Source organism: Labrys sp. F242 (assembly GCF_057813875.1).
In genome coordinates this window covers 57672-283935 of the sequence record NZ_JBVASG010000003.1, presented here as the reverse complement: position 1 = coordinate 283935, position 226264 = coordinate 57672, and the positions used below count along the sequence as shown (strand labels likewise).

Genomic DNA, 226264 nt, shown 5'->3' with positions numbered 1-226264 from the left:
CTGATTCAGGCCATCGCGCATCAGTCCGAGGCCCTGGGCAAGCGTGCCCTCTATCTGACCGCCGAGCGCTTCATGTATGGCTTCGTCGCCGCCCTGAAGGCGCAGACGGCGATCCAGTTCAAGGAAAAGTTGCGCGCCATCGACCTGCTCGTCATCGACGACCTGCAATTCCTGGCCGGCAAGTCGATCCAGCAGGAGTTCTGCCATACGCTCAACGCCCTGATCGACGGTGGCAAGCAGGTCGTGGTGGCGGCGGACCGGCCGCCGGCTGATCTGGAGACCCTGGACGAGCGCGTGCGCTCGCGCCTGTCGGGCGGCCTGGTCGTGGAGATCGGCTCGCTCGACGAGGAACTGCGCATCAAGATCCTCAAGGCTCGCATCGAGGCGGCCCGCGCCCATCACGCCAATTTCGACGTGCCCGACAATGTCGTGGCCTATGTCGCCCATCAGGTCACGACCAATGGTCGCGACCTCGACGGCGCCGTCAACCGCCTGCTCGCCCATTCGGCCCTGTCCGGCTCGGGCATGTCGCTGGAGACGGCCGAGGCCGCCATCCGCGACCTCGTCAAGAACCGGGAGCCGCGTCGCGTCAAGATCGAGGACATCCAGCGCATCGTCGCCAAGCATTACAATGTCAGCCGCGCCGACATCCTGTCGCTGCGCCGCACCGCCACGGTGGTGAAGCCGCGCCAGGTCGCGATGTATCTCGCCAAGTCGCTGACGCCGCGTTCCCTGCCCGAAATCGGCCGCCGCTTCGGTGGGCGCGACCACACCACGGTGCTGCATGCCGTGCGCAAAATCGAGGGCCTGGTCGGCAAGGACACCGGCCTGGCGGAGGAAGTGGACCTGCTGCGCCGGCTGCTGTCGGAATAACCCCGGCACGGCCGCTAGGCCCAATGCGGTTCACTCAGGGTGGAAACGCTCCGATTTGTCATAGCCGGGCTTGATCCGGCTATCTGGAACCGACGCGAAGGGGCTGGATTGCCGGGTCAGGCCCGGCAATGACAAGGGTTGTGCAAACTCGAAGACACTTCAGTGAGTTGCATTACCACTAGGCCATATCCCGGCCCGGCCAGCGCTTTGGGATAATGACAAATCAAGCGGCTTGTGGTCCTAAGGATGACCCTTCCCGCATGAGATTGTCGCCATGCTCTATCTCGGTCTCGATATCGGAACTTCGGCCGTCAAGGCCGTCATCGTCGACGAACGCGAGACCGTGCTGGCCGAGAGCGAGCAGCCTCTCTCGCTGTCCCGGCCCGGGCCGGGACTCAGCGAGCAGAATGCCGATGACTGGATCGCGGCGATCGAAGCCGTCTTGGCGCGCTGGCGGGCCGAGCAGCCAGCCTTGCTGGCCGGCGTGGCAGGCATCGGGCTATCGGGCCAGATGCACGGCTCGGTCTGCCTCGATGCCGAGGACAGGCCGCTCGGCCCGGTGATGCTGTGGAACGATGGTCGCGCCGCAGCCGAGGCAGCCGAGCTCAACCGTGAGCATCCCGAACTCGCCTGGCAGCTCGGCGTGCCGGCCGCTCCCGGCTTTACCGCCCCCAAATTGCTGTGGCTCGCCCGCCATCAGCCGGCGCTGCGCGCCCGCCTGAAGCGGGTGCTGTTGCCCAAGGACTTCGTGCGCCTGTGGCTGACCGGCGAGCATGTCAGCGAAATGTCGGACGCCGCGGGAAGCTGGTGGCTCGATCAGGCCAGGCGTGATTGGTCCGATGCGGCCCTGGCGGCGACCGGCGTCGAACGCAGCCAGGTGCCGCGCCTGATCGAAGGCACCGAAATCTCCGGGCAACTACGCCCGGCGCTCGCCGCCCGTCTCGGCTTCAAGCCCAGCATTCCAGTGGCCGGCGGCGCGGGCGATGCCATGGCGGGAGCCATCGGCATCGGCACCATTGCCGATGGCGCTTTCCTCTCCATCGGCACTTCCGGCCAGTTCTTCGTGCCAGGCACCGACTATCGACCGCTGCCGGACAAGTTCCTGCATACGTTCTGCCATGCCGTGCCGGGCCATTGGGTGCAGATGGCCGCTTTGCTCAACGGCGCCTCCTGTCTCGCCTGGGCCGCGGGGCTGGTGGGCGAACCGATCGAGAAGCTGCTGGCCGATGTCGCCGCCCAGCCTTCCGGTCCGGGCAGCGTGTTGTTCCTGCCCTATCTGGCGGGCGAGCGCACCCCGCATAACGACGCCGAGGCGACCGGCCTGTTCACGGGCATGACCGGCGCGACCGGCAAGGCCGACCTCATTCGCGCCGTGCTGGAGGGCGTCGCCTATTCCTTCGCCGATGCGGCGGCCTGCCTGGCCGAAGCCGGCACCGAGTTGAGCGAGGCGGCCGTGATCGGTGGCGGCGCCCGCAGCGCCTTGTGGGTGCAGATTCTCGCCGACGTGCTCGGCCTCAGGCTGAAGCGCTATCGCGGCGGCGAAAAGGGACCGGCCTTCGGCGCCGCCCGCCTGGCGCGCGCTGCCGCCAGCGGCGAGCCGATCACCGCAATCGCCACCAAGCCGCCGGTCCTGGACATCGCCGAGCCGCGCGCCGAGCTGACGCAGGTCTATGCCGAAAAGGTCGCGGCCTTCCGCCGTCTCTATCAGGCAACCAAGGCGGCACGCTAGAGCGCAAATCGGGCAAATACGCGCGATAGCCTCCTGGTGCCGATATCGGTCTCCTCGTCCGTCAGGCCCGAGAACCCCAGCAACAGCTTGGGTTCGGTCGTGGCCGAGATGCACATCGGCGACACCGGTAGAACGACGACGCCTTCCTCGAGCGCGGCCTGCGCCACGGTGCGGTCATCAGACCAGGTTCCCGTGCTGCGCACGGTGAAGTGAATGCCCTGCTCGGGCACGGGCGCGATCAAATGCTCCGACAGCCGCTCGTTCAGCAAACGGGCAAGAAAGTCGCGCGAGGCGCGATAGCGCTCCCGCAAGCGCCGCAAATGGGCCGGGAAATAGCCTTCGTTCAGGAAATCGGCCACGACACGCTGATGAAGCGGCGCCGGGAAGCGATCGATGATAGGCCGCGCTGCCCTGAAGGCCGCGACGAGATCACCGGGAACGATGAGATAGCCCACGCGGATCCCGGGCAGCAGCGCTTTGCTGAAGGTTCCCAGATAGATGACGCGATCGGTCGCATCGAGGCCCTGGAGCGAAGTGATCGGCCTGCCGTCATAGCGGAACTCGCTGTCGTAATCGTCCTCGATGATCCAGCACCCCCGCTCCTGCGCAAAGGACAGCAGCTGCAGCCTGCGCGCCAGCGGCAGGGCCGAGCCGGAAGGATATTGATGCGAGGGCGTCACATAAACAGCCGCCGGCGCGGGACCGTCATAGCTCCCGAGCGCCTGGGTGATCAAACCGTCCCGATCAACGGGAATGCCGGCCAACCGGGCGCCATTGAAGGCAAAGGCCTGCCGCGCGGGCGGGTAGCAGGGATCTTCGACCAACACCGTCTCCCCCGGCGAGGCCAGCAGGCGAGCGGCCAGATCGAGGGCCTGCTGCGTACCCGAGGTAATGAAGATCTGTCCCGGTTCGCATCGCACGCCGCGTGAGGCGATGAGATGGGCGGCGATCGCTTCCCGCAGCGTTTGCTCGCCTTGCGGGTCGCGATAACCGTCATGCGTGTAGTCGAGATGACGAAGCGTGAGCCGTTTCAACAAGCTGGCTGTCTTGATGTCATGAATCACGCGGCCGGTCGTGAAGGGTGCCTGCAGGGGGAGGGCCGTCCCGATGCGCATGGCCAATCGCGCCGCCGTCGAAATGGCTCGGCTGTCGTTTCCCTGGGCCGCCTTGCGTCCGTCGCTCGCACCGGTCGGGATGGGCGGCAAGCCGCTCGCGACATAGGTCCCGGATCCGTGCAGCCCGACGGCATATCCCTCCGCAATCAGCATGTCGTAGGATTCGGCAATCAGGCCGCGCGAGAGTGACCACTCGCGTGACGCCGTGCGTGTCGATGGCAGACGGTGTCCCGGCTGAAGCCGGCCCGCAATGATGCCGTTGCGCAATTGCAGATAGAGCTGGCGCACGGCCGGCACCGGCGACGGCGTCTCGATCGCGGGAAGAAAACCTGCCGCCGCGCTCTCCCGGCGCAGCGATCGAGCTTGGCTGTTACGCGCTGAAGTGGCTCGCATCCGCACCTCGAAGTGGCCCTGGATTGGAGCTTCAGTTTGCCGTTTTATCGATCCACTTTCAACGGTGATGCAGATGCGCCAATCCTCCGCTCCTTTTCTCTTTGCCGGTACCATGCTGGCCGCCGCCGGCTACGGTGCTACCTTCCTGCTTGCCTCTTATTACCGGGCACAGGGCGGCGGCGACATCGAAACCGGCCTGACCCTAGGGGCAGCCATGGTCGGCACCTTTGTTGGCGTTCCGCTTGTCGGCTGGCTGTCCGGCCGCTTCGACGCCGCCCGCATGGGCGTGATCGCCTGTTGTGCCGTCGCTTCCGGCTTTCTGCTGCTGGCCTCTACAACGAATGCCGGTTTCAAACTTGGCATGGCTTCGGGATTTCTCATCGGGCTGGGCTGGGGCATGTTCTACATCTCGGCGCCCATGGCCCTCTCAGAGCGCATCACCGACGCCGACCGAGCCTTCTGGTTCACGCGCTTCGGCGCCTTCCAGATGGTAGGCATCGGCGGCGGGCCCTTCCTTCTCAATCTCGCCGTCCATCAGGCCGGCCTTTCCATCGAGACGGCGTTCCTGCTGGTCGGCCTGGCCTGCCTGGCGGCATCGGCGCTGCTTTGGATTTTCGGCAGCCTCGCTCCCGGCGGGCCACGCATCCAGGCCCTGCGCCCTTGGCTCACCGACATCGTCGTCATCGGCCGGAGCTCTTCGATACGTCCGATCATCATGGTGGCGCTCGGCGCTTGCGTCTTCTCCGGCATCTTGACCTTCCAGTCCACGCTGGTTGAGGGCACCACGGCGAGCGCGGCCACCTTCTTCGCCGTTTACGCCCTCACGGTCGTCGCCGCACGGCTGCTGCTCGCCCGCACCTTGGCGAAGCTGCCGCAGGCCGCGCTTGCAACCGGCCTGCTTGCCGCCATGGCACTGGGGGTCGTGGCGATGTGGTGCGTCGCCCTCCATCCCGCATTTCAGATCCTCGCCGCAATCCTGACGGGTATCGGCTATGGTCTGGTCTATTCGGTCATCCAGACCTGGGCAGTCAACGATACGCCGCAAGGCCTGCGCCACGCGGCGCTTACCTGGTTCGTCCTCAGCTATTTCATCGGCGTCTTCGGCTTTCCCGTCATCGGTGGCTGGGTGCTGGTCAATTTCGGCAAGAGCACCTTTCTGGTCATCCTGCTGGTCGCTGCGCTCGCCGAACTGCTGATCGCGGTCAATATCGGCTTCGCCCGCAGGCGTTCTGCAGCCCTCGTCGTCCCCGGCGCAGGCCGGACTTCCGGGTCCTGACAGCCTTATCGCCATCTGGACAAGGCCACCTTGCACGACGGCCCCCTCTTCTCGCCGCTTCCCCGGTGGCAGAACGCCTCGGAAGCGTGATTTCCGCAACTACGCCCGCTTCACCCGAAGCGGGCTCTTTCTTTCCAGCACCTTCAGGTACAGGCGCGGCTGCCTAGCCAACCATGCCTCCGCTCGAGGCCCGGATGACGAGCTCCGTGCCGAAGACGATGCGCGAGGGCTCGACCACTTCGCGCTTGAGCAACCGGATCAGCATGCGCGCCGCCGCCTCCCCCTGCTCGATCGCCGGGTTGCGGATGGTGGTGAGGGCAGGCCTGGTATAGGCCGCGATCGGCAGGTCGTCGAAACCGATGACGGCAATGTCTTCGGGCACCCGCAGGCCGGCCGCTTCGATCGCGGCCATTATGCCGAGCGCGATCGTATCGTTGCCGGCGAGTACGGCAGTGGGCCGTCGATGGGCTCGTGCCAGGAGTGCCTGCATGGCGGTGAAGCCGCTTTCGGCGCTGTGATGAGCAAAGCCGACCAGATCCGGATCAGGCTGAATGCCATGGCTGACGAGGCTGTCCTGATAGGCAGCCAGGCGCCGGTCCGTGGCGATGTTGCCCATCGCCGAGAAGCCGATATGGCCAATGCGCCGGTGCCCGAGCCCGACGAGATGATCAACGGCGCTCTGGATCGCCCGGCGGTTGGAGAAGTTCACCGCATGCTCGCGCGGGTGGCCGACGGAGCCGAGCAGCACCAGGGGATAGCCATCCTCGATCAGGCCGTGCAGGGCCTGATCGTTGCTGGCGGGGTTGAGCACGATCATGCCGTCGATGCGGCGGCTGCGCACCAGATCGGTGTAGACATTGGGCGCGCCACCTTTTTCGACGACCTCCAGCAACACGCCGTAGCCGTGATCGCGATTGACGCGGGTAATGCCATAGAGGAGTTGGGGCACGAAGCCGTCGACATTGAGGAGCGCCGGATCGGTAGCGACCAGGCCGATGGTCTCGGTATCGCCGCGCACCAGCATGCGGGCGGCCGAATTCGGCCGATAGCCCAGTTCCGCGGCGGCTTGCAGGACGCGTTCGCGCGTCTGGGTGCTGATCGAAACGGCAGTGGAGCCGTTCAGAACCATGGAAACGGTGGCACGGGACACGCCTGCGCGTTCCGCGACGTCATGGCTCGTCACCTTCATCCGCTCCATCCATCCTCCCAGAGCATCTTGCGATTTCGTTCAATCCCTTCAAATCACAAAACGCATCGAACCAAAGAACGAGAGCAAAGAAGCGTTCAATCATGAACGCACCTCGCTCTGGCCCTGGAACGAGCAACAGCCGGCCGCTCATGCCCGAGCAGCGAACCCTGCATCGCCGAGCCGGTGACGGACTGTCAAGCCGCCTCAGACCTGTCTTGACACGATTTCGATCCTCTGCATTAATCATACTAACACGTGTTAGTAAACAAATAACACGTGTCACTTAACAAACCAAACAATCGACCGGCCTGGGGAGGCAACACCTTTGGTATCGATCGGCGAGTCTGGATCACTGGCCAGGAGACGTCCCGCCTGGAGCGCAAAAAGCCAGCGCTGGCGCGAGAATCTGACGGGCTGGCTCTTCATCGCTCCCGCCCTCATCGGCTTCACGGTGTTCTACCTGCTGCCGACGCTGCGGGCGATCGAGATCAGCCTGACCGACTGGAACCTGATGCGGGCCCCGAAATTCGTCGGGCTCGACAATTATGTCCGGCTGATGGGCGATCCCCGCTTCTGGCAGTCGATCAAGATCACCTGCCTCTATGTCCTCTACAACATTCCGGTTCAGACCGTGCTCGGCCTGGCTCTGGCCGTGCTGATGGACAGGCTGTCGAAATCCGTGGCGTTGCGGGCTGTGGTGGTGGCGCCCTATCTCCTCTCCAACGTGGTCGCCGCCCTGATCTTCCTGTGGCTGCTCGATCCGATCCTCGGCATCACCAACGCCTTTCTCGGCCTGATCGGCATACCCCGGCAGCCTTTCCTGACCACGCCCGAGCTGTCGCTGGTCTCGGTGGCGGCGATCAATGTCTGGCGCCACACCGGCATGACCGCGATCCTGTTCTATGCCGGGCTGCAGGCCATTCCGCGCTCGCTCTACGAGGCAGCCAGGATCGACGGCGCCAGCGAATGGCACATGTTCCGGCATATCACCCTGCCGCTGCTGCGCCCTGTCCTGGTCTTCATCGTGGTCACCAGCGTGATCGGCTCGTTCCAGGTTTTCGACACCATCGCCGTGGCCACGAGGGGCGGGCCGGTCAATTCGACCAGCACCATCATCTGGTACATCTATGAGAGCGCCTTCCGCTTCTCCAAGATGGGCTATGCCTCGGCCATGTCCGTGCTGCTCTTCCTGGTGCTCATCGGCGTCACCCTCATCCAGATGCGGGTGATGCGCGCCGGCAGTTCGGATCTGGAGTAGGCGCCATGGCCATCGTCGCCCCACGCCGGAACCTCGGACGCGCCTTTGCCTGGCTGGTGCTCTGGCTCTTCGTCATCGGCTCGCTCTTCCCGCTCTGGATCGCCCTCAAGACGGCCTTCACGCCGTTGCCGAACCTCTATGACAGCGCCGGTTCGCTGCTGCCCGACAGCGTCACGACCACCAACTTCACCCGCATCTTCGGCCTCAGCCCGGAACAGGGAGGCTTCGTCGCCCGGATCAGTTTCGGGCCTGCCCTTGTGAACAGCCTCGTCTTCACGGCGATCTGCGTCGCCGGCCAGATCTTGTTTTCCTCGCTGGCGGCCTATGCCTTCGCCAGGCTGCGCTTCTTCGGGCGGGACGTGATCTTCTACCTCTTCATCTCCGCCACCATGGTGCCGGCGATCGTACTGTTCATCCCGAATTTCGTGCTGATCAAGGAACTCGGCTGGCTGAACACCATGACCGGGATGGTGGCGCCCTTCGTCTTGATGACACCCTTCGCCGTGTTCTTCCTGCGCCAGTTCTTCCTGTCGACGCCATCGGAACTGGAGGACGCCGCCCGTCTCGACGGCGCCTCGCCGCTTCGCATCTTCTGGAGCGTGGTGCTGCCTGTTCATCGCGGCGCCATCGCCACGCTCGCCATCCTGCTCGCCATCAACAGCTGGAACGAGTTTCTCTGGCCCTATCTGATCGGGCGCGATGAAAGCTCGCGCGTGCTGTCGGTCGCCCTCACCAATTTCCTGCAGCAGCAGCCGAACGGCAATCCGGACTGGACCGGCCTGATGGCCGCGACTTTCCTGTCGATCCTGCCGGTCATCGCGCTGCTCGTCATTCTCGGCCGACGGGTGGTCGAGTCCCTGCAATTCAGCGGCCTGAAATAACCTGAAACAATCAAGCCAAACACATCCGGGAGGAAGCCTTGAAGACCATCTCGAAAGCTCTCGCGTCACGACTGCGTTCTTGGTGCCATGCGCACAGCCGGCCCGGCGACCGTCCGAAGACTCCCAGGCGCGGGTCTCGCCGCCTGCAACTCGGCCTCGGCGCGCTTCTGCTGGCGGGAAGTGCCGTCCCGGCCCGGGCCGCAACCGAGATCAGCTATTGGCTGTGGGACAACAACCAGCTTGCGCCCTACCAGGCCTGCGCGGACGCCTTCCAGAAAGAGCACCCCGATATCAAGGTGAAGCTCACCCAGCTCGCCTGGAACGACTATTGGACGACGCTCTCAACCGGCTTCGTCTCCGGCACGGCGCCGGATGTCTTCACCAACCATCTCAGCCGCTATCCCGAATTCGTCGCCAACAGCCAGGTGATGGAGATCACCGACTTCATCAAGCGCGACAAGGTCCCGACCGACATCTACTACAAGGGCCTGCTCGACCTGTGGTCGAAGGAGGGCCACATCTATGGCCTGCCCAAGGACTGGGACACGGTCGCCGTCGTCTACAACAAGGATATGCTCGACAAGGCCGGTGTCAGCGTCGAGGAGCTTAACGAGGCTACCTGGAATCCGAAGGACGGCGGCAGCTTCGAAAAGATCCTGGCCCGGCTCTCCGTCGATGCCGGCGGCAATGACGGCCTCTCGGCCAAGTTCGACCCGAAATCCGTCAAGCAATATGGCATCGTCTTTCCCGAGATCGACGGCTATGGCCAGTCGGCCTGGGCGCATTTCGCCGCTTCCAACGGCTTCAAATTCGTCGACGGCCTATGGGCCACGTCCTACCATTACGATGCGCCGGAACTGGCTGCCTCCATCAGCTGGCAGCGCGATCTCGGCCTGAAGAAGGGCTTCGCCATCCCGCAAAAGGATGTCGGCAACAATGCCTCGGCCCTGTTCGTCGCCGGCAAGGCCGCGCTCGCGCCGCAGGGCTCCTGGATGATCAGCTTCTTCGGCAGCAATGCCAAGTTCAAGCTCGGCTATGCCCTGCTGCCCAAGGGGCCCATGGGCCGCAAGACCATGTTCAACGGTCTGGCCGACGGCATCTGGACCGGCACCAAGCATCCCGAGGAAAGCTGGCAATGGGTGAAGTTCCTGGCCTCGCCCGGCTGCGCCCGCATCGTCGGCGCCTCCGGCGTGGTTTTCCCGGCGATCGAGGAAGCGGCCAAGCTGTCCCAGCAGGCTTCCACCGCCAAGGGCTGGGACGTCTCCGCCTTCCTCAAGGAAGCCACTCCCGACCAGACCTTCTATTTTCCGATCACCGACCATTCCTCCGAAATCAATTCGCTCATGAAGGCCGCCTTCGAGCAGATCTTCCTCAACGAAGTCGATGCGGCGAAGGTCCTCAAGGAAGCCAATGATGCCGTGAACGCCCTGTTCTGACCACCCTCCTCCCCATTGTCGGCGGCGGTCACCGTCGCAGACCTTTTCTTCTCGATCAGGAGCTCCTGATGCCCTCCCCCAAGATCACCTTCATCGGTGCCGGCAGCACCGTTTTCGCCAAGAACCTGATGGGTGACATCCTCTCCTTCCCGGAACTCGCCGGGGCGCATATCTGCCTCTATGACATCGATGCCGAGCGTCTGGCCGTCTCCGAGCGCGTCGGCCGGCGCATCGTCGAGACCCTCAAGGTCCCCGCCCGCATCGAGGCCACCACCGACCGCTCGCGGGCCCTCGACGGGGCCGACTATGCCATCACCATGATCCAGGTTGCCGGCTACAAGCCCGGCACGGTGACCGACTTCGCGGTGCCCAAGAAATACGGCCTGCGCCAGACCATCGCCGACACGCTCGGCATCGGCGGCATCATGCGGGCCCTGCGCACCATTCCGGTGCTGCTCGACTATGCCCGCGACATGGAAAGGCTGTGCCCGAACGTCTTCCATCTGCAATATGCCAATCCGATGGCGATGAACGTCATGGCCCTGAACCGGTCGAGCAAGATCCGCAGCGTCGGGCTCTGCCACAGCGTGCAGGGCACGGCAGCCGAGATCGCCGAGGATATCGGCGTGCCACTCGAGGAGATCAACTACACCTGCGCCGGCATCAACCACATGGCGTTCTATCTGAAGTTCGAGCGTAATGGCGAGGATCTCTATCCGCTGATCCGCAAGGTGGTCGAGGAAGGGCGCGTGCCCGAATGGAACCGGGTGCGCTACGACATGTTCCTGCGGCTCGGCTATTTCGTCACCGAATCCAGCGAGCATTTTTGCGAATATGTGCCCTGGTACATCAAGACGGGGCAGGAAAAGCTGGTCGAGCGCTACAACATCCCGCTCGACGAATACATCACCCGCTCGGAGAACCAGATCCAGAAATGGAGCGAGCTCTCCAGGCAATTGCAGGACGCCTCCGTCCCGCTCGAGGTCGATCGCAGCGTCGAATATGGCTCGACCATCATCCATGCCATGGAGACGGGCAGGCCCGCCGTGGTCTATGGCAATGTCGAAAATCGCGGCCTGATCACCAATCTGCCGGCCGATTGCGCGGTGGAAGTACCCTGCCTGGTCGACAGGAACGGGTTGCAGCCCGTTCGCATCGGCAAGCTGCCGCCCCAGCTCGCCGCGCTGATGCAGACCAACATCAACGTCCAGAACCTCACGGTCGAGGCGCTGCTGACCGGCAATCGCGACCATGTCTACCATGCCGCAATGCTCGACCCGCACACGGCCGCCGAGCTCAACCTCGACGAGATCTGGGCTCTGGTCGACGAACTCATGGCAGCCCATGGCGACTGGATCCCGCAAAATCTGCGCGAGACGACCGCCCACACTGCTTCGCAGTTGCGGGTGGCGTGAGCAGGTGGGAGCGGCCACAGGGGGCGGATGTGGCATCCTCGAATGGCCGTCTCGGAAAGCACTGCACCGCCCCTCGCCCCTCGCACCTGCAGCGCGAGTGCGAACCTCTCCCAGCAACGACGCTGGGGCATATGCACGTCGCTGCCAAGCCGACTGGAGCGCGCTAATCCCTCCCCGGTTTCGGGGAGGTGGGCGAGCGAAGCGAGGTCGGGTGGGGGAGAGTGACACAAATCCAACCACCATCGGCGCGGCAGCGCCACCCTCCCCCATCCGTCGCTGCTGCACAGCGACACCTTCCCCGAAGTCGGGGAAGGATTCCCGCGCTTTATCTGGAGAGCATGAGATGTGTAGGTCCGCACTCGCTCTGCAAGAGCGAGGGGGCGGGCTACGCGACCGTGAGGCAATCTTCAGCAATGCCATTGAAGCTGCTAGACTCCATCATGCGCGCCGCGCCGCGCCGGCGCTGAGATCGGCCCAGTCGAACTCCTCCTCCAGCACATAATAGGCATCGTCGCCGATCGCCCCCTCGCGGCGCAGTTCGCCCGCCTTGAGCCGGGCGGCGGCGATCGCCCGCCGCCTGAGCGGATTGCCGGGCAGATCACCGATCTCGCCCTGCAACGGACTGGTCTCGCTCAGCTCCACCACCGCGCCATACTCCTTGCACAGCAGCCGGGCATGCTTGGATTCGTCGTCCTTGATCGCCTCGATGGCGGCGCGATAGGCCTCGGTGCGAGCCCATTTCACCTCCTGGCCGACGGGATCGCCGTCGCGCAGCTTCATCCAGCGGATCAGCGGCTTGAGCGTGAGGCCCTGCAGGACGAGCGTGCCGAACACCACACAGAAGGCGGTGAACAGGATGAGGTCGCGATAGGGAAACGGCGTGCCGTCGGCCAGATGCTCCGGCAGGGCGAAGGCGGCGGCGAGGGTGACGATGCCACGCATGCCGGCCCAGGAGATGACGATGCCGCCCCGCGCCGTCGGCCGTGCCATCGGCCGGGGTGGATGGAAGCCCCAGCGGGAAATTTTGAAGCGGATCGCGGTGTTGTAGGTCATCACCCACAGGAAGCGCACCACGATGACCGTGACCAGCACCGCCAGGGCCACGGCGCAATATTGGAAGCGCAGCCCCATGTCGAGCCGCTCCCAGATCGGGCGCAGTTGCAGGCCGATCAGCACGAAGGCGAAGGCGTTCAGCATGAACACCACCGTCTCCCATACCGCATAGACGGGTACGCGTAGGCGCGCCGGCATGGGTGCGTCACGCCGGCGGGCGATGGTCATGGCATAGCAGACGATGGTGAGGATGCCTGATAGCCCCACTGCCTCCGCCAGGATCCAGACCCCGAAGGTCGTGGCAAACTGCACGATGACGGCGGTCGGCGCATCGTCGAAGCGCCCGATCACATAGGGAAAGGCCAGCCCTAAGGCGATGCCCGCCGCGACCGAACCGAACACCGTGATGAAGAAGGCCGGGCCGAGGCTGCCGAGAGTGATGCCACCCGAAACCATGGCAATCACGGCGAGACGGTAGATCAAGAGGGCGCTGGCATCGTTGAGCAGGCTCTCGCCCTCGAGGATCTTGGTCAGGCGATGCGGCAGCTTGACCTGCCGGACGATCGCCGTGGCGGCGGCCGCATCCGGCGGCGCTACGATGGCACCGAGCGCGATCGCCGCGGCCCAGGGCATACCCGGCACCAGCCAGCGCGCGATCAGGGCGACGGCGACGGTGGTGACACCCACGGCGACGATCACCAGGTTGGCGACCGGGACCCAATTGTCGCGCAGATCCCGCAGCGAGGTGTCATAGGCGGCATCCAGCAGCACCGGCGCCACGAACAGGGTCAGCGCAAGATGCGGATCCAGCGTCCATTCCGGACTGTTGGGCACGAAGGCGAGGCAGGCTCCCCCGATGGCGAGGAAGGTCGGATAGGGCGCACCGAGGCGCCGGGCGAGGGTCGACAGCAGGGCGGCGCCCAGCAACAGCAGAATGATCCACTCGAAGGTTTCCATCGCCACCTCGACATCGTCTCCTGGTTGCATCCGGCAGTTTGCGCATAGCGTCAAGAGGTGGGCCTGCATCCGCCTGTGGCTGGGCGAAAGTTCCGCTCCAATCGGACCAGTCCATCGCTTTTCTTGTCACGGATGGGGGCTTGCCCCTAGGGTAGTGCCATTCTTGCGAGCTGGCCTGAAAGGACAGGATGGCGACGATAGGAGAACGATCGTTTCCAAATAGCGGACGTCTCGGAGCCCTCATCCGTCACGCCGCCCGCGCCGGCTTGATTCTGTTGGCCCTGATCGCGCTGCCGGCCGGACTGGCCGCGCAGGAGGCTGTCGACCGCATCGGCCTGCCCGGCCCGCTCGCCTTCGACGGCACGGAATACCGGCTCGCCTGGAGCGCCCAGCCCAATCCGTCCTATTACAAGCAGGAATATCTGCCGGCCGACGAGACCGTGGCCGAATACACCAAGATGGTGCTGGTGGAACTGCTGGCCGGCGGCACGGATGTCGCCGGCGCCGCCAAGGCGCAGGTCGATTCGCTCAACCAGCGCAAAGGCGGGGATCCGCTCGTGCAGATGGCCCTGATCCGCAATGCGCCGACGGGCGAGATCCTGCTGGACTTCCTGGTCAGCCAGAAGAACCCCTGGGGCGAGTTCACGGTGGAGTGGAACGCCTATCGCTATGCGCCGCGCGGCGACGGCGTCATGCTGTTTGCGATCAGCCGCCGCGCTTATGGCAACGAGGCCGCCAAGGCCTTCCTGGGGCGGCTGAAGACCGGGCGCCCCGCCGACATCGCCAAGTTGGCCCGCTACGAACTGCCCCCATTGCGGCTCCAGGGCGATTCGCAGCAGGCCGGCTCCCCTTCCCCGCCGAGCTATGGCCGCAAATAGAGCCAGCCCTCGCCCTGGAGTTCAGCCAGCAGGACGACGCCGCCCTTCTCCGCCACCGCAAAGCCGGGCAGGAGGTCGGCAAGGCTGAGTTTCATGCCTTCCAGCGTGTGCCGGCAGGCGTGGAAGGCGACGCCGTCCTGCATGAGCCGGCCGAAACGCGCCTTGAAATCCTGGTTGCCGCCATCCGCCCGGAAGGCTCGCAGGGCCGGGCCATGCACCACCACGGCCAGTTTCACGCCGTCGGGACCGCCCATGCCGTCGATATGATTGCGCAGATTGCCGAGCACGAAACCGGCCTTCTCCAGATCGGCAAGGTGATAGGCGATGCGCGGCACCGGCTTGGCCTCGGCGGCGAAGGCAGCATCCGCCCCCGCGACGAGAATGGCCGGGCCGCTTGCCAACATGGCCCTCACGGCGGTTCTACGATCCATGTGAGGCTCTCCAAGAGCGTTTTCCAGAAAAGGAGCGTTTTCCAGAAAATCGATAGGCTTTACGACCAATAAAGCGCTTTAAAACAAAGAGTTAGGGCACAATACGGTTAGCTTCGATCCGCTTCACTGGCCGCGGCGCAGCATCGCCTTCTCGTTCTCGTCCCCGACCAGGGACAGGCAGTCGGTCAGCGCGGTGCGGTCGAGCCGGAACAGCTTGTCGTCCGCGCCGAAGCGCTTGCGCTCATCGCTGTCCTCGCTGTCGCTGCCGGCCTTCCAGATGCGCGCGCCGTCGGGAATGGCGACCAGGACGGATTTTTCATTTTTGAGCCGCACGTCGATGGCTCCGCCGTCGCAATCGACGCTGCAATGGGCGATCGTCGCCTTAGCCGCAGGCGCAGCAGAAGACCCGATTGCACCGCAGCCCCCGAACGTCTCGAAATGCGTGCCGGCCTTGCGGAAGGTGACGCCCAGCCCGAGCGTATAACCGGGATCGGCACCCTCTTCCGCCGATCCGGTGACCAGCAGTGTCATGGTGCGCACATTCTGCTGGGGATGGCTGCCCAGATGCGGCGCATCATAGGCGCGCCGATAGCAGGCATGGATCCTGTCCTTGTCGATGGTCCGGCCGAAGACCTGGCGCTGGAAGGCCTCGTCGGGTGCCGAACCAGCCGCCAGGGCTGTTGACGCCGTGCCGGCCATCAGGATGAGGACGGCCTCCGCCAACACAACACGCATCAGGAAATGATGTCTCATGCGGCCCTCCAGAGGCGATGCGCAGCTCGGAACACCCTACGCCGTTGCGAGCGCGCTGTCCGTGCGCTCGCGCATTGCCATGCCAGATTACGAAGATCTTCTTCGATAGCAGCCGCTATCAGCCGTTGATCGGAAAGCGCACCACCCGGCTCGGTTCGTCCTCCCCTGTGCCGGGATCATCAGGCACCGGATGCGACGGCACCACCGGCATGGGCGGCGGCGGGCGGCGCGGCGGCGGCTTCAACGGCTCGGGCTTGGATGGTTCGGGCGACAGGACCTCGATCTTGGCTGGCTCAACCTTGATGGGCTCGACCTTGGCTGGCTCGACTGGTATCGGCGGCGCGGCAGCGGCCGGTTCCACGGGCTTCTCGACCGCGGGCGGCGGCGTCTCGACCGGCCTGACATGCGCCTCGACCAGCCTGGGCTGCTCGGGTTCATCCACATCGGCCAGGACGTCATCGGCATAGGACACCACCGGCGCGCCAAGGCGCTCGACCGGCGTCTTCCACTCGAACGCATCGATCCGGCCGGTGACGGGTGAGACCGGCAGCCAGACGTCGGATACCATGCCGTCGGCGGTCCAGACCGGATCGCGCGGCGCCCGCACGGCACGCGACAGCCATTCGCGGACCTTGCCGGTGGCGCCGTGCTCGGCCTCTTCGATATCGGCCATCAAGAGGCAGACACGCTCGGTAGCGCCCGATGCCAGCAGCGGCGACAGCGCCGAGCGGGCGACCGCGAAATCGCGGGCTGAGAGAGCGGCGCGGGCCAGCGCAATCGCCGCCTCCGGATTGCCGGCCATCTGGGCGGCGAGCGTCTGGACGCGGGCATAACGGTCACGGGCGGAATCGCCGAGCCGGACATTGGTATAGGCTTCGGCGATGTCGGGATGCGGCTGCAGGCGCCAGGTCGTCTCCAGCACCTTGGAAGCCTTGCGGATATCGTTGCCCTCCGAGAGCAGCTTGGCCGCCAGCACCGCCGCGGGCACCAGGCCTGGGGCAAGCTTGAGCGCTTCGAGCACGCTGGCCTTGGCGCCCGCGCGATCGCGCTCCGCCTGCTCGATCGCCTGGGCGGTCAGCAGCACGGCACGATGGCGCTTGGCCGTCTCCTTGTCGATAAGACGATGATTGGCGTTGCGCGCCAAAGTCGAGAGCGCGCCGCTCCAATCCTTCTCGATCGACTGGAATTCGAGCAAGGCTGTGCCGGCCCAGGGCAGGGTCGGCGAGGTCTTCACCGCTTCGGCGGCGAGTTGGCGGGCAGCGTGAGCATCGCCACGTCGCCGCGCCTCGACGAAGAGGCCGCGCAGGCCGAGGGGCTTGGTCTCGGCCTCCGAAAGCATGGCGCGGAAGGCGGCCTCGGCGCCGGCGCGGTCCCCCGAAAGCTGCGAGGCTTGCGCCCGCAGGAGCAGGGCCAGCGGCTCCGAACCAAGGATGCGCTCGGCATCAACAGCCTGGCGCTGGGCACGGCGGACATCGCCCGAACCGACGGCGATCATGCCCTGCGTCACCGCATTGAAGCCCTTGGAGCGGCGGCGGGTGCGGAAATAGCCGGCGACATTGGCAGGCGAACGCAACAGCCAGCGCAGGAAGCCGATAACAGCCATCAGCACGCCAACGAGCACCAGCACGGCGACGGCGGCCCAGACCAGCTTCACCTTATAGGTTGTCAGCCCAACGGTCAGGGAGACATCGCCCGGCCGGCTGGCGAGCAAATAGAGCCCGTAAGCCGCGAGAGCGAGAACGAGGACAGTGACAAGAGCCCGGATCATCGACGCCTCACGGATGAGAGAATTTCTGCAGGGCGGCGCCGGTCTGCGCCTTGATCAAAGCGAGGGCTTCGGCGGCACCCGCAGCCTGGGTGAGCCAGGCGGCACCGGCCTGCTGGCCCGCCTCCGGCATCGCCTTGAAGGCCGCGATGGCTGCGGTCAGATCGCCCGCGTGCAGGGCCTTCGAGACCTTTTCGGCCGAGGCGACCGGATCGCCATCCCCCCCCTCGCCGTCGCGCGTGACGGTGACGATGTTGCCGAGGCTGGCGGTGATCCGATCCATCACGCCCGCATCCGACGACAGGGGTTCGGGCTTGGGTGTGAGCGCCGCCTCGATCTGCGGCTTCAGCGCATCATAGCTGGTAGCCAGGGCCTCGATCGACGGCACGCCCGTCGAGGCAAGGCCCGTCAGCGGCGCCAGGGCTTCTGCATTGCCGCCGAGCCCGGTGGCCGTCTGCAATTCGGTGGCGAAGGGTTTGCCGCTGCGGATGGCCTCGCTGAGTTGTCCGAGCGCGACGGCATAGGCGGCCGCCTTGTCCGGCGTCGCGCTGGCCGCCTGCTTGACCTGCGCGAGTTCCTGCGACAGGCCGTTGGCTGCGGTGCCGACCTGGCGCAGGCCGTCGCCGAGGGTGGCGATCTCGCCTTCTGCCTTGGCGAGGCGCTCGGTCAGGCCGGAAACGTCGGGTCCAGCCGGAGGCGCGACCGAGGCGGACGTGCCGGCGGAGGCAGCCGCCTTCTGGGCTTCGCCTGCCAGGGCGAGGGCATTGTTCGCCGCTTCCTGTGTCGTCTTGGCGCCGGTATCGAGGGCGGCGAGGCGGCTGAGGGCCTCACCCGTGGTCTTCTTGGCGGCAGCGGCGTCCTGCTCGGCAATCGCCAGCCGGGAGGCCAGCCCGTCATCGCCGCCGCTCTTGCCGAGCGGGACGACGCCAAGGGCGCCGGCCAGCAGCACCAGCACGCCGCCGGCGATACCACCCGCCAGCGCCGCAGCTAGGGTCGACAAGCCCGAACGTTGAGGTGGTGGAGGCGGAGGCGCGAATTCGGATTCAGGTCGAGGCGTGGGAGAGGCAGCCTCCGGTTCGGGGGGCGCCTCGGTGCGCGGCGTATCGCCGCTGGCCTGTACGCCATCGGCGGACGGGCGCGCCCAGATCGACGGGCCCGCCGCCTCCCCGGCATCCGCCGCGGCGGCAGCACCGGTTTCCTCGGTCTTCGGCGCCTCGCCGGTGGCGGGCTGTACCTCGGCGGCAGATTCGGGACTGAAGGCAGATGCTTCCCCGCCGGCGGCCTGCGCCGGCGAAGCAGTCGAGGTTGCGGGCGATTCGGCGACTTCGGTGGCGCTCAAATCCAACGTCGCGGGACCGAGGCCTGCGCTTTTCTGCTTTTTCGGCCTGCCTTGCGTGCTGTCTTCCCGTGCCATGCGACCCCCATGGAGACCCCCAACGGGCCCAGCCTATAGCATGAAAACCCGACAAGCCAATTTGCCCAAACCGAAGCCCGCTGGACAGCCACCGGCGTAAAGGCAGGCAGGAAACGGGCGCTATCCGATTGTGAAAACCTCCGCCTGTTCCAATCGTTCCGCACGGTGACGGGCCAAGGCAAGGCCTCCTGGCCGCGAGGATATTCAAGCGATCCCATGCCAGCGATTGATCCGCTTGCGGTTTCGGTGTCGGTGTCGGTGATCGATATCGGTCACAGTCGCTCCGTCTTGCCGCCAGGAACTTGCGGCGGGAGCCGGCTCCCGGCGCGACGGGCATCACGGCCATGAAGGACAATTGGCGGCGCAGCCGCCTCGACAGGGAAGAACCGCAGAGATGACGCAGAATGATCGTCTGACGCTCCAGCACATCGTCGAGCATGTCGATGCGAAGGCGCAATCCTTCTGCGCCTTGAGCGATCGCATCTGGCACATGCCCGAACTCGCTTTCGAAGAGCAGCGATCCTGCGAGGAGCATATTGCGGCCCTGATGGCAGAGGGTTTCCGCATCACGCGCAAGGCGGGTGGCATCGAGACCGCCTTCATGGCCGAATATGGCGAGGGCGGACCGGTGCTGGCCTTCCTGGGTGAGTATGATGCCCTGCCGGATCTGTCCCAGGCCAGCGGCGTCGAGAAGGCCGAACCGCTGCAGCGCGGCGGTCCCGGCCATGGCTGCGGCCACAACCTCCTCGGCGCGGGCGCGGCCCTGGCCGCGGTGGCCTTGAAGGATGCGCTGGCCGCGGCGGGTATCGAGGGCCGCGTGCGCTATTACGGCTGCCCCGCCGAGGAGAGCGGCTCGGGCAAGAGCTTCATGGCCCGGGCCGGCGTATTCGACGATGTCGACGTCGCCTTCTGCTGGCATCCGAGCGTCGTCAACGAAGTCGTGGCCGCCTCCAGCCTCGCCTTCATCCAATGCTATTTCCGCTTCGCCGGCCGTGCTTCACACGCGGCGGCCAGCCCACATCTCGGCCGCTCGGCGCTGGACGCGGTGGAACTGATGAACATCGCCGTCAATTATATGCGCGAGCATATGCCGGCGGAGGCGCGTATCCATTACGCCGTCACCAATAGCGGCGGCATCGCGCCCAATGTCGTACAGGCCAATGCCGAGGTGCTCTATCTGGTGCGCTCCCCCGATATCGCCGATACCAAACGCCTGTTCGAACGCGTCAAGAAGGCGGCCGAGGGCGCCGCGTTGATGACGGAGACGCAAACCAGTTTCCAGGTAACCGATGCCGGGCTCAATCTCGTGCCCAACGAAACCCTGCTTGAAGCCATGCACGACAACATGATCCGCATCGGCGCCCCGGCTTTCGACGGCGATGACCATAACTTCGCCGAGCGGCTACGTCGGGCCAGCCTGTCGGACGAAGACATTGCCGCAAGCGTGGCGCCGCATGATCCGGCCTTGGCCACCCATAGCCTGCACGAGGGCATCCTGCCTATGGCCCGGAGGGCCAGCGTGCAGATGGGCAGCACGGATGTCGGCGACGTCAGCTGGATTGCGCCGACGGTGCAATGCCACACCGCCTGCTTTGCGATCGGCACACCCTTTCATAGCTGGCAATTGGTGACGCAGGGCCTGGAGCCGGCGGCCCATAAGGGCATGGTCGCGGCGGCGAAGGTGCTCGCCAGCACGGCGGCCGACTGCCTGAGCAAGCCGGACTTGATCGCCAGGGCGAAAGCCGAACTCAACCGGCGCACCGGCGGCCGGCCCTTCGAAAGTCCGATTCCGCCGGAAATCCTGCCCGAACATCTCCATTCGAGCCAGGGCCGCTGATCGCGCCTTGCTGCAACTCGTCGTTCCGGGAGGCGCTCAGATCAACGCCAGCAGCGCATCCTCCTCCGGACGCGCGGGAAAGGCGACCTCGACGGCGCCGGTGGCCGATATCACCTCGGCCACCTTGCGCGACAGGCACAGATGCCGCGCCGGCAGGCGCGCCACGGCTTCGGCACCACCGGCGCAGGCGATGAAGGCCTCCGCCGTGCGCGCGGAGTAATGCAGCACGGCATCGAGCCCGCCCTGCGTCAGCGCCGCCTGGGTCTCGGGCCGGAACCGCGCCGCCTGATGCGCGGTGTAGACGACGGCGAGTTCGATGCGATGCCCCATGCCCGCGAGAGCCCCGACGAGATCGCCGGTGCGGTCGGCCCCAGCCAGATAGAGGGCACGGTGCGGCTCGCGCCAGGCCTCTCGGACATGGGTGATCAGGCTGGCCACATCGCGCCCGAAGGTCTCGACGTCTTCAAAACCCATGGCGCGAGCAACGGCCCCGGTACGACGGCCGACTGCGATCAGGGGCGTGGCGGTCAGCCCCTGGAATTCCGACCGCTCGTAAAGGGCGGCCAGGGCATTGCCGCTGGTGACGATGAGGGCATCGAAGCGTCCGATCGGCAGGGCGTCGCCGCCGAACACGATCTCCAGCATCGGCTCGATCACCGGCTCATGGCCCAGCCGCGCGAGAACCTTCGCCGTCTGCTGTGCCTCCTCGATCGGCCGGGTGACGAGTATGCGCGCCATCATTGTCCTTCCGCTCGATACGCCGCCGGCCGCGTGATCGGCGCGACAGGAAGGCCATTTCGCTCGCCACCGGATGATCAGCCGGCAAAGAATCCTTCGCCGCCCAGAGCGTGCAGTTCCTCGCCGGCCGAGCGCCCGAGCGCCTCCGCATCGGCGACGCGGCCGCTGCGCTGGGCCTCGTGCACCTCGCTGCCGTCAGGCTTGAGGATGAGGCCGCGAAAGCGGATGGCATCCCCCTCCACCACGGCATGTCCGGCGATCGGGGTGCGGCAGGAGCCATCCAGGACGGTGAGGAAGGCTCGCTCCAGCTTCACGGCCAGATGGGTGTCGCGATGGTCGATGCCGGCGACGTGGCGGATGGTGTCGCCATCGTCAGCCCGGGTTTCCAGGCAGATGGCGCCCTGGCCGACGGCTGGCAGGAAATCCTCTTCGGAGAGGATGGCGCTGGCATGGCCGATGAGGCCGAGCCGCTTCAGGCCAGCCACCGCCAGCAGCGTGGCATCGGCCTGCCCCTCGGCGAGCTTGCGCAGGCGCGTCTCGACATTGCCTCGGAACAGCACGGTCTGAAGATCGGGCCTGAGATGCTTGACCTGGGCCTGGCGCCGCAGCGCCGCCGTGCCGACCACGGCGCCCTGCGGCAGCTCGGCGAAGGTGGCGATGCCGGGTGCGATCAGCGCATCGCGGACATCCTCGCGCTCCAAAAAGCCCGCGAGCACCAGGCCGTCGGGCAGCACGGTCGGCATGTCCTTGCAGGAATGCACGCCGATATCGATCTCGCCATCTTCCAGCGCCCGCTCGATCTCCTTGGTGAACAGCCCCTTGCCGCCGACTTCCGAGAGTGGCCGGTCACGGATCATGTCGCCGGAGGTCTTGATCACCCGGATCTCGATACGCTCGGGCGCGATCTCCAACAGGCCGGCCAGCAGGGCCTGCGTCTGCCGGGCCTGCGCCAATGCAAGCGGACTGCCTCGCGTGCCGAGGCGCAACAGAATGGACACGATCGATATTTTTCCCAAACAGCTCGCGGCTGCTTAACGCCGGAGGTTAGGGGAGTCAAAGGCGAGCTTATGGAGAAAGATCACAAAGCCCGCATGACGGTGGGCGATATGCCCTGGACATCGTTCGGCGCGTCGACATCCGGAAGAGGCTGCAACAAATGCCTGCGCTAGTGCCGCACCGGCGAGGAGCCCCCGGTCGTGGCAAGCCAGAGGCCGAGGGCGGTATGCAAAGCCTCGGCAGCTTCGGGAGAGAGGGGCACCTTCAAGACGGCGTTCCCGTCGAAATGGAACTCGGCGAGCACGAAGTTGCCGCTGGGGGGGGAGGCGAGGCGCAACAGGCTGGTCAGCACCGGTGCTTCGATCGCTCCGCTCTTGCTCTCGAGGTCATCGATATCATCCATCATGTCGACCTACCTTGTTCCCCGGCCCAGGCGCGTCACCGCGGCACTGTCGGCGTTCGGCGTGAGATCATCGTGACAAGCCGGCCTGCCTCAGCGGGTCCGCTTCACGCGAAATCTGGTCATGACCAAGCCGCTCGCCCTGCTTCCAATCGGCTATTTCACTTAACCGGACCGGAAACAAAAAATTCAACAGAGCCATACAGTTAGCATCTTGTACGGATTTATAACACCCCTTGTCGTTTCTTCGATAGAGCAAAATCGCCACAGTCCGTCTCAAATCGACTCGCCCCTGCACTCCTCCCCGATTGGCCCTGCGAAAAAAATCCGTCGCCCGATGTCGGCCGGCCCCGCCGGCCAGCGTCCTTTGCGCGACGCCCCACGAGCGAAAAACGGCTCGCGCGACCCGAAACCAGAACCATCGGACCCATCCGTCGAGACAGGAGTGACGACCATGCCGCAAGCCTCCATCCTGAAATCCCTGCTGGCCGCCCTGGTGATCGGCGTCGGCAGCCTTTCCGTCGCCATGAGCGCGGCGATGGGCGCAGAGACGGCGACGACCGACCAGGCGCCGGCCAAGAGCGGCCATATCGAGGCCGGCGGCGTGAACTATTATTACGAGATACGCGGCAGCGGCGAACCGCTCCTCCTGCTGCATGGCGGCCTCGGCTCGATCGACATGTTCCAGCCGGTCATGCCGACGCTGACCGCCCATCGCCAGATCATCGCCGTCGATCTCCAGGGCCATGGCCGCACGCCGCTCGGCAAGCGCCCGATCGATCTGAAGGCCATGGGCGACGACATGGGCCAGATCCTCGCCAAGCTCGGCTACGGCCAGGTCGACGTGTTCGGCTACTCCATGGGCGGCGGCGTCGCCTTCCAGCTCGCCGCCCAGCACCCCGACAAGGTGCGGCGGCTGGTGCTGGTCTCCGCAGGCTTTGCCCAGAACGGCTTCTATCCCGAGATGCTGCCGATGCAGGCCCAGGTCGGCGCCGGCATGGCCGAGATGATGAAGGCCACGCCGATGTACCAGTCCTATGTCAAGGTCGCGCCCGATCCGGCCGAATTCCCACGCCTGCTCGACGCCATGGGCGCCCTGATGCGCAAGCCCTATGACTGGTCGTCCGACGTGCCGAAGCTGACCATGCCGGTGATGCTGGTCTTTGGCGACAGCGACATGTATCGCCCCGAGCATGTGGTCAAGTTCTACCAGCTCCTCGGCGGCGGGCTGCATGATGCCGGCTGGCAGCGCGAGCATATGGCCAAGAACCGTCTCGCCATCCTGCCGGGCCTGACCCATTACGACATCTTCCTGTCGCCGCAGCTCACGGCAACCGCCCTGCCCTTCCTCAACGGCAAGAGCGAGAACGCCAGTTGGAGCGACCAGACCGGCAAGTGACCGCCGCGGGCCCCCAGCCCGGAAAGGGACTTGAACGAAGCGGGTTTGTTGCCGATTGTCCGAAACCTTCCCGCTTCGGAGCTTTCCTCATGCACGGCCAGCCTTCCCCCGCCATCGACCAAGCCCGTACGGAGCGCCTCGATGCCGTGATCGACGCCGCCATCGCCGAGGAGCGCATCGTCGGCACCGTGGTGCTGGTGGCCGAGGCGGGCGAGATCGTCTATCGTCGCAGCGCCGGTCATGCCGATCGCGAGGCCGGCACGCCGATCGCGGAGGACACCATCTTCCGCCTCGCCTCTGTGACCAAGCCGATGGTGGCGGCCGCTGCCCTGGCACTGGTCGAGGCCGGACAGCTCGGCCTCGACGACCGCGTAACACGTTACCTTCCGAATTTCCGCCCCAGGCTCGCCGATGGCAGCGAGCCGGTGATCACGGTGCGCCATCTTCTCAGCCACACCGCAGGCCTGCGCTATGACTACGATGCCGCCGCCGATATCGCCGACGGCCTCGACCGGCTCGGCCGCGGCATGGCGGAAAATCTCAAGAAGATCGCAGCCCAGCCGCTGGCCTTCGCGCCCGGCAGCGCCTGGCGCTATTCGGTAGCGATCGACGTGCTGGGCGGGCTGATGGAAAAGGCCGTCGGCAAAAGCCTGCCTGAGATCGTGGCAGAACGCATCACCGGGCCGCTCGGCATGGCCGACACCGAATTCGTTGCCACCAAGCCCCAGCGCCTGGCAACCGCCTATGCCGATGGCGTGCCCCACCCGGTGCGCATGGGCGAGATCCAGCGCGTATGCCACAATGGCTGGTGGCTCACCTTCGCGCCACAGCGCGCCTTCGACGCCACCGCCTTCCCCTCCGGCGGTGCCGGCATGGTGGGCACGGCCGGCGATTTCCTCAGCTTCCTCGAAGCCGTCCGCGGCGGCGGGGCGCCGATTCTCTCACCGGAGAGCCAGCGCCTCCTGAGCGAGGATGCGATTGCCGACCTCGACATCGACGATCCCGGCTGTGGCTTCAGCCTCGGCTGGTCGATCCTGCGCGATCCCGCCGCTGCCGGCATGCCCGGCTCGCCAGGATGCTGGCAATGGGGCGGCGTCTACGGTCACAGCTGGTTCGTGGATCCGGCACGCGGGCTTTCGGTGGTCATCTTCACCAACACGGCGGTCGCCGGCGTCGGCGGCGCCTATCCCGACGCCCTCCGCGCCGCCGTATACGGCTAGGGTGTTTTGCGATTTGGTGCCCCCTGATCCGCGAGGAGACCCCGCCCTCGTCGAAATGGGCGGGCCCCTCAACCTTTTGGGAGGGGGGCGGCGGGTGCGCGCCCCTATCCTTTCGGTGCGGCGATACCGCTGATTCCCAGCTAGCCGCATCCGCGATCTGAAGGTAAATCTTGGTTAACAGTAGTGACGCGCCCGACAGGTCAATCGCAGCGAGAAGTCCCGGTACGCGGGAACCGGATCGATTGAGCCCCGGCAAGTATGGGAACCAACATGACTCGTGTTCTGGTAACTGGTGGCGCCGGCTATATTGGCAGCCACGCCTGCAAGGCCCTGGCCCAGGCAGGTTATGACCCCGTCGTCGTCGATAATCTCTCTTTGGGCCATGCCGATGCGGTCAAATGGGGCCCGCTGGAAGTCGGCGACATCCGCAACAGTGCCTTCCTCAACAAGGTGATCACCAAATACAAGCCCGAAGCGGTGATGCACTTCGCGGCCAGTTCCACGGTGGGCGAATCGGTCGCCGATCCCGCGAAATATTATTCCAACAATGTCGTGGGCTCGTTGACCCTGCTCGAGGCCGTGCGCCAGAACGAGATCGAGACCTTCATCCTGTCCTCGACCTGCGCGACCTACGGGGTTCCGGCCAGCCTGCCGATCCTGGAGAGTGCGCCGCGCAATCCGATCAGCCCCTATGGCGCGACCAAGCTGGCGGTTGAGCATGCTCTGGCCGACTTCGGCACCGCCTATGGCTTGAAATGGGCGGCGATGCGCTATTTCAACGCCGCCGGCGCCGACCTCGACGGTGAGCTGGGCGAAAGGCACGAGCCGGAAACCCATGTCATCCCGCTCGCCATCCAGGCTGCGCTCAGCCACCGCGCCGTCTTCAATGTGCTGGGCCGGGACTATCCTACGCCCGACGGTTCGGCGGTCCGTGACTATGTGCATGTCGCCGACATCGCCGACGCCCATGTGCGCGCCATCGACTATCTCAAGGCAGGCGGCGAAAGCGCAGCCTTCAATCTCGGCACCGGGATCGGCACTTCGGTGATCGAGATCCTCGAGGCGGTACAGCGCTGCACAGGCCGCAAGCTCGACATCCGTTTCCAGCCGCGGCGGCCCGGCGATCCCGCCAGCCTCTATGCCGCGGCCACCAAGGCGGCCGAACTGCTGGGCTGGCACCCCCAGCATCGCGAGATCGACACCATCGTGGGCAGCGCCGTCACCTGGTTCCGGCACAATCTGGCGGCCTGATCTTTTCGCGATGGTTGCGGGCTCATTCGATGAGGTCGGGCAACCTCGCCGAAGAGCCCAAAAACACGTCGAAGACCCGCCAGCCGATCAGGCCTTGAACCGGTCCGTGGCTGCCAGGCGCTGCGTCAGGGGCCTGGCCTCCGGCCATTGGTAGATCTCGGCGCGCAGGAATTTCAGCTCCGCCTCCGCCTCCTCTTCGCCGACTTCGGTCCACCAGCTCTTGGGCTGGCCATTGCTGCCGTCGTTCCAGCGATAACCCCGAGCCTTGAGCCGCTCCTTCATGTCGAAGGGGCTGTTGATCGCCGAGATCCTGATGCGCGCGCGTTCCGATGCCTTCAACAGCTCGGCAAAAGGCACCGTCCTGCTCTCCCCGCTTGGCCGGGCCAGAACCTCCAGCAGCGCATGGCAATCGTCGACGGCTCGATGCCCGTTGTGGAAATAGCCCGATTGTCCCAGGAGATAGCCGAGCTTGGTGCCTTCGAAGCCGCGGTCGGACCAGGCGATCTCGACATTCGAGCATGCCCAGGGCTTGGGTGCGAATCCCGGCGCGAAGCGCTCGCAGAAGGGACGGTCGAACCGCGCATTATGAGCGATGATCAGGTCCGCCGGCTCGATGAAGGCCTCGACCTCCGCCGGCGAGATCGCCTTGCCGGCCACCATGGCGTCGGTGATGCCGGTCAGCCTGGTGATCTCGGGCGGGATCGGCTCCTGAGGCTGGCGCAGGGCATTGAAGATGCCGACGACGTCGCCGACCTGCCCGGAAGGATCATAGGTGACCGCCACCATGCCCAGTTCGATGATCTCGTTCTTCTCATGGTCGAGGCCCGTGGTCTCGGTATCGACGATCACCGCCAGGCGCGGAAATCTGCTCTTGTCCCACGAGACGACGGAGCGCGGCTCCAGCTTGCGCTGGATGCGGTAGCGGCCGGTTGCTTCCAGCATGCTGACCAGCGTGGCCTCGTCGAGAGCCTCGTGCTGGCGGGCCGGCACGGGTGCGGGAGGCGCACGCTTGGCTCGAATAGACGGCGCCCGCCTTTCCGGAAGCGCCTCGGTCCGAAACATGTCGAATTGTTCGCCCATGCTTCCCCCTTTCCCACCGACTCAATGATCCCGGCAATGGTTAAACGCTTTAGCGTTTTCGGGGACGGGCAAGCAAACCCCAGCGGGCCGTTTTCCCCCGCCAAGGCCGATCTCCAGCGTGGAGCGCCTGCACCGGACGTCGAGATGGGCGCGATCACCCACAAGTCCCTCCCATTTCGAACGCGGCAATTTCCGCCCGGCGACCCGCCGCGCGCGCTCGCATTGCTGAAACGGGAGCCTCCTGCGCTCGGCCGGCATGGCCACTCCCCCTATCCCCGCGAGCGGATCGTGCTATAGGGAGAGCCATCAACTCCTCAGGTACCTGCCCGCCCCATGCTCGTTCTCGGCATCGAAACCACTTGCGACGAAACCGCCGCCTCTGTCGTCATGCGAAATCAGGACGGCGAAGGCGAGATTCTGTCCAATGTCGTGCTGTCGCAGATCGCCGAGCATGCCGCCTATGGCGGAGTGGTGCCCGAAATCGCTGCTCGCGCCCATGTCGAGGTGCTCGACCACATCATCGAGCAGGCCCTGGAAGAAGCGGACATCCGCTTCGACAGGCTCGACGGCATCGCCGCCGCGGCGGGCCCCGGCCTGATCGGCGGCGTGATCGTCGGCCTCACCACCGCCAAGGCCCTGGCGCTCTCGCTCGGCAAGCCGCTGATCGCCGTCAACCATCTGGAGGCGCATGCGCTGACCCCGCGCCTCACCGACCAGGTCACTTTTCCTTATCTGCTGCTGCTGGCCTCCGGCGGGCACACCCAGCTTCTGGCCGTGCGCGGCCTCGGCGACTATGTCAGGCTTGGAACCACCATCGACGATGCCATTGGAGAGGCCTTCGACAAAACAGCCAAGATGCTAGGCCTGGGCTATCCCGGCGGCCCCGCCGTCGAGGCCCAGGCGATGAGCGGCGATGCCGCCCGCTTCGCCTTTCCCCGGCCGCTGCAGGGACGGCCAGATCCGAATTTCTCTCTGTCGGGACTGAAGACGGCCGTGAGGCTCGAAGCCGAAAGGCTGGCGCCGCTTGCCGCCAAGGATATTCGCGACCTCTGCGCCTCCTTCCAGGCAGCGGTGGTTGACATGGTGGTCGACCGCACGCGCGTCGGCCTCAGGCGCTTCCGCGAAACCGCCGGCCAATCCCCCAGCGCCCTGGTGATCGCGGGCGGCGTCGCTGCCAATCTCGCCATCCGGCGCGGCCTGCAGCGCCTCGGCGCGGAGACGGGCCTGCGCATCGTGATGCCGCCGGCTGCCCTGTGCACCGATAACGGCGCCATGATCGCCTGGGCTGGGGCCGAGCGTCTAGCCGCCGGCCTCACGGATGGCCTCGACGTGAGCCCGCGGGCCCGCTGGCCGCTCGACCCCAACGCACCCGGCGCGGGCAAGCAGGGCCTCGGCAAGGCCGGCGTCGGCAAGGGAGCGAAGGCTTGAGCGGCTCGGGCTCGAAAAGCATCGGGGTGATCGGCGCCGGCGCCTTCGGCGCTGCGCTGGCCTGCGCCGCCGCACGCGCCGGCCGTCATGTCAGCCTGTGGGGCCGCGATGCCGCCGCCATGGCCGAGTTGGTGGATACGCGCCGGCTCTCGAGGCTCGATGGCCTCGCTCTGCCCGAAGCCATCAAGCCGACCGCCGATCTCGCCGAGGCCGCCCACGCCGACATCTTGATCCTGGCCGTTCCCACCCAGGCCCTGCGCGACGTCTGCGGGCGCCTGGCCGCCACGGTGGCGCCGAATACGCCGCTCATCCTGGCCGCCAAGGGCATCGAGCGCTCGAGCGGCGAATTCGTCTCGCAGATCGCCACCGAGATCCTGCCAGGCTGCATCCCCGCCGTGCTCTCCGGACCGGGCTTTGCCGCCGACATCGCCAAGGCCTATCCGACCGCCCTGACGCTGGCCTGCGCCGACGGCGCCCTCGGCGAGCGCCTCGTCCGGGCCATCGGTTCCCCGACTTTCCGGCTCTACAACACCGACGATTTGCGCGGCGTGGAGATCGGCGGGGCGGCCAAGAACGTCCTCGCCATCGCGGCCGGCATCGCCGCCGGGCGCGGCTTCGGCGAGAGCACGGTGGCGGCCCTGCTCGCGCGCAGCTTCGCCGAACTCACGCGGTTCGGCCTCGCCTTCGGCGCGCGCCCGGAGACGCTGGCAGGCCTGTCGGGCCTCGGCGATCTCATCCTCACCGGCACCTCCTCGCGCTCGCGCAACCGGCGCTTCGGCGAGGAACTCGGCAAGGGAATCGGCATGGAGACGGCGATCGCCGATGTCGGTCTGGCCGAGGGCGTCTGGACCGCCCCGATCCTGGCGCGCATGGCCCGGGAAAGGCATGTCGACATGCCTGTTGCCACCGCCGTCGCCGATTTGGTGGCCGGCAAGGCCAGCATCGACCAAGCCATCAAGCAATTGCTGTCGCGCCCACCGCGCGCGGAGTAACTCGTTCAACAAAACTGGAGACTGACATGACCCTGAAGCGTATCGGCGCCGGCAACCGCATGAGCGACGCCGTCATCCATGGCGACAAGATCCATCTGTCCGGCTATGTCGCCGAGACCACGGTCGGTAAGTCGGTAAAGGAACAGACCGCCGACATCCTCGCCCAGATCGACGAGACGCTGCGCGAGGCCGGCACCGACAAGACCAAGGTGATCAAGGCCAATATCTGGCTGACCGATATCGGCACCTGGGCCGAAATGAACGAAGCCTGGGACGCCTGGGTGGTTGCCGGCCAGGCCCCGGCCCGCGCCACGGTGGAAGCCAAGCTCGCCGGCCCCGGCCTCGACGTCGAGATCATGGTCGAAGCCGCGCTGTAAGCGCAGGCCATTCAGGATTTGTCGCGCCAAAGCCTTTCGAAATCCTGGCCGCCATAAAAGATGCCGTGGATGACGACCGCGGCATCATCGACTGTGAAGGCGATTGCCACCCGGCGTTCGAAGCCCAAGACCCGCAGTCCAGGGCGAAGATCGTTGCGCTGGGTGCCTCGAAGAGGAAAGGTCTCCAGCCCAAGGCAATAATCGATCACTCGCTCGATATATCTGCCGGCCGTCTGAGGTCCGGCCTCCACCGCGATGTATTGCTGCAGGTCCCGGAGATGCCGTTCCGCGCGCGGCGTAAACTTGACCTCATGGGGCATGCAGGTCAGGACGCCCGCAAATGGAGAGCCATTCGGCGTTTCAGTTCCGCACCATCAATGGCAGTGGTTGGATCGGCCTTGTACTCGTCATAGCTTTTCACGACCTCGTCTCTCAGCCATTTTTCCAGAGCCGCGTCGCGGGCCTGCAAACTGCGCAGGCCATCTCGGATGACCTCACTTTCGGTTGCGTACTCACCGGAAGCGACTTTTTGTTTGACCATCTGCGCCATGTCATGAGGCAGTGTGATGCTGAGGGATTGGGTCGAACGCATGATCAGGACCTCCGTTATCAGACCTTAACATAGCGCACGATTTAATCCTACTGAGCAGCCGTCATGCTCGCGCCCTGGGATGGGCCGACTGGTAGACCCGCATCAACTCGGTGGCGTCGACCTTGGTGTAGATCTGCGTGGTCGACAGGCTGGCATGGCCGAGCAGTTCCTGGATCGAGCGCAGATCGCCGCCACGCCCGAGCAGGTGGGTGGCGAAGGAATGGCGCAACGCATGAGGCGTAGCGCTGTCCGGCAGGCCGAGCGCGCCCCGAAGATGCTGCATGGCATATTGGATGATGCGCGGCGACAAGGGCCCTCCACGCGCGCCGACGAAAAGCGGCTCATCCGGCCCGCCCGGGAAGGGCAGGATTTTCAGATATTCCTCCACCGCCCGCGCCACCGGGGCGATCACCGGCACCGAGCGCATCTTGTTGCCCTTGCCGGTTACGGTCAGACTGTCGCGCCCGCTCACCGGTGCATCCTTGCGCGTCAGGCCAAGTGCTTCGGAAATGCGCAGGCCGGCGCCATAGCACAGCGCCAGCACAGCGGCATCGCGGGCCAGTATCCAGGGTTCGCGTGCCTCACCCATGCGGGCATCGGCCGAGGCGACCTTGCGGGCGGCCTCGGGCGACAGCGGCTTGGGCAGGCTCTGTGGCAGCTTGGGGCCGCGCACGGCCGATAGCGCCGCGCTGGCGCCATGACCCTGGCGCTCGAGGAAGCGGGCGAAAGCCCGCGTGGCCGCCAACGCCCGCATCAGCGAGCGCGGTTTCAGGCCATCGGCCCGGCGCGCGGCCAGGAAGGCCCGGACGTCGCGGGGCGCGAGGGATGCGATCTCGTCCAGCCCCGGCGGCTCGCCGAAATGGCCGGTCAGGAAGCGCAGGAAGGTGGTGACATCGCGGTCATAGGCCTCGACCGTCTTGGGGCTCATGCGCCGCTCGACGGCAAGATAGGCAAGCCATTGCACCTTGGCGGCGGCAAGGTCCGGCGCGGCGATGAGAACAGGGGGCGAAGCGTTCATGCGGCCAGTGTGGCGTAAAAAGGTGAGCGGGAGGTTAGAGCCTCCCGCTTTCTTCACTCCGCCGCCACAATCGCTGGGGTGGCTGCCGGAGCAGGAACCGCCACCTCGCGTTCGCCCGACCACACCAGCACCAGCATGCACAGGCTGGAGAGGCCGAGATAGCCGCAGGCGAGCGGGAAGATGGTGCCGTCATAGGCCTCGCCGATCAGCGCGCCGATCACGGCGCCCATCAGCGTGGTGACGCAGCCGATGAAGGAGGAGGCGGTGCCGGCGATATCGCCTACCGGTTCCATCGCCAGGGCGTTGAAATTCGGCATGGTGAGGCTGAGCAGGAAATGCGCCACACCCATGACGATGCCGAAATAGATCAGCGGCGGCCGTCCCTGGAACAGCACGGCGAGACCCAGCAGCAGCATCGCCGTCAGCCAGAAGCCGATCATGCCGAAGCGCGACAGCCGGTGCATGCCCAGGCGCCTCACCAGCCGCGAATTGGCGAAGGAGGCCAGCCCCATGCAGATCGCGATCAGCGCGAAAGCCAACGGGAAGAGCGGGCCGAGCTTGTAGATGTCGGTCTCGAAGATCTGCTGGGACGAGCCGAGATAGGTCATCAGGCAGCCCATGGCCAGGCCCATCGCCAGCATGTTGGCGAAGGAGGCACGCGTAACAACCACCCGGCGCATGCCGCTCGCGACCGCGGGCAGCGACAGCGGCCGACGATATTCGGGATGCAGCGTCTCGGGCATGCGCAGGCCGAACCAGGCCACCACCACCAGCACCAGCGCCAGCATGCTCATGAAGATAGTGCGCCAGTCTCCGAGCATCAGGAAGGCGCTGCCGGTGGCCGGCGCGATCACCGGCACGATGATGAAGATCATCAAGGTGAGCGACATCACCCGCGCCATCTCGCGGCCCTCATAGCGGTCGCGCACGATGGCGATGGAGAGCACGCGCGCCGATCCGGCGCCGAGGCCCTGGATGGCCCGGGCGACCAGCAGCACCTCATAGCTGGGCGAGAAGATCGCCAGCAACGTACCGGCGGTATAGATGCCCAAGCCGATCATCAGCACCTTGCGGCGGCCGATCGAATCGGAGATCGGCCCCCAGGCGAGCTGCATGAGGGCAAAACCCGCCATATAGGCGGTGATGATCAACTGCATGCGGTTGGCATCGGCAATGCCGAATTCCGACCGCACGGCGGAGAAGGCTGGCAGGAGATTGTCGATGGAGAGGGAACTGAGCCCCATCATCAGGGCAATCACGAGAACAAATTCGGCAAAGGACGGCTGGGGCTCCCGCCGCACGGCAGGCTCCAGCGCCGCGCCGGCAACGGGACGGGGCATGGAAAACTCGGAAATGTGAAAATCTATAACCGGCGGGGCAATGAAGCGGCGCTCAGATGACAGATCTGTAGCATACCAATCGTGACGAAAAGGTGATTTTTTCGCCACAGAGGCAAATATTTCAAGTGAATTGATAAAATTTGGGCAGATGACAGCCCGTGCCCGCCAGCCCCTAAGATACCGTCCCCGGCTCGACCGGCGCTTCGAGAGGCGAAAGCGCGGGACGCTCGCACTGTCCGCTGCGTCGAAAATCGGAGGGCGACATGCCGGCGATCTTGCGGAAGCTCTTGTTGAAACCCGAGAGGGAGCCGAAGCCGGACTCCATCGCCACGCGCAGGATGTTGCCGTCGCCGCTGATCAGGCGCGCCTGCGCATAGGACAGGCGCAGCAGGCTGACATAGTCGTTCAGCGTCATGCCCGTGCATTTCTTGAACAGGCTCATGGCATATTTGGGATGGAGGTCGGCGGCCGCCGCGATGTCGGTGCTGTCGATATCGTCGAGGAAATTGTCGGCGATAAAGTCACACAGGCTGCGAACATGGCGCAGGGCCTGCGGATCGCCGGCGCTGGCCTGGCCGACACGGCTGTCGAGGCTGGGCACCAAGGCATAAGGCTCGAAACGCACCCGTTCCAGCCGAAGTAGCAACTCGCTCACTGCATGCTGGGCGCGCACCATGTCGCCGGAGCGGGTATAGCCGTTCCAGCGCGCGAAATTGGCACTATCCGAAGAGTCGGTCTCGTGGATGAGCAGAGTTGCCCCGGCCATCAGGCGAGCGGGTACCTCCTCGGGCAGGCGCAGCCGAAAGAAGTGCACCAGCGGCAGATGCGCGCCGGCATAGACGGCGTCATCGGAGGCATCGTCCATCTGGTGCGGCAGGCCGCCCCAGAACAGCACCATATTGCCCGCCTCCAGCCTGAGCTCATAGCCGGCCATGCGATAATGCACCCAGCCCTGGACGATGAAGTTCACCTCGACCTGGGCGTGCCAGTGAGGCGAGAGCATGACGCGCGGCGTATTGTGGAAGGTCTGCAGCACGGTCGGCAGGTTTTCGACGCTGTTGGCCGTCGGCTGATAATAGGAGCGCTCCTGCATCTTACTTTCAGGCAAGTCCATCTTCCCTTTATCGCAGACAGGCAGTGCTACCTGCCTAAAGTAGCTTCCCGCCACACAAGAGCAAATGAAAAGGGGAGGAATGACATGCGCAAGACGATCGGCTGCGCCGCGCTGGCAGTTGCTGCGGGCCTTCATGCGTCGACGGCCTTGGCCCAATCGGGGGAAATCCGGGTCTGGAGCTGGGATATCGCCGCTGCCTCGCTCAAGGCCAACATCGAAGGCTTCAACAAGCAGTTCCCCAATGTGAAGGTCACGGTGGAGGATCTCGGCAACGCCCAGGTCTTTTCCAAGACCCAGGCCGGCTGCGCCGCCGGCGGAGCAGGCCTGCCCGACGTCGTCTCGATCGAGAACTACAAGGCGGAGAGCTACTGGAACCAGTTCCCCGACTGCTTCGCCGACCTCAAGCCGCTGGGCTACACGCCGGAGGTCGCCGGCAAGTTCGCCGATTTCAAGCGGGCGGAGCTGGAGAAGGGCGAGGCCGCCTATGCCATGCCCTGGGATTCCGGCCCCGTTGTGATGTTCTACCGGCGCGACCTCTACGAGAAGGCCGGCGTCGACCCGGCCAGCATCAACACCTGGGATGATTTTATCGCCGCCGGCAAGAAGGTCACCGCCGCCAATCCCGGCGTGACCATGAGCGCCACCGACCTCGACGGCGACGGCACCACCGAATGGTTCCGCGTGGTCGGCAACGAGCAGGGCTGCAACTATTTCGCCTCGGACGGCAGCGCCGTCACGGTCAACGCGCCGGCCTGCGTCGCCGTCTACGACAAGCTCAAGCAGTTGAAGGAGGCCGGTACCATCGTCTCGGCCGGCTGGTCCGACAAGATCCAGTCCCTGAAGGCCGGCAAGGTGGCCACCATCATGTTCGGCGGCTGGTATGAGGGCACGATCCGCACCAACGCCCCCGAGCTCGCCGGCAAATGGGGGGTCTACCGCATGCCGAGCCTGACAGCGGATGGCCCGCGCGCCGCCAATATCGGCGGCTCGTCGCTGGCGATCCCCGCCGGCTCGAAGAACAGGGAAGCAGCCTTCGCCTTCATCAAATACGCCCTATCCACCGATGAGGGCCAGGTCACCATGCTCAAGGCCTATGGCCTGGTGCCCTCGCTGAATTCGGCGCTGGAGGATCCCTATGTGAAGCAGGGCCAGCCCTATTGGGCCAACCAGGCGATCTGGACCGACATTCTCGCCACCCTGCCCAAGATCAAGTCCACCCATGGCACCGCGTTCCTCAACGATGCCGAGGCGGCCCTCAAGACCGTGCAGACCAAGTTCCTGGGTGGCGGCTACCCCGATGCCAAGGCCGCGCTAGACGATGCCGCCAGCCAGATCTCGTCCGCCTCGGGGCTGCCGGTGGGGCAATAGGGGAAGGGCACAGGGGCTACCCTCCCCTGGAGGGGGAGGGTCGGCCTGAAAGGCCGGGGTGGCGTGAAGAACCGCCAACCCCGACAAAGGTGGCCTTTCACTTCCAGCGAAGAAGTCACCCCACCCCGACGCTCCGCGTCGACCCTCCCCCTCTAGGGGAGGGTAAGACTGCCCCCTCTCCCAGCGGAGACCATCCGATGCAGCGGCACAATCGCGCGGCCTATGGCTTCCTCGCGCCCTATCTGGCGATCTTCCTCGCCTTCTGGATCTGGCCGATCATCTCCTCCTTCGTCATATCCCTGCATCAGACGCGGGTATCGCCCTGGGTGTTCAAGCCGGCGGCGAATTGGGGGCGCCTGATCTCCGATCCCGCCTTCTTCAACGCCTTGAAGAACACACTGATCATCCTCATCATCCAGGTACCGGTGATGATCGGCCTGGCCACCGTGATCGCCGTCTTTCTCAACTCGCCTTTGCTCAAGGCCAAGGGCCTGTTCCGCTTCGCCTTCTTTGCCCCGGTCGTGGTGGGTGAGGTCGCCTATTCGGCGGTATTTCGTTTGATCTTCGCCCAGGATTTCGGCGTGGTGAACAAGTTGCTTGCCTCCGTTGGCCTGCCCGCGATCGACTGGCTCTCCAATCCGACCGCCGCGCTGGCCCTGGTGATGATCGCCCTCACCTGGCGCTGGACCGGCTACAACGCCATCATCATTCTCGCCGGCCTGCAGTCGATACCGGGCGACGTCTACGAGGCGGCGACGCTCGACCGCGTCTCCAAGCTGCGCCAGTTCATCCACATCACCCTGCCGCTCCTGAAGCCGGTGATCACTTTCTGCGTCATCCTGTCCGTCTCCGGCACCATGCAGCTCTTCACCGAGCCCTTCCTGATCACCAATCATGGCGGGCCGGGCGGGGCGACGGAAACCCTCGGCCTGCTGCTCTACCGCCAGGCCTTCCTCTCCGGCAATGTCGGCTACGCGTCCGCCATCGCCTACACCATCGCAGGCCTGGCGGTGATCATCTCCCTCGTCCAGCTGCGCCTGTCGAGGGAGCCGAAATGACCCGGTCCAATCGCCAAAGGCTCAACGCCGTCATCCTGCACGCCCTCATCGCACCGATGGCTCTCGTCTGGCTCTTCCCGCTCTGGATGATGGGCGTGTTCGCCACCATGCCCGACTACGGCATCTACGCGCCGGGCCTGTCGTTCTGGTTCGGCTCGAATTTCCTCGACAACCTCGCCAACCTGCAGCGCACGACCAATTTCCTGCATGCCATGATCGTCTCGGTCATCGTCGGGCTCGCCTATACCGTACTCTCGGCCGGGCTGACGGCCATGGCCGGCTGGGCTCTCGCGCGCTACCGCTTCTTCGGCCGCGGCGCGGTGCTCGCCATCATCCTCGGCACCATCTCCCTGCCCTTCTTCGTGGTGATCATCCCGCAATTCATCCTGGTGGCCCGTGATCTCGGCATGGCCAATTCCTGGTTCGGCCTGATCGTGCCACCTTTGTTCAACTCGCTCGGCGTGCTGTTCATGCGCCAGGCCTTCACCATGATGCCATCCGAACTGTTCGACGCCGCGCGGGTGGAAGGCGTCAGGGAATGGCGCATCTTCCTGTTCGTAGCGCTGCCGCTGGCGCGCCCGACCCTGGCGGCGCTCTGCATCATCCTCTTCCTGACGAGCTGGAACAACTATCTGTGGCCGCTGCTGATCGCCGGCGACAAGGCGATGTTCACCGCGCCGGTGGCCCTCGGCAGTCTCATCGGCATCTCCAATGTGAGCTGGGGCGGCATCATGGCCGGGGCCGTGCTGCTGACCGCGCCCATGCTGGCCGTCTTCCTCATCCTGCAACGCCACTTCATCGCCGGCATCGCGGCCGGCGCCGTCAAGTGAGGAAAAGAGGAAGAATGCTTAGATCGCTTTGTAACTGTCATTCCCAGCGCCGCCACAGGCGGCGGGAAGGGAATCCAGGGTTCCCATTGAGACCTTGGCCCCTGGATCCTCTTCCCACGACCTTCGGTCGTGCCGGAGATGACAGGAAAGCCTCATTTCCCACTCTCGCCAAGCAAGCAAAATAGGAGCGACCGATATGGCAGACCTTACGCTCCGTTCCGTCATCAAACGCTTCGGCACTTTCGAGATCATCCACGGCGTCGACCTCGACATCGCCGATGGCGAGTTCGTGGTCTTCGTCGGCCCTTCCGGCTGCGGCAAGTCCACCTTGCTGCGCATGATCGCTGGGCTCGAGGACATTTCCGGCGGCGAGATCACCATCGCCGGCCAGGTTGTCAACGAGGTCGAGCCCGCCGATCGCGGCATCGCCATGGTGTTCCAATCCTACGCCCTCTATCCGCATATGACGGTGGAGCGAAATCTCTCCTTCGGTCTCAGGATGAACGGCAATCCCAAGGCCGATACCGACCGGCGGGTGACGCGGGCCGCCGAAATCCTGCGCATCACCGATCTCATGCAGCGCCGGCCCAAGCAGCTCTCGGGCGGCCAGCGCCAGCGCGTGGCGATCGGCCGGGCGATCGTGCGCGATCCCAAGGTCTTCCTGTTCGACGAGCCCTTGTCGAATCTCGATGCCGAATTGCGGGTGCAGATGCGGGTGGAGATCGCCAGGCTGCACCGCGAACTCGGCGTGACCATGATCTACGTCACCCATGACCAGACCGAGGCGATGACCCTGGCCGACAAGATCGTGGTGCTGCGGGGTGGCAATGTCGAGCAGGTCGGGCGACCGCTCGAGCTCTACGAGGATCCCGCCAACCGTTTCGTCGCCGGCTTCATGGGCAGCCCCAAGATGAATTTCCTGGCGGGTCGCGTCGTCGCGGCCGAGACAGGAAGCGTGACGGTCGAGCTGGTCAACCAGAAAGGCGCCCGCCTCGCGGTGCCGCTCTCCGGTTCGGCGCCGGCATCGGGCGACGAGGTCGCCATCGGCATCCGCCCCGAGCATTTCGAGCCGGCGGGCAGTGGCGACGCCGATCTCGCCATCGAGGTCGACATGGCCGAGCATCTGGGCGCAACCTCCTATGTCTATGCCGGCACCGGCTCCGCCGAGCCGCTCATCATCCAGCGCGACGATTCCCGCCAATGGGCCGAGGAACGTGAGCTCACCGTCGCCATCCCCCGCCATCGCGCTCTGCTGTTCGCCAAGGACGGCCAACGCCTGCGCTGAGCGCACCCCCTTCCTTCCAACCACCTTCTTTTCAAGCCTTCGGAAAGACTGAAATGACCGAGAAAGACAAGATCCGCTGGGGTATCATCGGGCCCGGCGCCATCGCCAAGGCCTTCGTCGCCGGCCTCGCCGATTCCGACAGCGGCGTGCTCGCCGCGATCGGCACCCGCGACCCGGACAGGCCGGGCCTCGCCGAAGCCTTCCCCGGTGCCCGCATCCATCGCGGCTATGAGGCCCTGCTGGCCGATCCTCAGATCGATGCCGTCTATATCGCGCTGCCTCATCCCGGCCACGCGCAATGGGCGATCAAGGCGGCCGAGGCGGGCAAGCACGCGCTGGTGGAAAAACCGCTGGCCCTGACGGCCTTCGAAGCCGATGCCATGATGCATGCCGCCCGCAAGGCCGGAACCTTCCTGGGCGAAGGCTTCATGTACCGCCAGCATCCCCTCACCCTAAAGCTGGTGGAGCTGATCCGTTCGGGCACGATCGGCGAAATAAGGCTGATCCGTTCGAGCTTCGGCTTCGCCATGCCGAACTTCAAGCCCGAGCACCGGCTCTATGCCAACGACCTGGCAGGCGGCGGCATCCTCGACGTCGGCTGCTATCCCGTCTCGATGGCGCGGCTCCTTGCCGGCGCCGCCACGGGCAAGGATTTCATGGAACCAGACAAGGTTTCCGGCACCGGCCATCTCGGACGATCGGGCGTCGACGAATGGGCCTCGGCCCTGCTGCAATTCCCGGGCGGCATCCTGGCCGATCTCTCCTGCTCGATCTCGCTGAAACAGGACAATGTGCTGCGCGTCTTCGGCACCTCGGGATGGCTCGAAGTGCCGGACTTCTGGTTCGGCGGCGGCCTCAAGGGCGGCACCGGCGAGATCCGCATCGTCAGGCCGGATGGCACGAGCGAGACGGTGACGGTCGAGGCGGCGCGGCATCTCTATTCCTTCGAGGCCGACGCCGCCGGCACGGCCATTCGCGAAGGCCGCCAGGAATTCGCCTGGCCGGGCATGAGCTGGGCGGACAGCCTGGGCTCGCTGCGTGTGCTCGACAAATGGCGCCAGGCGATTGGGCTCGAATATGACATCGAGAAGCCGGAGCGGCGCAAGGAGACCCTCAAGGGCATGCCGCTCAAACGAAGCGACGGGCCGCTCAAGTCGGGCAGCGGGCCGATTCCCCGGCGCGCCATCCCCGGCCTGTCGCAGGCCGCCTCTGCCGTGGCGCTCGGCTTCGAGGATTTCAGGAGTTTCTCCAGCGCCGCCATCCTGCTCGACGCTTTCTTCGAAAAGGGCGGTAATCTGTTCGACACCGCCTTCGTCTATGGCGCCGGCATCACCGAAAAACTGTTCGGCGAATGGCAAGCTTCCAGGGGCGTGCGCAAGGACAGCGTGGTGATCGGCAAGGGCGCGCATACCCCGCTCTGCCGCCCCGAATTCATCGGCCAGCAGCTCACCCAGTCGCTCGAGCGGCTGAAGACCGACCATGTCGACGTCTATTTCATGCATCGCGACAATCCCGACGTGCCGGTCGGCGAGTTCGTCGACGCCATGGACGCCGAGGTCAGGGCCGGCCGCATCCGCGGCCCCTTCGGCGGCTCGAACTGGACGCGCGAGCGCTTCGACGAGGCAGTCGCCTATGCGGAGCGGACAGGCAAGCAAAAGCCGGGAGTGCTCTCCAATAATTTCGCGCTTGCCGAAATGCAGGATGTGATCTGGGCCGGCTGCGTCTCGGCCTCGGACGATGATTGGAAGGCCTGGCTCGCCGCGCGACAGATCCCCAATTTCGCCTGGTCGAGCCAGGGCCGCGGTTTCTTCACCGACAGGGCCGGGCGGAACAGGCACGAGGACAAGGAGCTCATCCGGGTCTGGTATTCCGAGCGCAATTTCGCCCGCCGGGACCGGGCGGTCGAACTGGCGCGCCGGCTCGGCAAACGGCCGATCCATGTCGCCCTCGCCTTCGTGCTGTCGCAACCCTTCCCGTCTATACCGCTGATCGGCCCGCGCACATTGGGCGAGCTCGACGACAGCCTCGAGGCCTTCGACATCGCCCTGACGCCGGAAGAGGTCGCTTGGCTCGACCGGGGGTAGGAGCTGCCGCATTCCCCTATCGCGACAGAGGCAAGTAAAGCGCGGGAATCCCTCCCCGACTTCGGGGAAGGATATCCGCGCTCCACGCCGAAATCGCTGAGATGTGTGAATTCGACCGGAGATCGGAGGCAAGGAGTGTCGATCTCCGCAGCTCCATCAAGTGATTGAGCGAGATCGACATGTTCCAAAGCGATGCGCTCACCACGAGGCCCTATGTCGACCCGAAGATGTCGACCTGGAGGTCGACACTCCACGTGCAAGCGCGCACGGCGGGTCTAGCTGGATCCCGTTAAGGTCTCGGCAAGTTTTCAGCCGAGCCAGGATCCCGCCATGGTCGCCCTCCAGCAACACACCGTACCCACCTATGCCGACAGCCTTGCCTTCGAGGTCAAGGCGATGGCCTTGCGGGGCCTACGCTCTCTGCGCGAAGCGGTTGCGGCCGAGCCCCTTCGTCGCCATCGCCGCTCGACCCGGCTGGCCGCCGCACCCGTGCTTGGCCGGGCCGGTTCGCCCCTGTGGACCAATGTCGCCGGAGCCAGGGATCGCGAACTCACCGCCGGCAAGGTGCAGAATTTGCGCATGGCCCTGAAAGGGCTCGACGGCGTCGAGGTACCGGCCGGTGCCGTGCTCAGCTTCTGGAAGCAGGTCGGCCGCGCCAGCCGGGCGCGCGGTTACGTCCCCGGCCGCGAGCTGCGCGAAGGCTGCCTGATCGCCAGCGTCGGCGGCGGCCTCTGCCAGCTTTCCAACGCCCTCTACGAGGCAGCCCTCGCAGCCGGGTTGGAGATCGTCGAACGCCATGCCCATAGCCGCGTGGTGCCCGGCTCGCGTGCCCAGCTCGGCCGCGATGCTACCGTGTTCTGGAACTATGTCGATTTCCGAATCCGCAGCCCCCACGCCTTCCGCATCGAAGCTTCGATGAGCCGGGACAGGCTGGAGATCGTCCTACGCGGCCATGGCCGCGGCAATGCCGCCGAGTTCCCCGTGGAAACACCTGCTGCAGGACCGGCGGTACACGATTGCACCCAATGCGGCCGCGAGGACTGCCATCGCAACGATCCCGAACGCCCACTACCCGCCGGCGTGCCGACAGCCTGGCTTGTTGATGCCTGCTGGCCGGAATTTGCGGCCCTGTTGAAGCAGAGGGCTGGCAGCGAGGATGTCCTTTTCCTGCCCTCCCGCCATCTCGGCGCCGTGCGCTATGGCTGGCCGGCCGGCGCTGCCGGCGGCGAGACCACGGCAACCATCGCCGCGCTGCGCCGCTCGCTGGCTATGCGAGGCGCCACGGGCGGCAGCCTGCAGGCAAAGGCTCTGCAGGGCGATGCCCGGCTCGCCGCCGCCTATGCCGCGAAACTGTCGCACCGGCATACGCATCTCATGGTGTCACAGAACCTGCTGCCGCATCTGTGGCTATCGGGCGCCCTGCAGGGCCGCAGCTTCGAAGTGCTGATGGAGCGCTTGCCGCTCGCCGTGCTGCAGGCAAAGCTCGATGCCGCTGCCGCGCGCCATCCCGAAAGCTCCACTCTGGCGGATTTCCGCGCGCCGGAGGCGATCGTCGCGGCCGAAAGCGCCGCCCTGGCTGCCGCCGACCGGCTGCTGAGCCCGCATGCGGAGATCGCCACCCTCGACCCTGGCAGAACCCATCTGCTCGACTGGTCCCCCGCCGGGCCGCTTCCGGCCGCAAAGAGCGGCCGCACCCTGCTGTTTCCCGCCTCGGCCCTCGGCCGCAAGGGCGCCTATGCCTTGCGCGAGGCGCTCTACGGCCTGCCCGTCGAGCTTGCCGTGAAGGGGCATTCGCGCGAGAGCCTCGGCTTCTGGGGCAACATGCCTGTCCGCCTGCTGGCGCCGGGCGAGACGCCCGCCACGCTCGCCGGCGTGGTGCTGCCGGCACTGGTCGAGCATCAGCCCCGCCTCCTCCTCGCTGGCCTTGCTGCCGGCCTGCCCGTGATCGCCACGCCGGCCTGCGGCCTCTCCACGCGACCAGGCCTGACCCTGGTGCCGGAGGACGATCCGGCGGCGCTACGCCGGGCCATCGAGGCTCTGCTCGGCTGAGGCGAACGGCAGCCGAGCTAGATCGGCTCGACGCCGTGCCGGGGCACGGCGTCCGCCTGCGGGGCCGGCACCCTGCCCATCCGCTTTGCCCACACAGCCGTCAGGATCGGCACCAGGATCGCCGTCACCAGGCAGGCCGTGGCCACCAGGGCCGTGGCCGCCGGCACCACCGGCTTGAAGCTCGGGATCATCTCGCCGATCAGTGTCGGATTGGCGATCGCCGCCCCGGCCGTGCTGGAGGCCGCCAGCCCGGCCGTGCCGTTCCCGCCGCCGATGAACCTGTCGGCGAGCATCAGGGGAATGCCGGTGACCACGATCACCCCGAGGCCGAGCAGAACACCGGTAAGGCCGCTCTGCGCGATGACCTTGAGATCGATGCCATTGCCGAGGGCGAAGCCGAAGAACGGGATCAGCGGATGGACGCAGCGCCCGAACAGCTCGCGCAGGTCCCGGTCGAGATTGCCGAGGGCAAAGCCGATCAGGAAGGGCAGCACGGCGCCGACGAACAGGCGCGGCTCGAACACGGCCACGCCGGACGCGCCGAGGATGAGCATGCTGACCAGCGGCCCGGATTCGACCGACATCAGCACGAACGCGCCGGCCTCCTCCTTGGTGCCATATTGTTGCATCACCGCGGCGTAGAGGCCGCCATTGGTCATGTCCATCGAGGCGGTGATTGCCAGCACCGACAGGCCCGCGAACAGGCCGGAGGTGATGCCGCCGTCGGGGATGAACCGTGCTGCGATCATGGTGGCGACCCAGGCCACGATGATCTTGGTGACCAGGAGCGTGCCCGATTTCCGCAGCACCACGCCGGTCGCCTTGAGATCGATGGTGGCGCCCATGCAGAAGAACCAGACGGCGAGGATCGGCACGGTGCCGGTGATCAGGCCGTTGCTGAACGACCCCAGATAGCTGCCGGCGCCCGGTGAGAAAGTCTTGCACAGAGCGCCGAGCAGCAGCGGCACCAGCATCAGGCCGCCGGGAATCTTGTCGATGACCTTCAATATCTTCATGGACTGCCTCCCAATGTTCATTGTGGCTGTGCCTTCGGGCCCAGAGAGGTGCCGGAAGGCCGCCTTTGTTCTCTAAGAGCCGGCCCCCAGGGCCGGACGATGCGCCTCAGCGCGCCAGCCAGCCGCCATCCACCGGAATGGTGGTGCCATGGACATAGGCTGCGGCCTCCGAGGCCAGGAACACGGCCGCGCCACCGAGATCGGCGGGCACGCCCCAGCGTTCGGCCGGAATGCGCGCCAGGATCTGGGCATTGCGCTCGGTGTCGGCACGCAACGCGGCGGTGTTGTTGGTCGCCATGTAGCCGGGAGCGATCGCATTGACGTTGATGCCCTTGGCGGCCCATTCGCAGGCAAGCAGCTTGGTGAGTCCCATCAGCCCGCTCTTGGCCGAGGTGTAGGAGGCGACGCGGATGCCGCCCTGGAAGGACAGCATCGAGGCGATGTTGATGATCTTGCCGCCGCGCCCGCCCGCAAGCATGGCGCGGGCCGCCGCCTGGGCCAGGAAGAAGGCCGATTTGAGATTGACGTCCACCACCGCGTCCCAGTCCTCCTCGGTGAAGTCGAGGGCATCGGCGCGGCGGATGATGCCGGCATTGTTGACCAGGATGTCGAGCGCGCCGAAGCGGTCGAGCGCGGACTGGACGATCGCGGGCAGGCGGGCCGTGGTGGAGAGATCGGCCATCACAGGCAGGAAGGCGCCGCCCTGCTCCTCAATCGCCGCGCGGGTCTCCTCGGCGGGGCCGCGATCGACCCCGACGATGCTGGCGCCGGCCTGCGACAAGGCGATGGCGATGGCCTGCCCGAGCCCCGTGCGCGATCCCGTCACCATCGCGACCTTGCCGGTGAGATCGAAAGGACTGGAGGCAATTCGGTTCATGGCCGCGCCGCTCATCGCAGGTCCGCCGTCGCAACCATGTCCATGTCGGCATAGTCCTGGTTGTCGCCGGCCATGGCCCAGATGAAGGTATAGGCCCCGGTGCCGACGCCGGAATGAACAGACCAGGGCGGCGAGATCACCGCGTCGCCCTCGCCCATCACCAGATGGCGCGTCTCCTGGGGCTCGCCCATGAAATGGAAGATGCGCGCCTCGGGTGCGAGGTCGAAATAGAGATAGACCTCGTTGCGCCGGTCATGAGTGTGGCAGGGCATGGTGTTCCACACCGAGCCCGGCGCCAGCGTGGTCATGCCGAAGACGAGCTGGCAGGATTCGACCGCGCCCGGGATCAGCATCTGGTGAATGCTGCGCTCGTTCGCCGTACTCTTGTCGCCGAGTTCCAGGATGCGCCCGATCGAGGCGTCGATCCGGCGCGTCGGATAGCTGCGATGGGCGGGCGCCGACAACAGGTAGAAGCGCGGCGGCGCGGCACCGTTCCTGGCCTCGAACACCACCTCGCCGGCGCCCATGCCGACATAGAGGGCTTCGCGCGTGCCGATGTCGTGAGCCTCACCGTCGACACGAACGATCCCTGGCGCGCCGATATTGATGATGCCCAGTTCGCGCCGCGCCAGGAAGGTAGACTGCCCGACCTCCTTCGGCGTCAGCAGCACGAGGGGCGCATCGACCGGGCAGGCCCCACCGATGATCATGCGCTCGACATGGGAGTAGACCAGCTTGATGCGGCCGGCAGCGAACAGGTCGGGAATCAGGAATTCGCGGCGCAGACCCTGCGTATCCAGGCCTTTGACGGCCTCGGAGTGGCTGGCGTGGCGAATTTCGAGGGATTGATGGGACATAGGAACTTTCTGGATTGTCGAGATCGCTGGGATGAGCCGCTCAAGAACCGCGCTCGAATAGGTGACTTGAAGGAATTGTCACCCCCGGCGGGGTCGAAGACCCCGGGAAGGGGATGACAGAGTGTTTATGGGCAAGCGGCTCCTCACCGGAACAGCAGCGTCTCGAAGGCGGCGGAGATGCCGGCGGCATCCCCCGAGAAATAGTCCGGGTTGTGATCGCGGATGGAAGCCAGGCTCCGGCGCAGGCCGTCGAGGTGGTTGTTCATGGCGAGGCCGGCCTTCTCGGCGTCATGGGCCTCGATGGCATCGACGATGGCGCCGTGCTCCTCGACGACGCGTTGCATGCGCCCGGCCTCCGGCAGCGTCAGCCGGCGGTAGCGGTCGAGCTGGGTCTTGACCTGCTGCACCATGTCCCAGGCGCCCGGCCGGCCCGCCGCCATGGCGAGAGCGGCATGGAAGGCTTCGTCGGCTTCATGAAAGGCATTGGTGTCGCCGAACGCGAGGCTCTCGCGCTGGCGCTCGATCAGGCCGCGCAGCAGGGTGACGCTGCTGCCTCGCGCCTGATGGGCCGCCGCCCGCGCCGTGGCGTGCTCGACGGCCGAGCGCACGAAGATCGCATCGGGCAGGATGGCGGCAGGAATGCGGGCGACGCGGGTGGCGGACCGGGCCGCGATTTCGACCAACCCCTCATCGGCCAGGCGCAGCAGCGCCTCGCGGACCGGCGTGCGGCTGACCGCATGCGCCGCGGCGACCTCCGCTTCGGCGATCTTCTCGCCAGGCAGCCTGATCATGGAGACGATCTCGTCGCGCAGCGCCCGATGCACGAGCGCCGACGTCGTCATGCCGGGCTGCGCCGCAAGCGGCCGCCCACCGGTACGATCCTGGAAAGTGGCAAAGGCACTCATCGCATCCACCATATCTGATATATTAGATATCCTAACCTCTCCCAATACCTGCGTCAATGCCGTTGGATGGCTGGCCTGACACCGCCAGGTAGCCCATCGCCTTCCGGCACGACCTCAATCACGTTCCAGGTCGCAAGGGCTGGCCTGGGTGCAGCAGGAAGGCGGCGTCAGCTGTTTTCCTGGAGAGTTCCATGCGCCGTTTCGCTTTCCTTCTCGCCCTCACCGCCAGCCTGGCGGGACCTGCTGCCTTCGCCAGCGAACCGATCGGGTCCCGGCAGATCAGCATCCCCGACCCGGCGGGTGAGCGGCCGCTGCAGGCCCGCCTCTGGTATCCGGCCAGCACCGCCGGGCCCTTGACCTCGATCGGCGGGCGGGATGGCAGCTTCCCGGGCGTCGAGGTGGTGGAGAATGCTCCTCCCGTGGCCGGCAGCCATGCGCTTGTCCTGCTCTCGCACGGCTTCGGCGGCAACTGGCGGAACCTGAACTGGCTGGCGGGCGAACTTGCCAGACAAGGCTATGTCGTGGCAGCGCCGGATCATCCCGGCACCACCACCTTCGACAAGCGGCCGGAACAGGCTGTCCGTCTATGGGAACGGCCCCGCGATCTCAGCCGGGTTCTCGATGCCGTCAGCACCAATCCCGGCCTTGCCGGCCCCATCGAGGCGAGCCGCATCGCCGCTATCGGCCATTCCCTCGGCGGCTGGACGGTGATGGCGATGGCCGGCGGGCGCTACGACGCGAGCCGCCTTCCCGCGATTTGCTCGCCCGCGCCTCTTTGCGAAGCTCTCACGGCTCTCGGGCTGCGCGGTGGCGGGACCGATCGCGCCAAGCTGGGAGCCGATCTCCGCGATGCCAGGATCGGCGCCGTCGTCTCCCTCGATCTCGGACCGGCGCTCGGCTTCACGCCGCAAAGCCTGGCGGCTGTCCGGATACCCGTGCTGGTGCTCGCGGCGGGAACGCCGGTCCCCGGCATCGCGGCCCTGAAGCAGGACTCCGATTATCTGGTCAACGCCCTGCCGCCGGCGAGCACGCGCTACCTGCCCATCCCTGACGCCACCCATTTCAGCTTCATGCAGCTATGCCTGCCGGAGGCGCCCGCCGCGATCGAGAAGATCGCCCCGGGAGAAAGCTTCGTCTGCCGGGACGGCGGCACGCGCGAGCGAACGGCCCTGCACCGCCAGATCGCCGATGAGATCCTCGCCTTCCTGGCTCGGGCCCTGCCCTCGCGATAGGAGGAACCGCAGCGCCTAGACCGCGCCGGCCAGGTCGCGACGGGCGCGGTCGGCGGCTTCGGCGTAGCGGCGCAAGGCGTGGGCTTCCGACAACAGGCCGATGACATGGCCGGCCTCGTCCACCACCGCCAGCGCCTCGGCCTCGCAGCCTTCCATGCGCTCGGTCGCCTCCTTCAGCGTCATGCCCGCCGTCAGCACCTCATCGCGATAGAGAGCCAGGCCGCTGACGGGACTGGCACCATCCTGGATTTCCGGGCTGACCTGATAGGCATCAGCGACCCGGATCAGCCCGGCATAGCGATTGGTCAGGGTATCGACGGCCACGATGTAATGGGTGGTGCCGAGCGGGTGGGCATTGCGGAAGACCACGAGCGAGGCGTCCTTGTCCACCGTCGGCGCCGGCTTGCGCATCACCCGGCCGACGGTGAGGTCGCGCGCCCAGCCAATGTCGTGGGCGCTGCGGATCGCCTCGCCGCGCAGATGAAAGCGCCAGGTGGCGAAGGAATAGCCGAACGTCTCGCGCACGGTGATGCTGGCGATGATCACCGCCAGCAATACGGCCACGGTGAGCTGGAAATCCCCGGTCATCTCCAGCACCAGGAAGCTCATGGTCAGCGGCCCGCCCATCACGGACGCCGCCAGTGCCGCCATGCCGGCGAGCGCGGCGGCGTGGGGCGTCAACCCAGTCGTGATCGAGAAGAATTGGATGCCGCCGAGATAGAACTGGCCCACCAGCGCGCCGAGGAAGAGCGAGGCGAAGAACAGGCCGCCGCGAAAGCCCGAGCCGAGCGAGATGCAGGAAGCCATCGCCTTCAAGACGATCAGCCCGCCCAGCACCAGGAGCGGCAATTCGCTGCCGGCCAGCATCTTCACCAGCGCGCCATGCCCGGATGACAGCACCTGCGGCGTGATCAGAGCGAGACCGCCGACCATCACCCCGCCGAGTGCCGGCATCAGCCAGATCGGCAGGGGCAGGCGGCGAAATCCCTTCTCCGTCATGGCGACCCCGAGCATCACCAGGATGGCGACGGCGGCGCTGAACAGGCCGAGACCGACCAAAGCGGCGAAGGATGAAGCCTGCGGCCGGAAACCGACATTGATGACGAAGGCGTAGGAATCGATCCCGAGCAGATGGGTGACGATGGTGCCGGCGATGGCCGCGGCAGCGACGGGCGCCAGATGCGAGACGGCGTAGGTGCCGATGATGATCTCGAAGGCGTAGAAGGCGCCGGTCAGGGGCGCGCTGAAGGCGCCGGCAATGGCACCGGCCGAACCGCAGCCCACCAGCAGGCGCAAATCCGCACGGCGCAGATGGAAACCGAGCCCAATCCGCGAGGCGATGCCCGAGCCGATCTGTGAATAGGCGGCCTCGAGCCCAACGGAGGCGCCGAAGGCATTGGAGATCCAGGTCTGTACGACCACGATGATGCTGCCGGCGAGCGACAGGCGCCCGCCATGCAGGGCGTTGGCTTCGATCGGGTCGACCGGGCGCGGCGAGCGGGTACGCGCCAGGACCAGGTTGAACAGGCCGAGCAGCAGGCCGCCGATAACCGGCATCGACACGGCCAGGATCACCGGCAGGCCGAGGGTGCCGCTCAGCCTCTCCTCCGCCTGTAGACCGAAGAAGAGTTCATGGGCAAGCTGAGCGGTGGCGGCGACACCATAGACAGCCACCCCGGCCAATGCCCCCACCACGGCGGCGAGCGCCACCATGCCGCTTTCGCTGCGTCGCACCAGAAGGCGCATCCAGCCAGGGATGGCCCGGTCGAAGACGAGGTTGAGAGTCTGGCGGGAAAAACGCTGATGGGACATGACAAGCTGGCCCGCCTCGATTGGAGGCAGGAATAAGAGGTAAGCCGGTCCATCCTGTTTAGACGCTCGCCGTGAAAGGCAAAAGTCCGCAAACGACGAAAATTGGCGCGATCGGGAACGGGGGCCTATTCTCGCCGGCCCGGCCCGTCATCCACCACGCGCAGATCGGTCAGCAGCATCGCCACGCTGCCATCAGCCCCCAGGCCGAACCAGGATGGATAGGCGCCATCGCCCCAGCCGCTCGAGAACAGCACCAGGGCATGCGCACCACGGTTGACGGGCAGAGCATAGGGCAGCCCATGCGCCTTGCTGTAGCTTTCGCCCTGACGGATCCAATCGTCATAGACGGCCTGCACCTGATCGGTCGACAGGACTGCGATATCCTTGCCTACGGCAGGATCAAGAAAGGCACCGGTGCCCGCATCGACCGGAAAGCCGTAATATTCGTCCCTGCCGAGCTTGGCAGGGTCCTGGCCCGGCACCAAGGTTCGTTCCCAGCTCACGGCCGGCGCTTGCGAGAATTCGACGCGCGCAAAGGCGACGCGATCGCCGAAACGCTTCGAACAGATCACTGCGACGCGCACGGGAAACTGCCCATTCGGCACGGCGCGAGTGAAGGGCTTGGCCTCGATGAAGACGAAGGGATCGCAGGCCACGATCTGCCCGGAGGACACCGTGACCTCCCCCAGAACGCGGCTGTCGAGCGGCACGGAGGTGCCCTCGACCGTCGCCGTCGCGCCGGGCACGAAGGCGGTCTCGAACCGGGCCGCATCCGGGCGCAACGGCCCTTCTTCCGCCCGCGACGGCGCGGTCATGCCGAAGCAGAGGGCGAGCGCGACGAAAAGCGCCCGCCGCACTCTCAGCCCTTGGGCTTGTTCTGGCGGTTGGCGATCAGGTCCTCCACCACCGTCGGGTCGGCCAGAGTGGAGATATCGCCGAGCGAGCCGAAATCGTCCTCGGCGATCTTGCGCAGGATGCGGCGCATGATCTTGCCGGAGCGCGTCTTGGGCAGGCCGGGCGCGAACTGGATGAGGTCGGGCGAAGCGATCGGGCCGATTTCGCGGCGCACCCAGCCCACCAATTCCTTGCGCAGGATCTCGTCGCCGCTGCTGCCCGCCATCAAGGTGACATAAGCATAGATGCCCTGGCCCTTGAGATCGTGGGGGTAGCCGACGACGGCGGCTTCCGACACCAGTTCATGCGCCACCAGCGCGCTCTCCACCTCGGCCGTGCCCATGCGGTGTCCGGAGACGTTGATGACGTCGTCGACGCGGCCGGTGATCCAGTAATAGCCGTCCTCGTCGCGGCGGCAGCCGTCACCGGTGAAATATTTGCCCTTATAGGCGGCGAAATAGGTGTCGAAGAAGCGCTGGTGGTCGCCATAGACGGTGCGCATCTGGCCCGGCCAGGAATCGGCAATGACGAGATTGCCCTCGCAGGGGCCCTCCAGCACCTTGCCCTCGGCGTCGACGATCTCGGGACGCACGCCGAAGAAGGGCCGTGTGGCCGATCCCGGCTTGAGCTTGGTGGCGCCGGGCAGCGGCGAGATCAGGATGCCGCCGGTCTCGGTCTGCCACCAGGTGTCGACGATCGGGCAGCGATGGTCGCCCACCACGCGGTGATACCATTCCCAGGCCTCGGGATTGATCGGCTCGCCCACGGAGCCGAGCAGGCGGAGCGAGGCGCGCGAGGTCTTCCTCACCGGCTCCTCGCCGGCCCCCATCAAAGCGCGGATCGCGGTCGGCGCAGTGTAGAAGATGTTGACCTGGTGCTTGTCGATCACTTCCCAGAAGCGCGACACCGACGGGTAGTTCGGCACACCCTCGAACATCAGCGTGGTGGCACCGTTACACAGCGGGCCGTAGACGATGTAGGAATGACCGGTGACCCAGCCGACATCGGCAGTGCACCAATAGATGTCGCCCTCGCGGTAATCGAAGACATATTGATGCGTCATCGCAGCATAGACGAGATAGCCCGCGGTGGTGTGCAGCACGCCCTTCGGCTTGCCGGTGGAACCGGAGGTGTAGAGGATGAACAGCGGGTCCTCCGCCGCCATCTCCTCGCAAGGGCACTCGTCGGAGACATTGGCGGCGAGATCGGCGTAGAAATGATCGCGTCCGGTGACCATCGGCACCGGGGCACCGGTGCGCTTGATCACGATCACCGAGGAGACGCCCCCTTCCTTGGCCAGCGCCGCGTCGACATTGGCCTTGAGCGGCACGCGCTTGCCACCGCGCAAGCCTTCGTCGGCGGTAATGACCACGGTCGAACCGCAATCGGTGATGCGGCCGGCGAGGGAATCAGGCGAGAAGCCCCCGAAGACGATGGAATGCACGGCGCCGACGCGGGCGCAGGCCAGCATGGCGAAGGCCGCTTCGGGAATCATCGGCAGATAGATGGTGACCCGGTCGCCCTTCTTGACGCCCTCGCCCTTGAGCACGTTGGCGAAGCGCTGCACCTGGCTGGCCAACTCGCGATAGGAGATGTGGCGGCTCTCGGAGGGATCGTCACCCTCCCAGATGATGGCGGTACGATCGCCGTGTTCGGCGACGTGGCGGTCGACGCAGTTCCAGGAGACGTTGGTGGTGCCGTCCTCATACCAGCGGATCGAGACATCCGGTTCGAAACGGGTATTCTTGACCCTGGTATAGGGCTCGAACCAGCCAATTCGCTTGCCGTGTTCGCCCCAGAACGCCTCGGGATCGCTGACGGAGGCTTCGTACATCGCCTGGTAACGCGCATTGTCGACATACGCTTCCTCGGCCCATTCGCGCGGAACGTCGTAGATCTTGGCCTCAGACATGCCTTCCTCCCATCGGCCGGGGTCGTGCCACGGCCTTGCAACGCGCGCCGGCTTCGAAACCGGCATTTCCTCTGGAGCGAAGCGCGTTCATGGCTGAACGCTCGTGTGCTCCAACTCCTTGCTTCGGCGCGTCTTTGCGATTCCTGACGATTCCGCAAAAATCGCAAAACGCTTTGATAGAACGCTTATGACAAAGCGCGGGCGCAGGGCAAGTCCCTCGCGTGCTCCGGCGGATACTGAGGTGCGTCTGTCATTGCTTGACGCGGCGCGGTATAGTGGCGGCTGAACTTGCGATGCTACCGCTTAGTACCAGCCCGCCAAGAAAGGATGTGGCCATGGACATCGAAGGCGCCGTCGCCAGCCATTACACGCAAGGTTCGCTTGAGCGAACACTGTTTTCGGCACTGGAGGCCGCCGGCAAGGATCCGGACCGGCTCGTCACCGGCGATCTCGCCGGCATCGACGAGTTTCACCTCGGCTGGGCCGCCGCCACCGAAGAGCTGGCCGAGGATCTCGGCTTCACCCATGCCATGCATGTGCTCGATGTCGGCTCGGGCATCGGGGGACCGGCACGGCATCTGGCGGAGGCGCTCGGCTGCAGCGTCACCGGCATCGATCTTACCGCCGAATTCGTCGCCGTGGCGGAGGCGGTGACCCGGCGCTGTCACCTGTCGGGGCGGGTCTCCTTCGTGCAGGGCAGTGCCCTCGCCTTGCCCTTCGAGGCCGCGAGCTTCGACGGCGCCACCCTGTTCCATGTCGGCATGAACATCGCCGACAAGGATACTCTCTTTCGCGAGATACACCGGGTACTCAAGCCGGGTGCGCGCTTCGGCGTCTACGACATCATGCACCAAGGCCAGACACACAATGGCTTGGGTGAACTGCCCTTCCCGATGCCCTGGGCGATGAGCTCGGCCACCAGCTTCGTGGAGCCGCCGAGCCGCTACCGCCAGGCCCTTGCCCAGGCCGGTTTCAGCCTGGAGCTCGAGCGCAGCCATCGCGACCTTGCTCTCCGGCTCGGCCGCGAGATGAGGGAGAAGGTCGCCCGCGACGGCCCGTCTCCCCTCGGGCCCCAGGTCCTGATGGGCGCGAACGCTCCCCTTCGCATCGGCAATGTGATGTCGGCCCTGGCCGATGGGCTGATCGCGCCCATCGAGATGATCGCGCGGGCAGCGTGAGAAAACTCGCACTCACCGCATCGCGACGGCACGCGGTTCGGGCATGACCAGATCCTGGTCCTCCCTGGGCTCTCCCGCCAGAACGGCTTCCGGCGGCTCGCTTGGTTCGCCGGAATCGCGACCGCTTCTCAGCCATTTCGAAAAGCCGTCGAGATAGAGATAGATCACCGGCGTGGTGAAGAGAGTCAGGACCTGGCTGACGATGAGGCCGCCGACCATGGCATAGCCGAGAGGCTGGCGGATCTCCGAGCCGGTGCCGGAACCGAGCATCAGTGGTACACCGCCGAGCAAGGCGGCCATGGTGGTCATCAGGATCGGTCGGAAGCGCAGGAGGCAGGCCCGGCGGATCGCCTCCACGGCGCTCATGCGGTGATCGCGCTCGGCGACGATGGCGAAATCGACCAGCATGATGCCGTTCTTCTTGACGATGCCGATCAGGAGAATGACCCCGATCAGGGCGATCAGGCTGAAGTCGAAATGGAACAGCAGCAACGTCGCCAGAGCCCCCACGCCCGCGGAAGGCAGGGTCGAGAGGATGGTGAGGGGGTGGATGAAGCTCTCATAGAGGATGCCGAGGATCAGATAGACCACCACCAGGGCCGCGACGATCAGCATCGGCACCGAGGAGAGCGAATCCTGGAAGGCCTGCGCCGTGCCCTGGAAGGTCGAGCCGATGGTGGCCGGCAGCTCCATCCGCTTTTCCAGAGCCTCGATGGCGGCCGTCGCCTGCCCGAGCGCCACGCCGGGCGCCAGGTTGAAGGAGATCGTCACCGCCGGGAACTGGCCCTGATGGTTAATGGCGAGCGGGCGGACAGGATCTGTGCTCCATTTCGCAAAGGCCGAGAGCGGCACCTCGCCGCCGGTGGCCGGCGAGCGCAGATAGATCTGCTGCAGCGTCGCCGTGCTCTTCTGCAGCGAGGGCAGCACCTCCAGGATGACGTAATAGGTCGAGAGCTGGGTCGAGAATTGCGCGATCTGGCGCTGGCCGAAGGCATCATAGAGCGTGGCGTCGATGATGTCGGGCGTCAGCCCGTAGCGGGCAGCCTGGTCGCGATCGATCGACAGGGTCAGAGTGGTGCCGGATGCCTGCTGGTCCGAAGCGACGTCGCGCAGTTCCGGCATGGTCTTCATGGCGTCCAGCAGCTTCGGCGCCCATTGGTTGAGCTGGTCGATGTCGGTGCCCTGCAGGGTGAACTGGTACTGCGTGCGGGAGGGCCGGCCGCCGAGGCGCACGTCCTGCGCCGATTGCAGGTAAAGCCGCGCCCCCTCGACCTTGGCGGTCTGGAGCTGCAGGCGGCGGATCACCTGGTCAGCCGAAGCGCTACGCCGGTCGCGCGGCTTCAGCGTGATATACATGGTGCCGTCATTGAGGGTGTTGCCGTTGCCGCCCATGCGCATGGCCATATGGTCGATGGCCGGATCCTTGAGCACGATGGCGCCCAATTCCTCCATATGGCGCGCCATGTCGGCCACGGACGTATCCTGCGCCGCTTCGACGACGCCGGTGATCAGGCCGGTGTCCTGCTGCGGGAAGAAACCCTTGGGAATGATCACGAACAGGTAAGCCGACAGGGCCACCGTGGCGAAGAAGGTCAGCAGGGTGATGAAGCGGAAGCGCAGCACGAGGTCGAGGCCGCGTTCATAGGCATTCACCATGGCCTCGAAGAAAGATTCGCTGAGCTTGTAGAACTTGCCATGATGCTCCTCGTGAATCGGCTTGAGGAAGCGCGAAGCCATCATCGGCGTCAGGGTCAGCGACACGAAGGCCGAGACCACGATGGTCATGGCGAGCGTGATCGCAAACTCCCGGAACAGCCGGCCAATGATGCCGCTCATCAACAGGAGCGGAATCAGCACGGCGATCAGCGAGATGCTGATCGACAGAATGGTGAAGCCGATCTCGCCGGCTCCCTTGAGGGCGGCGGCCATCGGTCTCTCACCCTCCTCGATATGCCGGGTGATGTTCTCCAGCATGACGATGGCGTCGTCGACCACGAAGCCCACCGCAATGGTCAGCGCCATCAGCGAGAGATTATCGAGGCTGTAGCCGGCCAGCCACATCAGGGCGCAAGCGCCCAGCAAGGCCAAGGGCACGGTGATGGAGGGGATCACCGTGGCCCACACGCTGCGCAGGAAGACGAAGATCACCATGACGACGAGCCCGATGGTGAGCAGCAGCGTGAACTGCACGTCCTTCACGGCGGCGCGGATGGTCTGGGTACGGTCCGACAGCACGGAGATCTTGATAGCGGGTGAAATACCCGCTTCCAGGCGCGGCAGCACCTTCATGACATTGTCGACGGTGTCGATGACGTTGGCGCCGGGCTGCTTGAAGATCACCAGGAAGACGCCACGCTTGCCATCCGCCCAGCCCGCCTGGGTATCGTCCTGGGGCGCGCTCACCGCCTGGCCGATGTCGCGCACGCGTACCGGACTGCCATTGCGATAGGCGATGATGACGTCGTTCCAGTCCTTGGCGTCGGTGAGCTGGTCGTTGGCATAGATGGTGTAGGAGCGGGTGGCGCCGTTGAAGGTGCCCTTTGGATTGTTGACCGTGGTGACGGCAAGCGGGGTGCGCACGTCCTCCAGCGACAATCCCTTGGCCACCAGCTTGGCGGGGTCGACCTGGACGCGGATGGACGGGGTCTGCTGGCCGCCGACATTGACCTGGCCGACGCCGCCGATCTGGCTGATGGCCTGGGCCAGCTTGGTGAGCGCCTGGTCGGAAACCTCGGTCAAGGGCAGCGTGTCGGAGGTGGCGCCGAGCAGCAGGATGGGGGAATCGGCCGGATTGACCTTTCGATAGGTCGGCGGGCTCGGCATGTTCTTGGGCAATTGCCCGTTGGCGGCATTGATGGCCGCCAGCACATCCGCGCCCGCACCGTCGATATTGCGGGACAGGTCGAACTGCAGGGTGATCTGGGTCGAACTCGTCTGGCTCGACGAGGTCATCTCCGAAATGCCCGGGATCAGCGAGAACTGCGTTTCCAGCGGCTGGGCCACGGACGAGGCCATGGTGGCCGGATCGGCGCCGGGCAGGCTGGCGGAAACCTGGATGGTCGGGAAGTCGACTTCGGGCAGCGGCGCCACCGGCAATTGCGGATAGGCGATGATGCCGACGAACAGGATGCCCACCATCAAGAGCGTGGTGGCAACCGGGTGGCGGATGAAAGGGGTGGAGATACCGGGCATGGTCAGTCCGCCTTCCCGATAGGATTGCCGCCCGCCTGCAGGCCGGTCTGTTCGGCAATCTTTCCATCCGGGGACGGCAGCGGCCGCGCCTCGACTTCCGCGCCGTTCTGCAGGCGTGCCTGGCCTGATACCACGACCTTCTGACCGACCGTCAGACCCTGGTTGACCACTGCGCGGCCATTGCCGCTCATGCCCACTTGGATCGGTGTCGCCACGGCCTTGCCGTCATCGCCGATCACATAGGCGAAAAGGCCTGACGGCCCATGCTGGACGGCATCCTCGGGCACCACGAGGACTTGCTTGAGCGTGTCGACGAGCAAGCGGGTATCGACCGACAGGCCCGGCCAGAGCGCATTGTCGGCGTTGTCGAAACGCGCCTTCAGGCTGATCGTGCCTGTCGCCTGGTTGACGGTGTTGTCGATCACCGCCAGCGTGCCGCGCGAAAGAACGGTCTGGCCATCGGAGCTCAGGGCCTCGACCGGCGCCGGCCCGCGATCGAAAGCCTTGGCAATGGCCGGCAGCAGGTCCTGAGGTTCGGTGAACTGCACCGCGATAGGCTGGAGCTGGGCGATGGTGACGATGCCATTCTGGTCGGCGGCATGCACGATGTTGCCTGGGTCGATCTGGCGGAAGCCGGTGCGGCCGGTGAAGGGCGCCTTGATCGTGGTGTAGTCGAGATTGGTGCGAGCATTGTCGATGGCCGCCTCGTCGCCCTGGATCTGTGCCTTGACCTGGTCGACCAGGGCCTGCTGGGTGTCCACGGCCTGCTGCGATTCGAAGCTCTTCTGGGCAAGGTTCTGGAAGCGCTGCAGGTTGAGCTGGTCGTTCCTGAGGCTGGCCTCGTCCTGAGCCTTCTTGGCGATCGCCTGGTCCAGCGCTGCCTGATAGGGGCGTCTGTCGATCTCCACCAGCGGATCGCCCTGCTTGACCATCTGGCCCTGCTTGAAGAACATCCTGGTGATCTCGCCGTCGACCCGGCTCCTCACCGTCACCGTCTTGAAGGGGGAAACCGTGCCCAAACCGTCGACCTCGACGGGATAGTCGGCCTTCACTGCCTGCGCGAAGGTGACCGGCACCTTGGCGGGCGCGGCCTGCGCCTGGGGTGCTGGTGCCGCCTGCGCGAGATGGCGCCAGGCCGCGTAGCTTCCCAGCCCGAGCATCAGGATTGCCAGCCCGGCGGGCCAGCGGCGCCGTCTGGGTTTACGTTCGATATTCATGAGTCCGATCCGTCGCAATGGTCCCGCCCACGGGCAGGTGCAAGGTTTCGAATCCGATTTGTGACGGCGATGACGACGGAAGTGTGGGCCAGTGTTAAGGGATGTTTCTGTCCGACTTCGATTGGTGTCCAAAGGCCCCGGATCACCCCATCGTGATAGCGTGTGATGGGATCGCGGCCGTCGATTCACTCTGCCGCGGCAGGCGTTCGGGGCGCCGGCGCGAGCAGCTCATTGCCGACATTGCGCGGCAAGGTGAGGAAGATCAGGCCCGAGGTCATGGCGATCACCCCGATCATCAGGAACACCGGCGGGAAGACCGGCGCGGTGAGATGGCTGGCGCCGTGCAAATGCATCGACGTCTCCAGCGCCAGCGCGGCGACGGAGACGCCGACCGAACCTGCCAGCTCCTGCAGCACCGAGGTCATCGAGGTGACCCGGCCCATCAGCTCGGGCGGAATGTCCGAGACACCGGCAATGTTGATCGAGGTGAATTGCAGCGAGCGGGTGAAACCGGCGGCGAGCAAGGTGAGCGAGATCATCAGCACCGGCATGCCGGCATGGAACAGGGCCGGGGCCGCCACCAGCACGGAGGACAGCACGGCGTTCCAGGTCAGCACCCGCCGGAAGCCGAGCCGACGCAGGATCGGGCCGGCCAGGGCCTTCATGGCCATGGCACCGGCGCCGGTAGCGAGCGTCAGCAGACCTGACTGGAACGGGCTGAAATCGAAGCCGAGCTGGAAATAGAGCGCAAGCAGGAAGGGCGTGGCGCCGACGCCGATACGGAACAGGAAGCCGCCGCCAATCGCCGCCCGGAAGGTGGGAAAGCGCAGCAGCCTCAATTCGATCAGCGGGTTGGCGACCCGCCCGGCGTGGTGGACATAGAGGCCGATCAGGGCCAGACCCGCTATGGCGAGGCCGATATTGACGCTCACCGGCACCAGATCGAGGCCCGACAGCGTTGCCCCGCCCATCAGCGCCACCAGGCCCGGCGCCAGGATGAGGAAACCGATGAGGTCAAAGGGCCGTCGCTCGTCGTCGCGCACATTGGGCACATAGAGACTGGCCAGGACGATGCCGAGCACGGCGATCGGAATGTTGATCCAGAAGATCAGTCGCCAGTGGAAATAGGTGGTGATGAAGCCGCCGAGCGGCGGCCCGCTGAGCGGGCCGAGCAGGGCTGGCAGGGTCAGCCACATCATGGCGTTGACGAGGTCGTGCTTGGGCGTGGTCTTGAGAATGATCAGCCGGCCAACCGGCGTCATCATCGCTCCGCCCATGCCCTGTACGATGCGGGCCGCCACCAGCTCGGTCAGGTTGGAGGACAGGCCACAGGCGATCGAGCCGAGGCCGAACACCACGATGGCGGCACGGAACACGGTGCGGGCGCCGAAGCGGTCGGCCATCCAGCCGGAGGTCGGGATGAAGATGGCGAGCGAGAGCAGATAGGAGGTGAGGGTGAGCTTGAGATAGATCGGGCTCGTGCCGAAATCGCGTGCGATGGTGGGCAGCGCCGTCGACAGCACCGTCGAGTCCAGATTTTCCATGAACAGGCCGGTGGCGATGATCAGCGGCAGCAATCGGCCCTGCGATTTCAGCCCCTCGCTCACGAGGGTGCTCTCCCCTTGCGGCCGCGCCTGCCCGGTTCGAGCCGTGTGACCAGCCCCTCCGGCACCGGACGCCCCTGGGCAATGCCGTTGAGCGCCATGTCGACCACGTCGCGCGTCACCTCGATGTCGGAGAGATAGTCGGCGCCCACCCCGATCCAGGCCATGCCGATCAGCAGCCGTGCCGCCATGTCGGCATCGTAGATCCGGGCCTCGCCGCGGCGCTGGGCTTCCTCGATCACCGTGATCAGACGCTGCGCGATGGCGCCGCGGCGGCGACGGAAGATGCGCCGCTTGGAATTTTCGCCCTCATTGAGGTCGCGGATGGTGCTGAGATGGGTGCGCACCGTGGGCACGATCTCGGCGACGAGATAGGTCAGGCGCTCGCGGAAATTGCCCTCGCGCAGCAGGGCGCTGTCGAGCCGGACCTCGAGATCGTCGAGCGTTTGGGCAAACACCGCCTCGAACAGGGCTTCCTTGCTGGAGAAATAGCGATAGACGGTGGCCTTGCCGATACCGGCCTCGAAAGCGATGTCATCGACCGAGGCCGAGTCATAGCCCTGGCGCGCGAAGATGCGACCGGCCGCGTCCAGCAAATTGTTGCGCCGAACGTCGCGCCAGTGCTCCTCGCCGGATGACTTGTCGTCCGTACGCTGCTCCATGATGGCCCCGAATCAAAACCCGCCGGTTACGGATAAAACCAGCGAGTCTCATTTCCTGCCCGAATTCCGGCAAAATTGGGAGAGGGTGAAGCAGGCGATCGGACACAATCGAGTGAGGATTGTTGCGGCCCGATGAAGCAAGGTCCTCTCAGCCCTAGTCCTTCAACAAGGTGAAGCCGGCCTTGGCGAAGGGCTTCTGGCCTTCGGAGGTCTTGAGATAGCTCAGGAAGCCAGCGGCGTCCGTGCTGTGCGAAGCTGCCGTCACACCGAAAGGATAGACGATCGGCTCATGCGAATCGGCGGGGAAGGTGGCGACGACCTTCACCTTCGGATCGGCAGCCGCATCGGTGGCATAGACCACGCCGAACTTGGCCTCGCCGCGCGCGACCAGCGCGAGGGCGGCACGGACATTGTCGGTCTGCGCGAATTTCGGCTCGACCGCCTTGAGAATGCCGAGCTTTTCGAAGGCGGCCCGCGCATATTTGCCGGCCGGCACCGTCTTCACCTCGCCCACGGCGATCTTGCCGTCACCGATGGCGCCGGCAAGATCGACGCCGGGCTTGAGATCCACCGTCGTGGCAGCATCGGCCGGCGCGATCAGCACCAGGGCGTTGCCAAGCAGCTTCACCACGCTGTCCTGCTTGATCAGCTTCTTGTCGACGCCGTATTTCATCCAGTCGAGATCGGCCGAGGCGAAGACATCGGCGGGCGCGCCCTGCTCGATCTGCTTCATCAGCGCCGAGGAGGCGGCATAGGAGATCACCACCTTCTTGCCCGAGCTTGCCGTCCAGGCCTTGGCCGCTTCGTCGAGCGAGCCCTTGAGGCTGGCCGCCGCAAAGACGGTGAGGTCACCGGCCTGGGCCTGCGCGGCCTTGGCGGCGGAAGCATCCTCGGCCTGCGCCATGGCGGGCGCGAAGACGAGGCTGACGGAGAGAGCGAGAAAAGCCCGGCGGGCAAAGCGCAGCATGGTGAAATCCCCTGACAGCCATGGTGGTTGTATACCCAGGGATATAGCGACGCGGGAGGGAGCGCAAGGCGGGCCGACAGGCGCGAATGTCGCGCCATGGCGGGCAGGCCTGGCCTAGCCAGCACGAATGGAACGGGACACGCCCTCCCCAACCCGGTGGGGGAGGCGTGTCGCGCTTCATTTTACCAAGCGCATACCCGACGATCGAGGTGTGCACGCATGGCTGTCCACTACGGCACCGCTTCTACGCGGCGACGCCCACGCCGATCGGGCAGGAGACGCCGGTGCCGCCCAGGCCGCAATAGCCGGCCGGGTTCTTGGCGAGATATTGCTGGTGATAGGCTTCCGCATAGTAGAAAGGCGGTGCCGCCAGGATCTCGGTGGTGACAGCGCCAAAGCCCTTGGCGGCGAGCGCCTCGTTGTAGCGCGCCTTGGCTGCCTCTGCTGCCTGGCGCTGCTTCTCGCTGGTGACATAGATGCCCGAGCGATATTGCGTGCCGATGTCGTTGCCCTGGCGCATGCCCTGAGTGGGATCATGCGCTTCGAAGAACACCTTCAGGAGCTGATCATAGGAGATGGTCTTGGGGTCGAACACCACCTTCACCACCTCATTGTGCCCGGTGAGGCCGGAACAGACTTCCTCATAGGTCGCATTGGGAGTGAGACCACCGGCATAGCCCACCGCGGTGACCAAAACACCCGGGGTCTGCCAGAATTTGCGCTCTGCGCCCCAGAAGCAGCCGAGGCCGAAATAGGCCGTCTCGCTGCCTTCGGGGTTAGGCCCCTTCAGGGCCGCGCCGTTGACGAAATGGGTATCTGCCGTCTCGATGGCCTCGCCGCGCCCCGGCAGGGCTTCGTCGGCGGAGGGAAACGCCGTCTTCTTGCGAAAGCCGAACATGGTTCTTCCTTCCTGAATTTGGGTGACTTCGCCAATATGGGGGCGCCGGATGCCGTTGTCAGGGGCGGCGCCGATCACGGATATGTCAGAGCCCGTCCTTGGCTCAGCCTGAAGTACAGCGCGCTTCACCTTGCCGTGAAAAAACGCCTTCATAGAGAAGGACTGGAATCTCCTTGCAGGGAGGGGTGCAACTCTTTTCCTTCCTGGTCACGAGCTTTATTTCGTCATTCTTTCTCTGCGAAAAGGTGGCCTCAGCGGTTTTTTCACCACCCGAAGCCCGCTTGCCGAAGAAATAGTAGAAATCCTCATATCTCCCCGGCGGACGACGTGACCCGAAACTCGCGACCGGCCCGCTGCCGCCATGCGGGTTGTCCCCAAGTACAGTCTGATAATCCGTCCAGGCGACCTCCTTGCCCATGCGCAAGATAAGGTTTCCGCATCGATCGCCCTCACCGACCTGAATACCGCAATAGCCTCCCTCGCAAGCAACGATATCCAGTTGGCCGATGCGCCATTGGCTCTTCGATCGCTCGGAAGTGGCTTGTTCGGCCCACCGGCCGAGGATCGGCTTGCTCACCGGTTTGAACTCCTGGCCCCGCGCCGGCCCTGCGCTCCCGTAAGACAAGGCGGTGATGCAGGCCGCCATGAAAGCCGCCATGACATACTCGAAGATCAGTCGGCGAGATGCGGCCCCGCTCATGCTTCGCTCACAGATGCGAGACATAGCCGATCCGGCTTGCCGGCGGACGCCCCAGCCAGAAGAGCAGGCCCGAAACCAGCACCAGCACCAGAGCAAAGGGCAGGCCGAGCAAAGGCGAGACCAGGTTGTTCCACAAGAAGACCGAAAGCGAGGCCTCCACCCAGGCGCGCATCCGGTCGAAACTCGCAGGGCCGAGCCAGAGCCAGACCGCGCGCACCGGCAGGAAGACGAGATGATTGTCGGCGATCGAGCGCGTACCGTCGACCACCGCGGCCACGAAGGCGCCGGCAGCCAGGAACAAGCCGAGCGAACGAGCCAGAAAACGCATCACGCACTCCACCATCGCGCGCTCCCGCCGACGATGGCAGGGCTCATGCCAGTTTAGCGCAGGGGGCCCCTTTGCGCGTAGGAAATTCGAGCTCGAAGGTGAACGGCCCCGAAGAGACGGGCAGGCGCTCCGTTCCGAGCCACCGAATTGAAAGCATATTCCCCTTCAAAAAACTGCAATCTCCCGTTTACAAATTGCGCCGACATCGCCATAAGCACCGCTCGACGGAAGGGTGGCCGAGTGGTTGAAGGCGCACGCCTGGAAAGTGTGTATACGGGAAACCGTATCGCGGGTTCGAATCCCGCCCCTTCCGCCACCTTGCAGAAAGTGCCAGCTCAGCGAGCGATTTTCCGCCGCTTTCCCTCCAAAACCCTATGTTTAAGTAACAGCTCTCCGGATTATCCGTTCAGTCCTCTACGCCAGGATATCGCGGTGGATCACGTCGGTGGGACATTACACTTGAAAGCGCTCGGTAGGGCGTTTTCAGGATCAGGCACAGATCGGCAGACGGGATCCGCCGCGTTAAGTTTGGACAGTTCCACGGAAGCGGCTCATCAAGTGGGCCTTGGCCGATGCGATCAAACCCATCGGCAAGCCTCGCTCGCGGCGTAGTAACGAACACTCTGCCGGCTGCACCACCTCACCGGACACCGCTTTTCCGGAGGGCGCCCCAGATCTGCTTCATGCCTCTATTCCCCGCCCAGCACCCCAAAGCGTTTTTTCGCGGCCTCGGTGAACGGCATGAACAGCGAAACGGCCGTTCCTTCGGGATCACGGAACTGCACCGAGCGGTTGCCCCAAGGCATCAGCTTCGGCTCGTGCACAACTTCGACCTCCTGCCTCAGGCGCTCGAATTCCGCATCGACATCATCGACCATGAACTCGAGGATGGCCGTCCGGTTGGCGCGCGGTTCGGCACTGCCTTCCCGGAACAGGGCGACGGTCTCCGCGCTTCCAATGGCAAGTGTGGCACCCGGCGTTACAATTTCGGCAAAGACCGGAGCGAGCCAGGTAGCGGGGCAGCCCGTCACCAGTTCGTAGAAGCCAACCATTGCTTTGACGTCGGCGGCTATCAGGCGGGTTGAAGCAAGTTTCATGATTTGAACCTTTCGCATGGTGTCCAGGGCGCGGACACGGCGGAAGGACTTGTCGCACAGCGCTGTTGCCACCATGATGGCAACAGGAGTCATCATTTCATGCGCCGCGCCGACCGGTTGTTCCAGATCATCCAGATTTTACGCCGGTCGAGCCGCCCGGTGACGGCAGCCGCACTGGCGGACGAAGTCGAAGTTTCAAAGCGAACCATCTACCGGGACATCGCCGACCTGGTCGGCCAGCGGGTTCCGATCGTCGGAGCACCCGGCTTCGGCTTTCTGCTCGATGCCGATTACGACATGCCGCCCTTGATGTTGACGCCGGACGAAATCGAGGCGGTGGTGCTTGGCGCGCAATGGGTCGAAGGGCGTGGCGACAAGGTGCTGTCGGGAGCGGCCCGCGATGTCATCGCCAAGATTGCAGCCGTTGTACCGGAGCGCCTGAGGCCGTTTATCGCCGAACCGAGCATTGGCCCCAAGCCGAGCACCATCGTCGCCGAAGATGCCGTGGACACCACCGAACTGCGGCGCGCGATCCGCGAAAGCCGCAAACTGCGCCTGCGCTATCGCGCCGAGACGGGCGAGGAAGCCGAACGCACCGTCTGGCCGGTCATCCTCGGTTATGCCGAAGCAAGCCGCCTCCTCATTGGTTGGTGTGAGACAAGGCAGGCGTTCCGTCATTTTCGTACCGACCGGATGATCGAAGCCGAGGTATTGCAGGAAACCAATGGCCTGCCGAAGGGAGAATTGCGCCGCCGCTGGCAGCATCATCGTGAGACATGGCGCGCAACACATAGACCGACGTGATCGGCTGTCGACGAGATTGGCCATATTTCGTAGGAAGGCTACTCGGCAAGACAGTTGCCTTGGTAAGGACATCGCACCATGAGCTTGGCGAGCGACGCGCGTTTCTGGGATCGGAGTTCGCGCAAATATGCCAGGGGAGCGATTGCAGACCAGGCCGGCTATGAGCGTACGCTGCAGCGAACCCGGGCCTTGCTGGGACCCGGCGACCGGGTGCTGGAACTGGGATGCGGCACGGGAACGACGGCACTCGTGCTCGCAAGCGGGGTCCAGTCCTATCTCGCGACCGATATCTCGGCCGGCATGATCGCGATCGCCGAGGAGAAACACGCTGCAGCTCCCGCCCCGAGCCTGGCCTTTCGCATCGCCACCGCGGAAGCGCTCCTTCCCGACGCCGCCAAGTTCAATGCGGTTCTAGGCTTCAACTATCTGCATCTGGTTCGCGACCTGCCCGGCACGCTGCGCCGCGTCCATGCCTTGCTGGCGGCGGAGGGCCTGCTCATCTCCAAAACCCCCTGCGTGGGTGAGATGAATCCCCTCATCCGGCTTGCCTTGCCCGTCATGCGCGCACTCGGCCTGGCGCCTCATGCCGGCGTATTTCGGGTCTCGGCGCTCACCCGGCAGATATCTGCCGCCGGCTTCGAGATTCTCGCCGTCGAGAACCACGCGACAAAGGGCGACGACAACCGGCCTTACATCGTGGCGCGCAAGACCTAGGTAGAATTTCCCGGTGAGGCCCGCGGATGGGTCTCGCTCGGAAATTCTGCAAGTGTTTGATATCCTGCAGGTTCCTCTTGATCGCGCCCCTGGCTCGATCAAGAGGAACCTGCTTAGGCGCAAGAGCCATCATCGGCAGATCAGCGGCTCGGCAGGCATGGACTCTGCCACACAATCCCCTTGACTCTCCCTTTTCCCGCGCGCATTGAGTTAACTTGTATATACATATTACATCATAAAACATTTGCACATCAGCTCTTGGGAGGGGCGGCATGGCAGCAGAGACGGGCGCGATCGAGAAACGGACGATCGACCGGATTCCGGAGGGCGAGCGGCATGGCTCCTCCTTCAACCAGTTCACCTTGTGGTTCGGCGCGAATTTGCAGATCACCGCCGTGGTCGACGGCGCGCTTTCGATCGTATTCGGTGCCGAGGCGCTTACGGCCATCATCGGCCTGGCCATCGGCAACCTCCTCGGCGGCGCCGTGATGGCCCTGCATTCGGCGCAGGGGCCGCGTCTCGGCCTGCCGCAGATGATCTCCTCGCGCGCCCAGTTCGGCGTGAAGGGCGCCACTTTGCCCCTCCTCCTCACCGTGGTGATGTATCTGGGCTTTGCAGCCACCGGAACCGTGCTCTCGGGCCAGGCGATCAACTTGATGTTTGGCGTGGAAACACCCGCCTTCGGCATGATCGCCTTCGGCTTGATCACCGTGATCGTCGCGGTGGTGGGTTACAAACTCATCCACATCATCGGACGCATCGCCACCGTGGTCGGCATCCTGGGCTTTGCCTATCTCGCTTTCCGGCTGTTCGGGCAATACAACGTTGCCGACGCCTTCGGCCAGAAGCCCTTCACCATGGCGACCTTCCTGCTCGCCATCGCGCTCGCTGCCGGCTGGCAGCTGACCTTCGCCCCCTATGTCGCCGATTATTCGCGCTATCTGCCCTCCTCCACCCCGGCTTCGGTGACCTTCTGGTCCACCCTGCTCGGCTCGGCCGTGGGCGCGCAGATCTCCATGACCTTCGGCGCCGTGGTGGCGGCCCTGGGCGGCAAATTCCTGGCCAACCAGGTCGGCTTCCTCGGCGAGCTCGCCGGGCCAAGCGTGGCCGTGCTGGTCTATATCGTCATCGTCACCAACAAGCTGACGGTGAACTGCCTCAACGCCTATGGCGGCTCGATGACCCTGCTCACCACGGTAAGCGCCTATGCCGGCCAGCGCAGCGTGTCACAGGTAGCACGCGTGGCCTATATCCTGCTCTTCGTGGCCGGCTCCGTGGTGATCGCCCTGTTCGCCAGCGCCCACTTCCTCTCGGCCTTCAAGAACTTCATGCTGCTGCTGCTGGCGGTCTTCGTGCCCTGGAGCGCGGTCAACCTCGTCGACTACTACCTGATCTCCAAGGAGAAGGTGGACGTTCCCGCCCTCTACGACGTTTCGGGCCGTTACGGCGCCTACAACTGGACGGCGCTGGGCTGCTACCTCTTCGGCGTGCTGGTCCAGATCCCCTTCCTGAACCAGGCGCTCTATGAGGGGCCGATCGCCAAGATGCTCGACGACGCCGACATCTCCTGGATCGTCAGCCTGGTGGCGACCTCGGTGGTCTATTATGCCCTGGCCCGGGGCCGCGCCAACGTCCCCAACGAGATGATCCTGCCCGAGGAAAAGACCGCGCGGGCGTGAGGGGCGCAGTCCTCACGTCAATAGCTCCACGCTGCCCCTCACCCTTACCCTCTCCCCGCAAGAGCGGGGCGAGGGGACTTTGGTGGTGCGCTTGTGCTGGAACGGCTTCATCTCGCCCAACCGCTGGTCGAGATGAGAGATCTGAGGATAAATCGCGACGCCTGTGCCTCCCTCGCCCCGCTCTTGCGGGGAGAGGGTAAGGGTGAGGGTGAGGGGCAGCACGAACCGACACCATTTGTGGTCGTTTCGCTTTCCTAAGGCTTGCTCCGTGCCCGCTCGAGGCCCTTGAGGATCTCCACGAACAATCGCACCTTGGCCGGGCGGAAACGCGCGGCCGGGTAGACCACATGGATGCCGCCCGCGGGCAGCGTCCAGTCCGCCAGCAATCGGACGAGCCGGCCCGCGGCGATGTCGCCGGCGACCAGGAAATCCGGAAAAACCGACAGGCCGGCCCCCGCCAGCACCATGGCATAGGCGGTGGGCGTCTTGTCCGCGTCGACGACGGCGCTGACCTCCACCGTCTCCCGTTCCCATTCCCCCCGCGAGAACAGCCAGCGTCCCGGCGTGCGCAAGGCATGGTTCGCCACGAAGGGCAGCGCTGCCAGCCCCTTGGGGTCGAGATCGCCAGGAAGGCCTGCGGCAAGCGCGGCCGAGCAGACCAGATGCTGCTGGAACGTGCCGAGCCGCTGGGCCTGGTTTGAGGAATCGGTGAGCCAGCCGACGCGCACGGCGACATCCACCTGCCCATCCACCAGATCCACCACGGTATCGTCGAAGGCGACTTCCACCCGCATATGGGGATAGCGCTGGCGAAAGGCGGCGACGGCGGGGGCGACAACCGCCCCGCCATAGTCGATCTGTGCCGCCAGAGTGAGGACGCCGGTCGGCTCCGCCGCGTCCTTGGAGATCTCCCCGAAGGCGGATTCGGCCTCGCGCAGGATCAAGGCGGCACGATCATAGAAGGCCCGCCCCGCCTCCGTCGCCTGCAGGCGGCGGGTGGTGCGCAGGATCAGGGTGACGCCGAGTTCCTCCTCCAACCTGCCGACCTGATGGCTGACCACCGCCTTGGCGACGCCGAGCCGCTCCCCCGCCGCCGTGAAGGAGCCGGTCTCGATCACCGCGGTGAAGAAGGCGAGCCGGTTGAGATTGAGAAGTTCGGACATGAGCTTGCTGCGCCAGGGTGCCTGCCACCCCAACCTTGCTGAAGGCGGCTATAGGGGAGAACAGCCTCGATTGCGCTTATTGTCTGATTTGATCAGACACTCTGTCAAATTGTTCGGGATTTTTCTTGGCCAGCCGACGAGCCATGTTGGAGGGCAAGGAGATTTCGATGTCCACCTCGCTTTCCCCACGCCAGGCCGCCAGCGGGCAGGTCGTGACCTATCTGTTCGATCCGCTCTGTGGCTGGTGCTATGGCGCTTCGCCGATGCTGCAGCGCCTGCGTGAGACCGGCGTCGCCATCAGGCCGCTGCCGACCGGCCTGTTCACGGGGCCGGGCGCCCGGCCGATGGATACGGGCTTTGCCGCCTATGCCTGGTCCAACGACCAGCGCATCGAGCGCCTCACCGGCCAGCGTTTCACCAAAGCCTATCGCAAGCAGGTGCTGGAAGCCGAAGGCGGCCTGTTCGATTCGGGGCCGGCCACGCTGGCACTGACTACCGCGGCCCTGACCGAGCCCGCACGTGAACTCGACGCCCTCGCGGCGATCCAGGCCGGACGCTATGTCGAGGGCCGCGACACGACCTCCCTCGCTTGCCTCACCGCGATCCTGCGCAGCGCGGGCTTCACGGCCGCCGCCGGCCGCCTCGCCGCGCCGGACGAGGCCCTGCTCGCGGCCAATCGTACCCGCATCGCCGAGGGGTGCAGCCTGATGGCCCGCCTCGGCGCCCAGGGCGTGCCGGCCCTCGCCCTGCAGCAGGACGGGCAGCAGCGGCTCATCGCCTCGAACGCGCTGTTCGGTAGTTTCGACAATCTCGTTTCCCACCTCAACGCCTGACGGCATCGATCGGAAAGACCAGACCCGTGATCAGCAGACGCGACACAATCAAGCTCGCCGCCGCCTTCGGCGCCAGCACCCTCTTGCCGCTCTCCTCGGCAAACGCCACCGGCGGCAAGCTCGCCTGGCGCGCCTTCCAGGCCGACGAAACCGGCTTTTCCCGCATGCCGGTGCTGCTGACGGGCCGGAAAGAAGCCATCCTGCTCGACGGCGGCTTTACCCTCTCGGATGGTCGCAAGCTGGCGCAGGCCATCAAGGCGAGCGGCAAGATGCTGACGACCATCTATGTGAGCTGCCCGGATCCCGATTATTATTTCTCGCTGCGTCCGGTGGTGGAGGCCTTCCCTGCCGCCAAGGTGATCGCCAAGCCGGTGACGGTCGCCTCGATCAAGGCGAGCGTCCAGGGCAAGCTCGAGGTCTGGGGACCCAAGCTCGGCGACAACGGCCCGCGCAGCCTGGCCGAGGTGGTGATCCCCACGCCATCGGACCTCACGGCGCTCGACCTCGAGGGCCATCGCATCGAGATCGTCGAGGTGCCCGACATGCATGACCGGCGCTATCTGTGGGTGCCCGACATCAAGGCCGTGTTCGGCGGCGTGCTGGTCAGCGCCGGCGGCCATGTCTGGCTGGCCGACAACGCCGACGCCGCGTCCCGGCAGGCCTGGATCCGGGCGCTCGATGCCATTGCTGCCCGCAAGCCCCAGATCGTGGCGCCGGCCCACCACGCCGAAGGCGCTCCAGAAGGCCTCGCTGCCGTCAAATTCACCCGCGACTATATCGCCGCCTTCAACCGCGAGGCCGAGAAGGCCAAGGACAGCGCGGCCTTGATCGAGGCGATGAAGGCGCTCTACCCCAAGCTCGGCGGCCTCGATTCGCTCGATCTAAGCGCCAAGGTCGTCAAGGGCGAGATGAAATGGGGCTGATCGCCTCCCTTCCCGCCAAAATTTTCCCAACCGAAAGGAAAGCCAGATGAAGATCGCCCTGATCGGCGCCACCGGCAATGCCGGCTCGCGTATCCTCGCCGAACTCGTCAGCCGTGGCCATGAGGTCACCGCCATCGTCCGCCACCCCGAAAAGGTTCCTGCCAATCCCAAGGTCACGGCCCGCAAGGGCGACGTGCACGACAAGGCGGGTCTTGCCGCCCTGCTCGCGGGCTATGATGCGGTTGTTTCGAGCGTGCATTTTTCCACCAGCGATCCCCACGCTTTGATCGAGGCCGTGCGCGCCTCGGGCGTGAAGCGCTATCTCGTGGTGGGCGGCGCCGGCAGCCTGGAAGTCGCCCCCGGCGTCAGCCTGGTATCGACGCCCGAATTCCCGGCCATCTACAAGGAAGAAGCGACCAAGGGCGCCGAGTTCCTCGCCATCCTGCGGGCTGAGAAGGATCTCGACTGGACCTTCCTGTCCCCCTCGGCCCTGTTCGTGCCGGGCGAGCGCACCGGCAAGTTCCGTCTGGGTGGCGACCAGCTCCTGACCAACGACAAGGGCAGCAGCATCTCCTTTGAGGACTATGCCGTCGCCCTGGCCGACGAGATCGAAAAGCCTGCCCACAGCCGGGCGCGCTTCACCGTCGGCTATTGATCCGCGACGGCCTTGTCCCGGGTATTTTCCAGAAAAACTGACAGACTTTTCGATTGAGACAATACGTTAAAACAAAGAGTTAGAGCAAAGTTCGCTTCGGAGAGATCGCGCTTTGCTTTAGCGCCGCGAGCAGTTGCTCATAGGTCGGCGCCAGGGTCCGCAAGATCCTGGCGGCGGCCGAAGCCGCCCCAACACATTCTAGCATCTCTCTCGACAGCCGGTGCCGCTCATTTGAGATGGCTACCAAGATCGCTATGATCTCGTCGACAACCTGCTCCCACGCCAATGGCATGCGCATGTCATGCGGTTGGCCACAATCGATCGTTAGGCGCACCCCACCATGAAGTCGGCCGGAGCCACGTTGACATACAGCGTTGCGCATCGTGCAGCATCACCCGCGACCAAGCCATAGTGATCCGCACCGAACGACCCGTCATGGCTGGTCGATGACTGCGGTGACCATCCCGACCGGGCCAATCCGGGCTGCTTCCTCCCGCAGGGTTGCCTCCAGCCGGGCAAGCGCTCACCGCTGCTATCGCCGCTCTCACGTCAAAGCCGGCCTCCGTTGTCCCGCATTTGAGATCAACAAACGGCATGCTGCCCACCTGCCGTCTGCAAAAAGATCAGCCGGCGGCGAATTCGATCATCGGCATCGGAGGGGCGACCAAGACGCGATCACTGGCTGAATCTAAAGGAATTGTCGCTGCGACGAGGAACGGCCGAATCCCGAGCGGCTATGAATCCAACAACAAGCTGCTCATCACACGCACCAACCACCGTCAAATACCTCTCTGCGGGCGAAGTGGTAATTTTTTACTTCCGTTGAGGTATATTAGTAATGAACGAAATATCATTCAGATAAATGAACGGCATCATTCTGCCATGAATCTGATAGAAAGGATGCTCGTGAACTTCACGGCTCTTTCAGAAAATAAAAACCTAGCGTAAGCGGTTCTAAATTCTGGAATCAGTGACAGATTGGATGCCCTTTGCCCCAGCGAATCCTAATTGAGTGCTTCAATCTGGCACTAACGAGCGGAACGGGCATAAAGACCTATGCATCGAACCTCGCACGAATCGCGAATACACTCGGCTATGAGACGGAGGCGCTTTTCCAATCGCTCACTCGTCTTCAGCAGGGCGATCCGATCCTCACCGAGATATCCTTTCACGAAGGCAAGAAGAGGCGAGGCTGGAAGGAAAAATATATCCGTACGCCCTTCGAGACCCTTTTTGGCAAGCCATTTGGCATTCGGGCGGACGCGGTGCCCCAGTCAGGCCTGATCCTGAAACAGGATCCCATGCTGGAACCGTTCGCCCGCGTGTTCGCAGCCCATCAATTCACCCTGGCCGCCCGGCGTCATTTTTCACGCTATGGCACGCTTGCGACCCTGAAACTGGCATCCGCTCCCCACCTCTTTCACGCCACCCATCCGGTTCCAGTCAGAGTCCCCGGCGCCGTGAATATCTACACGATACATGATCTGGTGCCGTTGAAATTGCCGAACGCCACTCTTGACAACAAAAAGTATTATTTCAATTCAATGAAAGAGATATGCCGAAAAGCAGATCACATTGTCACCATCTCGGAAACATCCAAGAAAGATATTATATCAATAATTGGAATACCCGAGTCCAAAATAAGTGTAACCTATCAATCAATCGAAATACCTGAGAATTTAATTAATAAATCTCAAAACAGTATTGAAAAATTACTTCAAAATTCTTTTTCTCTAGAACGAGGTGGATATTTTTTGTTTTTTGGTGCGCTTGAGCCCAAGAAGAATGTCTCGCGACTGATAGACGCCTATGTTGCCTCCGGCGTATCCGCTCCGCTGGTCATAGCCGGCGGGCTTGGCTGGAACTACAGGACGGAACTGAGGCAGATCAACAATGAAAGCTTCTCAAGCTGGCGGATCACCCAGAACCAGATCATACACGAACGGAAAGTGCGGCGGTTCGGGCATCTGCCGCTCAGCCACCTCACGGCCCTGATCCAGGGCGCAAAGGCAGTACTGTTTCCGTCGCTCTACGAGGGATTTGGCCTCCCGGTTCTGGAAGCGATGATGCTCGGCGCGCCCGTCATGACATCCAATATATCGTCCCTGCCCGAGGTCGCGGGGAACGCGGCTCTGTTGGTCAATCCCTACGACCTTGAAGAAATGGCGAGCGCCATTGCAGCACTGGATAATGATCGGGATCTTCGATCGGATCTTATCAGCAAGGGAAAGGAACGCGTTCGGCACTTTTCGATGGAGAATTACAGCAAGCGCGTCGCAGAAGTGTATGGAGCGTTGCTATGATCGACGGGCGCCCTGCGTGCTTTTCAGAAAATCGACGCAGTCCGTTGCGGCAGGACGAACACACACCGGTCACAATGAATGCATTCAATGCGGTGAGTGATTTTCGCCGCCGGATCCATAGGCCTTCACGATTTGCCGATATAGGCTCTCTGCATTGCCTGTGCTCATTCAGGCGTCTTGTCCTCTCGTAAGCAAAGCAAGATACGACCTTGTCTCATACGGCCGCCCTTCCTCCTCCCGGCGCACGACAAAGAGCCAAGCCCTCGCATGGCCTCGTTCGCGATTATGTGCGCAAGCGCCTGCTCTGGCTGGCGGTCGTGATCGCGCCGACCCTGGCCGCTGTCACCTACTACGGTCTCTGGGTTACACCCCGTTATGTATCGGAAGCCGAGTTCGTGGTCAGAGGCCTCTCATCGAGCCGGCTTACCGGCTTCGACGCCCTGTTCAAGACATTTGGCATTGCCAGAACCGTCGACGATACGAACATCGTCCAAAGCTACATCTTGTCCCGGGATGCGGTGAAGCAACTGCAATCCGATATCGACATCAAGGCGATATTCTCCGATCCCCAGGCCGACATGTTCTCGAGGTTTCCGCGGTTTTGGGAAACTGACAGCTTCGAGGGTCTCTACGCGCATTATGCCTGGCGCGTGAAAGTCATTCAGGACACGACGCGCGGCATCAGCACCGTCCACGCGGAAGCCTTTCGAGCGGAGGATGCACAACGCATCACGTCACAGGTGCTGGCCCTGGCCGAGCGCCTCGTCAATCGCCTCAACGAACGGGCCCAGGCGGACGCGACCCGGAGCGCCGAAGAAGAAGTCCAGCGCGCGGAGCAGCGTGTTCTGGACGCACAGATGCAGCTCACGCAGTTCCGTAACGCGGCGACGCTGGTCGACCCCACCAAGTCGTCGACATCGGCACTGGACACGATCACGACCTTGACCAGGGACCTCGTGCAGGCTCAGGCCCAGATTCAACAACTCCAGCAGACCTCACCGTCGACGCCACAGATTTCGGTTTTGCAGGCGCGTGTCGAAGCCCTGAAGGGCCGCATAGAAACCGAACGTGGCAAGCTCGCCGGCAATGACGGGTCCCTCGCCGCCAAGGTATCGACCTATGAGACCCTTACGCTGAATCGTGACCTGGCCGACAAAAGCCTCGCAGCCGCGACCTTGTCGCTCGAGAGCGTGCGTTCGGAAGCCCGCCGGCAACAGATCTATATCGAGAAGATCGCTCAGCCCAATCTTCCCGACGAGCCAACCGAGCCCCGCCGCCTTCGCTTGATCATCACGGTGCTCATGACGGCCCTCATGAGTTACGCCGTCATCTGGATCCTGAGCGTCGGAGCCAAAGAGAAAGCGCAATGAGCGACATCGGACCGACTCCCGCGCCTTCGCTCTGGCGTTCCCTTCGCCTGCAATCGCGCATCATCGCCGCTCTGATGATCCGAGAGGGCAATGCGAAATACGGCCACGAGAATCTCGGCTTCTTCTGGATCATGATCGAACCGCTGTCGCTTGCGGCCATGGTCGCGCTGATGTGGTATGCGACCAACCATTCCCACACCGAGGCCATAGGCCTGGTGCTGTTCGTTCTGACCGGCTATTGCCCGCTGACGCTGTGGCGGCACATCGCAGGACGTTCGGCTCGCGTGATACGACAACGATCGGCGCTGTTGTTTCATGCCAATATCAAACCTTTCGACGTCCTGATCGCTGTTTTCTTCCTTGAGACAATAGGCATCTTCGCGGCCTTCATCTGCGCTTATGTCCCTCTCGTGATCTTCGGCGTGATCCTGCCCCCGCGAGACACGCTCCTGATGATCGGAGGTTGGCTGTTCCTAGCCTGGTTCTGTGTCGGGGTCGGCCTGATTCTCGCTGCCCTTACTGAGATGTTTGAGCCCGTTGAGAAGTTCATCGGCCCTCTTCTCTATGTCACCTTACCGTTGACCGGTGTTTTCGCGATGATCGATTGGTTGCCCCAGAAAGCCCAAGCCGTCCTTATCTACTCGCCAATCGCGACATCGGTCGAAATGTTTCGTGCCGGAGCGTTTCCAGAGGACATCGTGACCTACTACGATCCTTATTTTCTAACCATCGTCTGTGCCATACTGACATCCATCGGCATCCCCCTCGTGGTCTATGCTCAAAAATTTATAACCCATAACTGAGACGGGCAGATTGACGTGCTTCTCTCCTAGGGCGACATAGAAAGACTTGGCACTTGCAGCAAAAACAAGCGGATAAGCTCCAAGATCTGGCACCAATCGAAATGATCCCTCTGACACCGTCAGGGGATCTCATCGTTCACGAAGCACCCGGAAAAATGAAAGACAGCGCCCGCAGCCGCTCGCTGTTCTGGATCGCTTTCGTATTGCCCACCTTGCTTGCCGGACTCTATTTCTTCGTCTTCGCCTCCAACCAATTTGCTTCGGAGACAGAAGTAATGGTGCGCACCCCGGCTGAAAACAACCTCAGTACGATCATAAATACGCAGGGGTTCTCCCGCTCGAACGAAGAAACGCAGGCGGTCTACGCCTTCATGCGGTCGCGCGACATGGCCCAATCGCTTGCCGCACGGGACGGCCTCAAGGATGTGTATGCCCGGCCGGAAGGCGATTTCCTCAGTCGCTTTCCCAACTTTATGCAGAAAGACAATTTCGAGAGTTTCTACAAGCACTTCCGGGATTGGGTTTCCACCACTATCGACGAAAGCACGGGGATCATTTCGGTGCGTGTCTATGCGTATAGAGCCGAAGATGCACGCAATGTCGCTCTGGCTGTGATCGAGCATGCCGAGGAGTTCATCAATAAACTCAACAAGAGAGCCTATGCCGATCGCGTAGATTATGCCGAGCAGATCGTTGCCAAGGCACAGGATGGCGTGGCTGCGGTCGAAGCCAAGCTAACGCGATATCGCAATGAGGCAAAGCTGGTCGACCCCACCACAGAATCGACCGCCGCTCTCGATTCGATCGCGAAGATGACTACAGCCATTACCCAGTTGCAGGCCTCTTTGGAGCAGCAAAGGTCTCTTTCTCCCAACAGCCCCGGCATCGCTCCCCTGAGCCAGAAGATCTTCTCTTATCGCTCGGAGATCGAGAAACTCCGCCGAGAAGTGGTCGGTGGGACAGGGGCAATGTCGGATGCAATCGCCGGCTACGAACGCCTAACCCTGGAGCGAGCGCTGGCTGCACGAACATTGGAAGCGGCTACAACCAATCTACTCAAAGCTCGCCAAGAGGCGGAAACCCCCCATGTCTATCTGGTGCGCATTTCTGAGCCCAATTTGGCTAGTACCGCTGAATATCCGCGCCGGCTGATCCTGCTATTGCTAATCGCGGTACTGAACTTCGCGGCCTACGCAGTCTCGCGCTTCGCGATCACCCTTATCAGGGAGCACCGTCCATGACATTGGAGCTGAAGAGCGATGCCCCCCCAGCTTTGCCGCGCCCCGAAGTCAGTCAACAAGCGGTTCCGAGTTCACCGGAGCATAGACGCTGCATTCGTCTCGATTCAGTTACCAAGGTTTATGAAACACCGATCGGGCATCGTCGTGTGCTCGACGGCATCAGCTTCGACGTGCAGGTGGGCGAGAAGATCGCCGTACTGGGCCGCAATGGCGCCGGCAAATCCACGCTGGTGAAGATCATCGGCGGTGTGGAACCTCCCACCACCGGCTCGATCGAACGAAGCCTGTTCATGTCCTGGCCGCTCGGTTTTTCTGGGGGGCTCGAAGGTCATATGACCGGCATGGACAATATCCGCTTCATCGCGCGCATCTACCGGCGTCCTCTGGATGACGTGATCGCTTTCGTGGATGACTTCGCCGAGCTTGGACGGCAGCTCTATATCCCGGTCATGAACTACTCTTCCGGCATGCGGATGCGACTCTCCTTCGCCCTCACCCTGGCGATCGACTTTGAGTGCATTCTGATCGACGAGGTACTCTCTGTCGGCGACCAGCGTTTCCATCGCAAATGCTACGATGCCCTCTTCGTGCAACGCGCCCATTGCGCCATGGTCATCGTCAGCCACGATGTCGAAATCATCCGCAACTTCTGTCGAAGTGCGCTCGTTCTCAAGGGAGGTCGTGGTCGCGTATTTGATGATCTGGAGCTGGCTCTGAGTATCTACTCCAGCCTCTAAAGCCAAATGGATCGGCACAAAATATCATCTCATTGCATATTCGGTTCTGATATCCGCCCCCAAGTGATGCCGTCAGGCTGAAAGCAGCGCGCCGCTAGAAAATCTCGATCCTTTACACATCGTTCCCTCAAAATTCAGAGTGACCCGGCTTTCGATGATACGGGACCTGACCACGGCTGTGTCTTCCAATCGACGTTCCTCGACACCTCTATTTTCTTCAAAGCAAGGGTGCCCTCAATAGCTCCTTGCCTTGTCCACAATCGAAACTCGATCCGATTTCGCGGCTCAGTAACCGTAAACGGGACCTCAAAAAAATAATTCCCTTGCGCCGGAAGCAAAGCCGGCCTGTGAACCAAGGTTTCGTGCCCCGCCAAGATCTCAATCAAGAGTTCATTACCGGAATAATTGTCATTTACCTCAAAGCTTGAATTTAATATCCAGTCTCCCGGCGGAAGATGAAAGTAAGGCCCGTAACACAATACGCGCGCGGGGCCAACCAATTCGATCACCTCCTCGAAGGGTGCGCTGATGGGTGCCCCGACACGGTCGGTACCGAAGAATAGCTCCCTAGGCCAGCTGAATCGCTCGGCCGGTTTCATACGAAGTATCGCCCGGTAGGGTATGAGTGACTGCAGGAGCGCCTGATCATCCTTGTTCAACACATAACCCGCGTCCTCATCCCGATTTATTTCGCTGGACCACCAATTTCCGTTTCGATAGCCCAGCGCATGCAAAACTTCACCGGTTTGTTCGTCAGTTAACTGGAGATCAAGGAAGCTCAGCACATGCGCGACTAGCGATGCAGGCGTCGTGCAGTTGCCGGGAGAGAGCGTCAGCAGTTTTGGACACTGAAGGATGACGTCGTGAAGCGAGGCAAAGATCGACGAAACCGCACGGATCGCAAATTCCAACTGTACAATCGCGCTATCCCGAAGATACAGCGCCGCTAAGACCGGGTCTTCACTTACAAGGATGATCTGCTTGGCATTCGCCGCAAGCAAACTGGCTATCCGTGCGTCTGGGTTGTCGGTATGAAGAATCACATGATCGCTTTGACGTAAGGTCCATTGCTCCTGCAACTGCTCGATTGTGGTAAAGTGCAGTAAGTCGACACTACCAAGCGCCGTGCGAGCGATCAGCTGAATCGCGTGAATAGCGTGTTGTGACAATGATGATGGGACCCCGAGGACCGTTATCAGCAAATTGTATTCCTGTCTTCGTCATCTATTCAGGTATAAATTTGCGCGTCATCGAAAATATAAAATTATACGAAATATCAAAAAACTTAACCCTCCTCCATATCAACCAAGCGTCGTATAGATTCCTTGGTTCTTTCGAACTTTTCCTTCAGCTCCGCTAGCTCATTGCCAAGCCGGACTAATTCAATTTCACGTTCCCTCGCGACATTCTCCCAATGCCCCCGGGTCCAGACAGCCGTGATGCGCTCATAATCATCCGCCTTGGCACAGAAAAAAGGCTTTAATTCCGGGTGCTCTCGAGCGACATAGAACCGATTAAGCCCATCAAAAATCATAAATTCGTAATTCGCGGCAGTAAGAAGGGGATCCCAGGAACCGTGCGTCTGCACATTGGACAACGGTTCCGTCGCTTCTACCAATATGATCCATGGCCGAAAATTCTTGAAGTCCGCCCCTCGAATGACGGCCTCCTCGGCACCTTCCACGTCAATTTTGAGGAAATGAATCGGACCGGCAACATGGGCTTCGCAAATCGCCTTGAGAGTATCGGCTTGGACCTCATAAGAACGTCGCCGAAATCCGCTAGCCGTATGTCGAGCCGCAAAGTCTGCACTGGATGTAGACAGCCCACTATCTTCAATCTCATGGAACGTAAGCGTTCCAGATTGGTCCGAAGCCGCGACATTTAAGTTGATGTCTCTAGGACGATCCTTAACCAGCTTCCCATGCCAAAAGGGAGCTGCCTCAATATTAATACCCGACCAACCGAGATCATAGAACATTCTAGTCACAGAATCGGTGATAGGATCGTTAGCACCGACGTCAATGTAAAAACCAGCTTCAATCGTACCCAGCGCACGAAAAAGAAGAACATCTTCCAGAGCCTGCGCGAATGATACCGGCATTTTTTACCTCAGATCTAAGCTTTAAATCCACGTCGTATCGGAACCAGTTATTTAGAGCGAAAGGAACTGCTCTATCGATCCGAAAACTTCATATCCTGGAGAATGGAGCTCAAAAGATCTCGAAACTCTATCATCGGGTCCGACACGAATTCAGGCAAACGCTTCCTGAATGCTTCATAGGCATCCGCGCGCAGGCACACATTCCATAGATAATGCCACTCGCCATCAAGGAAGAGATCGGCATCCAAAAGATTTTGTGCCCTCATCGAACTTAGCGACGACATGAGATGCTTAGCCGCCTCCACCTCGTCATCACCCCACACCGCCTGTGTCGGTGAGATGCCACTAAGCTCGAAATAATCCAGATCGATCTTATGCGGGAAATTAGTGATCAAGGTATCGAGCAGTTTCCGCTCGCAGTCATTTGCATTAACGGTTGTCATGGAACCCGTACACTCCCTTAGGCCAACAACGTCGACAGGCGTTCCGCCATGACATCCTGATTGAACGCCCCGTTGACGAGTTCCTTAAGTGCCAGTCCTCGCTGTTTGCTGCCGGAGTCCGTTCTGAATTGTTCGAGGACTCGTACAAGATCTCCTTTCTTGTTGGCATCGAAATAATAGGCTTGATCGTAGGTGATCTCGCGAAAGACCTCCAAATCCGTGCAAATGATAGGTGCCCCGAAAGCAGCTGCCTCAACGATTGGAATCCCGAAGCCTTCGTTCAAGCTCGGGAAAATGAAACCCTCACAGGATCTCAACAGATCGAATTTCTGAGCGTCCGAGACATAGCCGGTAAAATGCAGATTGGGAAAATTTCCGGGCCTACGCTCCATGTAGCGATGGCCGTCAATCTGACCCATGACAATGAAATTTACTTTGCCAACAAAAAATTTGGAGGCTTCAACAAGCGCCGCAACGTTCTTTCTCGGTTCGTCCGAGAGGATGCTGCAAAAGAAAGGCAAATCCCCATTCCATACGGGTAGCGGGAAAAGCTTTCTTCTTGTCTGCGAGGAAGGAGTGCGCTTGAAGATATCCATCATCCACTGTTTCTGCTCCCTCGCCTTGTTTCGACGTATGGCTCTGACATAGTTGGACGGAACGCCTCTATCGCCGAACGAAGCCGCCTGCTTGACCTCCTCACGAATTGGAGGATAGATCGTTACTTCGCGGTCAACGGCCTCATTTCCATAAATTCTCTTAAAGTATTTCCCCGTCGTTTCGGAGTTGTAGATGACGTTTCTTCCGACGGACATCGTGCACTCCATCTTATGAGCAAACAATTTACGCCAATCAAAGCCCATTGAAATTTCGTAAAATGGAATTAGGTCATGAATGACGTATGATATATTTCTAGAATCCACTCCTGCAACCTGGATGTAGTGTGGAGTGTCAACAATGATATGGTCAAACCCAGATGCATCGATCGCCACTGGCCGCAAATTCTGGTACCCACGGCGAAATGACTCGGAATACACGGCCTTGTGCGTCAGAATACCATCGAATATCCGCAAATGATCAGAATAGGGCGAAGGAGCATACTCCGACAGTTCGCCAGGTTCGATTGGGAATAGAAATTGATTCCGAGCATTTTCAGCATCCGCGATCCCCAGACGAAAATCCATCAAATGAGGACGTTCATCCGCGAGGCGCTGTTCACTCGGATCCGAATAGTGCCAGTCGAAGCGGAATCTATCCCCCTCGAAGTGGCGCATTGCATCAGCAAGATAAGCTCTTCTCGTGCCAAGATGGTTGATCTGCCGCTGCACTTTTCCATTGGAAGATAAAAGTCCCATTTGCGGCGGCTCGATGAGTAACGTCACACGATGACCGAGTTTCTTCAGGATTTGGACGACACCATAGGTAAAATTAAATATACCTCTTGCATGTATTGGCGTCCCTAAACTATCAGAGATAAGAAGTATATTCTTTGACATGTGGCCGAACTCTTTGCTTGCGGAACAAACATTCTAAATTATTGAAATCTCTTTGATTTTTGAGAATGCTCTTAAGGGTTTACCAGATCAATTGCCTAACAACGTGCGCTTCACGTCAAAAAATTAGGAATATCGTTTAGATCCCACAGACCAAGATAGGAACTTCTCCAACTCGGACTTGGAAAATTGAAAGGCGGTAGCATCAAATCCAAATAACGAGACGCGCCGGAATGCTCCAGAACCAAATCTACGTTGTCGATATAATTAAAATTGTTACTTGAGAGAAAAAATTTAGACTTCGTTGCTTTCATATTCGATATAGACATATATATGTCATCGTAAGATAAGTGATTCAATAAATCCTTACAGAATATCAAATCCGCCCTAGGGGGGACCTGCTGCGTGATATCGAGCTGACAAAATTTATAATTTTTGTATTTAAATGTATTGTCAATTACTATGTTTTTAACTATATCAAATCCTAGATAATCTATATTATGATTTTCTATTATATCTCCAATCCAATTAAAATCTCCGCACGGTATATCGTTAATTGATTTAATATTATATTCTTTAATTATTAATTGAAGTGCTTTTAGTGATTCCGCTACACTAGGAGAATCCAATCTGGAGCCTGCTCCAGACTTAGACTCGAGATCCCCCCAAGCATTATTTTCATATACTTCCGTAAATCGTAACTCCAAGGAAGTCTTCCTGTCATTAATTTTCATTGTCATGCTTTTTACCTTCGATATCTGCGCTGTACCATCAGAAATGACGTTTCAAAGCAGACAAGTTGCTGGCAAGAACTGAACCATATTAAAGACCTGAACGTCGTCGATCTGCTCGTCACGAGTCAGTAGCGCCGCTACGATCCCTCTCACGACGCCTCGCGGTTGTAGATATCTTCCAGACGTATGATGTCGTCCTCGCCGAGATAACCGCCGGTCTGCACTTCGATGATCTCCAGATCGATCTTGCCGGGGTTCTCCATGCGATGCACCGCGCCGATCGGGATGTAGACGGATTCGTTCTCATGCACCGGTTTGACCTCGCTGCCGACCGTGACGAGAGCGGTACCGCGCACCACGATCCAGTGCTCGGAGCGGTGATGATGCTTCTGCAACGACAGGCGTCCGCCTGGCTTGACCACGATGGACTTGACCTGGTGGCGCTCGCTCAGATCCAGCGAGCGATAGCTGCCCCAGGGACGGAAGGATTGCCGGTGTTCCTGCGTCAGGGGGCGATGGCTGGCCTTGAGCTGCTCGACCAGCGCCTTGACACCGGCTGCATCGTCGCGGCGCGCCACCAGGATGGCATCGGGCGTGACGACGACGGCAATGTCATCAAGACCGGCGACGGCGACCAGTGGTCCGTCCGTGGAGACGAAATTGGCGCGGGCATTGACGAAGGTTGCCTCGCCGCGGGCCGCATTGCCGGCCTCGTCCAGGGCGTAGAGATCGCGCACGGCACTCCAGGAGCCGACATCCGACCAGTCGAAGGCTGCAGCCACCACGGCCGCGCGCGCCGTGCGCTCCATCACCGCATAATCGATGGAGCGGGCTTCGGCACGCGCGAAGGCGGCTGCATCGAGGCGCAGGAAGCCCAGATCGTTCTGGGCCCTGGCAACGGCCTCGGTCACTGCATCAACCGTCTCAGGCTCATGCGCCGCGTAGTCGCCGAGCAGCACGCCCGCCTGGAACAGGAAATTGCCCGAGTTCCACAAAAAGCCCTCGGCAACATAGCGCTCCGCCGTCGCCGCATCCGGCTTCTCGACGAAGCGGGCCACGCGCCGCCCGCCCACGGCGACCTCCTCACCCGGCTCAATATAGCCATAGCCGGTGGCCGGGCCGGTCGGCTCGATGCCGAAGGTCACGATATGGCCGGCCCTGGCGGCGGTGCCTGCATGCCTGCACGCTTGATGGAAGCCCTCGACATCCCGCACCATGTGATCCGCAGCCAAGGCAAGCACCAGGGCCGTCTCGCCATCCTGATCGGCGATATGGCGGGCGCCGGCGAGAATGGCCGGCCCCGAATCACGCGCCTGGGGTTCCAGCAGAACATCGGCCTCGATGCCGAGCGCTTCCAGCTGATCAGAGACCAGGAAACGATGATCCTTGTTGGTAACGATGACGGGACGTCCGAACAGGCCTGCGTCGGCAACCCGGCGCAGGGTTTCCTGGAAGGTCGAGAGCGCCCCGAAAAGAGGCAGGAACTGCTTGGGGCGGTTGGAGCGAGAGGCGGGCCAGAGCCGAGTACCGGAACCACCGCACATGATCAGAGGGCGAATCGAATTGAATGGCTCGCGCTTGAATTCCATGATCTCGGACGCCACAAACACCTCCAGGCAGGTTCAGTCCTTGCGACAAACTCAGATCACGCAGCGTCAATGCCGCAAGGATTCTCTCGCATAAATACCGACATACTTATGACAATCAAGCGACATTCCAGAAGATCGAGGCAAAGATAAGGCCGCCTCTTCTGATAATACCACCACATTCACAAATATGAACAAATCCAGCCGAACATCAACGTGGTCGCTTTTTTGAAATATTTCTATTATAATCAGATACTTAAGTAAATTTCCGGCATTCTCATTCGACACATGCGCCGGCTTCAATTCTGAAAAATTATTGAAATATGGTATTATATTACTACAATTACTCAAGGTCATTTCGAATGCGTCGCCAAGGCGTCGTCACCCGCTCGACCAGAGCGAACGAAGCGACGCTTTCAAAGCAAGCGCGCCCCGCCCTTTCGGGCGAGGCGCGCTTGAGCAAAACCGCTCGATAGCTTGGACTTTAGCGCCCGATCGTCGACAGATTGGCGCCGGCGCTGACGATACCCACGCCTCCACCGATCATCTGCAGGAACTTGGCGAGGTCGGTCGAGGGCGCGTTCGAGATGTAGAGCACATCCTTGTTGCGCATCAGGAAACGCTGCGACCACAGGAAGGAGCCTGGATTCTTCATATCGAGGCGATAGACCACAGGCACGCTGCCCGAACGATAACCGGCCGGTGCCGCTCCGCCCCTGAGGTCGCGATAGGCGTCTGCATCTTCATAGCGGAACACGAAGACGCCGCTGGCATCCGAACGCTGGTCGTTGAGACCGCCGGACTTTCCAATGGCTTCCGCGAGAGTGACCCTGTCGCTCGTAAACTCGATGGTGTCGTTTTTCCCGGTGGCGCCGAGCACGGTGAAGGTGCGCGGCTCGCGATAGATGAAGAGCTGATCGTCCGCGCGCATATAAATGTTCTCGCGCGGATTGGAGACCAGAGAAGTCAGGCTTTCCACGCCCGTGCGCGATCCACGGGTCAGGCGAACGAAGAGGTCGTGGGCGGCGGCCCGCGGGCCGCCGGCGAGAGCGATCGCATCCAGCACGCGCGTGCCCTTGACGGCAAGGGGAAAGCGCCCGCCCTGGCCGACTTCGCCGGACACCGTGACGAGATTGGCGGCATTCTGGGTAAGCGTGACCAGCACCTGCGGTTCAATCGCCTTGGACGACAGGGCGCTGACAACAGCCTGGCCCACCTGAGCCGGTGTACGCCCGGCGGCGACGACGCTGCCGGCATAAGGCACGTTGATGCGCCCGCCGCGATCGATCTGCTGGGGCGGCAACTGCACGCTCTTGCTACCTGCGCTGCCGGTGGCGTCGGAGGTGCCGAACAGGCCGCCCGAACTCGCCTCGAAAATGGAGACCGACACCATGTCGCCCACGCCCAGCGTGCCGCTCGACGGCGGGCCTCCGGCAGCAAAGCTGCCAAGGAAGCCGGTCGGCCGATGCCGCGACAACACGGCGACCGTCGCAGCGTTGACGTCGAAGATGGAATAGGGGCTCGCAACTCCGCGCGCCTGCCCACCGCCACCCTGCTGATTGTTCAGAATGGTTTTGGCCGTGGGGCCAGCATTCGGCAGGCTGGAGCAAGCCGAAAGGCCGGCGGTGATCAGGAGAATGATTGGAATACGCAGCACTTCGACATCACTCGCTTTTCAACGGCACCATTTCTTTTTCCCATCACTGACAGATCGGAACAAGCTTTGATGCTCTTCGTGGTAAAGATCTCAATTCCGAAAGAGGTAACATTTGCCGAAACAGCCGTTTCCTCTGAACATTTCCCAATCGACGCCGACGACATGGACACCACGACTTCAGACGCCGAATCGGCCTCTACCCATCTCGCCATGGGAACCTCGTTCGCTCGGGCCAACGCAAACTCCCCGCTCCCCTGTCCCACATTTTCGCTTTCGTTCCTGTCTCCCGAAAGGTAAGTAGGAATCATGAAAATTGGCGGAGGGCTTTGGCAGTGCCGACCGAAGGAGGCTGCATGACAGCCCGGGCCAATTTGCAAACTTTCAGTGATAATGCAACAGAAATTGCGCCGGCTGCGGCAGCTATCCCGTCACGAAATCTACACATTAGATTCTCTTCTGGGAACGTATCTTTAATCGCACACCATGTTTTTCCAACTTTCATCAAGAAAAAAATTAGGTATTCTTATAATATACTGCCCTCCGATAGCCAGCATTCCGCTCGAATTCCCCTGGAGGACGCCTCGACCGCGAATTGTAATCGCCAGAAGCCTGTCTGCGAAATCGGCACTACTCCTTTAGCAGTAGAGCATCACGCCCTTGCATCGTCACCTCCACCGGCACGCGTAAGCAGTTTCCGCCTGGAAAGACATCCGGCCAGGTCTTTCAGACTGGCAGCGCGATCCAACTCACGGCTGTCTTTGACCGGCCCACGCACGCAAGCGGCACTGAAGCCGCGATCCTCCGTCAGTGTCTCCGGCTCGTTGCCGGCCGGGCTCGTTCCCCTGCCCCATGAGGTATGCTGATGGATCAGTCCTGGTTGCCTCGTCCTGGCAGCGTTATCGGCCTGCCCCTGGTCACCCTGCTGCGCTTTCCCGATCTGGGCGAGTTGCTGCCGGATTACCGGCTGGTGGCGCTGGAACGGGCTGGAGCGCGGGTTGACGCCATCGCCGGCTGGGGCCGCAAGCTGCCGGCTCGCTGGGCCAGGTATAGGGCTGCCCGGCTTTCCCGCCCCTTCTTCACGCTGGAGGACGGCTTCCTGCGCTCGGTCGGCCTCGGCAAGATGGGGGCGGCCGCCGTTTCGGTGGTGATGGACGACCTCGGCGTTTATTACGACGCCCGCACACCGTCGCGGCTCGAACACGAATTGGCGGGGGGGGATTTCCGCGCGTCCCGGCCACGCGCGGCCGCCCTGCGCGAAGACATCGTGCAACGGCGGCTGACCAAATATAATCACCTTCCCGACACTCCCGTGTCGCTGGGGCCGCGCGGAAACCGGCGGATCCTGCTGGTGGAGCAGGTCGCGGGCGATTTATCGATCGCCGGGGCCTGCGCCGACGAGACGAGTTTTGCCGCCATGCTGGCCGATGCTCTCGCCCTGCAGGACGCGCAGGTCATCATCCGCTCCCATCCGGATGTGATGGCGGGCCGAGCCCAAGGCAGCTTCTCCGGCCTCCCGGCCGCTGCCCATCTGCGCCGGCTCGATGATGCGGTCTCCCCTCATGCCGTGCTCGATGAGGTCGACGAGGTCTGGACCGTCTCAAGCCAGCTCGGCTTCGACGCCCTACTGCGCGGCCTGCCGGTGCGGTGCTATGGCGTGCCCTTCTACGCCGGCTGGAATTTGACCGAGGACCGGCCGGTCCGGCCGAGCGCGCACGAAGCCTTGGCCCGCCGCCTTCAGGCACGGACCGGCGCCCCGCTCGACATCGTCGATCTCGTCGATGCCGCCCTGATCCGCTACCCGCTCTATGCCGATCCGATCACCCGTCGCGCCGCCAGCCCGGAACAGGCGATCGCACGGCTACAAGGCTGGCGCGCCCATGCCGGCCACTGGCGCGGGGAGACCGAGGCCGTCGCCATCAAACAGCACAAGCGGCCGATATTGCGGCGCTACTGTGCCGCCCCCGGCGGTACCCTTCGCTTCAGCGCAGCGGCCTCTGGCAAGGCACGGCAGCTGAGTTGGGGTCTGCCGCCTTCCGCCGCCGGCGGGGCTGCGAGGGCACCAGCGATCACGGTCGAAGACGGTTTCCTCAGATCGGTCGGGCTCGGCTTCCCCGGCACCGTGCCGATCTCGCTGTGCTTCGATGCCAGCGGCATCTATTACAATGCAACCGCCATCAGCGACCTCGAAACCCTGCTCGAAACCGGCACGTTTCCTGCCGAACTTACCGATCGCGCCGCCCGGCTGCGCCAAGCGATCCTGCAGGCCGGCCTGACCAAATATAATCTGAGCAGCGACGTGCCTGACGAGGTTCCTCGGCAGGCGCGGGGCCGCCGGCGCGTGCTGGTGACGGGACAAGTGCCGGATGACCAATCCCTCAAGCTGGGCCTGCCCTGCCAGGCCAGCAATCTCGAATTTCTCCGGGCCGTCCGCCGGGACTGCCCCGACGCCTTCGTCATCTTCAAGGAGCACCCCGATCTGGTGGCCGGCAAACGGCCCGGCCTGAGCGATCGGAACGAGGCCTGCGCCCTGGCCGATCATCTGGCAGTGTCGGGCGATGCGGCGGCCTGGATCGACTTTGCCGACGAAGTGCATGTGCGGACCTCGCTGGCGGGATTCGAGGCCCTGTTGCGAGACAAGCCCGTGACCTGCCACGGCGCGCCCTTCTTTGCCGGCTGGGGCCTGACGACCGACCGCGTCGCCATACCGCGCCGCACGCAGCGCCGCACGCTCGACGAATTGGTGGCTGCCGCCCTCATCCTCTATCCGACCTATCTTCACCCCATCCGGCGGCTGCCAATGGAAGCCGAAGATGCGGTGGCCTGGTTGAGCGCGGCGCGCCAGGCCCCTGCCGGAAGAACCAACCCCTTGCGCCGAATCATACGCTGGTGGCCACGCAATGCAGTTTCTTTTTGACGTATCGCGGCACCTGCGCCGGCTCATTCGCACCACGCCCACCGGCATAGACCGGGTCGATGCCGCCTATATCCGGCTGCTGCCCGATCTCGCCGGCGACGTCTCCTTCGTGGCCAAGATGCCCGGCTTCAACGGCCTGCGGCGTGTCGACAGGCTCCTACCATCCACGGAATACCTGGCCTGGCAGGGCCTCGACGTCGACGAGGATCGCATCTACAGCGATTTGGCCGATTATCTGGCCGCACCGGCCTGGCTCTCCGAACGCGGCTGCCGCCGCCTGGCGGAAACCGGCCGTACCGAGCCTTCCGCCGCCCGGGTAGCGCTCGCCGGCATGCGGCAGGTCTTCGGCACCCGGGACTTGCCTCCCGACCTGCGCGGATCGGTGTATCTCAATACCTCCCACTCCGGCCTGGAAAACACGCTTAAAATTCGGGAGATGAAGCGGCGGGGCGCCCGCATCGTCGCTATGCTGCACGATCTCATTCCTATCGATTTTCCGGAGTTTTGCCGCGAAGGGGAGGCGGACAAGCATCACCGACGCATGCTTTCCTTGCTGCAGCATGCCGATCTGATCATCGCCAATTCGGCTTATTCGCGCGATCGGTTCATCGCATGGCTGGCGACGATCACCCCGCGGGGCGAACGCCGCTCCCCTGCGCCACCCATCGTGGTGGTGCCTCTGGCCGTCGAGAACGAGTTCCTGACCCGCCAGGCGCTGCGGCCACCCCCCTCACAAATACCCTATTTCGTCTGTCTCGGCACGATCGAGGCCCGCAAGAATCACACCCTGCTCCTGCTGCTTTGGCGCCGGCTCGCCGAGAAACTCGGTACGGCCTGTCCGCGCCTGGTCCTGGTGGGACGGCGAGGCTGGAAGGTCGATCAGGTCCTGGATCTGCTGACCCATGCGGCACCGCTGGCCCGCCACGTCGTGGAAGTTTCGGACCTCAGCGACCGAGCCGTGGCCTCCTTGATTGCCGGCGCTCACGGCATGGTGCAGCCGTCATTGGTGGAGGGGTTCGGGCTGCCGATCCTCGAAGCCAATGCCCTCGGCGTGCCGGTGATCGCCTCCGATATTCCCGCCCACCGCGAAGTGGCGGAGCTTGCCGGCCATCACGGCATCAGCCTGGTCGACCCCATCGACCTGCCGCAATGGATGGGCGCGGTGACGACACTGGCCTCGGACCGTTTCGAGCTCAGCACCCGTGTCGCCGTGCCCACATGGCAGGATCACGTACAGCAGGCCCTCGAGGTCATGCGCGATCATTTCCAGCACTCGGCCTCGAAAAACAACTTCGTCAGGGGGAGGCCAGCATGAGATAGGACTGTTTCATGCTACCATCTACCTTAGGGAAATTTTCCCATTTGAGATACAATTTTCTACTTTATCAAACCAGCTTTGGTAAAACTCCTTTGTGATTACAGCCAAATCATCTTATCTTGCATTGGCCGGGCGGATCCTCCACCTTCGGGCTCTCATAGAACTGAAGATGTTATTTCCGGGCTACCTGTTGCATCAAAGCTACAGACTCGTGTTTCGAAAACTGGCATGGTGACCTTACCTTTAGGAGTAACGCATATGAGAATCTCTGCAGCAGCAATTGCTCTCCTGCTCACGTCGACGGCCGCTATCGCTGCCGATCTTGCGCCTGCACCCGTTGAGCCTGTGGCACCGGTTGTCCTGCCGTTTTCCTGGACGGGCTTTTATGCTGGTGCGAACGTCGGTTATGCCTTTGGCGGCCGCGATACGGTTGGCATTCATAATCCGACTTTCATCGGCGACATCGGCAAGCTGACGGGCAAGGGTTTCCTTGGTGGCTTGCAGGCCGGCTATAACTACCAGTTCGACAACATCGTGGTCGGTCTCGAAACCGACTTCCAGGGTGCCCAGATCAAGGACACCGTGCATGGCGTCGTCGCTGGCGCTCCCGGTCGCGCTCGCTCGGACATCAAGTGGTACGGCACCCTGCGTCCGCGCATCGGCTATGCCTATGATCGCTTCCTGATCTACGCAACCGGTGGTCTGGCCTACGGCAACATCGACTACAAGCTGAGCTATAACGGCGCTTCCTTCAGCGACAGCAACACCAAGGTGGGCTGGACCGCAGGCGCCGGTGTCGAATACGCCTTCACCGACAACATCTCGGGCCGTATCGAATATCAGTATGTGAATTTCGGCAGCTACACGGTACGCGGCGGCGGCACCCTCAATTCCAAGGCTTCGCCGGACTTCCACGCTGTGCGCCTCGGTGTGAACTACAAGTTCTGATCTAGCGCTGCTGCATTTGATTCATCGCATAAACGGGGGCATTTTTGCCCCCGTTTTTGTTTGTTGGAATGACGAGAACGACACGGGCGCGTAAGAAATGGACGGGCGTTGCCAGCACCATCAGAGCACGCTCTCATCCATTCTAAGTCGGCTAAATAAAAGCTGCATGGCCTTTGCGGCACCGGGATATGGTAGCGTTTGGACGGCCCTGCGTTCCTGCTGGCCATCGGGATGCTTCACCATACTATTCGAGAATGCGAAGTTCCGTTACGCGATTTCAAGCCGATTTCGGCACACGCGCAGGGCTTCTTTTCGGCAGTTCCACCACATTGTCGTCGATGCGACTGATCAGGTTGCTGATAGTGAGATCGAAGTAACGGCTGAGATAATAGGAGCCGTTGATCTGCGTCTCGACCACCAGGTGACTGATGAAGGCGTTTTTCGCCGCTGCGTTGGGCAGGAAGGGAGCGTTCCAGAACTGTTTCAGCTTGTCTTCGCCGCCCTGGGCCACGAGGCCATCAATGGCATAATGCGCATTCCCGAGCACGAATACCGGGCAATTGCGCTGCAGAGCCAGAATTCCCGTGGTGCTGTTGACCGTGATCATACCACGAGCGTGCCGGATCAGCAGTCCCGTCGGCCCGTCGTCGATCAGGGAGACCCGATCCGCCACCCCCGCCAATTTGGCAAGCTGCGCCACGAAACGGTGGTAGGGCCGATGTCCGCGGTCGAGCGGATGGGCCTTGAAGGCAAGGCGGGTGCCAGGCGGTGCATGCTTGGCAAAGGAGCGGATCGTGGCTTCGATCATGCGCTCCATGGTCCAGCCCGCCCCATGGACGCGCAATTGCAGATCATCGTGGACCTGAAGGGCCGCAACAAAATATTTGCGGTCGAAATGATCGACGAGGTCGATGATTTTCTTCGCATTGGTCCAGCGATCGGTGTATTTGCGGATGGCATTGCGACTCCAGAGCATCGCCTCGCCGAGCAAGGAACGCTCGCGATGATGCGAGTATTGCCGGAACACCACATTGCCGGCCGACATCGCCACGTAATACTTGAAGGCCCACCAGGCCATGGGCTTGAAGCTCGTCGCCGGGATCGTCACCGGCGCCTCGATGGAGGTCACCTTGGTGCGGTCATAGGCCGACAGGACCCGCGGTAGGGGCGAGGCCGCATTGTTACCCTCTCGCTCGGCGGTCACATAATCGGGCCGGATATAGCCTTCCTCGAGGCACCAGACATCGACACCAAGCTCCCGGCACAGGGCCACGGCCACCTGGTGATAGGGGCGCTGGTCACCGAACAGGATCACCTTGTCCGGCTTCTGGCCAAGCAGGAACTGTGAGAACCAGCCACGCCAAGCCGACAGGCTGTCGGAAAACATGACAAACGGAATCCGCCTGGAATAGATGCGGTCTCCGAGATTGAAATTGATCTTGAGGACTCTGTCGCCACGCGCCAGGAGCGATTGCGCAAGCTCGGAAAAAAAGGGCCCCACCGGTCCCTGGAGCAGCACAATGAACTTGGGACGCGGCATCGGCAATCCGATAATTGATTCAAACTGGAACAGCCTGGACATACTGATAGTTCTTGTCGCAAATATGTACATACGGCTGATTTGACAGGGTGCCTCTCCGGTAGGCACCGCAGCATCGGATCCCATTTCGGACGCGTGTCCGACGTTGTGGGTTGTCACTCTAGCATCATTTTTGCCGAAAGCCGGCATCCACTTTTCGGCACGATGCTCTATTCTGCGGCAATGCGTTCGAGCGCCCGGCCGAAGGCGCGTGCGGCGGGCCCGAGCGGCTGGTCGAGGCGATGGGCGAGATAGGCCTCCGTGCCGGTCCGGGCATGACGGCCCAGATCCTTCGTGCGCAGCCGGACAAGACGGCCTTCCAGAAGATCCCGTTCCACCTGCCAATAGGGCAGCCGGCCCCAGCCGAGGCCGGCCAGGATCATGGCGTGCTTGGTATCCTGGCCGCCGACCCGGCAGGTCTGTGGTGACAACACGCCGAAATCCCGCCCCTCCGACAAGGTGGTCGGATCGACCAGAACGATCTGCAGATGATCCGCGAGTTCGGCAACCTCGATCGCCTGGTCGTCACTTCGCGTCGCCAGAGCGTGCCCCGCAGCAGCGACCGCCAGGATTTCGATGGAGGACAGGGCCTGTAGCGACACGCGCGGATCACGAAAGCTCTCCCCGGTGATCACGGCCAGCACACTGCGCCCGGCCAACAAGGCGGCAAGCGGGCCGCCGAGCGGTTCGACGGCCAATCTGATCGCGACCGACGGGTAGTCCTGCCTCATTGCTTCGAGTGCCGCGCCGATCCAGGCAGTCGGAAACAGTGTGTCCACCACCAGGGAAAGTTCGAGCTCCACCCCCTCCCCCAGCCCATGGGCGCGGGCACGCATGGCGTCCACGCGCAGGAGGATGTCGCGTGCATTGGCGAGCAGCGCCTTGCCCTCCACGGTCAGCACCGGGCGATGACCGGAGCGATCAAACAGGGCCAGCCCGAGTTCGGCCTCCAGATTGGCGATGGCATGGCTTACCGCCGACTGCACGCGCGACAGCCTGGCAGCTCCCGAACGAAAGCTGCCGCTGCCGACAACCGTTACGAAGATTCGTAGTTGATCCAGGGTAAGGGCATCGATCATGATCAATTCTTTCGATCAATTTGATGCCATTTATATCACTCCGATCGATAGACAGGAAATGCCATGCTCCCATCATTCAGGAATGACGAGGAGTTGACGATGACGTCCGTGCTGGTTCTGTATTATTCCTCCTACGGCCATATCGAGGCCATGGCGCAGGCGGTGGCGGAAGGCGTAGGCGAGGCCGGCGCACGAGCCGTGGTGAAAAGGGTGCCGGAAATCGTACCGGATGCGGTCGCTATCCGCGCCGGCTACAAGCGGGATCAGCGCGCGGAGATTGCCGATATCGCCGAGTTGGCCGATTATGATGCCGTCATCTTCGGCACGCCGACCCGCTTCGGCACGATGGCCGCACAGATGAAGAACTTTCTCGACCAAGCCGGCGGGCTATGGGCGCACAATGCCCTGGTCGGGCGCATCGGCAGTGTCTTCACCTCCTCCGGCAGCCAGCATGGCGGGCAGGAGGCCACGATCCTGTCCACCCATATCGTGCTGCTGCATCTGGGCATGGTCGTTACCGGCCTGCCTTATACCTTCCAGGGCCAGTCGCGCATGGACGAGATCACTGGCGGTTCACCCTACGGCGCTTCGACGCTGGCCGATGACGGTCGCGGCGGCAATCGCAAGCCCAGCGCCAACGAACTCGACGGCGCGCGCTTCCAGGGGCGCCATGTCGCCCATCTCGCCCGGGCCCTTGCTGCCGCGCGGCTCCAGGAGGCGGCCTGATGGTCACGACCATCCCGCTGCCGAGCACCACCACGGCCTGGCCGGCCATGGTGGTGGTGGTCGCCTGCGGCATCGCAGCCTCGCTGCAGGTCGGCAAGGCGCTGATCGCCACGCCCATGCTGCAGGCCGATCTCGGCCTTACCCTTGGCGCCATTGGCTGGCTGGCCGGGATCTTTGCCATGCTCAGCCTGGTTTGCGGGGTGCCGGCGGGCGCGATCATCACAGGTTTCGGGGATCGCCGCGTGCTCCTGCTGGGCCTGGGCGCCATCGCAGCCGGTAGCGGCCTCGGTGCCCTTGCCTCCCACTATGGCGCACTGGTCGCTTCACGCATCGTCGAAGGCCTCGGGTTCCTGATGGTCACGGTGGCAGGTCCCGCCATCCTGAACCGGATCTGCCCGGTCGGGCGGCGCGATCTCGCTTTTGCCGTGTGGAGTTGTTTCATGCCGGCCGGCATGGCCCTCGCCATGCTCGCCGGCCCGCTTTTCAGCGACTGGCGTGCCATCTGGTGGTCCGGTGCGATCATCGCATGCCTTGCCATCCTGGCGGCCTTGCTCACCGTGCCGGGCGGACAGCAGTCGAGTGCGCCTCCGCCGCAGCACCTCGGCCGGGATGTCCTTGCCGTGGTGACGGCCGGCGGGCCCCCACTGCTTGCCTTGTGCTTTGCTCTCTACAGTCTGATGTTCTTTGCCCTGTTCAGTTTCCTGCCAGTGCTGCTGATGCAGCATATGGGCTTGAGTTACGGTGCCGCCGGCATGCTGAGCGCCCTGGCAAGTGCATCGAACATCATCGGCAATCTCGCGGCAGGCTTTCTCCTTTCGCGTGGTGCCGGCCGCGCCATCCTGATCGCGGGCGCCAGCCTGGTGATGGGAATCACCGCACCCAGCGTGTTCCTGCAGATCTTTCCGGACGGCCTGACGCTGCTGCTGTGCATCCTGTTCTCGGCCGTGGGCGGCATCATCCCGGCGACATTGCTGTCCTCCGCGCCTGTCTTGGCGCCCGCCACATCCCTGGCTCCCATCGTGGTCGGCCTCGCCATGCAAGGCAGCAGCCTCGGCCAGGTGGCGGGGTCGGTTGCCGTGGGTGGGCTCATCGATGCCTATGGCTGGCGATCGGCCGGCCTGCTCGTCATTGTGGCGGCCATCGCAGCCATCGTCGTCGCCCTGGTCCTCAGCCGGGCGACAACGAGGTCATGAAGGTTGTCACGGCGTCAAATCAGCCTCGGTGCTTGCGAGAGCAAGCGAATTCGACCGCCGGCGCAGACGTGCCAGGAAACGCTGATAGCCGGGCTGCCGGGTGAGAAGGCTGCTGCCAAGATCGCTCAGGAAGGCCGTATCCTCGGGCTTGAGGGCGAGCGTGTTGTGCAAGGCGAGGATTCGCCGCGCCATGGCAGGCTCCCGAACATCCGCGAGGGCGACCCGGATGATCGCGACATCGAGGTCACGGCAGGTGAGGTGAGTTGTTCCGCGGCAACGCCATCTCATCAGTTCCCGCCGCCAGGACGGCAAGCGGCGGCGTAGTTCGTCGAAGCTCTGGAGATTGGGAATGTTCATCAGGGCATCGGTCGCCGCCACGATCGCGTCCTTGGCATAGGGGCTGTCCGACGTCTCGGAAAGATTGCCACCAAGACGGGTGGAGGCATCCACGACGATGAAGAGCAGGTGCCGAACCCGGCTCACCGTCTCCGCCGGCAGCGGTTCAGGTGCCCCCCGGTTCAGGAGATGCAGGAGCGCCGACGTGCCTATGCCGTCAACGAGCCCGCCATCATAGAGCTTGAGGAAGTTGAGATCCCCTGCACTGCGATAGCGATCGAGCGCCTCCCGATATTGCCGCTCAACCAACGATTGGGCACGGATGTCCGCCTTTGCGCCAGCTGCCGGGACACCCTCGGCATCGGCCGGGCAGCTCGAACGATAATTGCGCAGCGTGATGGGCGCGAAGGCAACGGGTACCGCCGCGGATGCCGCCACCGCATAGGCAAGGGGGTAATCGTCGAAATTGCTGCAGATGGCGGCAAAGGATGTTCGGTCGAAGATGAAGGGCGCACGGTTGTAGAGGTCGGTGGCATGGATCACCAATCGGGGGCGGCCAGGTCGATCCAGCATCCCCAGCGTGGCGCCATGATAGAGATTGGCATCCAGCCATGGCGGCAGGCCGTTGCGATCGTTGACGCCGCCGCGATAGCCGCGCAGCAGATTGGTCGGGCTCAGGCTGGTGCGCAGCGAGGCCTCGGCATTGCGCGCCAGGAAATCGCGCCGAAAGCCGGGCAATCCCGCCGGCCCATGCAGAGCAAAATAGGAAGCCAGCATGGCGCCCCCCGACACGCCCGCCGCCACAGCGACATCATCGGCCATGCTACGGCCGGCGACGGTCGAGGGCGTTTGGGCGAGGCTGGCGAGAACGCCGTAGCCGAAAGCGGCCGAACGGGCGCCACCACCGGAAATGGTGAGCACGATTGCAACATCGCCTCCCCGCGCTGGGCTGCTTGCCGGGATGGAGCCCGTGACGAGTCCGAGCGGTGCATTGGTTGGCCGCGTATCCGGTGCGCACCCGGCAAGCAGGCAAGCCAGCGCCAGAAACACCACCAGGTGTGACCGGCGTGCGGTGACCAGGGATGATCGGCGGGAGGCGGGGCGTCGTGAAGGAGGGGCAATCATCATCACATTCGGGAACGCTGCAACAGCCCTCCGCAGCGCGGGGGCTGGCAGGGAGCGACACCGACTTTCCGGGCCCTCAATTGCAGGAGCCTTGCATGATCGCCGGCGCTGCGTTTTTTTTAAGAGCGCCCGCCGCGGGCAGGGGCTGGCCGGTCATGATCCGCCCTACGCCTTATCTCATCGAGCCGTTCGAGCCGGACGCGCTCCATCCGTCGCACCTGGCGTACTCCCCAAAGGATGGCGAACTCACCGCCGACGAGCACGATTGCGACCAGAAGGCCTAGACTGAGGGGATCACGGTCGCTGCCCTTCAGTATGAAGCCCAAACTCAGGAATGGGACATTCCAGGCCAGACTGCCGAGCAGGGCCGCCAGGATGAACCGACGCAGTTCAAGTCGGAATACACCAGCAGGCAGGCCGAGATAGACGCGGACGGTCGGAATCGTATGGCCGACCAGGGTTGCCCAAAACTGATTGCGCCGATAGCGCTCGACCAGACGCAGATACAAAGGCAGCGGCAGCAGAACGAAACGTCCGTAGGCGGCCACCAGGGTTTCCACCCGGTGCGGGCCGAGAGCTCGGCCCAATCCATACCAGCCCACGGACCCGATCGTCGACCCGACCGTGGTGGCGATCACCATGGCCGCGAGCCCGGGGCCATCGCGCGCTGCCATGCCCAGAAACATCAGCAATATGTAGGAAGGTATGACCGGCAGGAATTTTTCCGCGACGGCCAGACAGGTGATGCCGGCGAGGCCGAAACCGAGCATCGCGACGATGGCGGGAGACATCTCCATGATCGGTTCACAGCCCGGACGGCAGTAGGGACCGGCGCCGCCTGATCCGATAGACAGACGCTGGTGGAAGATTGCGTATGGTCCAGCCGGTACGCTCGGCCTCGAGGCCCAGGCCGTCGAGAATTTCCCGCCTAACCGGGCAGCGCGGACCGTAGGTGATCTGATAGAAGGCCCCGCCGAGAGCCATGCAGGCGAAAGCGCCGGTGAGAACGGCCGAAGCCTTGTCCGAAGGCATCGCCAGGATGCCGAGCCCGCTGATCACAGCGCCAACCGGTGCGCCGACATAGAGACTGGTCGTTGCCAGTTCCGCCGCATCCATGTGGAACACCCGGGCCAGGGGAAAGCGGCGGCCGAGCAGGTGCGCGAAGGTCGCGTCATATTCCACCAAGGTGATGTTCTGCTCCGGCACACCCCGCTCGAGCAGGGCCTGGGTGAAGGGGCCCGTGCCGGGGCCAAGCTCCAGAATCGGCCCGGTCCTTGGCGTGATCTCCTGCGTCATCAGGGAGGCCACGGCGTTGCCGGAGGGAGCCACGGCAGCCACGCGAAGCGGGTTGCTGATCCAGGCCCGGAAGAATGGCAATGCGTCAGAAACCGGCATCATGATCTCCCTTGGGCAGGAGAGGCTCGGCGGGATCGAAGCTCCGCGCGACGGGTCGGCCGATCAATCTCGATAACATTCTCGGGTCATCCACGGTATGAGGACTGTTCCCGTTCCCAATGAACGGGCGATCGACCGGCCGAGGGGGGTCCGATGGGTTCTCAGGTGACCGAATCGATTACCAACTGGTCCCATGCCTGGGTTGCGGGAGCCTGTCGCCAGGGCGCTTCCGGTCCGCTGTCCGCCGGGGCGCGAGATTTCTCTGCAAGGTTGATGCAATGCTGGCGGCGTAATGTGCTTCTGCGCGAAATGATGTGAGCGGAACAGAAAAGGCGGAACGCACAATGCGGGTATTGCTGGTAGAGGACGAACCGGAGATGGTGTCGGCCTTGCGCTCCGCCCTGGTTCGCCACGACATGATCGTCGACCATGTCTCGAGCATTGCCGCCGCCGAAGGCGTGCTCTCCGATCGCGTGCACGATGCCATGCTGCTCGATCGTCAGCTGCCGGACGGTGACGGCCTGTCGCTGATTCCCACCTTGCGCGCCAGCGGCAATGCCCTGCCGGTACTGGTGCTGACCGCCCGGGGCGACCTGCCCGACCGTGTCGCCGGGCTGGAACACGGCGCCGATGACTATCTTGGTAAGCCCTTTGCATTCGAGGAATTGCTGGCACGGCTGCGGGCCTTGCTGCGCCGCCCCGCCCATCTGCAGTCCCACGTGGTGCGGGTTGGGCGGCTCTGCTTCGACTTCACTCATCAGGAGGCCAGCGTTGCCGGCATCCCGCTGGAAATGCCACGGCGGGAACTGCTGGTGCTGGCAGCCTTGGTGCGACGCATGGGGCGCATGGTGCTGCGCTCCTTCCTGATGGAAGCGGTGTTCGGCATGGATGACGAAATCCAGTCCAACGCACTCGATACCCATGTTTCACGCTTGCGCCGCAAGCTTGCCGACGCCGACGCCGGCGTCACCATCAACGGCATTCGCGGCGTCGGCTATCTCCTGCGCGAGACGCCATGATCGCCACCGCCCCGCCCTCTTTGCGCTGGCGCCTGGTCAAACGGCTGGTTGCCTTCCAGACCGTCATGCTCACACTCATCGTGGTGATCCTGGTCTTTGCGGTCTGGGGTACGGCACGCATTGTCGATGCCTATGAAGACAGTGCCCTTGATGTGCTTCGCGATGCCGTGGTCCGCCAGGCGGATGGTGGGCTCGCTCTGGCGAAAACCGGCGATTTGGCACGATTGCGGGAAGATGCCCCCGATCTGTGGTTCGTCATCCGAGACAAGCAGGGCCAGGAACTGAAAGAAGGCACAGTTCCCGCCGACTACGCCGCGATCGTGGCCGACATCGGCCTTATCCAGCAGATGCGACTCGGCGAGGACCAGCCCGGCATCGACAAGCCGGATGCCGTGCTCAAATGGGTCGAGAGCGCCGCCGGCCGCGTGCAGATCCTCACGGGCACGCAAGGCCATATGTCCTGGCAACATCTGTTCTGGGGCGTATCGCTGAGTTCGGCCACCGTGATCGGACCGCTCTTCGTGCTGATGGCGCTTGTCACCCTGATCGTCACACCGATCGTGGTGCGACGGGCGCTGAAGGGGCTCGGCGCGGCGGCAATGCAGGCCGAGCGGATCGACATCGCCCAGCGCGGCGTCCGCCTGCCTCTGTCTGGCGTGCCCGCCGAGATCCTGCCTCTGGTCAAGGCCGTCAATGACGCATTGGTTCGCCTCGACAATGGCTATGAACGGCATCAGCGCTTTCTCGCGGACGCGGCACATGAGCTGCGAACGCCGATCGCCATCCTGACCACCCGCATCGCTTCGCTGCCGCCGGGTGCGGAGAAAAGCCGCCTTCTGGAAGATGCCAATCGGCTGGCTGTGCTGACGGGGCAATTGCTCGACTTCCAGCGCCTGGACCAGCAGGACAGGCCGACGACGGCGGTCGATCTCGCCGCGCTCGCCCAAAGGGTGATCGTCGATCTCGCCCCCCTGGCCTTTGCCGCGGGCTATGAGATGGACTTCAAGGCCGACGACGGGCCGATCCTGATCACAGGCGACCAGACCTCGCTCGAGCGGGCGTTGACCAATCTCGTCCAGAACGCCATCGATCATGGCGGGCGCCGTGGTACCATCAGCGTGCGCGTCGACCGCGGCGGCCGCATCGAGGTCTGCGACGAAGGCGACGGCATTCCCGTTGCGGAAACCGAACGGATTTTCGAGCCGTTTCATCGCCTGCGCCAGGACGGTCGCGGCGCGGGGCTCGGTCTCAACCTCGTGCGCGAGATCGTGCGCCTGCATGGCGGCCATATCGCCGCATCCAACAACCGCACGGGCGGCGCCTGCCTGGAAATCGACCTGCCCCTGGCATCCCGACAGGCTGAGAGAACGGCGCCGTCTTGAGCGATCGCTCATTCGTCGACCCGCGCTCGCCTTGAGGATAACGTTCAAGGCCGGCGAGCGCACCCGCGGCCACAAGCTCACCCCTCCAGATCGGCCTTGAGCTTGTCGAGAATGGTGAGGGCATGGGTGGCATAGCCGCTGATCCAGCGGTCGTGGATGCGCTTGATCGGCAGCGCGTTGAGGTGGTTCCAGCGCTCGCGCCCTTCCCGCCTGACGATGACCAGATCGGCCTCCTCCAGCACTTTGAGATGCTGCATGACGGTGCAGCGATCCATATCCGCAAAGGCTTCGCAAAGCATGCCGGTGGTGCGCGCCTCCTCCTTGAGGTGGTCGAGCATGGCCCGCCGGCGCGGATGGGCCAATGCCTTGAAAACCAGGTCTTCTTTGAGTTCGCTTGACATGTTATAAATTTATAACATACTCTCGCCTCCTGCAACAGGGAGAAACGCGATGAAGCCGGAATTCAGGGTCTCCGGGCGGATCTCAAGGCCGGTTCGCGAGGTATTCGACGCCGTGGTCAACCCCGGCAAGCTAAGCGCCTATTTCACCACGGTGGGCGGCGCCAGCGCGCCGCTGGTGACCGGCGCGACGGTGGTGTGGTGGGGCGCGGTTCCCGTCGAAGTGGACGAAGTGGTGGCTGACAGCCGCATCGTATTGCGCTGGGATGGGCCCAAATCCGCCGATGGCGTGGTGCTCTACAAGACTCATATCGAGATGAATTTCCAGGCGCTGGAAATGGACGCCACGCTGGTCACCATTGCCGAGACGGGCTGGCGCGAGGACGCCCAGGGCCAGTGCGCCTCCTATATCAACTGCGAGGGATGGTCGCAGATGCTGTGCTGCCTGAAGGCATTCCTCGAACACGGCATCAATCTGCGCGAGGGCTATTATCGCAGCGAGTTGGCCGGCGTGCCGGCGAGCGAGCCGCGCTGCACATCCCCCTGACAAGACAAAGGAAGCAAGCATGGCTGCGAACATCTATGGCGGCATCGACATCGCCATGAAGGTCCCACCTCATCAATATCAGGCCACGGTGGCGTTCTATCGCGATGTGGTCGGCCTGAAGCCGATCACCGACAAGGCACCCGCCATCGGCTTCGAACTCGGCCCCAACAAATTGTGGCTCGACGAGGCGCCAATGCTGAGCCAGGCCGAGATCTGGCTGGAGCTGTTCACGGACAATTTCGACATGGCGGCCGACCATCTGTCCCGCGCCGGCGTGGTCCGCTGCGACGCTATCGAGCCTCTGCCGGACGGGTTCAAGGGGGGCTGGATTACCAGCCCCGCCAATATCGTCCACATGGTGCGTGAGCCGAACGCCTGGTGACCCCAGGGCCAACGGCCTCGCTCGCGACTCGCGTTGAGGCGCCTTGACCGCTGCGACGCGTCATATTAGGGGAAGGCTTGCAGCCACAGTCCTGACGCTGCCGTAGGCGTTACCGTCATCCAACGCGTCCTTTGTCGAGAGGGTCCCAGCAGGGAGATCTCGATTCAACAGGGCGCCACGGTCATGCCATCCCTCTCCTGCTTCGCGTTCCCGCACCCGTTCGGGGCATTCATCCCGGCGCGGCCCAGCCTCGCCTCGATGCTTGATGCCTGCCCGGGATTGCGCGCGGTCCGCGGGCTCGGCGGCAGCTTTTCCGTGCCCCCAGCTCAACGGAGACGGAGCACCCATGAAGATGACCGGCAACACCATCCTCGTCACCGGCGGCACCAGCGGCATCGGCCGTGCGCTCGCCGAGGCCTTCCACCAGCACGGCAACCGCGTCATCGTGACGGGGCGGCGGCAAAGTCTGCTTGATCAGATCACGGCAAGCCGGCCCGGCCTGGTAGGGATGCCGCTCGACCTCGACGACCCCGCTTCCCTGTCCCGCCTCGCAGGCGAGGTTCACAGGCGCTTTCCCGAGCTCAACGTGCTCATCGCCAATGCAGGCATCTCACGAGCGGAAAACCTGGCGGCCGACGGCTGGACCATCGACGACGCCCAGGCAATCGTGGAGACCAACATCCTGGGCGTACTGCGCGTGACGGCGGCGTTCCTGCCCATCCTGAAAGGGCAGGCTGGCGCGACGATCCTGGCGACCAGCTCCAATCTTGCTTTCGTACCGCGCGCCGACTTCCCGACCTACTGCGCCAGCAAGGCCTTCCTTCACTCCTGGCTCCAGTCTCTGCGGCACCAGCTCCGCAAGATCCCCGTCGATGTGCTCGAACTGGCACCGCCCTATGTGCAGACCGAGCTCACAGGCAGCCAGCAGGCATCCGATCCGCGTGCAATGCCCGTCGAAGCCTATGTCGCCGAGGTGATGCAACTGCTCGATCGGTGCGATCATCCCCGAGGCGAGGTGCTGGTCGAACAAGACCGGGCTCGGCGATGGGCGGAGCGAGACGGTCGCTACGATGCGACCTTCGGCGCCATGAACCCGGACTGAACCGCTGGTCCATCGCATCTCCTGCAACCGACAGGCCTCGAGCAAAAGGCTTTAGCCGCCCGGGATGTCTCGAGCGGCTTCACATCATTGATCGAAAAGGGGAAAATGGCGCACCCAGTACGATTCGAACGTACGACCTTTGCCTTCGGAGGGCAACACTCTATCCAGCTGAGCTATGGGTGCGTCGTTTGTCCTTCTAGCCGATCGTTCCGCATCCTGCAATCGCCCCAAGCGTTTCCCCTGGCGATTTCCCCGATGCGACTTTCTCTTGGGATCAGCCGAAGGTCTTGCGCGGGTCGAGCGCATCGCGCACCGCTTCGCCCACCAGGATCAGGAGCGACAGCAGCAACGCCGTCACTGTGAAGCCACTGATGGTAAGCCAATAGGCATTGGGCCTAGCCTGGGCCTGCTTGAGCAATTCGCCGAGCGAGGCCGTGCCGGGCGGCAGGCCGAGGCCGAGATAATCCAGCGCCGTCAGGGTGGAAATCGCGCCCGACAGGATGAAGGGCAGCATGGTCAGCGTCGCCACCGTGGCATTCGGCAGGAGATGCTTGATCATGATGGTGGTGTCGGACAGACCGAGCGCCTTGGCGGCGCGGACATATTCGAGATTGCGGGCGCGCAGGAACTCGGCCCTGACGACCGCCACCAGCGCCATCCACGAAAACAGCAGCAGAATGCCGAGCAGGATCCAAAAGCCCGGCGCCAACACCGCCGAGATGATGATGAGAAGATAAAGCGAGGGAATGCTGGTCCAGATCTCGATGGCGCGCTGGAGAATCAGGTCGACCCAGCCGCCGAAATAGCCCTGCACCGCGCCGGCCGCCACACCGATGAGGGAGGAAAAGACGGTGAGAATCAGGCCGAAGAGCAGGGAAATCCGGGTGCCGTAGATGATTCGGGCCAGCACGTCCCGCCCGGTATCGTCGGTACCGAGCCAGTTCCACTCGATGTCGCGGCATCCGGCCCCGCCCACGGTCTGGGCGGCTTCGCGGCATTGATCGTCGCTCAAGGCCCAAGTGGGGGGCGAAGGCACGCCACCTGCCGGCGGGTTCTTGTTGATGGTCTGCGGGCCATAGCGAATGGGCGCCCAGAGCACGTAGGCGCCGCGATCGGCCAGCAACTTGGTGAGATAGGGGTCGCGGAAATTTGCCGGTCCCGGCAGGTCTCCGCCGAGATCGGTCTCGTCATAGTCGACGAAGACCGGCGTCAAGATCCGACCGTGGTCGACGATCAGCAGCGGTTTCTCATTGGCGATGAACTCGGCGAACAGCGACAGGATGAAGAGGGTGAGAAAGAGCCAGAACGACCAGTAGCCACGTCGATTGGCCTTGAAATTGTTGAGGCGCCGCCGGTTGAGGGGTGACAGCTTCAGCCAGCCCCGCGGGGTTCGGGTGGCAGCCTCCATCTCAAACCTCACGCGCTTCGAAGTCGATGCGCGGATCGACGAACATGTAGATGAGATCCGTGACGAGATTGATGACGAGGGCCACCAGCGCCAGGATGTAGATGGAAGCCAGCACCACGGGATAGTCGCGGTTGATGACCGATTCGTAGGTGAGGCGCCCCAAGCCGTTGAGCTCGAAAGTCTGCTCGATCAGGAGCGATCCCGTGAACAGCGCCGAGATGAAGGCGGCCGGAAAGCTCGCGATCACGATCAGCATGGCATTGCGGAAGACGTGACCGTAGAGCACCCGTCGCGGCGACAATCCCTTCATGCGCGCCGTCAGCACATATTGCTTGCGGATTTCGTCGAGGAAGGCGTTCTTGGTCATCATGGTCAGCGTGGCGAAGGCCGAGACCCCCATGGCGATCAGCGGCAGCGTCATGTGCCAGGCATAGTCGGCGATCTTGCCCCATAGCGACAAGTCGCTCCAATTGTCGGAAACCAGCCGGCCATTGGGAAAGATCTGCCAGAAGGCGCTGCCGGCGAACAGGGTGATCAGAAGGATGCCGAGGGTGAAGCCGGGAATGGCATAGCCGACGATGACGACCGCACTGGTCCAGCCATCGAAGAAGGAGCCGTCCTTGACCGCCTTGCGAATGCCCAGCGGGATCGAGATCGTGTAGGAGAGCAGCATCACCCATAGGCCGATGGAGATCGAGACCGGCAGTTTCTCGGCGATCAGGGTGGTGACGGGGGTATCGCGAAAATAGCTCTGGCCGAAGCTGAAGGTGGCGTAGTTCTTGATCATCAGCCAGAACTGCTCATAGACCGGCTTGTCGAAACCATATTGCTTGCGCAGGCTCGCAATGAAGGCCGGATCGAGCCCCTGAGAGCCGCGATATTGCGAGGCGCCGGCGTTGAAGCTGGGTGTGGGGCCGCCGAGATCGCCACCGCCCCCTGAATTGCCCGACAGCACCGACACCATGCGCTCCACCGGACCGCCGGGCACGATCTGAATGATGGCAAAGGAGATCAGCATGATGCCGAACAAGGTCGGCACGATCAGCGCGAGGCGACGCAGGACATAGGCGAGCAAATCGGCGTTCCGGGTTGGCCTGTCGAGCCTAGAGGAGAATCAGGTCGATGGGAATCGGGACGGGGATGAGGGAAGATCTGCAGCCCGTCACATCCTGAACTCGCTGCCCAGATAGAGCCGGCGGGCTTCGGGATTGTCGATGATTTCCTGGGGTGTGCCCTGGGTCAGCACATGGCCGGAATGGATGATGTAGGCCCGGTCGATCAGGGCCAGCGTCTCGCGCACATTGTGATCGGTGATCAGCACGCCGATGCCGCGATTGGTCAAATGGCGCACCAGGGTCTGGATGTCGCCTACCGCGATCGGATCGATGCCGGCGAATGGTTCATCCAGCAGCATGAAGGACGGCTTGCCGGCCAAGGCGCGCGCGATTTCCACGCGCCGGCGTTCGCCGCCAGAGAGTGCGATCGAGGCCGTCTTGCGCAGGCGGCCGATCTTGAACTCCTCGAGCAGTTCGTCGAGCTGGCGGTCGCGCTCGGCTTTGTTCGGCTCGACGATCTCGAGCACGGCGCGGATGTTCTCCTCGACATTCAGGCCACGGAAGATCGAGGCTTCCTGCGGCAGATAGCCGATGCCGAGCCGGGCGCGCCGATACATCGGCAGCGCCGTCACGTCATGGCCATCGAGCTCGATGCGGCCATGATCCGGCGGCACCAGGCCGGTGATCATGTAGAAGACCGTGGTCTTGCCGGCGCCGTTCGGACCGAGCAGGCCGACGGCCTCACCGCGCCGGACCTCCAGGCTGACGTCGCTCACGACCGTACGCTTGCCATAGGTCTTGGCAATCGACACCACCGAGAGCGTGCCCTCGACACTCACGGCTGGCCCGGTCTCGTCGCCGGCCTCCGCATATTGCACCATCTCGTTCATGCCTGGCCCGCACTCTTCCTGCGGCATCGGGCCCGATGCCGCGTTTTCATGTTACACCAAGAGGCATTTTCAACGCGCCTTGGTTCCGTCCGACGATTCTCGCCAAATCTTTGATTTGGCATCGAAAATCGCCAGATGTTCAAGCCGAGAATGCGTCAGCATTTTCGAGGCTCGGTATTGTTACGCCGCCCATGCCGAAAATCGGCATGTGTTCCGCATCCCGGTATCCAGTGACAGCCTTGCCGCACGCCGGTGAATATCTCGTTCACCAGGCAAAAAGATGTTGGCCGGCCAGGGCGGATCCCTGGATCAGCACTTGTGGTCGCCCGAGATGAAATGGCCGGTGGTGCCGCCGGTAACGGTGGCGCGGCCTGTCTGGGTATTGACCACCAGCTTCTTGCCGCGCAGCACGTTGCAGCCCTGGGTCATCACCACTTCCTCGCCGGTGAGCGTGGCGATGTTGGTCTCCATGTCCAGGATGCCGTCATCGCCGGTCGCCTTCTGGTCCGGGGCGGTGACGACGACCTTGCCCTTGGCCACCAGCTTCTTGACCTTGTTGTCGGCGGGCGCCGGCGTCGTATCGGCGCCGGCAGCTTCGGCGGTCGAGGAAGCATCGGCCGGCAGCGCTGCCGAGGGAACCGCCGGCTGGGCCGGGCTGGTACCGACAGCATCGGCCGGCTGCTTACCCGGCACGGATGCGGCCTCGTAGAAAACCGTCAGTTCCTCGGAGGTCAGCGTCGACTCGCCCTGGGTGGCCACTACATTGCCAGTGAAGATCGCCTTCTGCTCGTCCTGATGGGTTTCGAGCTGATCGGCCTTGATGTTCACCGGCTTGTCATTATCGGAGGAGAAGCCCTGGAAAGGCGTGGACGGCTTCTTTTCCTGCGCACCGGCCGGCAAGGCCAGTGACGAAACGAGCAACGCCAGAGGCAGCAACAGCGCCGGAGCGAGGCGGCGAGACGTCGGGCTGGGTCGCATCATCACGGGCCTGCTCCCTCAATTGCTCTTCTTCTGGCCGCCTTGGGTGAAGACGCCGGATACGCCGGTGCCACCACCTTCGACCCTGGCGATACCCGTCTTGAGGTTGACGGTCAGCTTGGTGCCCTTCAGCACGTTCGGCCCCTGAATCATCACCACCTCGCCGCCGGTCAGCGTGGCGACATTGGTCGCCATGTCCATCACGCCGTTGGCGCCGGTCGCCTTCTGATCCTTGGAGGTCACCACGACATTGCCGCGGGCAACCAGCTTCTTGATGGAACTAGCCGGTGTGCCGGAGCCGGAGGTCGGCGCCTTGCTGGTATCAGCGGGTTTGGTATCGGCGGGCTTGGTATCAGCAACCTTGGCATCGCCCGCTTGCTGGCCATCCACCGGCTTGGCGTCGGCGGCCTTCGGATCGGCAGGCTTGGCATCAGCAGGCTTGGCGTCCTTGGCCTTGCCATCCTTGGCGTTGTTGTCAGCATTCTCGTAGAACACGGTCAATTCGTTGGTACGCAGGACCGATTCTCCCTGCGTCGCCACCACATTGCCGGTGAAGATCGCCTTCTGCTCGTCCTGATGCACTTCGAGCGAGTCTGACTTGACGTCAACGGGCTTGCCGCTGTCGGAGGAGAAGCCCTGGAAGGGGCTGGCCGCTTTCTTCGGGGCGGCGCCGGCATCGGCAGCCGTCAGGGCCAGGGCGAGCGGCAGCACCGCAAGAGGCACCAGGCGGCGGATTTTCATCGTCATTGGGTGGGATTTCCCTGCACTGGGTTGGCTGAATTCGGTGGAGAGGCGTTCGGAGCCGGAGTATCGGGCGGCGTGGCGGGCGCTTCGGCGCCGTCAGTCCCATCTTCCGTATCCGGTTTATAGGGCACCTTGAAGCTGGCGCTGACGCCGTCCTTGAACAGGATCTTCGAACCGCCTTGCACGATGCTCAAGCCATTGCCTGAGATGGTGCCGGAGGAGAGATTGACTGTGACCGGTTCGGTACTGTTGACCGTGCTGGCCTTGAGATCGATGCTGGCGCTCTTCAAGGTCGCGTCATAGCCCTTGGTGGACTTGACGCGCACATCGCCCTTAAGATCGAGAAGCTGGCCAACCGTATCGAACGTGCCGGCCTTGGCTGTCAGTTTGGCATCGCTCTGGTCGGGCGCGGTGATCACCGCATTCAGCTCGGTCAGGCTGACAACACCGGGCACGGACACTTTCTGCGTGCCGGAGGTCGCCGTGACGTCGTACTTCTGCCCGCGATTGTTGGAACCGGTCAGATGCGGTCTTTCGACGGCCAGAATGCCCTCACTGACCGGCGTGACTGGGGGGAGTTCGATCGGAGGCGGCGCGAAGGGATTGACCACCGCCAGAAAGACAAACACGCCCGCTCCGGCAACCGCTGTGGCGGGCACGGCAAACTTCAGGAAACGCACCAGCCTGCTGTGAGCGCGGGCAGCTTTGAAAGCGCTTTCACGTGAAGGCATGGCGGGTTGGGGGATCTTGACCCGCGCATCCATGATATCGGCCAAACAGAATACCTATCCAAACGCTGCTAGCGGCGGGAAACCATCACCACCGACCATCATATTGCGATGCGAAGTGGAGACGTCAACCCGGCGCCGGAGGCGCCGTCCATCCCTGTCTGAAATTCCTCAACTTTGGGTGAAAATCGCAACAGGTCGGCCGTCATAGCAGATTTCAGCCGCAGGGGGAATGTGCCGAGGGGAACGCGGCACGCCGCCGTCACCGCAGGCCCCGTCCCTCCGATGCGCAAATCTGTGGGCGAGAACGGGACGCCGATACCCATCTGCCTCTTGCGGCGGTTCCCCAGAGCGCCGGCACAAAACGCTTTGGCCTTCATCCTCAGCTATGGGCGAAGATATCCGTCTCCGGCCAGCCATTGAGGTCGAGCAGCGCCCGCGTCGGCAGAAAGTCGAAACAGGCGCGCGCCACCTCCGAGCGTCCCTCGCGCGCCAGGGTGGTGTCGAGTTTCGACTTGAGCTCGTGCAGATGGAGCACGTCCGAAGCGGCATAGGCGAGCTGGGCATCGGTGAGCGTATCGGCGCCCCAGTCGGAGGATTGCTGCTGCTTGGAGAGGTCGATGCCGAGCAGTTCGCGCACCAGGTCCTTGAGGCCGTGGCGGTCGGTGTAGGTGCGCGTGAGTCTGGAGGCGATCTTGGTGCAATAGACCGGCTTCGTCGCCACGCCGAAGGCGTTCTGCAGCGCGGCGATATCGAAGCGGGCGAAATGGAAGATCTTGGTGACCGAGGGATTGGCCAGCAATTGCTCGAGATTGGGGGCGCTCTTCTGGCCCTGGGCGATCTGCACCACATCGGCGGTGCCGTCGCCCGGCGAGAGCTGCACCACGCAGAGTCTATCCCGATGGGGATTGAGACCCATGGTCTCGGTATCGATGGCGGCGCTGGTGGTGTAGCGGGACAGGTCGGGCAGATCGCCGCGGTGGTAGCGAATGGTCACGGAAGCTTCCTGAACTCGATTTCATTGGATCATTGCGCAGATAGAACTCTCGCAAGACGATGTGCAAGAGGCTGCAGGGCTTGAACCCCAGATCGGGAGAAGGTTTGCCAATGCGCCCGCCCGTGCTATCGACCTCCCCGCGAATTCATTCGGCTGGTACCCTTGGCTTCTTTCCTCGATCCATTTCGTCTCATGCGCGCGGGCTGGACGCTGGCCCGCGAAGGCGCGCTTAGCCTCGTCGACATCCATGACCTTCCGGCGCCGGCACGGCTGGCCGTCCGGCTCGGCCGGCTGATCGAAAAGCGCCATGTCAGCGGCGGCAAGGGGCTGGCGGCCGCCTTGGTGAAGCTAGGGCCCAGCTGGGTGAAACTCGGGCAGTTCCTGGCGACCCGGCCCGATGTGGTCGGTTTTGCGGTGGCGCGCGACCTGGAGGAACTGCAGGACCGCATGCCGCCCTTCGGGCGCGCCATCGCCATCGCCGAGATCGAGAGGGCCCTCGGCGGGCCGCTGAGCCACTTTTTCGACGAGCTTTCCGAGCCGGTGGCCGCAGCCTCGGTGGCGCAGGTGCACAAGGGCATCATCCGCGACGCCGACGGCGAGCGCGAAGTAGCGGTGAAGGTACTGCGTCCCGGCGTCGATCGGCGTTTCCGCTCCGACCTCTCCACCTTCTATTTCGCCGCGCGTACGATCGAGCGGCTCGACCCGCGTTCCAAGCGCCTCAAGCCTGTCGAGACGGTCGACATGCTGGCGCGCACCGTCGCCTTCGAGATGGATTCGCGCCTGGAAGCGGCTGCCCTGTCGGAAATGGCGGAGAACATCGCCGACGATCCCGATTTCCGCATTCCTGCGCCGGACTGGAACCGCACGGCCCGCACCGTGCTGACACTGGAATGGATCGAGGGCATTCCCCTGTCCGACATCGACAGGCTGAAGGCGGCCGGCTTCGATCTCGTCGATCTCGCTCGCATCATCATCCAGTCGTTCCTGCGCCACGCCATCCGCGACGGCTTCTTCCACGCCGACATGCATCAGGGCAATTTGATGATCGATGCCTCCGGCCAGCTCGTTGCGGTGGATTTCGGCATCATGGGCCGGGCCGGCCTGAAGGAGCGCCGCTTCCTCGCCGAGATCCTGCACGGCTTCATCACCCGCAACTATCGGCGGGTGGCGGAAGTGCATTTCGAGGCGGGCTATGTGCCCTCGAGCCATTCGATCGACGATTTCGCACAGGCGATCCGCGCCATCGGCGAGCCGATCCACCAGAAGCGGGCTGACGAGATCTCGATGGCCAAGCTCCTGACGCTGCTGTTCGAAATCACCGAACTCTTCGACATGAAGACCCGGCCCGAGCTGATCCTGCTGCAGAAGACCATGGTGGTGGTGGAGGGCGTCGCCCGACGGCTCAATCCCAAGCTCGACATGTGGGCGACGGCTGATCCGGTGGTGCGCGACTGGATCGAGCGCAATCTCGGCCCGCTGGGCAAGATCGGCGACCTCGGACAGCAGACGCTGGAGGCCGGCAAGTCGCTCACGCTGTTGCCGAGCCTGCTCAACCGGGCCGAGACCCTGGCCGAGCGCCTCAACGAGGCAGCGGAAAAGGGCTTTGCCCTGCTACCCGACAGCATCGAGGCGATCGGCAAGGCCGAAGCCCGCCGCAATCGCTGGGGCAATGCCGCTTTGTGGCTGATCGCCCTCGTGGCGCTCTATCTGGCCTGGAAATTGGCCTGAGCGAAGCAGCGCAGACGACAGCATCATCGACCAGCGCCGCAAACCAGAGGCCGAACGGGTTCGGCCCCTTTGCTGTTCAGGAAAAGACACCGGCGACTTCATTGCCGCCAATCCCCTTGGGCGAGGGGCCATATTGGTTGGGGCCCTGGGTACCATCGAGGAAGCCGAGCTCGATGAAAACCCAGATGGCGCCGACAAGGGGAATGAGGCTGGCGAGCAGGAACCAGCCACTCCTGTTGCGGTCATGGCAGCGGCGGACACCGATGGAAAGTCCCGACCATACGAAGCCGATATAGAGCAGGATACCGATCACCATCAGCACATAGATGAGCGGATTGTCCGGTGTTAGGGCCAGCGCTAGACCGTAGAAAACTCCCACGACGACGCACAGGGCAACCCATTGCAGGAGATGATAGATCCAGTAGCTGCTGCGGCGCAGCCGGCCCTGGAAACTGAACAATTTCTCCACAAGTGTCGGTTCATTCATCGCGCTCAACCCCTTTTGACCATCAGCTCTTGCGATTTCAATATTCGCCGGCCTAGCAGCGCAGGCGATTGAAAACAAGGCACCAATATCGATCAATGGAGAGGTGTGTTTCCAGCGTGACAGAAGAACAGCAGGCTGGTCTCTTGGACGAGCGATATTTTACTAGTCAGGAAATTGTCACAATATCAATCACGATCTTCATGTCATCTTGGCATTCGAGATCATTGACTGGAAACCTCACCAGCATTCTCAGCCTTTGATCGTTGGTGTGTTTTCAAAGGTCCTCGTTCGCTGCACGCCATTGGCTGGCCATACCCTCAGGCTCGGGACCGAAGCGATTGGCGGCGCGGGTGCCACGCCAAAAAAACAGATCGACCAGCAGCCAGAGATTGGCAATCGGGATCAGCCCGACCAGCAGGAACCAGGCCGAATGGTCGCGATCATGGCAGCGCTTGGCCAGGATGCAGAAGACCATCCAGCCCACCAACAGAGCGAGACCGCCGAGCGGTATCCAGGGCAGCATCTGCAACACCGCCGCCGGATCATGACGGTAATAGGCAAACACCCACCCTACCCAGACGAAGGCGGCCGCCGCGAACATCACGCACAGACAGACATAGGCGAACAGGGCGTCGAAGCGCGGAATACGCCCTTCCGGGCTGAGCAACATCCGCCCGACGGTCATGCCGCCATCATTTGAACCGGCCTGTGCCATGTTGCATTCGTCGCCGCTCGCATTCCCTCGCCAGGATACACGCGGATCAATACAGAACCAACGGCCTGCAACTCGAAGTGGATGTGAATTTCGGCGCCCCGGCTGCCCGACGGCAATTCCGTCAAATCGCGACGATCTATGTTTCCGGGGGCCATTCCTCAGCAGGTGGACCGAAGCGATTGGGTGCTGGCGTCCCCTTGACGAAGCCCATCTCGACCAGCGTCCACAACGCGATGAGATTGCCCAGCCAGGCCAGCCAGGGTTGCACGAAGATCGCCGCAGCCCAGAAGGCGAGACAGCCCACCGTCCAACCGACATACCACAGCCCCGATTTGCCGCGATCGTGGCAGCGCTTGAAGCCGGCGGCGAGATAGGGCCAGGCGCAGACGAACCAGCCGACTGCGCTCATGCGGAAAACGCGAGCGGGACCTTCGTCGGGGAAATTCGCCGCCGTGAACAGCCACCAGGCGACCCAGACCAGATAGACGAAGGCGAGAGGCACCGTGGCGAGAAGGTAGGCGTGCCGACCGATACGGCCCTTGAAGGAAAATAGGTTGCCCATCCCACTCCGCCCTCAGCACCAATCACCCGGTAAGGGCTTGCCGGGACTTTCCAGCGGCCCGACATTCGCGTCGCCGACGCGGCACCCCAACAGCTTCGCCAATGCGGCGCCCATCCTGAGCATGAAAACCCCAGTCCACGTCATGGAAAGCCGGCGGAGATTGCGACCGAGCGCTGAAATCGGCCCTGCGCCCTGTCTTCAACCTACGTCGAGCCCTTCCGGCCGGCAATGGGCGAACCCAACCCGCGACACTGAAGCCGGGGCGCTACAGAGCCTTGGGCGCCCTCAATGGCGCCGCTACAGCCCCCAATCGTCCTGGTGGTCGAGCAGGCCGCGCTCGCGCAGGGCCTTCACCACGGCTTCGGCCAGGGCCTTGGGCGTTTCGCCGACGGTCTGCAGCACGATATCGGCATTCTCTGGCCGTTCATAGGGGCTGCTGACGCCGGTGAAGTGCTTGATCTCGCCGGCAAGGGCCTTGGCATAGAGCCCTTTCGGATCGCGCTTGATGCAATCCTCGATCGGGGTGTCGACGAAGACCTCGACGAACTCGCCGGCCTCGACCAGCGAGCGGACAAGGGCGCGTTCCGCCTCGAAGGGCGAGATGAAGGAGCACAGCACGATGGTGCCGCTCTCGACGAACAGCTTGGCGACCTCGCCGACGCGGCGGATGTTCTCGACCCGGTCCGCGTCCGTGAAACCGAGATCACGGTTGAGGCCATGGCGGACATTGTCACCGTCGAGCAGCATGGTGTGATGGCCGGCATGGGCGAGCTCGGCCTCGACCAGATTGGCGATGGTCGACTTGCCCGAGCCCGACAGACCGGTGAACCAGACGATCGCCGCCTTCTGATGCTTGAGGGCCGAGCGAGCCAGCTTGTCGATCGTGAGCGAGTGGCGATGGATATTAGTGGCCCGGCGCAGGGCGAAATCGATCATGCCGGCCGCCGCGGTCTGGTTGGTGGCGCGGTCGATCAGGATGAAGGCGCCGGTCTCGCGGTTGTGGACATAGGCGTCAACAGCCACCGGCACGCCGGTCGCCACATTGACGACGCCGATCTCGTTGAGCTGAAGCGTACGGGCGGCCAGGTGCTCCTGGGTGTTGACGTCAATCTTGTGCTTGATCGAGGTGACGGTGGCCGGCACGAATTTGGTGCCCAGGCGCAGCATGTAGGAGCGCCCCGGCAGCAGGGCGTCCTCGGACATCCAGATCAGATGGGCGGCGAACTGGTCGGTGACATCGGGCCGTTCGGTGGCACGGGAGAACACGTCGCCCCGCGCGGCATCGATCTCGTCGGCGAGCGTGAGGGTGACCGCATCGCCGGCAACGGCTTCCTCGTAATCGCCATCCTGGGTGACGATGCGCGTCACCACCGAGGTCTTGCCCGACGCCGCGACCGTCACGCTGTCGCCTGGACGGATGGAGCCGGAGGCAACCGTGCCGGAAAAGCCACGGAAATCGAGATTGGGACGGTTCACCCATTGCACTGGGAAGCGGAAGGGCTTCTTGGCGGCATCGGAAGCGACGTCGATCGTTTCCAGATGCTCGATCAGGATCGGGCCGTGATACCAGTCCATATTGGTCGAGCGCATCGAGACGTTTTCGCCGAAACGCGCCGAGATCGGGATCAGGGTTACCGAGGTGAAATCGAGATTGGCGGTGAAGGCCAGGATATCGTGAACGATCTTCTCGAAGACGATACGATCATAATCCACCAGGTCGATCTTGTTGACCGCGACCACGATGTGGCGGATGCCGAGCAGCGAGCAGATGGTGGCATGGCGCTTGGTCTGCACCAGCACGCCCTTGCGGGCATCGATCATCAGCACGGCAAGGTCAGCGGTGGAGGCGCCGGTCGCCATGTTGCGGGTATATTGCTCGTGGCCGGGGGTGTCAGCCACGATGAAGGAGCGCTTGGCGGTCGAGAAGAAGCGATAGGCGACGTCGATGGTGATGCCCTGCTCGCGTTCGGCCTCCAGCCCGTCGACCAGGAGGGCGAAGTCGATGTCCTCGCCCGTGGTGCCGTGGCGCTTGGAATCCTTCTCCAGCGTGGCGAGCTGGTCCTCGAAGATCAGCTTGGAATCATAGAGCAGCCGGCCAATCAGGGTCGACTTGCCGTCATCGACCGAGCCGCAGGTGAGGAAGCGCAGCAGCCCCTTTTCGCGGGGCTTGAGCATTTCGGCGAGCGAAAGCTCGGCCTGGGGAGCGGCAGCGTTCATCAGAAATAGCCCTCGCGCTTCTTCTTTTCCATCGAGGCCGACTCGTCATTGTCGATCAGGCGGCCCTGGCGCTCGGAGGTGCGGGCGGTCAGCATCTCGCGCACGATGTCGGCGACCGATGTCGCCTCGGAATCGATGGCGCCGGACAAGGGATAGCAGCCGAGCGTGCGGAAGCGGACGCGGCGCATCTGAGGGACCTCGCCGGGCTCCAGCGGCAGGCGCTCGTCATCGACCATCAACATGGTGCCCGACCGAAACACCACCGGGCGCTCCTTGGCGAGGTAGAGCGGCACGATTGGAATGTCCTCTTCCAGGATATATTGCCAGATGTCGAGCTCGGTCCAGTTCGACAGCGGGAAGACGCGGATCGATTCGCCCTGCCGGATCTTGGTGTTGTAGAGCGACCACAATTCCGGACGCTGGTTGCGCGGGTCCCAGGTGTGGTTGGCGGTGCGGAAGGAGAAGATGCGCTCCTTGGCGCGGCTCTTCTCCTCGTCGCGGCGCGCGCCGCCGAAGGCCGCGTCGAACTTGTACTTGTCGAGGGCCTGGCGCAGGCCCTCCGTCTTCATCACCTGCGTGTGCAGGGAGGAGCCGGAGGTGATCGGATTGATGCCCCGCTCGACGCCGTCCTGGTTGACATGCACGATCAGGTCGAGCCCGTAGCGCTTGGCGATCTCGTCACGGAACGAGATCATGTCCTTGAACTTCCAGGTCGTGTCGACATGGAGCAGCGGGAACGGCAGCTTCGAGGGATAGAACGCCTTCAGGGCCAGATGCAGCATCACCCCCGAATCCTTGCCGATGGAATAAAGCATCACCGGATTGGCGAATTCGGCCGCGACTTCGCGGATGATCCCGATCGACTCGGCTTCGAGCCGCTTGAGATGAGGAGACAGGGTGCGGGACATTGGCGCCTATGGGCCCTTTTCACATTGGAAAATGTGTAATTAGGGCATTTTACATAGAATGTCAGGGCTGCCGGCGCAAGTGCGTTTCTTGCGCGGAGAATAGGTGGCAGCCCAGCATGTCACCGCGGGCAGCTCTGCACAACGCCCTGGTTCGGGCGGTTCAGGATCTGCAGGAGAATTGAGCGGCAAAGAGGGAGCGGCACTTGCCACCATCATTGGGGCATAGAGCGCATTCGACCTCGACGAGCGACGAGGTCTCTTTTGTCTCAATCGCTGGGATAGCGCCGGACACTGTCATCCGTGACGATGGCGTCGAGCGGAATATCGTGGGCGAGGGGATGGATGGTGCGGATAGCGGCTTCGGCATAGCCGACGCCAACAGCCACCACGCTAGAGGACAGCCCTGCCAGCGTGCGGTCGAAATAGCCGCCGCCATAGCCGAGCCGGAAGCCTCTCGCGTCGTGGCCGACCACCGGAGCCAGACAGATGTCGGGCACCACCTTGCGCCCGCCCTCGGGCACCGGGATGTTCCAGAAGCCCTTGACCAGTTTCTCTCCCTGTCGCCACGTCCGGAACACCAGCGGCGCGTTCCTTTCCACCACCAGCGGCAGAGCCGTGACTGCGCCCCGCGCGGCCAGCGCTTCGGCCCAGTCGCGTAGATTGGGCTCGCCCCGCAGGGGCCAGTAGAAGCTCACCACCCGCCCGGCGACATCGCCGACGACACCATCGAGACGCTCGGCGATCGCCCGGGTCTTTTCGGCCCTGAGATCGGCCGACATGGCCAGCCGTTCGGCGATCAGACGAGCCCGCTCGCCTTTGCGCCAGGCCATGATCTCTGCCCGGCGCTCCGCCTGCATTTGCACGGCGGCATCGAGCTGACTATCTTCGGCTTCATGCGCAAAGCACGCAGGTGAGGCGAAAGCCCTGGGGGTCTCGTCGGAATCGTCGCCATCGGCATTTGTCATGATATCGGCTCCCTGATCGAAACGGCGGCAATCATCTGCCGACGGCCCGCAACTGGCCAGAGCCGCGATCATCCGCCGCCGCCAACGCCTGCGCAAGGTCGACCAGCAGATCGGCCTCGCCCTCCAGCCCCACCGAAAGCCGCAGCAGGCTGTCCTTGATTCCCGCCGCCCTCCGCGCGACCTCGCCCATGCCGAGATGAGTCATGGTAGCGGGGTGGGCAACCAGGCTTTCGACCCCACCCAGTGACTCGGCGAGGGTGAAGACCCTAACGGCCTCGACGAAGCGCCTGACGGCCGCGGGGCCACCGGCGATCTCGAAGCTGAGCATGGCACCGAAGCCGGCCTGCTGCCGCCGTGCGATTTCGTGGCCGGGATGATCGGGCAGGCCGGGATAATGCACGGCGGCGACACCCTCATGGCCGGCCAGGAAAGCAGCGATCGCGCCCGCCGATCGCTGCTGGTGTTCGATACGGGGGAACAAGGTGCGGATGCCGCGCAGCGTCTGATAGGCGTCGAAGGGCGAGCCGGTGACACCGGTGAGGTTGGCCCAGGAAGCCAGCTCAGCGACATCCTCAACCCTGGCGGCCACCACCGCGCCGCCGATCACGTCGGAATGGCCGTTCAGATATTTGGTGGTGGAATGGATGACGAAATCAGCGCCAAGCGCGATCGGTTTCTGCAGTGCCGGCGACAGGAAGGTGTTGTCGACGGCAAGCGCTGTTCCCACCTTGCGGGCCTTGCCAGCGATGGCGGCGATGTCGACGACGCGCATCAAGGGATTGCTGGGGCTCTCCACCAGCACCAGGGCCGGGCGCCGGGCCAAAGCGGCATCGAGCGCGTTCTCATCGGTCTGGTCGACCAGGGTGAGATTGAACTGGCCCTTGGCAGCCCGCATGGCGAGGAGCCGCTGCGTGCCGCCATAGCAGTCATGCGGCGCCAGGACGGTCTCGCCCGGATTGAGGCGCGAGGCCACCAGGTCGACCGCCGCCATGCCGCTGGCGACCACGATCGCACCGGCCCCGCCTTCCAGCGCCGCCAGCGTGTCGGCAAGCTGGTCGCGCGTCGGATTGCGCGTACGCCCATATTCATAGGTCCCGGCCTGCTCGAAGCCGCCAAAGGCGTAGGAACTGGCGAGATAAAGCGGCGGAGCCACCGCGCGGAAGGCCTTGTCGGCCGCCATGCCGTTGCTTGCCGCAATCGTTTCGGGAGACCTGTCGTCCGTCATGCCATTTCACTCGATATCACCGCATCGTCGGCCGGCAGCGACTCCAGACCGGCGACCCGCCGAGCGGCGGATTCGCGCCGCCGTCATCGGGCCTCCTTGAGTTGTGGCATTGGCAATGAACTCAGACAAACGCATTGTTATTGCAGTTCAATGCAAAATCCATAATCTGATTTTCATGGATATCGGGCTGGCACGGACCTTTCTGGAAATCGCGCAGAATGGCAGCTTCGCCGCTGCCGCCGAGCGTCTCAATCTGACCCAGACGGCCGTCAGCGCGCGCATTCGGGCCCTCGAACAGCAGATCGGTCGCCGCCTGTTCGTCCGCAACAAGGCCGGGGCGCGGCTCACGCAGGCCGGCGAGCTCTTTGTCGGGCCCGCCACCGCCCTGGTGCAGGTCTGGGAACGCGCCCGGCAGGAGGTGGCGCTGCCGCCCGGGCGGGAAGAAGGCATCAGCCTGGGCGGCGAACTCAGCCTCTGGCATCCCCTCCTCGCCGACTGGCTGAGCTGGATGCATCGCGAATGCCCGCGCGTCGCCCTGCGAGTCGAAGTCGATACACCCTCCCGGCTGATCGAGCGCGTCAGGGAAGGATCGCTCGACCTCGTCACGCTCTACAATCCGCCGCAATATCAGGATGTCGTCGCCGAACTGGTGGTGGAGGAGCAACTGGTTCTGGTGACGACTTCCCCCGACGTGCAGGTGCATCGCGACAGCTATGTCCAGGTCGATTGGGGACCGGCCTTCGCGATCAACCACCGCGCCGCCTTTCCCGATCTCGCCGCTGCACCCGTTACAGTCTCGCTCGGCCCCCTGGCGCTGACCCATATCCTCACCGTCGGCGGTTCGGGTTATTTCCGGGCCGGCGCCGTCACCCCCTTGCTGGCCGATGGACGCCTGCACTTGGTGAAAGGGGCGCCAGCCTTCTCACACTCGATCTATGCCCTCTATACCGCCCGACGCGACAATCCGGCCCTCCACCGCGCGCGGGAGGGGTTGCGTTTCGTCGCCGCGCGCGCCGAGCGGCCGGGGCTCGGCATCATCGCCGATGGATAGAATCATCGCTCGTCTCGACCGGTCCTGCTTGAACGAGATTTAGTTTGCTGCTACTCACAACAAAATAACAGAAAAGAAGTATGATCAGGCCGGCTTGCCCCGGATGGGTTCCAGCCGGCGCAACAGGGCAGGAATCACCATGGACAGACTCGGTATCCATTCCTTCGTGTGGACAGGCGGCACCACGCAGCAGGATCTCGAAGGCGCGATGGAGAAGTCGCATCGCCTCGGCTATAAGCTGATCGAATTTCCCCGCCTCGATCCCCGCAAATTCGATGTGTCCTGGCTGGCTCAGCGCCTCAGGGACTATGATCTTGCCGTCACCGTCACCATGGGCCTGCCGCTGGAAGGCGACATTTCCAGCGAGGACGCCGCCGTGGTGCGCCGGGGCGAGGAGATCCTGTCGGATGCGGTCGCCATCACGCGCGATCTCGGCGGGCACAAGCTCGGCGGCATCATCTTCTCGGCGCACACCAAATATCGCAGCCTGCCCACGCGCAAGGGCTGGGACAACAGCGTGACCACGCTGTCCCGCCTGGCCGACAAGGCCAAGCAAGCCGGCGTCAGCCTCAACCTGGAAATCGTCAACCGCTTCGAGACCAACCTGCTCAACACCACCGCACAGGGCCTCGCCTTCATCAAGGATACCGGTTCGGACAACATCTTCCTGCACCTCGACACCTTCCACATGAACATCGAGGAGGCAGACCCCGCTCAGGCCATCCGGCTCGCCGGCGACAAGCTCGGCTATTTCCACATCGGCGAGAGCAATCGCGGCTATCTCGGCTCGGGCGTGATCAACTTCTCCGCCATTTTCGACGCCCTCGTTGCCAGCGGCTACCAGGATTGGGTGACCTTCGAGAGCTTTTCCTCCGAGGTGGTCGACGAAGATCTCTCGATCATCTGCGCGATCTGGCGCAATACCTGGACGGATAATGTCGAGCTGGCCCGCCGCGCCAAGGCCTTCATCGACGATCGCTATGCCGAAGCCCGGCGCAAGGCCGAGACGGCGCGCACGCCGTGAACGCGACTTGGAATGCGACCTGGAACACAGCCCGCTTGCACGCCCGCCCGGGGTGCGAACTGCATTCCGGTCCATTCATGGAACAGACCAGGGTGACGATATTCTAACGCCTTGTTTCGACGCGCCTTTACGCGGTTTGCCGATTCCATCGGACCGCAAGACGCTGTAGTCTCCCTTTCCCATCCTGGAGCAAACAGCGTTCGCGGCTGAACGCTGTTTGCTCCAGTTCCCTGTTTGGATGCGCCTTTGCGATTCTCGACGATTCCGTCTCGTCGCAAAACGCCTTAGCGGACCTCCCCATTTTGGCAACGCCGCAAACCGTCCGTCATCTCAATGAAATCAGGGCCCTCAATGCCCTGTTCCGCGACGCGGGCATGAGCCGGGCCGACCTCGCCCGGGCACTCGGCCTCAACCGTTCGACCACCGGCAACATCATCACCGGCCTGATGACGGAGGGCCTTGCTGTCGAGCGCCGCGACGAGCCGCGCGGCGAGAATGCCGGCAGGACCGGCCGCCCCGGCATCCGGGTACAGATCGATCCGGCCGGCGCCAGCTTTCTCGGCGCCGAGATCGGCGTCGATCGGCTCACCGTCGTCATCATCGACATGCTGGCACAGGAGATCCTGCGCCTCACCCTGCCGTTCCCGACCTATCAGGAAACCCCGGAGGCCGGCACCGACCGCATGGTGGCGCTGATCGCCGAGGCCGTCGAGAGCCTCGACCGCCCCGAGCGCCTGCGTGGCCTGTGCGTGACCCTGCCGGCCCTGCTCGCCTCGGATGGCACGGTGATCAACGGGCTGATGCTCGGCTGGCGCGACGTGAAGCTGAAGACGATGATCACCGACAGGCTGAAGCGGCGCTGCCCCTCCCTCGATCCCGTCATCTCGATCGAAAACGACGCCAATGCCTTTGCCATCGCCGAGACCTACCGCGACACTGCGCATCGCTCCGAGACCGTCGCCTTCCTGCTGATAGAGAACGGTGCCGGCGGCGGCATCGTCATCGGCGGCAGGCTGCTGCGCGGCTCCGCCGGCTTTGCCGGCGAGTTCGGCCAGATCGTGCTCGGCGGCGACACCATCCAGGCCGGCCGCTCCAAGCCGGGCCATCTGGAAAGCTATATCGGCAAGGACGCCATCCTCGGCTTCTACCGCACCCAGGGCGGCGAGGCCGATCTCGACAGGCTGCTGCAAGGCCTCACCCTCGGGGAAAGTGCGGCGATCACGACCGCGCGGGTGTGGGGCGAGCGGCTCGCCGCCGGTTTGATCCAGGTTACCAGCGTGCTCAATCCTGGCCTGATCATTCTCGGCGGCTCTGTCGCGCCGGTCTTCAGCCATGTCGCGGCCGAGGTCGCCCAGGCCATGCAGCGCGAACTGCTCGAGGGTTTTCCGATGCCGCGCATCGAGGTTTCCGGCCTCGGCGTCGAGGGCCCTGCCCTCGGCGGCGCCCTCCTGATGCATCAGCGCATGTTCTCCATCGACGAGAGCGCGATCTATGCCAGCGAACAACCGATCACGCTGTTCCAGAGCTGATCCTGTTCCCCTTTCTCCGATATCGAGGAATCATCCATGCTTGCAGGCAAGATCGTCACCATTGGCGAAATCCTGGTAGAGATCATGGCCACCACCACCGGCAACGGCTTTCTGGAGCCGCAACCATTGGTCGGCCCCTTCCCGAGCGGCGCGCCGGCGATTTTCATCGATCAGGTCGGCAAGCTCGGCCACCCCGCCGCGATCGTCTCGGCCGTGGGCGACGATGATTTCGGTACGCTGAACCTCCAGCGCCTCGATCGCGATGGTGTCGACGTCTCCGCCGTGGCCGTGCATGCGGGAGCGGCAACCGGCAGCGCCTTCGTGCGCTACCGGCCGGACGGCGGCCGTGCCTTCGTCTACAATATGCGCGACAGCGCCGCCGGGCGTATCGCCGCCACGCCCGAAGCCGAAGCGGTGCTCGCCGAGGCCGGCCATCTCCACGTCATGGGATCGGGTCTGCCGGTCCCAGCCGTCGCCGAGATGATCCTGAAGACCCTGCCGGGGCTCAAGGCGAGGGGCGGTACCGTCTCCTTCGACCCCAATATCCGGCGCGAGACGTTGCGCGACGGCAGTAAGGCTGTTTTCCATACCGTGCTGGCCGCAACCGATCTCTTCCTGCCCTCCGGCGAGGAATTGTCGCTGTTCTCCGGCGAGACCGACGAGGACAAGGCGGTCGCGGGCCTGCTGGCGGCGGGCATCAAGGAAATCGTGCTGAAGCGTGGCGCCGGCGGCGCCAGCCATTTCAATTGCGACAGCCGCACTGACATGCCGGGCTTCGCGGTGACCGAGATCGATCCGACAGGCGCCGGCGACTGCTTCGGCGCGACGTTTCTGGTGGCGCGCCGGTTCGGCAAGTCCGTGACGGAGGCGCTGCGCTATGCCAATGCCGCAGGCGCCCATACCGTGACCGTGCAAGGGCCGATGGAAGGGAGCGCGGACTTCGCCGAACTCGACCGCTTCATCGCCCAGGCCGCCAACGCCTGAAGCAGGGAAGTCCCACCTTTGTTACAAAACTGTCGCAAGGCGGGGATAGCCTAGCCCTGCATGGAGCCTCTCTCGCCCTGCCGCGGCCCGGCTAGGTTCTCCAGCAGCGTTCTCTAGCCGGGCCGCGCCCGCCCATCGGGCAAGCCCGTGGCGGCACAGCGCCGGCCGTCGTTTTGTCAGGCGGATCGTTTCAGCATTCTTCCGAGCGCAATCAGCACACAGGCGCCGATGAATCCGGCAATGAGGTAGCCAACCCAGCCGCCAAGCACCACGCCGAACATGCCCAGCACCAAATTGGCGACAGCTGCGCCGATAATGCCGAGGATGATATTCATGAGGAGGCCCATATTGCTCTTCATGAACATCTCGGCCAGCCAACCCGCCAGCCCGCCGATAATGATGGCTCCGATCCAACCCACCTGCGGATTATCCATGCTGCACCCCTCTGTCAGGCCTGACGCCAAACACGCCCTTGGAAGGCTATTGCCCGCGATGGGCGACTGTCCTCCGGATCGCAAGGCGCTTTGACATCGAAACGGAACCCTTGCTGGTCCCAGGGTGGAGAACGCGTGGATCAGCCTATGGTTCCATGCCAGCCGAAGTGGATTCCTTTCGATCAAACCACAGGCACGATCGAAAGGAATCCGCAAGATACCGGCTGTTTTCGGAGCTTTCCGACGAGGCCCATCCGCGGGCCTCGTCGGAAAGCTCTGCTAGGGGATGCCGACGCACGGCAGCCAACCAGGAGGCCCGGCCAGCGGGCCTCCCGACTATGAAGCCTAGCGGGCTCAGTAGCCGTAATAGTAGCGGCGGTGGTAATAGGGCCGGTAATAGTAGCGCGGCCGATAATAGCGCCGATAGGGGCGATAATACCGGTAGGGCCGGTAGTAGCGCGGCCGATAGTGGCGGCGGTAGTAGTAATACTGCGCCTGCTGAACCTGGGCCGAGCCTTCCAGGGCATTCGCCATGGGGGCCGCCCGCTCGACCGGTGCCACCGGCAGGGCCGAAGACGGCGTCGAGGTGACAGCCAGTCCGCCGAGCATCATGACGACAGCGAACAAGGCCTTGAGTGAAAAGCGCATGCTTTATCTCCCTTTGCTTGGCATCTCTTGCCTCGGTCATCTTCGCCGATCCCGGCCACCTAGGCTATCGCCTGCGAAACACAGGACCAGGCGGGCTCGGCAAGCTGCAGTCGAACTGCGATGATCCACCGGCATGCGAGATAACCGAACGGAACGCCATCGAACTCTAGGCGCTCGCCCGGCTGGAGGCAATGCAATCCTTCGAATCGGCTTGCGTCGGGCAATAAAAAAAGCCCGCTTGCGTGCCAGCGGGCTTGGTGGAACCAAGCTTCTCATCGTTGAAGCTTGGGAAGAAGTGGTGGAGCCAGGCGGGATCGAACCGCCGACCTCTACAATGCCATTGTAGCGCTCTCCCAGCTGAGCTATGACCCCACTTTTCAAAGCAGCCTGGGAGCTGCTTCGGTGTCCCTCGGCGTCACCGCCGACGGGCCGCTCGTTTGTCACGTTTCGCGGCCCGATGCAAGACGTCTTGCGAAGAAAATTTGGAAAATCTTCCGATTGGGAAAAAGACGCGGCTCCATGCTGGCTCCGCGTCTCCGGCGAGGCCCGCTGCGAGCCTCAGCTTTCCTCGTCATCCTCGATGCCGTCGCCGATCAGATCGGTGACATCGTCGTTCTCGTCCTCATCTTCCTCGAGGAAGGTATCGTCGGCCACCGGATCGTCTTCGACGTCGATATCGTCGTCGCCGACGACCGTCTTGGCGGCGCTCGCCTCGTCATCGGCCTCCTCGAGGCTGATCAGTTCGGCGTCCGCTGCGGGATCGAGATCGGTGTCTTCCTCGGTCTGGTCGACTCGCGGCGCAACCGCCTCGGGACGACCACGCAGCAGCGGCGCTGCGGCGATGACGACCACCTGGCCGGTATAGGGCGAGATGATCGGATCCTTGTTGAGATCGTAGAATTTGCGCCCAGTCGTCGGACAGACGCGTTTCGTGCCAAGTTCGGGTCTGGCCACGGCGTATACCTTATGTCGGAAATCGAAGTGCGAGGCCGCTACAGACTAGAAGCGTCCCTGTCAATGAGAATCGCAAAGATGGCGTTTTTTCGCGATCTGGCAAGGGCTTGAATCAAGATTTCCTGGCACCGCCGGCTTTGCCCCCTCGGGCCATCCATGCTAGGGCGTGTGGCCGGACCGAACCTGCCGGGTGCGCCATGCAGGAGTGAGAATCCTGCCATCGGCATTCGTCCTTGCCGTAGACCCCTTCCATCGCTCCGGAGCCGCCTCTTGCTCGCATCGCCCTCCCAGACCGCTTCGCCTCCTGCGCGCCGGTCCTCCGGGGCGGCCGACAGAAACAAGGCCGAGGGCGAGGAAAGCATCGGCCTGCTCGCCCTGATTCTGGCGCTGCTCAGCGTGGGTGAGACACGCATCGAGGGCCTGGTGGGTAGTCGTGACGTCGTGGCGATGGCGGAGGCCTGTCGCAGGCTCGGCGCCGCAATCGAACGGGGTGGCGATGCGGCCTGGTGTATCCGTGGTGTCGGCGTCGGCGGCCTGCTTTCGCCGGAGGGCAGCCTCGATATCGGGGGGTCGCTGGCAGGTGCGGTGCTGATGATGGGCGTCATTGCCAGCCATGGCATCACGGCTACCCTTGATGGCGACGCCACGCTGCGGACCTGCCCGATGATGCCTGTATTGACGCCTTTGACGCGGATGGGTGCCGAGATCGTCGCCGCCGCCGAGGGTGTGCGCCTGCCCCTGACCTTGCGCGGCGCGGTCGATCCTGTGCCGATCCTCTGGCACGTGCCCGATAGCGGCGCCTCCTCGCCGGTGCCCCCGAACCTGGTGAGTGCGGCGGTGCTGCTGGCCGGCCTCAATGCGCCCGGTGAGACCGCCGTCATCGCGCCGCAAGCGACAAGCGAGGCTGTCTCGAGCTTCAGATCGCCTGACGATGCTGCGCATCTGCTCGGGCCGTTCGGGGCCGATGTCGCGATATCACCCGAGGGCACCGGACGCCGTATCGTGCTGCAGGGCCGCCCCACGCTCCGGCCCGCGGTCGTAACCCTGCCGGCGAAAATCCCGCCTTCCTCCCCCTGATGTGTAATCTGGTGCCCCATTATGATCATTGCCATTGATGGTCCCGCCGCGTCCGGAAAGGGAACCCTGGCCAAGCGCCTGGCCGCGCATCTCGGCCTGCCTCATCTCGATACCGGCCTGCTCTATCGCGCCGTCGGGCGGGCGGCGCTCGACGAGGGCCTCGACCTCGAGGATGCGGACGCCACCGCCGAGATCGCGGACGGGCTCGACGTCGCCAGTTTCGACGAGAGCCGGCTACGCGGGCGCGAAATGGGCGAAGCGGCCTCCGTGGTCGCGGCCCATCCCAAAGTGCGCAAGGCTCTGCTCGACCTGCAGCGACGCTTCGCCCATCAGCGCGGCGGCGCCGTACTCGATGGGCGCGACATCGGCACGGTCGTCGCCCCCGGCGCCGAGGTGAAGATCTTCGTGACCGCCGATGCCGAGATCCGGGCGAAGCGCCGCCATCTCGAACTGGAAAAGCGCGGCGATGCTCCCCCCTTCGAAGCCGTCCTCGCCGATATCCGCAAGCGCGACGCCCGTGACGCCGGACGTGCCGATGCCCCCCTGAAGCCGGCGCCCGACGCCCATGTGCTCGACACCACCGCCCTCGACGTCGAAAGCGCCTTCGCCGCCGCTCTGGCGCTGGTCGAGCGGCACCGGCACTGAAACAAAACGAGCGGTTTGAGGCCGTCCGCTGCATCAACCCTTGATTTTATCGGCCAGGACGCTGATATCCCGGCCGAACATGAGTTGGAAAAGGTGAAATGACCAACAAGACCAAACCCGAAGCCAAAGCCGAGACCCGCACTGCGGCCGAGTCGGCCGCCCCGGCGGCGCCGACGGCGGACAGCACGGGCCAGGTTGGTGGCGAACAGGCCGGCGCCGACCAGACCGCCGTGAATGACGAAGCATTCGAGGTCCTTGCCAGGCTGCAGGCCGAAAATGCCGAGCTGAAGGATCGCCTGCTGCGCACCTTGGCCGAGGTCGAGAATGTCCGCCGCCGCGGCGAGCGCGAGCTCAACGATGCACGCCAATACGCCATCGCGAAGTTCGCGGGCGACATGCTTGGCGTGGCTGACAATATGGAGCGCGCTTTGGCCAGCGTACCCGCCGGGGCACGCGAGACCGACGAGGCCGTCAAGGCTTTGATGGAAGGCGTCGAGCTCACCGAAAAGGAAATGCTGCGCTCGCTGGAAAAGCACGGCGTCAAGAAGCTCGACCCGAAGGGCGAGCGCTTCGACCCCAATTTCCACCAGGCCATGTTCGAGGTGCCCGATCCTTCCGTGCCCAACGGCACCGTGGCCCAGGTGGTGCAGGTCGGCTATTCGATCGGCACGCGCGTGCTGCGCCCGGCCATGGTCGGCGTCGCCCGCGGCGGCCCGAAACAGGCCGCCGAGGCCGAAAAGCAGGCCTGATCGTAACGACGGAAACGCCGACCTTTGTCATGCCCGGGCTTGACCCGGGCATACAGATGCTTGGCTCTCCGAAGAACTAGCCGGGATTGCCGGGTCAAGCCCGGCAATGACAAACGTCGCGTATTTTCAAGTACAGGCGTGCCCTCAATATCCGGCCGCCAGCCCTGATTCGACACGGCTATCCATGGCGCCGTTATAGCGGGCGCCATCACCTTTCTTGATGGTGGCGAGATCCTTGCCGCCGACCAGGATGCCGGCTGCCTTGCCCCAGACCGGCCAGGCCGGATCGCCTTCGTCCACCTTGTAGCCCATCTCGACCAGCAGCTTGATAGTGTCGGGCGAGAGAGCCTGCGGCTCGGTATAGATCTGGTCGGGCAGCCATTGGTGGTGGATACGCGGCGCGTCGACCGCTTCCTGGATGTCGAGACCATGGTCGATCACATTGAGGATGGCCTGCAATGTGATGGTGATGATGCGCGAGCCGCCGGGGCTGCCGATCACCATGAAGGGCTTGCCGTCCTTGGTGACGACGGTGGGGCTCATCGAGGAGAGCGGCGTCTTCTTGGGTTCGATGGCATTGGCCTCGCCCTGCACCAGGCCGTAGAGATTGGGCACACCGGGCTTGGCGGTGAAATCGTCCATCTCGTTGTTGAGCAGGATGCCGGTGCCTTCTGCCACCACGCCGGCGCCATAGGAACCGTTCAGCGTGTAGGTGACGGCGACGGCATTGCCGTCATTGTCGATGATCGAATAATGCGTGGTTTCCTTGGACTCGCCCATGCCCTTGGGCATCAAATCCTTGGAGACGCCAGCCTTGTAGGGATTGATCTTGGCCCGGATCTCGGCGGCGTAGTTCTTGTCCAGCAGATGCGGGACGGGGTTCTTGACGAAATCGGGGTCACCGAGACTGGAATTGCGGTCGACATAGGCATAGCGCATCGCCTCGACCATCAGATGTACGGTGTTGGCCGAATCGGCGCCGAGATAGGAGAGCGGATAGCCCTCCAGCACGTTGAGGATCTCGCAGATGATCACGCCGCCGGAACTCGGCGGGGGTGAGGAGATGATGTCGTAGCCGCGATAATTGCACTTCACGGGCTCGAGCTCGCGCACCTTGTACTGCTCGAAATCCTCTTTCTTCAGGATGCCGCCCTTGGCACCTGAAGCCTTGACGATGGCATCGGCGATCGCGCCCTTGTAGAAGGCATCCTGGCCCTTCTCGGAAATGGCCGCCAGCGAAGCGGCGAGATCGGGTTGCTTGAAGGTGTCGCCAACCGCATGGGGCGAGCCATCGGCCTGGAGGAAGATCTTGGCCGCGTTCGAATCACGCTTGAGCCAATCGGCATTCTCCTTGACGGAGGCAACGTCGCCCTGGCCGAGCACATAGCCATCCTTGGCATAGCGGATGGCTGATGCCATCAGGTCCTTGCGCGGCAGGGAGCCATATTTCTCGCGGGCATATTCGAAGCCGGCCACCGAGCCGGGCACGCCGACGGCGAGATAGCCATCCGTCGAGGCCCCCTTCACCGGATTGCCCTTGTCGTCGAGATACATGTTCTTGGTGGACGCGGCCGGCGCCCGCTCACGGAAATCGATGAAGGTCGACTTGCCGTCCTTGGTGCGGATGGTCATGAAGCCCCCGCCACCGATATTGCCGGCTTCAGGCCAGACCACCGCCAGCGTGTAGCCGACCGCGACAGCGGCATCGATGGCGTTGCCACCTTTCTTGAGGACATCCACGCCGGCCTGGGTGGCCAGGCGCTGGGTAGTGACGACCATGCCGTGCTCGGCCTCCACTGGCGCCGGCGAAGCGGCAAAGGCTCCGGCAAGCGGCGTAAAGGTCAGCGAGACGGCGAGGCCGGCGACGATCGCCGGACGGACGTGATGCATAGGCTCCTCCTCTGACTGGCACGGCTTCCGCCCCCCGAGGCCGGAATGTCGCGCCCATTCCTTTGAAGTTCAGGGCCTGATTCGAACCAGGTCGGGCGAAGCAGGCTCTGGCTGTCCCGGTTTACCCGGGAATGCCGGTCTTCTCGGCGCGGCCGCTCCCCAAAGCCGTCTCAACGGCCCACCGGCAGCTCACGGCTCCGAGGGCTTCATTGCTAAACGGGATTTCGGCCTGCGTCGATAGAACCGTATCTTCCTGCCATTCAGCAGTATCGGGCGCGGTTCAGGTGCTTCCGGCCGGCATGCTGGCCAAGGCGGCATCGACGGCGTCCCCCAGGCGCTCGACCGCGGCATCGACCTCCTTGCATTCGATGATGAAGGGCGGCGCCAGCAGAACATGGTCCCCCTGCGCACCGTCGATGGTACCGCCCATCGGATAGACCATCAGCCCTCGCGCCATCGCTTCGCGCTTGACCGCGGCGTGCAGCTTGAGGGCGGGATTGAGAGGCTGCTTGCTGCTGCGATCAGCGACGAATTCGATGGCGCGGAACAGGCCCCGCCCCCTGATATCGCCGATATGGGCATGGTTGGTAAAACGCTGTTCCAGCCGTTCCTGCAGGTGATCGCCCATGGCCTCGACATTGGCGAGAAGACTATCGCGTACGATTGTTTCCTGCACGGCCAAGGCGGCGGCCGCCGCCATGGGATGGCCCACATAGGTATGGCCGTGTTGGAAAAAACCCGATCCTCCGGCGAAGGCCTCGAAGATGGCAGCGCTGAGCAGGACGGCGCCGATCGGCTGGTAGCCGCCACCAAGGCCCTTGGCGATGGTCATGAGATCGGGCACCACACCTTCCTGCTCGCAGGCATGTAGCGTGCCCGTGCGCCCCATGCCGCACATGACCTCGTCCAGGATCAGCAGGACGCCGTGGCGGTCGCAGATGTCGCGGATGCGGGTGAAATAACCGGCGACGGGCGGCACGGCACCAGCGGTGGCACCCACCACCGTTTCCGCCAGGAAGGCCATGACCTTGCCCGGCCCCAGCTCCAGGATCTTGTCTTCGAGGGCCTGCGCGCTCCGGACCGCATAATCCTCCTCGCTCTCGCCCGGTGCCTGGAAGCGATAGGCGAAGCAGGGGTCGATATGGTGCGTTTCGATCAGCAGCGGCTGGAACTGGGCGCGCCGCCACTGATTGCCGCCGGCGGCGAGCGCCGCCAGGGTGTTGCCGTGAAAACTCTGGCGCCGGGCGATGACATGCCGGCGCTCCGACTGGCCCCTCTCGACGAAATATTGCCGCGCCATCTTCAAGGCCGCTTCGATCGCCTCCGAGCCCCCACTGACGAGATAGACCCGCTCGATCCCGACGGGCGCCTGGGCGATCAGGCAGTCCGCCAGCCTCTCGGCGATCTCGGTGGTGAAGAAGGAGGTATGGGCATAGGCGAGTCTGTCGAGCTGGCGGTGCAGGGCCTCCAGCACGGCGGGGTGGCCATGGCCGAGACAGGAGACAGCGGCCCCGCCAGAGGCATCGATATAGCGCTTGCCGGCGGCATCGATCAGTTCGATGCCCTGCCCGCCGACGGCGACCGGCATGACGGCATTGGCGGCGCGGTGGAGCAGATGGCTCATGGGGAGGCTCCCGGGAGTTTCGGCGCTGGGCGTCAGGTCAGATGGGTGCCGAGGGCGGCCAGATGCGCATCCGTCCGGCGCAAGGCGGCGAGCGCCGCCTCGCCGTCATGGCCGGCCACCAGCGCGGCCAGCACTTCGGCCGCAGCGAAGGCAGGCGTCACGGCATGGAGGAAGGAGGGGCTCGCGGTCGGCATGATGAGGTGATGGCGGGAGATCCTGGCGAGCGGCGCCACTTCGCTGTCGGTGATGGCCAGGACGGACAGCCCACGCGAAGCGGCATGCTCGGCGAGTTCGAGGGTGAGGCGCGTATAGGGCTGCAGGCTGACGGCCACCATCACGTCACCCGGGGCGGCATCGACGAGAGCGTCGGCCCCGATGCCGGCGATTCCATCGAGCAACATGCTGGGCCTGCCGATCAGGGTGAGTGCATAATGCAGATGCCAGGCGACGGGATGGCTCGCCCGCAGGCCGAGACAAAGGATACGGCGCGCCGAGGCAAGGGTTTGCGCGGCAGCGGCGAATGCGGCAAGGGGCCTGCCTGCCACAAGCCCGCCGAGCTGGGCGCTGAGCATGCCGAGCATGGCAGTGGCCAGTCCTTCGTCACCGACGCGCCCCTGCCGGGCGAGATGGTCGCCCGCCTTGCCTGCAAAGCCCGTCGGCACTTCCCGCAGCGTATCGGCGTGCAGTTCCCGCAGGGCCTCGTAACCGTCAAAGCCCAGTTGGCGGGCAAGCCGCATCATGGTCGCCGGCTGAACGCCGGCACGTCGCGCCTGTTCCCGCATCGACAGCAGAGCAACATCACGCGGATTCTCCAGCACATAGCGCGCGGCAGCCCTGATTTGCGCCGGCATTGCGTCGAAGCCCCTGACGATCTCGCCGGCCAAGCCGTCGAGATCCACAAGCCCGTTCATGCCCATGCACTCCGTCGGAAGGATTATTGAAACAAACGTATCAGATGCTATCGTATTGATACAAATGAAGCCTCGCTCGGAGACGGATTTTGTCGGTTACGCCGGATTATACCCCGCGCTTCATTGCCGTCGCCCCCAATGGCGGCCGGCGTACCAAGGCGGACCATCCGGCCTTGCCGATGACGCCCTCCGCCCTGGCACAAACAGCCACGACCTGTCTCGAGGCCGGCGCGGCCATGATCCATGTCCATGTCCGGCGCAACGATGGCAACCATTTGCTCGATGCCGAGGCCTATCGCGCCGTCATCACCGCGATTGGCGCCGTGACAGGCAAGGATCTCGTGGTGCAGATCACCAGCGAGGCGCTCGGCCTCTATTCGCCCGCCGAGCAGAGAGCCGTCATCCGCGCCACCCGGCCGGAGGCCGTATCGCTCGCACTGCGCGAACTGGTGCCTGACACCGCCGAGGAAGCCGCCTTTGCCGAATTGCTGCTGTTTCTCAGGCTGATCGGCGCCATGCCGCAGATCATCCTCTACACGCCGGACGAGGCCAGACGCCTTGCCGCGTTGCAACGGCGGGGCCTCATTCCTTTCGAGAAACTGCCCGTACTCTATGTGCTCGGCCGCTATACGGCGGACCAGACCTCACAGCCCGACGATCTCCTGCCCTTCCTCGCCGAGGGCATGCCCCGTTTCGATCCCTGGAGCCTCTGCGCCTTCGGGCCGCAGGAAGTGGCTTGCGTCACCGCGGCAGCACGGCGGGGCGGGCATGCCCGCGTCGGCTTCGAGAACAATCTCCACCGTCCCGATGGCACGCTGGCCCGGGACAACGCCGAATTGGTGGTGCTGGCACGCCAGGCGATCGAGGCCGCCGGCTTGAGGATCGGTGATGCCGACGCCCTGCGTGCCGCGACACTGGCGACATGAAAAAGGCGGCCGAGGGGCCGCCTTCAACACGAAACAGACGCTAGAACGTCCGCTCGAATAAATAATTCTGGCCTCAGGCGGCCGAGGCCGAAACCCAGCGCGACAGTTCGCCCTTGGGAGCAGCGCCGACCTTCTGGGCAACGGGCTTGCCGTCCTTGAATATGATCAGCATGGGAATCGACATCACCCGGAACTGCGAAGCAATCTGGGGGTTCTCGTCGACGTTCAGCTTGGCGATCTTGACCTTGCCGGCCATCTCGGTGGCGATCTCGTCGAGAGCGGGCGCGATCATGCGGCAGGGCCCGCACCACTCGGCCCAGAAATCGACGACAACCGGCTCAGCCGAATTCAGCACGTCATTAGCGAACGAGGCATCCGTGACCTTGATCGTGTTGGCACCCATTTCGAGAATCTCCACAGCGGGAATGGCGGAATCGCCATGCAAATATCCGTTGCCCTCAAGCTAGGAATGCACCGGCCCAGCGTCAAGAAGCGGAACGGCTTCTCGCGCGAATGTGCACGGCTGATATGCAGATTCGCAGCTATTACCGGCCCAAACTGGTGAAATAGAGGAGCCTGCATACTATCAAACATTCGCAGAATTTCCCGGTGAGGCCCACGAATGGGGCCTCACCGGGAAATTCTGCTTAGCCGATCACCACCCGCGTATCCGACATGCCTCGGTGACGAATGAGCTGGTAGAGCGCGGCGGCGTGGGACGGCGCTAGCCGGATGCAGCCATGGGAGGCAGCACGGCCGAGCTGCTTGACCGAATAGGTGCCGTGCACGGCATAGCCGCCCTTGAAGAACACCGAATAGGGCATCGGGGAATTGTCGTATTTCTTCGAGTAGTGCATGCGCTTGAGCAGCTTGGGGCGGTATACCCCGCGCGGGGTATAGTAGCCGCGCCTTGCCGTCGATACCGCCCAGATCGCCTCGACATTGCCATCGACGATCACGGTCATGCGTTGCCTGGCGATGTCGACCTTGGCCACGATGCCCGCGGAGGCCGGCGAGAGCGGGCAGAGCGCGGCGACAAGAAGCGTGAAGGCAACGGTGATCCAGCGGAAGCTCGCGCTCAGATGCAGGGCAGGCATGACAGGTTCCTCGATACGGTTCGCTGACATTGGCCGTCCCGGGCCTTCATTCGCCATGCGCTTTTGCACAGGATGCAAATCCACCCGAAACCGAACAAAGCATGAATCAAACATGGTTAATTTTCGGTTTCCGCCCGCCGGCTGGCGTGATGCGAAACCCGAGGGATTGCCGCCCGATGCTGCCGTTCCAGCAAAGACAGGATAGGATGGCGTCACGAATCACTTTGCGGGAGCATGCATGCGCCGTTTCGTCAGGATCTTCCCGCCGTTCAAGGCCGCCCTGCCGCTGGCGGCGCTGCTGACCCTGGCGAGCCATGCGCCGGCCCTGTCGCAAGACATCACCCCGCCCGGCTACAAGCTGCCGCCGCTCGGCGCGGTGACATCAGCCACGCCCGCCAAGCAGCTCTTCGGCCGCGCCGCGACGCCGGCCAATGTCGGCCTCGGCTCGATCGGCTTCTATGCCAAGGGCTGCCTGTCGAACGGCGTGGAATTGCCGGCTGATGGTCCGACCTGGCAGGTCATGCGGCCTTCGCGCAATCGCGCCTGGGGCAATGCCGCCGTGATCCGGGTGGTGAAGAACCTCGCCGCCAAGGCCCCAACCGTGGCCGGCTGGCCCGGCATCCTGATCGGCGACATGGCGCAGCCGCGCGGCGGCCCGATGCTGACGGGCCATGCCTCGCATCAGATCGGACTCGACGCCGACATCTGGCTGACGCCGATGCCGGATCGCCGGCTGAGCGTCGCCGAACGCGAGACCAAAAGTGCCGTGATGATGGTGCGTTCCGACCGGCTCGACGTCTCGCGCTCCTGGACGGCGGGCCAGATGGGCATCGTGCGCGCCGCCGCCCAGGATCCGGCGGTCGAGCGCATCTTCGTCAACGCAGCCATCAAGAAGGCGATGTGCCGCGATGCCACCGGAGATCGCTCCTGGCTCGGCAAGGTGCGCCCGATGTATGGGCACGACTATCATTTCCATGTCCGCATCACCTGCCCGCGCGGCAGCCCGACCTGCACGCCACAAAAGCCGCCGACAGGCGATGAAGGCTGTGGCAAGGAACTCGATTACTGGTTCTCGGATGCGGTGCTGCATCCCAAACCGCGTCCCAAGCCGCCGCACCCGCCGCGCCAGCTCACCCTGAGCGATCTGCCCACCGCCTGCAGCCAGGTCATCGCAGCGCCGTAGGAATGGCCTGACCGCCACCGGCCTGTTTCCCGGCCTTGCCCGGGGTCGAGCGAAACGCCATTCTCCCGCTTGCCGGGGAGACGGGTATTCTCCATCCCGCTGCCTTGCATGATCGGGAGGGAGTCGGATGGCCGATCGATTCGATCTGGCGGGCCGCAAGGCCCTGGTAACCGGCGGAGCGCGCGGTATCGGTGCAGGCATCGCCGAAGCCCTGGCCCAGGCCGGCGCCGACGTAATGATCGGCGACATCCTCGAAGATCTCGGCCGGCAAGCCGCTTCCAGCCTGGCGCGCCATGGCGGCGCCTACGGCTTCGTAGCGCTCGACGTCACCGACGAGGCTCAGTGGGAGAACGCCGTCGCGACCACGATCGAGCAGATCGGCGGCTATGACATCCTGGTGAACAACGCCGGCGTGGAAGTCACCGCTTTGGTAACCGAGATCGAGCCCGACAGCCTGCGGCACATGTTCGATGTCAATGTCGTCGGCACGCTGCTTGGCATGAAGCACGCCTTCCGGGCGATGCGGCCGGGCGGAGCAGCCGGCAAGGGCGGTGCGATCATCAACATCGCCTCGGTCGCAGCCACCATCGTATTCCCAACCATTGCCGGCTATTCCGGCAGCAAGGCCGCCGTCGACCGCATCACCCGCATCGGCGCTGCCGAAGCCGGCAAGCTCGGCTATGGCGTGCGCGTCAACTGCATCCATCCCGGCCTGATTCCCACCGAGATGGGCCGGAAACTGACGCAGGATGTGGTGGGGACCGGGATGTTTCCGGATACCGGCGCGGCGGTCGGCCATGTCGTCGGCCAGACGCCGCTGGGACGGCTCGCCGAGATCCGCGAAGTGGCCGACGTCACCGTCTTCCTCGCCTCCGACGCCGCCAGCTTCATTACCGGTGCCGGCATTCCGGTCGATGGCGGCATGAGCAGTTGAGCGGCGCCACGCCGGCGGCCTCAGTCATCGGGATGGCCCGCCTTGGCCTGCAACAGGTCGGAGAAGGCCAGCAGCACGCCCGATATCATGAACACCATATGGATGCCGACCAGCCAATAGAGGTCGCGGTCGGTCAGCTTCTCGATCTGCATGAAGCCTTTAAGCAACTGGATCGCCGAGATCAGCACGATCGAGGCGAGCAGCTTGAGCTTGAGGCCGGCGAAATCGACCTTGGTCATCCAGTTCGGCCAGGTCAGATGTTCGGTGCCGTCGATCTTGGAGACGAAATTCTCATAGCCCGAAAAGATCACGATCAGGATCAGGCTGCCCAGCAGGGCCAGGTCAACCAGCTCCAGCACGCCGATCACCGTCTCCTCGGTCGTGAAGCCATAGGCGCCAACGACATAGTGGAGCAATTCCTGCCCGAATTTCAGCAGAACGACGAACAGGGCGATGACCAGCCCGATATAGAAGGGCGCCAGCACCCAGCGCGAGGCGACGAGGCAGCGCTCGATCATTTTTTCCATGTGGAATCTCAACCCGATTGAACAATCGCGCGCAAAATAGAGGGACGCGCCCGGCGAGGGAACCCAGCCTTGCCAAATTGTAATGCAGGCGCCGAAGTGGGTGTCGGGCGCTTCCCGCCTCACTTCACGCGCAGGATCTCGACCCCGGCCATGGCGCCCGGCACGGCGCGAGGCTTTTCGACATGCACGCGCACCGCGGCGGCGCGGTCGAAGGCAAGGCAGCGCTGCGCCAGCCGCTCGGCGAAGGTCTCGAGGAGATCGGCATGGCTGGCGGCCAGTTCACGCCCGATGGCAGCGATCTTGTCATAGTCGATCGTGCCCTCGATATCGTCGTCGCCGAAACGTGCTTCAGCCAAAGTCAGCTCGACATCGACGATCAGGGGCTGGGTCACGCCCTTCTCATGCTCGTAATAGCCGATATGGGCTTCGAGATTGAGGGCGCGCAGAAAGACGCGGCTATAGGATCGCGGTTCGGTCATGAGGGCAGCAATGCCACACTCAGCCGGGGAGCGCCATCGCCGTTTCGCCCGTTGCTTGCGCGGCTTCGCCATTCAGCGGGTTGTCGGGGTCCCAGCCATAGAGGGTCTCGCCGAAGCGCATGTCGCGCGCATCGAGATGGATCAGGCGGCCAGTGAGGCCGGTGCCGAATCCGACGATCTCGCGGATTGCTTCCAGCGCCATCATCGAGCCGGCCACGCCGGCAAGCGCACCGAGCACGCCGGCCTCCGAACAGCTTGGAATGGTGCCCGGCGGCGGTTTCTGCGGGAAGAGGCAGCGCCAGGTCGGGTTGGGCTCGCCTTCGGCATTGGTCTCGAAGGGCCGCAGCGTGGTCAGCATCGCGTCGAACACGCCGAGCGCCCCCATGACCAGCGGCTTGCGGCCATGGAAGCAGGCATCGGAGACGGCATAGCGGGTGTCGAAATTGTCCGAGCCGTCGATCACCAGATCATAGGATGCGATCAGTTCAGCCGCATTGGTGGGATCGATGCGCATCGCATGCGGAACCACCGTCACATGCGGATTGAGTCTTTCGATCGCCTCCCCGGCCGTCTCGACCTTGGGACGGCCGATATCGGGCGTGGCATGGATGATCTGGCGCTGCAGGTTGGAGAGCGACACGATGTCGTCATCGACGATGCCGAGCGTGCCGACGCCCGCCGCCGCGAGATAGAGCAGCACCGGGGCGCCGAGCCCGCCCGCGCCGATGACCAAGATGCGAGCCCGCGACAAAGCCTGCTGCCCGGCGCCGCCGACCTCGTGCATGACGACATGCCGGGCGTAACGCTCCAGCTCTTCGGATGAAAATGCCATGGGGCGAATGTAGATACTTGCCCGAAAAGGCGCAATGATCGGAGCGCGGACTTCTCAGCGACATGCAGGCGTGTCGCTGAGAAGTCCGCGCTCCGATCTACGCTCCCAGGCTCGCCTTCTGGATGCGAGCCTGTATGATCGCGCTCCAAGAATCAGTCTTGAACAGACCGAAGACGAGGCCCTGATGACTTCTGCTCCGCGCGCACCCGGAAAGGGCGACCACGTCTTTCTGGTCGACGGTTCGTCCTTCATCTTCCGGGCCTATTTCCAGTCGATCAACCAGGACGCCCGCTACAATTACCGCTCCGACCGCCTGCCCACGGGTGCGGTGCGCCTGTTCTGCAATGTGCTGCACAAGATGATCAAGGAAGGGGTGATGGGCAAGCAGCCCACCCATCTCGGCATCATCTTCGACAAGTCGGAAGATTCCTTCCGCAAGGAGATCTACCCGCCCTATAAGGGCCACCGTCCCCCGCCGCCGGAAGAACTGGTGCCGCAATTCCCGCTGATGCGGGTTGCCGTGCGCGCCTTCGGCCTGAAGCCGGTGGAACAGTCCCGCTACGAAGCGGACGATCTGATCGCCACCTATTGCGACATCGCCGTCAAGGCCGGCGCCGACGTCACCATCGTCTCCGCCGACAAGGACCTGATGCAGCTCATCCAGCCCGGCGTGGTGATGTTCGATCCTGCTTCCGGCGACCAGAAGGCCAAGGGTTCGCGACCCGAACGCCTGATCGCCGAGGCCGAAGTGCTCGAAAAGTTCGGCGTGACGCCGGACAAGGTGGTGGATGTGCAGGCCCTGGCCGGCGATTCCACCGACAATGTCCCCGGCGTGCCTGGCATCGGCGTCAAGACGGCGGCGCAGTTGATCAATGAATATGGCGACCTCGAAGGGCTCCTCGCCCGCGCCGGCGAGATCAAGCAGCCCAAGCGCCGCGAGAGCCTGACCGACCCCGAGAACGTCAAGCTCGCCCGCATCTCGCGCGAACTGGTGAAGCTCGTCACCGACGTCACCCTGGAAACGCCGATCGAGGACCTGATCGCCCCCGGGCTCGACGCCAAGGGCGCCATCGCCTTCCTGAAGGCGATGGAATTCTCCACATTGACCCGCCGCATCGCCGAGGATGCCGGCCTCGACGTCGCCGATATCGCGCCCGATGAGGCGCTGAAGATCCCCGACAGCGATTTCTCGCCCGCCCCGGCGAGGACGCCGGCGCCCAAGCCGGGTGCGGACGGCGTCTCTGCCGCTCCGGCGGTTGCCACGGGGGCCGGCACGCCCTCCGCCGTGGTGGAAAGCGTCAAGGCCAGGCTCACCGCCATTCCCTTCGACAGCGGCTCCTATGAAACCGTCGCCAGCCTGGAAGCGCTCGACGGCTGGATTATCAGGGCCCGCGAACGCGGCTATGTCGCCTTCGACACGGAAACCACCTCGCTCGACGCCCTTCAGGCCGATCTCGTCGGCTTCTCCCTGTCGGTCGAGCCGGGCAAGGCCTGCTATGTGCCCCTGCGCCATCGCGACAAGGCGGATCTGTTCGGCGGCGGCATGATGGCCGGGCAGGTCGATGCCGGCGAGGCTCTAAAGCGGTTGAAGGGCCTGCTCGAAGATCCCGGCGTGCTGAAAATCGGCCAAAACCTGAAATATGACACGCTGGTGATGGGCGAGGAGAACGTCAAGATCGCGCCCTATGACGACACCATGCTGATGTCCTATGTCGTCGATGGCGGGCGTGGCAATCACGGCATGGACGAACTCTCGTCACGCCATTTCGGCCATAAGCCGATCGCCTTTTCCGAAGTCTGCGGCTCCGGCAAGTCGCTGATCGGCTTCGACCAGGTCACTATCGAGCGCGCTACCGCCTATGCCGCCGAGGATGCCGACGTCACCCTGCGGCTGTGGCTGCTGCTCAAGGCTCGCCTGGTCTCCGAGGGGCTGGTCACCATCTACGAGACGCTGGAGCGCCCGCTCGTCGCCGTGCTCGCCAACATGGAATCGCGCGGCATCATGATCGACCGCCAGATCCTGGCGCGTCTGTCGGGCGAATTCGCCCAGAGCGCGGCCCGGCTCGAGGCGGAGATCCACGAACTCGCCGGCGAGAACTTCAATGTCGGCTCGCCCAAGCAGCTCGGCGACATCCTGTTCGGCAAGATGGGGCTCCCCGGCGGCAAGAAGACTCCCACCGGCCAATGGGCGACCTCGGCCCAGGTGCTGGAGGACTTGGCCGACCAGGGCCTGGAACTGCCGCGGCGCATCGTGGCCTGGCGCCAGCTCACCAAGCTCAAATCGACCTATACCGACGCCCTGCCCACCTATGTGAACCCCAAGTCGGGCCGGGTCCACACCTCCTATTCCCTGGCGGCGACCACCACGGGGCGCCTTTCCTCCTCCGAGCCCAATCTGCAGAACATTCCGGTGCGCACCGAGGAAGGGCGCAAGATCCGCTCGGCCTTCATCGCCGCTCCCGGCGCCAAGCTGATCTCGGCCGACTATTCGCAGATCGAGCTGCGCGTACTCGCCCATGTCGCCGAGATCCCGCAACTGACCAAGGCCTTCGAGGACGGCGTCGACATTCACGCCATGACGGCCTCCGAGATGTTCGGCGTGCCGGTGCAGGGCATGGATCCCCAGGTGCGGCGGCGCGCCAAGGCCATCAATTTCGGCATCATCTACGGCATCTCCGCCTTCGGCCTCGCCAACCAGCTCTCGATTCCGCGCGAGGAGGCGAGCGCCTATATCAAGAAATATTTCGAGCGCTTCCCCGGCATCCGCGACTATATGGACCGGATGAAGGCCGAATGCCGCGCCCGCGGCTATGTCGAGACCGTCTTTGGTCGCAAGATGCATTTTCCGGCGATCGAATCGAAGAACCCCTCCGAGCGGGCCTTCGTCGAGCGGCAATCCATCAATGCACCGATCCAGGGCTCGGCCGCCGACATCATCCGCCGGGCGATGAGCCGGATGGATGGTGCCCTCATCAAGGCCGGGCTCTCGGCCAAGATGCTGCTGCAGGTGCATGACGAGCTCGTCTTCGAAGCACCGGAGGAGGAAGTCGAGGCGACGCTGCCGGTGGTCTCCCAGGTGATGGAGCACGCAGCGCTTCCGGCCTTGCAGCTCAAGGTGCCGTTGCAGGTCGATTCACGGGCCGCCAGCAATTGGGAAGAGGCGCATTAAGCACGGCCAATCGGCATTAATCCTTTGTAACGCGCCCCAATTCCGGCCGGTTCTTGTCCGATTGAGGTGCAGCACCCACATGGGAGGCGTTGCGGCTTCCCCCTCAGGACGCAGCCGCGAAGGAGAGTCAGGATGACCCCCAACGAAAAAGCCCTCATCGAGGACCTGTTCAATCGCCTGCGCAGTTCCGCCCCGACGACGGGGCGCGACGCCGAGGCCGAAACCGCGATCGCGGCCGAAATGGCCCGCTCACCGGGCGCCGCCTATGCCCTGGTGCAGACCGTCCTGGTGCAGGACCACGCCTTGCGCGAGGCTCATGCCAAGGTCCAGGCTGCGGAAGCCGCCGCGCAGCAGCCGCAGCAAGCACCGCAGCCGCCCGAGCAGCCACAATCCTTCATCGAGCGCGCCGGCTCGGCCTTGCAGGGCTTCGGTGGCCAGCGCAACCAGGCTCAGCAGCAACAGGTTCCGCCGCAGCAGGCCGAACCCGCGCGCGGCGGCGGTTTCCTGCAGGGCGCCCTGCAGACGGCGGCCGGTGTCGCCGGCGGCGCGCTGCTGTTCGAGGGCGTGCGCTCGATGTTCGGCGGTGGCGGCGGCCTGCTCGGCGGCGGCTCGAGCCCGTTTGGCGGCGGCGGCAACACCACCATCAACGAGACCGTCATCAACGAAAACGCCGACAAGGGCCGCGACAGCGACGACAATGTGCGTGACGCCAGCTACGATTCGGATGATGACGACGATGGCGATTACGGCTCGGATGATTCCGGCGGCAGCGACGATAGCTGGATCTGACCGCCGATCCTGAGGCCACCGGCTTTCGTCCGGCTTTAAAAACAAACACCCCGGCCAGTTGGACGGGGTGTTTTTCTGTCAAAGGCCTCTTGGGCCTCTTGAAAGCCGGAGTAGCCAGTATTGCCTTACAACCCTTCGAACAGGGCGCTCGAAATGTAGCGCTCGGCGAAGGAGGGCACGATCACCACGATGGACTTGTTGTCCATGCCGGGGCGAGCAGCCAGTTCCAGCGCCGCCGCGACGGCCGCGCCGGACGAGATACCGCAGGGGATGCCCTCGATGCGGGCGAGCAGGCGGGCGGTGTCGAAGGAGGTCTGGTTGCCGACGGTGATGATGTCATCGATCACCGAACGGTCCAGCACATCCGGTACGAAGCCGGCGCCGATGCCCTGGATCTTGTGGGGACCGGGCTGGCCGCCCGACAGCACCGGGGAATCTTCCGGCTCCACCGCCACGATCTTGAGGTCGGGCTTGCGCGGCTTCAGCACCTGGCCGACGCCGCTGATGGTGCCGCCAGTGCCCACGCCCGAGACGAAATAGTCGATGTCGCCCTTGGTGTCGTTCCAGATCTCTTCCGCCGTGGTAAGGCGGTGGATCTCGGGATTGGCCGGATTGCGGAACTGCTGGGGAATGATGGCGCTCGGCAGTTCCTTGACGATCTCCTCGGCCTTGGCGACAGCACCGCGCATGCCTTGGGCAGCCGGGGTGAGGACTAGTTCGGCGCCGAGCAATGCGAGCATCTTGCGCCGCTCGATCGACATCGATTCCGGCATGACCAGGATCAGGCGATAGCCACGGGCGGCGGCGACGAAGGCGAGCGCGATGCCGGTATTGCCGGAGGTCGGCTCGACCAGCACGGTATCCGGCTTGAGGTGGCCGGCCTTCTCCAGTGCGTCGATCATGCTGACGCCGATGCGATCCTTGACGCTGGCGATCGGATTGAAGAATTCGAGCTTGGCGAGGATGCGTGCCTTGACGTTCTTGGCCTTGGCCAGCCGGTTGAGCTGCACCAGCGGGGTGTCGCCGATGGTCTCGGTGATCGACTGGTAGATGCGGCCGCGGCCGGGCACATGATTGGCATTCGCCATGAGGAACGTCCTTGATTGAAAGCGGCTGGAATTCAACATTAATCCACGAAAATGTCGAGGTTAATGTTGAATTACAGATCCATAATGTTTTTTAGATGACCAAATCTTCAAATCGAGCCTTCAAATCGCAAAGTCGATATTGGCGGGCGTGCCGCCAAAGACATGCTTGCGCTCGGCATCCCGGCAGAGGTCCTCGACGGTGATCTGGTCGAGTTCGGCCAGGAAGGATTGCGAGGCCTGGTTGACGGCCGGCGCGATGACCTGATCGACCAGGGTCGAGACCGGCGCCGGGTCGTCCTCTCCAGCGGCATCCGTCATCGCCGCGCGCACGATATCGCCGACGCTGATGCGCCGCCGCTCGCGCGCCAGCTCATAACCACCGCGCGGACCGCGCACGCCCTTGAGAATATTGTGGCGCACCAGGGTCTGCAGCAAGGTTTCCAGATGGCGCGGCGGCAAGGCATGCCGGGAAGCAAGAGCCTTGGCGGCGACCGGCGTCGGCCTCGAATGGTGGGCGATATCGACCACGGCGGCGAGGCCAAGCAAGGAACGGCGCGAAAGCAATTGCATGTCGACCCCCTGATACGGTCCCTGACGCATTTTCCAGAAGAGGCGACAGACTCTTCGATCAAGAAAATGCGTCAAAACAAAGAGTTAGGGCGAAATGCGATTCGCAGAATCGCACTTTGCTCTAGATCACGTTGCGGTGCCCGTCGAACCGAAGCCGCCGCTGCCGCGAACGGTCGAATCGACTTCCGCCGTTTCGACCAGGACAGACAACGTCACCGGTGCAATGACCAACTGGGCGATTCGCATGCCATGGGTGATGGCGAAGGATTCTACACTCAGATTGATCAGGGCGACTTTAATCTCACCGCGATAATCGGCGTCTATCGTACCAGGTGCGTTCAAAACGGTAATTCCGCTTTTCACAGCCAATCCGGAACGTGGGCGCACTTGTCCTTCATAGCCCTGTGGAATTTGGAAAACCAGCCCGGTCGGCACCAGAGCACGCATCATCGGTGCAAGAACCAAGGTTTCCCCCGGGCCCAGCGCGGCCGGCAGGTCGAGACCCGCCGCTCCCTCGCTCTGATAAGCAGGCAGCGGCAGGTCGCCGGCATGGGGGAGTTTCTTGACGGGAATGGTCAGGGTCATGGCAATCCTGCATAGAGGGCGGGTCTCCAGACCCGCCTGTTTCAAAATCGTGGGGACAGGTGATGGCGTAGGCGGGTCTGAAGAGCCTGTCTCAAAACTCGCAACACGGCCCGGAATAGCTCCACCTTTGTCATGCCGGGGCTCGTCCCGGGCATCCAGATACCGCAAACCCATCGAGACTGGGGCCGCTGGATCACCGGGACAAGCCCGGTGATGACAAAAAGTCGAGGTTCCCCCGATTTTTCGGTCAGGCCCCGAAGACTCGGCCCCGGTCACGCCGTGGCACTGGCCAATTCGCCAAAGCGAGCCATCAGGGCCCGGGCAACCGCATCCTTGTCCATGTCGGGCCAGGTCTCGACGCCCGAGGCCGAGACCAGATGAACGCGGTTGCGGTCTCCGCCCATCACGCCGCTTTCGGGCGAGACGTCGTTGGCGACGATGAGATCGCAGCCCTTGCGGGCGAGCTTGGCCTTGGCATGCTCGACGACATGTTCGGTCTCCGCCGCAAAGCCGACGACCAGGGACGGTCGGCGCGCCTTGTCCTGGGCGATGGTGGCCAGGATGTCGGGATTTTCCACCAGCGAGAAGCTCGGCGTGCCCTCTGCGCCCTTCTTGATCTTCTGCGCGCCGGCATCGGCCACGCGCCAATCGGCCACCGCCGCCGCAAAGATGCCGATATTGGCCGGCATGGCAGTCCTGACAGCCTCCAGCATCTCGCGCGCCGTTTCCACGGGCACCAGATTCACCCCCGGCGGCGGCAGAAGCGAAACCGGTCCCGAAACCAGGGTGACGCGAGCCCCGGCAGCCAGGGCAGCCGCCGCAATGGCATAACCCTGCTTGCCGGAGGAACGATTGGCGATGTAGCGCACGGGATCGATCGGCTCATGCGTCGGCCCGGCCGTCACCAGCACATGTTTGCCGGCGAGCGGCAGGGCCGGGAGCAGCCGTGTATCGGCGCTCACCGAGCCCGGCAGCGGAATGAAGGTCGGCCCCGCCAGGGCCTTCTCGATCGCCGCGACGATTTCCAGCGGTTCGGCCAGGCGTCCCGGCCCGTATTCCCCGCAGGCCATCTCGCCATCATTGGGACCGACGAAGAGCACGCCGTCCTCGCGCAACTGGGCAATGTTGCGCTGGGTCGCCGGATGCAGCCACATGCGCACATTCATGGCAGGGGCGACCAGCACGCGCTTGTCGGTGGCCAGCAGCGTGGTGGATGCGAGATCATTGGCCTGGCCCTGCGCCATCTTGGCGAGGAGGTCGGCTGTCGCCGGCGCCACCACTAGAAGATCGGCATCGCGCGACATTTCGATATGCCCCATCTCGGCTTCGTCCGTCAGCGAGAACAGGTCGGTATAGACCTTGTCGCCGGTGAGCGCGGAGACGGAGAGCGGCGTGACGAAGGCTTCGCCGGCCTTGGTGAGGATGGCCCGCACATCGGCGCCACGTTCGCGCAGGCGCCGGATCAGCTCGAGGCCCTTATAGGCGGCGATGCCGCCGCCGATGATCAGAAGGATGCGCTTGCCGACGAGGGTGGTGGACATGGATCGATCCGCGTGAGGCCAATAGGGCGTTTGCGATTCTGCCGGGCTTACCGAAAAGCACCGCGACCACCCCACACATAAATAGCGCCATCGGGGGATTCAATCGTTTCAGCGCGGCTCCGTCCGCTCCTGCGTTCCAACCGGATGGGCCAACCAGGCGAATCTGTCCATGCCCGCGTAGCGAATCGGATCGCTGGGATGAGGCAAGGGCACGCCTTCGAGGATGCGCTTGGCGATCGCGTCATAGTCGCCGTCGAAATGATGCCCGCCCGGCAACTCGATCACCTGCACCGTCCCGGCATCGACATCGTTGCAGCCCGAACGCAAGCCTTCGTCAACACCATGGAAGCACTGGATATGAGGGCCGTCGATCGCCGCGACAGCCGGGATCGTCGCCCTGCGCCCGCCGGCGACCTTCATGAAGCCGACGGCATAGTCGGCCTCCCGCGAGAGGCCGAGCAGCGAGACCTGGCGAATGCGCGCATGCAGATCGTCGGAAAGGTGTGAATAGACCGTAGCCGCGATATCGGCACCGAAGGAATAGCCCACCAGGATGATCGGCCTGTCGGCCCCAAGCGACGCCGCCATCCTGTCGATCGTGGCCGCAACTTCCTCGGGAGAACGCCGATGGATGAAATAGGCCAGACTGTTCAGGCCGATCGTGGTCACGCCGGCGCGGGCGAGCCCTTCGGCTATGCCATCATCGATACCCCACCAGCCGCCATTGCCCGACAGCAGGATCGCGACAGGGCCGTCCTCTCGCCTGCCCTTGGTCAGGACAACCGGGAGATCGCGCAGGGATGCGGGCACATTGACATTATCGGGCGCGGCCAATCCACCCCAGACTCCACCGAAAGCCTGCGGAAACCAGCGCGGCAGGACCTTGGCGTCGAGGAAGACGCCGGTTGCTGCCAGCAAGATCAGGACAGCGAGACGCCGTAGGGTAATGAAACGCGCCATTGGACGACAGGAAACAGATGACTGATCCGTTCCTGTGCCTGGAAGATGGCATGACAATGGCGGCCCGGAACCGCCTTCCGGGCCTGCACATCAAAAAGCCGAACGAACCAAAGCGTTTTGCGATTGGACGAGTTCAGCCAGCATCGCAGCGATGCTTCAGCCAATCCTCTGGATTGGCTTGGAAACAGGAAGCCAGGGCAAAACAAGCGTTCCGCCGTGGAACGCGCTTTGCCCTAGCCCGATCAGCGTGGAGCCAGAACCATCACCATCTGACGGCCTTCGAGCGAGGCATCGGATTCCACCTTGGCGATCAGGCCCGTATCGTCCTTGACGCGATTGAGCAGGCGGTAACCGATCTCCTGATGCGCCATTTCGCGACCGCGGAAGCGCAGGGTGACCTTGACCTTGTCGCCTTCCTCGAAGAAGCGCCTCATCGCCTTCATCTTGACGTCATAGTCATGATCGTCGATGGCCGGGCGGAGCTTGATCTCCTTGATCTCGACCGTCTTCTGATTCTTGCGGGCCTCGGCGGCCTTCTTCTGTTCGTTGAACTTGAACTTGCCGTAGTCCATGATCTTGCAGACCGGCGGCTCGGCATTGGCGGCCACTTCGACAAGGTCCAGCCCGATTTCAAAGGCCATGGCGATCGCCGCCCTGGTGTCGGTGGCACCGCGGTTCTGCCCGTCCTGATCGATCAGCATGACTTCGCGGTTCCGAATCTCCTCATTGATGCGCGGACCGTCCTTCACGACCGGTGCGTTTGTCCTCATAGGGCGACGAATGGCGGTAAACTCCTCTACCATTGAATTGATTTGGGCAAACTGTCGGCTTCGCGTCGAAGCCCGCGCCCGGATTGCGGGAAGATGTTGCCGAAGCGACCGGAAGTCAACGCTTTCATGGCCGACGGCGTGATTTTTAGATCACAAATCAGCTCGATAGACTGTCACGGATCGGCAATGAGGCAGATATTTCCAGGCTTCTCGCCTGCTCGTCCAGGCTTCTCGCCTACTCGTCTTTGAGTCTGCGACTCCGAACCAGAAGTTCGGCATAGGCGTCGAGCGTGGCGTTGCACATCACATCCAGCGAGAAATGCGCCTCGACATGCGCGCGCGCCCGCGCCGCCAGACCGTCCCGGGCGGAGGCGCCCAGGGTCAGGGCCTCGTGCAGGGCCTCCGCCAGGGCCTCGGCGTCCCCCACCGGCGTGCGCCAGCCCGTGCGCAGATTGCCGACGATCTCGGGCGGGGCCAACACCGTTTCGGAGGTGGCGCCATGATCGGCCACCACCACCGGACAGCCCATGGCCTGCGCCTCGACCGCCGTGCGTCCGAAAGCCTCGGGGCTGGTGGAAGGAATGGCGACCGCCGCGGCGGAGAGATAGGCGGCCGGCATGTCGCTGCAATGGCCGACGCGCAGCACCAACCCCTTGAGGCCGCGCTCGGCGATGCGCGCCTCGAGCTCGGCCACATAGCCATCCCGGCCCTGGGCATCGCCCGCCAGCACGAAAACCGTGTCCTCGATGCCCTTCTGCTTGAGAATGGCCGCGGCATCGATCAGCACGCGCTGGCCCTTCCAGCCGGTGAGCCGGCCGGGCAGCAGCACGATGCGCTGATGCGGCGCCACGTTCCAGGCCCGGCGTAGCGCCTCGACACGCTCGAACGACACGGCGGAAGGGGTGAAGGCCGTCAGGTCGGTGCCGCGGTGAATCACGCGCAGTCGTTCGGCGGCCTCCGGCCAGTTCGCCTTGATGGTGGCGGCAGTGAAGTTGGAATTCGCGATGACCACGTCCGCTTGCGCCATCACGCCATTATAGCGCTTCTTCAGCTCGGAAGTCGCCGAATAGGCACCATGATAGGTGGTGACGAATGGCAGGCTGAGTTTCTTGGTGGCGAGGCGCGCCGACCAGGCCGGCGCCCGCGACCGGGCATGGATGAGGTCGACCTTCTCCTCGCGCACCAGGCGTTCGAGCCGCCGGGCATTGCCCCAGATGCGCAGCGGATTCTTGGTCGAGGCATTGAACGGGATCCAAAGGCCGCCGCGCGCCTGCAGTTCGCCGACCAGCCGGCCACCCTCGGTAGCGACCAAGGCACGGGCACCCGCCCGCGTCAGCGCATCGGCGATATCGATGGTGGTACGCTCGGCCCCGCCCGCATCCAGGGCCGGAATGATCTGCAGCACCGTGATGCCGGCAAAGCGTTCCTCCTTCGGCCGACGGCCGATTGGGCGAGCTTTGGACGAGATATCAGACATGGGCGCTGGCTGTTCCGGCTGGCTTCTTCACGATAACGACTATGGACCATGGTCCATCACAGACTCTATAGAGCGCCCCATGTTCTAAATGAAAGGTGATGCTGTGCGGGAATTTCCGGCCTGCCCGGTATATTTTTCGCAAACAGCTACCTTACACAGAGGCAAAGCAGCGTTTTTGCGACGGAATTTCTTGCTCTAACTCCCCACGTCGAGGTGACTTTGCGATTCTCGGCGAATCTGCCAGACCGCAATCGACAAAACACAAAACGCTTGGGCAAAAGGAAGTGACCGGATGACGAGCAACCCCGCCATGATCACCGTCGGCGAAGGCCCGTCCAGCCGCAGCATTGCCTGGCGCCATCAGCCCGGCCGCGGCCCGGATGTGGTGTGGCTCGGCGGCTTCCGCTCCGACATGCTGGCGACCAAGGCAAGTTTCCTTGCCGATTGGGGCGCGCGGCACCATCGCGCCGTGACGCGATTCGATTACTCCGGCCATGGCGAATCGGGTGGGCGCTTCGAGGACGGCACCATCGGCTCCTGGCTCGAGGACGCCCTGGCAGTGATCCGTGAGGGCGTGAAGACGCCGCCGATCCTGGTCGGCTCCTCGATGGGCGGCTGGATCGCCCTGCTGGTGGCACGGGCTCTGGCCGGTACGCCGCTGGCGCCGTCAGGCATGGTGCTGATCGCCCCCGCCGCCGACTTCACCGAGAAATTGATGTGGGACCAATTCCCCGACACGGTGAAGCGCGAGATCCTCGACAAGGGCGCCTGGCTGCGCCCGTCCGAATATTCGCCCGAGCCCTATCCGATCACCCGGACGCTGATCGAGGAAGGCCGCAGCCATCTTCTTCTCGGCAACATGGTGAAAACCGGCTGCCCCGTACATATCTTACAGGGGATGGAGGATCCGGACGTGCCCTGGCAGCATGCCATGACGCTGGTGGAGAGCCTGGCCGAGGACGATGTGACGGTGACGCTGATCAAGGATGGCGACCACCGGCTGTCGCGCGCCCAGGACCTCGACAGGCTGGTGGAGGCGGTGGAGGGCATTGCGCCCAAATCACAGCTCCTCCTATAGTCGTAACGTCCTGACCGGCCATAGCAAGGTTTCCTCGGTCGGAACGCCCTTCCGACCGAGGAAACCTTGCTGGAACTTAAATGCTGCGGAGCTCTCAAACCCGCCCGAAGGCGCGGGTTTGAGAGCTCCGTTAGGACCCGGTATTTGGAGCGGAGAGACAGATGTTCATTCAGACCGAGGCGACGCCGAATCCCTCGACCCTCAAATTCCTCCCCGGCCGCGAAGTGCTGCCCGAGGGCACCACGCTGCACATGACGAATGCCGCCGAAGGCGCGCAATCGCCGCTGGCCCAGAAGCTCTTTTCGATCGAGGGCGTCGCCGGCGTGTTCTTCGGCTCGGACTTCATTACCATCACCCGCTCGGGCGCGGAATGGCAGCACCTCAAGCCGGCCGTGCTTGGCGCCATCATGGAGCACTATCTGTCCGGCGTGCCCATCCTCAACGCGGATGTCGCGCCGCTGGATGAGGGCGAAGAGTTCTTCGACGAGGCCGACGAAGACACCGTCGAGACCATCAAGGACCTGCTCGAAACCCGCGTGCGACCGGCAGTGGCGGCCGATGGCGGCGACATCACCTTCCGCGGCTATCGCGAGGGCGTGGTCTATCTCGCCATGAAGGGGGCCTGCTCGGGCTGCCCCTCCTCCACGGCGACGCTGCGCAACGGCATCCAGAACCTGCTGCGCCACTTCGTGCCCGAGGTGCAGGAAGTCCGCGCCGCCTGAGGCGGCCGGGCCCTTTGACAAGCGGCATCGTTCGGCCGCTTTCATCAATGTTTAAGGGGGCAGGTGCTTAATCCCCTTCGGGGGGCCGGAGTTCGCTACGGCCATGCGCCTGCTGTTATCCATCCTTTTCTTAAGCGCCCTGTTTGGCAGCGCTCACGCCCAATCCGCATCGCTGACGGAGCGGCGCCTGATCGACCTCTTCGATACGCGCCTCGCCCGGGACGGGCTGGATCCGATCCGTGCCTGTCGTGGGAAGGACGACGAGTCCTATGCCTGCACCTTCGATGACACCGAATATCTGACGACGATCTCGCCGAGAAGCGACATCACCGGCTCGATCGGCGAGTCCCGCTCGCCCACCTCGATGACAGTCATCCTCGCCGGTAACGCGATCGATGCAATCGGCCTGATCGGCGACCGCGCGAGCCCGGCGGACCTCATCAACTTTACCGCCCATCTCGAAAGCCTGCTGCACACGATCGGGCCGCAGAAGAGCGACTACGACATCGAGCAGGACACGCTCGATCTCGGCGTGATGCGCGGTGATTCCGACGGAGACATCGGCAAGGCGCGGGTGGTCACCGAAAACTTTGCCACCATCCGCTGCCTCAACCAACCGCTTGCCGTAAGCGCCGGCATCGCCTGCATGATCACCCTGAAGCATGCAGGCTGAACATCACCTCGCTTCGTGGGCCAATTGGGAAACGGGCGTTTCCGAAAGGCCTGCCTGTTCCCTCTTTATGGATCATTCCCACTCGAAGAAGTCCGGATGCGTGCGGCGCCATTCCGCCACGCGCTCGCGATGGGCGCCGATCATTTCGCCGAACTGGACGCAGGCCCGACGATCACCCCTATCACAGCCTGCATGCAGACGATCAAGGCGGTCGACATAGGGATCATAGGCAACCGGGGCCGGCTCATACACCGGCGCCGGCCGTGGCGGCGGAGCGGGACGGTCGGCCAGCGCCTGGCCGAGCAGGACACCACCGACCGCGCCGAGGGCTGCGCCGCCGACGAAAGCACCGGTACGGCCGTCGCCTGCGGAGGCCGGTGTCGTCGCCAGGACCGTCATGGCACAAAGTACCGCGGCTGAAAGGCAGATCTTCATCGTCATTGCAATAGAAACTCCGATTTGGCTACCCCAGCATTGGCAACAAATTAGCCCACACCACCTTAAAGGCGCATGAACAACAATGGTTTATTTTGAATATATCTTCTGAACATATCAGTAATTCCTGTGGCAGCCCTGTCAGATTTAGCCACAATTCCGAAGAAAAGGGCTGGCGGATTCATGCCCTCGTCTGTTCAGGCGACGAGTCCGGCCATCGGTCGAACCGAAAGCGAATCCGGGAAAATGGTCGAACCCAGCGCCATGGGTGAAAGGCCGAACTGATCGGCCAGCAGCCCTTTCAGCACGCTGCGAACATCCGTCGTCGGCCGGAGGTCACGGCCTTCGTGAAGCTGCGCCAGTTTCAAGCCCGGCCAATCGGCGACGACGCGGCCTCCCTTTACCGCACCGCCCGCCAGCAGCATGACCGTGCCGGTGCCATGATCGGTCCCCTCGGTGCCATTGATGCGTGCTGTGCGGCCGAATTCGGTGACGGCGACCACGACCGTATCCTTCCAGTATTGCCCCAGGCCGCTCTCAAACGCGGCGAAGGCACCGTCGAGGCCGCCGAGCAGCATGGCGAGCCGGCCTGTCGCTCCACCCTCGTTGACATGGGTGTCCCAGCCATCGAAAGCGAGGGCGGCGAGGCGCGGCCCGTCCTCGGCTGCGATCAGCCGGGCCGCTCCTTCGGCGGCCTGCCGCATGCCGGCGGCGCTGTCGAGCCCACCCTTGCGCTTGGTCATGCCCATGCCGTCACCGGCGGCTAGACGCTCGGCCTCGAGCCCCCTGCGCAGAGCAATCGCCAGCGCCGGGTCGCGATGGTCGTAGAGATCGAGCAGGCGCGCCGCCAGATCATCGCCCGCATCCGGCAGGACCTGAGGCGCCCAGCCGAGCACAGGCGCGGCGCCACGCATCACCAGAGGCGTCGACGGCCCGACGGCGAGGCCGCCATGCGGCGCTATGCGTTCGCCGGCGGGCAGATCGGCCAAGGCGCGATTGAGCCATCCCGTCGCCGTATGGCCCGGCCCCGGAAAGCCACTCTCGAGCACGTCCTGACCATCGAAGTGGGAACGCTCGCGATAGCCCGTGGCGGCGGCATGCACGACCAGCGCCTGCCGGGCTTGGAACAGGCGGGCAAAGGTCGGCATGGCCGGATTGAGGGCGAAGAATCCATCCAGGAGCAGAGCCGGATGCGGCCCATCCAGGGCTAGGGCGATATCGCCGTGCAACCCATGATAATCGGGGTCGCCGACGGGCGCCACGGTCGAGAGCCCGTCCAGCGCCCCGCGCAGCACGAGCACGACCAGGCGCGGATCCCTCGCCTCGGCGGCCCGGGCGAACCGTGGCAGATAGGCCCAGGCAAACAGGGCGCCACTGCCGAGCAGGACGGCACGACGGGACGGATGCGGACGCTCGCACAGGGTGTCCGACGCGGTCTCCATGAGCTATCTCCTCTGGAACTCGGGAGCCATCAAAAGCAGTGCCACCGCCTGCTGGCGCGACTCGGCACGGCCGACGGCCTGGCGCGTTTCCGCCGACACCGACGGGCCGATGAGCGCGGCCAGCAGGTCGTCCGGTTCGCCGATGCCCTTGGCCTGGCGCGCCGCCTGCCAGGCGATATCGAGGCGGATCGCCATGCCGGCCGGGGAGGCCTGCGTATCGGCGAGGTCGGGAAAGCCGTTCGGGCCGGGCGGCTGCCACAGGGGTGTTCCCAGCAGCGCCAGCCAGTTCAGCGTCTGGCCGGGATCCGCCTCCGGGCCGGGCCCGATGCCACGGCGCAAGGCGAGAACGAAATCGAATGGCGAGCGCATCTTCGCCAGCGGCTGCGACCAGGCTTCCGGCGCGTTGACCAGCGCCATGGCGAGCGCGCGAAGATCGCCATCCGTCTTGGTGAAAACCTCCGCCAGCCGCGCGACCATCGGGGCCGGCGGGTCGTCCGCGATGAAATGGCGCGCGATCTTCATGGCAATGTGCCGGGCCGTGGCAGGATGGCGTGCAAGATCGTTGAGCACGGCCTCCGCCTGGCCCATGCCGCCGGCCGGATAGGTCTTGCCGAGGAAAACCTGGTCACCGGGCTCATGCGCATTGGCGTTGAAGACGACACTGCCGGGTTCGCCGAGGCGGCCCTCCCGCCCCGCAATCATCCAGCCGGTGAGGATACGCGCGAAGGCGGTCACGTCGGCCTGGCTGTAGCCGCTGCCGACACCAAGCGTGTGCAATTCGAGGATCTCGCGGGCTAGGTTCTCGTTCAGGCCGCGATTGCGGTTGCGTCCCGCCCGCGAGTCAGGGCCGACGGATTGCTGATTGTCGAGATAATAGAGCATGGCCGGGTGATGCTCGACCGCGACCAGCATGTCGGCAAAGCGCCCCAGCACGAAGGGGCGAATCGCCTCCCGCTCGAAGGCTCCTGCCGACGCCCGCACGATGTTGTCCTTGGCGACCGAGACACAAAAATGATTGGACCAGAAGGCGACCAGCCGCTCGACGAACCCGATCTCCGCGTTAAGCGCCTTGGCAAAACGGGCCTGTGCCTCCGCCTTCAGCAACCGGGCCTCGATGGGCGGCTCCGGCTTTATCGGCCCCTGCGGGGCGGGGGCCGCGAGTGCGGAGGACATCCCTTCCGGGCCCATCTGCATCGCGCCCGCAGGCGCTGTCATGCGCTCGGCCTTGCGCTGCATGGTTGCGGCCATGCTTGCCTGGATGGCGGCGGTGCTACCCGGCAGGGGATCGGCATCCGTTGCCATCGGGATCAGGGCAATATCGGGTTTGACCAGTTCTGCCCGCAAGGCGGCATGCGGATCGCTGCCCAGCCTCGCCAGATCGCCGGGGCGGAGCCCCAAGCCAAAACGATTGAAAACGACCCGTGCAGGGTCGAGGTCCTGGTTCGCCACCGTCGCCTCCGCCATTCAGGGCAGCAACAGTATCGGCGGCGTATCCGATGCCATCACGGCGATCCGATGACTTAAAAAAGGCCGACTATTTCCGAACTTTGCTGCCAAGCAGGTTTCTCTTGGTCGCGCACAGGCACGATCAAGAGAAACCTGCAAGATATCAAACATTTGCGGAGTTTCCCGACGCAGCCTATCCGTAGATCCTGCCGGGAAACTCTGCATGGGTGACGGGTTGAACTTTCTCGGCCGGGATCAGTCGTTTAAGGAGGCAGACGGTTTGCCTTTCTGCCGTAAAGGTAGTACCCAAGCCTCCGCGACAGAAAAATACTTTTTCAATTTGGCCAAAGAAAGCCTCCTGCACCAAGTAGAGGCATGACCCAAAACAAGAAAACCGACGAGCAAAGCCCGCGGTCCGGCGCTACTCGTCCCGCGCGCCTTCTGGACGTTGCACGCCTTGCCAAGGTTTCCCGCGCGACTGCGGCTCGCGCTCTTGGCGGCTATGGCCTCGTTACCGAGGAGACGCGGGAGCGCGTCGCGGCGGCTGCCAGGACGCTGAATTATCGGCTCAACGAGGCGGCCCGGGCCATGCGGGCCGGCCGCACCCAGGTGATCGGCGTCGTCATTGCCGACATCAGCAATTCATTCTTTGCCAGCGCCGCCCGGGCGATCATCGATACCTGCGCCTCCCTGGGCTATCAGACCCTGATCGTGAATACGGACGACGATCTCAAGACCGAGATCGAGGCGGTCCAGACCCTGATGGAAAAGCGCGTTGCCGGCATGATCGTCGTGCCGTCCTCGCCCGACCACAACGAGCATCTGCAAAAAGCCGGCGCGGGCGAGGGACGGATGGTGCTCCTCGACCGCCGCATCGCGGATTTTTCGGTCAGTGCCGTGACAACGGATGATCGTGGTGGGGCCCGAGAAGCCGTGGAATTGTTCATCGCCCGCGGACACAGGCGCATCGGCCTGGTGGTCCTGACCGCGGCAGCCTCCTCGCAGCGGCAGAGCGAGCCGCGAGGGGCCGTGTCGAGCGCACGCGACCGCGTTCTCGGCGCGCGCGATGCCCTGGAGGCGGCCGGCCTCGACCTGCCGAAGGCCTGGCTGCGCTATACGCCGAACGATCCCCAGATGATCATCGACTCGGCGTCGACGATTCTGCGCTCCGATCCGCGACCCACCGCGATTTTGGCGACATGCGAGGAAATCGCCATTGGCGTGCTGGCCGCCTGCCGGGCCCTGAACTTGGTGGTCGGGAAAGATGTCGCCCTCATCAGCTTCGATGAATCGCCCTGGTCGGGCGCACTGACGCCGGCGATCTCGGTGGTACAGCGCCCGATCCACGAAATGGGGCGCGTGGCCGTCAATTTGCTGGTTCGACAGATCCAAGGCGGCGAAGCCGGAAGGGATGTCGAGATGCCGACCATCCTGATCGACCGGGAATCAGTCTTTGATCTCACGCCTTGATCATCGGGCGGCGTGGACGATCAGGGCATGCCGTTCGAGATCTTCGAGCCGTGCTCGACATAGGCTTTTGCAGCCCGCTCCAGAGCTCGGCCTTCGTCGCCGCTTACCAAATCCAGTCAAAATCATTGGCAAGCCAGGGAACAGCTGCAACATTGGTGCAACTGCTGAAATAACGGCATGAAAACGGGGGCAGGATGAACGCAGGCCAGACGCATCCCTTCCTTGAAATGCGGAATGTTTCCAAGACATTCGGCCGGGTCCAGGCGCTGAAGGGGGTCTCGCTCGACGTCAAGCTGGGCGAGATCCACGCCTTGATGGGCGAGAACGGGGCCGGCAAATCGACCCTGATGAAGATCCTCTCGGGCGCCTATGTGCCGGATGAGGGCTCGGAAATTCTGATCGACGGCCAGAAGGTGGCGATCTCGGGCCCGATGGCGGCCAAGCAATTGGGGATCGCCATCATCTACCAGGAGCTCGCCCTCGCTCCCAATCTCACGGTGGCCGAGAACATCTATCTCGGCCGCGAACCAAGCCGGGCCGGCCTGATCGACCGTGGCGCCATGATTGCCGGCGTCGAAAGCGTGCTGCAGCGCCTGGGCGCCACCTTCACTGCGCGCGACAAGGTGGCCGAGCTCTCCATCGCCGAACGCCAGCTGGTGGAGATCGCCCGTGCCGTCCATGCCCGTTCGCGCGTGCTGATCATGGACGAACCCACCACCACCCTGTCCGAGCGCGAGACCGAGCGGCTGTTCGCCCTGGTGCGCCAGCTCAAGCAGGAGGGGCTGGCCATCGTCTATATCAGCCACCGCATGAAGGAGGTCTACGAGCTCTCCGACCGTGTCTCGGTGCTGCGCGACGGCACCTATGTCGGCACCCTGGAGCGCGAGGCGATCAACCCCGCCGCGGTGGTGCGCATGATGGTGGGGCGCGATCTCTCCTCCTTCTACAAGAAGGAGCACGACGCTCATCAAAGCCGGGGCCGGATCATCTTTTCGGTGCGCGACATCGCCGATGGCAGGCGCATCCAGCCTTGCTCCTTCGACATCCACGAGGGCGAGGTGCTCGGCATTGCCGGCCTGGTCGGCGCGGGGCGCACCGAGCTTGCCCGCCTGATCTACGGCGCCGATGCGAAGATATCGGGCACCGTGGCGGTCGATGGCAAGGAGGTAGGCATCCGCTCGCCGCAGGACGCAATCGAGGCCGGCATCGCCTATCTCACCGAGGACCGCAAGCTGCTCGGGCTGATGCTGGACATGTCGGTGGCCGAGAACATCAATCTGGGGGTGATCGCCCGCGATGCCCTGGCCGGCGGCTTCCTCAACCTCGCCAAGGGCCGCAAGCGCACGGGCGAGGCGATCCAGGCCACCGGCATCCGCACCGCCTCGCCCGACGCGCCGGTGGGCGGCCTGTCCGGCGGCAACCAGCAGAAGGTGCTGCTCTCGCGCCTGCTGGAGACCAAGCCGCGCGTGCTGATCCTGGACGAGCCGACCCGCGGCGTCGACATCGGCGCCAAATCGGAGATCTACCGCCTGATCGACCGGCTGGCCCGCGAGGGCGTCGGCGTGGCGGTGATCTCGTCCGAACTGCCGGAGATCGTCGGCATCTGCGACCGCGTCATCGTGATGCGCGAAGGTCACATCGCCGGCGAACTCGGCGGCGCCGAGACCGAAGCGGTCAGCCAGGAGAACATCATGGCCATCGCGACCTCAGCCGCAAAGGACGCGGCATGACGCACCCGGCTTTTGCCCGACGCGGCACCACAACGTACCGGCAAGACAAGACGGCCCTCAAGACAGGCAGGACTGTGCGATGACATCCACCAACCCTTCCACGGCAGATACCGCCCGCCGCAAATTCGCTTTGTCCGGCACGCTGCGCGGCCTTGGCATGCTGCCCGCCCTCGTGCTGATCGCCATCCTGTTCCAACTCTTGTCGGGCTATGTCGAATCGGGCGGCCTGTCCTGGGCCAGCGGCCGCTTCATGAGCTGGAACAATCTGTCGATCGTGGCCCAGCAGGCTTCGATCAACACCGTGCTCGCCGCCGGCATGACCTTCGTCATCCTCACCGGGGGCATCGACCTGTCGGTCGGCTCGGTGCTCGCCGCTTCGGCGATGATCGCCCTGATCGTCTCGCTGATCCCGGGCTGGGGCATGATGGGGCTGGTGGCGGCCCTGGTGACCGGCGGCCTGCTCGGCCTGGTCAACGGCGCGCTGATCGCCTTCATGCGCCTGCCGCCCTTCATCGTCACGCTCGGCTCGATGACGGCGGTGCGCGGCCTTGCCCGCCTGTTCGGCGAGGACAAGACGATCTTCAATCCCAGCCTGCCCTTCGCCTTCATCGGCAATGGCACGCTCCTGGGCGTGCCCTGGCTGATGGTGATCGCACTCGCCACGGTGGTGGTGTCCTGGCTGATCCTGCGCCGCACCGTACTGGGGCTGCGCATCTACGCCATCGGCGGCAATGCCGAGGCCTCGCGGCTGTCGGGCATCAAGGTCTGGTCGATCCTGCTCATCGTCTATGGCATATCCGGCCTGCTGGCGGGCCTGGGCGGGGCGATGTCCGCCGCCAAGCTCTATGCCGCCAACGGGCTGCAGCTCGGCCAATCCTACGAACTCGACGCCATCGCCGCCGTGATCCTCGGCGGCACCAGCTTCGTGGGCGGCATCGGCTCGATCTGGGGCACACTCATCGGCGCCCTGATCATCGCCGTGCTCTCCAACGGCCTGATCCTGATCGGCGTCTCCGACATCTGGCAGTTCATCATCAAGGGCCTGGTCATCATCGGTGCCGTCGCTCTCGACCGCCTGCGATCCTCCGGTAGCGCCCGGACCTGAGCCGACCCGGCGAGCCCCACGGCCCACGCTTTCCCCGCCTTCGTTGCACGTGTAACGGAGGCGGTTTTCGTTTTGACATGGCAGAGCCGACCCCACGTTTGAAATAGGATCTGGCGGCGCAAGTCTCCGTGTCGACTATCATCCCGGTTTCATCGAAAACCGAGATCCTGATCTGAGACCAGGGCGCCGCTCCCAACATCATCTGCAGCACATTGAAGTTCAACAAACCTCTGCCGGCCGGGATTCACGGCGCTCTCACGCAACTATGCTAAAGCGTTTTGCGATTGGACGGAGTCACCTGGAGCCGCGAAGACGCGTCGAAGCAAATAGCTTGAGCAAATAAGCGCTCAGCCATGAACCGGCACCGAGATCGTCGGGCGAAGCGGCGGGCTCCAGGCGGCAAGAGGGGGCGACGGTGGACAAGCTCACAGGCACGCAAGTCTCCGAACTGGCCAAGGCCCTGTCGACGACCGTCAATCTCGATGATCTCAGCAATTTCGTCTATGTGGCAACCGGCGATCAGCTCGAGGTCTACTGGACCGACGTGAGGCAACCGCTGGTCTCCGTGCTGCGCGAGCTGGTCATTCGCCTCGAACAGGAGGGCCAGACCGGCAATTTCCTCAAGGCAGTCTACGTCAACCGTCCGCGTCGCGACGATATCCGCCAACTCATCGCCCAGCTGGCGCCGGAAGCGGCCGCCGAAATCCTGAGCAACCCCTATGATCTGGTGATGCTGGACAAGGATAATCGCCGCACACAGCCCAGCGATGCGACCTTGGGCCCCGGCCTGCAGCGCAACATCAAGCCCCATCTGCGCATGCTCGATCCTGCCCTGTGGATCGCCGGAATGACGCAGACGCTGCGCCGGGTTTGCCGCATCGAGATCGCCGGCAGCGCGGCCGGCACCGGCTTCCTGGTCGGGCCGCAAGCCGTGCTGACCAATTGGCATGTCGTCGAGGCTGCGGCCGGGCAGAACGATTTGCCAGCCATTTCCTGCCGCTTCGACTATGCCCGCAAGGCCGACGGTTCCTTCGACGAGGGCGAGGTGGTCGCGCTGTCCGGCACCGCGCTGCTGCACCATCGCCCCTACGCGCCGGCCGAAATGACCGCGGCACCGGACGAGCCGCCACCGGCGGCGACCGAACTCGACTTCGCATTGCTGCAGCTCGCCGAGACCGCCGGCACCGGACGTGGCTGGTTCGCCCTGCCGGAGCGGGACGGCGCCCTGAGCCAGGGCTCGCCCCTGATCATCGTCCAGCATCCCCATGGCGGGCCCGTCAAGCTGGCGATCGACACCGAGGCGATCCTGCCGACGCCCGCCCCGCCGGAGCGGCCAAGGCTGCGCTATGCCACCAACACCGACGCGGGCTCTTCGGGCTCACCCTGCCTGAGCCTGGAGTGGCAGCTTCTCGCCCTCCATCATTTCGGCGATCCGGCCTGGGGCGAGCCGAAATTCAACCAGGGCGTCCCGGCGGGATTGATCCGGGCTGATATCGAGGCGGCCGGCTTCGGCGCGGCCATCCCGGCGGCTTGAGGAAAGGGAGAACGGCATGGGCCTTGTCACACTCCCCCCTCAGAGCGTGATCTCGATCTCCAACGCCATCGGAGACCTGTGCACCTTTCGCGAACTCGGCGACCTCATGCAGATTTGCTACGGCACCTCGGTTGCCATCACCGGCGTGAGCTTTGCCGAGCAACCCCGGCGCAAGGTCGCCCGTGATTGCGTCGACTGGGCACAAAAATGCGGGATCCTGACCAACTTCGTCGCTATCGTCCTGCATGCCAAGAACGACAACACCGCTTTCAAGGAGCTGGTCACGCAGTTGATCCCCGATGCGCTGACTGCGCCGCCGAGCGTGGCGTCGCAGGTCGGCACCGTGGTCACCGGGCTCGACAGCCTCGCAGCCTACCTGGCCAAGGACGAGGTGTGCAAGAAGGCGGGCATCTCGAAGCAGCGGCTTACCGAAATCGGCCAACGCATCAACCTGCTGGCGGCCTATAAGGGACTGCACGACAGCCTTCATCACATTCAGATCAACCACACCCGCATCCTGCTGCAGGCCGTGGCGACCATGGACAACCCGATCAGCTTCGAGACGGTCCAGGTCTATATCTCGCAGGTCCGCGCCGCCGTCATCGCGATCCGCACCGAGATCGCGAGGCCTGGTGCAGACGAAATCCTCGTCGGTCTCGATCTTTCCTGGGTCGAGGACCTGGCAAGCAGCTCGCAGCGCTGCCAGGAAGGACTCGACGCCGACAAGCCTGGCCCGGTGCTCATCGCCATCCGGCAGATCGCCGCGATCAGCGATGGCCAGTCGGTGCAATTGAACAAGGGTATCTTCGATGCGGCGACGAAACTGCCCCTGCCGGAACTGGCCGGTGCCCTGATCGAGATCGGCGCAGCCGACACCGGGCTTTTGGCTGCGCTCGACGAGGCGATCGCCGCCCTCGGAGCCCTGCAGCGCAGCTTGATGAGCCGGATCGCGACACATAACCGCTTGCAGAAAGTGGAGCAGAATCTCTCGATCCTCGCCAGTTGCCTGGACGATCCCGGTGCCCTGATCGTGGACGAGATCGCCGCCTTGTGGCCGGAGACCAGGGTGATGCTGCTGAATCTGGCTGTGCTCGGCCTCGAACGGGCTGACATGACGGTGGATGCAGAGGATTGCGACAAGATCGATGCCTGCCTCCAGGATGTCGAGATCGCACAGCGCGACACCGCGTTCAACCTCAAGAGCGCCCCGACGATCCGGGCCCTGCAGCGGGCCTTCTCGGCTTTTCAGAAAAATGCCAGCGCACAGTTCTTCGCGCTCGACAGCCGGCTAAAAGCGGATTTCGACAGTGTCTTCCAGATCAGCGACCGCCTGAAGAACATTCTGGGGGCCGTGCAATGAGCGGGACAACGTCGCACCACCCGCCGATCTCCTTCGCAAGCATCACGGACATCAGCAACGAACATCTCGACCTGCTCAGGTCCAGCAGCCAGCGCAATGACGACAGTCCAGAGGCGCTCGCAGCCTTTCGCGATCGTATCGTCGCTTTCTTAGACCGTGTCGTGACAGCCGGCGCGCAGCTTGGAAAGGAGGGAGACCGCGAGACAGCCCAAGGCATCCTCGACTATTGGAGCCTGCAATTGCTGACCTGGTCGACGAGCGGAGCAAAACCGGAGCTCGATCTGCCACTGGCGCCCTATCATGAATTGCCGGAAGCGACCTTGCCGGCCGGCAAGACCGTGGCCAGGGCCCCGAAGGGCGAGACGACGGCGCAGGATGGCCGCGCCCAAGTCAGAATTGGCTCCCTTGCTTATCAATGGCGCCGGTCGAACCGGGCGCCCGGTTATCTGCTCACCGGCAACGCGCTGGTGGAAGCCGCCGGCTATCGCGACAAGGACCCGGAAATCGAGGCCTTCGTCAGTGCGAGCGAGGCGGCCGAACGCCGGACGCGCCAGATTCGCACCGGGTTCGTCGTCACGCTCATCCTGTCGATCGCCTTTGCCATTCTCGCTCTCATATCCTTCTTCCGAGAGAACGAAGCACGCAAGGAAGCCGATCGTCTGCGCGGGCAGGCGGAGGAGCTGTCGGCGGACAATGACAAACGGGCCCAGCGTTTCCTCAGGGCCGATGTTCAACTCCAGACGGAGCGGTTTCGGCACGAGGCCGAACTCAAGGACCTCGATGATCAGTTGCAGGCAATGAAACGCTCGCTCGAGGAAGCCCAGTCCAAACTCAAGGACGCCCTGGCTCCGACGCCATCGCCGACGATGAACCCCTCCCAACACATGTATCTGCGCGATTCGAATGCCGTGCTGACGCAGGCTATCGACCAGTCTCGCGCCTACAAGCTCCCGCCTCCACCCAAGCTGACGGACGGAGAACAGCTGCTCGCCAACGTCAACCTGATCGATGGCCCCAATGGCGATGTGCGGAGGACGACCACGGACAATCTTGTGCGGGCGCTGAGGGACGGCACCGTCTCGCCCGACGACCAGCGCATGCTCGTCGGCGCCCTCGTCAACATGCTGGGACGGCCGGCGGTCCAGAGCCTGACCCTGACGGGACGCTACAACGTGCTCTACATCCTCTCGACCATCACGCCAGCCCAATGGGCCTTGCCGGACTGGTCGGCCCTGCGCGACCGGGCGCGCATCGTCACCGCCGATCTGGTCGGCCCCAAAGCGCAGAACGACCTCCCGATGGGAGCGGATTCGCAGAAGCTCTACCAGCAACTGGTGCAAAAGCTGCAATGAGGCCGTTGGGTGGAGCCGGCATTGCCCCTTTCAGCCCGCTTTCCCTTCCCTCTTGAACACCGCCAGCAGATTGCTGCGAATGCTGTCCTGGCGCTGCACCGAAGTGATCTTGGCGCCTGTGAGATCGGTGACATAGAACACGTCGACAGCCTTCTCGCCGAAGGTGGCGATATGGGCCGAGGCGATGTTGAGGTTGAGCTGCGAGATCGCCGTGGTCAGGTCATAGAGCAAGCCGGGGCGGTCAAGGCCCCAGACCTCCACTACCGTGTGGCGGTTCGACCATTCATTGTCGACCACCACCTCGGGCGCGACCTGGAAGGCCTTCTGCCGCGGCTTGATGGCGCTGCGCTTGGCCACGGCATCCGGCAGGCGGATGGTGCCGGTGAGCGCCTGTTCCATCGCCTGGGCAATGCGCCCTGCCCGACGCAGCTCGTCCTCATCCTGCGGAAACTCGCGGCTGACGAAGATGGTGTCGAGTGCCAGGCCGTCCGTGGTGGTGTTGATCTGGGCGTCGACGATATTCGCGCCAGAGGCGGCGCAGGCGCCGGTGATGATCGACAACAGGCGCGGATGGTCGGGGGCGAGAATGGTCAGCTCGGTCACGCCGCGGAAGGCATCGGTGGCGACTTCGGTGGCGAGCGTCTCGCCACGTTCGCGCGCGGCGCGGATGAAGCGAGCATGACGCAGGCGACGCGGCAGCTCGACCTTGAGCCAATAAGGCGGGTAATGGCGCGCCACATAGGCATCGACCTCCGCAGCGCTCCAGTCGGACAGGCCGGCCCTGAGTTCGTCCTGGGCCAGTTGAACGCTGGCGCGCCGGTCGGATTTGGAGTGGCCGCCGGCCAGCACCAGCTCGGTTTCCCAGAACAGCGAGCGCAGGAGCTGGCCCTTCCAGCCGTTCCAGACGCCTGGCCCCACCGCCCTGATATCCGCCACGGTGAGGATGAGCAGCAGCTTCAGCCGCTCCAGCGTCTGCACGGTGCCGGCGAAGGTTTCGATGGTCTTGCGATCGGAGATGTCGCGGGACTGCGCCGTCATCGACATCACCAGATGCTGCTCGATCAGCCAGGACACCGTATCGGTCTGGCCCGGCGTCAGGCCGAGGCGAGGCCCCAATCGCTTGGCGATCTTGGCACCGGCGAGCGAATGGTCTTCCGGCCGGCCCTTAGCGATGTCGTGCAGGAAGGTGGCGACATAGAGCGCAGTGCGGTTCTGGATGGTCGGCATGATCTCGTTGACGAGGGGATGCTCGTCACCACCCTCGCCTCGGTCGATGTCGGCGAGTTCGCCGACCGAACGCAGGAGATGCTCGTCCACCGTGTAGCGGTGATACATGTTGAACTGCATCATCGCCACGACCTTGCCGAAATCGGGAATGAAGCGGCCGAGAACGCCGGCCTCGTTCATGCGCCTGAGCACAGTCTCGGGCGCGTTGCGCGATGTCAGGATTTCCAGGAACAGCCGGTTGGCCTCGACATTCTCGCGCAGCGCCGCGTTCACCAGCTTGAGCGAGCGGGTGACGAGGCGCATCGCATCGGGATGCAGAGCGAGCGAATGCAGATCGGCGAGATGGAACAGCCGGATCAGGTTGACGGGGTCGCGCGCGAACACCTGATCGTTGACGATGTTGAGCCGCCCCGTCTCGATCACGAAATCCTTGGTGCCGATCAGGGCCTGGCGCTGGCTGCGGCGGAAGGGAGCGATGAAGCGATCCAGCATCGCCTTGGGCTTTTCCTGGCGCGCTTCCAGCGCAGCGCAGACGATGGCAGTGAGATCACCGACATCCTTGGCCACCAGGAAATAATGCTTCATGAAGCGCTCGACGCCGCGCAAGGCACCGCGATCCGAATAGCCCAGAAAGGCCGCGATCTCGCGCTGGAGATCGAAGGTCAGGCGCTCCTCGGCGCGGTGGGTGAGGAAATGGATGGCGCAGCGCGTCGCCCATAAAAAATCCTCGGCCAGGGTGAACTGACGATATTCGCGCCGGGTGAACAAGCCGGCCTCGACGAGATCGGCGGCATCCCTGACGCGATAGACATATTTGGCGATCCAGTAGAGCGTGTTGAGATCGCGCAGGCCGCCCTTGCCTTCCTTGACGTTCGGCTCGACCCGGTAGCGCGAATTGCCAGCCTTGATCAGGCGCTCGTCGCGCTCGGCGAGCTTGGCCGCCACGAATTCCGTCGCCGTCAGTTGTACGAGCTCGCGATCGAAACGGCTGGCAAGCTCGCTCGCCAGCCCCATATCGCCGAGGATCGGGCGCGCTTCGAGCAAAGCAGTGCGGATGGTCATGTCGCTGCGGGCGAGACGCAGGCATTCGTCGATCGACCGCGTGGCGTGGCCGACCTTCTGGCCGAGATCCCACAATACGTAGAGGATGGCCTCGGTGACGCTCTCGCCCCAGGCCGTCTGCTTGGACGGCAGCAGGAAGAGCAGATCGATGTCCGAGCCGGGCGCAAGGGTGCCGCGACCATAGCCGCCCACTGCGATGACCGCCATGCGCTCGCTCGCCGTCGGATTGTGGGTGGTATAGACGTAACGCGTCACATAGGCGTAGCTGGCCCGGATGATCTCGTCCTCGAGCCAGGACAGGCGCTGGGCGCAGGCCGTGCCGAGACGGTCCTCGCTGAACCAGGTATGGATGGTCTCGCGGCCGTCGCGCAAAGTGGCCTTGAGCAGGGTGACCACCGCCAGGCGCAAGGCATCGGCATGGCCCTCATGCTCCAGTGCCAAGGCATCGATCTCGGCTTCGAGCGCCATGCGGTCGAGGACGAGGTGGAGCTCACGATCGGGCTTGTCGAGCATTGCAGGCCTTGGGAAGAAGGGTGTCGGAGCGCGGACATCCTGTCCGCTCTTCCCATCCTGCGGATACGGCATCGGTGCGGACAGCATGTCCGCGCTCCAGTTATCCCTTCTTGGCGCTATCGCGCTTGGCTTTCAAGGAAAACAAGGCATCGAGCGCCTGGCGAGGCGTCATGTCGTTGGGGTCGAGCGCATCGAGGGCTTCCGTCAGTTCGTCCCGCGCCTTGACGGCGGGCTGGGCCGTTGCACGCGGGGCTGCCGCGAACAAGGGCAGATCGTCGACCAGGCGGGCCGCCGGAGCCTGGCGATCGGTCGCCTCGAGCTGCGCCAGCACGGCCCGCGCCCGTTCCACCACGGCGGCCGGCATGCCGGCGAGCTTGGCGACCTGGATGCCATAGGAGCGGTCGGCCGCGCCGGCCACCACCTCATGCAGGAAGACGACGTCGCCATGCCATTCGGTCACCCGCATGGTGGCATTGGCCAGCCGCGGCAGCTTCTTCGTCAGCTGGGTGAGCTCGTGATAATGCGTGGCGAACAAGGCCCGGCAATGATTGACGGCGCTGAGGTTCTCGATCGCCGCCCAGGCGATGGAAAGCCCGTCGAAGGTGGCGGTACCGCGGCCGATCTCGTCGAGGATGACGAGCGCGCGCGGCCCAGCCTGATTGAGGATCGCCGCCGTCTCCACCATCTCCACCATGAAGGTGGAGCGTCCACGCGCCAGGTCGTCGGCGGCGCCGACACGCGAGAACAACGCATCGACGGCCCCGATATGGGCCGATCTCGCCGGCACGAAGGAGCCGATCTGAGCCAAGACCGCGATCAGGGCGTTCTGGCGCAGGAAAGTCGACTTACCAGCCATGTTCGGGCCAGTGAGCAGCCAGATCTTGCCGGCGGCCTGCTGTCCTTCCGCCTCACCGCTGAGCTCGCAGTCATTGGCGACGAAGGGCTTGCCCTCGCGCTTCAGCGCCCGTTCCACCACGGGATGGCGGCCGCCCTCGATGGCGAAGGCCAGCGAGGTGTCGACGAGCGGGCGGACATAGTTTTCCTCGTCGGCCAGGACGGCGAGCGCCACGATGACATCGAGCAGAGCCAGCGCTTCGGTAGCGGCCCGGATGGCAGCGTTGTCGCCGAGCAGGGCGGCAGCGAGATCGGAGAAGATCTGAAGTTCGCTCGCCAGCGAGCGCTCGGCCGCCGAGGCGATGCGCGATTCCAGTGTCGAAAGCTCGGCGGTGGAGAAGCGCATGGCACCGGCCATGGTCTGGCGATGCACATAGGTCTCGCGCAGGCCCGGCTGCAGAAAGGCCTCGCCAGCCTGCTGCGGCACCTCGACGAAATAGCCGATCATGTTGTTGTGCTTGATCTTGAGCTGGCGGACCTGGCTCTCCTCGGCATAGCGCGCCTGCAGGCCGGCGATGACGCGCCGGCTCTCGTCGCGCAGAGCCCGCGTCTCGTCGAGGGCCTGGTCATAGCCGGCGCGGACAAAGCCGCCATCGCGCTTGAGCAGCGGCAGATCGTCCTGCAGGGCCGCGGCAAGGCGCGCCGCCAGGCCCTGGCCCGGCCTTGCGAGGGCCGACAGGACACCGGCGAGCACCGGCGGCAACTCGGTTTCGCGCTGCCGCAGCAGGGTTTCGATACCGGCAATGCCAACGAGCCCTTCCCTGAGCGCCGCCAGATCGCGCGGGCCGGCCCGGTCGAGGGCGAGGCGCGCCATGGAGCGGGCGATATCAGGCGCCGATTTCAGCCGAGCCCGGATCTGGCCGCGCAGCAGGGCCTGTTCGGCGAAGAAGGCCACCGCGTCCTGGCGCAGGGCGATGGCCTCGGGCTGCAGCAGCGGGCTCGCCAGCCATTGCGCCAGCAGACGACCGCCGGCGGCCGTCACCGAGCGGTCGATCGCATCGAACAAGGATCCGGCACGCTCGCCGCCGAGCGTGCGTGTCAGTTCCAGATTGGCTCTTGTGGCGGCATCGACGGCCATATGCGCATTGGCGCCGTCCCGGCGGGGCGGAGCGAGCGCCGGCTTCTGGCCGACCTGGGTGCGCAGGATGTAGGTGACGAGGCCGGAAGCGGCGACCAGTTCGGCCCGCGAGAAGGTGCCGAAGCCATCGATGGTGCCCACATCATAGAACGCGGCGAGACGGCGCTCGGCCTGGGTGCCGTCGAAGACGTCGCGCCCGACCGGCGTGACGGCAGCGCGGCATTCGCGCCAGAGGGAGGCCAGCGAAGCCTCCTCATGCACCGTCTCGGCCATGACGACTTCGGAGGGGTCGAGACGGGCGAGTTCTGCCGGCAGCCCCGCCTCGTCGCATTCCGACAAGCCGAACTCCCCGGTGGAGATATCGGCAAAGGCAAGGCCATAGCGGGCCTCGTCGTCGGAAATGCGCAGTCGCGCCAAAGCCAGCAGCAGATTGGCGCGCGTCGGCTCCAGCAGCGTCTCTTCGGTGATGGTACCGGGCGTGACCAGACGGACCACGCCGCGCTTGACCACCGATTTGGAGCCGCGCTTCTTGGCCTCGGCCGGATCCTCCATCTGCTCGCAGACCGCGACACGGTGGCCATGGGCGATCAGGCGCTGCAAATATTCGTCCGCCCTGACCACCGGCACGCCGCACATGGCGATGTCCTCGCCCTGGTGCTTGCCGCGCTTGGTCAGAACGATACCGAGCGTCTTGGAAGCGATCTCGGCATCCTCGAAGAACAGCTCGTAGAAATCGCCCATGCGATAGAACAGCAGGGCGCCGGGATGGCCGGCCTTGATCTCGAGATATTGCGCCATCATCGGCGTGACGGGAGCAGACGCGTCGGCGGTGTCGAGTTTGCGGGGCGTGGAGGTCATGGCGGCACGCTAGCAGATGCGGGCGGAGGGAGCACGAGCTGGGGGCCGGCACGTTGTGGATAGGTTGGGGGGCCGGTCCTCAGACCAGCCTGTAACCGGCGCGCTCTCCGGTAGGAAGATGCCCGGTCCCCCAATGTCATTGACGCTCCGGAACGAACATGGCCTGTTGTCGCCCGATTCAACCTCGTGAAAGCCCGACCATGCCGCAACCGCTCACGCCCGACATCATCGTGCCCGAAGCCTTCGATCCCGCGGCCGAGGCCGAACGGCGCGTCGCCTTCCTGGCCGATTATCTGAAGGCTTCGGGAGGGCGCGCTTATGTACTCGGCATTTCGGGCGGCGTCGATTCGCTCACTGCGGGCCTGCTGGCCCAGGCCGCCGTCGAACGGTTGCGAGCCAAGGGGTATGACGCCCGGTTCCTGGCCATGCGCCTGCCCTATGGCGTGCAGGCAGACGAGAAGGATGCGCAGCACTCCCTGGCGACCATCAAGGCCGATCGCGTCGTCACCGTGAACATCAAGCCGGCGGCCGACGCGATGATGGCCGAGCTTACACGCGAAGCCGGCGACCTGATCGAGGGCGCGCGCGCCGATTTCCACCACGGCAACATCAAGGCACGCCAGCGCATGATCGCCCAGTTCGGCCTCGCCGGGGCCGTGCGCGGCCTCGTCATCGGCACGGACCATGCGGCCGAGGCGGTGATGGGTTTCTACACCAAATTCGGCGACGGCGCCGCCGACATCCTGCCGCTCGCCGGCCTGAACAAGAGACGGGTGCGGGCCCTCGCCGCCCATCTGGGTGCACCGCGCGAGCTGGTGTTCAAGGTGCCCACCGCCGATCTGGAGACCAATGTGCCGCTGAAGCCAGACGAGGACGCCTATGGCGTGACCTATGACGAGATCGACGACTTCCTGGAGGGCAAGGCGATCAGCGAAGCCTCGCATCAGCGCATCCTGTCGACCTATCGCACCAGCGCCCATAAGCGCGCTTTGCCGGTGGCAGCCGGCTAACCTCCCGGCACTGGGCCGGGATTGATGTCGACAATACCGATCAGAAAAATTATCTATAAATCATGAGCACCCCCAAGGACGACACCATTGCCATCCGCATCGCCAAGGTGCTGGCGGATCGCATCATCTCCGGGGTGATCGAGCCGGACGCCCGGCTGCGCCAGGACCATGTCGCCGAAGAGTTCGCCACCAGCCACGTGCCGGTGCGCGAGGCTTTCAGGCGCCTGGAGGCACAGGGCCTGGCGGTGAGCGAGCCACGGCGCGGCGTGCGTGTCGCCGCCTTCAACCTGGAAGAGGTGAAGGAGGTCGCGCAAATGCGTGCGGCTCTGGAAGTGCTGGCCCTGCGCCAGGCCGCACCGCACCTCACCGCCACCATCCTAGACGAGGCCGAGGAAGCAACCAAGGCTGGCGACCGGTCGCCCGACGTGCGGTCCTGGGAGGAGGCCAATCGCCGCTTCCACCGGCTGATCCTCGCGCCCTGCCGCATGCCGCGCCTGCTGGCGGCGATCGACGACCTCCATGCCGCCAGCGCCCGTTTCCTGTTCGCGGCCTGGCGCTCGGAGTGGGAAACCCCGACCGACCAGGATCACCGCGCCATCCTCTCGGCGCTGCGGGCGGGCAAGGTCGACGATGCCGCCGGCACCCTGACCCGGCATGTGCAGCGGGTCGGCCTGAAGCCGGTCCGGTCGGCCTCCGGTGCCACGCGGGAAGCCTTCGCCATCATCGGCTGAGCCCCCCGGGTGCGCGGGTATCTCGCCCGCTCTTCTCATCCGGCAGGTACAGCGGTTCCAAGGGCGGGCAAGATGCCCGCGCACCCGGATATTGCCAATCGTCCCATTTTGTGACCTCTATAGATCATCGAATTCAAGATTATCTATAATTTCTAGCGGAGCCCCCATGTCGCACAGCGCCACACCCTCCCTTATCCCGGCTTTCAGCCCTCTCGACATCTCCAGGCGCTCCCTCGGTTGGCAGGCGGCAGCCGTGGTCGCAGGCACGGCCGTACTGGCCCTGGCATCCCATATCCAGGTGCCCATGTTCCCAGTGCCGATGACCATGCAGACGCTGGCCGTCACCCTGATCGGTGCGCTCTATGGCTGGCGGCTCGGCGCCATCACGGTTCTGGCCTGGCTGGCTGAGGCCTGGATGGGCATGCCGGTCACCGCGACGGGAAGCATCGGCGCCTTGCTGTTCGTCGGTCCGACGGCTGGCTATCTGATCTCCTTCCCGCTCGTCGCTGCTCTCTGTGGCTTGCTGGCCGAGCGCGGCTGGAATGGCAACCGCCCGGTTCTCGCCTTCGTCAACATGACCTTGGGCAATGCCCTCTGCCTGGCGATCGGCGGTGCCTGGCTTGGCGCCCAGATCGGCGTGGAAAAGGCCCTCCTGCTCGGCGTGGTGCCCTTCCTGCTCGGCGGCCTCCTGAAGTCGGTCATCGGCGCCGTCACCCTGATGGCCCTGGTTCGCGGCAAGGCCGGCGCTGCCCGGTGACGGTGCGGCTTCGTGCCCACCATCTCCTCTGCATGCTGACCTATGTCGGCAAAGGCTATAGCCCCGGCTTCGTCGCCAATTACGACGCCATCGCAGTGCGATTGAGCCAGGGTGAAGACATCGTGATCGTGGCGGGGCCTGATGATATCTGCGCCCCGCTGCTGCAACAGGCCGATTCGCATTGCCACGAGCCGCGGATCGACCAGCGCGACGAACTCGCCATCCGCGACGTCGGCGCCCTGATGCGCCTGCCTATCCGCACCGGCACCCGCATCGCCCTGACTCCGACCTTGCTGGCACGCTTCCGTGGTGCCTTCGCCGCCAATCTGACGCGTTCAGCCTGTGTGGGCTGCGAATGGTCGGGCCTGTGCAGCGCCGTGGCTCGCGACCGCTACCAGGAGTCCCGCGTGAGGCGGGATTGAGGTAAGAGGGAAGCGCCAGCCGACCACCTCACACCGCAGCTCTGTCCGCCATGCGCATTCTCGATATCCGCGAACGCAGCCTTCCGATCTCCCGCTACGCCGGCCCGGCCCGGCAGGGCGCGCTGACGACCAGCGTTGTCGCCATCATCACGGATGTGGTGAAAGCCGGCCGGCCGATCGTCGGCTATGGCTATGCCTCGGTCGGCCGCTATGCCCAGAGCGGGTTGATCCGCGAACGCTTCGCCCCGCGGCTACTGCAGGCTCCGGCGGAAACCCTGATCGGCGATGACGGCAATCTCGATCCTTTCAAGGCCTGGCAGGCGATGATGACGGGCGAGAAACCCGGCGGGCATGGCGAGCGCTGCGTCGCGATCGGTGCCCTCGACATGGCGCTGTGGGACATCGCCGCCAAGGCGGCTGAACTACCGCTTCATGCCCATCTCACCGGCCGTTTCGGCGCCGTTTCCACCGAAACGAACAAAGTCCGCGTCTATGCGAGCGGTGGCTATCGCCATCTCCGGGACGACCTCTCTTTGCTGGCCGACGAGATGCGCCGCTTCGCCGATCTCGGCTTTTTCAATGCCAAGATGAAGATCGGCAGCGCCGGCCTCGACCAGGATCTCCGCCGCATCGAGGTGGCCGTCGCCGCGCTGGGAGCACCCGGCCGCCTCGCCGTCGATGCCATGAACGCCTATGACCGTTCGGCCGGCCTGGAGGCAGCCACGAAGCTTTCGCCCCTTGGCCTGTGGTGGTTCGAGGACATCTGCGACCCGCTCGACTTCGAAACCCAATCCGCTTTGGCATCGGCCTATACGCCGCCGATCGGCGCGGGCGAGGCCCTGTTTTCGGCGGCGGAGGCCGGGCTCCTCGCCCGCCATGGCGGCCTGCGGCCGGATCGGGACGTGCTGCTGTTCGACCCCGTGCATTGCTACGGCCTGCCCGGCTATCTCCAGATCGTCGAGGCCGTGACCTTGGAAGGCTGGGCGAGACAGGCCTTCTGGCCGCATGGTGGGCACCTGTTCGGCCTTCATCTCGCTGCGGCCCTGGGCCTCGGCGGCGCCGAGGTCACCCCCTTCGCCTTCCAGCCCTTCTGCGGCCTTGCCGACGACAGTGTGATTGCCGATGGCTATGTAACACTGCCACAGGCCGAGGGCATCGGTTTCGAGACGAATACGGCGCTGAAGACGCTGTTCAGGGAGCTTGCAGGATAGGGCGCGCCTGGAGCGCTGACATCTTGTCCGCCTCTTTCTTGAAGCGTAGTGGTTCCAAGAGCGGACTGGAAGTCCGCGCTCCAAGTCGTGCCCCCAGGGATTGACGTAGCCCCGAGCAACTGCCACTTGAGCTGGCATGATCCCCAAATCCCCTGAACCCGGCTTCGGCGTTTACGTGCATTGGCCGTTCTGCCTGGCCAAATGCCCGTATTGCGACTTCAACAGCCATGTCCGCCAGGGCGGCGTCGACCAGACCGGTTATGTCGGGGCCTATCTCCGCGAGATCGCCCATATGGCCGACATCGCGCCGGGGCGACAGGTCCAATCGATCTTCTTCGGCGGCGGCACGCCCTCGCTGATGGAGCCGAAGACGGTCGGGGCCATTCTCGATGCCATCGGCGGCGCCTGGACCATCGCGCCCGATGCCGAGATCTCGCTGGAAGCCAATCCGACCAGCGTCGACGCCACGCGCTTCGCCGGCTACCGCGCCGCCGGGGTCAACCGCGTCTCGCTCGGCGTGCAGGCCATGAACGATGCCGATCTCAAGCGCCTGGGCCGCATGCATTCGGTGGCCGAAGCCATGGCTGCCGTCGAGATCGCCGCCAAATCCTTCGAGCGCTATTCCTTCGATCTGATCTATGCCCGCCCGGACCAGCGGCCTGGGGATTGGCAGGCCGAGCTCGACGAGGCCATCGACCGGGCCGCCGAGCACCTCTCGCTCTACCAGCTCACCATCGAGCCGGACACCATGTATGAACGCCTGGTCGCCGCCGGCAAGCTCATTCCGATGCCGGACGAGGATGCGCGCGTGCTGTTCGACATCACCCGCGAAACCTGCGAGCGACGCGGCCTTCCGGCCTACGAAATCTCCAACCATGCCCGCCCCGGCGCCGAATGCCGGCATAATCTGGTCTATTGGCGCTATGGCGAATATGCCGGCATCGGCCCGGGTGCCCATGGACGCCTCATCGATGCCAATGGCATGCGCCGCGCCCTTTCGACCGAACGCAGCCCCGAGAAATGGCTCGCGGCGGTCCGCACGAACGGCCATGGCCTCGTCGACGATCAGGCCCTGACGGCGGACCAGCAGGGCGACGAAATGCTGCTGATGGGCCTGCGCCTCGCCGAGGGCATCGATCTTGCCCGCCTCGCCCGGTTGCGCGGCCGGCCCATGGCGGACGCTACGTTGGCCGGCCTGCAGCAAAACGGCATGATCGAGCGCCGGGAAGACCGGGTTCGCGTTACCCGCGCGGGCTTTCCGCTGCTCGATGCGGTGGTGGCGGAGTTGGCAGCCTGAGCGCCAGATGTCGCAGGATCGCCTGCACCGCGGCGCCGGCATCGCCGTCGCGGTCGTGCCCGCCGGGCCGCGCGATGCGCTCGGCTCCCGCAAGTTGGGGCAAGGTGCAGGCGCTGCGTTCTTCCCGGCCATAGAGACAGACCACCTTGCGAACGGGAAGGCCGCGCAGCATTGGCGCGACCGGCGTATCGTCCGCCGCCGGCAAGTTCAGCATTTCCAGGAGCGAGATGCGGAAATTGGCCTCGGCCAAAAGGCTTATCAAGGCAATCAGCCTGGTTTCCCGTTGCGTTTTCGCCGAAAGCAACGGCCAGGCGAAAGGCAGCGCGTCGGCACCGAAGGAATAGCCAGCTAGGACGATGCGGCCGGCATGCCAACGCCGGCGATAGACGGTGAGGACACGCTCGATATCCCGTGCCAGCTCGACAGGCGAGCGTTTGGTGAAGAAATAACGGCGCGCATCGAGCCCGACGACACCAACGCCGGCCCGGGCGAGGCGGCGAGTCAGGCTTCGTTCCAGCCTTCCCCAACCGGTATCACCCGACAGGAAGAGTACGACCGCGCCGTGTCCGGCCGGCGGCGCCGAGATCTCGAGCGGCAGGTCCACGAGTCGGCTATCGGTTGCGGAGGCTTGGGCGGCAGCGATTTGTGCTGAGCCGAACAGCATCATGGCGGTTGCCAGCCCCGCGGCAACGGCACGCCAGCCCGATCGCCCGCGCAAATGGCTACCCAACCTGCCAGGGTTCGACCAATCCCTGGCGCAGGGTCTCGCTATAGGCCCCCTTGTCGATGGTGCCGACAATCTCCTTGTCGAAGGTGATTTCGACATCGAAGCGATGGCGGGCCGAGAGCTGGCGCAAATGCTCGATCAGCGCGATGGCGCCGGCAAAATCGGCTTTTTCGCCGGCGATGGTCTCTCCGGCAAGGCTGGCGCGCACCGGCAGCTCCACCGCGCAGCCCGTGTCCGGATCGGTCTCGCTGACCTTGTGCTTGAAGGCATCAGGCGCCTCGATCGGCCACTCCACGCCATCGGCGAACTCCTCGATCTCATCGATGATATCATCCATGGCATCCTCGCCGCTGATGCCGAGGAGATGGAAGGTCAAGGTGTGGATCTTGCGGGCAGCGCTCATCAGGCTCTCGTTTTAGCGGATCACTGCTGACAGGAAGATGTCAGCAGACAGGCTTTATCAAGAGCTACAGCGAAGATTGGAAAGGAACAAGCCATGGCTCTCAAAGGCAGCTGCCATTGCGGCGGCACGACATTCGAGTTGAGCGAGGCGCCGCAGGAGGTGACACGCTGCACCTGCAGCTTCTGTTCCAAGCGCGGCTCGCTCTGGGCCTATTACAAGCCCGAGCAGTTCCGGCTGACCTCGCCGCCCGAACAGGTCGCGACCTATCGTTGGGGGTCGAAGACCATCCAGCATCACTTTTGCGCAACCTGCGGCTGCGGCACCTATACGCAGACGCCGGACTGGTCGACCGGCGAGCCCGATTTCGACAATCCCAAGATCAGCATCAACGCCAGGCTCTTCGACGATTTCGACCTGGAGGCCGTGCCCGTCACCGTCATCGACGGCCGGAACCTGTGGTAGCCACGCCGGCGGTCAATCCTTCCGGTCGGCACGAAGCGGCTGCCACATCGATACGGAGCGAGGTTCCGCCAGCAATTCGGGCAGAGCCTTGTGCCAGGCCTGCCGATAGGGCCGGTTGAGCTGCACGTCGAGCACCTCCTGATGATCGACCCAGGTTTCGTGAAGCAGGAAACGGCAGGGATCGGCGGGATCGCCATGGAGCGTGGCGTTCACGAAGGTCGCTTCATGACGCATCGTGTCCAACAATGTGTTCAGCATGCCGAGGAAGCGCTCGCGCTGCCCGGGGTTGACGACAAAGCCGATCAGATAGGTCACGCTCATTTGACTGTCCTCCTGCGGCATTCCCGCCGCCAACGCCACCGAGGATAGTGAGCGGGTCGAGGAAGGCGATTACCTTGGGCGTAATCGCGTGCCACCTCCGCTCCCGGCACAATGGCGGCCTCTCAACCCGGAGGAACCGCCATGACCGCACCTTTCGTCGAGATCGCCGATGGCCACCGTCTTTTCGTTCGCGACTGGGGCCAGGGCGCTCCCGTGCTACTGCTTGCCGGCTGGGCAATGGATTCCGGCATCTGGGCGCAAACCATGATCGGGCTCAACGCCCAGGGACTGCGCACCATCGCCTATGATCGGCGCGGCCATGGTCACTCGAGCGATCCGGGCACCGTCGATTTCGACGCGCTAGCGGACGACCTCGACGCCGTGATCACTCAGCTCGGCCTCAGCGACCTCACCGTGGTCGCCCATTCCTGCGCCGTCGGCGAAGTGCTGCGCTATATCAGCCGCCACGGGGCAGGGCGGATCGGGCGCATCGTCCTGGTCGGGGCCCAGGGCCCCTGCCTCGTCGCCGGACCGGGCAACGATCAGGGGCGGCCGAGGGAAGCCATCGAGGCCCTGATGGAACAGCTTGCCGACAACCTGCCGGCCTGGCTCGAGGCCAATATCGAACCTTTCGCACCCGGGGCCAGCAAGCACACCCTGGACGGGCTTGTAGACATGGTGCTGGGCGGTTCGCGGCGCATCCTGATCGATCTGCAGCGCGCGATCGTGGAGACCGATTTGCGCCCCGAAGCCACCGCCCTCAGGGTGCCTGTCACGCTGATCCATGGCGACCGCGACGTCTCGGCACCGCTGGAAAGCACCGGCAAGCGCTTCGCCGCCCTGATCCCGGAAGCCGAGCTGCTGGTCTATGAAGGCATAGCCCACGGCGTGATGGTGACCCATGCCGCCAAGCTGGCGAGGGACATTACCCGGATAGCCATCCGGCAGGCGGCCGCGGCAGCCTGACCTCGGTCGGGTTTGTTTCCAGGCCTATTTCCTGGGCTGCAGGCAATTCACTGGCAGGGCCGGATTACCGAACCAGATCTCGAAGGTGTTGGGGCGCGAATCCCGCGCCCCACTCCAGCTCGTCGACAGATCCTTGGTGGTGAGCTGCAGGCCGACGGAAGCGAAGAGTTCGGCGAGGCTTTCGGCGCGCTTGCGGTCGGATGCCTTGAAGTAGCGCAGTTCATGCGCTTCGCCCGACCATTTGGCTGATAGCACCGACGGGAATGTGATGGCCGCCTTGTCGCCGTCCTTCATCTCGTCGAGCAGGATATTGGCGCAGGGGCGCTGCGTGTCGTTGAGCGCGTGAACGAAGATGCGGCTCGGCAACCTTGCCGTCGCCTCCTCATAGGCCGACTTCACCGAAGTGTTGACGAGCGAGGCCTTCTGCACCGCGTTCTCCAGCAGGGGCAGCAAATCGCGGTCCGAAGACGAATTGGCATAATCGAGCTGCGCGGTGATGAACTCCACCGGCACCTTGTCGTTCTTGAGGAGATATTCGAACATGGCGACGCCATATTTGCGCTTCTCCGGCGCGGCATCGGTCATCAGGTCGATCATGGTGCGCAGATCGGCGAGATTCTGCTGCCACCGCGTGTAGTACCAGCCGATCCCGGCCACGGTGAGCGGGATCAGCGCCGTCGACAAAAGCTGCGGCAGGACTTCACGCCAGGGGCGAGGCAGTGACATGGGGGAACTCCGGGCAGAGCTCCCTGCTTAGCGCCGAATCACCATGCCAGCCATGCCCGGCACGGCCAGGCGCACGTCTCCCCACAGGATCCGCACGCCCGGTACCGAATGCCGGTCGCGAACGGCCTCAGACCACGCTGAGGCGGACGTCGAGATTCTTGCGGGTCGCCTCAGAATAGGGGCAAACGATGTGGGCCTTGGCGACGAGATCCTCGGCACGGGCATGGTCGATACCCGGCAGCGCGACGGCAAGAGCGACATCGAGGCCGAAGCCGGCACCATCGTCACGCGGTCCGATACCGACCGTGGCGGTGACGCTGGCATCCTCGGGAAGGGTAACCTTTTCCTTGCCGGCCACGAAACGCAGCGCGCCCATGAAGCAGGCGGCGTAGCCGGTGGCGAACAACTGTTCCGGATTGGTGCCGGGGCCGCCGGCGCCGCCGAGTTCCTTGGGCAGATCCAGCTTGACCGAAAAATGGCCATCCACGGTACCGGAGCGACCGCCGTCGCGGCCATTGTGATCGGAACGGGCTGCGGTGGTGTAGAGAACCTTCATGACGAACTCCCTTCGGGTTGAATACACGCTCTATATCGCACACATTTATATCGTGCGCGATATTTATTTTGACAGGAGGAGCATTTTTTCGGAAAGGCGATTTTTGGCGGGAAAGTCTGCGAAAATGATTCTGCATCCCTGTCGTGTGCGATATGATTCGCGGCTGAAGCTCGCCGGCCAGGCTTGTGCAGCCGGCACCGAACGTTGCGTCAAAGGAGGCACCGATGGAATTGTCTTCCAACGAGTTCACGCCGCTGCTCTTGCAGAACCAGCTCTGCTTCGCGCTCTACGCCGCCAACAATGCCTTTGGCCGTTCCTACAAGCCTCTGCTTGATCCGCTCGGCCTGACCTATCCGCAATATCTGGTCATGCTCTGCCTGTGGGAGCGGGACGGACTCAAGGTCGGCGAGATCGGCGCCCGGCTCTTCCTGGAAACCAATACGTTGACCCCCTTGCTCAAGCGCCTGGAGGCAGCGGGGCTGCTGAAACGCCGGCGCGACAGCCATGACGAGCGCCAGGTCCGCATCTCCCTCACCGCCGAAGGCAAGGCCCTGCGCGAGAAGGCCCGCGTCGTGCCGTCCCAGATCACCACGAACACCGGTCTCGAAGCCGGCCAGGCGGGCGCCCTCAAGGACTGGCTGGAATGGCTGCGGGAAGCCCTGGACTTGCATCAGAAACAGGCAAGCGATGCGGCATAGCGGCAGCTTGGCCCTTATACGCAAGCGATACTAAATTCGTCATTGTGACCGTAGCGAAGCAATCCAGTCCGACCGGCATGCGAGAGTATGGATTGCTTCGCTGCGCTCGCAATGACGTGACATGAACCGATCTCTTCGGGACAGGTCGTCAGCCTTCGCCGCCGGCCTTGCGCCACACCAGGATCGCCGCGGCGAGGTCCTTCAACGCACTGCCGATCGACTTGAACAGCGTCGCTCGACGCACGGCCACAGACCCCACTCCCTGGCGGCCTCCCTAGGTTACCGTAACTACGCAAGGTACTGAAGCCGGATCTGCAGAAAGACCGCGAGTTGTAGGGTAAAAGTTAGAACCACGAAGCACGACACTGGAAGTCTAAAGAAATATTCGCTAGCTTCCTTCAAGTGGAAAGATCTTCCTCTTGCGGAATGAGGGACAGGTGCAGAAATTAATTCTGGCCTGCGTGGCAGGCGTCCTGGTGGTTGCGGTGGGAGGCTATTTTGCTTTCCAAACTTACAGACATACCTTTTCCGTCACCGTGAGTTGCCTGCAAGACAAAGACATCATGAGGAAAATCGATGGCTGCACTCAAATCATAGATGCCGCAGAAAGCTCTAAACGAAGCTTCATTACAATACAAAGCCTCAGCTTGCCTGCCGCTTATCTCAATCGTGGCTATGCTTATATAAAAATTTCAAAACATGATGAGGCTCGAAAAGATCTCAATAAAGCAATCGAGCTGCAACCGACACTTGCAATGGCCTACAACAATCTCGGCTGGCTCGACATGGTCGCAGGAAATCTGGAAAGTGCGAACAAAAATCTAAAACAGGCAATAAATATAGATAAAACATTGGGTTTTGCATGGAACAACCTCTGCGACTTGCAGGAATCAATCGGGAATCACACTGAAGCAGTGAGGATTTGTTCTCATGCAATCGAATTGAGTCCTAAGCACACGGACAATTTCATCTACCGCAGCGATGCCTATCTTTCTCTCGCTGAAAGCACCCAGACGACACAGAACGACTCTGCGCAGCGACAGAATTACAAGAACGCTCTATCCGATATCGACGTTGCCATAAGCCTTTCTCCGGCGGAGGCTCATGGGCATAATGAACGGTGCCGCGTCCTCATCGCGAAGCTGGACTATGCCGGAGCCATTGCCAGCTGTGAAACGGCCATAAAACTCAAGCCAGACTTTGCTGCTCCTTATGCCAATCGCGGTTTGGCAAGCCTGCGCCAAGGCGATGCCTCGCTCGCGCTGGCGGATTTCGACAAGGCCATCCAGCTCGATCCGAAACTGCTGCAGGTCTACGGTTTGCGCGCGGAGGCTTTTGAAATGGCCGGTGACGTCGACAAAGCCCTGAAAGCGTCACAAGACACGATCGCACAATTCCCCGATGAGGCATCTGCGTTCTCGGATAGAGCGATCATCAACTTTACGATTGGCAATTTTCATGCTGCGGCCGAGGATTTCTCAACAGCCTTGAACCGTAACGACTTCGTTTACAGTAAGCTTTGGCGTTATCTATCCCTGGCGAGGGCAGGAGAGGACGGAATGAGCAAGCTCACGCAAGATGCCGATAGCGTGAAGGACAAGAGCTGGCCTTATCCTGTTCTCGAGTTCTATCTCGGCCGACGCGATTCGAACGCCATGATGGCGGCGGCTGAGAACGATAACCAACGTTGCGAAGCAACATTCTATCAGGGTGAATGGCTGGTGCTTCAACACAATGTGGGTGATGCAACCGCCCTCCTGAAGAAGACCATAGACACCTGCCCTAAGACGTTCGTCGAATACAGGCTCGCGCAAGCCGAGTTGAAGCGTTTGGCACGATAAGGGAGCTTGCGGCGGAAGCTCGTTCGAGGCCGGCGGTCTCTCGCCGTCAGCGCTCGGCCTTCTTCCACACCAGGATCGCCGCGGCGAGGTCCTCCAACGCACTGCCGATCGACTTGAACAGCGTCACCGCCTCGCTCGAATCACGGCCGGGATGCCTCCCCCGGGTGAGGTCGGCCAGATCGGCCCGGATATCATCCTGACTGATCGTGCCGGCCTTGAGGGCCAGAGCGATGTCGCCGCCCTCGATCAGGGCACCCGGCGTGTCGATGAACAGATCGCTGGCACGTACGGCCTCGTCATCGGCCTCGCGCATCTGCAGATTGAAAGCGCCGACCAAGTCCAGATGCATGCCCGGCCGCAGCCAGGCTCCCTTGACCAAGGGCAGGTTGGACAGCGTGGCGCAGGAAATCACATCGGCTGTGCGCACCGCGCGCTCGAGATCCGGCTCGTATCGAGCCGTAATCCCCTGCTGGCCCAGTTCCTCCACCAGCTTTTCGGCGCGTTCCGCCCGATGGTTCCAGATCGCCACATCGCTGATCGGTCGCTGGCTGGCATGGGCGCGGATGAGGAAGGGTGCCAGCGCGCCAGCGCCCACCATGGCAAGGCGGTTCGCATCAGGCCGGGCCAGATAGGAGGCGGCGAGCCCCGAAGCGGCGGCCGTGCGCCAATGGGTCAGCCGGGTGCCATCGATCGCCGCCAGGGGCGCCCCAGTTTCGCCCGACATCAAGACATAGGTGCCGAGCACGGCCGGCAGGCCGCGGGCGCCATTGGCCGGGAACACATTCACCAGTTTGGTACCGAGGAAGGCGCCCGGCCCCGGTGCATCGCCGGTCCAGGACGGCATGATCAGGGCAGTGGCCGCAGCGGCGCCGTGGCCGATTTCAAGATGCTGTCGTGGCGGCGTGACGAAATCGGCCGCAAAGGCCGAGCGCAATGCCTCGATCAGATCGGGAAAGGTCAGAAGGCCATCGATCTCATCGGCGGTGATGACGCGCATGGCTGTTTCGTCCGAGGCAACAAGAAGGTTTTGGCCGTATGGCCCGGAGCGGGAAGTATAACCGATCCGGTTGCAGGAAACAGATCGGCCTACAGCATCGTTTTTGCCGAAAACCGGTGCCCACTTTTCGGCACGATGTTCCGATCAGGGCGAAACGATCACACCGGGAGCGTCAGAACGGCACGCTCGAAGGCAGGACGGCATGGCTGTCGCGTGCTTCGGGTACGGGGCCAGCCTGGCTACGCAGGCGGTCGAGCTCATTGCGATTGCGCTCCACCTCGACCTGGGCGGCCCGCGCGGCGCGGCGGAAACGGCTCTGCTTCAGCCAGACGGTGATCCCGCCGATCAACATGCCGACAAGCAGGACCCCGAACAGGATCAGGAACATCGGCAGATGCAATGTGGTCGCTTCGGCGCCCGGCGCTGTGGGATCGTAGGACAAAGCTACGCCTTCGGCGATCCATTGCTTGTTCGCGATGGCAAAGGCCGCCATCACGATCAGGGCCAGAATCAGGATGAAATAATAGAATATGCGCTTCATGACCTGCCCCGCTCCGGCACGATAACTGTGTCAGGCCGTCGACTTGTTCAGTCGCAGCCGCATGTCCTTGCCGGTCTTGAAGAAAGGCACGAATTTCTCGTCCACGGGCACATGCGCGCCGGTACGCGGATTGCGGCCGATGCGAGCGGGACGGGCCTTCACCGAAAAAGCCCCGAAGCCGCGCAGCTCGACCCGGTCGCCCTTGGCCATCGCATTGACGATCTCGTCGAGGATGGCATTGACGATGTTTTCGATGTCGCGCTGATAGAGGTGCGGATTGGCTTCCGCAATCTTCAGAACCAATTCGGATTTGATCATTTTCGTTCCCGTGAGTCGCCGGTCTTGTGAAATTTCGTTCGCTCGACGCGAATCGCGTCCAAGCTCCCTTACAGCATGATACGGATCGAGCCCAAGCGTACGCCCGCTCCAGGTCTTGTTGATGCTCTACAATGCCTTGTTTGACACGTTACTATGGTCCCGACAGACCGTGAGACACGAATGCCTCAAGGGTGCCAAACCGAAACAAGCCCGTCAAGCGCAGCCGGCGGCGTATCTGGTGCCGTCCGGATGGCATCGCCCAGGCTGGTGATGCCGAGGCTGTCGGCAAGCCAGGCCAGTCCCGTGCGCGCAAAGGGGAAGGAGGAGGTGGTGGAAGGCTTGTCCCAGTCTTCGACCGGCAGCGCCTTCATGCGCGGCTTGTCCTTGCTCAGCCAGGCGATCGCGGTGGTCTCGTCGCCCATCTCGTCGATGAGCTTGAGATCGAGTGCCTGCTTGCCGGTGAAGACGCGCCCGTCGGCGACGGCGGCAAGGCCGGCATCATCAAATTTGCGCCGATCCTTCACCAGGTCCTTGAACCAGCCATAGGTGTCGTTGACGATGGAGGCGAGTGCTGCCCGCGCCTCCGGGCTGGTCGGCGTGAACCCGTCCGGCGACGCCTTCAACGGGGAGGATTTCACCGCTTCGACGCTGACACCGAGGGTATCGAGCAGCTTGGAGACATTGGGATATTGCACCAGTACGCCGATCGAACCGACCAGAGAGGACCGCCGGGCCACGATGTGATCTGTGCCGACGGCGGCCATATAGGCGGCGGACGCCCCGAGCCCGTCGATGAAGGCGACCGTCGGCTTGCTGGCCGAGAGCTTGCGCAGGCCGTCATAGAGCGCCTCGCCGCCGGAGGTCGTACCGCCGGGGGAGTTGATCCGCACGATCACCGCCTCGGCCTGGGACGCCGCAATCTGATCGAACAGCTTCAGATTGGCGGTCTGGTCCCCCACGAAGCCGTCGAGCTTGATGCGGGCGATATGCGGGCTGCGATGCTGCAGGGCGCCGGTGCCGACAATGGCGAGATAGGCCACCACCAAGGCGACAGCCAGAAATAGGAAGGCCAGCACGCGCCAGACGGAAAGCTTGCGGCGCAGAACGCGCCTGTCGACCAGGAGATCGGTCTCTAGGGACATGGGGGAATACCCTTGGGGAAATTGGCGCGAAACCTAGCCGAGCGACGAGGCCGCGGCAAGGCGGGCGATATGGGGGCGGTCTTCGGACCCGCCTGGAATCGCAGCGCTCGTTGGAGAGGCAGGGGTGTCCGAAGACCCGCCCCCAAAACCAGTCACACCAGCATGACGAATTTGAGATCCGGCCGCGTCGTCGGATTGAGGGTGATCTGCTGGAATTCGAGCGCGCCGCGCGCGGGATGATTGAAACGCCGCAGCCCGCCTTCGCGGCCGATCACGCTATGGATCGGCCAGGCCTGCGCGAAGAAGGGGCTCCGCGTCACAAGCCCGCCGACGAGTGCCTGCATCGCCTCCTCCTCGATGTGATGGCCGTAATCGATGCGGAACTCGGCGATCACCCGACGAGCCCGTCCCTCCCAGTCCTCGATCAGCTCCCGCGCGGCCGGGCTGAGGAAAATATAGGCGAGGAGGTTGCGGTCATTGTCGCCGTCGAGCCAGCCGCTGAAGAGTTCCGCCGCCTGGGCATTCCAGCCCAGTGCGTTCCAGAGGTGGTCGAGCAGATAGGCCGGGCCGGCGATGGTATCGAGGGCGGTGAGCAGGGCCGGCGGTGCTGCCGGCTCGGATTCGGTGCTGGCCTGCGGATCGCGCTTGCCGGCGAGATCGAACAGATAGGCGCGCTCGGCCTGCGAAAAGTTCAGGACATTGGCAAGCCGCCCCAGCGCATGGGCGGACAGGGATATGTCCCGCCCCTGCTCCAGCCAGGTGTACCAGGTGGTCGAAAGGCCGGCGAGCTGGGCCACTTCCTCGCGGCGCAGGCCCGGCGTTCGCCGCCGCGCCCCGCCCTGCAGGCCGAAAAGATCGGGCGTGAGCCGCGCCCGCTGAGACCGCAGGAATTCGCCGAGCTGCTGGCGGCGCGCCTGATCCGACTCCGCTGTCATGGCAACTTTCATACCAGGATAAAAAAGGATCTGGTACCAGTGTAAATCAGAACCTAGAGACGTTCCAGTCTGCTCTCGGGGGAGTGGGCGAGCCTCATTACAGGCACCGCCCGCCCTGTATCAGGCGATCGAATCACAAACGCTTCAGCCGCGTGTTCAGCCTTATGGAGTAAGAACCATGGCCCGATCGGCCACCCTGGAAAACCTGGTCACCAGCCAATTCGGCTCCCAGGCAGCCGCCTACGTCGCCAGCTCCGTCCATGCCAAGGGCGAGGATCTCGCTCTGGTGGCCGAAGCGATCGCGGCCCGGCATCCCTCTCACGTGCTGGATCTGGGCTGCGGCGGCGGGCATGTCAGCTTCGCGGCCGCGCCGGTCGCGGCTCAGGTGGTCGCCTACGATCTCTCGTCGGAAATGCTGGCGGCCGTCGCCGAGGAAGCCGCCAGGCGCGGCCTTGCCAATATCGCCACCCGCCAGGGCTCGGTCGAGCAGTTGCCCTTTGCCAACGCCAGCTTCGACATGGTGCTCAGCCGTTATTCGGCCCATCACTGGGGCGACGTGCCCGCAGCCTTGCAGGAAGCCTTCCGTGTCCTGCGCCCAGGCGGCACGCTGGTGATCGCCGATGCCATCGCCCCGGCGCGGGCCGTCTGTGACACCTTCCTGCAGGCCTTCGAGATGCTGCGCGACCCCTCGCATGTCCGCGATTATTCGATCCGCGAATGGCAGGCCATGCTCGCCGCCGCCGGCTTCACCTTGGGTACGACGACGCCGGGGCGACAGCCGCTCGAATTTACCTCCTGGATCACGCGCATGCGTACGCCGCCGGTCTTCGTCGAGGCCATCCGTGCCCTGCAGGCTGCGATGTCGGAGGAGGTGCGCCAGCACTTCGCAGTCGAGGCCGACGGGTCCTTCGTCCTCGACAATGCGGTCTTCGTGGCGCAGCGCTAGGTTTTCCGCCCTGTCAGCCGGCGCTCGCCCGTTCCTGCGGTATCGGCCTCATCGCCGATACCGCAGGTCTTTATTGAAACACCGTCATATCAAAACCCACCTCCCCCTTTCCCATGCGAATCTGTAAGCTGGGAAGCTGGAAGGCCGAACACATCTGCGGCCTGACGGAGGGGATGCCATGGCCCTGCTGACCGGCGGCTGCGCATGCGGGGCGATCCGCTACGAAGCGCAGGCAGTGCCCTTCGATGCCGGCTGGTGCCATTGCCGCATCTGCCAGCGCATTTCGGGAGCGCCCGCCCAGCCCTGGGCGCTCTTTGCCGTCGAGACCTTTGGCTATGTGAAGGGCGAGCCGCGCGTCTATCACTCTTCCAGTTTCGGGGAGCGCCGCTTCTGCGGCGACTGCGGCGCCTCGATCGAATTCCGGCTGCGCGAGTCTGCGTCCGAGATCAGCATCAATATCGGCACGCTCGACGACCCCTCGCTGGTGCCGCCCCGCAAGCATATCTGGACCCGCAGCCAGGTTTCCTGGTTCGCGACGGCCGATGACCTGCCGACATTCTTGGAATATGAGCCGGAAAAGGACGGCTAGGAGCCGTTAGTTGGCTGCTGCGCCATTGCCGCGCCCCCCTCTCCTGTGATATTGCGGCGCAAAATCCGACAGACGATCCCCTTTTTGGCGCGGCCCGATGCCATCGGCTCAAGCATTTTTGCGATTTGGTGGAACGTCGGGAATCGCACAATCGCTCTCGCCAATCCATCGGATTGGCTTGGAAACAACGAGTTGGGGCAGAAGAGCGTTTCCGTCTGAACGCACTTCGCCTTAGCCAGGAACCCGGTTTAACCTATGCAACTTCGCAATATCGCCATCATCGCCCACGTCGACCATGGCAAGACCACGCTGGTTGACCAACTGCTGCGGCAGTCCGGCGCCTTCCGCGACAATCAGCGCGTGGCCGAGCGCGTGATGGACTCGAACGATCTCGAGAAGGAGCGCGGCATCACCATCCTGGCCAAGGCTACCTCGGTGGTGTGGAAGGATACCCGCGTCAACATCGTCGACACACCCGGCCACGCCGATTTCGGCGGCGAGGTCGAGCGCATCCTCAACATGGTCGATGGCGCCATCGTGCTGGTGGACGCCGCCGAAGGGCCGATGCCGCAGACCAAGTTCGTGGTGGCCAAGGCCCTCAAGATCGGCCTCAAGCCGATCGTCGCCATCAACAAGGTCGACAAGCCCGACGCCCGCACCACCGAGGTGATCAACGAGGTGTTCGACCTCTTCGCCGCCCTCGACGCCACCGATGAGCAGCTCGACTTCCCGATCCTCTACGGTTCGGGCAAGCAGGGCTGGATGGGGACCTCCCCCGAGGCTTCGCATGACGACGGCATGGCACCGCTGTTCGACCTCGTGCTCAAGCATGTCGCGCAGCCCACCGTCGAGCCCGGTCCCTTCCGCATGCTCGCCACCATCCTGGAAGCCAACCCCTATCTCGGCCGCGTCCTCACTGGCCGCATCTCCTCGGGCACGCTGAAGCCGAACATGGCGATCAAGGCGCTTTCGCATGACGGCAAGGTGATCGAGCAGGGCCGCGTCTCCAAGGTGCTTGCCTTCCGCGGCATCGAACGCCAGCCGGTCGAGGAAGCCGAGGCGGGCGACATCGTCGCCATCGCCGGCCTGACCCAGGGCACCGTCGCCGACACCTTCTGCGCGCTCGAAGTCACCGACCCGATCATCGCCCAGCCGATCGACCCGCCGACCGTGTCGATGACCTTCACCGTCAACGATTCCCCGCTCGCCGGCACCGAGGGCGACAAGGTGACCAGCCGCGTCATCCGCGACCGCCTGCTCAAGGAAGCTGAGGGCAATGTCGCGCTGAAGATCGAGGAATCGGTCGACAAGGACTCGTTCATCGTCTCCGGCCGCGGCGAACTCCAGCTCGCCATCCTGATCGAGGTGATGCGCCGCGAGGGCTTCGAACTCGGCGTCTCCCGCCCGCGCGTGGTCTTCCAGAAGGACGAGACCACCGGCGAAGTCCTGGAGCCGATCGAAGAAGTGGTGATCGACGTCGACGAGGAATTCTCCGGTGCCGTGGTGCAGAAGATGTCGGAGCGCAAGGCCGACATGATCGAAATGCGCCCCTCCGGCGGCAACCGCCAGCGCTTGGTCTTCCACGCCCCGACCCGGGGCCTGATCGGCTATCAGAACGAGTTGCTCACCGACACCCGCGGCACCGCCGTGCTGAACCGCCTGTTCCATGCCTATGCCCCCTTCAAGGGCGAGGTGGCCGGCCGCCGCAACGGCGTGCTGATCTCCACCGACGCCGGCGAGGCCGTGGCCTATGCGCTGTGGAACCTGGAAGACCGCGGCCCGATGATGATCGAGCCCGGCTGGAAGGTCTATCAGGGCATGATCGTGGGCGAGCATAATCGCGAGAACGATCTGGAAGTGAACGTGCTCAAGGGCAAGAAGCTCACCAACGTCCGGGCCTCCGGCAAGGACGAAGCCGTGCGCCTGACGCCACCGATCCGGATGACGCTGGAAAAGTCGATCGCCTGGATCCAGGACGACGAACTCCTGGAGGTCACGCCGAAGTCGATCCGCCTGCGCAAGGCCATCCTCGATCCCAACGAGCGCAAGAAAGCCGATCGCGCCCGCGACGCGGCTGCGTAAGAGCCGCCAAACGATCTCTGAAGAGGGCCGGTCTCAGCACCGGCCCTCTTGTTTTTGAAGACGGTGCGGCGTGGCAGCCGGCTGGGACCGCGGACGCTTCCTGCAGAAAAAACCGCCGACCCTAGGGCCGGCGGTGCAATGAGGACTCTCGCGGATCAAGTTCGTGCCGCGTCAACGGCATGGGGTGAAAGCTCACAGGTCCTTTTGTCGAGATTGTGGCCTCTCACGCAACATATCCCCGCTATTCACAGCCTCACGCCACCGGGGTCCAGATTACCTGGTCGATGCGGCTTGCGCCCGTCGCCAGCATGGCAAGCCGGTCGAAGCCAAGGGCAATGCCGCTGGCCTCAGGCATGATGGCAAGCGCAGCGAGGAAATCCTCGTCGATCGGATAGCGCTCGCCATAGATACGCTCTTTCTCGTCCATCTCCGCCTGGAAGCGGCGGCGCTGCTCCTCGGTATCGGTCAGCTCGCCGAAGGCATTGGCGAGCTCGACGCCGCAGGCATAGAGCTCGAAGCGCTCGGCCACGCGCGGATCATCGGCGGTGCGGCGGGCCAGCGCCGCCTCCACGCTTGGATATTCGTGGAGGATGGTGGCGCGTCCCAGGCCGAGATAGGGCTCGATCTTCTGCACCAGCACGCCGGAATAGATGTCGGACCAGGTATCATCGGCGGCAACCCGCAGGCCGGCCCGAACAGTGGCGTCGGCCAAAGCGTCACGGTCGCTGCTGCCGTCCTTGTCGAGCGTCGCCAGGAGATCGATGCCGGCAAAGCGCTCGAAGGCCTCGGCGACGCTGAGCTTCTCGGGTTCGGCGAAGGGGTCCGTCTCCACGCCGCGATAGCTGAAGCGCTTGAGGCCGCCCGTTTCGGCGGCAAGGGCCAGCAGCCTGGCGCAATCGTCCATCAGCTTCCGATAGGGTTCGCCGCTGCGATACCATTCCAGCATGGTGAATTCGGGCGAATGGGTGCCGGTCCGCTCGCGGTTGCGGAAGACCTTGGCGAAGGTGAACAGGCGCTCCTCCCCCGCCGCCAGCAGCTTCTTGCAGGCGAATTCCGGCGAGGTGTGCAGATAAAGCCGGCGTACCGAAAGATCGGCATCGATCAGATCGGTGGCGAAGGCATGCAGATGCGCCTCGTTGCCGGGGGAGACCTGCAGGATTGAAGTGTCGACCTCGGTGAAGTCCTCCGCCGTGAAGAAACCGCGCAGCGCCGTCATCAGCCGGTTGCGCCCGATCAGGAAGGACCGGCGATCCTGATGGGCCGACGGCTGCCACCAGGGGGTAGGATCGGAATACATGGCGGATCCTTTGAGATGAATTGCCTCGCCCCTACGCCAGCCGCGGCAAAACCGCAATCCGGGTTATGATGGCGGCTCAAACCTGATTCGAGCATGATATCGCTGTTTCGACGCAATCCGACGCCCCAACCCGAGCAGATCACCGTCAGGATCGGGGCGACAACCTATCCGGTTGCCGTCAGGCGGCTGGTTTCGGCGCGCCGCTACACGCTCCGGGTGCGTACGGCGCAGCGCGACATCGTGCTCTCCATGCCGGCGCGTGGCAGCCTGATCACCGCCAAGGCCTTCGCCGACAAGCATGCCGGCTGGATCGCCCTGAAGCTGGCCAAGCTCGCCCAGGATGTCAGCTTCGCCGACGGCGCCATGGTGCCCATCCGCGACGTGCCGCACCGCATCGAGCATCGCGAGGGCCGTGGTACCGCAAAGATCGAGGCAGGCACGCCGCCCCTCCTCGTCGTGCATGGCGATATCAAGCATTTGCCGCGCCGCCTCACCGACTGGCTGAAGAAACAGGCTCTGCGCGAGGTGCAGGCGGCCGTCGCGCGCCATACCGCGGCGCTCGGTGTCAAGCACGGCCCGATCAGCGTCAAGGACACCACCAGCCGCTGGGGCTCCTGCTCCTCGACCGGGGCGCTGGCCTTCTCCTGGCGCCTGATCCTGGCGCCGCCCTTCGTGCTCGACTATCTCGCTGCGCACGAGGTTTCGCATCTGAAGGAAATGAACCACTCGCCCCGCTTCTGGCGCCTGTGCCACCAGCTCTGTCCCCGTACCGAGGAAGCCCGGGCCTGGCTGAAGTCGCATGGTGCCGGGCTGCACCGCTACGGGTGAGCGGAGATGCCGGAGAAAGCGGAGGACGCCCAAAGAAACCGCTCGAACTTGCGCCGGCTCGTGCATGAGCAGGATCACGTCTTCAAGCGAGATGGGACCAACAGACTGCCAATTGTCGCCATCGAAGATTTCTTTACAGCAGGAATCACACGTAACGCCGTCTCCAGTCGGGCCATTCTCACCTTCGGCATAGAGGCCTTTCGCGACCGCCTCATGGATGTCCGCGGTCGTGACGACGTGGCAGACGTTGCCATCCAGATCTGGGGATTTGACGACGAAGAAGACTGGCCGACTCTTGGCTATATTTTCATTGCAACGTCTCAGCCGCGTTCCACCGTGACAACCTGGTTGGAGGGCATCCAACCCGATGCGATCCTCAGGGCCGGCGGAGTGGATGAGCCCTTCGTCCGAGCGCAAATCATTCGCGCAGAGGCCATTCGGACCAGGCCCGGATATGAGGTCCATGGGCTGTTCTATGAAAGGGACAGCGAGGAAGACGTTTAGGTGCCGCCTGTCTCTCACCGGCTCTATGGCAAATAGAACACCCGCTTCAGCGGCACCTGCACCGGGGAACTGTCCGGATTGGTGGCCATGATGTCGCCCATGAACGCCCACCAGCGCTTCATCACCGCCTCGTCGGGCAATCGGTCGAGCTTGTGGTCGTCGCTGCGGGTGAGGATGGCGAAGAGATGGTGGTCCTCCGGGTCAAGCCAGATCGTGTAGTCGGAGATGCCGACCTGCCTCAGCAGCATCACCAGCTCGGGAAAGATCTCGTCATGGCGCTTTTCATATTCGGCGGCCTGGCCGGGGTTCAGGTTCATGCGAAAAGCGATGCGGTCCGGCATGGAGCGTTTCCTTGCGACGTTTGCTTGCGACGTTTCCTTGGGGTGTTCTCTCGAAGGCAATTCCGGTTATGCCGGCGATCCGCGATCAGCGCTTGTCGGGCCGGTTAGCGGCGTCCCGAGCGGCCATCTCGCCGCCGATCACCTCCTGCGCCTGGCTGGAGGTGTCACGTACATGTTCGAGATGCCGGCGATAGGCAGCCACCGCCGCCGCGGCATCGCGGGCCATCACGGCCTCGGCGATCTCGACATGCTGGGCTACGCTGATCTCGATCACACCGGGCAGGGCGCTGGCGACGCGGCGCACGTCGAGCCCGACATCGTAGAGCCCTTCCGCCATCGCAGCGAGCAGGCGGCTGTGGCCGCCGCCATAGAGGGCCCGGTGCAACTCGATGTCGAGCAGGCGGAAGGCAACCGGATCCTCGTGGAAGGCGCGGCCGTCGACGGCCAATTCGAGGATGCGTGCCCGTGTCTCCTCATCAGCCCGTTCGGCGCAGAGACGCACCAGTTCGAGTTCGACCACCACCCGCGCCTCGAAATGCTCGCGCACGTCGTAGTCGGCGAAGGAGAGCATGGTCGAGAACGGCGCCACCAGGCGGCTCGGCGACAGGTCGGTGACGCTATAGCGTCCGCCCTGGCGGCTTTCGAGCACGCCCATCAGGGTCAGCGCCTTGAGTGCTTCTCGCAAGGGCGGGCGCGAAATGCCGAAGGCAATGCCCATCTGCTGCTCGGTCGGCAGGCGGTCGCCGGATCGAAGATTGCCCGACTTGATCATGCCCATGATGCGGGTGGCGACCTGCTCGGCGATCGGACGCCGCTCCAGCGCGCCGCCGCCGAATGGTTCGGAGACGGCCTCGCCGGCATCCAGGGCCGCCAGATCGCTGAAATCGGGGTCTTTGATCAGCTTGCTCACAGGACTGCCTTACTGCCTCACAGGCCCTGAGCAAAGCGCGTTTTGACGAAAACGCACTTTTGCTCCGGCTCTTCGTTTCCACGCGTCTTTGCGATTCTTGGTGAGTCCGTCAAATCGCAAAACGCTACAGGCGGTAGAAGGAATTCGCGTTATCCCGGTAGAACTTGCGCAGATCGACTTCAGAAAAACCCGCCGTGGCACGATCGAGCGTCTCGACCCAGCGCGTCATGCTGGTGGCCTGCAGGCAGATCGGCCAGTCCATGGCAAAGAGGGTGCGGTCGATGCCGAAGCTCTCGAAGGTGGCGTCGATGTAAGGCCTGAGGTCCGTATCGGTCCAGTTCGCGAGGTCAGCCTCCACCGGCAGGTCGGAGAGCTTGATGAAAAGGTTGGGGCAGCGCGCCAATTCCTTCACATCGTCGCGAAACTGCGCGATGGCGCCTTCCTTGACGCCGGGTTTGCCGCAATGATCCAGGATCATCGGCACATGCGGGATGCGCTTCACGAAGTCCCGCACGATGTCCATCTGGTGGTGATGGACGTTGATCTCGAAATGGTAGCCGAATTCTTCGAGGAGATTGACGCCTTCGACGAAGTTGTCCGACAGGGTCAGGGCACGCGGATCGGCGTCGAACTCGACGATGCGGCGGATGCCTCGCACCATGGGGTGCTTGTCCTTCATCTCAGCCAGGATCGGCTCTGCCCGCCGGCCCCATTCCAGCGGCGCCATCGGCACGATCGCCCTGAGGCCGGGATCGCGCCGGGCCTCCTCCTCGACGAAGCGGATCTCGTCGAGATATTGGCCGCCGCCTTCCCAGAAATCGGCATAGCATTCAAGGAAGACCATGGCCTCGACTTCGACCGAGCCGAGATCGCGCCTGTAGTCCTCGACATGGTAGTTCCTGGAAAACAGCGGGCTGCCTTCGAAAGCCGAATATTTCAGCTTCGTATGATCCCAGACGTGAAGATGCGTGTCGATGATGGGAAAATCGGGCATGGCATCCTCAACGTGAGCGCGAAGTCGCATCCGGCATTTCTGCATCGATGCCGGCCTTGGCCAAACACAGCTACTTAAGGAAGAAACACCCCGATTTGTCATAGCCGGGCTTGACCCGGTCATCCAGAAGCCCGCTCCCGTAACGGGCTTGGAGCTGGATTGCCGGATCAAGCCCGGCAATGACAAAGGTCGTGGAAACTCGAAGGCGCTTAAGTAAACCGCATTGGGTCTTACGGCCATTCTCCGTCAGTCAGTAAAAACTTGTCAAACTAATTTTTGTCTGACAACTTATTCGCAAACGCGGCCGAAACCGCAAAACCAGAAATGCCCCGGAGAGCCTGCATGCCCAAGGAGTTCGAGCGCCGCCGCGTCGGCCAGACGGCGATGACCGTTCCAACCTTCGGCTATGGCGCGGCACATCTCGGCGAGCTCTACAGCCTGGTGACCGAAGCCGATGCCATCGCCACCATCGACGCCGCCTGGGATGCGGGCGTGCGCCTGTTCGATACCGCGCCCTGGTATGGCCTCGGTCTCTCCGAACATCGCCTCGGCTACGGCCTCAGGCATCGGCCGCGCCAGGAATACCAACTGATCACCAAGGTCGGGCGCATCCTCGAACGTCCCTTCGATCCCACCACCTTCAAATCGGAGATGTGGCTCGGCGGCCTGCCCTTCCAGCACCGCTACGACTACAGCTATGATGGCATCATGCGCTCCTACGAGCAGTCGATGATGCGGCTCGGCCTCAACACCATCGACGCCCTGGTCATCCACGACCTCGACGCCGCCTATCAGGGCCCCGATTTCGGCTATCGCAAGAAGGACCTGGTCTATTCCGGCATCAAGGCGCTGGAGGAATTGAAGAAGCGCGGCGAGATCAAGGCTATCGGCATGGGCATCAACACTGCCGACGCCCTGGAGACCGTAGCTCCGCTGGTCGATCTCGACTTCGTGCTGGTGGCGATGCCCTACACCCTGATCGACCAGGGCTGCCTGCATACCGGCATGGCCGAATGCGTGAAGCGCAAGGTCAGCGTCGTCATCGGCTCCCCCTTCGCCTCGGGTATCCTGGTCACCGGTTCCGGCGGCAGCGCCAACTACAACTACAGCAAGGCGCCAGAGGCCGTGCAGGCCAAGGTGCGTGGCATCGAGGCGGTCTGCAAGGCCCATGGCGTCGCCCTGCCGGCGGCGGCGCTGCAATTCGTGCTGGCCCACCCTGCCGTTGTCTCGGAAATCCCGGGCGCCGTGAAGCCGAGCGAGATGGTGGAGAACGTCGCCTCGCATCACGCCCCGATCCCTCCCGGCTTCTGGTCGGACCTCAAGACGGAAGGCCTGATCGACAAGGACGCGCCCACGCCATGAACCATGCGGGCAAACCTGCAACGGAGCTGCCGATCCTGATCTCGGCCCGCGGCATCTCCAAGCAGTTTGCCGGCGTGGAGGTACTGCGCGATGTCGACCTCGACCTCCATGCCGGCGAAATCCACGCCTTGCTCGGCGAGAACGGGGCGGGCAAATCGACCTTCGCCAAGATCATCGCCGGCGTGCATCGGCCCAGCCGCGGTTCGCTCACCCTGAACGGGGCGCCCGTCGAGGTGTCGACGCCCCTGATCGCCCAGAAGCTCGGCATCACCCTGATCCATCAGGAGCCGATCTCCTTTCCCGATCTCTCCGTCGCCGAAAATCTCGTGCTCGGCCGCCATCAAGGCCCGGCACTCGGGCGGGTGCGCTGGAGCGAACTCCGGCGCGAAGCGGAGGGCCTGATGGCCCGGCTCGGCATCGCCATCGATGTCGCCAAGCCGATGCGCGGTCTTTCCATCGCCGACCAGCAGATGGTGGAAATCGCCCGGGCGCTGGCCAGCGACAGCCGCCTGATCATCATGGACGAGCCTACGGCCCCGCTGACGCCCAAGGAAGTCGAGACCCTGTTCGGCATCGCCCGCCAGCTCCGGCAGGAAGGCCGCACCATCATCTTCATCAGCCACCGGCTCGAGGAAGTGCGGGCGCTGTGCGACCGCGTCACCATCTTCCGGGACGGCAGCAAGATCGCCACCGAAGAGACTGCCAGGCTCTCCGACGCCGACATCATCCGCCTGATGATCGGCCGGGAGGTGAAGGGCTACATTCCCCAGCACAAGTCCGAGATCGGGGCGGTTGCATTGGCAGTGCGGGGCCTGAGCCTGCCCGGCAAGTTCGAGGATATCAGCTTCGAGGTGCGCAAGGGCGAGATCGTCGGCCTCGGGGGCCTGGTCGGTGCCGGCCGCACCGATGTCGCCCGCGCGCTGTTCGGCGTGGTTCCCGCCGCCAGCGGCAGCATCGCGGTTGACGGGAAGACCGTCACCATCCGCGAGCCGGCGGATGCGGTGGCCCATGGCCTCGCCTTCGTGCCGGAGGACCGGGCGGTCGCCGGCATCTTTCGCACCCTGCCGGTCGAGCAGAACATCACCGCGGCCGTGCCGGGCAGGATCGCTCCGGGCGGCGTGATCCGTCGCGCCCTCGAGCGTTCGATCGCCCGGGAACAGGTGCGCCGATTGCGCATACGCCTCGCCAGCCAGCGCCAGCCCATCGGCGAGCTTTCGGGCGGCAACCAGCAAAAGGCCATCCTGGCGCGCTGGCTGCTCACCGATCCGCACGTTCTCATCCTCGACGAACCGACGCGCGGCATCGATATCGGCGTCAAGGCAGAGTTCTACGAGATGATCGGCGAGTTGGCCGCCTCGGGCCGGGCCGTGCTGCTGATTTCTTCCGAACTGCCGGAACTCCTGGCGCTCAGTGACCGCGTGCTGGTGATGTCGGAGGGACGCCTTACCGCCAATCTCCCCCGCAGCGAGGCCACCGAGGAGAGCGTGATGCAGGCCGCCGTGCCGCGCCGCAAGTCGAGCCGGGATGGACTAGCCGCCGCATGAACATCGCTGAACTCTTCCGCCGCCGCGAAGCCGGCATCGTGGTGATGATCGCGCTCTTTGCCCTCATCGTCGGGTTGATCCAGCCGCGCTTCCTCTCCACCGAAACGCTACGCATCGTGCTGCTGGCCGTGCCCCTGATCATGGTGGCGGCGATGGGCGAGATGATGGTGCTGGTCGCCCGCCATGTCGACCTCTCCATCGGCTCGATCCTCGGCTTTTCCGCCATCGTCGCCGGCATGCTCTGGCGTGACCATCCAGACCTGCCTGTCCTGGTCGGCGTCATCGCCGCAATCGCCGTCGGCGCCCTGCTCGGCCTGGTCAACGGGCTGGTGGTGACGACCTTCAAGCTGCCGTCCATCATCGTGACGCTCGGCACGCTCAGCCTTTATCGCGGCCTGATCTTCTTCATCTCCGACGCCCGCCAGGTCGATCCGCAATATATTCCGCGAGGCCTGATCGAGCTCAGCCAGACGTCGCCGGTCTTCGGCATCCCCTGGATCATCCTGATCGCCTTTGCCGTGGCGATCGCAACCTATCTCTTCCTCGGCTATTCCAGGCTCGGGCGCCAGATCTATGCCATCGGCTCCAATCCGGTGGCGGCGCCGCTGCGCGGCATCCGCGCCGCGCCGATCACCGTGCTGGTCTTCGTGCTGTCCGGGGCGCTCGCCGGGCTCGCAGGCGTGATGTACGCTTCGCGCTTCGGCTATGTGAATCCCGGCATCACCGGCGTCGGCTTCGAATTCACGGTGATCGCGCCCGTGGTCATCGGCGGGGTATCGATCAATGGCGGCTCGGGCTCGGTCGCCGGCACCGTGCTTGGCGTGCTCCTGCTGGGCGCCGTCAGCGTGGCCCTGCCGATCCTCGGCGTGTCCGGCTTCTGGCAGCAGGCGATCTACGGCGCAGTGATCCTCGCCGCTTTGGTGATCGACCGCAGCGTCCGGCAGGGCGGCCTCAAGGGCCTCTTGGCGAGGGATGCGGCATGACCAGCACCGGCACGCATTTTACCCTCCCCTGGAGGGATCGGCACTTCCCCTTGGAAGTGCCTGGGGTCGAGGCGAAGCCTCGGGGTGGGGTGTCTTCTTCACAGGAACAGGCTCCATCATTACCACCTTCGCACTTTTTCACCCCACCCCGGCCTTTCAGGCCGACCCTCCCCCTCCAGGGGAGGGTAAAAAACCCGCGCCTCGGCCGGCAAAGGAGGCTCCCATAAGCCAGACCCCCGCCACCGCCGTCTCCCCGCAGGACGCCGCCAAGCCGCTGCCGCTCTGGCGTACGGTGCTGGTGCGGCCTGAGACCATGACCCTGGTGCTGCTGGCTGGCGCTATCGTCATCGCCTGCCTGCTCTCGCCCTTCTTCGCCTCGCTGACCTTCATCCTGGAAAGCGCCACCTACTACGCCGAATTCTCCATCATCGCCCTGGTGCTGACCCTGGTGATCATCGCCGGCGAAATCGACCTGTCTCCCGCCTCCACCATGGCCCTCACGGCCTGCCTGTTCGGCACCGCGTACCAGGCCGGCCTGCCGATCGGCTGGGCCATGGCGGCGAGCCTCGCTGCCGGCCTCGGCATGGGCGCCTTCAACGGCTTCATGGTGCTATGGTTGCGCCTGCCCTCGCTGATGGTCACCATCGGCACGCTGATCATGTATCGCGGCCTCGCCCAGGTGCTGGCCGGCGACAGATCCATCGGCAAGTTCCCGGCCTGGTTCGTCGGCATCGACTATCGCACCCTCTTCGGCGTGCCCGTGCCGGTGCTGATCTTTGCCGCCGCCTCGCTGGTGCTGGCCTTCGTGCTCGGCGCCACCATTCTGGGCCGGCAGATCTACCAGATCGGCACCAGCGAGATCGCCGCGCGCCATGCCGGCATCAAGGTCAGGCGCATCAAGTTCGCCCTGTTCCTGGCGATGGGCCTCACCAGCGCACTCTGCGGCCTGCTGGCGGCCTCGCGGCTGGCCTCGGTGCGCTACGATCTCGCCACCGGCGGCGAGCTGCAGATGGTGCTGATCGTCATGCTCGGCGGCACCTACATCTTCGGCGGGCGCGGCACCATCGCTGGCACCTTCATCGCCTCCTGGCTCCTGGTGATCATCGCCACAGGCATGACGGTCGCCAACATCCCCGTGACCTACCAGCTCACGGTGATGGGCCTCCTTCTCATCATCTCCATCATCGCGACCAACACGATCTACGCCCGCAACCAGAGATAGCCGGGAGAAACCGGCCTGCGATCATCATCAGGAGGGAACCATGCTGAGGAAAACGCTTCTACTCGGGCTGTCGCTCGGGCTCGCTTTGACCGCCGCCGTCAATGCGCAGGCGGCTGACAAGGTCTCGATCGTCTATATTCCCAAGAACACCGGCAATCCCTATTTCGATTCACTGGTGAAGGGCTTCCAGGACGGTTGCGCCAAGGTCGGCTGCGATTTCGACATGCAGGCCCCGGCGACCGCCGAAGCCACCTCGCAGATCCCCTTCATCACCGCGCAGACCCAGCGCGGCGTCGGTGTGATCGCCATCTCCCCCAACAGCCCTGATGCCCTCAACCAGGTGCTCGACCGCGCCCGCTCGCGCGGCATCCTGGTGCTGGCTGTTAATGGCGACCTCGTCGGCAATCTCGACCATCGCGATGCCGGCATCCTGCCCGTCGACTTCACCAAGACCGGGCCGAGCCAGGTCGAGCTCCTCGGTTCGCAGATCAATTATGAAGGCGAGATCGCCATCCTCTCCGCCACCACCGACGCACCCGACCAGAACACCTGGATCGCGGCGATGAAGGAGAGCCTCGCCAGCAATCCCAAATATGCCAAGATGAAGCTGGTCACCGTGGCCTATGGCGACGACGATCCGCAGAAATCCACCACGGAGATGGAAGCGCTGATCCAGAAATACCCCAACCTCAAGGGCGTGATCTCGCCAACCACCGTAGGCGTCGCCGCGGCGGCGCAGGTGCTGCAGACCCAGGGCAAGGCCAAGCAGATCACGCTCACCGGCCTCGGCACGCCCAACCAGATGCGACCCTTCATCAAGGACGGCACGCTCAAGGCCTTCCAGCTCTGGAGCCCCTATAATGAAGGCCTGCTTACCTCCTATTTCGCCGTGGGCGTCAAGAATGGCACCATCAAGAACGAGCCCGGCACCAAATTCGAGGTTCCCGGTCTCGGGCAGATCACCATCGGGGCCGATCACATCATCAACACCCAGGCCGAGCTGACGACCTTCGACGCCGGCAACATCGACCAGTTCAACTTCTGATTCCGACCCGGCGCGGGAACTCGCCCGCGCCGGCCTTCCCTCACCTCAGTTTCCCCGGACGTTCCCATGAACAGCTACGATTTTGCAGGACAGGCCGCCATCGTCACCGGAGGTGGCCAGGGCATCGGGCTGACGGTCGCCGAACGCATTCTGGCCAGCGGCGGCAACGTTTCGATCTGGGATCGGGATGCTTCCCTCCTGCAGGCCCTGGAGTCCAAATATGGCCGGGACGGCAAGGTCCAAGCCCTCAACGTCGATATCGGCGACCTCACCTCGGTGGAGGCCGGCGTCAAGCAGACCCTGGCGCGTTTCGGCCAGATCGACGTGCTCATCAACAATGCTGCGATCGTCGGTCCCAACGCCAACACCTGGGAATACCCGCCTGAGGCCTTCGCCGAGGTGGTGCATGTCGGGCTGGTCGGCACCTTCCACGTCTGCCATGCCGTGGTGCCGCACATGATCGCCCGCAATTACGGACGCATCGTCAATCTGAGCTCGGTCGCCGGCAAGGAAGGCAATCCCGGCGCACCGGCCTATTCCGCCACCAAGGCCGGGGTGCTGGCCCTGACCAAGTCGCTGGGCAAGGAACTCGCCAAATACGACATTGCCGTCAATGCGGTAACGCCCGCCGTGGCCAAGACGACGATGGCGATGAGCCAGGATCCCGAATTCCTGAAGATGATCCTCTCCAAGATTCCGCGCGGACGCATGCTGGAGCTCGCCGAGGCGGCCGCGATGATCTGCTGGCTGGCCACCAAGGAGAATTCCTTCACCACGGGCGCGGTGTTCGATCTCTCGGGCGGCCGGGCAACCTATTGAGGCCGCTTCGAGCGATCACCACTCGAAGGCGTCGGTCGTCTCGCGCTTGCCCACCACCATCGCGTCGGCGACCAGATGGAAGGGAGCGGCATCCACCGCGCTCTCGCCACGATCGAGCAGGTCGGCGAAGCGGGCGTAGATGCCCTCATATTCGGCCATCGGCTCCGTCACGACCAGCGTTCCGTTCACGGCAAGCTTCGAACCGCCATCGCTGAGAGTGAGCCTGGTGCCGTCCTCCACGACGATCTCGATCGTCCAGGTCTGGTCTCCGGTCTGGCGCCAGTCGAACTCGGCCGTCAACGCCGCGCCGGGCTGGCCGGCATCGGAGGCGAAGGTAAGTTTGGCCGCGATCGGCGTATCGCGATTGGCGGGATAGGTCAGCGTCGCGGCCGTGACGAAGAAGGGCTCCGGCGCAATCTCGGTGAGTATCGACAGGGCGTTGATGCCGGGATCGAACACGCCAAAGCCGCCGGGCTGCCAGATCCATTCCTGCCCTGGATGCCAACGGCGCACGTCCTCCTTCCAGGTGATGGCGAGGGATGCGATCTTCCGGTCGGCAAGATGTCTCTTCGCTTCCGCGACGCCGGCATTGTATTGCGAGTGCCAGGTGGCGAACAGCACGCAGCGCCGGGCAGCGGCCTGGCGCACGAGATCGGCCAGTTCGCTCACGGTCGGGGCGGGCGGCTTTTCCAGGAGCACGTTCATGCCGGCATTCAGCGCCTCCAGCGCCACCTGGTGGCGCACGGAAGGCGGGGTGCAGATCGCCACCGCGTCGAGATCCGGCAGGGCGGCATAGAGTTCGGCCGGCGTGCGGAAGGTCGGCACGCCGGGCTGCTCGATGCCGCGCTGGCTGACCAGGCCCGCCAACCGGAAGGCCGGGTTCTTGGCGATGACCGGCAGATGTTGGTCGACCGCGATCTTGCCGACGCCGATGATGGCGATGGAATGCTGGCTCATGCTATCTGCCTCTATTTGTCAGTCAATTAGAGGCGTGCGTAGCAGCAAACGGGAAGCGCGGGAAGAGACTCCCGCGCCTGACGTTACATCTTCTCCGGCACTTCAATGCCGAGCAGCCACAGTTCCTTCTCCAGCACGGCGCGCGCGAGGCCGCACAAAGCCAGGCGCGAGGCACGCTCGGCCTCGGTGTTGTCCTTGAGAACGGGACAGGCATCGTAAAAGCGGCTGAAAGCCTGGGCGACCGTGAACACGTGGTCGGCGATCTCGTTGGGCGCGTTGTTCCGGGTGGCAGACGCAACCACCTCCGGCAACCGGGTGCATTCGAGCACCAGATTGCGCTCGGCCTGCGCCTCGACCGCAATCGGACCGACTTCGAAGCCCTTGAGCCGGGCCTCCGCCTGGATCGAGCCGGTACGTACGCAGGCATACTGCACATAGGGACCGGTCTTGCCCTCCAGGGCGGTCATCCGCTCGATGTCAAAAATGTAGCCAGAGAGGCGATACGACGACAAATCCGCATATTTAACCGCGCCGATGCCGACCTGACGAGCCAGCGTGTCGAGGTCCAACGCGGGATCGACCGAGCGCCTTGCGATCACCTCGTCGAGGCGCTGACGCGCCTTTTCGATCGCATCGGCGAGCAGATCCTTGAGCTGGGCAACGCCGCCGTCGCGGGTCTTGTAGGGCTTGCCGTCCGCACCATTCACCGTACCGAAGCCGGCATGGATCAATTCCACGCCCGGCGCGATCCCGGCCAGTTCGGCTGCGCGGAAGACCTGCCGGAAATGCAGCTCCTGGCGCTGATCGACGACATAGATGATGCGGCTGGGATCCTGATCCCGAACCCTGGCCACGATGGTGGCGAGATCGGTGGTGGCATAGAGCGCCGCGCCATCCTTCTTCTGCAGCAGCAGCGGCGGCATCGGCTTGTTGTCGCCGGGAATGGCGACGTCGACGATCAGGGCGCCGTCATTCTCGACGGCCACACCCTTGGCCCGCATGTCGGCGATCATGTCCGGAATCAGCGGTTGCACATCGCTTTCACCCAGGAAAAGGTCGAAATGTGTGTCGAGCAGATCGATGTCTTCGCGCTGAGCCGTCAGCGAGATGTCGCGCAGCTTCTGCCAGATCGCGGTGGCATCGGGATCGCCGGCCTGCAAAGCGGCCGTGGCGGCGCGGGCGAGCTCCATGCGGGCGGGATCAGCCTTGCAGGCAGCGGCAGCCTCCGGATAAAGGCGCTGCAGATCGTCCATTGTCAGATCCGGCGTCTCGCCCGGGCCGAGGTCGGGCCAGCGCAGGCGAATCTCCGAAATCAGTTGGCCCATTTGCAGGCCCCAGTCACCAAGATGGATATCGGAAATCGCGTCCAGCCCCTGGGCCGCATTGATACGCCTCAGGCTCTCACCGATTGCCAGCGCCCTGATATGACCGACATGCAGCGCCTTGGCGACGTTGGGGCCGCCATAGTCGAGCACTACGGTGTCCGCCGGAAGCTGGACGATGCCGAGATCGGGCGAGGCGGCCTGGGCGGCGGCGCATTCGGACAGGAAGGCATCGGACAGGCGCAGATTGAGGAAGCCGGGGCCGGCTACCGACACTTCCTTGAAGGCCGGCAGGTCCCTCAGCTTTTCGGCCACCTGCTCTGCCAGTTCGCGTGGATTGCGCTTGAGGCTCTTAGCCAGCGGCATGGCGCCGTTGCACTGCAGGTCGGCAAGCTCAGGCAGCGTGGAGCGGGCGGCACGGGCTGTTTCGGTCGGCAATCCACAGGCTGAAAAGGCATTCGCCAACATCTCGTCGACGAGGCGGTTCAAAGAGGCAGACATGCGGACGCTTCCTATCAATTCGGTCAGCGTTCGCAGTAAGCACCTTGCGGCGCAGAGGCAAGTGTCGGGCACACATCGGGGCCGGATTTTGCGATTTCAGCCGCTCGAAAGGGCGTATTTTCAAAGATTGGGTCTGGAAAATGCAGAGGCGACGCAAGCCACCGCAATTCGGGCCGGAACGCACCCTGCGCCCCGGCCATTCGGAGGGACAAGCCCACCTTCGGCGATCGGGCTCAAGCGATCCTCTTGAGCGGCACTTCGGCTTCCACCGCCTCTTCCCCGAGATGGGTCAGGTCCGGGATCTCACGCAGATTGTCCGGTGCGGCCAGAGGGTCGATCAAATCCTCGACGCAGGGCGGCGTCGGCACAAGCGTGAACTCCGCCGTATTCTCCTGCAGGACGAGCTGGCGCGCCAAGTCCCAATGGAACAATTCGCGCCCCTCCGGCTGTCCGTCCAAAACCCACAATTCATGGGCCTTGTCGCGGATCTTTTGTTCTATCTCATTGCTCATCGATGTCTCTCCCGGTCTGGGTTATGGCAAGGAACGCCCATGGCCTAGAGCATGCACGCCTTCATGAGGCTCGACATGGATCTGCCACGATCGGCCGCTTCCGGTCCCCGCGGACGACCTTGAACGCATGTCATCCGGGTGCCCGGAACAAGCCAGGCATGACAATCATCGCGCTGTGGTACCTAACCTCAACCCGCCATGATCCCCGCGGTTCCCCACTGCGATCAATTTCCTTCCCCCTTGGCGGAGTAATCTTCGGAAGGCGGGCGCACGACCATGCTTAAGATAGAGTGAGGACGCCGGATTACAACCAAAATCGACATCTCAAAGCGCTTTGAATGACCCCATCTGTCAAGCTTCACGCCCTTGGGCACGGCAGTATCGGGCCGTGGCGACGGGCGCCAAGGACGCCGGACCGTTCGAAGACCGGCTGTGCATCGAGCCGGAACCTTCCACCATGCGGGGCGTTCTCCCAAGCAAAACGTTGTGGGCGTCCATGTATGCCCAGGTTGAAAAATATTGACCCATTGTGGGCGTCGCACCCGGTAAAGCATGTCCTCCCCGGATCAATATTTTTAGAACTTGGTATTAGGATGCGGACTGGAGCCCGCCTATGGCAGGGCCGTCATCGAGGTGGGTGTACAATGGAGTTTCGACGCCATCTCGTCCTCAACCTCGACGATCATGAAGCGGATCGGCGCACCAAGACCGAGGCTCTCGGCCGAGCGAGCGAAATCGAGGTGATCGAGGCAGGCTCGGGCTTCGATGCTCTCGTCCTGGTCCGCGAGCGACGGCCGACCCTGGTGCTTCTCGAAGAGAGGCTGCCGGACATCAGCGGCTATGATCTTTGCCGCATCATCAAGCGGGATTATCCCGAAACCCTGGTGCTGCAAACCTCGGCCTCCTTCGTTTCGGGTGATCATCGCATGCGGGCGCTGGAAGCTGGCGCCGATTCCTGCCTCGCCCAACCCTGGGAGCCGGTCGAGCTCGTCGCTTCCGTCCGCGCCTTGCTGCGCATCCGCTCGGCCGAAACGGCCCTGCGCGAGAGCGAGGCCAATTTCCGCACCCTGGCAGACAACATCCCGATCCTGTGCTGGATGGCCGCCGCGCATGGCGGCATCTACTGGTACAATCAGCGCTGGTATGACTATACGGGATCCTCGTTCGAGCAGATGCAGGGATGGGGCTGGCGGTCGGTGCATGACCGCGCGAAGCTGCCTGATATCATCGGCGGCTGGCGGGAGTCGCTCGAACAAGGCAGCGCTTTCGAGATGGTCTTCCCGCTCCGCGGCAGGGATGGCGTCTTCCGACCCTTCCTCACCCGCGTCGCCCCCGTCAAGGACGATACCGGCCGCATCCTGCGCTGGTTCGGCACCAACACCGACATTTCCAGGCAGAGACAGGCAGAGGCCGAGCTTCGCGAACTCAACGAGACGCTGGAGCAGCGCGTCCAGGCTGCCATAGCCGCCCGGGCGACGGCTGAGAACAGCCTGCATCAGTTGCAGAAGGTCGAGGCCCTGGGGCAACTGACCGGCGGCATCGCCCATGATTTCAACAATATGCTGGCCGTGGTCATCGGCGGCCTTACCTTGCTCAAGCGCAAGCTGGAACGCGGCCAGACCAATGTGGGGCGCTATATCGACGGCGCGCTCGACGGCGCCGAGCGTGCCGCTGCGCTGACCAGGCGCCTGCTCGCCTTCTCCCGTCAGCAGCCGCTGACGGTAGAAGCGGTGTCGCCCAACGCCATGATCGCCGACATGACCGATCTGTTGTCGCGCACGCTCGGCGAGCATATCCACATCACCACCATCCTGGCCCCGGACGGCTGGGCGGTGGAGACCGACAGGAGTCAGTTGGAGAACGCCCTGCTCAACATGTCGGTGAATGCCCGCGACGCCATGCCCGACGGGGGCGAACTCAGCATCGAGACCAGCAATGTCATGCTGGGCCGCAGCCAGGCCGAGGAGTTCGGCATCGCATCCGGCCCCTATCTCAGTGTGGCTGTGATGGATACGGGTATCGGCATGTCGGATGAAGTGGCCGCTCGCGCCTTCGACCCCTTCTTCACCACCAAGGGCGTGGGCAAGGGCACCGGCATGGGCCTCAGCCAGGTCTTCGGCTTCGTGCGCCAGACCGGCGGTCACGTTACCATCGCATCCATGCCGGAACAGGGCACCACCATCCGGCTCTATTTGCCGCGGTCGGAGGCTGCCGAGGCCCAGCGCCCCCTATGGGACGGACTTCCCGCCACCTTCCATGGCCATCCCGGTGAGATTGTGCTGGTGGTGGAAGATGAGGAAAGGGTGCGCTCCATGGCGGTGGAAGCCCTGAGTGGGCTCGGCTACACCATTCTCGAAGCCGCATCCCCGAGCGAGGCGCTCGGTTTCGTCGCAGCCGGCCGCCAGATCACCTTGCTGTTCACCGACATCGTTATGCCCGGGATGAATGGCGGCGAGCTCGCCAGCCGCGCCCGCGCCCATTCCCCGGACATCAAGGTGCTGTTCACCACCGGCTATGCACCCGACGACAATGGCCGGGTCGACATTCCCGGCCTCGACACGAGGCCGCTCTACAAACCCTATTCGATCGACCAGCTCTCGCGCCGCATCCGGGCGGCGATCGACGGATGAGGCGGATTTTCAGCAAGAACGGTCCCAATAAACGGAATGGGGGAGGAACCCGCGTTCCTCCCCCATTCCGTCCTACTTGCTATGAAACCGGCTCAGTCCCGGGGCGGGAACCGCCTGTTGCGCCGCGCGACGACCCTGACCCGGGCTGGCTGGCGCATCGACGCTACCGCGAGGATGCAAAGCCCCGTGGCCAGTAAGGTCGAAAGAACCGCAAGCAGAGTGTTCATCATGTTCCATACCCCTGATACTCGGCCGAACGTCCGATCATGCTTGATTGTTAACGCGCCAGGGGGCGCAAAGTTCAGTTACAATTTCCTAACAATCCAGCCGGGACCGGACATAAGGCGGCACCTAGCCTGAGCAGCACCGGCGGGAGAACATCGCCAAACCGACGGCCGCCTGCCGGTACCCTCCTGGAAAACATAGGCACTATACGACCGTTGGCAAGAGTTATTCCGCTGCGGAAGCGTCGATTGAAGGCGCTGCGCCGGTAAATAATTTCAGGGCGCCCGGTCTCCCATCTGCTTCTCCTCGTCGCCTGCGATGGCCAGTTCCCAGGCGCCCAGATCGCGCGTGGCGACGTCCTTCGTCTCGGCCGCGTCGAGCTGCTGCACGAGGCCCAGCAGGATGCGCGAGGACTGTGGTGGTTCGACCGGCCTGTCGGCGGAAAACCCGAAACCGAACCGCCCCCCAATGAGATCCTCGATATCGAGGGTAAGGACGAGTGCCGAGCCGGCATGCAGGATCGTGGAGGCATAATCGACCACGAGTAAGCCGAGGGGGATCGCCCGATCCACCGGCAGCGTCGTCTCGGTGCGGCCACGTAAAGTCACGTCTTGTCCGGGGTGGCACAGCAACCTGCCGATCACCAGCGTGACGTCGCGAAGGAAGGGCTCGATCGCAACCGGATGCATCTCGCCCTCGGACAGGGCTCCCCGGTAGGCGGCCGACAGCACGTGAACCCGGCATTCGGCTTCGCTCAGGGCCATGCGGGCATCGCCGGCATAGGCGTTCTTGGAAAGGCCGATATAGCTCTGCATCACCTGGAGATTGTTCTTCACCCGGTGATGCAATTCTCGGGTGAGGGCGTGATTGGCCGCAAGCGTCGTCTGCAGGCGATTCTCGCGGGCTTCCTGCTCCTCCACCATGTCGTTGAAGGCGACGACCACATTGCGAATGTCCGATGGCATCTGGGCGCTGAGCGGTACGCGCCCCCAGCCGGAATGCCGCCGGGCCCGGGACGCGGCCTCGATGCCCTTGAGCCACTGCACCAGATGCCGCTTCATCACCCGGGCAAAGACCACCAGCAGCAAGAGCAGGGCGGCGAGGGGCGCCAGCAGCAGGAAAAGGAATTGCGAACGCGCCGCCCGCAGATGAATGTCGCGGAAGCTGGCGACGATGTAGAGATCGGGTGCCGCCGCCGGCATGGCATAATAGACCCGCGTCTGGCCGGCTCCGCTGACGGCGACCCAGCGCTGACGGGTGACGGGAAAGGTGCCCTTGCCCGGCAGCCAGCCATTGTCGCCGGCTGGGCGCCCCCGAGCGAACACGATATCCTCATGCGCGGTGATCAGGGCAGCGACGAAATCGCGATCGCCCTCGCCGAGATTGAAGACACGATCGAGGGCCTGCGGGGCGATCACCAGCAGCGCCTGCCAGCCCGGCGCATCCGGCTTGCCTTCGCGCCTGGCATAGACGACGAGCCGGCGCTCGCCCGCGAGCACAATCGAATCGTAACGGCTGGTCACCGACGAAAGCACGGCGCGGGGCTGGATCACCGGCTTGGCGGCCTGCGCCGCCAGTTCGGCGGCGAGAGCGGCCTGGTCCAGGCCGGATATGTCGGAAAACAGGCAGGTCGGGCCGCCGTCACCCTGGATCAGCAGGGCCTGGTAGCCGTCGAGCTGCCCCACATTGGCCTTGCCGACCGCCTCGCAGGAGGCGCCCGTCGTAACCTCGGCGGCCGAGATCATCAGTCCCCGGAGCACGCCGACATACCAGATGCCCATGCGGACGACGAAATTGCCGACGGTCTGCGCCTGGGACGTCTCGATCGTCTTGACGTTGTCGCGATAGGTCACCACCGCTATGATGCTGGTGATGGCGCCGACCGGTATGGCGACCAACAGGAAGAAGGTCAGAAGCTTGGCCTGGACGGTATCGAAGGCCAAGACCTTATTAAAGGTATGGCGAAAGCGGGCCGTCACGAGGGAGGCTCGCGTCCACCGACCCGCAGGGCGGCCAGCATCTTGGCATCCGGGCCCGTATCGTCCGCATCATTGGTCGAGAGCATCTCGGCCAGCCGCGATCTCGCCCGGTTGACGCGGCTCTTGATGGTACCGAGGGCCACGCCGCAGATCTCCGCCGCCTCCTCATAGGAGATGCCCGAGGCACCCACCATGATCAGGGCCTCACGCTGCTCCTCGGGCAGCTTGGCGAGGGCCGCCGTGAAATCGGCGATCGCCAGATGCCCTTCCTGGTCGGCGTGAACGGCTAGACGTTCGGCATAGATCCCATCGCTGTCCTGCACCTCGCGCGAACGCTTGCGGTAGAGCGAGTAGTAGATGTTGCGCAGAATCGTGAACAACCAGGCCCGCATATTGGTGCCTGGCTCGAACTTGTCGGCATTGGCCCAGGCCTTCAGCAGCGTATCCTGCACCAGATCGTCCGCCAGGGTGATCGAGCCCGACAGGGACGCGGCAAAGGCACGCAAACTGGGAATATGTGCGACGAGCCCGTCCTTGAAGCTATCGCCGCTCATCGTCCTTGCCCTCCCCGGCCTTCTTCTCCTGCTCTTCGAGCTCGGCCAGGAGTGTCAAAAACCTGTCAGGCACGGGGGCCCGGACGATCGATTCGTAATGGGCCTGGAGGGATCGAGCGACATAGTCGCGGATCTGTGGATCGAGCTTGCCGTCACCCGGGGGGCTCTGATCGGGCAGATCCTCGTCTGGCTTCTTATTCCTCGACATCACTACTCCCGTGAAACGGCACCGGCACCACCATCGCTCCCAAGCAGGTTCCTCACGGATCGCCATGGGTCCGATGGAGGGGAACCTGCAAGATACCAAACATTTGCAGAATTTCCCGGCGAGGCCCAACCACGGGCTTCGCCGGGAAATTCGACCTGAGCAGGCGAGAAGGCCTGTCTTGGGTGAAGAGATCATGCAATGCCAATCGGCGAAACGCATCCCCCTTCGGATACGTTCCATCCTGTCGAAGAAATAAATTCATTGTCAGGAACTATTCGTCTGTGGTGCTCTTCCGGGCCGCATGAGCGACCGATCAAAGCGTTTTGCGATGGGACGGAATCACCTAGAATCGCAAAGACGCGTCGAAACAAAGAGTTAGAGCAAACACAATGTCGATCGCAGCCGAGATCGCGCCGCAACTGCCTTATCTGAGGCGTTTTTCCCGGGCTCTGAGCGGCAGCCAGGCCAGCGGCGACGCCTATGTGGTCGAGACGCTGGAGGCCTTGGTTGCCGACCCAGCGTCCTTTCCGCGCGCCCTGCCGCCGCGCATCGCGCTCTATCAGGTGTTCCTGAGATTGTGGTCCTCCCTGTCCCTGAACATGGAGCCGGCCAAGCAGGTCGAGGGCATCTCGCCGGAACAGCGCCTTGAGCGCCTGGCACCGCGCTCGCGCCAGGCGTTCTTGCTGACCACGATGGAAGGCTTTGCCTCGGAAGAGGCCGCCACCATCATGCGTATCGACGAAAAGGAAGTCATCGCCCTGGTGGCCGAGGCCACCGAGGACGTCGCCCGCCAGATTGCCACCGAGATCCTGATCATCGAAGACGAGCCGATCATTGCGCTCGATCTGCAATCGATCGTGGAGGAACTCGGACATCGTGTCGTCGGCATCGCACGCACCCATGCCCAGGCGCTCGCCCGGGTGAGGGAGCATCCGCCAGGCCTGATCCTCGCCGACATCCAGCTCGCCGACGGCAGTTCCGGCCTGAAGGCCGTGAACGAGATTTTGGCGAGCGTGGAACTGCCGGTGATCTTCATCACCGCCTATCCTGAAAGGCTGCTGACCGGCCAGCAGCCTGAACCGGCCTTCCTGATCACCAAACCCTTCCGGCCTGAAATCGTGAAGGCCACCATCAGCCAGGCGCTGTTCTTCGACAAGCGGGCCAGTCTGCGCCCAGCCTGAAGACCACGACAGCACTGATGCGTGCCGTCCAAGCGAATCTCGTCCTGAGAGCCCGATAAGCTCCGTCTCCACGGCAGGCACAGGAAACGGGTGGCTGGCACTCGCGCCATCGGCTTTTGTCCCGGCAGCCCTTTCTTGCCGAGGATTGTCATGAGGACGCTCCACCCCGACCGCCTGCCGCCGGCCTTCCGGCGCATCGGCTGGTCGAATCTTCTTGCCCAGCTCTCCGAACAGATCGCCCTCGCCGCCGCTCCCCTGGCGGCCGTGATCCTGTTTGCCGCCGGCCCCGCCGAGACGGGCTGGCTGCAGACCGCACAGACCCTGCCTTTTCTCCTGCTCTCCATCCCGGCCGGTCTGGTCGCCGATCGCGCTTCGCGGCGAGGACTGATGGCGGCATCGGAAGCGCTGCGGGCGCTCTCCCTCGCGCTCACCATCCTGCTGCTCGGCCTCGGCCAGATGAATCTGCTCTTGCTGGCCTTGCTCGGCTGCGCCGGTGCCATCGGCACCGTGTGCTATAGCGTGGCTGCGCCGGCTCTGATCCCTACGCTGGTGCCACGCGCCCAGCTTGCCGACGCCAATCGCTGGCTGGAATTGGCGCGCAGTGCCGCCTATGCCGGCGGCCCGGCCCTGGGCGGCGCCCTCGTCGGCTGGATCGGCGCACCGGTCGCCTATGTCCTCTCCACCATCCTCTCGATCTGGGCGGTGGTCCTACTTGCCGGCCTGCCGAAGGAAGACATGGCGGCTCATACCGGCCGCAGGCTCCTGCACGATTTGAAGGAGGGCGCCGTCTTCGTCACCAGCCACGACCTGCTCAGGCCCATCCTCCTCACCGCCGTCTTCTTCAACATCGGCTGGTTCTGCATCCAGGCCATCTATGTCGCCTATGCCGTGCAAGTCCTCGGAATGACGGCCTTTGAAGTCGGCATCACCCTCGGCATCTACGGCGCAGGCATGATTGCCGGTGCCAGCGCCGCACCGATGCTGGCGCGGCGCGTCTCGTTCGGCACCATGATCGTGCTCGGGCCGCTTGGCGGCTTCTGCGCCGCGCTCCTCATGCTGGGGACCGTATGGTTCCCCTCCCCGATCATAGCCGGATTCAGCTATTTCCTGTTCGGTGCCGGACCGATCCTGTGGACGATCACCACCACCACCCTCAGGCAGGCGGTTACGCCCAACGCCATGCTCGGACGCGTCTCGGCGCTGGTCATGACCGCAACCTTCGGCGCGAGGCCAGTCGGAGCGGCGGCGGGCGCCTTCATCGCCTCTCACGCCGGCGCGGCGGCCTGCCTGGGTGCGGCGGCTATCGGCTTCCTGGTGCAGCTCCTGGTGATCCTGCTTTCCCGCGTGCCGAGACTGCGAGCCCTGCCCGACATGGCCTGAGCAGGCGGTTCAGCCTGCCCGATCCGCCAGACCGCGCACCTTGTTGACGAAGTCGTCGGGATTGAAGGGTTTGCTGACGAGAAGGCAGTCGAAATAGAGCCGGCGGCGCTCCGGCAAGCCAAAGCCGGAGACGAACATGATTTCCAGCGTGGGCCAGCGCTCCCTGGCCTTCAAGGCGAGGTCATAGCCACTCATCGGCCCGGGCATGCGGACATCGGTGATCAGTACCCGGGCATCCCCGTTCGAGGCCAGGATGTCGAGCGCCGCCTCGGCGCGCGCCGCCTGCAAAACCCTGAAGCCGGCATCTTCGAGCAGATCGGCCGTGATCAGCCTGACATCCTTGTCATCGTCGACCAGCACCACTGTTACCGGAGGGGAGCTAGCGATATCGTCACGTCCTGGTGCGGCACCGGGGCTGCCATGCGCCGGCTTGCGTGGGCCGGCACGGTGTTCCGGTGCGTTGTGCATTGCCGGTTCGGCGAAGGCTTGCTGTTTCACGACTCTTGTCCCCTCAGGCTCCGTCAGGACGTCCTGCGATGGGTTGGCATCGCAAAGGCGTGTTGAAACAACGGGTTGGAACAAGGCCGCGTCGTCGCTTCAATATGCTGCTCTGGGGAACGAACGCCCGAAGCTCGCCTTTGTTCCGGCTCAACCTGCGGGCAGCATCGACCGGACCTTGGCCTCGAATTCACCGGTCTCGAAGGGCTTGACGATGACGTCCTGCCCTTCATCCATTTCGAGATCCTGGCGCTCGGCAGCCTCGTAACCGGTGAGGAAGAGCACCTTCAGGGCCGGCGTGGCCTGGCGTGCCAGTCGAGCCAGATCCCAGCCATTCATGCCCGGCAGCCCGATATCCGTAATCAGCAGATCGATGCTATCAGCACTCTTCAGAAGGGAAATGGCCGAATCGGCATCCTTGGCCTCGAGCGTGGCGAAGCCGAGATCGTTCAGGATATCGACGACGAGCAACTGAATGACTGCCTCGTCTTCGACGACGAGAATGGTTCTCTTGTCGTGGTCGGCCATGCTTCGGATCTCGAACTCAAATCGGGATTGCTGCCGGAAAACCGCTTCCGGAACGGAGAATCACTAGCTGCTGAAATGGGCGCTTCGGGCACTCACGGCACTATAGCCTATCCGACGGGGAAAACAGGGCCGGTTCAATCGACCCGCTCGAACAGAACCAGGGAACGACTGGCGAGCGCATAGGCCTGGCCGACGGCGATGTTCGTTTCAGGTAGATCCGGATCATCGGTGGCGATCAGGCGTTTCCACGCCGAACCGTCATAGCAGGGCGGCAAGGTGAAGTTCAGCGTCTCGTGATGGGCATTGAGCAGGACGAGCAGTGTGGCGTCCGCTCCACGCTTGCGGATGCCGCTGGCCTGGGCCCGGCCGTCCAGCAACAGGCCGAAGCAGGAGGGTTCGTCGGCATCGTCCCAGCGCGCCCTCGTCATTTCCTCGCCGCTGTGATGGATCCAGGTCGCCTCGCGCACGTCGATCGCCTCGTTGATGCGCTCGCCGATCAAGAAACGCGATCGCCGCAGGATCGGATATTTGCGCCGGAGAACCGTCAGCCTGCGGACGAAATCGGTGAGCGCCTTGCCCTCTTGCGCTGCCTGCCAATCAAGCCAGCTGATCTCGTTGTCCTGGCAATAGGCATTGTTGTTGCCCTGCTGGCTGCGCCCGAACTCGTCGCCGGCCACGATCATCGGCGTCCCCTGCGAGAGCAGCAGCAGCGCCAGGAAATTGCGCATCTGGCGTTCGCGCAGATCCTTGACGGCTATGTCGTCGCTCGGCCCTTCGGCGCCGCAATTCCAGGAGCGGTTGTTGGAGCTGCCGTCCCGATTGTCCTCGCCATTGGCTTCGTTATGGCGGTCATTATAGGAAACCAGGTCGCGCAGCGTGAAACCGTCATGGGCGGTGACGAAGTTGACGGAGGCCCAAGACTTGCGGCCACGATGGTCGAACTTGTCCGGTGAGCCGCACAGGCGGGGCGCCAGGGCTGCAGGCCGGGCCTCGCCCCGCCAGAAGTCACGCACGGTATCGCGATAGACGTCGTTCCACTCGGCCCAGCCGGGTGTGAAGCCGCCGACCTGATAGCCACCGAGCCCGACGTCCCAGGGCTCGGCGATCAGCTTGACGTTCTCCAGCACGGGATCCTGGCTGACCGCCTTGAGGAAGCCGCTGTCGGGATTGAAGCCGTCGACATCGCGGGCCAGCACGGTACCGAGGTCGAAGCGGAAGCCGTCGACATGCATCTCGTTCACCCAGTAGCGCAGGCTGTCCGTCACCATCTGGATCACGCGCGGATGGCTGACATTGAGGGTGTTTCCGGTGCCGGTGTCGTTGATGTAGTAGCGCGGCTCGTTGGGCATCAGCCGATAATAGGAGGCGTTGTCGATGCCCTTGAACGACAGGGTCGGGCCGAGTTCGTTGCCCTCCGCCGTGTGGTTGTAGACGACGTCGAGGATGACCTCGAGGCCTGCATCGTGGCAGCGCGCCACCATTTGCTTGAATTCGGCCAGCACGCCCGGGGGATCGGCGGCATAGCGCGGATCGGGTGCGAAGAAGCCGATGGAATTATAGCCCCAGTAGTTCCTGAGGCCGCGCTGGAGCAACTGGTCGTCGTCGACGAAGGTATGCACCGGCAGGAGTTCGACCGTGGTGACGCCAAGCGAGCGGATATGCTCGAGGGACTGGATCGAGGCGAGGCCCGCATAAGTGCCCTGCAAGGCCGGCGCGATCCCGGGATGGCGCTTGGTGAACCCCTTTACATGGGTCTCGTAGATGATGGTCTGGTCCCAGGGCACAAGCGAGCGATTGCCCGGCCAGTCGAAGCGCGCATCGACCACCATGCAGCGTGGCATGAAGGGGGCGCTGTCGCGCGTGTCGAAGCTGAGATCGCCCTCGCCGAGCGTATAGCCGAACAGCGCAGGATCCCATTTCAGCGCGCCGACATGGGCGCGTGCATAGGGATCGAGCAGGAGCTTGTTGGGATTGAAGCGGTGACCGGCCTTCGGCTCGTAAGGGCCGTGCACACGATAGCCATAGAGCGTGCCGGGGCTGACATCGGGCAGATACCCATGCCAGATCTCGTCGGTGAACTCAGGCAGTTCGATGCGTTCGAGTTCCTGCTCGCCGCTCGAGTCGAACAGGCAGACCTCGACCTTGCTGGCATGCGCCGAAAACAGCGCAAAATTGGTACCGGCCCCGTCCCAGATCGCGCCGCGCGGATGGGGATGTCCCTCACGCACCCTCGTGCCGAAGAACTGGGTCATACCGTCGTCTCCCGTTCGGTCGTCCTGCGAGCCACCCGCGCATCGAGCAGCGGGAGATGCAACGCATCACCGTTACACATTGCACTGCAACATGGGCAGATGCAAGCATTTGCACCCCATCGCGAAACGGCAGACAGGCAATGCTATTTGGATAAGACCTCTTTCGTTTAAGATATTTTTTCGCAACCGCATGTACATGAAAGTACGCAATGTCCTTACTTTAAAACCGAGTGATATTGTTCTGATATTATTGTCGCATATATTCAATTTTAAATACCAGAATACCTAGTTTTGCGTTTTGACACCAGACTATGAGACCGCCCCGCCCCTCGGGGCGTCGTCGCAGACCCGGTTTCACATGAAACGCACAAGGTCTGGGAAAGCGCCGCGGCCGTCGCGACGCTGGATTCGTGACGGCCCTGGCGCTCTTCGGTCGACTTCAGCGGAAAGCCCGCAGATCGAGCGCGGCAACGCCCGCGGCCAGGCCAATGCCGGTCTGGGCTTGGGCCGAAAATGGCTGCAGGGTGATCGAACGCCCCGATCCACCGACGAGCGCATTGGCCCCGCCGCCGACCCCGAGCGTCGCCGATGCACCGACACCGCCATAATTGCCGGCAAGCGCACCATGCATGCGGCCCTGACCGGGTGCGAACACGCCCCAGACCAACACGCCACGCTGGGTGCGGCCGATGTCGAGGCCGAATTTTCGGATCGTGCCGTAATAACGTTCCGAATAGCCCCGATTGGATTTGAAGACGCAGCTCATTTCCTTGGAGGACGTCACGATCAACCCGAGCCCGCCGGCGACATTGCAGCGCAAGACGCCGAGCCGGACACTGGAGGCGGCGGAAGCCGTACCCCCACAGGCGAGTGCAATCGCCAAAGCTGTACCAGCCACGACAGTGGAACCACGCACGGAACATCCTTTCGTCGATGATTGCCGAAGCATTCACGGATGCTAACCATCCGTGTCATGGATGGTTCCGCGATGGTCCTGCGTGCTATTGCGGCATCACACATCCGGATCGACCGGAACTCTGATGCCGCCAACCACGTTGGACGTTACGCTGCAGATCGGGCTCGGGCATTCCAATGCCTCGATGCGGCAGCCTCGGACCACCAGCAGGGCCTTGCATGCAAGATCAGACAACACCTATTCCAGTGAACACACCCACCGCCCAGACGGACATCAAAGGCGAACTGGAGGAGGCACGCCTTCCTCTTGATCCCCGAACCATCATCCAGGCCTGCCTGCTGGTCCTGGCGAGCCTGGCGATCGCCTATGTCGCTGCCGACATCATCCTGCCGCTGGTGCTTGCTTTCGTGCTGAAACTGCTGTTTCAACCAGTCATGCGCCAGCTCGAGCGGCTCCGCCTGCCGCGCAGCATCGCGGCCCTCCTGATGATCTTCGTCTTCTTCGGCCTGTTCGTAGGGCTGGGGGCCGCCGTCGCGGGGCCGGCCACCGAATGGGCAACCCGCCTGCCGGAAGCCCTGCCGCGACTGCAGGAGCGCCTGTCCGTCCTCAGTCGACCGATCCAGACCTTCCAGAGCTTCATGCAGCAGATCGGCGCCGGTGGGGGCGCCAATGTCGACATTCTCGGTGCGGCCTTCCGGGGCACGCAGCATTTCGCCAGCGGTTTCTTCGAAACGATCCTGATCCTGTACTTCCTGCTGGTATCGGGGGACACCTTCCTGCGCAGGATGGTCGAAATCCTGCCCCGCTTCAGCGACAAGCGGCAGGTCGTCACGCTGTCGCAGCAGATCGAGGAAAACATCTCGATCTATCTGGCCACGATCACCGTGATGAACGGATTGGTGGGGCTGGCCACCGGCCTGACCATGTGGGCCACCGGGCTCGGCGATCCGATCCTGTGGGGAGTCGTCGCCTTCGCCCTCAATTTCGTGCCGATCATAGGGCCCTTCTTCGGGGTCGCCCTGTTCGCCTTTGCCGGCCTGCTGCAGTTCGACACGATGCTGGCGGCCTTCCTGCCGGCCGGGCTCTATCTGGTGATCCATCTGATCGAGGGCGAGATCGTCACGCCGATGCTGCTGGCCAGGCGCTTCACGCTTAACCCGGTGCTGATCATTCTCGCCTTGATCTTCTGGTTCTGGCTGTGGGGCGCGCCGGGCGCCATCCTGGCGGTTCCGATGCTCGCCATCCTCAAGATCATCTGCGACGGGGTCGGCCCCCTCAACAATATCGGCCGCTTCCTGGAAGCCTGAAGCTGTCTCGCGAAGCGAGGTTGAAGGAAGTGCGGTGACCATGGCTCACCGCTCACGGTGGCGCCGCCCCTTCCCCTTGCCGCCGCTCAGCCGGGCAGCATGTCCTTCAGCCTGAGGCGGGCGATCTCGCCGATCTGCTTGAGGGCCTCCGCGAATTCCTGGGCCCGGTCATGCTGCAGGCGCCGCTCGAAGGCGGCGATGATCTCAGCCTTCGAGCGGCCCTTGATCGCCATGATGAACAGGAAGCCGAACCGGGCCTTGTAGGCGTCGTTGAGCTCGGTGAACCGCTTGAGTTCCTCCGGCGTGAGGCGGTCGAGGCCGGCAGAGGCCTGTTCGGCGGAGGATTCGGCGGTCAGCATCTTGGCCTGGGCGAGTTTTCCGGCCAGATCGGGATGCGCCATGATCAAGGCGAGCTTGGCCTCGTCGGAAGCTGCGTTCAGCACCTTCGTCATGGCCGCATGCAGGCCTTCGGCCGTGTCCTCGGCCGGCGTCAGCCCCTTGTCATAGACGCCCTCAGCCACCCAGGGCGAGTGCTCGAACACGCCGCCGAAACGCTCGACGAACAGAGCCCGGTTGATGCGTGTCGGCACATAGCCGCCTTCCGGCGGGTGCTGGCGGATCCAATGGCGTGCGATGTCGAGGCGGGTGGCGAACCAGACATCGGCATGGCCGCGGGCATAATCGAGGAAGCGGGCGAGCGCGGCGGCGCGGCCGGGCCGGCCGACCAGGCGGCAATGCAGGCCGATCGACATCATCGCCGGCTGCTCGCCGCCTTCGGCATAGAGCGTGTCGAAGCTGTCCTTGAGATAGGCGAAGAACTGATCGCCGCTGTTGAAGCCCTGGGGCGTGGCGAAGCGCATGTCATTGGCATCGAGCGTATAAGGCACGATCAGTTGGGGACCGCGGGGCCCCTCGACCCAATAGGGCAGTTCGTCGGCATAGGAATCGGCCGAGTAAAGGAAGCCACCTTCCTCCATGGTCAGTTCCAGCGTCCGGGCCGAGGTGCGGCCCTGATAGAAGCCGAGCGGCCTGGAGCCGGTGAGTTCGGCATGGATGCGGATGGCTTCCTCGATATGCTCGCGCTCGCCTTCCTTGGTGTAGTCGCGATAATCGATCCATTTCAGGCCATGGCTGGCGATTTCCCAGCCGGCCTCGGCCATGGCGGCCACGGCCCCGGGATTGCGCTGCATGGCGGTGGCGATACCGAAGACGGTGACAGGGATCCGGCGCTCGGTAAACATCCGGTGCAGGCGCCAGAAACCAACGCGCGAGCCGTATTCGTAGATGGATTCCATGTTCATGTGGCGCTGGCCCTGCCAAGGCTGGGCGCCGACGATCTCGGACAGGAAGGCTTCCGAGGCCGCATCGCCATGCAGGATGCAGTTCTCGCCGCCTTCCTCGTAATTCACCACGAATTGCAGGCAGACCCGCGCCTTGCCGGGCCAGGCCGCCTGCGGCGGCTTGCCGGCATAGCCGATGAGATCGCGATCATAGGGCGCTTGTGACGTCTCGCTCATCGCTCACGAACCCCGATAGGTGGAATAGCTGAAGGGCGAGCAGACCAGCGGCACGTGATAGTGTCCGTCCTTGTCGGCCAGCGTTACGCGCAGGGGCACGACATCGAGAAATTCGCCGGCACCGATGGCACTGAGACCACGAAAATAAGCGCCGATATGGAAAACCAGTTCATAGACGCCGGGCACAAAGGCATCGCCCACCATCAGGGGCTGATCGGTGCGGCCGTCCTGGTTCGTCGTCGTCGTGGTCACGGTGACGCGCCCGCCCGATGCATCCAGACGCTGGAGTTCGATGGTCACGCCCTGCGCGGGCTTGCCCCGGCTGACGTCGAGCACATGCGTGGAGAGCCTTCCCATATCGTCCTCACCCAATCCTGTCCCTGAGCGGCTTGGAGCGCGCCCTTGCGATCCACCCGGATCGTGAAATGTTTTTGCTTCCGGAAATCTGGCACGGCCATTAAAGGCGCACCCCAGACGATAACGAATTTGCGGCCCGGCATTTCCAAATATTTTGTGAAGATGTTTCGGTAAAGAATACTCTTCTGCTGCAGGCCATCCTCAGGCTTGATGGAGCGTGTCAGGCTTCATTCTCCTGCAAGGATGACAGGCCTGACGGCAGGGGACCCAGTCGGGCGAGTTCGGTCGCGAGATAGCGTCGGCCCCGCTCGACCAACAGGTCGGCAAAAGCCTTCACCTTGAGCGGTACGAGATTTCGCGTCGGATAGAGCACGGCCAGCGTGGCAGGCGGTGGCGGATTGGCGGTCAGAACGGGAACAAGACGACCTTGGGCAAGCGCATCGGCAATTTCGTAGACCGGCTTGAGCACGATGCCGCGCCCGTCGAGCGCCCAGGCGGTGAGCACATCGCCGTCATCGGCATCGAGCGAGCCCTTGATCGGAACGCTGATCTCATCCCCGTCCTGGCTGAGAGACCAGCGGAACTCGCGCGAACCGGGAAAGCGCAGCAGCAGGCATTGGTGGCGCGCCAGATCGGCTGGCGTCATCGGCATGCCGGTGCGTTCGATATAGGCGGGGGAGGCACACAGAACACGCTCGGCGTCGGCGATCTTGCGCATGATCATCGAGCTGTCCGCATAAGTGACGAATTGCAGCGCGAGGTCGCAAGATTCGGCGATGATGTCGAGGCGGCGCTCGGACAGGCGCAACTGCACGTCGATCTGCGGGTGGGCATCGCGATAGGCCGCTGCGGTCGGGCCGACAAGGCGCCGGCCGAGGCCGAGCGGCGCGGCGACCCGGATCGAACCGAGCGGCATGGCACCGAGCTCGCCAATATTGGCCTCGGCCATTTCGATGGTGTGCAGGGCGTCGATGACGTGGTCGTAGAAGATCCGGCCTTGCTCGGTCAGGCCCATATTGCGGGTGGTGCGATTGAACAGCCGGCAGCCGAGGTGGTTTTCCAGCGCCTGGATGCGCTGGCTGATCACATTGGCGGAAACGCGCATGCGTCGGCCGGCTTCGGAGAAGCTGCCGGCTTCGACGGCACGGGCGAAGGAACGGAAATTTTCAAGCATGGCGGGCGGTTCCGTAAGGCAGATCGTCGGCTGTGGTTTCGACCAGCTTCGACAGGATGAAACGAAGGTGACCGGGAGCAATTGTCATCGGTTGACCGGCACACCCGGAGCGCCGGCCAAAACCTCGCTTCTGCTTGATCATGCTTCACCTCGTTCTGCTTGCGGCCAATATCTTTGGCCTGGATCGACTATCCACCTTCGAACCCATTCGACGATCTGAATGAGGGTCGAAGGTCATCAAACTGGCGAGATTCTTGCCTGTCAGCTCCACAGGGCGGCATTTGTTGCCGTGACTGTGGGGAACAATCATGCAGCCCGTAAGCCCGTAGTAAAGGACGGCTTTGCGGACTACGACGGAAATGGGAGGAAATAACCAATGCTGATGACCCTGTACGAATGGGGCAGTCTGATGTTGCGTTGGGCACATGTCATCACCGGGATCGCCTGGATCGGCTCCTCGTTCTACTTCATGCATCTGGACGCGAGCATGCGTCCCACCCCGAAGATCCCCGCGGGGCAGGGCGGCGAAGCCTGGGAAGTCCATGGCGGCGGCTTCTATCAGGTGCAGAAATATCTGGTGGCGCCGGACTTCCTGCCCGAGCACCTCACCTGGCACAAATGGCAGTCCTATTCGACCTGGTTGACCGGCTTTTGCCTGTTGCTGTGGGTCTATTACGCCCAGTCGAGCCTGCTCCTGATCGATCCCAGCGTCCGGGTGCTGTCGCCGGCCGTGGCCCTGGTGGTCGGCATTGGCGGTCTGGCCGCCGGCTGGCTGGTCTATGACTTCCTGTGCAAATCCCCGATCGGCAAGAACGAGACGCTGCTGGCCGGCATCGGCCTGGTCTTCGTGGTGTTCATGGCCTGGTTCTTCCAGCAGATGTTCTCGGCCCGCGGCGCCTTCATCCACACTGGCGCGCTGATGGCGACGATGATGTCGGCCAATGTGTTCTTCATCATCATCCCCAACCAGCACAAGGTGATCGCCGCGCTCAAGGCCGGGCAGGTGCCCGACCCGGCGCTCGGCAAGGCAGCCAAGCAGCGCTCCGCACACAACAACTATCTGACGCTGCCCGTGCTGTTCCTGATGCTGTCCAACCACTATCCGCTGACCTATTCCAGTCCCTTCGCCTTCCTGGTTGTCGGCCTGATCCTGGTCGCCGGCGCGCTGATCCGGGTGTTCTACAACGAACGCCATGCCGGCCGCGGCGACAAGTGGTGGACCTGGGCGCTTGCGGCCATCCTGATCTTCGGCGCCATCTGGATCAGCGCCTTCCGCTCTCCGGCCTTCCGCGATGCCTTCGACCTCGGCGCCATCGAGGCGCCGGCGGCAACCGAAACCGCCCTCGCCGCCACCGTTCCGGTGGCGGTGCACGACATCATCACCAGCCGCTGCTCCATGTGCCATGCCGAGACGCCGGTCTATCAGGGCATCAACATGCCGCCCAAGGGCGTGCTCCTGGATTCGCCCACCAATATCGCCCGCAACGAGCATGAAGTGTTCGTGCAGTCGGTGATGACGCATGCGATGCCGCCGAACAACGTCACCGAGATGACCCCGGAAGAACGCCGTGTGGTGCGCGACTGGGTGCTCAGGCGTGAGAAGGCCGCGGCGCAAGCCAAGCCAGCCGTTCAGCTCGCCGGCCGCTGAGGCCGGGCCGGCACCAATCCCTCCTCCCTTCCCAGAACCATCGTGCAAGGCCCCGTTCGCGGGGCCTTTTTTGCGTGACGGGCCAGGCAGGTCCTGTCGGCATGCCGCTCCGCTGTTGCGTGAGGAGGCGGGCCATTGACGCCAGGGCGAACAAGCATCACGCCCGACATTGCAAGTGGCCTGCCATCTCTCCTTGCCGAGCGATGGTATCGCGCGCGATAAAATTGCCGGACTCAACAAGAAGGGAGACGACGTCCTGCCTCGGCTGCGTGCTGCCGCATGCAGGCATCGCGACCAGAACAACCGATCACAGCGTCCCGGCGACGCTGCATCGAACGGTCTCCGCATGCAACGAGATCGCGCCACCGTCGCGCCAGCGCTCGGCGGATATCGCATTGCCCACCCTCCCCATCCGTCCGTTTGGCGACCGTGTGCAAACACCGATGTGCAGTCCGAAACGATGCCACCCGTCCCGGCCCCGCCGGCAGAAGCGACGGGCACGGCCGGGCGCGACGGCCGGTCGAGACAGGGATCGCCGGCGCTCGAAAAGGGCCTCTCTAAACAAAGGGCCTCCCCCTTGCGGGGAAGGCCCTTCGGCAAATCGGGTCCAACGAGTGAAGGCAGGCGTGCGGGCACGGTGACCTTTCCCTCGCCTGCGCTGAATCAGGAGAGCAGATCTGCCAGCGCAGCGGCCACGACCTCGGTCGCCTTGTAGAGGTCGGGCAAATAGAGCCGCTCATCGGCGCGGTGGGCGTTGGCCTCCTCGATGGTGCGGGGACCTGCACCGTAGAGCACGATCGGAATGCCCTTGGCGGCATAGTGGCGGGCATCGGTATAGAGCGGCACGCCATTGGTGGTGACAGGCACACCCATCACGCGGCTTGCCTCGCGGGTCAGCGCTTCGGAGAGCTGTTCTGAGCCCGGCAGCGGCGTCAGCGGCTCGGCCAGCAGGATGCGGCGGACCTCGACGCGTGCGGCAGGGCTCGCCTGGGCCGCGCCTTCGATCACCTTGCGCAATTCAGCCTCGACGTCCCCGCCCTTTTCTTCCGGCACCATGCGCCGGTCGAGGCGGAAGGTCACCCGGTCGGGCACGACATTGGTGTTGATGCCGCCATGGATGAGGCCGATGGTGAGCTGCGGGGCGCCGATGCCTGGCACCGCCGAAACACGCTGGGCCAGCGAGGCGCGCCACGTATAGAGGGCGCCGAGGATATTGGTGGCGGCTTCGAGCGCGTCCACGCCTGTCCAGGGCTTGGCGGCGTGGGCCGAGCGCCCGTTCACCTCGACTTCGAGATGCAGGCAGCCATTATGGGCGTTGACGACGGCGTAGGAGAAGCCGGCCCCGAGCGCCAGATCCGGCTTGGTCAGGCCTTCCGACAGCAGCCAGCCGGGACCGATCTCGCCGCCGGCTTCCTCGTCATAGGTGAGATGGAGTTCGATGGTGCCCTTGAGCTCGCGGCCGACCTTTTCCAGAGCGAGCAGGGCGAAGGCATAGGTGGCGAAGTCGGACTTCGACACGGCGACGCCGCGGCCGACCATCCAGCCATCGACGATCTCGGCGCCATAGGGGTCGCGCGTCCAGCCCTCGCCGGGCGGCACCACGTCGCCATGGGCGTTGAGGGCGATGACGGGCCCGTCCCCGAAGCGCTTGCGCACGATCAGATTGGTGGCCGAGATCATGCCGTGCTGGCGCACCAGCGCCTCGGGCACGACATGGCGCTCGACGGTGAAACCGAGGCCCTCGAGCAGGCGCGCGGCCTTCTCGGCATGGGCGGCGCAATCACCGGCCGGATTGTCGGACGGGGTGCGCACGAGTTCGGCGAGGAATTCGGTCTGCCGCTCACGCTCGCTTTCCAGATAGGTGCGGATAGTGTCCTTGATGCTCATTATGGTCTCGTTCAGATGGGGTGGATGGGCCAATCCCAGATCGGCCTCGAAGGTTCGGTTGCTTTGCCCTCCCCTGGAGGGGGGGCGGCCTGAAAGGCCGGGGTGGGGTGAAAATACGCAGGTCTTCATCAGTGGAAGGTCGGTTTCTTGTGAAGAAGTCACCCCACCCCGACGCTGCGCGTCGACCCTCCCCCTCCAGGGGAGGATAAAGAGTTAGGAGGCGGGCAGGCGCTTGAGGAAGTCGATCAGCACCTCCAGGGCAGCGCCGACGTCCTCGGTGAAGATGGCTTCGGCCGGGTTGTGGCTGACACCACCTTTGCAGCGCAGGAACAGCATGGCGATCGGGCACAGGCTGATCATGGCGAGGCCGTCATGGCCAGCGCCGCTCGATAGCCGCAGGGGCTTGAGGCCGGTCGCGGCCACCGCCGCCTCGAAGGTCTCGATCAGGCCGTCATCACAACGGGCCGCGGGCTCGTCATAGGTCTTCTGGATGGCGAAGGCGACGCCGCGACGGGCCGCGATCGCCTCGAACCGGGCCGTCAGCTCGGTGACGGCGGCGTTGCGGATGTTGTCGTCGGGGCTGCGGATATCGACCGAAAAATGCGCACTGCCGGGGATGACGTTGACCGCGCCGGGGCGGAATTCGCAGGCGCCGACCGTGGCAACGAGATCACCCGAGGTGGTGGTGATCAATTCGGTCGCCAGGATCATCTCGGCCGCGGCCGCGCCGGCATCGAGGCGCAGCCCCATCGGCACAGTGCCGGCATGGCCGGCCTTGCCGGTGAGTTCGACCTTGAAGCGGCTGGCGCCGTTGATGGCGGTGACGACGCCGACGGGCAGATCCTCCGCCTCCAGCACCGGCCCCTGTTCGATATGGACCTCGACATAGCCCAGCGTGCGGCGGGGATCGCGGCCGAGGCGGGACACGGCGTCGGGATCGCAGCCGAAATCGATCAGGGCCTGGCGTAGACTGGTGCCGGCCTTGTCGGTGGCGTCGAGATTGCCTGATAGAAAGGTGCCGGCGAGCGAGCGCGATCCCGTCAGCGTCACCGGGAAGCGCACCCCCTCCTCGTCGCCGAAGGCGACGACGTCGATGGCGAAGGGCAGCTTCTCGCCGGCGCGATGCAGCGCCGCCACCGCCTCGATGGCGACGATCACGCCCAGATTGCCGTCATAGCGCCCCGCATTGCGCACGGTATCGATGTGGGAACCCAGGATGAGCACGGGCGCATCGGGCGTGGCGCCGGGATAGTGGCCGATCAGCGTCGCGGCCGCATCGAGCTCCGTCGACATGCCGGCCTCTTCCATCCAGCCCTTCACCAGCGCGATGGCCGCGGCATGCTCAGGCGTGAGATAGAGCCGGGTCAGAGCTCCCTCGTCGGCGGAGCAGATTGCCAACTCATCGAGCCGGGCCATGGCACGGACACCACTGGGGATGGCTGATGTTGCGAGGGCTAATCTCATCACAGCTTCATTCCTTCGGGCAGTATCAGCACAGCCCTGAAATCATTGACGTTGGTCAAGGTCGGACCGGTGACGATCTGGTCGCCAAGAGCCTGAAACAGGGTATGGGCATCGTTGTTGTCGAGGCTGGCGATCGGATCAAGCCCGGCGGCGCGTGCGCGTGCAAGACTTGTCGGATCGATCATCGCACCGGCCACTTCCTCGGCGCCGTCGACACCGTCGGTATCACCGGCCAGGGCATGGATGCCGCGTTGTCCGCCGAGCTTGACGGCAAGCGAGAGCAGATATTCGACATTGCGCCCGCCCCGGCCCTTGCCGCGCACGGTAACCGTGGTCTCGCCACCGGAGATCAGCACGCAGGGTGCGGCTGCGGGCTGGCCGTGCTGGGCGACCTGGCGGGCGATA

Annotated in this window: 208 protein-coding genes and 3 tRNA genes (2 of these 211 only partly in view); 94 read left to right on the top strand and 117 right to left on the bottom strand. The window is 63.9% G+C overall.

The genetic code is table 11. The features are described 5' to 3' along the window. Both dnaA and xylB read left to right on the top strand, forming a co-directional pair. On the top strand, nt 1-873 hold the 3' portion of the coding sequence (dnaA, locus tag ACZYTC_RS21005; RefSeq protein WP_434958573.1) for a chromosomal replication initiator protein DnaA. Its footprint begins 633 nt before the window's first position; the window shows 873 of its 1506 coding nt (coding positions 634-1506); its start codon lies off the left edge, out of view; the stop codon is at nt 871-873. Between the two features lie 274 nt (nt 874-1147). Further along, nucleotides 1148-2602, top strand: a complete 1455-nt coding sequence (xylB, locus tag ACZYTC_RS21000) for a xylulokinase (RefSeq protein WP_441770984.1) — start codon at nt 1148-1150, stop codon at nt 2600-2602. On the opposite strand, the gene pdxR is transcribed toward xylB, so the two are convergent. Continuing rightward, on the bottom strand, nt 2599-4110 hold the full coding sequence (gene pdxR, locus ACZYTC_RS20995) for a MocR-like pyridoxine biosynthesis transcription factor PdxR (RefSeq protein ID WP_441770983.1): 1512 nt from the start codon (nt 4108-4110) through the stop codon (nt 2599-2601). The genes xylB and pdxR overlap by 4 nt on opposite strands. Nucleotides 4111-4183: 73 nt before the next feature. Between pdxR and ACZYTC_RS20990 the strand changes: the two genes are divergently transcribed. Further along, nucleotides 4184-5386, top strand: coding sequence for an MFS transporter (locus ACZYTC_RS20990; RefSeq protein ID WP_441770982.1), 1203 nt, complete (start codon nt 4184-4186; stop codon nt 5384-5386). 163 nt (nt 5387-5549) lie between these two features. Here ACZYTC_RS20990 and ACZYTC_RS20985 read toward each other — a convergent pair whose 3' ends face one another. Beyond that, entirely contained in the window at nt 5550-6575 is a 1026-nt protein-coding gene (locus tag ACZYTC_RS20985; protein WP_441770981.1) for a LacI family DNA-binding transcriptional regulator, read from the bottom strand. A 325-nt stretch (nt 6576-6900) separates the two neighbouring features. Between ACZYTC_RS20985 and ACZYTC_RS20980 the strand changes: the two genes are divergently transcribed. The 4 genes from ACZYTC_RS20980 to ACZYTC_RS20965 all read left to right on the top strand — a co-directional run bounded on the left by ACZYTC_RS20980 (nt 6901) and on the right by ACZYTC_RS20965 (nt 11565). Continuing rightward, nucleotides 6901-7833 carry a carbohydrate ABC transporter permease gene (locus ACZYTC_RS20980; RefSeq protein ID WP_441770980.1) on the top strand — a complete coding sequence of 311 codons (933 nt, stop codon included), beginning with the start codon at nt 6901-6903 and terminating at the stop codon, nt 7831-7833. A gap of 5 nt (nt 7834-7838) precedes the next feature. Further along, entirely contained in the window at nt 7839-8714 is an 876-nt protein-coding gene (locus ACZYTC_RS20975) for a carbohydrate ABC transporter permease (RefSeq protein ID WP_434958579.1), read from the top strand. Between the two features lie 38 nt (nt 8715-8752). Further along, nucleotides 8753-10150, top strand: coding sequence for an ABC transporter substrate-binding protein (locus tag ACZYTC_RS20970; RefSeq protein ID WP_488990457.1), 1398 nt, complete (start codon nt 8753-8755; stop codon nt 10148-10150). A 68-nt stretch (nt 10151-10218) separates the two neighbouring features. Then, nucleotides 10219-11565, top strand: a complete 1347-nt coding sequence (locus ACZYTC_RS20965) for an alpha-glucosidase/alpha-galactosidase (protein WP_434958581.1) — start codon at nt 10219-10221, stop codon at nt 11563-11565. Between the two features lie 438 nt (nt 11566-12003). Here the strand turns inward: ACZYTC_RS20965 and ACZYTC_RS20960 are convergent, their stop codons facing one another. Next, nucleotides 12004-13575: a Na+/H+ antiporter gene (locus ACZYTC_RS20960; RefSeq protein ID WP_488990649.1), complete on the bottom strand. Its 1572-nt coding sequence runs from the start codon at nt 13573-13575 to the stop codon at nt 12004-12006. A gap of 188 nt (nt 13576-13763) precedes the next feature. Between ACZYTC_RS20960 and ACZYTC_RS20955 the strand changes: the two genes are divergently transcribed. Next, complete coding sequence (locus ACZYTC_RS20955) at nt 13764-14453, top strand: hypothetical protein (protein ID WP_488990456.1); 690 nt, start codon at nt 13764-13766, stop codon at nt 14451-14453. On the opposite strand, the gene ACZYTC_RS20950 is transcribed toward ACZYTC_RS20955, so the two are convergent. From ACZYTC_RS20950 to ACZYTC_RS20935, 4 genes are all read right to left on the bottom strand, one after another. Continuing rightward, nucleotides 14438-14884: a DsrE family protein gene (locus ACZYTC_RS20950; RefSeq protein WP_434958583.1), complete on the bottom strand. Its 447-nt coding sequence runs from the start codon at nt 14882-14884 to the stop codon at nt 14438-14440. The two genes, ACZYTC_RS20955 and ACZYTC_RS20950, sit on opposite strands and share 16 nt — an antisense overlap. Before the next feature lie 123 nt (nt 14885-15007). Then, a complete protein-coding gene (locus ACZYTC_RS20945) occupies nt 15008-15637 on the bottom strand; it encodes a hypothetical protein (RefSeq protein ID WP_488990455.1) in 630 nt (209 codons plus the stop codon). Nucleotides 15638-15755: 118 nt separating this feature from the next. Next, nucleotides 15756-17405 carry a heme biosynthesis protein HemY gene (locus ACZYTC_RS20940; protein ID WP_454811143.1) on the bottom strand — a complete coding sequence of 550 codons (1650 nt, stop codon included), beginning with the start codon at nt 17403-17405 and terminating at the stop codon, nt 15756-15758. 7 nt (nt 17406-17412) lie between these two features. After that, the gene (locus tag ACZYTC_RS20935) at nt 17413-18741 is read right to left on the bottom strand and encodes a COG4223 family protein (RefSeq protein WP_488990454.1); all 1329 of its coding nucleotides are present in this window, start codon (nt 18739-18741) and stop codon (nt 17413-17415) included. Between the two features lie 469 nt (nt 18742-19210). Here ACZYTC_RS20935 and ACZYTC_RS20930 point away from each other — a divergent pair, with 469 nt between their 5' ends. Further along, on the top strand, nt 19211-20653 hold the full coding sequence (locus ACZYTC_RS20930; RefSeq protein ID WP_488990453.1) for an amidohydrolase: 1443 nt from the start codon (nt 19211-19213) through the stop codon (nt 20651-20653). A 36-nt stretch (nt 20654-20689) separates the two neighbouring features. Here the strand turns inward: ACZYTC_RS20930 and ACZYTC_RS20925 are convergent, their stop codons facing one another. The 3 genes from ACZYTC_RS20925 to ACZYTC_RS20915 form a co-directional block, all read right to left on the bottom strand. Then, complete coding sequence (locus tag ACZYTC_RS20925) at nt 20690-21394, bottom strand: uroporphyrinogen-III synthase (protein ID WP_488990452.1); 705 nt, start codon at nt 21392-21394, stop codon at nt 20690-20692. A gap of 74 nt (nt 21395-21468) precedes the next feature. Next, nucleotides 21469-22392, bottom strand: coding sequence for a hydroxymethylbilane synthase (gene hemC / locus ACZYTC_RS20920; protein WP_488990648.1), 924 nt, complete (start codon nt 22390-22392; stop codon nt 21469-21471). A gap of 164 nt (nt 22393-22556) precedes the next feature. Beyond that, nucleotides 22557-22793, bottom strand: a complete 237-nt coding sequence (locus ACZYTC_RS20915) for a hypothetical protein (protein WP_434958589.1) — start codon at nt 22791-22793, stop codon at nt 22557-22559. 448 nt (nt 22794-23241) lie between these two features. Between ACZYTC_RS20915 and ACZYTC_RS20910 the strand changes: the two genes are divergently transcribed. The 3 genes from ACZYTC_RS20910 to galE all read left to right on the top strand — a co-directional run bounded on the left by ACZYTC_RS20910 (nt 23242) and on the right by galE (nt 26657). Next, complete coding sequence (locus ACZYTC_RS20910; RefSeq protein ID WP_488990451.1) at nt 23242-24186, top strand: alpha/beta fold hydrolase; 945 nt, start codon at nt 23242-23244, stop codon at nt 24184-24186. 89 nt (nt 24187-24275) lie between these two features. Beyond that, nucleotides 24276-25406 carry a serine hydrolase domain-containing protein gene (locus ACZYTC_RS20905; RefSeq protein WP_488990450.1) on the top strand — a complete coding sequence of 377 codons (1131 nt, stop codon included), beginning with the start codon at nt 24276-24278 and terminating at the stop codon, nt 25404-25406. 270 nt (nt 25407-25676) lie between these two features. After that, on the top strand, nt 25677-26657 hold the full coding sequence (galE, locus tag ACZYTC_RS20900; protein ID WP_434958592.1) for a UDP-glucose 4-epimerase GalE: 981 nt from the start codon (nt 25677-25679) through the stop codon (nt 26655-26657). A gap of 87 nt (nt 26658-26744) precedes the next feature. On the opposite strand, the gene ACZYTC_RS20895 is transcribed toward galE, so the two are convergent. Then, nucleotides 26745-27737 carry a 3'-5' exonuclease gene (locus tag ACZYTC_RS20895; protein ID WP_441770971.1) on the bottom strand — a complete coding sequence of 331 codons (993 nt, stop codon included), beginning with the start codon at nt 27735-27737 and terminating at the stop codon, nt 26745-26747. A 333-nt stretch (nt 27738-28070) separates the two neighbouring features. On the opposite strand from ACZYTC_RS20895, the gene tsaD reads away from it, so the two are divergent. From tsaD to ACZYTC_RS20880, 3 genes are read left to right on the top strand one after another with little or no spacing between them, the layout of a single operon-like run. After that, nucleotides 28071-29165: a tRNA (adenosine(37)-N6)-threonylcarbamoyltransferase complex transferase subunit TsaD gene (tsaD, locus tag ACZYTC_RS20890; RefSeq protein ID WP_434958594.1), complete on the top strand. Its 1095-nt coding sequence runs from the start codon at nt 28071-28073 to the stop codon at nt 29163-29165. Further along, nucleotides 29162-30157 (top strand): NAD(P)H-dependent glycerol-3-phosphate dehydrogenase, encoded by a 996-nt coding sequence (locus tag ACZYTC_RS20885; protein ID WP_434958595.1) that lies wholly within the window; start codon nt 29162-29164, stop codon nt 30155-30157. Before tsaD ends, ACZYTC_RS20885 begins: the two co-directional genes overlap by 4 nt. Nucleotides 30158-30183: 26 nt before the next feature. Then, on the top strand, nt 30184-30534 hold the full coding sequence (locus ACZYTC_RS20880; protein WP_434958596.1) for a RidA family protein: 351 nt from the start codon (nt 30184-30186) through the stop codon (nt 30532-30534). An 11-nt stretch (nt 30535-30545) separates the two neighbouring features. Here ACZYTC_RS20880 and ACZYTC_RS20875 read toward each other — a convergent pair whose 3' ends face one another. The 5 genes from ACZYTC_RS20875 to ACZYTC_RS20855 all read right to left on the bottom strand — a co-directional run bounded on the left by ACZYTC_RS20875 (nt 30546) and on the right by ACZYTC_RS20855 (nt 34598). Further along, the gene (locus ACZYTC_RS20875) at nt 30546-30854 is read right to left on the bottom strand and encodes a type II toxin-antitoxin system RelE/ParE family toxin (protein ID WP_488990449.1); all 309 of its coding nucleotides are present in this window, start codon (nt 30852-30854) and stop codon (nt 30546-30548) included. A gap of 5 nt (nt 30855-30859) precedes the next feature. Next, nucleotides 30860-31126: a type II toxin-antitoxin system ParD family antitoxin gene (locus ACZYTC_RS20870; protein WP_434958598.1), complete on the bottom strand. Its 267-nt coding sequence runs from the start codon at nt 31124-31126 to the stop codon at nt 30860-30862. A 61-nt stretch (nt 31127-31187) separates the two neighbouring features. Then, nucleotides 31188-32144 carry a tyrosine recombinase XerC gene (locus ACZYTC_RS20865; RefSeq protein WP_434958599.1) on the bottom strand — a complete coding sequence of 319 codons (957 nt, stop codon included), beginning with the start codon at nt 32142-32144 and terminating at the stop codon, nt 31188-31190. Between the two features lie 53 nt (nt 32145-32197). Next, nucleotides 32198-33484 (bottom strand): multidrug effflux MFS transporter, encoded by a 1287-nt coding sequence (locus tag ACZYTC_RS20860; protein WP_441770969.1) that lies wholly within the window; start codon nt 33482-33484, stop codon nt 32198-32200. A gap of 172 nt (nt 33485-33656) precedes the next feature. Further along, nucleotides 33657-34598, bottom strand: coding sequence for a helix-turn-helix domain-containing protein (locus ACZYTC_RS20855; RefSeq protein ID WP_434958601.1), 942 nt, complete (start codon nt 34596-34598; stop codon nt 33657-33659). An 84-nt stretch (nt 34599-34682) separates the two neighbouring features. Here ACZYTC_RS20855 and ACZYTC_RS20850 point away from each other — a divergent pair, with 84 nt between their 5' ends. The 6 genes from ACZYTC_RS20850 (at nt 34683) to ACZYTC_RS20825 (ending at nt 43272) form a co-directional block, all read left to right on the top strand. Continuing rightward, nucleotides 34683-35966 carry an ABC transporter substrate-binding protein gene (locus ACZYTC_RS20850; protein WP_488990448.1) on the top strand — a complete coding sequence of 428 codons (1284 nt, stop codon included), beginning with the start codon at nt 34683-34685 and terminating at the stop codon, nt 35964-35966. Nucleotides 35967-36163: 197 nt separating this feature from the next. Beyond that, nucleotides 36164-37024 carry a carbohydrate ABC transporter permease gene (locus tag ACZYTC_RS20845; protein ID WP_441770967.1) on the top strand — a complete coding sequence of 287 codons (861 nt, stop codon included), beginning with the start codon at nt 36164-36166 and terminating at the stop codon, nt 37022-37024. Next, nucleotides 37021-37854, top strand: coding sequence for a carbohydrate ABC transporter permease (locus tag ACZYTC_RS20840; RefSeq protein WP_434958604.1), 834 nt, complete (start codon nt 37021-37023; stop codon nt 37852-37854). The genes ACZYTC_RS20845 and ACZYTC_RS20840 overlap by 4 nt, the downstream gene beginning before the upstream one ends. A gap of 196 nt (nt 37855-38050) precedes the next feature. Continuing rightward, nucleotides 38051-39139, top strand: coding sequence for an ABC transporter ATP-binding protein (locus ACZYTC_RS20835; RefSeq protein WP_441770966.1), 1089 nt, complete (start codon nt 38051-38053; stop codon nt 39137-39139). 53 nt (nt 39140-39192) lie between these two features. Further along, nucleotides 39193-41223 (top strand): aldo/keto reductase, encoded by a 2031-nt coding sequence (locus ACZYTC_RS20830; protein ID WP_441770965.1) that lies wholly within the window; start codon nt 39193-39195, stop codon nt 41221-41223. A 330-nt stretch (nt 41224-41553) separates the two neighbouring features. Beyond that, nucleotides 41554-43272 (top strand): VanW family protein, encoded by a 1719-nt coding sequence (locus ACZYTC_RS20825; RefSeq protein ID WP_434958607.1) that lies wholly within the window; start codon nt 41554-41556, stop codon nt 43270-43272. Nucleotides 43273-43289: 17 nt separating this feature from the next. Here the strand turns inward: ACZYTC_RS20825 and kdgT are convergent, their stop codons facing one another. The 4 genes from kdgT to ACZYTC_RS20805 form a co-directional block, all read right to left on the bottom strand. Next, nucleotides 43290-44288, bottom strand: coding sequence for a 2-keto-3-deoxygluconate transporter (gene kdgT, locus ACZYTC_RS20820; protein ID WP_441770964.1), 999 nt, complete (start codon nt 44286-44288; stop codon nt 43290-43292). A 106-nt stretch (nt 44289-44394) separates the two neighbouring features. Next, a complete protein-coding gene (gene kduD, locus ACZYTC_RS20815) occupies nt 44395-45165 on the bottom strand; it encodes a 2-dehydro-3-deoxy-D-gluconate 5-dehydrogenase KduD (protein ID WP_434958609.1) in 771 nt (256 codons plus the stop codon). 11 nt (nt 45166-45176) lie between these two features. After that, the gene (kduI, locus tag ACZYTC_RS20810) at nt 45177-46022 is read right to left on the bottom strand and encodes a 5-dehydro-4-deoxy-D-glucuronate isomerase (RefSeq protein ID WP_441770963.1); all 846 of its coding nucleotides are present in this window, start codon (nt 46020-46022) and stop codon (nt 45177-45179) included. A 143-nt stretch (nt 46023-46165) separates the two neighbouring features. Then, on the bottom strand, nt 46166-46927 hold the full coding sequence (locus ACZYTC_RS20805) for a GntR family transcriptional regulator (protein WP_441770962.1): 762 nt from the start codon (nt 46925-46927) through the stop codon (nt 46166-46168). Between the two features lie 191 nt (nt 46928-47118). Between ACZYTC_RS20805 and ACZYTC_RS20800 the strand changes: the two genes are divergently transcribed. Further along, nucleotides 47119-48159: an alpha/beta hydrolase family protein gene (locus ACZYTC_RS20800; protein WP_441770961.1), complete on the top strand. Its 1041-nt coding sequence runs from the start codon at nt 47119-47121 to the stop codon at nt 48157-48159. Between the two features lie 15 nt (nt 48160-48174). Here the strand turns inward: ACZYTC_RS20800 and ACZYTC_RS20795 are convergent, their stop codons facing one another. From ACZYTC_RS20795 to acs, 3 genes are all read right to left on the bottom strand, one after another. After that, nucleotides 48175-49971: a chloride channel protein gene (locus tag ACZYTC_RS20795; protein ID WP_434958613.1), complete on the bottom strand. Its 1797-nt coding sequence runs from the start codon at nt 49969-49971 to the stop codon at nt 48175-48177. Between the two features lie 125 nt (nt 49972-50096). Continuing rightward, nucleotides 50097-50828 carry a DUF4241 domain-containing protein gene (locus ACZYTC_RS20790; RefSeq protein WP_488990447.1) on the bottom strand — a complete coding sequence of 244 codons (732 nt, stop codon included), beginning with the start codon at nt 50826-50828 and terminating at the stop codon, nt 50097-50099. 2 nt (nt 50829-50830) lie between these two features. Beyond that, nucleotides 50831-52777 carry an acetate--CoA ligase gene (gene acs, locus ACZYTC_RS20785; protein WP_434958616.1) on the bottom strand — a complete coding sequence of 649 codons (1947 nt, stop codon included), beginning with the start codon at nt 52775-52777 and terminating at the stop codon, nt 50831-50833. A gap of 335 nt (nt 52778-53112) precedes the next feature. Here acs and ACZYTC_RS20780 point away from each other — a divergent pair, with 335 nt between their 5' ends. Next, nucleotides 53113-53955, top strand: a complete 843-nt coding sequence (locus ACZYTC_RS20780; protein ID WP_434958617.1) for a class I SAM-dependent methyltransferase — start codon at nt 53113-53115, stop codon at nt 53953-53955. Nucleotides 53956-53967: 12 nt separating this feature from the next. Here ACZYTC_RS20780 and ACZYTC_RS20775 read toward each other — a convergent pair whose 3' ends face one another. From ACZYTC_RS20775 to ACZYTC_RS20740, 8 genes are all read right to left on the bottom strand, one after another. Beyond that, the gene (locus tag ACZYTC_RS20775) at nt 53968-57147 is read right to left on the bottom strand and encodes an efflux RND transporter permease subunit (RefSeq protein WP_454811183.1); all 3180 of its coding nucleotides are present in this window, start codon (nt 57145-57147) and stop codon (nt 53968-53970) included. 2 nt (nt 57148-57149) lie between these two features. Continuing rightward, nucleotides 57150-58364, bottom strand: a complete 1215-nt coding sequence (locus ACZYTC_RS20770) for an efflux RND transporter periplasmic adaptor subunit (RefSeq protein WP_434958619.1) — start codon at nt 58362-58364, stop codon at nt 57150-57152. A gap of 185 nt (nt 58365-58549) precedes the next feature. Next, complete coding sequence (locus ACZYTC_RS20765; RefSeq protein ID WP_488990446.1) at nt 58550-59971, bottom strand: DHA2 family efflux MFS transporter permease subunit; 1422 nt, start codon at nt 59969-59971, stop codon at nt 58550-58552. Continuing rightward, nucleotides 59968-60630, bottom strand: a complete 663-nt coding sequence (locus tag ACZYTC_RS20760) for a TetR/AcrR family transcriptional regulator (protein WP_441770955.1) — start codon at nt 60628-60630, stop codon at nt 59968-59970. The genes ACZYTC_RS20765 and ACZYTC_RS20760 overlap by 4 nt, the downstream gene beginning before the upstream one ends. A gap of 154 nt (nt 60631-60784) precedes the next feature. Further along, nucleotides 60785-61597, bottom strand: coding sequence for a molybdate ABC transporter substrate-binding protein (gene modA, locus ACZYTC_RS20755; RefSeq protein ID WP_434958622.1), 813 nt, complete (start codon nt 61595-61597; stop codon nt 60785-60787). Nucleotides 61598-61841: 244 nt separating this feature from the next. Further along, nucleotides 61842-62495: a peptide-methionine (S)-S-oxide reductase MsrA gene (gene msrA, locus ACZYTC_RS20750; protein ID WP_434958623.1), complete on the bottom strand. Its 654-nt coding sequence runs from the start codon at nt 62493-62495 to the stop codon at nt 61842-61844. 103 nt (nt 62496-62598) lie between these two features. Continuing rightward, complete coding sequence (locus ACZYTC_RS20745; protein ID WP_488990445.1) at nt 62599-63195, bottom strand: hypothetical protein; 597 nt, start codon at nt 63193-63195, stop codon at nt 62599-62601. 7 nt (nt 63196-63202) lie between these two features. After that, entirely contained in the window at nt 63203-63523 is a 321-nt protein-coding gene (locus ACZYTC_RS20740) for a PetM family of cytochrome b6f complex subunit 7 (protein ID WP_434958625.1), read from the bottom strand. Between the two features lie 226 nt (nt 63524-63749). On the opposite strand from ACZYTC_RS20740, the gene ACZYTC_RS20735 reads away from it, so the two are divergent. Continuing rightward, a tRNA-Ser gene (locus tag ACZYTC_RS20735) sits at nt 63750-63839 on the top strand. Nucleotides 63840-64212: 373 nt separating this feature from the next. Here the strand turns inward: ACZYTC_RS20735 and ACZYTC_RS20730 are convergent. Further along, complete coding sequence (locus ACZYTC_RS20730; protein ID WP_441771186.1) at nt 64213-64620, bottom strand: VOC family protein; 408 nt, start codon at nt 64618-64620, stop codon at nt 64213-64215. 99 nt (nt 64621-64719) lie between these two features. Between ACZYTC_RS20730 and ACZYTC_RS20725 the strand changes: the two genes are divergently transcribed. The 3 genes from ACZYTC_RS20725 to ACZYTC_RS20715 all read left to right on the top strand — a co-directional run bounded on the left by ACZYTC_RS20725 (nt 64720) and on the right by ACZYTC_RS20715 (nt 67817). Further along, entirely contained in the window at nt 64720-65424 is a 705-nt protein-coding gene (locus tag ACZYTC_RS20725; protein ID WP_488990444.1) for a helix-turn-helix transcriptional regulator, read from the top strand. 78 nt (nt 65425-65502) lie between these two features. Next, nucleotides 65503-66138 carry a class I SAM-dependent methyltransferase gene (locus ACZYTC_RS20720; RefSeq protein WP_434958627.1) on the top strand — a complete coding sequence of 212 codons (636 nt, stop codon included), beginning with the start codon at nt 65503-65505 and terminating at the stop codon, nt 66136-66138. Nucleotides 66139-66410: 272 nt separating this feature from the next. Continuing rightward, on the top strand, nt 66411-67817 hold the full coding sequence (locus ACZYTC_RS20715; RefSeq protein ID WP_488990443.1) for a purine-cytosine permease family protein: 1407 nt from the start codon (nt 66411-66413) through the stop codon (nt 67815-67817). Nucleotides 67818-68071: 254 nt separating this feature from the next. Here ACZYTC_RS20715 and ACZYTC_RS20710 read toward each other — a convergent pair whose 3' ends face one another. Continuing rightward, nucleotides 68072-68980: a LysR family transcriptional regulator gene (locus tag ACZYTC_RS20710; protein WP_454811196.1), complete on the bottom strand. Its 909-nt coding sequence runs from the start codon at nt 68978-68980 to the stop codon at nt 68072-68074. Between the two features lie 167 nt (nt 68981-69147). On the opposite strand from ACZYTC_RS20710, the gene ACZYTC_RS20705 reads away from it, so the two are divergent. The 9 genes from ACZYTC_RS20705 to ACZYTC_RS20665 all read left to right on the top strand — a co-directional run bounded on the left by ACZYTC_RS20705 (nt 69148) and on the right by ACZYTC_RS20665 (nt 77845). Further along, nucleotides 69148-69813, top strand: coding sequence for a DsbA family protein (locus tag ACZYTC_RS20705; protein WP_488990442.1), 666 nt, complete (start codon nt 69148-69150; stop codon nt 69811-69813). A gap of 26 nt (nt 69814-69839) precedes the next feature. Then, nucleotides 69840-70736: an MBL fold metallo-hydrolase gene (locus tag ACZYTC_RS20700; RefSeq protein ID WP_488990441.1), complete on the top strand. Its 897-nt coding sequence runs from the start codon at nt 69840-69842 to the stop codon at nt 70734-70736. Between the two features lie 46 nt (nt 70737-70782). Next, the gene (locus ACZYTC_RS20695) at nt 70783-71391 is read left to right on the top strand and encodes an NAD(P)-dependent oxidoreductase (protein WP_488990440.1); all 609 of its coding nucleotides are present in this window, start codon (nt 70783-70785) and stop codon (nt 71389-71391) included. 594 nt (nt 71392-71985) lie between these two features. Next, complete coding sequence (locus ACZYTC_RS20690) at nt 71986-72339, top strand: hypothetical protein (protein ID WP_488990439.1); 354 nt, start codon at nt 71986-71988, stop codon at nt 72337-72339. A gap of 41 nt (nt 72340-72380) precedes the next feature. Next, nucleotides 72381-73694: a glycosyltransferase family 4 protein gene (locus ACZYTC_RS20685; RefSeq protein WP_488990438.1), complete on the top strand. Its 1314-nt coding sequence runs from the start codon at nt 72381-72383 to the stop codon at nt 73692-73694. A 209-nt stretch (nt 73695-73903) separates the two neighbouring features. Further along, nucleotides 73904-75064 carry a KpsE/RkpR family capsule polysaccharide export protein gene (locus ACZYTC_RS20680; protein ID WP_488990437.1) on the top strand — a complete coding sequence of 387 codons (1161 nt, stop codon included), beginning with the start codon at nt 73904-73906 and terminating at the stop codon, nt 75062-75064. Then, a complete protein-coding gene (locus ACZYTC_RS20675) occupies nt 75061-75867 on the top strand; it encodes an ABC transporter permease (RefSeq protein WP_488990436.1) in 807 nt (268 codons plus the stop codon). The genes ACZYTC_RS20680 and ACZYTC_RS20675 overlap by 4 nt, the downstream gene beginning before the upstream one ends. 53 nt (nt 75868-75920) lie before the next feature. After that, a complete protein-coding gene (locus ACZYTC_RS20670; RefSeq protein WP_488990435.1) occupies nt 75921-77108 on the top strand; it encodes a KpsE/RkpR family capsule polysaccharide export protein in 1188 nt (395 codons plus the stop codon). Further along, nucleotides 77105-77845 (top strand): ABC transporter ATP-binding protein, encoded by a 741-nt coding sequence (locus tag ACZYTC_RS20665; RefSeq protein WP_488990434.1) that lies wholly within the window; start codon nt 77105-77107, stop codon nt 77843-77845. Before ACZYTC_RS20670 ends, ACZYTC_RS20665 begins: the two co-directional genes overlap by 4 nt. A gap of 134 nt (nt 77846-77979) precedes the next feature. Here ACZYTC_RS20665 and ACZYTC_RS20660 read toward each other — a convergent pair whose 3' ends face one another. From ACZYTC_RS20660 to ACZYTC_RS20630, 7 genes are all read right to left on the bottom strand, one after another. Continuing rightward, nucleotides 77980-79047 carry a hypothetical protein gene (locus ACZYTC_RS20660; protein WP_488990433.1) on the bottom strand — a complete coding sequence of 356 codons (1068 nt, stop codon included), beginning with the start codon at nt 79045-79047 and terminating at the stop codon, nt 77980-77982. Between the two features lie 83 nt (nt 79048-79130). Then, nucleotides 79131-79949 carry an FkbM family methyltransferase gene (locus ACZYTC_RS20655; protein WP_488990432.1) on the bottom strand — a complete coding sequence of 273 codons (819 nt, stop codon included), beginning with the start codon at nt 79947-79949 and terminating at the stop codon, nt 79131-79133. Nucleotides 79950-80020: 71 nt separating this feature from the next. Continuing rightward, a complete protein-coding gene (locus ACZYTC_RS20650; protein WP_488990431.1) occupies nt 80021-80392 on the bottom strand; it encodes a hypothetical protein in 372 nt (123 codons plus the stop codon). A 17-nt stretch (nt 80393-80409) separates the two neighbouring features. Further along, a complete protein-coding gene (locus ACZYTC_RS20645; RefSeq protein WP_488990430.1) occupies nt 80410-81885 on the bottom strand; it encodes a glycosyltransferase in 1476 nt (491 codons plus the stop codon). A gap of 110 nt (nt 81886-81995) precedes the next feature. Further along, nucleotides 81996-82622, bottom strand: coding sequence for a hypothetical protein (locus tag ACZYTC_RS20640; protein ID WP_488990429.1), 627 nt, complete (start codon nt 82620-82622; stop codon nt 81996-81998). A 143-nt stretch (nt 82623-82765) separates the two neighbouring features. Next, the gene (locus tag ACZYTC_RS20635) at nt 82766-84205 is read right to left on the bottom strand and encodes a mannose-1-phosphate guanylyltransferase/mannose-6-phosphate isomerase (protein WP_488990647.1); all 1440 of its coding nucleotides are present in this window, start codon (nt 84203-84205) and stop codon (nt 82766-82768) included. Nucleotides 84206-84686: 481 nt separating this feature from the next. Next, a complete protein-coding gene (locus ACZYTC_RS20630; RefSeq protein ID WP_488990428.1) occupies nt 84687-85859 on the bottom strand; it encodes a polysaccharide biosynthesis/export family protein in 1173 nt (390 codons plus the stop codon). Between the two features lie 862 nt (nt 85860-86721). On the opposite strand from ACZYTC_RS20630, the gene ACZYTC_RS20625 reads away from it, so the two are divergent. The 3 genes from ACZYTC_RS20625 to ACZYTC_RS20615 all read left to right on the top strand — a co-directional run bounded on the left by ACZYTC_RS20625 (nt 86722) and on the right by ACZYTC_RS20615 (nt 91039). After that, complete coding sequence (locus ACZYTC_RS20625; protein ID WP_441770938.1) at nt 86722-88773, top strand: capsule polysaccharide biogenesis protein; 2052 nt, start codon at nt 86722-86724, stop codon at nt 88771-88773. After that, entirely contained in the window at nt 88757-90088 is a 1332-nt protein-coding gene (locus tag ACZYTC_RS20620; protein ID WP_441770937.1) for a glycosyltransferase family 4 protein, read from the top strand. Before ACZYTC_RS20625 ends, ACZYTC_RS20620 begins: the two co-directional genes overlap by 17 nt. 261 nt (nt 90089-90349) lie before the next feature. Then, entirely contained in the window at nt 90350-91039 is a 690-nt protein-coding gene (locus ACZYTC_RS20615; RefSeq protein WP_441770936.1) for an outer membrane protein, read from the top strand. A gap of 277 nt (nt 91040-91316) precedes the next feature. Here the strand turns inward: ACZYTC_RS20615 and ACZYTC_RS20610 are convergent, their stop codons facing one another. Both ACZYTC_RS20610 and ACZYTC_RS20605 read right to left on the bottom strand, forming a co-directional pair. Beyond that, complete coding sequence (locus ACZYTC_RS20610; protein WP_441770935.1) at nt 91317-92579, bottom strand: capsule polysaccharide biogenesis protein; 1263 nt, start codon at nt 92577-92579, stop codon at nt 91317-91319. A 209-nt stretch (nt 92580-92788) separates the two neighbouring features. Next, nucleotides 92789-93697, bottom strand: a complete 909-nt coding sequence (locus ACZYTC_RS20605) for a LysR family transcriptional regulator (RefSeq protein WP_488990427.1) — start codon at nt 93695-93697, stop codon at nt 92789-92791. Nucleotides 93698-93796: 99 nt separating this feature from the next. Here ACZYTC_RS20605 and wrbA point away from each other — a divergent pair, with 99 nt between their 5' ends. Together wrbA and ACZYTC_RS20595 are read left to right on the top strand one after the other, a co-directional pair. Further along, nucleotides 93797-94423, top strand: a complete 627-nt coding sequence (wrbA, locus tag ACZYTC_RS20600; protein ID WP_488990426.1) for an NAD(P)H:quinone oxidoreductase — start codon at nt 93797-93799, stop codon at nt 94421-94423. Further along, nucleotides 94423-95616 carry an MFS transporter gene (locus tag ACZYTC_RS20595; RefSeq protein WP_488990425.1) on the top strand — a complete coding sequence of 398 codons (1194 nt, stop codon included), beginning with the start codon at nt 94423-94425 and terminating at the stop codon, nt 95614-95616. Before wrbA ends, ACZYTC_RS20595 begins: the two co-directional genes overlap by 1 nt. A 6-nt stretch (nt 95617-95622) precedes the next feature. On the opposite strand, the gene ACZYTC_RS20590 is transcribed toward ACZYTC_RS20595, so the two are convergent. From ACZYTC_RS20590 to ACZYTC_RS20580, 3 genes are all read right to left on the bottom strand, one after another. Beyond that, complete coding sequence (locus tag ACZYTC_RS20590; protein WP_488990424.1) at nt 95623-97080, bottom strand: patatin-like phospholipase family protein; 1458 nt, start codon at nt 97078-97080, stop codon at nt 95623-95625. A 116-nt stretch (nt 97081-97196) separates the two neighbouring features. After that, entirely contained in the window at nt 97197-97874 is a 678-nt protein-coding gene (locus ACZYTC_RS20585) for a DedA family protein (RefSeq protein ID WP_488990423.1), read from the bottom strand. Nucleotides 97875-97881: 7 nt separating this feature from the next. Then, nucleotides 97882-98472 (bottom strand): class I SAM-dependent methyltransferase, encoded by a 591-nt coding sequence (locus ACZYTC_RS20580; protein WP_488990646.1) that lies wholly within the window; start codon nt 98470-98472, stop codon nt 97882-97884. A gap of 344 nt (nt 98473-98816) precedes the next feature. Between ACZYTC_RS20580 and ACZYTC_RS20575 the strand changes: the two genes are divergently transcribed. Both ACZYTC_RS20575 and ACZYTC_RS20570 read left to right on the top strand, forming a co-directional pair. Beyond that, nucleotides 98817-99491 carry a response regulator transcription factor gene (locus tag ACZYTC_RS20575; RefSeq protein ID WP_434958651.1) on the top strand — a complete coding sequence of 225 codons (675 nt, stop codon included), beginning with the start codon at nt 98817-98819 and terminating at the stop codon, nt 99489-99491. Next, nucleotides 99488-100873, top strand: coding sequence for a sensor histidine kinase (locus ACZYTC_RS20570; RefSeq protein WP_488990422.1), 1386 nt, complete (start codon nt 99488-99490; stop codon nt 100871-100873). Before ACZYTC_RS20575 ends, ACZYTC_RS20570 begins: the two co-directional genes overlap by 4 nt. 77 nt (nt 100874-100950) lie before the next feature. Here ACZYTC_RS20570 and ACZYTC_RS20565 read toward each other — a convergent pair whose 3' ends face one another. Next, entirely contained in the window at nt 100951-101274 is a 324-nt protein-coding gene (locus tag ACZYTC_RS20565) for an ArsR/SmtB family transcription factor (protein ID WP_441770927.1), read from the bottom strand. A 49-nt stretch (nt 101275-101323) separates the two neighbouring features. On the opposite strand from ACZYTC_RS20565, the gene ACZYTC_RS20560 reads away from it, so the two are divergent. The 3 genes from ACZYTC_RS20560 to ACZYTC_RS20550 all read left to right on the top strand — a co-directional run bounded on the left by ACZYTC_RS20560 (nt 101324) and on the right by ACZYTC_RS20550 (nt 103302). Further along, nucleotides 101324-101818 (top strand): SRPBCC domain-containing protein, encoded by a 495-nt coding sequence (locus ACZYTC_RS20560; protein ID WP_441770926.1) that lies wholly within the window; start codon nt 101324-101326, stop codon nt 101816-101818. Nucleotides 101819-101837: 19 nt separating this feature from the next. Further along, nucleotides 101838-102200: a VOC family protein gene (locus ACZYTC_RS20555; protein WP_488990421.1), complete on the top strand. Its 363-nt coding sequence runs from the start codon at nt 101838-101840 to the stop codon at nt 102198-102200. 346 nt (nt 102201-102546) lie between these two features. Continuing rightward, complete coding sequence (locus ACZYTC_RS20550) at nt 102547-103302, top strand: SDR family oxidoreductase (protein WP_488990420.1); 756 nt, start codon at nt 102547-102549, stop codon at nt 103300-103302. A 106-nt stretch (nt 103303-103408) separates the two neighbouring features. On the opposite strand, the gene ACZYTC_RS20545 is transcribed toward ACZYTC_RS20550, so the two are convergent. From ACZYTC_RS20545 to ACZYTC_RS20510, 8 genes are all read right to left on the bottom strand, one after another. Then, a tRNA-Arg gene (locus ACZYTC_RS20545) sits at nt 103409-103485 on the bottom strand. A 91-nt stretch (nt 103486-103576) separates the two neighbouring features. After that, complete coding sequence (locus tag ACZYTC_RS20540; RefSeq protein ID WP_434958657.1) at nt 103577-104710, bottom strand: ABC transporter permease; 1134 nt, start codon at nt 104708-104710, stop codon at nt 103577-103579. A 1-nt stretch (nt 104711) separates the two neighbouring features. Beyond that, a complete protein-coding gene (locus tag ACZYTC_RS20535; protein ID WP_434958658.1) occupies nt 104712-105785 on the bottom strand; it encodes a microcin C ABC transporter permease YejB in 1074 nt (357 codons plus the stop codon). Nucleotides 105786-105872: 87 nt separating this feature from the next. Further along, nucleotides 105873-106682, bottom strand: coding sequence for an LPS export ABC transporter ATP-binding protein (gene lptB, locus ACZYTC_RS20530; RefSeq protein ID WP_434958659.1), 810 nt, complete (start codon nt 106680-106682; stop codon nt 105873-105875). Nucleotides 106683-106964: 282 nt separating this feature from the next. Further along, complete coding sequence (locus ACZYTC_RS20525) at nt 106965-107636, bottom strand: LptA/OstA family protein (RefSeq protein ID WP_488990419.1); 672 nt, start codon at nt 107634-107636, stop codon at nt 106965-106967. A 15-nt stretch (nt 107637-107651) separates the two neighbouring features. After that, nucleotides 107652-108380 (bottom strand): LptA/OstA family protein, encoded by a 729-nt coding sequence (locus ACZYTC_RS20520; protein WP_434958661.1) that lies wholly within the window; start codon nt 108378-108380, stop codon nt 107652-107654. Continuing rightward, complete coding sequence (lptC, locus tag ACZYTC_RS20515) at nt 108377-109153, bottom strand: LPS export ABC transporter periplasmic protein LptC (RefSeq protein WP_488990418.1); 777 nt, start codon at nt 109151-109153, stop codon at nt 108377-108379. Before lptC ends, ACZYTC_RS20520 begins: the two co-directional genes overlap by 4 nt. Before the next feature lie 334 nt (nt 109154-109487). Further along, on the bottom strand, nt 109488-110102 hold the full coding sequence (locus ACZYTC_RS20510; RefSeq protein WP_434958663.1) for a ribonuclease D: 615 nt from the start codon (nt 110100-110102) through the stop codon (nt 109488-109490). 192 nt (nt 110103-110294) lie between these two features. Between ACZYTC_RS20510 and ubiB the strand changes: the two genes are divergently transcribed. After that, nucleotides 110295-111830, top strand: coding sequence for a 2-polyprenylphenol 6-hydroxylase (gene ubiB / locus ACZYTC_RS20505; RefSeq protein ID WP_434958664.1), 1536 nt, complete (start codon nt 110295-110297; stop codon nt 111828-111830). Between the two features lie 76 nt (nt 111831-111906). Here ubiB and ACZYTC_RS20500 read toward each other — a convergent pair whose 3' ends face one another. The 7 genes from ACZYTC_RS20500 to metB all read right to left on the bottom strand — a co-directional run bounded on the left by ACZYTC_RS20500 (nt 111907) and on the right by metB (nt 118909). Next, a complete protein-coding gene (locus tag ACZYTC_RS20500; RefSeq protein ID WP_434958665.1) occupies nt 111907-112317 on the bottom strand; it encodes a DUF805 domain-containing protein in 411 nt (136 codons plus the stop codon). Nucleotides 112318-112591: 274 nt separating this feature from the next. Then, complete coding sequence (locus tag ACZYTC_RS20495; RefSeq protein ID WP_488990417.1) at nt 112592-113032, bottom strand: DUF805 domain-containing protein; 441 nt, start codon at nt 113030-113032, stop codon at nt 112592-112594. Between the two features lie 136 nt (nt 113033-113168). Continuing rightward, nucleotides 113169-113594, bottom strand: a complete 426-nt coding sequence (locus ACZYTC_RS20490) for a DUF805 domain-containing protein (protein ID WP_441770919.1) — start codon at nt 113592-113594, stop codon at nt 113169-113171. A gap of 297 nt (nt 113595-113891) precedes the next feature. Continuing rightward, the gene (cysN, locus tag ACZYTC_RS20485) at nt 113892-115811 is read right to left on the bottom strand and encodes a sulfate adenylyltransferase subunit CysN (protein ID WP_488990416.1); all 1920 of its coding nucleotides are present in this window, start codon (nt 115809-115811) and stop codon (nt 113892-113894) included. Continuing rightward, a complete protein-coding gene (gene cysD, locus ACZYTC_RS20480) occupies nt 115811-116719 on the bottom strand; it encodes a sulfate adenylyltransferase subunit CysD (RefSeq protein WP_434958669.1) in 909 nt (302 codons plus the stop codon). Before cysD ends, cysN begins: the two co-directional genes overlap by 1 nt. Nucleotides 116720-116985: 266 nt before the next feature. Further along, complete coding sequence (locus ACZYTC_RS20475; RefSeq protein ID WP_488990415.1) at nt 116986-117684, bottom strand: 5-formyltetrahydrofolate cyclo-ligase; 699 nt, start codon at nt 117682-117684, stop codon at nt 116986-116988. 31 nt (nt 117685-117715) lie between these two features. Beyond that, complete coding sequence (metB, locus tag ACZYTC_RS20470) at nt 117716-118909, bottom strand: cystathionine gamma-synthase (protein WP_488990414.1); 1194 nt, start codon at nt 118907-118909, stop codon at nt 117716-117718. A gap of 175 nt (nt 118910-119084) precedes the next feature. Here metB and ACZYTC_RS20465 point away from each other — a divergent pair, with 175 nt between their 5' ends. From ACZYTC_RS20465 to ACZYTC_RS20450, 4 genes are all read left to right on the top strand, one after another. After that, nucleotides 119085-119960, top strand: coding sequence for a LysR family transcriptional regulator (locus ACZYTC_RS20465; RefSeq protein ID WP_488990413.1), 876 nt, complete (start codon nt 119085-119087; stop codon nt 119958-119960). 139 nt (nt 119961-120099) lie between these two features. Next, a complete protein-coding gene (locus tag ACZYTC_RS20460; RefSeq protein WP_488990412.1) occupies nt 120100-120984 on the top strand; it encodes a sugar phosphate isomerase/epimerase family protein in 885 nt (294 codons plus the stop codon). A 302-nt stretch (nt 120985-121286) separates the two neighbouring features. Continuing rightward, complete coding sequence (locus ACZYTC_RS20455) at nt 121287-122513, top strand: ROK family transcriptional regulator (RefSeq protein WP_488990411.1); 1227 nt, start codon at nt 121287-121289, stop codon at nt 122511-122513. Between the two features lie 36 nt (nt 122514-122549). Beyond that, a complete protein-coding gene (locus ACZYTC_RS20450) occupies nt 122550-123497 on the top strand; it encodes a tagatose kinase (protein ID WP_488990410.1) in 948 nt (315 codons plus the stop codon). 176 nt (nt 123498-123673) lie between these two features. Here ACZYTC_RS20450 and ACZYTC_RS20445 read toward each other — a convergent pair whose 3' ends face one another. The 4 genes from ACZYTC_RS20445 to ACZYTC_RS20430 form a co-directional block, all read right to left on the bottom strand. Continuing rightward, nucleotides 123674-123931, bottom strand: coding sequence for a GlsB/YeaQ/YmgE family stress response membrane protein (locus ACZYTC_RS20445; protein WP_434958676.1), 258 nt, complete (start codon nt 123929-123931; stop codon nt 123674-123676). A 354-nt stretch (nt 123932-124285) separates the two neighbouring features. Next, on the bottom strand, nt 124286-124579 hold the full coding sequence (locus tag ACZYTC_RS20440; RefSeq protein WP_434958677.1) for a hypothetical protein: 294 nt from the start codon (nt 124577-124579) through the stop codon (nt 124286-124288). 296 nt (nt 124580-124875) lie between these two features. After that, nucleotides 124876-124951 (bottom strand) — tRNA-Ala (locus ACZYTC_RS20435). Between the two features lie 186 nt (nt 124952-125137). Further along, nucleotides 125138-125533: a TIGR02300 family protein gene (locus ACZYTC_RS20430; protein ID WP_434958678.1), complete on the bottom strand. Its 396-nt coding sequence runs from the start codon at nt 125531-125533 to the stop codon at nt 125138-125140. A 270-nt stretch (nt 125534-125803) separates the two neighbouring features. Between ACZYTC_RS20430 and ACZYTC_RS20425 the strand changes: the two genes are divergently transcribed. The 3 genes from ACZYTC_RS20425 to grpE all read left to right on the top strand — a co-directional run bounded on the left by ACZYTC_RS20425 (nt 125804) and on the right by grpE (nt 128004). Then, nucleotides 125804-126610 carry a 3-phosphoshikimate 1-carboxyvinyltransferase gene (locus ACZYTC_RS20425; RefSeq protein ID WP_441770912.1) on the top strand — a complete coding sequence of 269 codons (807 nt, stop codon included), beginning with the start codon at nt 125804-125806 and terminating at the stop codon, nt 126608-126610. Nucleotides 126611-126631: 21 nt separating this feature from the next. After that, the gene (gene cmk / locus ACZYTC_RS20420; RefSeq protein ID WP_434958680.1) at nt 126632-127255 is read left to right on the top strand and encodes a (d)CMP kinase; all 624 of its coding nucleotides are present in this window, start codon (nt 126632-126634) and stop codon (nt 127253-127255) included. Between the two features lie 98 nt (nt 127256-127353). After that, the gene (gene grpE, locus ACZYTC_RS20415) at nt 127354-128004 is read left to right on the top strand and encodes a nucleotide exchange factor GrpE (RefSeq protein ID WP_434958681.1); all 651 of its coding nucleotides are present in this window, start codon (nt 127354-127356) and stop codon (nt 128002-128004) included. Nucleotides 128005-128148: 144 nt separating this feature from the next. On the opposite strand, the gene ggt is transcribed toward grpE, so the two are convergent. The 3 genes from ggt to ACZYTC_RS20400 form a co-directional block, all read right to left on the bottom strand. Continuing rightward, the gene (ggt, locus tag ACZYTC_RS20410; protein ID WP_441770911.1) at nt 128149-129894 is read right to left on the bottom strand and encodes a gamma-glutamyltransferase; all 1746 of its coding nucleotides are present in this window, start codon (nt 129892-129894) and stop codon (nt 128149-128151) included. A 280-nt stretch (nt 129895-130174) separates the two neighbouring features. Next, a complete protein-coding gene (locus tag ACZYTC_RS20405) occupies nt 130175-131518 on the bottom strand; it encodes an aspartate aminotransferase family protein (protein WP_488990409.1) in 1344 nt (447 codons plus the stop codon). Between the two features lie 32 nt (nt 131519-131550). Next, complete coding sequence (locus ACZYTC_RS20400) at nt 131551-132417, bottom strand: MurR/RpiR family transcriptional regulator (protein WP_441771184.1); 867 nt, start codon at nt 132415-132417, stop codon at nt 131551-131553. 101 nt (nt 132418-132518) lie between these two features. On the opposite strand from ACZYTC_RS20400, the gene ACZYTC_RS20395 reads away from it, so the two are divergent. Continuing rightward, nucleotides 132519-133355: a beta-keto acid cleavage family enzyme gene (locus tag ACZYTC_RS20395; protein ID WP_488990408.1), complete on the top strand. Its 837-nt coding sequence runs from the start codon at nt 132519-132521 to the stop codon at nt 133353-133355. Nucleotides 133356-133428: 73 nt separating this feature from the next. On the opposite strand, the gene trxA is transcribed toward ACZYTC_RS20395, so the two are convergent. Both trxA and ACZYTC_RS20385 read right to left on the bottom strand, forming a co-directional pair. After that, nucleotides 133429-133758 (bottom strand): thioredoxin, encoded by a 330-nt coding sequence (gene trxA, locus ACZYTC_RS20390; RefSeq protein WP_434958685.1) that lies wholly within the window; start codon nt 133756-133758, stop codon nt 133429-133431. Between the two features lie 244 nt (nt 133759-134002). After that, entirely contained in the window at nt 134003-134452 is a 450-nt protein-coding gene (locus tag ACZYTC_RS20385) for a L,D-transpeptidase (RefSeq protein WP_441770908.1), read from the bottom strand. A gap of 238 nt (nt 134453-134690) precedes the next feature. On the opposite strand from ACZYTC_RS20385, the gene mepA reads away from it, so the two are divergent. Then, complete coding sequence (gene mepA / locus ACZYTC_RS20380; RefSeq protein WP_434958687.1) at nt 134691-135635, top strand: penicillin-insensitive murein endopeptidase; 945 nt, start codon at nt 134691-134693, stop codon at nt 135633-135635. Nucleotides 135636-135762: 127 nt separating this feature from the next. Further along, on the top strand, nt 135763-136569 hold the full coding sequence (locus tag ACZYTC_RS20375; protein ID WP_488990407.1) for an SDR family NAD(P)-dependent oxidoreductase: 807 nt from the start codon (nt 135763-135765) through the stop codon (nt 136567-136569). Nucleotides 136570-136589: 20 nt separating this feature from the next. Here ACZYTC_RS20375 and ACZYTC_RS20370 read toward each other — a convergent pair whose 3' ends face one another. The 3 genes from ACZYTC_RS20370 to ACZYTC_RS20360 all read right to left on the bottom strand — a co-directional run bounded on the left by ACZYTC_RS20370 (nt 136590) and on the right by ACZYTC_RS20360 (nt 138407). Then, a complete protein-coding gene (locus ACZYTC_RS20370; RefSeq protein ID WP_441770906.1) occupies nt 136590-137096 on the bottom strand; it encodes a TIGR00645 family protein in 507 nt (168 codons plus the stop codon). A 119-nt stretch (nt 137097-137215) separates the two neighbouring features. After that, nucleotides 137216-137575, bottom strand: coding sequence for a dihydroneopterin aldolase (folB, locus tag ACZYTC_RS20365; protein ID WP_434958690.1), 360 nt, complete (start codon nt 137573-137575; stop codon nt 137216-137218). 19 nt (nt 137576-137594) lie between these two features. Continuing rightward, nucleotides 137595-138407: a HesA/MoeB/ThiF family protein gene (locus tag ACZYTC_RS20360; RefSeq protein WP_434958691.1), complete on the bottom strand. Its 813-nt coding sequence runs from the start codon at nt 138405-138407 to the stop codon at nt 137595-137597. Between the two features lie 184 nt (nt 138408-138591). On the opposite strand from ACZYTC_RS20360, the gene polA reads away from it, so the two are divergent. Together polA and ACZYTC_RS20350 are read left to right on the top strand one after the other, a co-directional pair. Further along, a complete protein-coding gene (gene polA, locus ACZYTC_RS20355) occupies nt 138592-141576 on the top strand; it encodes a DNA polymerase I (protein WP_434958692.1) in 2985 nt (994 codons plus the stop codon). A 132-nt stretch (nt 141577-141708) separates the two neighbouring features. Continuing rightward, on the top strand, nt 141709-142365 hold the full coding sequence (locus ACZYTC_RS20350) for a DUF2076 domain-containing protein (RefSeq protein WP_488990406.1): 657 nt from the start codon (nt 141709-141711) through the stop codon (nt 142363-142365). A gap of 125 nt (nt 142366-142490) precedes the next feature. Here ACZYTC_RS20350 and cysK read toward each other — a convergent pair whose 3' ends face one another. The 7 genes from cysK to ACZYTC_RS20315 all read right to left on the bottom strand — a co-directional run bounded on the left by cysK (nt 142491) and on the right by ACZYTC_RS20315 (nt 149356). After that, nucleotides 142491-143453 carry a cysteine synthase A gene (gene cysK, locus ACZYTC_RS20345; RefSeq protein WP_434958694.1) on the bottom strand — a complete coding sequence of 321 codons (963 nt, stop codon included), beginning with the start codon at nt 143451-143453 and terminating at the stop codon, nt 142491-142493. A 120-nt stretch (nt 143454-143573) separates the two neighbouring features. Then, complete coding sequence (locus ACZYTC_RS20340; protein ID WP_311939813.1) at nt 143574-144023, bottom strand: RrF2 family transcriptional regulator; 450 nt, start codon at nt 144021-144023, stop codon at nt 143574-143576. 126 nt (nt 144024-144149) lie between these two features. Then, complete coding sequence (dut, locus tag ACZYTC_RS20335; protein WP_187829545.1) at nt 144150-144608, bottom strand: dUTP diphosphatase; 459 nt, start codon at nt 144606-144608, stop codon at nt 144150-144152. 272 nt (nt 144609-144880) lie between these two features. Then, nucleotides 144881-146149, bottom strand: coding sequence for a bifunctional phosphopantothenoylcysteine decarboxylase/phosphopantothenate--cysteine ligase CoaBC (coaBC, locus tag ACZYTC_RS20330; RefSeq protein ID WP_488990405.1), 1269 nt, complete (start codon nt 146147-146149; stop codon nt 144881-144883). Between the two features lie 108 nt (nt 146150-146257). Continuing rightward, nucleotides 146258-147109 (bottom strand): AcvB/VirJ family lysyl-phosphatidylglycerol hydrolase, encoded by an 852-nt coding sequence (locus ACZYTC_RS20325; protein ID WP_488990404.1) that lies wholly within the window; start codon nt 147107-147109, stop codon nt 146258-146260. Between the two features lie 242 nt (nt 147110-147351). Beyond that, nucleotides 147352-147891: a translation initiation factor IF-3 gene (gene infC / locus ACZYTC_RS20320; RefSeq protein WP_434959728.1), complete on the bottom strand. Its 540-nt coding sequence runs from the start codon at nt 147889-147891 to the stop codon at nt 147352-147354. A gap of 223 nt (nt 147892-148114) precedes the next feature. Next, a complete protein-coding gene (locus ACZYTC_RS20315) occupies nt 148115-149356 on the bottom strand; it encodes a glycosyltransferase family 4 protein (protein WP_434958697.1) in 1242 nt (413 codons plus the stop codon). A gap of 292 nt (nt 149357-149648) precedes the next feature. Between ACZYTC_RS20315 and ACZYTC_RS20310 the strand changes: the two genes are divergently transcribed. The 3 genes from ACZYTC_RS20310 to ACZYTC_RS20300 all read left to right on the top strand — a co-directional run bounded on the left by ACZYTC_RS20310 (nt 149649) and on the right by ACZYTC_RS20300 (nt 151829). Beyond that, nucleotides 149649-150434, top strand: a complete 786-nt coding sequence (locus ACZYTC_RS20310; RefSeq protein WP_488990403.1) for an alpha/beta hydrolase — start codon at nt 149649-149651, stop codon at nt 150432-150434. 161 nt (nt 150435-150595) lie between these two features. After that, the gene (locus ACZYTC_RS20305; protein WP_434958699.1) at nt 150596-151156 is read left to right on the top strand and encodes a NifU family protein; all 561 of its coding nucleotides are present in this window, start codon (nt 150596-150598) and stop codon (nt 151154-151156) included. 103 nt (nt 151157-151259) lie between these two features. Next, entirely contained in the window at nt 151260-151829 is a 570-nt protein-coding gene (locus ACZYTC_RS20300) for a hypothetical protein (RefSeq protein ID WP_488990402.1), read from the top strand. A 72-nt stretch (nt 151830-151901) separates the two neighbouring features. Here the strand turns inward: ACZYTC_RS20300 and ACZYTC_RS20295 are convergent, their stop codons facing one another. From ACZYTC_RS20295 to ACZYTC_RS20285, 3 genes are all read right to left on the bottom strand, one after another. Then, entirely contained in the window at nt 151902-152270 is a 369-nt protein-coding gene (locus ACZYTC_RS20295) for a hypothetical protein (protein WP_488990401.1), read from the bottom strand. 191 nt (nt 152271-152461) lie between these two features. After that, entirely contained in the window at nt 152462-153706 is a 1245-nt protein-coding gene (locus ACZYTC_RS20290) for a DUF1501 domain-containing protein (protein ID WP_488990400.1), read from the bottom strand. A 3-nt stretch (nt 153707-153709) separates the two neighbouring features. Further along, nucleotides 153710-155170 carry a DUF1800 domain-containing protein gene (locus ACZYTC_RS20285; protein WP_488990399.1) on the bottom strand — a complete coding sequence of 487 codons (1461 nt, stop codon included), beginning with the start codon at nt 155168-155170 and terminating at the stop codon, nt 153710-153712. A 357-nt stretch (nt 155171-155527) separates the two neighbouring features. Here ACZYTC_RS20285 and ACZYTC_RS20280 point away from each other — a divergent pair, with 357 nt between their 5' ends. The 6 genes from ACZYTC_RS20280 to ACZYTC_RS20255 all read left to right on the top strand — a co-directional run bounded on the left by ACZYTC_RS20280 (nt 155528) and on the right by ACZYTC_RS20255 (nt 163703). Continuing rightward, complete coding sequence (locus ACZYTC_RS20280; protein WP_488990398.1) at nt 155528-156622, top strand: LacI family DNA-binding transcriptional regulator; 1095 nt, start codon at nt 155528-155530, stop codon at nt 156620-156622. A 194-nt stretch (nt 156623-156816) separates the two neighbouring features. Continuing rightward, nucleotides 156817-158352: a sugar ABC transporter ATP-binding protein gene (locus ACZYTC_RS20275; protein ID WP_434958705.1), complete on the top strand. Its 1536-nt coding sequence runs from the start codon at nt 156817-156819 to the stop codon at nt 158350-158352. Nucleotides 158353-158431: 79 nt separating this feature from the next. Beyond that, nucleotides 158432-159457 carry an ABC transporter permease subunit gene (locus ACZYTC_RS20270; protein WP_434958706.1) on the top strand — a complete coding sequence of 342 codons (1026 nt, stop codon included), beginning with the start codon at nt 158432-158434 and terminating at the stop codon, nt 159455-159457. A 415-nt stretch (nt 159458-159872) separates the two neighbouring features. Then, complete coding sequence (locus ACZYTC_RS20265; protein ID WP_441770896.1) at nt 159873-160991, top strand: trypsin-like peptidase domain-containing protein; 1119 nt, start codon at nt 159873-159875, stop codon at nt 160989-160991. A 16-nt stretch (nt 160992-161007) separates the two neighbouring features. Further along, nucleotides 161008-162351 carry a hypothetical protein gene (locus ACZYTC_RS20260; RefSeq protein ID WP_441770895.1) on the top strand — a complete coding sequence of 448 codons (1344 nt, stop codon included), beginning with the start codon at nt 161008-161010 and terminating at the stop codon, nt 162349-162351. Continuing rightward, complete coding sequence (locus ACZYTC_RS20255) at nt 162348-163703, top strand: PspA/IM30 family protein (RefSeq protein ID WP_441770894.1); 1356 nt, start codon at nt 162348-162350, stop codon at nt 163701-163703. The genes ACZYTC_RS20260 and ACZYTC_RS20255 overlap by 4 nt, the downstream gene beginning before the upstream one ends. Nucleotides 163704-163733: 30 nt before the next feature. On the opposite strand, the gene ACZYTC_RS20250 is transcribed toward ACZYTC_RS20255, so the two are convergent. Continuing rightward, the gene (locus ACZYTC_RS20250; RefSeq protein WP_434959729.1) at nt 163734-166505 is read right to left on the bottom strand and encodes a [protein-PII] uridylyltransferase; all 2772 of its coding nucleotides are present in this window, start codon (nt 166503-166505) and stop codon (nt 163734-163736) included. Nucleotides 166506-166605: 100 nt separating this feature from the next. Next, the gene (gene mutS / locus ACZYTC_RS20245) at nt 166606-169335 is read right to left on the bottom strand and encodes a DNA mismatch repair protein MutS (RefSeq protein WP_488990397.1); all 2730 of its coding nucleotides are present in this window, start codon (nt 169333-169335) and stop codon (nt 166606-166608) included. Between the two features lie 200 nt (nt 169336-169535). Here mutS and nadE point away from each other — a divergent pair, with 200 nt between their 5' ends. The 6 genes from nadE to hemW all read left to right on the top strand — a co-directional run bounded on the left by nadE (nt 169536) and on the right by hemW (nt 174763). Further along, complete coding sequence (gene nadE, locus ACZYTC_RS20240; RefSeq protein ID WP_441770892.1) at nt 169536-170345, top strand: NAD(+) synthase; 810 nt, start codon at nt 169536-169538, stop codon at nt 170343-170345. Between the two features lie 62 nt (nt 170346-170407). Further along, nucleotides 170408-171076: a GntR family transcriptional regulator gene (locus ACZYTC_RS20235; protein WP_434958712.1), complete on the top strand. Its 669-nt coding sequence runs from the start codon at nt 170408-170410 to the stop codon at nt 171074-171076. Nucleotides 171077-171242: 166 nt separating this feature from the next. Then, a complete protein-coding gene (locus ACZYTC_RS20230) occupies nt 171243-171833 on the top strand; it encodes a biotin transporter BioY (protein WP_434958713.1) in 591 nt (196 codons plus the stop codon). Then, nucleotides 171830-172255, top strand: coding sequence for a DUF1284 domain-containing protein (locus tag ACZYTC_RS20225; RefSeq protein WP_434958714.1), 426 nt, complete (start codon nt 171830-171832; stop codon nt 172253-172255). The genes ACZYTC_RS20230 and ACZYTC_RS20225 overlap by 4 nt, the downstream gene beginning before the upstream one ends. Nucleotides 172256-172305: 50 nt before the next feature. Beyond that, nucleotides 172306-173466 carry an enolase C-terminal domain-like protein gene (locus ACZYTC_RS20220; protein WP_441770891.1) on the top strand — a complete coding sequence of 387 codons (1161 nt, stop codon included), beginning with the start codon at nt 172306-172308 and terminating at the stop codon, nt 173464-173466. 136 nt (nt 173467-173602) lie between these two features. Next, nucleotides 173603-174763, top strand: coding sequence for a radical SAM family heme chaperone HemW (gene hemW / locus ACZYTC_RS20215; protein WP_441770890.1), 1161 nt, complete (start codon nt 173603-173605; stop codon nt 174761-174763). Here hemW and ACZYTC_RS20210 read toward each other — a convergent pair. Further along, the gene (locus ACZYTC_RS20210; RefSeq protein WP_434958717.1) at nt 174708-175481 is read right to left on the bottom strand and encodes an AcvB/VirJ family lysyl-phosphatidylglycerol hydrolase; all 774 of its coding nucleotides are present in this window, start codon (nt 175479-175481) and stop codon (nt 174708-174710) included. The genes hemW and ACZYTC_RS20210 overlap by 56 nt on opposite strands. A 4-nt stretch (nt 175482-175485) precedes the next feature. Continuing rightward, nucleotides 175486-175893: a hypothetical protein gene (locus tag ACZYTC_RS20205; protein ID WP_434958718.1), complete on the bottom strand. Its 408-nt coding sequence runs from the start codon at nt 175891-175893 to the stop codon at nt 175486-175488. A 93-nt stretch (nt 175894-175986) separates the two neighbouring features. Here ACZYTC_RS20205 and ACZYTC_RS20200 point away from each other — a divergent pair, with 93 nt between their 5' ends. Further along, nucleotides 175987-176355, top strand: coding sequence for a GFA family protein (locus tag ACZYTC_RS20200; protein ID WP_434958719.1), 369 nt, complete (start codon nt 175987-175989; stop codon nt 176353-176355). A gap of 12 nt (nt 176356-176367) precedes the next feature. Here the strand turns inward: ACZYTC_RS20200 and ACZYTC_RS20195 are convergent, their stop codons facing one another. Next, nucleotides 176368-176676: a putative quinol monooxygenase gene (locus ACZYTC_RS20195; RefSeq protein WP_434958720.1), complete on the bottom strand. Its 309-nt coding sequence runs from the start codon at nt 176674-176676 to the stop codon at nt 176368-176370. Nucleotides 176677-176817: 141 nt separating this feature from the next. On the opposite strand from ACZYTC_RS20195, the gene ACZYTC_RS20190 reads away from it, so the two are divergent. Beyond that, nucleotides 176818-177642 carry an alpha/beta fold hydrolase gene (locus tag ACZYTC_RS20190; RefSeq protein WP_488990396.1) on the top strand — a complete coding sequence of 275 codons (825 nt, stop codon included), beginning with the start codon at nt 176818-176820 and terminating at the stop codon, nt 177640-177642. 24 nt (nt 177643-177666) lie between these two features. Here ACZYTC_RS20190 and ACZYTC_RS20185 read toward each other — a convergent pair whose 3' ends face one another. Together ACZYTC_RS20185 and ACZYTC_RS20180 are read right to left on the bottom strand one after the other, a co-directional pair. After that, on the bottom strand, nt 177667-178368 hold the full coding sequence (locus tag ACZYTC_RS20185; protein WP_441770889.1) for a hypothetical protein: 702 nt from the start codon (nt 178366-178368) through the stop codon (nt 177667-177669). 127 nt (nt 178369-178495) lie between these two features. Next, complete coding sequence (locus tag ACZYTC_RS20180) at nt 178496-178924, bottom strand: organic hydroperoxide resistance protein (RefSeq protein WP_434958723.1); 429 nt, start codon at nt 178922-178924, stop codon at nt 178496-178498. 224 nt (nt 178925-179148) lie between these two features. On the opposite strand from ACZYTC_RS20180, the gene ACZYTC_RS20175 reads away from it, so the two are divergent. Together ACZYTC_RS20175 and ACZYTC_RS20170 are read left to right on the top strand one after the other, a co-directional pair. Beyond that, nucleotides 179149-179622 (top strand): MarR family winged helix-turn-helix transcriptional regulator, encoded by a 474-nt coding sequence (locus ACZYTC_RS20175; protein ID WP_488990395.1) that lies wholly within the window; start codon nt 179149-179151, stop codon nt 179620-179622. 437 nt (nt 179623-180059) lie between these two features. Continuing rightward, nucleotides 180060-181463 carry a tetratricopeptide repeat protein gene (locus tag ACZYTC_RS20170; RefSeq protein ID WP_434958725.1) on the top strand — a complete coding sequence of 468 codons (1404 nt, stop codon included), beginning with the start codon at nt 180060-180062 and terminating at the stop codon, nt 181461-181463. Nucleotides 181464-181509: 46 nt separating this feature from the next. Here ACZYTC_RS20170 and lhpI read toward each other — a convergent pair whose 3' ends face one another. The 5 genes from lhpI to ACZYTC_RS20145 all read right to left on the bottom strand — a co-directional run bounded on the left by lhpI (nt 181510) and on the right by ACZYTC_RS20145 (nt 185396). Beyond that, complete coding sequence (gene lhpI / locus ACZYTC_RS20165; RefSeq protein ID WP_488990394.1) at nt 181510-182460, bottom strand: bifunctional Delta(1)-pyrroline-2-carboxylate/Delta(1)-piperideine-2-carboxylate reductase; 951 nt, start codon at nt 182458-182460, stop codon at nt 181510-181512. Nucleotides 182461-182632: 172 nt separating this feature from the next. Further along, nucleotides 182633-183001, bottom strand: coding sequence for a lipopolysaccharide assembly protein LapA domain-containing protein (locus ACZYTC_RS20160; RefSeq protein WP_488990393.1), 369 nt, complete (start codon nt 182999-183001; stop codon nt 182633-182635). A gap of 30 nt (nt 183002-183031) precedes the next feature. Beyond that, a complete protein-coding gene (gene ihfB / locus ACZYTC_RS20155; protein WP_434958728.1) occupies nt 183032-183319 on the bottom strand; it encodes an integration host factor subunit beta in 288 nt (95 codons plus the stop codon). Between the two features lie 185 nt (nt 183320-183504). Then, the gene (gene sppA, locus ACZYTC_RS20150; RefSeq protein WP_488990392.1) at nt 183505-184461 is read right to left on the bottom strand and encodes a signal peptide peptidase SppA; all 957 of its coding nucleotides are present in this window, start codon (nt 184459-184461) and stop codon (nt 183505-183507) included. A gap of 152 nt (nt 184462-184613) precedes the next feature. Further along, nucleotides 184614-185396 (bottom strand): helix-turn-helix transcriptional regulator, encoded by a 783-nt coding sequence (locus ACZYTC_RS20145; RefSeq protein WP_434958730.1) that lies wholly within the window; start codon nt 185394-185396, stop codon nt 184614-184616. Nucleotides 185397-185574: 178 nt separating this feature from the next. Between ACZYTC_RS20145 and ACZYTC_RS20140 the strand changes: the two genes are divergently transcribed. The 3 genes from ACZYTC_RS20140 to typA all read left to right on the top strand — a co-directional run bounded on the left by ACZYTC_RS20140 (nt 185575) and on the right by typA (nt 189013). Then, a complete protein-coding gene (locus tag ACZYTC_RS20140) occupies nt 185575-186342 on the top strand; it encodes a class I SAM-dependent methyltransferase (RefSeq protein ID WP_488990391.1) in 768 nt (255 codons plus the stop codon). 178 nt (nt 186343-186520) lie between these two features. Continuing rightward, nucleotides 186521-186931 carry a GFA family protein gene (locus ACZYTC_RS20135; protein WP_434958732.1) on the top strand — a complete coding sequence of 137 codons (411 nt, stop codon included), beginning with the start codon at nt 186521-186523 and terminating at the stop codon, nt 186929-186931. Between the two features lie 255 nt (nt 186932-187186). Then, nucleotides 187187-189013 (top strand): translational GTPase TypA, encoded by a 1827-nt coding sequence (gene typA / locus ACZYTC_RS20130; RefSeq protein WP_434958733.1) that lies wholly within the window; start codon nt 187187-187189, stop codon nt 189011-189013. Nucleotides 189014-189266: 253 nt separating this feature from the next. Here the strand turns inward: typA and epmA are convergent, their stop codons facing one another. Beyond that, the gene (epmA, locus tag ACZYTC_RS20125) at nt 189267-190310 is read right to left on the bottom strand and encodes an EF-P lysine aminoacylase EpmA (RefSeq protein WP_488990390.1); all 1044 of its coding nucleotides are present in this window, start codon (nt 190308-190310) and stop codon (nt 189267-189269) included. A 93-nt stretch (nt 190311-190403) separates the two neighbouring features. Between epmA and ACZYTC_RS20120 the strand changes: the two genes are divergently transcribed. Then, on the top strand, nt 190404-191138 hold the full coding sequence (locus tag ACZYTC_RS20120; RefSeq protein ID WP_441770883.1) for a M48 family metallopeptidase: 735 nt from the start codon (nt 190404-190406) through the stop codon (nt 191136-191138). Nucleotides 191139-191144: 6 nt separating this feature from the next. After that, complete coding sequence (locus ACZYTC_RS20115; RefSeq protein ID WP_441770882.1) at nt 191145-191642, top strand: hypothetical protein; 498 nt, start codon at nt 191145-191147, stop codon at nt 191640-191642. 23 nt (nt 191643-191665) lie between these two features. On the opposite strand, the gene rhaM is transcribed toward ACZYTC_RS20115, so the two are convergent. The 3 genes from rhaM to ACZYTC_RS20100 form a co-directional block, all read right to left on the bottom strand. After that, nucleotides 191666-191983, bottom strand: a complete 318-nt coding sequence (gene rhaM, locus ACZYTC_RS20110; RefSeq protein WP_434958737.1) for an L-rhamnose mutarotase — start codon at nt 191981-191983, stop codon at nt 191666-191668. 85 nt (nt 191984-192068) lie between these two features. Beyond that, entirely contained in the window at nt 192069-192893 is an 825-nt protein-coding gene (locus tag ACZYTC_RS20105; RefSeq protein WP_441770881.1) for a FadR/GntR family transcriptional regulator, read from the bottom strand. 124 nt (nt 192894-193017) lie between these two features. Beyond that, entirely contained in the window at nt 193018-193887 is an 870-nt protein-coding gene (locus ACZYTC_RS20100) for an amidohydrolase family protein (RefSeq protein WP_441770880.1), read from the bottom strand. A gap of 342 nt (nt 193888-194229) precedes the next feature. Between ACZYTC_RS20100 and ACZYTC_RS20095 the strand changes: the two genes are divergently transcribed. From ACZYTC_RS20095 to ACZYTC_RS20070, 6 genes are all read left to right on the top strand, one after another. Next, nucleotides 194230-195249 carry an aldo/keto reductase gene (locus ACZYTC_RS20095; RefSeq protein WP_441770879.1) on the top strand — a complete coding sequence of 340 codons (1020 nt, stop codon included), beginning with the start codon at nt 194230-194232 and terminating at the stop codon, nt 195247-195249. After that, nucleotides 195246-196793: a sugar ABC transporter ATP-binding protein gene (locus ACZYTC_RS20090; RefSeq protein WP_441770878.1), complete on the top strand. Its 1548-nt coding sequence runs from the start codon at nt 195246-195248 to the stop codon at nt 196791-196793. Before ACZYTC_RS20095 ends, ACZYTC_RS20090 begins: the two co-directional genes overlap by 4 nt. Beyond that, nucleotides 196790-197776 carry an ABC transporter permease gene (locus ACZYTC_RS20085; protein ID WP_434958742.1) on the top strand — a complete coding sequence of 329 codons (987 nt, stop codon included), beginning with the start codon at nt 196790-196792 and terminating at the stop codon, nt 197774-197776. The genes ACZYTC_RS20090 and ACZYTC_RS20085 overlap by 4 nt, the downstream gene beginning before the upstream one ends. 313 nt (nt 197777-198089) lie before the next feature. Continuing rightward, entirely contained in the window at nt 198090-198998 is a 909-nt protein-coding gene (locus ACZYTC_RS20080; RefSeq protein WP_441770877.1) for an ABC transporter permease, read from the top strand. Nucleotides 198999-199038: 40 nt separating this feature from the next. Next, nucleotides 199039-200043, top strand: coding sequence for a substrate-binding domain-containing protein (locus tag ACZYTC_RS20075; protein WP_434958744.1), 1005 nt, complete (start codon nt 199039-199041; stop codon nt 200041-200043). Nucleotides 200044-200109: 66 nt separating this feature from the next. Next, complete coding sequence (locus tag ACZYTC_RS20070; protein WP_441770876.1) at nt 200110-200862, top strand: SDR family NAD(P)-dependent oxidoreductase; 753 nt, start codon at nt 200110-200112, stop codon at nt 200860-200862. Nucleotides 200863-200877: 15 nt separating this feature from the next. Here ACZYTC_RS20070 and ACZYTC_RS20065 read toward each other — a convergent pair whose 3' ends face one another. The 3 genes from ACZYTC_RS20065 to ACZYTC_RS20055 all read right to left on the bottom strand — a co-directional run bounded on the left by ACZYTC_RS20065 (nt 200878) and on the right by ACZYTC_RS20055 (nt 204154). After that, the gene (locus ACZYTC_RS20065; RefSeq protein ID WP_441770875.1) at nt 200878-201819 is read right to left on the bottom strand and encodes a Gfo/Idh/MocA family protein; all 942 of its coding nucleotides are present in this window, start codon (nt 201817-201819) and stop codon (nt 200878-200880) included. An 83-nt stretch (nt 201820-201902) separates the two neighbouring features. Beyond that, entirely contained in the window at nt 201903-203642 is a 1740-nt protein-coding gene (gene argS / locus ACZYTC_RS20060) for an arginine--tRNA ligase (protein WP_441770874.1), read from the bottom strand. A gap of 233 nt (nt 203643-203875) precedes the next feature. Beyond that, nucleotides 203876-204154, bottom strand: a complete 279-nt coding sequence (locus ACZYTC_RS20055; RefSeq protein WP_434958748.1) for a DUF2934 domain-containing protein — start codon at nt 204152-204154, stop codon at nt 203876-203878. A 644-nt stretch (nt 204155-204798) separates the two neighbouring features. Between ACZYTC_RS20055 and ACZYTC_RS20050 the strand changes: the two genes are divergently transcribed. After that, a complete protein-coding gene (locus tag ACZYTC_RS20050; protein WP_434958749.1) occupies nt 204799-206784 on the top strand; it encodes a response regulator in 1986 nt (661 codons plus the stop codon). 500 nt (nt 206785-207284) lie between these two features. Here ACZYTC_RS20050 and ACZYTC_RS20045 read toward each other — a convergent pair whose 3' ends face one another. The 3 genes from ACZYTC_RS20045 to ACZYTC_RS20035 are packed head-to-tail and all read right to left on the bottom strand — an operon-like array spanning nt 207285 to nt 209750. Further along, nucleotides 207285-208952 carry a histidine kinase dimerization/phosphoacceptor domain -containing protein gene (locus tag ACZYTC_RS20045; RefSeq protein ID WP_488990389.1) on the bottom strand — a complete coding sequence of 556 codons (1668 nt, stop codon included), beginning with the start codon at nt 208950-208952 and terminating at the stop codon, nt 207285-207287. 32 nt (nt 208953-208984) lie between these two features. After that, entirely contained in the window at nt 208985-209542 is a 558-nt protein-coding gene (locus tag ACZYTC_RS20040) for a sigma-70 family RNA polymerase sigma factor (RefSeq protein ID WP_434958751.1), read from the bottom strand. Next, nucleotides 209529-209750: a NepR family anti-sigma factor gene (locus tag ACZYTC_RS20035; RefSeq protein ID WP_434958752.1), complete on the bottom strand. Its 222-nt coding sequence runs from the start codon at nt 209748-209750 to the stop codon at nt 209529-209531. Before ACZYTC_RS20035 ends, ACZYTC_RS20040 begins: the two co-directional genes overlap by 14 nt. Before the next feature lie 389 nt (nt 209751-210139). Here ACZYTC_RS20035 and ACZYTC_RS20030 point away from each other — a divergent pair, with 389 nt between their 5' ends. Both ACZYTC_RS20030 and ACZYTC_RS20025 read left to right on the top strand, forming a co-directional pair. Then, a complete protein-coding gene (locus ACZYTC_RS20030) occupies nt 210140-210931 on the top strand; it encodes a response regulator (protein WP_434958753.1) in 792 nt (263 codons plus the stop codon). 150 nt (nt 210932-211081) lie between these two features. Continuing rightward, the gene (locus ACZYTC_RS20025) at nt 211082-212311 is read left to right on the top strand and encodes an MFS transporter (protein WP_488990388.1); all 1230 of its coding nucleotides are present in this window, start codon (nt 211082-211084) and stop codon (nt 212309-212311) included. 9 nt (nt 212312-212320) lie between these two features. On the opposite strand, the gene ACZYTC_RS20020 is transcribed toward ACZYTC_RS20025, so the two are convergent. From ACZYTC_RS20020 to ACZYTC_RS20000, 5 genes are all read right to left on the bottom strand, one after another. Next, nucleotides 212321-212809, bottom strand: a complete 489-nt coding sequence (locus ACZYTC_RS20020; RefSeq protein WP_434958755.1) for a response regulator — start codon at nt 212807-212809, stop codon at nt 212321-212323. A 150-nt stretch (nt 212810-212959) separates the two neighbouring features. Then, nucleotides 212960-213337, bottom strand: a complete 378-nt coding sequence (locus ACZYTC_RS20015; protein WP_434958756.1) for a response regulator — start codon at nt 213335-213337, stop codon at nt 212960-212962. Between the two features lie 134 nt (nt 213338-213471). Further along, nucleotides 213472-215589 carry a glycogen debranching protein GlgX gene (gene glgX / locus ACZYTC_RS20010; RefSeq protein WP_488990387.1) on the bottom strand — a complete coding sequence of 706 codons (2118 nt, stop codon included), beginning with the start codon at nt 215587-215589 and terminating at the stop codon, nt 213472-213474. A gap of 439 nt (nt 215590-216028) precedes the next feature. Continuing rightward, nucleotides 216029-216505, bottom strand: coding sequence for a DUF992 domain-containing protein (locus ACZYTC_RS20005; RefSeq protein WP_488990386.1), 477 nt, complete (start codon nt 216503-216505; stop codon nt 216029-216031). Between the two features lie 96 nt (nt 216506-216601). Then, nucleotides 216602-216739, bottom strand: a complete 138-nt coding sequence (locus ACZYTC_RS20000) for a hypothetical protein (protein ID WP_441770864.1) — start codon at nt 216737-216739, stop codon at nt 216602-216604. 11 nt (nt 216740-216750) lie between these two features. On the opposite strand from ACZYTC_RS20000, the gene ACZYTC_RS19995 reads away from it, so the two are divergent. Next, nucleotides 216751-217812 carry an AI-2E family transporter gene (locus ACZYTC_RS19995; protein ID WP_434958760.1) on the top strand — a complete coding sequence of 354 codons (1062 nt, stop codon included), beginning with the start codon at nt 216751-216753 and terminating at the stop codon, nt 217810-217812. 86 nt (nt 217813-217898) lie between these two features. Here ACZYTC_RS19995 and puuE read toward each other — a convergent pair whose 3' ends face one another. From puuE to ACZYTC_RS19975, 4 genes are all read right to left on the bottom strand, one after another. After that, nucleotides 217899-219329, bottom strand: a complete 1431-nt coding sequence (puuE, locus tag ACZYTC_RS19990; RefSeq protein ID WP_434958761.1) for an allantoinase PuuE — start codon at nt 219327-219329, stop codon at nt 217899-217901. Between the two features lie 3 nt (nt 219330-219332). Next, on the bottom strand, nt 219333-219686 hold the full coding sequence (gene uraH, locus ACZYTC_RS19985; RefSeq protein ID WP_434958762.1) for a hydroxyisourate hydrolase: 354 nt from the start codon (nt 219684-219686) through the stop codon (nt 219333-219335). Nucleotides 219687-219906: 220 nt separating this feature from the next. Further along, on the bottom strand, nt 219907-220860 hold the full coding sequence (locus ACZYTC_RS19980) for a LysR family transcriptional regulator (RefSeq protein ID WP_454811385.1): 954 nt from the start codon (nt 220858-220860) through the stop codon (nt 219907-219909). After that, a complete protein-coding gene (locus tag ACZYTC_RS19975) occupies nt 220853-221002 on the bottom strand; it encodes a hypothetical protein (RefSeq protein ID WP_488990385.1) in 150 nt (49 codons plus the stop codon). Before ACZYTC_RS19975 ends, ACZYTC_RS19980 begins: the two co-directional genes overlap by 8 nt. Before the next feature lie 234 nt (nt 221003-221236). On the opposite strand from ACZYTC_RS19975, the gene ACZYTC_RS19970 reads away from it, so the two are divergent. After that, nucleotides 221237-222508 carry a urate hydroxylase PuuD gene (locus tag ACZYTC_RS19970; protein ID WP_488990384.1) on the top strand — a complete coding sequence of 424 codons (1272 nt, stop codon included), beginning with the start codon at nt 221237-221239 and terminating at the stop codon, nt 222506-222508. Between the two features lie 663 nt (nt 222509-223171). Here ACZYTC_RS19970 and ACZYTC_RS19965 read toward each other — a convergent pair. The 3 genes from ACZYTC_RS19965 to ACZYTC_RS19955 all read right to left on the bottom strand — a co-directional run. Next, a complete protein-coding gene (locus ACZYTC_RS19965; RefSeq protein WP_488990383.1) occupies nt 223172-224395 on the bottom strand; it encodes a M20/M25/M40 family metallo-hydrolase in 1224 nt (407 codons plus the stop codon). A gap of 213 nt (nt 224396-224608) precedes the next feature. Continuing rightward, nucleotides 224609-225859 carry an allantoate amidohydrolase gene (locus ACZYTC_RS19960; RefSeq protein ID WP_434958767.1) on the bottom strand — a complete coding sequence of 417 codons (1251 nt, stop codon included), beginning with the start codon at nt 225857-225859 and terminating at the stop codon, nt 224609-224611. Continuing rightward, on the bottom strand, nt 225859-226264 hold the 3' portion of the coding sequence (locus ACZYTC_RS19955) for a glycerate kinase type-2 family protein (RefSeq protein ID WP_488990382.1). Its footprint extends 869 nt past the window's final position; only the last 406 of its 1275 coding nucleotides appear in the window; its start codon lies beyond the right edge, outside the window; its stop codon occupies nt 225859-225861. The genes ACZYTC_RS19960 and ACZYTC_RS19955 overlap by 1 nt, the downstream gene beginning before the upstream one ends.

What these genes read in the sequence shown, in the direction of transcription:
- xylB (WP_441770984.1), top strand. Translation starts at nt 1,148, where the DNA reads ATGCTCTATCTCGGTCTCGATATCGGAACTTCGGCCGTCAAGGCCGTC.
- pdxR (WP_441770983.1), bottom strand. Translation starts at nt 4,110, where the DNA reads ATGCGAGCCACTTCAGCGCGTAACAGCCAAGCTCGATCGCTGCGCCGG.
- ACZYTC_RS20990 (WP_441770982.1), top strand. Translation starts at nt 4,184, where the DNA reads ATGCGCCAATCCTCCGCTCCTTTTCTCTTTGCCGGTACCATGCTGGCC.
- ACZYTC_RS20985 (WP_441770981.1), bottom strand. Translation starts at nt 6,575, where the DNA reads ATGAAGGTGACGAGCCATGACGTCGCGGAACGCGCAGGCGTGTCCCGT.
- ACZYTC_RS20975 (WP_434958579.1), top strand. Translation starts at nt 7,839, where the DNA reads ATGGCCATCGTCGCCCCACGCCGGAACCTCGGACGCGCCTTTGCCTGG.
- ACZYTC_RS20965 (WP_434958581.1), top strand. Translation starts at nt 10,219, where the DNA reads ATGCCCTCCCCCAAGATCACCTTCATCGGTGCCGGCAGCACCGTTTTC.
- ACZYTC_RS20960 (WP_488990649.1), bottom strand. Translation starts at nt 13,575, where the DNA reads ATGGAAACCTTCGAGTGGATCATTCTGCTGTTGCTGGGCGCCGCCCTG.
- ACZYTC_RS20955 (WP_488990456.1), top strand. Translation starts at nt 13,764, where the DNA reads ATGGCGACGATAGGAGAACGATCGTTTCCAAATAGCGGACGTCTCGGA.
- ACZYTC_RS20950 (WP_434958583.1), bottom strand. Translation starts at nt 14,884, where the DNA reads ATGGATCGTAGAACCGCCGTGAGGGCCATGTTGGCAAGCGGCCCGGCC.
- ACZYTC_RS20945 (WP_488990455.1), bottom strand. Translation starts at nt 15,637, where the DNA reads ATGAGACATCATTTCCTGATGCGTGTTGTGTTGGCGGAGGCCGTCCTC.
- ACZYTC_RS20940 (WP_454811143.1), bottom strand. Translation starts at nt 17,405, where the DNA reads ATGATCCGGGCTCTTGTCACTGTCCTCGTTCTCGCTCTCGCGGCTTAC.
- ACZYTC_RS20930 (WP_488990453.1), top strand. Translation starts at nt 19,211, where the DNA reads ATGACGCAGAATGATCGTCTGACGCTCCAGCACATCGTCGAGCATGTC.
- ACZYTC_RS20925 (WP_488990452.1), bottom strand. Translation starts at nt 21,394, where the DNA reads ATGATGGCGCGCATACTCGTCACCCGGCCGATCGAGGAGGCACAGCAG.
- ACZYTC_RS20915 (WP_434958589.1), bottom strand. Translation starts at nt 22,793, where the DNA reads ATGATGGATGATATCGATGACCTCGAGAGCAAGAGCGGAGCGATCGAA.
- ACZYTC_RS20910 (WP_488990451.1), top strand. Translation starts at nt 23,242, where the DNA reads ATGCCGCAAGCCTCCATCCTGAAATCCCTGCTGGCCGCCCTGGTGATC.
- ACZYTC_RS20905 (WP_488990450.1), top strand. Translation starts at nt 24,276, where the DNA reads ATGCACGGCCAGCCTTCCCCCGCCATCGACCAAGCCCGTACGGAGCGC.
- galE (WP_434958592.1), top strand. Translation starts at nt 25,677, where the DNA reads ATGACTCGTGTTCTGGTAACTGGTGGCGCCGGCTATATTGGCAGCCAC.
- ACZYTC_RS20895 (WP_441770971.1), bottom strand. Translation starts at nt 27,737, where the DNA reads ATGGGCGAACAATTCGACATGTTTCGGACCGAGGCGCTTCCGGAAAGG.
- tsaD (WP_434958594.1), top strand. Translation starts at nt 28,071, where the DNA reads ATGCTCGTTCTCGGCATCGAAACCACTTGCGACGAAACCGCCGCCTCT.
- ACZYTC_RS20880 (WP_434958596.1), top strand. Translation starts at nt 30,184, where the DNA reads ATGACCCTGAAGCGTATCGGCGCCGGCAACCGCATGAGCGACGCCGTC.
- ACZYTC_RS20875 (WP_488990449.1), bottom strand. Translation starts at nt 30,854, where the DNA reads ATGCCCCATGAGGTCAAGTTTACGCCGCGCGCGGAACGGCATCTCCGG.
- ACZYTC_RS20870 (WP_434958598.1), bottom strand. Translation starts at nt 31,126, where the DNA reads ATGCGTTCGACCCAATCCCTCAGCATCACACTGCCTCATGACATGGCG.
- ACZYTC_RS20865 (WP_434958599.1), bottom strand. Translation starts at nt 32,144, where the DNA reads ATGAACGCTTCGCCCCCTGTTCTCATCGCCGCGCCGGACCTTGCCGCC.
- ACZYTC_RS20860 (WP_441770969.1), bottom strand. Translation starts at nt 33,484, where the DNA reads ATGCCCCGTCCCGTTGCCGGCGCGGCGCTGGAGCCTGCCGTGCGGCGG.
- ACZYTC_RS20855 (WP_434958601.1), bottom strand. Translation starts at nt 34,598, where the DNA reads ATGGACTTGCCTGAAAGTAAGATGCAGGAGCGCTCCTATTATCAGCCG.
- ACZYTC_RS20850 (WP_488990448.1), top strand. Translation starts at nt 34,683, where the DNA reads ATGCGCAAGACGATCGGCTGCGCCGCGCTGGCAGTTGCTGCGGGCCTT.
- ACZYTC_RS20845 (WP_441770967.1), top strand. Translation starts at nt 36,164, where the DNA reads ATGCAGCGGCACAATCGCGCGGCCTATGGCTTCCTCGCGCCCTATCTG.
- ACZYTC_RS20840 (WP_434958604.1), top strand. Translation starts at nt 37,021, where the DNA reads ATGACCCGGTCCAATCGCCAAAGGCTCAACGCCGTCATCCTGCACGCC.
- ACZYTC_RS20835 (WP_441770966.1), top strand. Translation starts at nt 38,051, where the DNA reads ATGGCAGACCTTACGCTCCGTTCCGTCATCAAACGCTTCGGCACTTTC.
- ACZYTC_RS20830 (WP_441770965.1), top strand. Translation starts at nt 39,193, where the DNA reads ATGACCGAGAAAGACAAGATCCGCTGGGGTATCATCGGGCCCGGCGCC.
- ACZYTC_RS20825 (WP_434958607.1), top strand. Translation starts at nt 41,554, where the DNA reads ATGGTCGCCCTCCAGCAACACACCGTACCCACCTATGCCGACAGCCTT.
- kdgT (WP_441770964.1), bottom strand. Translation starts at nt 44,288, where the DNA reads ATGAAGATATTGAAGGTCATCGACAAGATTCCCGGCGGCCTGATGCTG.
- kduD (WP_434958609.1), bottom strand. Translation starts at nt 45,165, where the DNA reads ATGAACCGAATTGCCTCCAGTCCTTTCGATCTCACCGGCAAGGTCGCG.
- kduI (WP_441770963.1), bottom strand. Translation starts at nt 46,022, where the DNA reads ATGTCCCATCAATCCCTCGAAATTCGCCACGCCAGCCACTCCGAGGCC.
- ACZYTC_RS20805 (WP_441770962.1), bottom strand. Translation starts at nt 46,927, where the DNA reads ATGAGTGCCTTTGCCACTTTCCAGGATCGTACCGGTGGGCGGCCGCTT.
- ACZYTC_RS20800 (WP_441770961.1), top strand. Translation starts at nt 47,119, where the DNA reads ATGCGCCGTTTCGCTTTCCTTCTCGCCCTCACCGCCAGCCTGGCGGGA.
- ACZYTC_RS20795 (WP_434958613.1), bottom strand. Translation starts at nt 49,971, where the DNA reads ATGTCCCATCAGCGTTTTTCCCGCCAGACTCTCAACCTCGTCTTCGAC.
- acs (WP_434958616.1), bottom strand. Translation starts at nt 52,777, where the DNA reads ATGTCTGAGGCCAAGATCTACGACGTTCCGCGCGAATGGGCCGAGGAA.
- ACZYTC_RS20780 (WP_434958617.1), top strand. Translation starts at nt 53,113, where the DNA reads ATGGACATCGAAGGCGCCGTCGCCAGCCATTACACGCAAGGTTCGCTT.
- ACZYTC_RS20775 (WP_454811183.1), bottom strand. Translation starts at nt 57,147, where the DNA reads ATGCCCGGTATCTCCACCCCTTTCATCCGCCACCCGGTTGCCACCACG.
- ACZYTC_RS20770 (WP_434958619.1), bottom strand. Translation starts at nt 58,364, where the DNA reads ATGAATATCGAACGTAAACCCAGACGGCGCCGCTGGCCCGCCGGGCTG.
- ACZYTC_RS20760 (WP_441770955.1), bottom strand. Translation starts at nt 60,630, where the DNA reads ATGGAGCAGCGTACGGACGACAAGTCATCCGGCGAGGAGCACTGGCGC.
- modA (WP_434958622.1), bottom strand. Translation starts at nt 61,597, where the DNA reads ATGCTGCGCTTTGCCCGCCGGGCTTTTCTCGCTCTCTCCGTCAGCCTC.
- msrA (WP_434958623.1), bottom strand. Translation starts at nt 62,495, where the DNA reads ATGTTCGGCTTTCGCAAGAAGACGGCGTTTCCCTCCGCCGACGAAGCC.
- ACZYTC_RS20745 (WP_488990445.1), bottom strand. Translation starts at nt 63,195, where the DNA reads ATGAGCGGGGCCGCATCTCGCCGACTGATCTTCGAGTATGTCATGGCG.
- ACZYTC_RS20740 (WP_434958625.1), bottom strand. Translation starts at nt 63,523, where the DNA reads ATGCGTTTTCTGGCTCGTTCGCTCGGCTTGTTCCTGGCTGCCGGCGCC.
- ACZYTC_RS20730 (WP_441771186.1), bottom strand. Translation starts at nt 64,620, where the DNA reads ATGAAACTTGCTTCAACCCGCCTGATAGCCGCCGACGTCAAAGCAATG.
- ACZYTC_RS20725 (WP_488990444.1), top strand. Translation starts at nt 64,720, where the DNA reads ATGCGCCGCGCCGACCGGTTGTTCCAGATCATCCAGATTTTACGCCGG.
- ACZYTC_RS20720 (WP_434958627.1), top strand. Translation starts at nt 65,503, where the DNA reads ATGAGCTTGGCGAGCGACGCGCGTTTCTGGGATCGGAGTTCGCGCAAA.
- ACZYTC_RS20715 (WP_488990443.1), top strand. Translation starts at nt 66,411, where the DNA reads ATGGCAGCAGAGACGGGCGCGATCGAGAAACGGACGATCGACCGGATT.
- ACZYTC_RS20710 (WP_454811196.1), bottom strand. Translation starts at nt 68,980, where the DNA reads ATGTCCGAACTTCTCAATCTCAACCGGCTCGCCTTCTTCACCGCGGTG.
- ACZYTC_RS20705 (WP_488990442.1), top strand. Translation starts at nt 69,148, where the DNA reads ATGTCCACCTCGCTTTCCCCACGCCAGGCCGCCAGCGGGCAGGTCGTG.
- ACZYTC_RS20695 (WP_488990440.1), top strand. Translation starts at nt 70,783, where the DNA reads ATGAAGATCGCCCTGATCGGCGCCACCGGCAATGCCGGCTCGCGTATC.
- ACZYTC_RS20690 (WP_488990439.1), top strand. Translation starts at nt 71,986, where the DNA reads ATGCTGCCCACCTGCCGTCTGCAAAAAGATCAGCCGGCGGCGAATTCG.
- ACZYTC_RS20675 (WP_488990436.1), top strand. Translation starts at nt 75,061, where the DNA reads ATGAGCGACATCGGACCGACTCCCGCGCCTTCGCTCTGGCGTTCCCTT.
- ACZYTC_RS20665 (WP_488990434.1), top strand. Translation starts at nt 77,105, where the DNA reads ATGACATTGGAGCTGAAGAGCGATGCCCCCCCAGCTTTGCCGCGCCCC.
- ACZYTC_RS20655 (WP_488990432.1), bottom strand. Translation starts at nt 79,949, where the DNA reads ATGCCGGTATCATTCGCGCAGGCTCTGGAAGATGTTCTTCTTTTTCGT.
- ACZYTC_RS20650 (WP_488990431.1), bottom strand. Translation starts at nt 80,392, where the DNA reads ATGACAACCGTTAATGCAAATGACTGCGAGCGGAAACTGCTCGATACC.
- ACZYTC_RS20645 (WP_488990430.1), bottom strand. Translation starts at nt 81,885, where the DNA reads ATGTCAAAGAATATACTTCTTATCTCTGATAGTTTAGGGACGCCAATA.
- ACZYTC_RS20640 (WP_488990429.1), bottom strand. Translation starts at nt 82,622, where the DNA reads ATGACAATGAAAATTAATGACAGGAAGACTTCCTTGGAGTTACGATTT.
- ACZYTC_RS20635 (WP_488990647.1), bottom strand. Translation starts at nt 84,205, where the DNA reads ATGGAATTCAAGCGCGAGCCATTCAATTCGATTCGCCCTCTGATCATG.
- ACZYTC_RS20625 (WP_441770938.1), top strand. Translation starts at nt 86,722, where the DNA reads ATGGATCAGTCCTGGTTGCCTCGTCCTGGCAGCGTTATCGGCCTGCCC.
- ACZYTC_RS20620 (WP_441770937.1), top strand. Translation starts at nt 88,757, where the DNA reads ATGCAGTTTCTTTTTGACGTATCGCGGCACCTGCGCCGGCTCATTCGC.
- ACZYTC_RS20615 (WP_441770936.1), top strand. Translation starts at nt 90,350, where the DNA reads ATGAGAATCTCTGCAGCAGCAATTGCTCTCCTGCTCACGTCGACGGCC.
- ACZYTC_RS20610 (WP_441770935.1), bottom strand. Translation starts at nt 92,579, where the DNA reads ATGCCGCGTCCCAAGTTCATTGTGCTGCTCCAGGGACCGGTGGGGCCC.
- ACZYTC_RS20605 (WP_488990427.1), bottom strand. Translation starts at nt 93,697, where the DNA reads ATGATCGATGCCCTTACCCTGGATCAACTACGAATCTTCGTAACGGTT.
- wrbA (WP_488990426.1), top strand. Translation starts at nt 93,797, where the DNA reads ATGACGTCCGTGCTGGTTCTGTATTATTCCTCCTACGGCCATATCGAG.
- ACZYTC_RS20595 (WP_488990425.1), top strand. Translation starts at nt 94,423, where the DNA reads ATGGTCACGACCATCCCGCTGCCGAGCACCACCACGGCCTGGCCGGCC.
- ACZYTC_RS20590 (WP_488990424.1), bottom strand. Translation starts at nt 97,080, where the DNA reads ATGATGATTGCCCCTCCTTCACGACGCCCCGCCTCCCGCCGATCATCC.
- ACZYTC_RS20585 (WP_488990423.1), bottom strand. Translation starts at nt 97,874, where the DNA reads ATGGAGATGTCTCCCGCCATCGTCGCGATGCTCGGTTTCGGCCTCGCC.
- ACZYTC_RS20580 (WP_488990646.1), bottom strand. Translation starts at nt 98,472, where the DNA reads ATGCCGGTTTCTGACGCATTGCCATTCTTCCGGGCCTGGATCAGCAAC.
- ACZYTC_RS20575 (WP_434958651.1), top strand. Translation starts at nt 98,817, where the DNA reads ATGCGGGTATTGCTGGTAGAGGACGAACCGGAGATGGTGTCGGCCTTG.
- ACZYTC_RS20570 (WP_488990422.1), top strand. Translation starts at nt 99,488, where the DNA reads ATGATCGCCACCGCCCCGCCCTCTTTGCGCTGGCGCCTGGTCAAACGG.
- ACZYTC_RS20565 (WP_441770927.1), bottom strand. Translation starts at nt 101,274, where the DNA reads ATGTCAAGCGAACTCAAAGAAGACCTGGTTTTCAAGGCATTGGCCCAT.
- ACZYTC_RS20560 (WP_441770926.1), top strand. Translation starts at nt 101,324, where the DNA reads ATGAAGCCGGAATTCAGGGTCTCCGGGCGGATCTCAAGGCCGGTTCGC.
- ACZYTC_RS20555 (WP_488990421.1), top strand. Translation starts at nt 101,838, where the DNA reads ATGGCTGCGAACATCTATGGCGGCATCGACATCGCCATGAAGGTCCCA.
- ACZYTC_RS20550 (WP_488990420.1), top strand. Translation starts at nt 102,547, where the DNA reads ATGAAGATGACCGGCAACACCATCCTCGTCACCGGCGGCACCAGCGGC.
- ACZYTC_RS20540 (WP_434958657.1), bottom strand. Translation starts at nt 104,710, where the DNA reads ATGGAGGCTGCCACCCGAACCCCGCGGGGCTGGCTGAAGCTGTCACCC.
- lptB (WP_434958659.1), bottom strand. Translation starts at nt 106,682, where the DNA reads ATGCCGCAGGAAGAGTGCGGGCCAGGCATGAACGAGATGGTGCAATAT.
- ACZYTC_RS20525 (WP_488990419.1), bottom strand. Translation starts at nt 107,636, where the DNA reads ATGATGCGACCCAGCCCGACGTCTCGCCGCCTCGCTCCGGCGCTGTTG.
- ACZYTC_RS20520 (WP_434958661.1), bottom strand. Translation starts at nt 108,380, where the DNA reads ATGACGATGAAAATCCGCCGCCTGGTGCCTCTTGCGGTGCTGCCGCTC.
- ubiB (WP_434958664.1), top strand. Translation starts at nt 110,295, where the DNA reads ATGCGCGCGGGCTGGACGCTGGCCCGCGAAGGCGCGCTTAGCCTCGTC.
- ACZYTC_RS20500 (WP_434958665.1), bottom strand. Translation starts at nt 112,317, where the DNA reads ATGAATGAACCGACACTTGTGGAGAAATTGTTCAGTTTCCAGGGCCGG.
- ACZYTC_RS20495 (WP_488990417.1), bottom strand. Translation starts at nt 113,032, where the DNA reads ATGGCACAGGCCGGTTCAAATGATGGCGGCATGACCGTCGGGCGGATG.
- ACZYTC_RS20490 (WP_441770919.1), bottom strand. Translation starts at nt 113,594, where the DNA reads ATGGGCAACCTATTTTCCTTCAAGGGCCGTATCGGTCGGCACGCCTAC.
- cysN (WP_488990416.1), bottom strand. Translation starts at nt 115,811, where the DNA reads ATGAACGCTGCCGCTCCCCAGGCCGAGCTTTCGCTCGCCGAAATGCTC.
- cysD (WP_434958669.1), bottom strand. Translation starts at nt 116,719, where the DNA reads ATGTCCCGCACCCTGTCTCCTCATCTCAAGCGGCTCGAAGCCGAGTCG.
- ACZYTC_RS20475 (WP_488990415.1), bottom strand. Translation starts at nt 117,684, where the DNA reads ATGACAAATGCCGATGGCGACGATTCCGACGAGACCCCCAGGGCTTTC.
- metB (WP_488990414.1), bottom strand. Translation starts at nt 118,909, where the DNA reads ATGACGGACGACAGGTCTCCCGAAACGATTGCGGCAAGCAACGGCATG.
- ACZYTC_RS20465 (WP_488990413.1), top strand. Translation starts at nt 119,085, where the DNA reads ATGGATATCGGGCTGGCACGGACCTTTCTGGAAATCGCGCAGAATGGC.
- ACZYTC_RS20460 (WP_488990412.1), top strand. Translation starts at nt 120,100, where the DNA reads ATGGACAGACTCGGTATCCATTCCTTCGTGTGGACAGGCGGCACCACG.
- ACZYTC_RS20450 (WP_488990410.1), top strand. Translation starts at nt 122,550, where the DNA reads ATGCTTGCAGGCAAGATCGTCACCATTGGCGAAATCCTGGTAGAGATC.
- ACZYTC_RS20445 (WP_434958676.1), bottom strand. Translation starts at nt 123,931, where the DNA reads ATGGATAATCCGCAGGTGGGTTGGATCGGAGCCATCATTATCGGCGGG.
- ACZYTC_RS20440 (WP_434958677.1), bottom strand. Translation starts at nt 124,579, where the DNA reads ATGCGCTTTTCACTCAAGGCCTTGTTCGCTGTCGTCATGATGCTCGGC.
- cmk (WP_434958680.1), top strand. Translation starts at nt 126,632, where the DNA reads ATGATCATTGCCATTGATGGTCCCGCCGCGTCCGGAAAGGGAACCCTG.
- grpE (WP_434958681.1), top strand. Translation starts at nt 127,354, where the DNA reads ATGACCAACAAGACCAAACCCGAAGCCAAAGCCGAGACCCGCACTGCG.
- ggt (WP_441770911.1), bottom strand. Translation starts at nt 129,894, where the DNA reads ATGCATCACGTCCGTCCGGCGATCGTCGCCGGCCTCGCCGTCTCGCTG.
- ACZYTC_RS20405 (WP_488990409.1), bottom strand. Translation starts at nt 131,518, where the DNA reads ATGAGCCATCTGCTCCACCGCGCCGCCAATGCCGTCATGCCGGTCGCC.
- trxA (WP_434958685.1), bottom strand. Translation starts at nt 133,758, where the DNA reads ATGGGTGCCAACACGATCAAGGTCACGGATGCCTCGTTCGCTAATGAC.
- ACZYTC_RS20385 (WP_441770908.1), bottom strand. Translation starts at nt 134,452, where the DNA reads ATGCCTGCCCTGCATCTGAGCGCGAGCTTCCGCTGGATCACCGTTGCC.
- mepA (WP_434958687.1), top strand. Translation starts at nt 134,691, where the DNA reads ATGCGCCGTTTCGTCAGGATCTTCCCGCCGTTCAAGGCCGCCCTGCCG.
- ACZYTC_RS20375 (WP_488990407.1), top strand. Translation starts at nt 135,763, where the DNA reads ATGGCCGATCGATTCGATCTGGCGGGCCGCAAGGCCCTGGTAACCGGC.
- ACZYTC_RS20370 (WP_441770906.1), bottom strand. Translation starts at nt 137,096, where the DNA reads ATGGAAAAAATGATCGAGCGCTGCCTCGTCGCCTCGCGCTGGGTGCTG.
- folB (WP_434958690.1), bottom strand. Translation starts at nt 137,575, where the DNA reads ATGACCGAACCGCGATCCTATAGCCGCGTCTTTCTGCGCGCCCTCAAT.
- ACZYTC_RS20360 (WP_434958691.1), bottom strand. Translation starts at nt 138,407, where the DNA reads ATGGCATTTTCATCCGAAGAGCTGGAGCGTTACGCCCGGCATGTCGTC.
- polA (WP_434958692.1), top strand. Translation starts at nt 138,592, where the DNA reads ATGACTTCTGCTCCGCGCGCACCCGGAAAGGGCGACCACGTCTTTCTG.
- ACZYTC_RS20350 (WP_488990406.1), top strand. Translation starts at nt 141,709, where the DNA reads ATGACCCCCAACGAAAAAGCCCTCATCGAGGACCTGTTCAATCGCCTG.
- cysK (WP_434958694.1), bottom strand. Translation starts at nt 143,453, where the DNA reads ATGGCGAATGCCAATCATGTGCCCGGCCGCGGCCGCATCTACCAGTCG.
- ACZYTC_RS20340 (WP_311939813.1), bottom strand. Translation starts at nt 144,023, where the DNA reads ATGCAATTGCTTTCGCGCCGTTCCTTGCTTGGCCTCGCCGCCGTGGTC.
- dut (WP_187829545.1), bottom strand. Translation starts at nt 144,608, where the DNA reads ATGACCCTGACCATTCCCGTCAAGAAACTCCCCCATGCCGGCGACCTG.
- coaBC (WP_488990405.1), bottom strand. Translation starts at nt 146,149, where the DNA reads ATGTCCACCACCCTCGTCGGCAAGCGCATCCTTCTGATCATCGGCGGC.
- ACZYTC_RS20325 (WP_488990404.1), bottom strand. Translation starts at nt 147,109, where the DNA reads ATGGCGCGTTTCATTACCCTACGGCGTCTCGCTGTCCTGATCTTGCTG.
- ACZYTC_RS20315 (WP_434958697.1), bottom strand. Translation starts at nt 149,356, where the DNA reads ATGTCTGATATCTCGTCCAAAGCTCGCCCAATCGGCCGTCGGCCGAAG.
- ACZYTC_RS20310 (WP_488990403.1), top strand. Translation starts at nt 149,649, where the DNA reads ATGACGAGCAACCCCGCCATGATCACCGTCGGCGAAGGCCCGTCCAGC.
- ACZYTC_RS20305 (WP_434958699.1), top strand. Translation starts at nt 150,596, where the DNA reads ATGTTCATTCAGACCGAGGCGACGCCGAATCCCTCGACCCTCAAATTC.
- ACZYTC_RS20300 (WP_488990402.1), top strand. Translation starts at nt 151,260, where the DNA reads ATGCGCCTGCTGTTATCCATCCTTTTCTTAAGCGCCCTGTTTGGCAGC.
- ACZYTC_RS20295 (WP_488990401.1), bottom strand. Translation starts at nt 152,270, where the DNA reads ATGACGATGAAGATCTGCCTTTCAGCCGCGGTACTTTGTGCCATGACG.
- ACZYTC_RS20290 (WP_488990400.1), bottom strand. Translation starts at nt 153,706, where the DNA reads ATGGAGACCGCGTCGGACACCCTGTGCGAGCGTCCGCATCCGTCCCGT.
- ACZYTC_RS20285 (WP_488990399.1), bottom strand. Translation starts at nt 155,170, where the DNA reads ATGGCGGAGGCGACGGTGGCGAACCAGGACCTCGACCCTGCACGGGTC.
- ACZYTC_RS20280 (WP_488990398.1), top strand. Translation starts at nt 155,528, where the DNA reads ATGACCCAAAACAAGAAAACCGACGAGCAAAGCCCGCGGTCCGGCGCT.
- ACZYTC_RS20275 (WP_434958705.1), top strand. Translation starts at nt 156,817, where the DNA reads ATGAACGCAGGCCAGACGCATCCCTTCCTTGAAATGCGGAATGTTTCC.
- ACZYTC_RS20270 (WP_434958706.1), top strand. Translation starts at nt 158,432, where the DNA reads ATGACATCCACCAACCCTTCCACGGCAGATACCGCCCGCCGCAAATTC.
- ACZYTC_RS20260 (WP_441770895.1), top strand. Translation starts at nt 161,008, where the DNA reads ATGGGCCTTGTCACACTCCCCCCTCAGAGCGTGATCTCGATCTCCAAC.
- ACZYTC_RS20255 (WP_441770894.1), top strand. Translation starts at nt 162,348, where the DNA reads ATGAGCGGGACAACGTCGCACCACCCGCCGATCTCCTTCGCAAGCATC.
- ACZYTC_RS20250 (WP_434959729.1), bottom strand. Translation starts at nt 166,505, where the DNA reads ATGCTCGACAAGCCCGATCGTGAGCTCCACCTCGTCCTCGACCGCATG.
- mutS (WP_488990397.1), bottom strand. Translation starts at nt 169,335, where the DNA reads ATGACCTCCACGCCCCGCAAACTCGACACCGCCGACGCGTCTGCTCCC.
- nadE (WP_441770892.1), top strand. Translation starts at nt 169,536, where the DNA reads ATGCCGCAACCGCTCACGCCCGACATCATCGTGCCCGAAGCCTTCGAT.
- ACZYTC_RS20235 (WP_434958712.1), top strand. Translation starts at nt 170,408, where the DNA reads ATGAGCACCCCCAAGGACGACACCATTGCCATCCGCATCGCCAAGGTG.
- ACZYTC_RS20230 (WP_434958713.1), top strand. Translation starts at nt 171,243, where the DNA reads ATGTCGCACAGCGCCACACCCTCCCTTATCCCGGCTTTCAGCCCTCTC.
- ACZYTC_RS20220 (WP_441770891.1), top strand. Translation starts at nt 172,306, where the DNA reads ATGCGCATTCTCGATATCCGCGAACGCAGCCTTCCGATCTCCCGCTAC.
- hemW (WP_441770890.1), top strand. Translation starts at nt 173,603, where the DNA reads ATGATCCCCAAATCCCCTGAACCCGGCTTCGGCGTTTACGTGCATTGG.
- ACZYTC_RS20205 (WP_434958718.1), bottom strand. Translation starts at nt 175,893, where the DNA reads ATGAGCGCTGCCCGCAAGATCCACACCTTGACCTTCCATCTCCTCGGC.
- ACZYTC_RS20200 (WP_434958719.1), top strand. Translation starts at nt 175,987, where the DNA reads ATGGCTCTCAAAGGCAGCTGCCATTGCGGCGGCACGACATTCGAGTTG.
- ACZYTC_RS20195 (WP_434958720.1), bottom strand. Translation starts at nt 176,676, where the DNA reads ATGAGCGTGACCTATCTGATCGGCTTTGTCGTCAACCCCGGGCAGCGC.
- ACZYTC_RS20190 (WP_488990396.1), top strand. Translation starts at nt 176,818, where the DNA reads ATGACCGCACCTTTCGTCGAGATCGCCGATGGCCACCGTCTTTTCGTT.
- ACZYTC_RS20185 (WP_441770889.1), bottom strand. Translation starts at nt 178,368, where the DNA reads ATGTCACTGCCTCGCCCCTGGCGTGAAGTCCTGCCGCAGCTTTTGTCG.
- ACZYTC_RS20180 (WP_434958723.1), bottom strand. Translation starts at nt 178,924, where the DNA reads ATGAAGGTTCTCTACACCACCGCAGCCCGTTCCGATCACAATGGCCGC.
- ACZYTC_RS20175 (WP_488990395.1), top strand. Translation starts at nt 179,149, where the DNA reads ATGGAATTGTCTTCCAACGAGTTCACGCCGCTGCTCTTGCAGAACCAG.
- lhpI (WP_488990394.1), bottom strand. Translation starts at nt 182,460, where the DNA reads ATGCGCGTCATCACCGCCGATGAGATCGATGGCCTTCTGACCTTTCCC.
- ACZYTC_RS20160 (WP_488990393.1), bottom strand. Translation starts at nt 183,001, where the DNA reads ATGAAGCGCATATTCTATTATTTCATCCTGATTCTGGCCCTGATCGTG.
- ihfB (WP_434958728.1), bottom strand. Translation starts at nt 183,319, where the DNA reads ATGATCAAATCCGAATTGGTTCTGAAGATTGCGGAAGCCAATCCGCAC.
- sppA (WP_488990392.1), bottom strand. Translation starts at nt 184,461, where the DNA reads ATGTCCCTAGAGACCGATCTCCTGGTCGACAGGCGCGTTCTGCGCCGC.
- ACZYTC_RS20145 (WP_434958730.1), bottom strand. Translation starts at nt 185,396, where the DNA reads ATGACAGCGGAGTCGGATCAGGCGCGCCGCCAGCAGCTCGGCGAATTC.
- ACZYTC_RS20140 (WP_488990391.1), top strand. Translation starts at nt 185,575, where the DNA reads ATGGCCCGATCGGCCACCCTGGAAAACCTGGTCACCAGCCAATTCGGC.
- ACZYTC_RS20135 (WP_434958732.1), top strand. Translation starts at nt 186,521, where the DNA reads ATGGCCCTGCTGACCGGCGGCTGCGCATGCGGGGCGATCCGCTACGAA.
- typA (WP_434958733.1), top strand. Translation starts at nt 187,187, where the DNA reads ATGCAACTTCGCAATATCGCCATCATCGCCCACGTCGACCATGGCAAG.
- epmA (WP_488990390.1), bottom strand. Translation starts at nt 190,310, where the DNA reads ATGTATTCCGATCCTACCCCCTGGTGGCAGCCGTCGGCCCATCAGGAT.
- ACZYTC_RS20120 (WP_441770883.1), top strand. Translation starts at nt 190,404, where the DNA reads ATGATATCGCTGTTTCGACGCAATCCGACGCCCCAACCCGAGCAGATC.
- ACZYTC_RS20115 (WP_441770882.1), top strand. Translation starts at nt 191,145, where the DNA reads ATGCCGGAGAAAGCGGAGGACGCCCAAAGAAACCGCTCGAACTTGCGC.
- rhaM (WP_434958737.1), bottom strand. Translation starts at nt 191,983, where the DNA reads ATGCCGGACCGCATCGCTTTTCGCATGAACCTGAACCCCGGCCAGGCC.
- ACZYTC_RS20100 (WP_441770880.1), bottom strand. Translation starts at nt 193,887, where the DNA reads ATGCCCGATTTTCCCATCATCGACACGCATCTTCACGTCTGGGATCAT.
- ACZYTC_RS20095 (WP_441770879.1), top strand. Translation starts at nt 194,230, where the DNA reads ATGCCCAAGGAGTTCGAGCGCCGCCGCGTCGGCCAGACGGCGATGACC.
- ACZYTC_RS20090 (WP_441770878.1), top strand. Translation starts at nt 195,246, where the DNA reads ATGAACCATGCGGGCAAACCTGCAACGGAGCTGCCGATCCTGATCTCG.
- ACZYTC_RS20085 (WP_434958742.1), top strand. Translation starts at nt 196,790, where the DNA reads ATGAACATCGCTGAACTCTTCCGCCGCCGCGAAGCCGGCATCGTGGTG.
- ACZYTC_RS20080 (WP_441770877.1), top strand. Translation starts at nt 198,090, where the DNA reads ATGACCCTGGTGCTGCTGGCTGGCGCTATCGTCATCGCCTGCCTGCTC.
- ACZYTC_RS20075 (WP_434958744.1), top strand. Translation starts at nt 199,039, where the DNA reads ATGCTGAGGAAAACGCTTCTACTCGGGCTGTCGCTCGGGCTCGCTTTG.
- ACZYTC_RS20070 (WP_441770876.1), top strand. Translation starts at nt 200,110, where the DNA reads ATGAACAGCTACGATTTTGCAGGACAGGCCGCCATCGTCACCGGAGGT.
- ACZYTC_RS20065 (WP_441770875.1), bottom strand. Translation starts at nt 201,819, where the DNA reads ATGAGCCAGCATTCCATCGCCATCATCGGCGTCGGCAAGATCGCGGTC.
- argS (WP_441770874.1), bottom strand. Translation starts at nt 203,642, where the DNA reads ATGTCTGCCTCTTTGAACCGCCTCGTCGACGAGATGTTGGCGAATGCC.
- ACZYTC_RS20055 (WP_434958748.1), bottom strand. Translation starts at nt 204,154, where the DNA reads ATGAGCAATGAGATAGAACAAAAGATCCGCGACAAGGCCCATGAATTG.
- ACZYTC_RS20050 (WP_434958749.1), top strand. Translation starts at nt 204,799, where the DNA reads ATGGAGTTTCGACGCCATCTCGTCCTCAACCTCGACGATCATGAAGCG.
- ACZYTC_RS20040 (WP_434958751.1), bottom strand. Translation starts at nt 209,542, where the DNA reads ATGAGCGGCGATAGCTTCAAGGACGGGCTCGTCGCACATATTCCCAGT.
- ACZYTC_RS20035 (WP_434958752.1), bottom strand. Translation starts at nt 209,750, where the DNA reads ATGTCGAGGAATAAGAAGCCAGACGAGGATCTGCCCGATCAGAGCCCC.
- ACZYTC_RS20030 (WP_434958753.1), top strand. Translation starts at nt 210,140, where the DNA reads ATGTCGATCGCAGCCGAGATCGCGCCGCAACTGCCTTATCTGAGGCGT.
- ACZYTC_RS20025 (WP_488990388.1), top strand. Translation starts at nt 211,082, where the DNA reads ATGAGGACGCTCCACCCCGACCGCCTGCCGCCGGCCTTCCGGCGCATC.
- ACZYTC_RS20015 (WP_434958756.1), bottom strand. Translation starts at nt 213,337, where the DNA reads ATGGCCGACCACGACAAGAGAACCATTCTCGTCGTCGAAGACGAGGCA.
- glgX (WP_488990387.1), bottom strand. Translation starts at nt 215,589, where the DNA reads ATGACCCAGTTCTTCGGCACGAGGGTGCGTGAGGGACATCCCCATCCG.
- puuE (WP_434958761.1), bottom strand. Translation starts at nt 219,329, where the DNA reads ATGAGCGAGACGTCACAAGCGCCCTATGATCGCGATCTCATCGGCTAT.
- uraH (WP_434958762.1), bottom strand. Translation starts at nt 219,686, where the DNA reads ATGGGAAGGCTCTCCACGCATGTGCTCGACGTCAGCCGGGGCAAGCCC.
- ACZYTC_RS19980 (WP_454811385.1), bottom strand. Translation starts at nt 220,860, where the DNA reads ATGCTTGAAAATTTCCGTTCCTTCGCCCGTGCCGTCGAAGCCGGCAGC.
- ACZYTC_RS19975 (WP_488990385.1), bottom strand. Translation starts at nt 221,002, where the DNA reads ATGATCAAGCAGAAGCGAGGTTTTGGCCGGCGCTCCGGGTGTGCCGGT.
- ACZYTC_RS19970 (WP_488990384.1), top strand. Translation starts at nt 221,237, where the DNA reads ATGCTGATGACCCTGTACGAATGGGGCAGTCTGATGTTGCGTTGGGCA.
- ACZYTC_RS19965 (WP_488990383.1), bottom strand. Translation starts at nt 224,395, where the DNA reads ATGAGCATCAAGGACACTATCCGCACCTATCTGGAAAGCGAGCGTGAG.
- ACZYTC_RS19960 (WP_434958767.1), bottom strand. Translation starts at nt 225,859, where the DNA reads ATGAGATTAGCCCTCGCAACATCAGCCATCCCCAGTGGTGTCCGTGCC.